The organism is Paraburkholderia sp. GAS33 (assembly GCF_050436645.1).
In the GTDB taxonomy this organism is placed as follows: Bacteria; Pseudomonadota; Gammaproteobacteria; order Burkholderiales; family Burkholderiaceae; genus Paraburkholderia; species Paraburkholderia phenazinium_B.
In genome coordinates this window covers 112,509-340,789 of record NZ_JBNDMP010000010.1, presented here as the reverse complement: position 1 = coordinate 340,789, position 228,281 = coordinate 112,509, and the positions used below count along the sequence as shown (strand labels likewise).

205 protein-coding genes, 1 tRNA gene, 1 other RNA gene and 2 pseudogenes (1 of these 209 only partly in view) are annotated in these 228,281 nt (G+C 62.4%); 103 read left to right on the top strand and 106 right to left on the bottom strand.

Annotated elements, in window-relative coordinates; translation table 11 throughout:
* From P3T24_RS28335 to P3T24_RS28285, 11 genes are all read left to right on the top strand, one after another.
* Positions 1-526: the end of a phosphomannomutase/phosphoglucomutase gene (locus P3T24_RS28335; RefSeq protein WP_429439769.1), read on the top strand. It extends 869 nt beyond the left edge of the window; only the last 526 of its 1,395 coding nucleotides appear in the window; its start codon lies off the left edge, out of view; its stop codon occupies positions 524-526.
* 1,323 nt (positions 527-1,849) lie between these two features.
* Positions 1,850-2,938: an integrase domain-containing protein gene (locus tag P3T24_RS28330; protein ID WP_074265558.1), complete on the top strand. Its 1,089-nt coding sequence runs from the start codon at positions 1,850-1,852 to the stop codon at positions 2,936-2,938.
* A 53-nt stretch (positions 2,939-2,991) separates the two neighbouring features.
* On the top strand, positions 2,992-3,381 hold the full coding sequence (locus P3T24_RS28325; RefSeq protein WP_074265557.1) for a hypothetical protein: 390 nt from the start codon (positions 2,992-2,994) through the stop codon (positions 3,379-3,381).
* Between the two features lie 92 nt (positions 3,382-3,473).
* Positions 3,474-4,268 carry a hypothetical protein gene (locus tag P3T24_RS28320; protein ID WP_074265556.1) on the top strand — a complete coding sequence of 265 codons (795 nt, stop codon included), beginning with the start codon at positions 3,474-3,476 and terminating at the stop codon, positions 4,266-4,268.
* A 755-nt stretch (positions 4,269-5,023) separates the two neighbouring features.
* On the top strand, positions 5,024-7,252 hold the full coding sequence (locus P3T24_RS28315) for a TonB-dependent receptor (protein WP_429439765.1): 2,229 nt from the start codon (positions 5,024-5,026) through the stop codon (positions 7,250-7,252).
* A gap of 83 nt (positions 7,253-7,335) precedes the next feature.
* A complete protein-coding gene (locus P3T24_RS28310; RefSeq protein WP_429439763.1) occupies positions 7,336-8,019 on the top strand; it encodes a Fe2+-dependent dioxygenase in 684 nt (227 codons plus the stop codon).
* Positions 8,016-8,741 carry a PepSY-associated TM helix domain-containing protein gene (locus tag P3T24_RS28305; protein WP_429439761.1) on the top strand — a complete coding sequence of 242 codons (726 nt, stop codon included), beginning with the start codon at positions 8,016-8,018 and terminating at the stop codon, positions 8,739-8,741. The genes P3T24_RS28310 and P3T24_RS28305 overlap by 4 nt, the downstream gene beginning before the upstream one ends.
* 124 nt (positions 8,742-8,865) lie before the next feature.
* Positions 8,866-9,867: a lipopolysaccharide heptosyltransferase I gene (gene waaC, locus P3T24_RS28300; RefSeq protein ID WP_429408702.1), complete on the top strand. Its 1,002-nt coding sequence runs from the start codon at positions 8,866-8,868 to the stop codon at positions 9,865-9,867.
* A 124-nt stretch (positions 9,868-9,991) separates the two neighbouring features.
* On the top strand, positions 9,992-10,876 hold the full coding sequence (locus P3T24_RS28295) for a Kdo hydroxylase family protein (RefSeq protein ID WP_429439759.1): 885 nt from the start codon (positions 9,992-9,994) through the stop codon (positions 10,874-10,876).
* Positions 10,877-10,952: 76 nt separating this feature from the next.
* Positions 10,953-12,263: a lipid IV(A) 3-deoxy-D-manno-octulosonic acid transferase gene (waaA, locus tag P3T24_RS28290; protein ID WP_429408703.1), complete on the top strand. Its 1,311-nt coding sequence runs from the start codon at positions 10,953-10,955 to the stop codon at positions 12,261-12,263.
* Between the two features lie 119 nt (positions 12,264-12,382).
* Positions 12,383-13,132, top strand: coding sequence for a Fic family protein (locus P3T24_RS28285; RefSeq protein ID WP_074266174.1), 750 nt, complete (start codon positions 12,383-12,385; stop codon positions 13,130-13,132).
* 33 nt (positions 13,133-13,165) lie between these two features.
* On the opposite strand, the gene ureG is transcribed toward P3T24_RS28285, so the two are convergent.
* The 17 genes from ureG to P3T24_RS28200 form a co-directional block, all read right to left on the bottom strand.
* On the bottom strand, positions 13,166-13,813 hold the full coding sequence (ureG, locus tag P3T24_RS28280; protein WP_429286336.1) for an urease accessory protein UreG: 648 nt from the start codon (positions 13,811-13,813) through the stop codon (positions 13,166-13,168).
* Between the two features lie 12 nt (positions 13,814-13,825).
* Complete coding sequence (locus P3T24_RS28275) at positions 13,826-14,506, bottom strand: urease accessory protein UreF (protein WP_429439809.1); 681 nt, start codon at positions 14,504-14,506, stop codon at positions 13,826-13,828.
* Positions 14,493-15,230, bottom strand: a complete 738-nt coding sequence (gene ureE, locus P3T24_RS28270; protein WP_429439756.1) for an urease accessory protein UreE — start codon at positions 15,228-15,230, stop codon at positions 14,493-14,495. The genes P3T24_RS28275 and ureE overlap by 14 nt, the downstream gene beginning before the upstream one ends.
* Positions 15,231-15,232: 2 nt before the next feature.
* The gene (gene ureC / locus P3T24_RS28265; RefSeq protein WP_074265547.1) at positions 15,233-16,939 is read right to left on the bottom strand and encodes an urease subunit alpha; all 1,707 of its coding nucleotides are present in this window, start codon (positions 16,937-16,939) and stop codon (positions 15,233-15,235) included.
* 67 nt (positions 16,940-17,006) lie between these two features.
* Positions 17,007-17,312, bottom strand: a complete 306-nt coding sequence (locus P3T24_RS28260; protein WP_074265546.1) for an urease subunit beta — start codon at positions 17,310-17,312, stop codon at positions 17,007-17,009.
* Positions 17,313-17,330: 18 nt separating this feature from the next.
* Positions 17,331-17,633: an urease subunit gamma gene (ureA, locus tag P3T24_RS28255; protein WP_074266173.1), complete on the bottom strand. Its 303-nt coding sequence runs from the start codon at positions 17,631-17,633 to the stop codon at positions 17,331-17,333.
* 158 nt (positions 17,634-17,791) lie between these two features.
* Complete coding sequence (locus P3T24_RS28250; RefSeq protein WP_074265545.1) at positions 17,792-18,595, bottom strand: transporter substrate-binding domain-containing protein; 804 nt, start codon at positions 18,593-18,595, stop codon at positions 17,792-17,794.
* A 316-nt stretch (positions 18,596-18,911) separates the two neighbouring features.
* Positions 18,912-19,793 carry an urease accessory protein UreD gene (locus P3T24_RS28245; RefSeq protein WP_074265544.1) on the bottom strand — a complete coding sequence of 294 codons (882 nt, stop codon included), beginning with the start codon at positions 19,791-19,793 and terminating at the stop codon, positions 18,912-18,914.
* A gap of 253 nt (positions 19,794-20,046) precedes the next feature.
* A complete protein-coding gene (urtE, locus tag P3T24_RS28240; RefSeq protein ID WP_074265543.1) occupies positions 20,047-20,739 on the bottom strand; it encodes an urea ABC transporter ATP-binding subunit UrtE in 693 nt (230 codons plus the stop codon).
* 58 nt (positions 20,740-20,797) lie between these two features.
* Positions 20,798-21,661, bottom strand: coding sequence for an urea ABC transporter ATP-binding protein UrtD (urtD, locus tag P3T24_RS28235; RefSeq protein ID WP_074265542.1), 864 nt, complete (start codon positions 21,659-21,661; stop codon positions 20,798-20,800).
* Entirely contained in the window at positions 21,658-22,842 is a 1,185-nt protein-coding gene (urtC, locus tag P3T24_RS28230; RefSeq protein WP_074265541.1) for an urea ABC transporter permease subunit UrtC, read from the bottom strand. The genes urtD and urtC overlap by 4 nt, the downstream gene beginning before the upstream one ends.
* 1 nt (position 22,843) lies before the next feature.
* Positions 22,844-24,469 carry an urea ABC transporter permease subunit UrtB gene (gene urtB / locus P3T24_RS28225; protein WP_074265540.1) on the bottom strand — a complete coding sequence of 542 codons (1,626 nt, stop codon included), beginning with the start codon at positions 24,467-24,469 and terminating at the stop codon, positions 22,844-22,846.
* A gap of 61 nt (positions 24,470-24,530) precedes the next feature.
* The gene (urtA, locus tag P3T24_RS28220; RefSeq protein ID WP_429439752.1) at positions 24,531-25,829 is read right to left on the bottom strand and encodes an urea ABC transporter substrate-binding protein; all 1,299 of its coding nucleotides are present in this window, start codon (positions 25,827-25,829) and stop codon (positions 24,531-24,533) included.
* A 405-nt stretch (positions 25,830-26,234) separates the two neighbouring features.
* Positions 26,235-27,563: a DUF3443 family protein gene (locus P3T24_RS28215; protein ID WP_429439751.1), complete on the bottom strand. Its 1,329-nt coding sequence runs from the start codon at positions 27,561-27,563 to the stop codon at positions 26,235-26,237.
* Between the two features lie 31 nt (positions 27,564-27,594).
* On the bottom strand, positions 27,595-28,095 hold the full coding sequence (locus P3T24_RS28210; RefSeq protein ID WP_429439748.1) for a DUF2844 domain-containing protein: 501 nt from the start codon (positions 28,093-28,095) through the stop codon (positions 27,595-27,597).
* 176 nt (positions 28,096-28,271) lie between these two features.
* Positions 28,272-28,595: a rhodanese-like domain-containing protein gene (locus P3T24_RS28205; protein ID WP_074265535.1), complete on the bottom strand. Its 324-nt coding sequence runs from the start codon at positions 28,593-28,595 to the stop codon at positions 28,272-28,274.
* 13 nt (positions 28,596-28,608) lie between these two features.
* Complete coding sequence (locus P3T24_RS28200; RefSeq protein ID WP_429439746.1) at positions 28,609-29,262, bottom strand: protein-L-isoaspartate O-methyltransferase family protein; 654 nt, start codon at positions 29,260-29,262, stop codon at positions 28,609-28,611.
* 235 nt (positions 29,263-29,497) lie between these two features.
* On the opposite strand from P3T24_RS28200, the gene P3T24_RS28195 reads away from it, so the two are divergent.
* From P3T24_RS28195 to P3T24_RS28165, 7 genes are all read left to right on the top strand, one after another.
* On the top strand, positions 29,498-30,538 hold the full coding sequence (locus P3T24_RS28195) for a LacI family DNA-binding transcriptional regulator (RefSeq protein WP_429408855.1): 1,041 nt from the start codon (positions 29,498-29,500) through the stop codon (positions 30,536-30,538).
* A gap of 3 nt (positions 30,539-30,541) precedes the next feature.
* A complete protein-coding gene (locus P3T24_RS28190; RefSeq protein ID WP_429439744.1) occupies positions 30,542-32,029 on the top strand; it encodes a sugar ABC transporter ATP-binding protein in 1,488 nt (495 codons plus the stop codon).
* The gene (locus P3T24_RS28185) at positions 32,010-33,023 is read left to right on the top strand and encodes an ABC transporter permease (RefSeq protein ID WP_122153914.1); all 1,014 of its coding nucleotides are present in this window, start codon (positions 32,010-32,012) and stop codon (positions 33,021-33,023) included. The genes P3T24_RS28190 and P3T24_RS28185 overlap by 20 nt, the downstream gene beginning before the upstream one ends.
* Before the next feature lie 190 nt (positions 33,024-33,213).
* Positions 33,214-34,176, top strand: a complete 963-nt coding sequence (locus P3T24_RS28180; protein WP_429439742.1) for a substrate-binding domain-containing protein — start codon at positions 33,214-33,216, stop codon at positions 34,174-34,176.
* A 58-nt stretch (positions 34,177-34,234) separates the two neighbouring features.
* Positions 34,235-35,293, top strand: coding sequence for a sugar phosphate isomerase/epimerase family protein (locus P3T24_RS28175; protein WP_429408715.1), 1,059 nt, complete (start codon positions 34,235-34,237; stop codon positions 35,291-35,293).
* A gap of 26 nt (positions 35,294-35,319) precedes the next feature.
* Positions 35,320-36,471, top strand: coding sequence for a Gfo/Idh/MocA family protein (locus tag P3T24_RS28170; protein WP_429439739.1), 1,152 nt, complete (start codon positions 35,320-35,322; stop codon positions 36,469-36,471).
* 61 nt (positions 36,472-36,532) lie between these two features.
* Complete coding sequence (locus tag P3T24_RS28165; protein ID WP_429439737.1) at positions 36,533-37,240, top strand: NAD(P)H-binding protein; 708 nt, start codon at positions 36,533-36,535, stop codon at positions 37,238-37,240.
* A 31-nt stretch (positions 37,241-37,271) separates the two neighbouring features.
* Here the strand turns inward: P3T24_RS28165 and P3T24_RS28160 are convergent, their stop codons facing one another.
* The 8 genes from P3T24_RS28160 to P3T24_RS28125 form a co-directional block, all read right to left on the bottom strand.
* Entirely contained in the window at positions 37,272-37,529 is a 258-nt protein-coding gene (locus tag P3T24_RS28160; protein WP_429439734.1) for a hypothetical protein, read from the bottom strand.
* Between the two features lie 176 nt (positions 37,530-37,705).
* Complete coding sequence (locus P3T24_RS28155) at positions 37,706-39,067, bottom strand: ABC transporter substrate-binding protein (protein ID WP_429439732.1); 1,362 nt, start codon at positions 39,065-39,067, stop codon at positions 37,706-37,708.
* Between the two features lie 83 nt (positions 39,068-39,150).
* Positions 39,151-39,909, bottom strand: a complete 759-nt coding sequence (locus P3T24_RS28150) for a GolD/DthD family dehydrogenase (protein WP_429439730.1) — start codon at positions 39,907-39,909, stop codon at positions 39,151-39,153.
* Positions 39,910-39,971: 62 nt separating this feature from the next.
* On the bottom strand, positions 39,972-41,255 hold the full coding sequence (locus tag P3T24_RS28145) for a D-tagatose-bisphosphate aldolase, class II, non-catalytic subunit (RefSeq protein WP_429439727.1): 1,284 nt from the start codon (positions 41,253-41,255) through the stop codon (positions 39,972-39,974).
* Positions 41,248-42,231: a tagatose kinase gene (locus P3T24_RS28140; RefSeq protein WP_074265523.1), complete on the bottom strand. Its 984-nt coding sequence runs from the start codon at positions 42,229-42,231 to the stop codon at positions 41,248-41,250. The genes P3T24_RS28145 and P3T24_RS28140 overlap by 8 nt, the downstream gene beginning before the upstream one ends.
* A gap of 65 nt (positions 42,232-42,296) precedes the next feature.
* Positions 42,297-43,112 (bottom strand): DeoR/GlpR family DNA-binding transcription regulator, encoded by an 816-nt coding sequence (locus P3T24_RS28135; protein ID WP_429439724.1) that lies wholly within the window; start codon positions 43,110-43,112, stop codon positions 42,297-42,299.
* 317 nt (positions 43,113-43,429) lie between these two features.
* The gene (locus P3T24_RS28130) at positions 43,430-44,590 is read right to left on the bottom strand and encodes an ABC transporter substrate-binding protein (protein ID WP_429439722.1); all 1,161 of its coding nucleotides are present in this window, start codon (positions 44,588-44,590) and stop codon (positions 43,430-43,432) included.
* Positions 44,591-44,657: 67 nt separating this feature from the next.
* A complete protein-coding gene (locus tag P3T24_RS28125; protein ID WP_074265520.1) occupies positions 44,658-45,599 on the bottom strand; it encodes a CysB family HTH-type transcriptional regulator in 942 nt (313 codons plus the stop codon).
* Positions 45,600-45,814: 215 nt separating this feature from the next.
* Between P3T24_RS28125 and P3T24_RS28120 the strand changes: the two genes are divergently transcribed.
* From P3T24_RS28120 to cobA, 6 genes are all read left to right on the top strand, one after another.
* Positions 45,815-47,494, top strand: coding sequence for a nitrite/sulfite reductase (locus P3T24_RS28120; RefSeq protein WP_429439719.1), 1,680 nt, complete (start codon positions 45,815-45,817; stop codon positions 47,492-47,494).
* Between the two features lie 23 nt (positions 47,495-47,517).
* Positions 47,518-48,060 (top strand): DUF934 domain-containing protein, encoded by a 543-nt coding sequence (locus P3T24_RS28115; protein ID WP_429439717.1) that lies wholly within the window; start codon positions 47,518-47,520, stop codon positions 48,058-48,060.
* The gene (locus P3T24_RS28110) at positions 48,057-48,809 is read left to right on the top strand and encodes a phosphoadenylyl-sulfate reductase (RefSeq protein WP_429439714.1); all 753 of its coding nucleotides are present in this window, start codon (positions 48,057-48,059) and stop codon (positions 48,807-48,809) included. Before P3T24_RS28115 ends, P3T24_RS28110 begins: the two co-directional genes overlap by 4 nt.
* An 89-nt stretch (positions 48,810-48,898) precedes the next feature.
* Entirely contained in the window at positions 48,899-49,861 is a 963-nt protein-coding gene (gene cysD, locus P3T24_RS28105) for a sulfate adenylyltransferase subunit CysD (protein WP_074265516.1), read from the top strand.
* A gap of 58 nt (positions 49,862-49,919) precedes the next feature.
* The gene (locus P3T24_RS28100) at positions 49,920-51,233 is read left to right on the top strand and encodes a sulfate adenylyltransferase subunit 1 (RefSeq protein WP_074265515.1); all 1,314 of its coding nucleotides are present in this window, start codon (positions 49,920-49,922) and stop codon (positions 51,231-51,233) included.
* Between the two features lie 85 nt (positions 51,234-51,318).
* Positions 51,319-52,071: a uroporphyrinogen-III C-methyltransferase gene (gene cobA, locus P3T24_RS28095; RefSeq protein WP_429439806.1), complete on the top strand. Its 753-nt coding sequence runs from the start codon at positions 51,319-51,321 to the stop codon at positions 52,069-52,071.
* A gap of 814 nt (positions 52,072-52,885) precedes the next feature.
* Here the strand turns inward: cobA and P3T24_RS28090 are convergent.
* The 3 genes from P3T24_RS28090 to lptF are packed head-to-tail and all read right to left on the bottom strand — an operon-like array spanning position 52,886 to position 55,526.
* Positions 52,886-53,263 (bottom strand): sirohydrochlorin chelatase, encoded by a 378-nt coding sequence (locus tag P3T24_RS28090; protein WP_429439711.1) that lies wholly within the window; start codon positions 53,261-53,263, stop codon positions 52,886-52,888.
* Between the two features lie 10 nt (positions 53,264-53,273).
* Positions 53,274-54,422, bottom strand: coding sequence for an LPS export ABC transporter permease LptG (gene lptG, locus P3T24_RS28085; RefSeq protein WP_074265513.1), 1,149 nt, complete (start codon positions 54,420-54,422; stop codon positions 53,274-53,276).
* Positions 54,423-54,425: 3 nt separating this feature from the next.
* A complete protein-coding gene (lptF, locus tag P3T24_RS28080; RefSeq protein WP_074265512.1) occupies positions 54,426-55,526 on the bottom strand; it encodes an LPS export ABC transporter permease LptF in 1,101 nt (366 codons plus the stop codon).
* A gap of 133 nt (positions 55,527-55,659) precedes the next feature.
* On the opposite strand from lptF, the gene P3T24_RS28075 reads away from it, so the two are divergent.
* The 3 genes from P3T24_RS28075 (at position 55,660) to P3T24_RS28065 (ending at position 58,360) form a co-directional block, all read left to right on the top strand.
* Positions 55,660-57,186 (top strand): leucyl aminopeptidase, encoded by a 1,527-nt coding sequence (locus P3T24_RS28075; RefSeq protein WP_429408726.1) that lies wholly within the window; start codon positions 55,660-55,662, stop codon positions 57,184-57,186.
* Between the two features lie 49 nt (positions 57,187-57,235).
* Complete coding sequence (locus P3T24_RS28070) at positions 57,236-57,652, top strand: DNA polymerase III subunit chi (RefSeq protein ID WP_074265510.1); 417 nt, start codon at positions 57,236-57,238, stop codon at positions 57,650-57,652.
* 105 nt (positions 57,653-57,757) lie between these two features.
* The gene (locus P3T24_RS28065; RefSeq protein ID WP_429439709.1) at positions 57,758-58,360 is read left to right on the top strand and encodes a DUF2486 family protein; all 603 of its coding nucleotides are present in this window, start codon (positions 57,758-57,760) and stop codon (positions 58,358-58,360) included.
* 69 nt (positions 58,361-58,429) lie between these two features.
* On the opposite strand, the gene P3T24_RS28060 is transcribed toward P3T24_RS28065, so the two are convergent.
* Both P3T24_RS28060 and ilvD read right to left on the bottom strand, forming a co-directional pair.
* Positions 58,430-58,756: a c-type cytochrome gene (locus tag P3T24_RS28060; protein ID WP_074265508.1), complete on the bottom strand. Its 327-nt coding sequence runs from the start codon at positions 58,754-58,756 to the stop codon at positions 58,430-58,432.
* Positions 58,757-58,867: 111 nt separating this feature from the next.
* Positions 58,868-60,541 (bottom strand): dihydroxy-acid dehydratase, encoded by a 1,674-nt coding sequence (gene ilvD, locus P3T24_RS28055; protein ID WP_429439706.1) that lies wholly within the window; start codon positions 60,539-60,541, stop codon positions 58,868-58,870.
* A gap of 122 nt (positions 60,542-60,663) precedes the next feature.
* On the opposite strand from ilvD, the gene P3T24_RS28050 reads away from it, so the two are divergent.
* Entirely contained in the window at positions 60,664-61,620 is a 957-nt protein-coding gene (locus tag P3T24_RS28050; protein WP_429286314.1) for a LysR family transcriptional regulator, read from the top strand.
* 46 nt (positions 61,621-61,666) lie between these two features.
* Positions 61,667-62,572 carry a prolipoprotein diacylglyceryl transferase gene (lgt, locus tag P3T24_RS28045; protein ID WP_074265505.1) on the top strand — a complete coding sequence of 302 codons (906 nt, stop codon included), beginning with the start codon at positions 61,667-61,669 and terminating at the stop codon, positions 62,570-62,572.
* A 99-nt stretch (positions 62,573-62,671) separates the two neighbouring features.
* Here the strand turns inward: lgt and P3T24_RS28040 are convergent, their stop codons facing one another.
* From P3T24_RS28040 to P3T24_RS28020, 5 genes are all read right to left on the bottom strand, one after another.
* The gene (locus P3T24_RS28040; protein WP_074265504.1) at positions 62,672-63,397 is read right to left on the bottom strand and encodes an SIMPL domain-containing protein; all 726 of its coding nucleotides are present in this window, start codon (positions 63,395-63,397) and stop codon (positions 62,672-62,674) included.
* A gap of 307 nt (positions 63,398-63,704) precedes the next feature.
* Positions 63,705-64,163 carry an EVE domain-containing protein gene (locus P3T24_RS28035; protein ID WP_074265503.1) on the bottom strand — a complete coding sequence of 153 codons (459 nt, stop codon included), beginning with the start codon at positions 64,161-64,163 and terminating at the stop codon, positions 63,705-63,707.
* 84 nt (positions 64,164-64,247) lie between these two features.
* Positions 64,248-64,429: non-coding RNA, 6S RNA (gene ssrS / locus P3T24_RS28030), on the bottom strand.
* Positions 64,430-64,518: 89 nt separating this feature from the next.
* Positions 64,519-64,833: a cell division protein ZapA gene (locus tag P3T24_RS28025; RefSeq protein WP_074265502.1), complete on the bottom strand. Its 315-nt coding sequence runs from the start codon at positions 64,831-64,833 to the stop codon at positions 64,519-64,521.
* Complete coding sequence (locus P3T24_RS28020) at positions 64,830-65,201, bottom strand: ATPase (RefSeq protein WP_074265501.1); 372 nt, start codon at positions 65,199-65,201, stop codon at positions 64,830-64,832. Before P3T24_RS28020 ends, P3T24_RS28025 begins: the two co-directional genes overlap by 4 nt.
* A gap of 410 nt (positions 65,202-65,611) precedes the next feature.
* Between P3T24_RS28020 and P3T24_RS28015 the strand changes: the two genes are divergently transcribed.
* The 3 genes from P3T24_RS28015 (at position 65,612) to P3T24_RS28005 (ending at position 68,198) form a co-directional block, all read left to right on the top strand.
* Entirely contained in the window at positions 65,612-66,655 is a 1,044-nt protein-coding gene (locus tag P3T24_RS28015; RefSeq protein ID WP_429439703.1) for a FecCD family ABC transporter permease, read from the top strand.
* The gene (locus P3T24_RS28010; protein ID WP_429439700.1) at positions 66,652-67,500 is read left to right on the top strand and encodes an ABC transporter ATP-binding protein; all 849 of its coding nucleotides are present in this window, start codon (positions 66,652-66,654) and stop codon (positions 67,498-67,500) included. Before P3T24_RS28015 ends, P3T24_RS28010 begins: the two co-directional genes overlap by 4 nt.
* A 281-nt stretch (positions 67,501-67,781) precedes the next feature.
* Positions 67,782-68,198: a DoxX family protein gene (locus P3T24_RS28005; RefSeq protein ID WP_429286310.1), complete on the top strand. Its 417-nt coding sequence runs from the start codon at positions 67,782-67,784 to the stop codon at positions 68,196-68,198.
* A 182-nt stretch (positions 68,199-68,380) separates the two neighbouring features.
* On the opposite strand, the gene P3T24_RS28000 is transcribed toward P3T24_RS28005, so the two are convergent.
* The 3 genes from P3T24_RS28000 to P3T24_RS27990 all read right to left on the bottom strand — a co-directional run bounded on the left by P3T24_RS28000 (position 68,381) and on the right by P3T24_RS27990 (position 69,612).
* Entirely contained in the window at positions 68,381-68,803 is a 423-nt protein-coding gene (locus P3T24_RS28000) for a type II toxin-antitoxin system VapC family toxin (protein ID WP_429439697.1), read from the bottom strand.
* Positions 68,803-69,048 (bottom strand): AbrB/MazE/SpoVT family DNA-binding domain-containing protein, encoded by a 246-nt coding sequence (locus tag P3T24_RS27995; protein ID WP_429439694.1) that lies wholly within the window; start codon positions 69,046-69,048, stop codon positions 68,803-68,805. The genes P3T24_RS28000 and P3T24_RS27995 overlap by 1 nt, the downstream gene beginning before the upstream one ends.
* Positions 69,049-69,192: 144 nt before the next feature.
* On the bottom strand, positions 69,193-69,612 hold the full coding sequence (locus tag P3T24_RS27990; RefSeq protein ID WP_429408731.1) for a PaaI family thioesterase: 420 nt from the start codon (positions 69,610-69,612) through the stop codon (positions 69,193-69,195).
* Between the two features lie 167 nt (positions 69,613-69,779).
* On the opposite strand from P3T24_RS27990, the gene P3T24_RS27985 reads away from it, so the two are divergent.
* Positions 69,780-70,418: a ParA family protein gene (locus P3T24_RS27985; RefSeq protein WP_074265494.1), complete on the top strand. Its 639-nt coding sequence runs from the start codon at positions 69,780-69,782 to the stop codon at positions 70,416-70,418.
* A 16-nt stretch (positions 70,419-70,434) separates the two neighbouring features.
* Here the strand turns inward: P3T24_RS27985 and panD are convergent, their stop codons facing one another.
* The 4 genes from panD to P3T24_RS27965 all read right to left on the bottom strand — a co-directional run bounded on the left by panD (position 70,435) and on the right by P3T24_RS27965 (position 72,948).
* Entirely contained in the window at positions 70,435-70,821 is a 387-nt protein-coding gene (gene panD / locus P3T24_RS27980; RefSeq protein ID WP_074265493.1) for an aspartate 1-decarboxylase, read from the bottom strand.
* A gap of 38 nt (positions 70,822-70,859) precedes the next feature.
* Positions 70,860-71,693 carry a pantoate--beta-alanine ligase gene (gene panC / locus P3T24_RS27975; RefSeq protein WP_429408732.1) on the bottom strand — a complete coding sequence of 278 codons (834 nt, stop codon included), beginning with the start codon at positions 71,691-71,693 and terminating at the stop codon, positions 70,860-70,862.
* 191 nt (positions 71,694-71,884) lie between these two features.
* Complete coding sequence (locus P3T24_RS27970) at positions 71,885-72,760, bottom strand: segregation and condensation protein A (RefSeq protein ID WP_074265492.1); 876 nt, start codon at positions 72,758-72,760, stop codon at positions 71,885-71,887.
* 2 nt (positions 72,761-72,762) lie between these two features.
* Positions 72,763-72,948 carry a DUF3460 family protein gene (locus P3T24_RS27965; RefSeq protein WP_074265491.1) on the bottom strand — a complete coding sequence of 62 codons (186 nt, stop codon included), beginning with the start codon at positions 72,946-72,948 and terminating at the stop codon, positions 72,763-72,765.
* A 307-nt stretch (positions 72,949-73,255) separates the two neighbouring features.
* Here P3T24_RS27965 and P3T24_RS27960 point away from each other — a divergent pair, with 307 nt between their 5' ends.
* Positions 73,256-75,088, top strand: coding sequence for an autotransporter assembly complex protein TamA (locus P3T24_RS27960; RefSeq protein ID WP_429439691.1), 1,833 nt, complete (start codon positions 73,256-73,258; stop codon positions 75,086-75,088).
* Between the two features lie 60 nt (positions 75,089-75,148).
* The gene (locus P3T24_RS27955; protein ID WP_429439688.1) at positions 75,149-79,414 is read left to right on the top strand and encodes a translocation/assembly module TamB domain-containing protein; all 4,266 of its coding nucleotides are present in this window, start codon (positions 75,149-75,151) and stop codon (positions 79,412-79,414) included.
* Between the two features lie 107 nt (positions 79,415-79,521).
* Here P3T24_RS27955 and metG read toward each other — a convergent pair whose 3' ends face one another.
* A complete protein-coding gene (gene metG, locus P3T24_RS27950; protein ID WP_429439685.1) occupies positions 79,522-81,675 on the bottom strand; it encodes a methionine--tRNA ligase in 2,154 nt (717 codons plus the stop codon).
* Positions 81,676-82,034: 359 nt separating this feature from the next.
* Positions 82,035-82,685 (bottom strand): OmpA family protein, encoded by a 651-nt coding sequence (locus tag P3T24_RS27945; RefSeq protein ID WP_074265486.1) that lies wholly within the window; start codon positions 82,683-82,685, stop codon positions 82,035-82,037.
* Positions 82,686-82,964: 279 nt separating this feature from the next.
* On the opposite strand from P3T24_RS27945, the gene apbC reads away from it, so the two are divergent.
* From apbC to P3T24_RS27920, 5 genes are all read left to right on the top strand, one after another.
* Positions 82,965-84,053 carry an iron-sulfur cluster carrier protein ApbC gene (gene apbC / locus P3T24_RS27940; RefSeq protein ID WP_429408736.1) on the top strand — a complete coding sequence of 363 codons (1,089 nt, stop codon included), beginning with the start codon at positions 82,965-82,967 and terminating at the stop codon, positions 84,051-84,053.
* A gap of 119 nt (positions 84,054-84,172) precedes the next feature.
* A complete protein-coding gene (locus tag P3T24_RS27935; RefSeq protein ID WP_074265484.1) occupies positions 84,173-84,706 on the top strand; it encodes a superoxide dismutase family protein in 534 nt (177 codons plus the stop codon).
* A 252-nt stretch (positions 84,707-84,958) separates the two neighbouring features.
* Positions 84,959-85,528, top strand: coding sequence for a dCTP deaminase (dcd, locus tag P3T24_RS27930; protein ID WP_012432068.1), 570 nt, complete (start codon positions 84,959-84,961; stop codon positions 85,526-85,528).
* Between the two features lie 90 nt (positions 85,529-85,618).
* Entirely contained in the window at positions 85,619-87,904 is a 2,286-nt protein-coding gene (locus P3T24_RS27925) for an arginine/lysine/ornithine decarboxylase (RefSeq protein WP_074265483.1), read from the top strand.
* Positions 87,905-87,906: 2 nt separating this feature from the next.
* Positions 87,907-88,626 carry a lysozyme inhibitor LprI family protein gene (locus tag P3T24_RS27920; protein WP_429439682.1) on the top strand — a complete coding sequence of 240 codons (720 nt, stop codon included), beginning with the start codon at positions 87,907-87,909 and terminating at the stop codon, positions 88,624-88,626.
* Positions 88,627-88,659: 33 nt separating this feature from the next.
* Here P3T24_RS27920 and P3T24_RS27915 read toward each other — a convergent pair whose 3' ends face one another.
* The 4 genes from P3T24_RS27915 to ppc form a co-directional block, all read right to left on the bottom strand.
* Complete coding sequence (locus tag P3T24_RS27915; protein ID WP_074265481.1) at positions 88,660-89,583, bottom strand: bestrophin family protein; 924 nt, start codon at positions 89,581-89,583, stop codon at positions 88,660-88,662.
* A 900-nt stretch (positions 89,584-90,483) separates the two neighbouring features.
* Complete coding sequence (gene argH, locus P3T24_RS27910; protein WP_429286301.1) at positions 90,484-91,890, bottom strand: argininosuccinate lyase; 1,407 nt, start codon at positions 91,888-91,890, stop codon at positions 90,484-90,486.
* A 97-nt stretch (positions 91,891-91,987) separates the two neighbouring features.
* On the bottom strand, positions 91,988-92,803 hold the full coding sequence (locus P3T24_RS27905; RefSeq protein ID WP_429439679.1) for a helix-turn-helix transcriptional regulator: 816 nt from the start codon (positions 92,801-92,803) through the stop codon (positions 91,988-91,990).
* A 305-nt stretch (positions 92,804-93,108) separates the two neighbouring features.
* Positions 93,109-96,240, bottom strand: a complete 3,132-nt coding sequence (gene ppc / locus P3T24_RS27900; RefSeq protein WP_429439677.1) for a phosphoenolpyruvate carboxylase — start codon at positions 96,238-96,240, stop codon at positions 93,109-93,111.
* A gap of 381 nt (positions 96,241-96,621) precedes the next feature.
* On the opposite strand from ppc, the gene hemC reads away from it, so the two are divergent.
* The 3 genes from hemC to P3T24_RS27885 are packed head-to-tail and all read left to right on the top strand — an operon-like array spanning position 96,622 to position 100,810.
* On the top strand, positions 96,622-97,605 hold the full coding sequence (hemC, locus tag P3T24_RS27895; protein ID WP_429439674.1) for a hydroxymethylbilane synthase: 984 nt from the start codon (positions 96,622-96,624) through the stop codon (positions 97,603-97,605).
* Positions 97,605-99,617 (top strand): fused uroporphyrinogen-III synthase HemD/membrane protein HemX, encoded by a 2,013-nt coding sequence (gene hemDX / locus P3T24_RS27890; RefSeq protein ID WP_429439671.1) that lies wholly within the window; start codon positions 97,605-97,607, stop codon positions 99,615-99,617. Before hemC ends, hemDX begins: the two co-directional genes overlap by 1 nt.
* 2 nt (positions 99,618-99,619) lie before the next feature.
* Positions 99,620-100,810 carry a heme biosynthesis protein HemY gene (locus P3T24_RS27885; protein ID WP_122153935.1) on the top strand — a complete coding sequence of 397 codons (1,191 nt, stop codon included), beginning with the start codon at positions 99,620-99,622 and terminating at the stop codon, positions 100,808-100,810.
* Positions 100,811-100,855: 45 nt separating this feature from the next.
* On the opposite strand, the gene P3T24_RS27880 is transcribed toward P3T24_RS27885, so the two are convergent.
* Both P3T24_RS27880 and P3T24_RS27875 read right to left on the bottom strand, forming a co-directional pair.
* On the bottom strand, positions 100,856-101,614 hold the full coding sequence (locus tag P3T24_RS27880; protein WP_074266169.1) for an SDR family oxidoreductase: 759 nt from the start codon (positions 101,612-101,614) through the stop codon (positions 100,856-100,858).
* Between the two features lie 121 nt (positions 101,615-101,735).
* Entirely contained in the window at positions 101,736-103,175 is a 1,440-nt protein-coding gene (locus tag P3T24_RS27875) for an aldehyde dehydrogenase family protein (RefSeq protein WP_429439669.1), read from the bottom strand.
* Between the two features lie 271 nt (positions 103,176-103,446).
* Here P3T24_RS27875 and ppa point away from each other — a divergent pair, with 271 nt between their 5' ends.
* Together ppa and P3T24_RS27865 are read left to right on the top strand one after the other, a co-directional pair.
* Positions 103,447-103,974, top strand: a complete 528-nt coding sequence (ppa, locus tag P3T24_RS27870; protein ID WP_074266168.1) for an inorganic diphosphatase — start codon at positions 103,447-103,449, stop codon at positions 103,972-103,974.
* 264 nt (positions 103,975-104,238) lie between these two features.
* Entirely contained in the window at positions 104,239-105,066 is an 828-nt protein-coding gene (locus P3T24_RS27865; RefSeq protein ID WP_429439667.1) for a phosphoribosyltransferase family protein, read from the top strand.
* Between the two features lie 10 nt (positions 105,067-105,076).
* Here the strand turns inward: P3T24_RS27865 and P3T24_RS27860 are convergent.
* Together P3T24_RS27860 and P3T24_RS27855 are read right to left on the bottom strand one after the other, a co-directional pair.
* Positions 105,077-105,388: pseudogene (locus tag P3T24_RS27860) on the bottom strand (GIY-YIG nuclease family protein); the annotation flags it as partial.
* Positions 105,389-105,397: 9 nt separating this feature from the next.
* Complete coding sequence (locus P3T24_RS27855; protein ID WP_429286294.1) at positions 105,398-106,567, bottom strand: GNAT family N-acetyltransferase; 1,170 nt, start codon at positions 106,565-106,567, stop codon at positions 105,398-105,400.
* Between the two features lie 153 nt (positions 106,568-106,720).
* Between P3T24_RS27855 and P3T24_RS27850 the strand changes: the two genes are divergently transcribed.
* Together P3T24_RS27850 and glnK are read left to right on the top strand one after the other, a co-directional pair.
* Positions 106,721-108,409, top strand: coding sequence for an NAD+ synthase (locus P3T24_RS27850; RefSeq protein WP_429439665.1), 1,689 nt, complete (start codon positions 106,721-106,723; stop codon positions 108,407-108,409).
* Positions 108,410-108,553: 144 nt separating this feature from the next.
* The gene (gene glnK / locus P3T24_RS27845) at positions 108,554-108,892 is read left to right on the top strand and encodes a P-II family nitrogen regulator (protein ID WP_074265470.1); all 339 of its coding nucleotides are present in this window, start codon (positions 108,554-108,556) and stop codon (positions 108,890-108,892) included.
* 184 nt (positions 108,893-109,076) lie between these two features.
* On the opposite strand, the gene P3T24_RS27840 is transcribed toward glnK, so the two are convergent.
* The 4 genes from P3T24_RS27840 to P3T24_RS27825 form a co-directional block, all read right to left on the bottom strand.
* Positions 109,077-110,222: a porin gene (locus P3T24_RS27840; protein WP_429439662.1), complete on the bottom strand. Its 1,146-nt coding sequence runs from the start codon at positions 110,220-110,222 to the stop codon at positions 109,077-109,079.
* A 568-nt stretch (positions 110,223-110,790) separates the two neighbouring features.
* Positions 110,791-111,570, bottom strand: coding sequence for an ABC transporter ATP-binding protein (locus tag P3T24_RS27835; protein WP_074265468.1), 780 nt, complete (start codon positions 111,568-111,570; stop codon positions 110,791-110,793).
* Positions 111,571-111,586: 16 nt separating this feature from the next.
* Positions 111,587-112,300, bottom strand: coding sequence for an ABC transporter permease (locus P3T24_RS27830; RefSeq protein WP_429439660.1), 714 nt, complete (start codon positions 112,298-112,300; stop codon positions 111,587-111,589).
* Positions 112,297-112,986: an ABC transporter permease gene (locus P3T24_RS27825; RefSeq protein WP_074265466.1), complete on the bottom strand. Its 690-nt coding sequence runs from the start codon at positions 112,984-112,986 to the stop codon at positions 112,297-112,299. Before P3T24_RS27825 ends, P3T24_RS27830 begins: the two co-directional genes overlap by 4 nt.
* A 429-nt stretch (positions 112,987-113,415) precedes the next feature.
* Between P3T24_RS27825 and P3T24_RS27820 the strand changes: the two genes are divergently transcribed.
* A complete protein-coding gene (locus P3T24_RS27820; protein WP_429439657.1) occupies positions 113,416-114,126 on the top strand; it encodes a pirin family protein in 711 nt (236 codons plus the stop codon).
* A 192-nt stretch (positions 114,127-114,318) separates the two neighbouring features.
* Here the strand turns inward: P3T24_RS27820 and P3T24_RS27815 are convergent, their stop codons facing one another.
* Complete coding sequence (locus tag P3T24_RS27815) at positions 114,319-114,873, bottom strand: periplasmic heavy metal sensor (protein ID WP_074265464.1); 555 nt, start codon at positions 114,871-114,873, stop codon at positions 114,319-114,321.
* 222 nt (positions 114,874-115,095) lie between these two features.
* Between P3T24_RS27815 and P3T24_RS27810 the strand changes: the two genes are divergently transcribed.
* A complete protein-coding gene (locus P3T24_RS27810; RefSeq protein ID WP_074265463.1) occupies positions 115,096-115,821 on the top strand; it encodes a response regulator in 726 nt (241 codons plus the stop codon).
* Positions 115,805-117,121, top strand: coding sequence for an ATP-binding protein (locus P3T24_RS27805; RefSeq protein WP_429439654.1), 1,317 nt, complete (start codon positions 115,805-115,807; stop codon positions 117,119-117,121). Before P3T24_RS27810 ends, P3T24_RS27805 begins: the two co-directional genes overlap by 17 nt.
* Positions 117,122-117,219: 98 nt before the next feature.
* On the opposite strand, the gene P3T24_RS27800 is transcribed toward P3T24_RS27805, so the two are convergent.
* Positions 117,220-117,486, bottom strand: a complete 267-nt coding sequence (locus P3T24_RS27800; RefSeq protein WP_074265461.1) for a hypothetical protein — start codon at positions 117,484-117,486, stop codon at positions 117,220-117,222.
* Positions 117,487-117,588: 102 nt separating this feature from the next.
* The gene (locus P3T24_RS27795) at positions 117,589-119,265 is read right to left on the bottom strand and encodes a sensor domain-containing diguanylate cyclase (RefSeq protein ID WP_429439652.1); all 1,677 of its coding nucleotides are present in this window, start codon (positions 119,263-119,265) and stop codon (positions 117,589-117,591) included.
* A gap of 710 nt (positions 119,266-119,975) precedes the next feature.
* Here P3T24_RS27795 and P3T24_RS27790 point away from each other — a divergent pair.
* Positions 119,976-121,727, top strand: a complete 1,752-nt coding sequence (locus P3T24_RS27790) for an ABC transporter permease (RefSeq protein WP_074265459.1) — start codon at positions 119,976-119,978, stop codon at positions 121,725-121,727.
* A gap of 23 nt (positions 121,728-121,750) precedes the next feature.
* Positions 121,751-123,097: an AAA-associated domain-containing protein gene (locus P3T24_RS27785; RefSeq protein WP_074265458.1), complete on the top strand. Its 1,347-nt coding sequence runs from the start codon at positions 121,751-121,753 to the stop codon at positions 123,095-123,097.
* Between the two features lie 62 nt (positions 123,098-123,159).
* On the opposite strand, the gene P3T24_RS27780 is transcribed toward P3T24_RS27785, so the two are convergent.
* From P3T24_RS27780 to P3T24_RS27770, 3 genes are all read right to left on the bottom strand, one after another.
* The gene (locus P3T24_RS27780; RefSeq protein ID WP_429408747.1) at positions 123,160-123,687 is read right to left on the bottom strand and encodes a hypothetical protein; all 528 of its coding nucleotides are present in this window, start codon (positions 123,685-123,687) and stop codon (positions 123,160-123,162) included.
* A complete protein-coding gene (locus P3T24_RS27775; protein ID WP_074265456.1) occupies positions 123,684-124,259 on the bottom strand; it encodes a hypothetical protein in 576 nt (191 codons plus the stop codon). The genes P3T24_RS27780 and P3T24_RS27775 overlap by 4 nt, the downstream gene beginning before the upstream one ends.
* Before the next feature lie 204 nt (positions 124,260-124,463).
* Entirely contained in the window at positions 124,464-125,528 is a 1,065-nt protein-coding gene (locus P3T24_RS27770; protein ID WP_429439649.1) for a sigma-54 interaction domain-containing protein, read from the bottom strand.
* A gap of 497 nt (positions 125,529-126,025) precedes the next feature.
* Between P3T24_RS27770 and P3T24_RS27765 the strand changes: the two genes are divergently transcribed.
* The 6 genes from P3T24_RS27765 (at position 126,026) to otsA (ending at position 130,778) form a co-directional block, all read left to right on the top strand.
* On the top strand, positions 126,026-126,343 hold the full coding sequence (locus P3T24_RS27765; RefSeq protein WP_074265454.1) for a DUF883 family protein: 318 nt from the start codon (positions 126,026-126,028) through the stop codon (positions 126,341-126,343).
* A gap of 121 nt (positions 126,344-126,464) precedes the next feature.
* Positions 126,465-126,731, top strand: coding sequence for a hypothetical protein (locus P3T24_RS27760; protein ID WP_429408748.1), 267 nt, complete (start codon positions 126,465-126,467; stop codon positions 126,729-126,731).
* Positions 126,732-127,055: 324 nt separating this feature from the next.
* Complete coding sequence (locus P3T24_RS27755; protein WP_074265452.1) at positions 127,056-128,459, top strand: sigma-54-dependent transcriptional regulator; 1,404 nt, start codon at positions 127,056-127,058, stop codon at positions 128,457-128,459.
* A 75-nt stretch (positions 128,460-128,534) separates the two neighbouring features.
* Entirely contained in the window at positions 128,535-128,726 is a 192-nt protein-coding gene (locus tag P3T24_RS27750; protein WP_429439646.1) for a hypothetical protein, read from the top strand.
* Between the two features lie 195 nt (positions 128,727-128,921).
* Entirely contained in the window at positions 128,922-129,164 is a 243-nt protein-coding gene (locus P3T24_RS27745; RefSeq protein ID WP_074265450.1) for a hypothetical protein, read from the top strand.
* 189 nt (positions 129,165-129,353) lie between these two features.
* Positions 129,354-130,778: an alpha,alpha-trehalose-phosphate synthase (UDP-forming) gene (otsA, locus tag P3T24_RS27740; protein WP_429439643.1), complete on the top strand. Its 1,425-nt coding sequence runs from the start codon at positions 129,354-129,356 to the stop codon at positions 130,776-130,778.
* A 331-nt stretch (positions 130,779-131,109) separates the two neighbouring features.
* Here otsA and P3T24_RS27735 read toward each other — a convergent pair whose 3' ends face one another.
* The 5 genes from P3T24_RS27735 to P3T24_RS27715 all read right to left on the bottom strand — a co-directional run bounded on the left by P3T24_RS27735 (position 131,110) and on the right by P3T24_RS27715 (position 135,912).
* Positions 131,110-132,549: an MFS transporter gene (locus tag P3T24_RS27735; RefSeq protein WP_429439640.1), complete on the bottom strand. Its 1,440-nt coding sequence runs from the start codon at positions 132,547-132,549 to the stop codon at positions 131,110-131,112.
* Between the two features lie 160 nt (positions 132,550-132,709).
* Complete coding sequence (locus P3T24_RS27730; RefSeq protein ID WP_429439803.1) at positions 132,710-133,213, bottom strand: YbhB/YbcL family Raf kinase inhibitor-like protein; 504 nt, start codon at positions 133,211-133,213, stop codon at positions 132,710-132,712.
* A gap of 261 nt (positions 133,214-133,474) precedes the next feature.
* Positions 133,475-133,921 (bottom strand): very short patch repair endonuclease, encoded by a 447-nt coding sequence (locus P3T24_RS27725; protein WP_429439637.1) that lies wholly within the window; start codon positions 133,919-133,921, stop codon positions 133,475-133,477.
* The gene (gene dcm / locus P3T24_RS27720; protein WP_429439635.1) at positions 133,921-135,159 is read right to left on the bottom strand and encodes a DNA (cytosine-5-)-methyltransferase; all 1,239 of its coding nucleotides are present in this window, start codon (positions 135,157-135,159) and stop codon (positions 133,921-133,923) included. Before dcm ends, P3T24_RS27725 begins: the two co-directional genes overlap by 1 nt.
* Positions 135,160-135,594: 435 nt before the next feature.
* Positions 135,595-135,912, bottom strand: a complete 318-nt coding sequence (locus tag P3T24_RS27715; protein WP_429286279.1) for a hypothetical protein — start codon at positions 135,910-135,912, stop codon at positions 135,595-135,597.
* A gap of 155 nt (positions 135,913-136,067) precedes the next feature.
* On the opposite strand from P3T24_RS27715, the gene P3T24_RS27710 reads away from it, so the two are divergent.
* Both P3T24_RS27710 and P3T24_RS27705 read left to right on the top strand, forming a co-directional pair.
* Entirely contained in the window at positions 136,068-136,259 is a 192-nt protein-coding gene (locus P3T24_RS27710) for a CsbD family protein (protein WP_074265443.1), read from the top strand.
* A 331-nt stretch (positions 136,260-136,590) separates the two neighbouring features.
* The gene (locus P3T24_RS27705) at positions 136,591-137,295 is read left to right on the top strand and encodes a glutathione binding-like protein (RefSeq protein ID WP_429439633.1); all 705 of its coding nucleotides are present in this window, start codon (positions 136,591-136,593) and stop codon (positions 137,293-137,295) included.
* Positions 137,296-137,302: 7 nt separating this feature from the next.
* Here P3T24_RS27705 and P3T24_RS27700 read toward each other — a convergent pair whose 3' ends face one another.
* Positions 137,303-139,036 carry a tetratricopeptide repeat protein gene (locus P3T24_RS27700; RefSeq protein WP_429439630.1) on the bottom strand — a complete coding sequence of 578 codons (1,734 nt, stop codon included), beginning with the start codon at positions 139,034-139,036 and terminating at the stop codon, positions 137,303-137,305.
* A 56-nt stretch (positions 139,037-139,092) separates the two neighbouring features.
* Here P3T24_RS27700 and P3T24_RS27695 point away from each other — a divergent pair, with 56 nt between their 5' ends.
* Complete coding sequence (locus P3T24_RS27695; protein WP_429439628.1) at positions 139,093-139,515, top strand: hypothetical protein; 423 nt, start codon at positions 139,093-139,095, stop codon at positions 139,513-139,515.
* 25 nt (positions 139,516-139,540) lie between these two features.
* On the opposite strand, the gene P3T24_RS27690 is transcribed toward P3T24_RS27695, so the two are convergent.
* A complete protein-coding gene (locus P3T24_RS27690) occupies positions 139,541-139,792 on the bottom strand; it encodes a hypothetical protein (protein WP_074265439.1) in 252 nt (83 codons plus the stop codon).
* A gap of 84 nt (positions 139,793-139,876) precedes the next feature.
* Between P3T24_RS27690 and P3T24_RS27685 the strand changes: the two genes are divergently transcribed.
* From P3T24_RS27685 to P3T24_RS27675, 3 genes are all read left to right on the top strand, one after another.
* Positions 139,877-140,077 (top strand): hypothetical protein, encoded by a 201-nt coding sequence (locus P3T24_RS27685; RefSeq protein ID WP_429439625.1) that lies wholly within the window; start codon positions 139,877-139,879, stop codon positions 140,075-140,077.
* A 97-nt stretch (positions 140,078-140,174) separates the two neighbouring features.
* Entirely contained in the window at positions 140,175-140,492 is a 318-nt protein-coding gene (locus tag P3T24_RS27680; protein ID WP_429439623.1) for a DUF4148 domain-containing protein, read from the top strand.
* A gap of 215 nt (positions 140,493-140,707) precedes the next feature.
* Positions 140,708-141,682, top strand: a complete 975-nt coding sequence (locus P3T24_RS27675) for an alpha/beta hydrolase (protein WP_429439621.1) — start codon at positions 140,708-140,710, stop codon at positions 141,680-141,682.
* On the opposite strand, the gene P3T24_RS27670 is transcribed toward P3T24_RS27675, so the two are convergent.
* The 4 genes from P3T24_RS27670 to P3T24_RS27655 all read right to left on the bottom strand — a co-directional run bounded on the left by P3T24_RS27670 (position 141,679) and on the right by P3T24_RS27655 (position 143,077).
* Complete coding sequence (locus P3T24_RS27670) at positions 141,679-141,885, bottom strand: hypothetical protein (RefSeq protein ID WP_074266167.1); 207 nt, start codon at positions 141,883-141,885, stop codon at positions 141,679-141,681. The genes P3T24_RS27675 and P3T24_RS27670 overlap by 4 nt on opposite strands.
* Before the next feature lie 379 nt (positions 141,886-142,264).
* Positions 142,265-142,339, bottom strand: a tRNA-Arg gene (locus tag P3T24_RS27665).
* A gap of 340 nt (positions 142,340-142,679) precedes the next feature.
* The gene (locus P3T24_RS27660; protein WP_074266166.1) at positions 142,680-142,865 is read right to left on the bottom strand and encodes a rubredoxin; all 186 of its coding nucleotides are present in this window, start codon (positions 142,863-142,865) and stop codon (positions 142,680-142,682) included.
* A gap of 14 nt (positions 142,866-142,879) precedes the next feature.
* On the bottom strand, positions 142,880-143,077 hold the full coding sequence (locus tag P3T24_RS27655) for a hypothetical protein (protein ID WP_429439618.1): 198 nt from the start codon (positions 143,075-143,077) through the stop codon (positions 142,880-142,882).
* 6 nt (positions 143,078-143,083) lie between these two features.
* Here P3T24_RS27655 and P3T24_RS27650 point away from each other — a divergent pair, with 6 nt between their 5' ends.
* On the top strand, positions 143,084-145,015 hold the full coding sequence (locus P3T24_RS27650; protein WP_074265425.1) for an ATP-binding cassette domain-containing protein: 1,932 nt from the start codon (positions 143,084-143,086) through the stop codon (positions 145,013-145,015).
* Between the two features lie 35 nt (positions 145,016-145,050).
* Here the strand turns inward: P3T24_RS27650 and P3T24_RS27645 are convergent, their stop codons facing one another.
* On the bottom strand, positions 145,051-145,404 hold the full coding sequence (locus P3T24_RS27645) for a HepT-like ribonuclease domain-containing protein (RefSeq protein ID WP_429439615.1): 354 nt from the start codon (positions 145,402-145,404) through the stop codon (positions 145,051-145,053).
* Entirely contained in the window at positions 145,401-145,691 is a 291-nt protein-coding gene (locus P3T24_RS27640; RefSeq protein ID WP_429408759.1) for a nucleotidyltransferase family protein, read from the bottom strand. The genes P3T24_RS27645 and P3T24_RS27640 overlap by 4 nt, the downstream gene beginning before the upstream one ends.
* A 368-nt stretch (positions 145,692-146,059) precedes the next feature.
* On the opposite strand from P3T24_RS27640, the gene P3T24_RS27635 reads away from it, so the two are divergent.
* The 3 genes from P3T24_RS27635 (at position 146,060) to P3T24_RS27625 (ending at position 151,164) form a co-directional block, all read left to right on the top strand.
* A complete protein-coding gene (locus P3T24_RS27635; protein WP_429286274.1) occupies positions 146,060-148,045 on the top strand; it encodes a DNA topoisomerase IV subunit B in 1,986 nt (661 codons plus the stop codon).
* A gap of 65 nt (positions 148,046-148,110) precedes the next feature.
* Positions 148,111-150,429, top strand: a complete 2,319-nt coding sequence (gene parC, locus P3T24_RS27630; RefSeq protein ID WP_429439613.1) for a DNA topoisomerase IV subunit A — start codon at positions 148,111-148,113, stop codon at positions 150,427-150,429.
* Positions 150,430-150,705: 276 nt separating this feature from the next.
* Positions 150,706-151,164 (top strand): CopD family protein, encoded by a 459-nt coding sequence (locus P3T24_RS27625; protein ID WP_074265422.1) that lies wholly within the window; start codon positions 150,706-150,708, stop codon positions 151,162-151,164.
* Positions 151,165-151,233: 69 nt separating this feature from the next.
* Here P3T24_RS27625 and P3T24_RS27620 read toward each other — a convergent pair whose 3' ends face one another.
* Positions 151,234-152,217 carry a LysR family transcriptional regulator gene (locus tag P3T24_RS27620; RefSeq protein ID WP_074265421.1) on the bottom strand — a complete coding sequence of 328 codons (984 nt, stop codon included), beginning with the start codon at positions 152,215-152,217 and terminating at the stop codon, positions 151,234-151,236.
* 216 nt (positions 152,218-152,433) lie between these two features.
* Here P3T24_RS27620 and P3T24_RS27615 point away from each other — a divergent pair, with 216 nt between their 5' ends.
* Positions 152,434-153,744, top strand: coding sequence for an MFS transporter (locus P3T24_RS27615; RefSeq protein WP_429439611.1), 1,311 nt, complete (start codon positions 152,434-152,436; stop codon positions 153,742-153,744).
* 19 nt (positions 153,745-153,763) lie between these two features.
* On the top strand, positions 153,764-154,792 hold the full coding sequence (locus P3T24_RS27610) for a histone deacetylase family protein (protein WP_429408764.1): 1,029 nt from the start codon (positions 153,764-153,766) through the stop codon (positions 154,790-154,792).
* A 31-nt stretch (positions 154,793-154,823) separates the two neighbouring features.
* Here the strand turns inward: P3T24_RS27610 and P3T24_RS27605 are convergent, their stop codons facing one another.
* The 6 genes and pseudogenes from P3T24_RS27605 to P3T24_RS27580 all read right to left on the bottom strand — a co-directional run bounded on the left by P3T24_RS27605 (position 154,824) and on the right by P3T24_RS27580 (position 162,858).
* Positions 154,824-156,032 carry a chromate transporter gene (locus P3T24_RS27605; protein ID WP_074265418.1) on the bottom strand — a complete coding sequence of 403 codons (1,209 nt, stop codon included), beginning with the start codon at positions 156,030-156,032 and terminating at the stop codon, positions 154,824-154,826.
* Positions 156,033-156,202: 170 nt separating this feature from the next.
* Positions 156,203-158,572: a bifunctional diguanylate cyclase/phosphodiesterase gene (locus P3T24_RS27600; protein WP_429439608.1), complete on the bottom strand. Its 2,370-nt coding sequence runs from the start codon at positions 158,570-158,572 to the stop codon at positions 156,203-156,205.
* A gap of 483 nt (positions 158,573-159,055) precedes the next feature.
* Positions 159,056-159,944: pseudogene (locus P3T24_RS27595) on the bottom strand (PhzF family phenazine biosynthesis protein).
* A gap of 289 nt (positions 159,945-160,233) precedes the next feature.
* Positions 160,234-160,698: a RidA family protein gene (locus P3T24_RS27590; protein WP_429439605.1), complete on the bottom strand. Its 465-nt coding sequence runs from the start codon at positions 160,696-160,698 to the stop codon at positions 160,234-160,236.
* Positions 160,699-160,792: 94 nt separating this feature from the next.
* Entirely contained in the window at positions 160,793-161,989 is a 1,197-nt protein-coding gene (locus P3T24_RS27585) for a PLP-dependent aminotransferase family protein (RefSeq protein WP_429439603.1), read from the bottom strand.
* Between the two features lie 143 nt (positions 161,990-162,132).
* Positions 162,133-162,858, bottom strand: a complete 726-nt coding sequence (locus P3T24_RS27580; RefSeq protein WP_429439600.1) for a VOC family protein — start codon at positions 162,856-162,858, stop codon at positions 162,133-162,135.
* A 185-nt stretch (positions 162,859-163,043) separates the two neighbouring features.
* Here P3T24_RS27580 and P3T24_RS27575 point away from each other — a divergent pair, with 185 nt between their 5' ends.
* Positions 163,044-164,498, top strand: a complete 1,455-nt coding sequence (locus P3T24_RS27575; RefSeq protein ID WP_074265414.1) for a PLP-dependent aminotransferase family protein — start codon at positions 163,044-163,046, stop codon at positions 164,496-164,498.
* A gap of 68 nt (positions 164,499-164,566) precedes the next feature.
* The gene (gene htpG, locus P3T24_RS27570; RefSeq protein ID WP_429439597.1) at positions 164,567-166,465 is read left to right on the top strand and encodes a molecular chaperone HtpG; all 1,899 of its coding nucleotides are present in this window, start codon (positions 164,567-164,569) and stop codon (positions 166,463-166,465) included.
* A gap of 107 nt (positions 166,466-166,572) precedes the next feature.
* Here htpG and P3T24_RS27565 read toward each other — a convergent pair whose 3' ends face one another.
* Positions 166,573-166,842, bottom strand: a complete 270-nt coding sequence (locus tag P3T24_RS27565; protein WP_429439594.1) for a hypothetical protein — start codon at positions 166,840-166,842, stop codon at positions 166,573-166,575.
* 241 nt (positions 166,843-167,083) lie between these two features.
* On the opposite strand from P3T24_RS27565, the gene P3T24_RS27560 reads away from it, so the two are divergent.
* Together P3T24_RS27560 and P3T24_RS27555 are read left to right on the top strand one after the other, a co-directional pair.
* Positions 167,084-168,916, top strand: coding sequence for a tetratricopeptide repeat protein (locus P3T24_RS27560; RefSeq protein ID WP_429439592.1), 1,833 nt, complete (start codon positions 167,084-167,086; stop codon positions 168,914-168,916).
* Positions 168,882-169,061, top strand: coding sequence for a hypothetical protein (locus P3T24_RS27555; protein ID WP_429439589.1), 180 nt, complete (start codon positions 168,882-168,884; stop codon positions 169,059-169,061). The genes P3T24_RS27560 and P3T24_RS27555 overlap by 35 nt, the downstream gene beginning before the upstream one ends.
* Here P3T24_RS27555 and P3T24_RS27550 read toward each other — a convergent pair.
* A complete protein-coding gene (locus P3T24_RS27550; RefSeq protein ID WP_429408771.1) occupies positions 169,058-169,561 on the bottom strand; it encodes an OmpA family protein in 504 nt (167 codons plus the stop codon). The two genes, P3T24_RS27555 and P3T24_RS27550, sit on opposite strands and share 4 nt — an antisense overlap.
* Positions 169,562-169,800: 239 nt before the next feature.
* Here P3T24_RS27550 and P3T24_RS27545 point away from each other — a divergent pair, with 239 nt between their 5' ends.
* Both P3T24_RS27545 and P3T24_RS27540 read left to right on the top strand, forming a co-directional pair.
* The gene (locus P3T24_RS27545) at positions 169,801-170,481 is read left to right on the top strand and encodes a chorismate--pyruvate lyase family protein (protein WP_429439587.1); all 681 of its coding nucleotides are present in this window, start codon (positions 169,801-169,803) and stop codon (positions 170,479-170,481) included.
* Positions 170,482-170,486: 5 nt separating this feature from the next.
* A complete protein-coding gene (locus tag P3T24_RS27540) occupies positions 170,487-171,023 on the top strand; it encodes a DNA-deoxyinosine glycosylase (RefSeq protein WP_074265407.1) in 537 nt (178 codons plus the stop codon).
* 15 nt (positions 171,024-171,038) lie between these two features.
* Here the strand turns inward: P3T24_RS27540 and P3T24_RS27535 are convergent, their stop codons facing one another.
* On the bottom strand, positions 171,039-171,734 hold the full coding sequence (locus P3T24_RS27535; RefSeq protein ID WP_074265406.1) for a mobilization protein: 696 nt from the start codon (positions 171,732-171,734) through the stop codon (positions 171,039-171,041).
* 236 nt (positions 171,735-171,970) lie between these two features.
* Here P3T24_RS27535 and P3T24_RS27530 point away from each other — a divergent pair, with 236 nt between their 5' ends.
* The 4 genes from P3T24_RS27530 (at position 171,971) to P3T24_RS27515 (ending at position 176,092) form a co-directional block, all read left to right on the top strand.
* Positions 171,971-172,885 carry a spermidine synthase gene (locus P3T24_RS27530; RefSeq protein ID WP_429439584.1) on the top strand — a complete coding sequence of 305 codons (915 nt, stop codon included), beginning with the start codon at positions 171,971-171,973 and terminating at the stop codon, positions 172,883-172,885.
* A 166-nt stretch (positions 172,886-173,051) separates the two neighbouring features.
* Complete coding sequence (locus P3T24_RS27525) at positions 173,052-173,291, top strand: DUF3311 domain-containing protein (protein WP_074265405.1); 240 nt, start codon at positions 173,052-173,054, stop codon at positions 173,289-173,291.
* Positions 173,288-174,838, top strand: a complete 1,551-nt coding sequence (gene mctP, locus P3T24_RS27520) for a monocarboxylate uptake permease MctP (protein ID WP_429408775.1) — start codon at positions 173,288-173,290, stop codon at positions 174,836-174,838. Before P3T24_RS27525 ends, mctP begins: the two co-directional genes overlap by 4 nt.
* Positions 174,839-174,940: 102 nt before the next feature.
* Entirely contained in the window at positions 174,941-176,092 is a 1,152-nt protein-coding gene (locus P3T24_RS27515) for an FUSC family protein (protein ID WP_429439581.1), read from the top strand.
* 77 nt (positions 176,093-176,169) lie between these two features.
* Here P3T24_RS27515 and P3T24_RS27510 read toward each other — a convergent pair whose 3' ends face one another.
* From P3T24_RS27510 to P3T24_RS27490, 5 genes are all read right to left on the bottom strand, one after another.
* Positions 176,170-176,589: a VOC family protein gene (locus tag P3T24_RS27510; RefSeq protein WP_074265403.1), complete on the bottom strand. Its 420-nt coding sequence runs from the start codon at positions 176,587-176,589 to the stop codon at positions 176,170-176,172.
* 202 nt (positions 176,590-176,791) lie between these two features.
* Positions 176,792-177,745, bottom strand: a complete 954-nt coding sequence (gene tal / locus P3T24_RS27505) for a transaldolase (protein ID WP_429439578.1) — start codon at positions 177,743-177,745, stop codon at positions 176,792-176,794.
* 236 nt (positions 177,746-177,981) lie between these two features.
* Positions 177,982-179,202 carry a benzoate/H(+) symporter BenE family transporter gene (locus tag P3T24_RS27500; protein ID WP_429439576.1) on the bottom strand — a complete coding sequence of 407 codons (1,221 nt, stop codon included), beginning with the start codon at positions 179,200-179,202 and terminating at the stop codon, positions 177,982-177,984.
* Between the two features lie 73 nt (positions 179,203-179,275).
* The gene (locus P3T24_RS27495) at positions 179,276-180,451 is read right to left on the bottom strand and encodes a vWA domain-containing protein (RefSeq protein WP_429439573.1); all 1,176 of its coding nucleotides are present in this window, start codon (positions 180,449-180,451) and stop codon (positions 179,276-179,278) included.
* 83 nt (positions 180,452-180,534) lie between these two features.
* Positions 180,535-181,377 (bottom strand): AAA family ATPase, encoded by an 843-nt coding sequence (locus tag P3T24_RS27490; RefSeq protein WP_429439570.1) that lies wholly within the window; start codon positions 181,375-181,377, stop codon positions 180,535-180,537.
* 338 nt (positions 181,378-181,715) lie between these two features.
* Between P3T24_RS27490 and P3T24_RS27485 the strand changes: the two genes are divergently transcribed.
* Entirely contained in the window at positions 181,716-182,084 is a 369-nt protein-coding gene (locus P3T24_RS27485) for a c-type cytochrome (RefSeq protein ID WP_074265398.1), read from the top strand.
* Between the two features lie 59 nt (positions 182,085-182,143).
* On the top strand, positions 182,144-182,527 hold the full coding sequence (locus P3T24_RS27480) for a c-type cytochrome (protein WP_074265397.1): 384 nt from the start codon (positions 182,144-182,146) through the stop codon (positions 182,525-182,527).
* Between the two features lie 170 nt (positions 182,528-182,697).
* Here P3T24_RS27480 and P3T24_RS27475 read toward each other — a convergent pair whose 3' ends face one another.
* Genes P3T24_RS27475 through rsxB form a run of 3 tightly spaced genes read right to left on the bottom strand, consistent with a single transcriptional unit; the run spans position 182,698 to position 184,729 of the window.
* Positions 182,698-183,132 carry a DUF1841 family protein gene (locus tag P3T24_RS27475; protein ID WP_429439567.1) on the bottom strand — a complete coding sequence of 145 codons (435 nt, stop codon included), beginning with the start codon at positions 183,130-183,132 and terminating at the stop codon, positions 182,698-182,700.
* Between the two features lie 43 nt (positions 183,133-183,175).
* Positions 183,176-183,820, bottom strand: coding sequence for an endonuclease III (gene nth, locus P3T24_RS27470; protein ID WP_429439565.1), 645 nt, complete (start codon positions 183,818-183,820; stop codon positions 183,176-183,178).
* A gap of 15 nt (positions 183,821-183,835) precedes the next feature.
* The gene (gene rsxB, locus P3T24_RS27465; protein ID WP_429439562.1) at positions 183,836-184,729 is read right to left on the bottom strand and encodes an electron transport complex subunit RsxB; all 894 of its coding nucleotides are present in this window, start codon (positions 184,727-184,729) and stop codon (positions 183,836-183,838) included.
* A 275-nt stretch (positions 184,730-185,004) separates the two neighbouring features.
* On the opposite strand from rsxB, the gene P3T24_RS27460 reads away from it, so the two are divergent.
* Positions 185,005-185,637, top strand: a complete 633-nt coding sequence (locus P3T24_RS27460) for a TetR/AcrR family transcriptional regulator (protein WP_074265394.1) — start codon at positions 185,005-185,007, stop codon at positions 185,635-185,637.
* Positions 185,638-185,758: 121 nt separating this feature from the next.
* Here the strand turns inward: P3T24_RS27460 and P3T24_RS27455 are convergent, their stop codons facing one another.
* A complete protein-coding gene (locus P3T24_RS27455; RefSeq protein ID WP_074265393.1) occupies positions 185,759-187,036 on the bottom strand; it encodes a polyhydroxyalkanoate depolymerase in 1,278 nt (425 codons plus the stop codon).
* Between the two features lie 182 nt (positions 187,037-187,218).
* Complete coding sequence (locus tag P3T24_RS27450; RefSeq protein ID WP_429439559.1) at positions 187,219-189,282, bottom strand: glycoside hydrolase family 15 protein; 2,064 nt, start codon at positions 189,280-189,282, stop codon at positions 187,219-187,221.
* A gap of 251 nt (positions 189,283-189,533) precedes the next feature.
* Between P3T24_RS27450 and P3T24_RS27445 the strand changes: the two genes are divergently transcribed.
* Positions 189,534-189,779, top strand: a complete 246-nt coding sequence (locus P3T24_RS27445) for a hypothetical protein (protein WP_074266160.1) — start codon at positions 189,534-189,536, stop codon at positions 189,777-189,779.
* 132 nt (positions 189,780-189,911) lie between these two features.
* On the opposite strand, the gene P3T24_RS27440 is transcribed toward P3T24_RS27445, so the two are convergent.
* A complete protein-coding gene (locus P3T24_RS27440; protein ID WP_074265391.1) occupies positions 189,912-190,064 on the bottom strand; it encodes a DUF3096 domain-containing protein in 153 nt (50 codons plus the stop codon).
* 262 nt (positions 190,065-190,326) lie between these two features.
* Here P3T24_RS27440 and P3T24_RS27435 point away from each other — a divergent pair, with 262 nt between their 5' ends.
* Positions 190,327-191,607 (top strand): lactonase family protein, encoded by a 1,281-nt coding sequence (locus P3T24_RS27435; RefSeq protein WP_429439556.1) that lies wholly within the window; start codon positions 190,327-190,329, stop codon positions 191,605-191,607.
* Positions 191,608-191,613: 6 nt separating this feature from the next.
* Here P3T24_RS27435 and P3T24_RS27430 read toward each other — a convergent pair whose 3' ends face one another.
* Positions 191,614-195,219, bottom strand: coding sequence for a DNA translocase FtsK (locus tag P3T24_RS27430; protein ID WP_429439553.1), 3,606 nt, complete (start codon positions 195,217-195,219; stop codon positions 191,614-191,616).
* 82 nt (positions 195,220-195,301) lie between these two features.
* Positions 195,302-195,847: an META domain-containing protein gene (locus P3T24_RS27425; RefSeq protein WP_429439551.1), complete on the bottom strand. Its 546-nt coding sequence runs from the start codon at positions 195,845-195,847 to the stop codon at positions 195,302-195,304.
* Between the two features lie 156 nt (positions 195,848-196,003).
* Here P3T24_RS27425 and purT point away from each other — a divergent pair, with 156 nt between their 5' ends.
* From purT to P3T24_RS27395, 6 genes are all read left to right on the top strand, one after another.
* Complete coding sequence (gene purT / locus P3T24_RS27420) at positions 196,004-197,218, top strand: formate-dependent phosphoribosylglycinamide formyltransferase (RefSeq protein ID WP_429439548.1); 1,215 nt, start codon at positions 196,004-196,006, stop codon at positions 197,216-197,218.
* 103 nt (positions 197,219-197,321) lie between these two features.
* Entirely contained in the window at positions 197,322-197,534 is a 213-nt protein-coding gene (locus P3T24_RS27415; RefSeq protein WP_429439547.1) for a DUF6726 family protein, read from the top strand.
* Between the two features lie 43 nt (positions 197,535-197,577).
* Positions 197,578-197,958, top strand: a complete 381-nt coding sequence (locus P3T24_RS27410; protein ID WP_429408786.1) for an MliC family protein — start codon at positions 197,578-197,580, stop codon at positions 197,956-197,958.
* A gap of 215 nt (positions 197,959-198,173) precedes the next feature.
* Positions 198,174-199,826 carry an acetolactate synthase large subunit gene (locus P3T24_RS27405; RefSeq protein WP_074265385.1) on the top strand — a complete coding sequence of 551 codons (1,653 nt, stop codon included), beginning with the start codon at positions 198,174-198,176 and terminating at the stop codon, positions 199,824-199,826.
* A gap of 95 nt (positions 199,827-199,921) precedes the next feature.
* Positions 199,922-201,358 (top strand): aldehyde dehydrogenase family protein, encoded by a 1,437-nt coding sequence (locus tag P3T24_RS27400; RefSeq protein WP_429439544.1) that lies wholly within the window; start codon positions 199,922-199,924, stop codon positions 201,356-201,358.
* Positions 201,359-201,764: 406 nt separating this feature from the next.
* Positions 201,765-203,234 carry a DEAD/DEAH box helicase gene (locus tag P3T24_RS27395; protein WP_074265383.1) on the top strand — a complete coding sequence of 490 codons (1,470 nt, stop codon included), beginning with the start codon at positions 201,765-201,767 and terminating at the stop codon, positions 203,232-203,234.
* Here the strand turns inward: P3T24_RS27395 and gluQRS are convergent.
* Positions 203,221-204,162, bottom strand: a complete 942-nt coding sequence (gene gluQRS / locus P3T24_RS27390) for a tRNA glutamyl-Q(34) synthetase GluQRS (RefSeq protein ID WP_429439542.1) — start codon at positions 204,160-204,162, stop codon at positions 203,221-203,223. The genes P3T24_RS27395 and gluQRS overlap by 14 nt on opposite strands.
* Positions 204,163-204,198: 36 nt before the next feature.
* The gene (locus P3T24_RS27385) at positions 204,199-205,062 is read right to left on the bottom strand and encodes a sulfurtransferase (RefSeq protein ID WP_429439539.1); all 864 of its coding nucleotides are present in this window, start codon (positions 205,060-205,062) and stop codon (positions 204,199-204,201) included.
* A 349-nt stretch (positions 205,063-205,411) separates the two neighbouring features.
* On the opposite strand from P3T24_RS27385, the gene dnaE reads away from it, so the two are divergent.
* Positions 205,412-208,996 (top strand): DNA polymerase III subunit alpha, encoded by a 3,585-nt coding sequence (gene dnaE / locus P3T24_RS27380; protein WP_429439800.1) that lies wholly within the window; start codon positions 205,412-205,414, stop codon positions 208,994-208,996.
* A 121-nt stretch (positions 208,997-209,117) separates the two neighbouring features.
* Here dnaE and P3T24_RS27375 read toward each other — a convergent pair whose 3' ends face one another.
* On the bottom strand, positions 209,118-209,876 hold the full coding sequence (locus P3T24_RS27375; protein WP_429439536.1) for a glycosyltransferase family 2 protein: 759 nt from the start codon (positions 209,874-209,876) through the stop codon (positions 209,118-209,120).
* Between the two features lie 243 nt (positions 209,877-210,119).
* Between P3T24_RS27375 and msbA the strand changes: the two genes are divergently transcribed.
* Both msbA and P3T24_RS27365 read left to right on the top strand, forming a co-directional pair.
* Positions 210,120-211,916 (top strand): lipid A export permease/ATP-binding protein MsbA, encoded by a 1,797-nt coding sequence (gene msbA / locus P3T24_RS27370; RefSeq protein WP_074266156.1) that lies wholly within the window; start codon positions 210,120-210,122, stop codon positions 211,914-211,916.
* An 11-nt stretch (positions 211,917-211,927) separates the two neighbouring features.
* On the top strand, positions 211,928-213,019 hold the full coding sequence (locus tag P3T24_RS27365; protein WP_429439794.1) for a glycosyltransferase family 4 protein: 1,092 nt from the start codon (positions 211,928-211,930) through the stop codon (positions 213,017-213,019).
* Between the two features lie 37 nt (positions 213,020-213,056).
* Here P3T24_RS27365 and P3T24_RS27360 read toward each other — a convergent pair whose 3' ends face one another.
* The 4 genes from P3T24_RS27360 to P3T24_RS27345 form a co-directional block, all read right to left on the bottom strand.
* A complete protein-coding gene (locus P3T24_RS27360) occupies positions 213,057-214,067 on the bottom strand; it encodes a glycosyltransferase (protein ID WP_429408791.1) in 1,011 nt (336 codons plus the stop codon).
* A gap of 157 nt (positions 214,068-214,224) precedes the next feature.
* Positions 214,225-215,481: an O-antigen ligase family protein gene (locus P3T24_RS27355; RefSeq protein ID WP_429439533.1), complete on the bottom strand. Its 1,257-nt coding sequence runs from the start codon at positions 215,479-215,481 to the stop codon at positions 214,225-214,227.
* 423 nt (positions 215,482-215,904) lie between these two features.
* Complete coding sequence (locus tag P3T24_RS27350) at positions 215,905-216,198, bottom strand: hypothetical protein (protein WP_074265378.1); 294 nt, start codon at positions 216,196-216,198, stop codon at positions 215,905-215,907.
* Between the two features lie 79 nt (positions 216,199-216,277).
* Positions 216,278-216,436 carry a hypothetical protein gene (locus P3T24_RS27345; RefSeq protein WP_429286255.1) on the bottom strand — a complete coding sequence of 53 codons (159 nt, stop codon included), beginning with the start codon at positions 216,434-216,436 and terminating at the stop codon, positions 216,278-216,280.
* A gap of 382 nt (positions 216,437-216,818) precedes the next feature.
* On the opposite strand from P3T24_RS27345, the gene P3T24_RS27340 reads away from it, so the two are divergent.
* The 8 genes from P3T24_RS27340 (at position 216,819) to trpS (ending at position 225,412) form a co-directional block, all read left to right on the top strand.
* Positions 216,819-217,742: a recombination-associated protein RdgC gene (locus P3T24_RS27340; protein ID WP_429439791.1), complete on the top strand. Its 924-nt coding sequence runs from the start codon at positions 216,819-216,821 to the stop codon at positions 217,740-217,742.
* 537 nt (positions 217,743-218,279) lie between these two features.
* On the top strand, positions 218,280-219,407 hold the full coding sequence (locus P3T24_RS27335) for an OpgC domain-containing protein (protein ID WP_429439530.1): 1,128 nt from the start codon (positions 218,280-218,282) through the stop codon (positions 219,405-219,407).
* 164 nt (positions 219,408-219,571) lie between these two features.
* Complete coding sequence (locus tag P3T24_RS27330) at positions 219,572-220,984, top strand: HdeD family acid-resistance protein (protein WP_429439527.1); 1,413 nt, start codon at positions 219,572-219,574, stop codon at positions 220,982-220,984.
* 392 nt (positions 220,985-221,376) lie between these two features.
* The gene (locus P3T24_RS27325; RefSeq protein ID WP_429439525.1) at positions 221,377-222,324 is read left to right on the top strand and encodes a transglutaminase family protein; all 948 of its coding nucleotides are present in this window, start codon (positions 221,377-221,379) and stop codon (positions 222,322-222,324) included.
* A 28-nt stretch (positions 222,325-222,352) separates the two neighbouring features.
* Complete coding sequence (locus tag P3T24_RS27320; protein WP_429439522.1) at positions 222,353-223,183, top strand: transglutaminase-like domain-containing protein; 831 nt, start codon at positions 222,353-222,355, stop codon at positions 223,181-223,183.
* A 288-nt stretch (positions 223,184-223,471) separates the two neighbouring features.
* Positions 223,472-223,774 (top strand): type II toxin-antitoxin system MqsR family toxin, encoded by a 303-nt coding sequence (locus P3T24_RS27315; RefSeq protein ID WP_429439519.1) that lies wholly within the window; start codon positions 223,472-223,474, stop codon positions 223,772-223,774.
* Positions 223,771-224,172 (top strand): type II toxin-antitoxin system MqsA family antitoxin, encoded by a 402-nt coding sequence (locus P3T24_RS27310; RefSeq protein ID WP_429286250.1) that lies wholly within the window; start codon positions 223,771-223,773, stop codon positions 224,170-224,172. The genes P3T24_RS27315 and P3T24_RS27310 overlap by 4 nt, the downstream gene beginning before the upstream one ends.
* Before the next feature lie 205 nt (positions 224,173-224,377).
* On the top strand, positions 224,378-225,412 hold the full coding sequence (gene trpS / locus P3T24_RS27305; RefSeq protein ID WP_429439517.1) for a tryptophan--tRNA ligase: 1,035 nt from the start codon (positions 224,378-224,380) through the stop codon (positions 225,410-225,412).
* A 52-nt stretch (positions 225,413-225,464) separates the two neighbouring features.
* Here the strand turns inward: trpS and P3T24_RS27300 are convergent, their stop codons facing one another.
* Positions 225,465-225,929, bottom strand: coding sequence for a VOC family protein (locus tag P3T24_RS27300; protein ID WP_429439514.1), 465 nt, complete (start codon positions 225,927-225,929; stop codon positions 225,465-225,467).
* A 454-nt stretch (positions 225,930-226,383) separates the two neighbouring features.
* On the opposite strand from P3T24_RS27300, the gene P3T24_RS27295 reads away from it, so the two are divergent.
* Positions 226,384-228,186: an EAL domain-containing protein gene (locus P3T24_RS27295; RefSeq protein ID WP_429439511.1), complete on the top strand. Its 1,803-nt coding sequence runs from the start codon at positions 226,384-226,386 to the stop codon at positions 228,184-228,186.
* Positions 228,187-228,281: the final 95 nt, after the last annotated feature.

Below are 228,281 nucleotides of genomic sequence, written 5' to 3'. Positions count from 1 at the left end.
TCTGGCGAAGTGGGTGAGGGAGAAGGGCGGCGAGCCGCTGATGTGGAAGACCGGCCATTCGCTGGTGAAAGCCAAGCTGCGCGAAACCGGTGCGCCGCTGGCTGGTGAAATGAGCGGCCACGTGTTCTTCAAGGACCGCTGGTATGGCTTCGACGACGGCCTGTACACGGGCGCGCGTCTGCTGGAAATCCTGGCTCGCGTCGACGATCCGAGCGCGCTGCTGAACTCGCTGCCGAATTCGCATTCCACGCCGGAGCTGCAACTGAAGCTCGAAGAAGGCGAAAACTTCGAGCTGATTGCGGGACTGCAGAAGAATGCGCAGTTTACCGGCGCGGACGACATCGTGAAGATCGACGGCCTGCGCGTCGAGTACCCGGATGGCTTCGGTCTGGCGCGCTCCTCGAACACTACGCCGGTCGTCGTAATGCGCTTCGAGGCGGATAACGACGCCGCGCTGACGCGCATCCAGGAAGACTTCCGACGTGTGATTCTGGCCGAGAAGCCGGACGCCAGACTGCCGTTCTGACGGCCCCCCTGGCGGAGAGCGCGGGTACCGGCTCGCCCTGCTCTTCGAAGTCAACCGGTGCCCGCGTTTCATTTCCATGATTTTCCTGCAACGGGGTGCCAAACGGCTGGCTTGTCGGATGTGTTGGGCGCCATCTGTAAAAGGCGCCACGCGCGTTGCGTCGACGCAACGCGCGTGGCGGCCGCAGTGCGCGAGAACCCTGTGCGCACGGGGTGGGGATGCGGGCTGCAAGGGGTGACAGAGAGCCCTCCGGCCTGCCCGGGCCCGTGCAGCAGTGTCCTGCTCGCGCGCAGATTTAAAAAAGATCTTGCTTAAATTCCCATACTCGCGCTATAAAGACGCTTGGCTTATGTAGATTTCGCCTCCGCCTATCCAGGCATGAAAGTTTCAGTCAGATGAACAGCAGGCACAGCAGTGTCCGGGCACGTTGCCCGCATGTCACCGCTCGCCTCAGGCAGGCAGTTTCAGCCTCACGACGTCAGTCCTGGGTGCGCTGAAAGCAGATCGTTGTGCCGCCAGGCACGACGCTGACGCCGTCGCCATCAAACCGTAATTACATCCCGTTTTTGGAAAACTGTCGCAGCGCTGCACGCATGTGTGCGCCGCGGCTCGCGGACAGCTTGCTCCTGTCTGCGGATGGCTCCCCCGATCCGGGGTGAAGCACTCAGGGCTGCCGTTCCACGCCTGCTGGCGGGGTCGCATGGCTGTCCCTTCATTTATCAATCAAATCTGCTGCCAGGGCACCGGGCGGTTGCGGTCACGCGATGTTGCGCCGGACTTTGGTCGGCGTGCCGTTGCGGATCTCCGCGCGTTGGCACAGATATCAACCACGCCTGCACAGGTGTCCAGTGAGCCCTCTGGGGTCCTTCCGCCATGCCGGGGGATACGCGTACCAGACCATGCCGATGTCAGGCGTGCCGTGCGGCTCTCATTATCTGAAACCCAAAGGTATCCAGATTTACAGCCGGCTGGTTCGCCGGTTCCTTCAGCTTAACCGGATACCCCGCCCAGGCCCGGCCTCACAGCCCTGGTAGCAACGATTCATTCCCGGACTCCCCTTTTTGCAGCGCCTGGGGGGAGTGCGCGCCTGTCGGTTTTCCGTGCCTGGCCTGGGTGCCGACGCCCCTTTTCTGGCGCTATTCATGGGCGCTGCGTCACCCGGCCAGGTGGATAACCCGCTTGTGCTGTAGTCCTAACGATGAGGTTGCATGATCGCCTGTCGTGTGTTGTGCGCCCGGCGCGTAGCGCTGGCGAGACCGTCTGATGCTGCAATGACCCGCGAGAGCGCTTGCGGGACATGTCGTCAGCCAAAGGAGAGTTGAAATGAGCAGGAAGGGCAAGCTGGTACATCAGGCCTGTGAGGTCCGCCGCGGACCGCAGGGGGCCTTCGCAAGCTGGGAGAACACCAAGGACGTCTGGCAAGGATTCGCCCGTTTTCTTCACGAGCGCGCGCTGTTGCCCCGGCGCGTCCAGGACGTGTCCGTCGCCGCGATCGAGCTCTATCTTCATGATTGCGAGGCGAGGGGTGTGGCGCGCTCCACGGTTAAAAACTACGCGACCGAGATCCGCGTCGTCATGGCGCGCCTGGGCCGTAACGTTGCGAGCATGACCAACAAGGCGTTCGGACTCGCGACGCGGTGCCGTGATGGCAAGAAACGGCCACCCACGCCTGAGGAACTGGACCAGGCACTCACTCGCGCGCGTGCCGTTCACGAGGGTTTCTATCTGCTCCTGTGTCTGCAGGAGCTTTTTGGATTGCGGCGTATCGAGGTGCTGCGCAGCACACGTGATTTTGAAACATGGCTGCATCTGCTTCTGGGCGGCGCGCAGGCGTTGCCGCTTCGCAGGGGTGGCAAGTGCGGGCGGCAACGGCGATTCCGGATTCTTGAGCACCGGCGCGAGGAGACCGTCTCCGTACTCCGGCAGGCAGTCCTCTACTGTCGAGCCCACCACGGGCGCCTCGTCGAGGGGCGGCGCAAAAATCTCGAGGGCTCAAGGGGCAGCCTCTCCGCGCGGTACCGGGCGGTTGGCCTCAAGGGTGAGATTGCCGGGCACTGCCTGCGTTACTCATATGGCCACCAGATGGCGAGCGCGGAGCTCGATCGGGGTGTGGACGAGCATGAGGTGTTGCTGGGTGTGAGCACAGATCTGGGGCACGGTCCTGGTCGCTGCCTGTTCACCCTGCGGACTTATCTTCTTGGCCTGCTTCCACGCTTCCAGAGGATTCTCAACAATGGCCGTTTGATTCGCATACCGAAGGATATTGCTGATGACGAGCGGTTTCGCCCGCCGCCGCGCGTGAAGGAGAACGGCGCACGCACGTACTGGCGTGCCCATATACGCAACCGGCGCGCCGGCGAGGGCAAACGTGACATCGAACCGGGCATGAGCGTGCTCCCAGTGCATCCATGACCTGAAACCGCGCCGCACGGTGTCGTGCGGGGCACAACCTGAGGAGAAGCATCATGCAGCCGAGTACCCTGGCGCGGCAGGCCGCCGCGGCGTTTGACGGCATTCACGGCGGCAACGCGGTCCGTGACACGATCATGCCGCTGTGGATCATCTACGAAACCTATCTGCAGCAGTCCGGAGCGTTGCCGGCGACCCTTGCGGCGGTCCCGGAGGCGAGTTTCGCGCCCTTTATTCAGCATTGCGAGGCGCGCGGCATGCCCGATGACGAACTGCACCTGATGCTCGCGGGCATGCGCATGATCCTTTCCCGTTCGGGGTGGAAGCCCGCACGCTTCGCAGGACTTGCCGCGCCGCGCCGGCGGCTGCGCATCGCCAACAGTGCCACGGGCAAATACCGCTTTGTGCTGGTGCCCAGGGACCGCAAAGACCCGCCGCAAGTCTGACGCGCAATGTCTGACGCACCACACCGCGCGGCCTGCCGATGACGCAGGGCCGCCACGATTTCAACCAGACCGCAACACCAAGGAGAAACAGCATGATCCAGAAACGCCAGAAACCGGTCGCGCACATCCGTACCTCACCCGCTGCCGTGCAGGCGCTCAGTGCCCCGCTCGTCCAGACCCGTACCGGCGGGCAGATCCTGTACGTCGACCAACGCTTGCAGGGCCCCACTCCCCCAGGCACGCGGCGCTGTCGCGCGAACCTGATCGAGAGCGCCCACGTCGCCGCGGCGAGTGCCTCCCGGGCGCTGGTGGACATCGCCGCTGACAGCCGGGACGCCTTCATCCGCCTGCTCACGGACTACCCCGGGACGGCCGCGGACTACCAGCTCTGCCTGCTGACCGTCTCGCGGGACGAAGAATGCCAGCTCGCCGCCTTCAACATGGCAAACGCGGTGGTGGGCGCCGGGATGTCTCCCGGCCAGGTTCGCTTTATCCATGTTGCCGGGCCATTTGACCCAGCGAAGACCGCCTACCCGCTCGTCGCGAAATTTTACGAGGAGCATGGGGTGCAGGAAGAGGGGAGCGCACCTGCGGTTCTGCACGAAACGGAACTGCTCCTGCGCATCCAGCGCGACGGCGAGCGGCTTGGCGACTGGCTGCACGGTAAAACCGATTTCCAGGCCCTGCTGGATGAAGCGCGGCGTGAGGGGGCCGGCGAAGGAGCCCTGAGCCAGCTCATGCACAAGGTGATGTTGCAGCGCAAATTCGCCATCGTTCGTGACAGGGTCGCCCAGGTTCTTGATTCGCTGGGCCTGACGTCCATCAGCCCGGCCGAGTGGCTCGAGGAAGCAGCCGGTTTTGCCTCGCCCCCTCCTGCGGGCGCCTGAACGCTCACACGGGCGGGGAGGACACTGCTGAGGTGAACAACGTCACCGGGGATGTCATACCGGTGTCCGTGTGCTTAGCTGGTCGGGACAGGGGCGCGCGGCGCAGCCCCCACGGCGCTGCCTGCTTTCTTCCGGCACGCGCGGGCAGGCACTGCCAGACGGGCCATGCGGGAGTGAGCAGGGCAGCGAGGTGGAAGACGCACCCGGTTCACGGGCCGCGGACAGTCTGCGGCCTGTGCACGCCGGGCGCCCGGTCTTCACATGGCTTGCGTGTCTACCTTCTGTTGGCAGACCGCCGCACCGCGTCTGCCGGGCTTTTGCACGCAACGCGCAGGGATCGCTGTCCTGTTGATGCGCCGTATTGGCCCGCCAGGGTCGTTCGAGACCTGCCGGGGACCCCGGACATACATCGCTGTTGCGAGGCGCAGACCGACGGGCTCGTCCGGCCGCGCTGCGTGGGCGTGCGGGCGCACGAGCGGCGTGTTGCCCGCAGCACGGGCCAATTTCACCGGCAGAAAATCCTTTCAAATAACTTTCTGTAATAATTCGAAACGATTTATCCGACCCGCATGAATTCCTTACGATTGAAATGTTTTGAAACATATGAAATGATAGTAATTCTCATTAACAACTAACGCCAGCCCACCGCTTCCGTCCCGTCGACTGGAGAGCGGCCAGCCAGCCGCCGATTCCTTCGTCACACAAACCGTCATCGCATGCGGTTTCTGACAAGGACTTCCACCGACGAGATTCCTATGTTCAATAAAACGCCGCTGGCAACAGCGCTGGCGCTAGCTTTGTCCGTTCCATTTGCGGCGCCTGCGCTGGCGCAGACCACAGCGACGACTCCCGCGCAGGCTGCGCCTTCGGGCGCGTCGTCCAATGCATCGCCTGGCGTGTCTCCAGACGCGTCTTCCAGCGCAGCATCGACTAGCGGCACGCTACCGACCATCGCCGTGTCGGGCCAGGGTGTTCAGCAGGATTTCCAGGCCGAGCGCTCGACGGTAGGCGCCAAAACGCCCACGGCCCTACGCGACATCCCTCAGACGGTCACGGTCATTAACAAGGCCGTGCTGCAGTCGCAAGGCGCGACCTCGTTTCAGGACGCGTTGCGCAACGCGCCCGGCGTGACGATCGGCGCAGCCGAAGGCGGCCAGATCGGCAATAACGTCAACCTGCGCGGCTTCACGGCGCAGAACGACATCTATCTCGACGGCTTCCGTGACCGCAACCAGTACTACCGCGATACCTTCGACCTCGAAGAGATCGAGGTGCTGTATGGTCCCTCGTCGATGCTGTTTGGACGCGGCTCGACGGGCGGTGTGATCAACCAGGTCAGCAAGAAGGCCAACCTTCAGGAGTCGGGCGACGTGTCGGCAACCGTCGGCACCAACGACCGTTATCGCACCACCGTCGACCTGAATCATCCGTTGACGGATACGTCCGCGATCCGGATCAATGCTTTTGGCCAGAGCCTGGGATCGACACGCGACGTCGAGAAGAACAAGGACTACGGCATCGCGCCTGAAGCGCGTTTCGGCATCGGCACGCCGACCGAGGTCACGCTCTCCGCGCTGATCCAGCACAACTACGACATGCCGGACTATGGTGTCCAGGCGCTGAACGGCCATCCGTCGCCGGTGCCGAAGAACACGTTCTACGGCCTCACGACCGACCGCACCATCCAGGACGTGCAGACATTCAACGCGGGCATCAAGCACAGGTTCTCCGACGACCTCACGCTGCGCAACCAGACGCAAATCTCGCATTCGATGACGGACGCGCGCGAAACCGCGCCGCAATCGGTGCTGACGGGGCCGCTCGCGACGAGCCCGGCGCTGACCAACGGCAACTACACGTCGCTGTCGCCGTCGGACCTGTTCATCAAGCTGCAGAGCCACGACCGCGTGATCCAGAATCACTCGATCTACAACGACACGACGCTCGAGTACAAATTCAACACCGGGTTCATCAAGCATGACCTGATTGCCGGTGTCGAAGTGGGACACGACAGCTACACGAACCAGGCCTACACGCGCAACAACCTGCCGATCGTGTCGATGGTCAACCCGGCCTATCTGTCCAACCCGGCAGGGGTGACGACCACGACGGGGAATTACGCGGACTCCGGGTCCAACGAAATTGCCGGCTACTTCAACGACACGGCTTCGCTCGGCGATCACTGGAAGCTGATTGGCGGTCTGCGCTGGGATCGCTTCCAGGCGCAGATCCACAATACGGTCAGCGCGCCGTCGTACGCCAGCCAGACCAACTTTTTCACCAGCGTGCGCGCCGGCGTGATCTACCAGCCGACCGACTGGCAATCGTATTACGTCTCCTACGGCACCTCGTTCGATCCTTCGCTCGAAGCGCTGACGGTGACCAACCTGACGCAGAATCTGGCGCCGGAATCGACCCGTTCGTATGAAGTGGGCGGCAAGTGGGATCTGCTCGGCGGCAATCTGTCGGTCACGTCCGCGTTCTTCCGCGAGGAAATGACCAACGCGCGAACCCAGGTCTCGCCGACCGAGTACGAGCTTGATGGCGACATTCGCGTCGACGGCTTCCAGGCGGGCGTAACCGGCCACATTACCGACAAGTGGCAGGTCTACGGCGGCTACACGTACATGGACGCCACCATCGTGCAGGCGGCCGACGGCACCCAGGGGAACGTCCCGGCCAACACGCCGCGCAACACGCTGACGTTCTGGACGACGTACTCGCTGACCCCGCACTGGGAAATCGGCGGCGGCCCGAGCTACATGTCGGCGCGCTACGCCTCGAACACGAACTTCGTCGAGGTCGGCGGCTATACCCGTTGGGACATGACGGCGGCCTATCACGCGAAGAAATACGATGTGCGCCTGAACCTGCTGAACCTGACCAACAAGACGTACTACGATGCGCTGATTCCGTCCGACGGCGGCCGTTCGGTGCCAGGCATTGGCCGCACGCTGCTGGCTACGGTCGATTACCGGTTCTGATCAGGACTTGCGTGAACTTCCGGGGTCACCGTGTTGACGCAACCTGTTCGTACAATGCGGCGACTCCGCGAAAGGATTGACTGATGCTGTTGCAGATTCCAAATGTGCTCAACGAGGAGCAAGTGCGCTTCGTGCGCGAACGGCTCGATGCGGCGGGCGATGCCTGGGTCGATGGCCGGGCTACCGCCGGCTATCAGGGCGCGCCGGTCAAACGCAACCAGCAGATCGAGCAGTTCTCGCCGCTCGCTCGCGAGCTGGGCGATGTGATTCTCGCCGAGCTCGAGCGGCACCCGCTTTTTATCAGCGCAGTGTTGCCCAACCAGGTCTATCCGCCGCTGTTCAACCGTTACGAAGGCGGCATGCAGTTCGGCAGCCACGTGGACGGTGCGGTGCGTCTGTTGCCGAACGGCACCAAGGTGCGCACGGATGTGTCGATGACGCTCTTTCTCTCCGCCCCGGATGAATACGATGGCGGCGAGCTGGTCATCGAGGATACCTACGGCGTGCAGCAGGTGAAGCTGGCGGCCGGCGACATGATTGTCTATCCGGCCACCAGCCTGCATCAGGTCGCGCCCGTCACGCGCGGCGTGCGGCTCGCGAGCTTCTTCTGGGCGCAGAGCCTCGTGCGCAGCGATACGCAACGCGCGCTGCTGTTCGATATGGACACGGCGATCCAACGCCTCAACTCAACCCAGGCCGACGACGCGGCACGCCGCAGTCTCGTTGGTTGCTATCACAACCTGTTGCGTCTTTGGAGTGAAACATGAGTACACCGGTTATCGACGATGCCGGCGTTGGTTCGAGTCCCGTGCCCGACAAGCCTGCGCGGGCGACCGGCCCGCAGGGTGCCGAAACCTCCCGGCAACCGAAAAGCGCACGGCGTATCACTTTCATCAAGTGGCTGCGCAAGGTGCACGGCTGGATTGGCCTGTGGGGCGCGGCGCTCGGTCTGCTGTTCGGCACCACCGGGTTCCTGCTGAATCATCGTGGCGGACCGTTGCGCGTCTCCACCGGGGAGCCCGTGGTCTCCACGGTGCAGGTGCCGCTGCCGCAACCCGCGCCCGAAACGCCGCGCGAGCTGGCAAAGTGGCTCAAGCAGGAACTGAAGCTGGCAGGCAAGCCAGGACGCATGCAGAACGAGCCGGCGCATCGGGTGGCATGGGGCGAGCGCAGCATGATGCAGCCGGAACACTGGGAAATCAGTTTCGCCTCGCCGCACGAGAACGCCGCGGCGGACTACTGGGTCGGCAACGACTTCGTGACCGTCAAGCGCACGGAAAACGCCTTTTTCGCCACGCTGACCAACCTGCACAAGGGCGTGGGCATGAGCGTCGGGTGGGTGCTGGTGGTCGATACGCTGGCGGGCAGCCTCATCCTGCTGTCGCTGACCGGCGTGCTGCTGTGGACCGAACTGAACCGTCGCAAGACGGTGGGCGCGGTGCTCGTGATCGGGTGCATCGTGACCATGCTTTGCGCCGGGCTTCTCTGAGCCGTACCCTCCGGGGCGTGGTATTCACTTACCCCGCCGCGTTTTTTCATGGTTTTTGCACGCGACGCGCTAAAATTGCCGTCCTTTCAACGCATCTTATCGCCGGATTGCCGGCGATCCCCACTTGAGCGTGCAAAAGATACTGATCGTGCGGGTGTCGTCGCTAGGCGACGTCGTTCACAACATGCCGGTGATCGCGGATATCCATCGCCGCCATCCCGAGGCGCAGATCGACTGGCTCGTCGAAGAGAGCTTCGTGGGGCTGGTGCAGCTCGTGAGCGGCGTGCGCCGGGCGATTCCGGTGTCCCTGCGGCGCTGGCGCAAGCGGCTCTTTTCGCTTGAGAACTGGCGCGAGATCGGCGCGTTCCGGCGCGCGCTCGCCGCCGAGAACTACGACCTGGTGATCGACTGCCAGGGGCTCATCAAGACCGCGTGGGTGTCTAGCATGGCACGCGGCCCGGTGGTGGGCCTCGGCAACCGCACTGACGGCGCCGGCTACGAATGGCCAGTGCGCTTCTTCTACGACAAGCGTGTGCCGATCGAAGCTCGTACTCACGTGGTGGAGCGCACGCGTCAACTGGTCGCCGCGGCGCTGGACGACCCCAAGCCCGAACCCACCGACGAGATCGACTTCGGCCTCGATACCGGCCGCGCTGCGCTGGCCCTGTCCGAGGCGAATCTGAACCTGCCCGTGCCGTACGTGGTGTTCGTGCACGCCACCTCGCGGGCCGACAAGCAATGGCCGGACGCCGCGTGGATCGAACTGGGGCAGGCGCTGGTGCTGCGCGGCGCCTCGATCGTGCTGCCGTGGGGCAGTGACGCGGAACGCGTGACCAGCGAGCGGCTTGCCAGGGAGTTCGGTGCTGCGGCCATCGTGCCGCCGCGTCTGTCGTTGCCTGCGGTGGTGGGACTGATCGACGGTGCTGCTGCGACCGTCGGAGTTGATACAGGTCTAGTCCACATCGCGGCGGCGCTGAAGCGGCCCACGGTCGAGTTGTACAATTTCGCCACCGCGTGGCGCACCGGCGGCTACTGGTCGCCGAATGTCATCAATCTCGGCACCGCTGGCCAGCCGCCGACGCTGCAGCAAGTGAAGTCCGCGCTGACCGGTTTCGGGTTGTTATAGCCTTCACCGACCAGCCTGCCGGGCCACGCGCGCAGCAATGCTTGACCAGAAGGCAGGATGCTGCAGGACAGCAACCACGCTGCAAGCCACCAGAATTACGCTCCATCCGCTTTCAAGGGCGACCATGAACGAAACCCAGATCATCGAAGTTGCAAGCGCTGACTGGCACGGACACGACCTGTCTGTGCCGCGCGAGACGCTGCTGGCCGGCGTCGAACGCGGCAAGGTGCTGTATTTCCCCAATCTGCGCTTTGCGATCGAAGGGGGCGAGCAGGCGCTGCTCGATCCCGCGCTGGCCGATCCAAATCGCAAGAACATCAGTCTCGAGCCGAACGGCGGCGCGCTGCATGGCGTGGTGGGCGATGCGGTGACGCAATCGGCCGTGCGCGCTTTGATCGCACGTTATCAGACCAATGCGCGCACGCTGGTGGATGGCCTCTTCCCCGAGTACGACGGCAAGCTGCGCGTCGCGCCGACGAGCCTGCGGCTGCATCAGGTGGAAACGCGTCAGACCTCGTGGCGCAAGGACGATAGCCGCCTTCACGTGGATGCGTTTCCGTCGCGCCCGAACTACGGCGAGCGCATCCTGCGCGTTTTCACCAACATCAATCCGGCCGGCGCGCCGCGCGTGTGGCGCGTGGGTGAACCGTTCGAGGACATGGCCAGGCGCTTTCTGCCGAGCATCAAGCCGCAGATGCCCGGCTCCGCGTGGCTGATGAACCTGCTGCACGTGACCAAATCGCTGCGTAGCGAATACGACCATCTGATGCTGAATCTGCACGACAGCATGAAGGCCGATCTCGAGTATCAGAAGTCGAGTCCGCAGGAGACCATGCCGTTTCCGCCGGGCTGCGTGTGGGTGTGCTTCTCCGATCAGACTTCGCACGCCGTGATGTCCGGTCAGTTCATGATGGAGCAGACCTTCTTCCTGCCGGTCAAGGCGATGGCGCAACCCGAGTGCGCGCCGCTCGGCATTCTCGAACGCCTCAAGGGCAGGGCGCTGGTTTGAGCGCCGCCGGCTTTGCGCGGGGCTGCGCCGATTTCGACTTCATCGACTTCCCTCTGGACGCGAGTGCGGAGTGCGGATGCTGAGGGCAATCTATAACGCCCTCTGGTGGCTCGTCGCGCCGCTCGCGGTGCTGCGTCTGTTGATCCGGTCGCGTAAGGAGCGCGGTTATCGCGAGCATATCGGCGAGCGCTTCGGCTACACGCGTGGCCGCGTGCCCGAGGACGATGCGCCGCTGATCTGGGTGCATGCGGTATCGGTGGGCGAGACGCGCGCGGCGCAGCCGTTGATCGAGGCGCTGATGAAAGCGCGCCCCGATGCGCGCATTCTGCTCACGCATATGACGCCGAGCGGCCGCGCCACCAGCGAGCAACTCTTCGGCGATCGCGTGATGCGCAGCTACGTGCCGTATGACATGCCGCATGTAGTGCGACGTTTCTTGCGCGCGTGGCGTCCGACGCTCGGGCTCGTGATGGAGACAGAAGTGTGGCCGACGCTGATCGACCAATGCCGGCGTGCCGATGTGCCCCTGGTGCTGACCAATGCGCGGATGTCGGCGCGCTCGTTCAAGCGGGCCGCGCGGTTTGGCAAAGGGACGCGTGAGGTGTTCGGTGGCTTTGCGCGGGTGTTGGCTCAGAGCCCGTCGGATGCTGAGCGTTTGACCGCACTCGGCGCGCGCAATGTGGCGGTGCTCGGCAATCTGAAGTTCGATATGAGCACGCCGCCGGAACTCGCAGCACGTGGGCATGCCTGGCGCACGGCGATCGGTTCGCGGCCGGTGTGGGTGGCTGCGAGCACGCGTGAGAATGAAGAGGAGCTCGTGCTGCAGGCGTTCGCGGCGTTAGGTGTCGAGGATGCGTTACTGATTCTGGTGCCGCGTCATCCGCAGCGCTTTAACGAAGTGGCTGCGCTGGTCGAGAAGGCCGGGCTGCGCTATGAGCGTCGTTCGACCTGGGCGCCGGGTGCAGCAGGGGCGTCGGTGCAGGGCGTGGGCCGGGCGTTGCCGGCGAGCGTGACCGTGTTGCTCGGCGATTCGATGGGTGAGTTGGGTGCTTACTATGCGGCGTCCGATCTGGCGTTTATCGGCGGCAGTCTGTTGCCGCTGGGTGGGCAGAATCTGATTGAGGCGTGTGCGGTGGGCGTGCCGGTGCTGATCGGGCCGCACGTGTTCAACTTCACGCAGGCCACGGCCGATGCCGTGGCGGCGGGCGCGGCGGTGCAGGTGCAGGATCCGGCGGATCTGGCGAGAGCGTTGCGTGAACTCTTCAACGACAAGGCGCGGCGCACGGCAATGAGCGGCGCGGCGTCGGCGTTTGCCGCGCGCCATCGCGGCGCGACGGCGCGCACGGTGGATGTGTTGATGGCGTTGTTGCCGGAGGTGGCGGAGTGAAAGTGGCGTTACCTGGCCGGCGGTATCGTTCTGTTCGGCGATAAATCGTATATTCTGCGAAGAGCAGGAAGTGCCGCTTGTTTTCTCGCGAGACCCAACGTTTTTCCGATAATCCGCCTATGACGCTTTTCACTGACCTCGGCTTTCACTGGGACCGCACCGCGGTTCCACGAGATCTGCCGATCCATTCGATCAAACGCGTTTCCTTCCGCTTTCATCGGATGCTGCCCGAATTCGTCTGGGATGCGAGCGTGCTCGAAGGTAATCCCTTTACGTTTCCCGAGGTCAAGACGTTGCTTGATGGCGTGACTGTGGGTGGCCGGAAGATCTCGGATCAGGAGCAAATCCTCAACCTCGCGGACAGTTCGAAGTACCTGCTTGCGCTCGTTCAGCGTGAGCGGTTCACACTCGACAAGGCGACGTTCTGCGACTTGCATCGCATCGTTGCGCGGAACGAAGCGCTCGAGTGGGGCGTGTTTCGGGGCGAGGGAGAGGAAACCCATTACACGCCGGATGTAGCGTTGGGCGAGAAGGGACGCTATACGCCGTTGGCTACCATTGCTGGTGCTCCTGAACTGAATCGCGTCTTTGCTGCTGGCACAACCGCACTCGTCGATCAGGTCGACAACGTCTTCGAGCGAGGTTGCGCCTTTTTTCTCTTCGGAGCGTTGCAACAGTTCTTCTTTGACGGCAACAAGCGCACGTCGCGCTTCATGATGAACGGCGTGCTGATGTCGAACGGCATTGATGCTATCAGCGTACCGGCTCAGCGCGCCGGCGAATTCAACGAAAAGATGGTGGGTTTCTATACGTCGAAGAACGCGACGGAGATGATGGCATTCCTGGCGGAATGCCATCCGGAAACTTGATGAGGCGGGCCGCGTTGCGATGCGCGCGGCAGATCAAACCGTCAGCAACCCCTTCTTCTCGATAAACGCGATCACTTCATCGAGGCCATCGAGCTTCTTCAGATTGCACATCACGAACGGCCGCTCGCCGCGCATTTTCTTCGCATCGGACGCCATTACGTCGAGGTTCGCGCCGACCATCGGTGCGAGGTCCGTCTTGTTGATCACCAGAATGTCCGACTTCGTAATTCCCGGGCCGCCTTTACGCGGAATCTTCTCGCCACCGGCGACGTCGATCACGTAGATCGTCAGGTCCGACAACTCGGGGCTAAACGTCGCCGCCAGATTGTCGCCGCCCGATTCGATGAACACGATGTCCGCATCGGGAAAGCGCGTCAGCATGCGATCGACCGCTTCCAGGTTGATCGAGGCGTCTTCGCGGATCGCGGTGTGCGGGCAGCCGCCCGTTTCCACGCCCATGATCCGTTCGGCTGGCAACGCGCCTGCTACCGTCAGCAGGCGCTGGTCTTCCTTCGTATAGATATCGTTGGTAATGGCGACGAGGTCGTAGCGGTCGCGCATCGCCTTGCAGAGCATTTCGAGCAGCGTGGTCTTGCCGGAGCCGACCGGGCCGCCGACGCCCACGCGCAGCGGCGGCAGTTTCTTGGTGCGATGAGCGGTGTGGTGCTGAGGTGCGTTCATGATCGATCTTTTCTATGAGCGGAAGAGCCGCGAGTATTGCGACTCGTGACGCGCCGACAAAATGCCCAGCTGCGGCGCGAAGGTGTTGATGTCGTCGGGCGTTGTGGTGAGTGCGCGCTGGACGGCAGTGTCTATCGGCGCGCGCAGAGCCACGATGATGCGTTGTCCTGCGAGTTGCCCAAGTGGGACGGCCTTCAGTGCGGCTGCGGCCTGATTCTCGACCCAGCTGAATGCGTACGCGGCGAGCGCGGCGTCTGCGGAGACGTCATGGGCGAAGGCGGCAAATGCAAAGGCTGTCGGTTGTGCCAACGGTGTAAGTGCCGCGAGTGTTGCGCGGCGTTCTGCGTCGCCCCATTCGAGCGAGACGCACAACTGCCGCAGCGACCAGCCCATTTGCTCGGTTTCGCGGCGCAGTTCCGCGGATTCGCGGCTTGCGAGGAATTCGCTGTTGGCGAGGGCGAGGCCCGCCGCGTCATGGGCATGCCAGCGTTCAATCTGATGCGCGAGAAACGGTAGCTCGCCGAGCCCCAGGACTTCAGTGAGGCCACTGGCGATCCAGTCGCGGGCGCTATCGGCGTCGGTGATGAATTGTGCTTCGATGGCCGCTTCGAGTCCCTGCGAATAGCTGAACGCACCGATCGGCAACGCCGGCGATGCGAGATGCAGCAAGGCTGTGAGTTCAGCGATGCGCATGTTTGGTGTGGTCGTGATCGTGGTCGCAGGACGCGTCGCAGTCGGTGTGGTCGTGGCTGTGACCGTGCTCGTGATCATGATCATGTTCGTGGCTGTGATTCTCGCCATGTGCGTGCGCATGCCCGGTGCCGTGATCGTGCGCGTGACCATGGTCATGTCCATGGCTGTGATCGTGCCCATGATCATGCTCGCCACCATGATCATGCCCATGATGCTCGCCGTAAACCTGCTGCGCCAGCGCATAGTCCTCGGCAAACGTCTCGTCATGTCCATGCTTATGCCCACCGCCATAAGCGCCGGACTCCGGCTGAAACGGCAACGTCACCTGCTCGACCATCGCGCCGATCCGCTTGAGCATATCAGCGAGCACCGGATCATATTCGAGCTTCAGATAATCCGCCCCAACCTCAACCGGCGTATGCCGGTTGCCAAGGTGATAAGCCGCGCGCGTAAGCGTCAGCGCATCCCGCGCGGTGACCATCAATACAGCCTCAGGCGCCGCGACCACCCGCACCAGCGCACCGTCCTGCGCGACCAGCACGTCACCATCGCGCAGCACCGTGCCACGCGGCAACACCAGCGCCACCTCTTCGCCATTATCAAGCGTCGCCGCCAGACGGCTCTTGCGACGCGCGTCGAAGTCGAGCGTCAGTGTCGGCGCACGCTTGACCAGCACCGCAGCGAGCTTGATCTTCGGATCGATCAGTTTGTCGATAGTGCGCATGATTAGAACAGGAAGTAACGTTGCGCCATCGGCAGCACGGTGGCCGGTTCGCAGGTCAGCAACTGGCCGTCCGCGATCACCTGATACGTTTCCGGATCGACGCTGATGGCCGGACGCCAGGCGTTGTGAATCATGTCGGCCTTGCTGATGTTGCGGCAGTTCTTCACCGGCACGATCCGCTTGGTCAAACCATACCGCTCGGCGATACCCGCATCCGCGCCCATCTGCGACACGAAGGTCAGCGAGGTACGCGCCAAAGCGCCTCCGCGCGTGGCGAACATGTCGCGGTAGTGCACCGGCTGCGGCGTCGGGATCGACGCGTTCGGATCGCCCATCTGCGCCATCGCGATCATGCCGCCCTTGAGAATCAGCGACGGCTTGATGCCGAAAAACGCCGGTTCCCAGAACACAAGGTCAGCCCACTTGCCCGGTTCTATGGAGCCGACTTCGTGCGCAATACCATGCGTGATAGCCGGATTGATCGTGTATTTCGCCACATAGCGTTTGGCGCGGAAGTTGTCGGCGCGAGCGTTGTCTTCCGGCAGCGCACCGCGTTGCACCTTCATCTTGTGCGCGGTCTGCCACGTACGGATGATCACTTCGCCCACGCGACCCATGGCCTGCGAATCGGAGGACAGCATCGACAGCGCGCCGAGGTCATGCAGGATGTCCTCGGCGGCAATCGTCTCGCGACGAATCCGCGATTCGGCAAACGCGATGTCCTCTGCAATCGACGGGTCCAAGTGGTGGCACACCATCAGCATGTCGAGGTGCTCGTCGAGCGTATTGACCGTGTACGGGCGGGTCGGATTGGTCGACGACGGCAGCACGTTCGCCTCGCCGCAGACCTTGATGATGTCCGGTGCGTGGCCGCCGCCCGCGCCTTCGGTGTGATACGTGTGGATCGTGCGGCCCTTGAAGGCGGCCACGGTCGCCTCGACGAAGCCTGCTTCGTTCAGTGTATCGGTGTGGATCGCGACCTGGGTGTCGGTGTCGTCGGCAACGGACAGGCAGTTGTCGATGGCCGCGGGCGTCGAGCCCCAGTCCTCGTGCAGCTTCAGGCCGATCGCGCCCGCGGCGATCTGCTCGGTGGCTGGCTCCGGCAGGCTCACGTTGCCCTTGCCGAGAAAGCCGAGATTCATCGGATAGCCATCGGCGGCCTGCAACATCCGTTCGAGGTGCCACGGTCCAGGCGTACAGGTGGTGGCATTGGTGCCGGTAGCCGGACCGGTGCCGCCGCCGATCATCGTCGTCACACCGCTCGCCAGCGCTTCATCGATCTGCTGCGGGCTGATGAAGTGAATGTGCGTATCGATGCCGCCGGCCGTTACGATCAGGCCTTCGCCGGCGATCACCTCGGTGGCCGCACCAATCGGAATCGTCACGCCCGGCTGGATGTCGGGATTGCCCGCTTTGCCGATCGCTGCAATGCGGCCGTTCTTGATGCCGATATCGGCCTTCACGATGCCCCAGTGATCGAGGATCACCGCGTTGGTGACGACCGTATCGACGACATCGGCCGCGACGCGCTGCGACTGGCCCATGCCGTCGCGAATCACCTTGCCGCCGCCGAATTTCACTTCTTCGCCGTAGGTGGTGTAGTCGCGCTCGATTTCGATCAGCAATTCGGTGTCGGCAAGTCGCACGCGATCGCCGGTCGTGGGGCCGAACATTTCCGCGTACGCGCGGCGGCCAATACGTAATGTCATGATGTGAAGTCCGGAAAAGGGCAGGGCGGGTATTCGTGACGTTCGACGACGGGGCTCATGCCACGCGTCAGAGCGGTCCCATCACCTTGCCGTTGAAGCCGTAGACGACGCGGTTGCCCGCCAGTTCGACCAGCTCGACCGTGCGCTCCTGGCCGGGCTCGAAACGCACGGCGGTACCCGCTGCAATGTTCAGACGGAAGCCGCGTGCCACCTCGCGGTCGAACGACAGCGCTGGATTCACTTCATAAAAATGGTAGTGCGAACCAATTTGCACGGGACGGTCACCGGTGTTCGACACCGTGACCGAGACCGTTGCGCGGCCCGCATTGAGTTCGTGCTCACCGTCGTCGGTGAGAAGTTCGCCGGGAATCATCAGGGGCTCCGGGGCGGGTCAGGGAATCGGATGGTGGACGGTCACGAGCTTCGTGCCGTCGGGGAAAGTGGCTTCGACCTGAATGTCCGGAATCATCTCCGGTACGCCTTCCATCACGTCGTCGCGCGTGAGCAGCGTGGTGCCGTAGTGCATGACTTCGGCGACTGTCTTGCCATCGCGAGCCGCTTCCATCAGCGCTGCCGAGATGAATGCGATCGCCTCCGGGTAATTCAGTTTGAGGCCGCGTGCGCGGCGACGTTCGGCCAGTAGCGCGGCCGTGAAGATCAGCAGCTTGTCCTTCTCGCGGGGTGTCAGCTTCATCGGATGTCTGGTTGGGTTGCGCCCGTCCCAGCCGGGACAGGCGTCGGATGCCATCGGGGTCGCGCGTTGTCGCGAACGCTTGAGGGGTACGCTACAAACCGCGACAAGCTTAACGCCAGATCAGCTTACAAAGATATCAAGGCTAACTAACAGATTTATTACAGCGTCTTCGGCAAGGGCGCGCCGAACCACTTCTTCGACATGGCGTCGAACGTGCCGTCGGCCTTGGCTTGGGCGATAGCGGCGTTGACCTTCTCCTGCAACCGGCTTTCATTTTTATTCATGCCGACGAAGCATGGTGAATCCTTTATAACGAACTTAGGTTCTGGACGGCGCGGCGGATTCTTCGCATTGATCGCGGCGGCCACGATATTGCCCGCAGCGATCAGTTGCACCTGGCCGGACAGGAAGGCGGCGATGGTGGCGTTGTTGTCTTCGAAGCGTTTGATGGTGGCGTTCGGCGCCATCTGCGTGAGGGCGATTTCTTCGAGCGCGCCGCGCGTCGCGCCGACCGTGATGCCGGTGAGATCGGCGGGGCTGCTGACCTTGATGTCGGCGGGGCCGAACACGCCCTGGTAGTAAGGGGCGTAGGCGGTGGAGAAGTCGATTACCTTCTCGCGATCGGGCGTCTTGCCGAGCGATGAGATCACCAGGTCGACCTTGCCGGTCTGAAGGTACGGGATACGGTTTGCGCTGTTAACCGGCACGAGTTGCAGTTTGACGTTCATCGACTTGGCGAGCACGGCTGCTGTGTCGATGTCATAGCCTTGCGGCTGCATGTCGGGGCCGACTGAGCCGAACGGCGGATAGTCCTCGGGGACCGCGACCTTTAGGACACCGGATTTGGTGATGTTGTCGAGGGCGTCAGCGTGGGCTGCTGGCGTTGTCAACGCAAGGATCGGTGAGAGCAGCAGGGCGGCGAGCCACGTGCGGCGTGACTGGCGGGAAGACAGTTCGGTCATGTTGGTCAGCGGTGGTGGGCAAAGCGGGTGGCCTCCGTCGGGTGCGGGGGCATCGTGAGGGGTTTGGCGAGCAAGGTGTGTGCCAATGCGGTGCAGCGGGGATGGGCGGGGAGGTTCTACAGGTGATGCACCTTGGTGGGGCTTTTCGATGCGCTGCGATGGTGCTAATGCTGTGTGCTTTAGTCTGCTTGCATCGCCCCTGAACGGGTCCGCTCAGGTTGTGCAGGCTCGTACTGTTCCTTTATCTACGCCGCGTTTAATTCGGCGCAGATCCGGCCAGCATTGCACCAGCGCACGTTTGGTTTGTTTCGCTCTCTCAGGTCGTCCAGATCCGCAGCGGTACCGCTTCGACGCCGTGAACGATCGGGCGCAGCTGTAGCCAGCATTGCGTTAGCGCGCGTTGCAGCGATTCCATTGACCGCGCCACGGCCCGTACAAGTACCACGCCTGGAGTTACGCACGAGGCGGCAGCGCGTAGCGTGTCGGTGAACGGGAGTTGCCCGGTTAGCTGTTCGGCGAGCGTGTCGTCGCAAGCGGGCCCTACGGCCCACAACGTGCCGTAGGCGGGGAATCCCGCGAGGCCTTGAGGGGCATCGCGCAGCGGATCGGTGGCGGCGAGATTGGCGCGCTCAAGCCACAGCAATTGGCCGTCTGGGCCGACGATGCGCGAGACCGCGCGTAGCGTGCCCGCCGACCATCGTTCGCCGGCGGCCTGGCGGCCGAGTTGCGTGGCGTCCCAGCCGAGCGCGGTGGCGCCTTCGGCCATCGACAGCGTGAAGTCGAGGGTCGCGTTGGCGTGATCGAAGACGATGTTGTTCTGCGGCAGCCAGTCGAGTCTGGCGTTCGCGCCCACGCGCACATCAATCTGCTGCCGCGCCGCGCGATCGTTGGACTTGTACCACTTGGTGGCGCCGGGAGTCGTGAGCACTGCATGTGTGCTCGCCCCAAGCGCTACGTCGATGTGAAGCTGATCGCCACCGGCGACACCGCCCGGAGGATGCACGATCACCGCGTGGCAGATCGCGTGGCCTTCGGGATAGAGGGGGCGTTGGACGCGTAACGGACCATCGTGCAGGCGATGGACGAGCGTCGTGCGTTCAGCGTGTCTGGCGAAGCCGAGTTCGAGGCGAGCTTGCCACTGGGTGTGCGCGGCGGAATCCGCCGAGGCGAGCGTGGCATGGTTTTCGTGAAGCGACATGCGGGTCGATGTAGTTGGACTTTGCGTGGCGACTGCCCGGCGGCTGCTCGTCGACGCCAGGCAACGCACGATCTGAGCGATCTACGTGACCCGGTTCGCAGCGACATGAGCGCGCCGGATGGATGCGGCGAGGATAGCATGGGCCGTTCGCCGCACGGGACGCCTGTGCTTCTGCATGTCTTTGGCCGTCACTCGGAGATAGCTCGCGTACGCTGGCAGATGAGGCGTTCCAGTCCCGGTGGCCCGTCAACATTCAGACTGCGATGAGTTCGCGCACACCGTTGGCGTCCATGTCGGCGCCTTCACCGCCGGCGACGATTTCACCGCGGCTCATGACCCAGTATCGATCGGCGATGGCTTTGGCGAAGTCGTAGTACTGCTCGACGAGCAGCACGGTAAGGCCCATTTCCTCGACGAGTTGACGCAGGGTGCGGCCGATGTCCTGGATGATCGACGGTTGGATGCCTTCGGTGGGTTCATCGAGGATGAGCAGTTGCGGCTCGCTCATGAGGGCGCGGCCGATAGCGAGTTGTTGCTGCTGACCACCGGACAGGTCGCCACCGCGGCGGCTGCGCATATCTTTGAGGACGGGAAACAGTTCGTAGATGCGATCGGGGATTTTCGACGGTGCCTGTTTGCTGGCGGCGCCTACCATCAGGTTTTCTTCGACGGTCAGGCGCGGGAAGATATCGCGTCCCTGAGGGACGTAGGCGAGGCCATTCGCGACACGGGCGTAGGTTGGAAGTTTGGTGAGTGGCGTGCCGCGCCAGGCGATCGCGCCACTGCGGGTTGGGACGACGCCCATCAGGCAACGCAGGAGCGTGGTTTTGCCCACGCCGTTGCGGCCCAGTAGTACCGTGAGTTTGCCGTCTGGCACCGTTAGCTTTACATCTCGGAGGATGTGGCTGCCGCCGTAGTACTGGTTCAGGTTTTCTACTTCTAGCATTTTGCTCCGTTCCTCTTTCTGTGCTTTCTTAGCTTCGGGGGCCCGCGGTGGACAAACTTCACCTCCCCAGATAAGACTCGATCACAGTCTCATCCTTCTTGACCTCATCAAGCGTGCCATGGGCGAGAACGCGCCCCTCAGCCATTACAGTCACTTTCCCAGCCTCGCCAGAAAGAGCAGCCACGAATTCCATATCATGCTCAACCACCATCATGGAACAAGTCCCACGAAGACGATTAAGAAGCTCAGCCAACTGCATGGTCTCGTCATCAGTCATCCCAGCCGCTGGCTCATCAAGCAGAAGTAGCGCCGGTTGCTGCATAAGCAACATCCCAATCTCGAGCCGCTGCTTCTGCCCATGCGAAAGCTCCCCAGCGAGCCTGCGAGCTTCACTCTCCAGATGAATGAGTTCCAGCGTTTCCTCGATTCGCGCCTGCGCATTCCGGTCAAGCCGTGCTCGCAACGAAGCCCACCACCCCTTGTCAGCCTTCATCGCCAGTTCAAGGTTCTCCCACACCGGATGCTGCTCAAACACCGTCGGCTTCTGAAACTTGCGTCCAATTCCCGCGCGGGCAATCGAAGGCTCATTCATTCGCGTCAGGTCGATCGTTTGCCCCAAAAACACCTTGCCGGAATCGGGCTCAGTCTTTCCAGTAATCACGTCCATCATCGTCGTCTTGCCGGCGCCGTTCGGTCCAATGATGCAGCGCAATTCGCCGACATCAATCGATAGCGTCAACGCATTCAGCGCCCTGAAGCCGTCGAAGCTGACCGTCACGTCCTCAAGATAGAGAATCGTCCCGTGCGATACATCGATCTCGCCCGGTGTCACCACCCGCCCGAAATCCGCCACGCCGCTCAGCGAGTGCTCGGCCGGCTCCTCCGGCAATGCCAGGTCCGGCACCATCGGGTTTTCGTTCATGAGCGCTTCCTCCGGTGCATCGCCATGTCGATCAGTCCCATGATCCCGTGCGGCAGCAGCAGCGGCACCAGCACGAAAATCAGGCCCAGAAAGAACAGCCAGTATTCAGGGAAGTTCGCCGTAAAAAAGCTCTTCGCTCCATTCACCGCAAACGCGCCGATGATCGGTCCGATCAACGTGCCGCGTCCACCCACCGCCACCCAGATCGCCATCTCGATCGAGTTGCCCGGCGACATCTCACCCGGATTGATAATCCCCACCTGCGGTACGTACAGCGCCCCTGCAATCCCGCACAGGATCGCCGAGACGGTCCAGATAAACAGCTTGTAGCCAAGTGGGCTGTAGCCAAGGAACATCAGTCGTGTCTCGCCATCGCGCACGCCGGTCACGACGCGTCCGAGTTTCGAGGTCACAATCGCTCGCGCACCCAGAAACGCCAGCACCAGCACGGCAAATGTGATCAGGAAGAGCGCTGTGCGCGTGCCCGGATGGGTGATAGGAAAGTTGCCGATCCGCTTGAAATCCGTGAAGCCGTTGTTGCCGCCAAAGCCGGTCTCGTTGCGGTAAAACAGCAGCATCGCAGCAAATGTCATGGCCTGCGTGATGATCGAGAGATACACGCCCTTCACCCGCGAGCGGAACGTGAAGAAGCCAAACACCCACGCAATCACGGCTGGCACCAGTACTACCAGCAGCAGCGCGTACCAGAGATGCTGCGTGCCCTCCCAGTACCACGGCAGCGCGTGCCAGTTAAGGAACACCATGAAGTCGGGCAGATCGCTCTGATAGACACCCTGATGGCCGATCGAGCGCATCAGGTACATGCCGATCGCGTAGCCGCCCAGCGCAAAGAACAGGGCGTGGCCCAAGCTTAGGATGCCGCAGTATCCCCACACGAGATCCAGCGCCAGTGCGCCGATCGCGTAGCACATGAACTTGCCCATCAGCGTCATCATGTACGCGGACAGGTGGAAAGCGCTCGTTTCGGGCAGTACCAGCGCCGAGAGCGGCACGCCAAGACCGATCGCGATGATCAGCGCAATCAGCGCGATCCACGCAGGCCGCGTAAGCAGCGCCGGACGCGGCGGCAGGCCGAGCGCAAAGCCGCTTTGCGTGGAGCGCCCGGTGCCCGGCGCGGTGCCGGGGGGCGTGACCGAAGCAGGGGAGGTTGCAGATGTCATCTCATGCCTCCGCGCTGCGGCCCTTAAGGGCGAACATGCCCTGCGGCCGCTTCTGGATGAACAGCACGATCAGGACGAGCACCGCAATTTTGGCGAGCACGGCGCCCCAGAACGGTTCGATCGCCTTGCTGATGAGGCCGAGCCCGAAGCCGCCGATCACCGTACCGGCGAGCTGCCCGACACCGCCCAGCACCACCGCCATGAATGAATCGATGATGTAGCTCTGGCCCAGATCCGGTCCGACATTGCCGATCTGCGACAGCGCGCAGCCGCCCAGTCCTGCAATGCCCGCACCGAAGGCAAATGCGTATGAGTCGACCCGTGCGGTCTTCACGCCCACGCACGCCGCCATGCGGCGATTCTGTGTGACGGCCCGTACGAAGAGGCCAAGACGCGTCTTCGTCAGCACCGCCCAGGCGATGCCGACCACGATCAGCGAGAACGCCAGGATGGCGAGCCGGTTGTACGGCAGGATCAGGCTCGGCAGCACTGTGACGCCGCCGCTCATCCATGCCGGGTTGCTCACCTGCACGTTCTGCGCGCCGAAGATCATCCGCGTGGCCTGGATCAGGATCAGGCTGACGCCAAACGTGGTCAGCAGTGTTTCAAGCGGGCGGCCATACAGGTGCTTCAGAACAAGCCGCTCGAGCACCATGCCTACCACCGCTGCGGCGACGAACGAGGCGGGCACGGCGAGCAGCGGATACCAGTCGAAGGCACCCGGCGCGTAGCGCTGGAACAGGTTCTGCACGACGTAGGTTGCATACGCGCCGATCATCAGGAACTCACCGTGCGCCATGTTGATGACGCCGATCAGCCCGTATGTGATAGCAAGCCCGAGCGCCGCAAGCAGCAGCACGCTGCCGAGCGACAGGCCCGCGAACAATGTGCCGGCGATTGCGCTGCGGCGCTGGATCGCATCGAGCTCGTCGATGCCGGCCTGCGCGGCGGCGCGCACGCGGTCGTCGCTCTCTGCAAATGTACCGTCCGGCTTCTTCGCGACGAGCGGCCGCAACAGTTCGTTCATGTCCAGATCGTGACGCGCTGCCACGAGTTGCACCGCTTCGAGGCGCGTGGCCGGATCGCTGTTGTGCAGCGCCGTCATCGCCCACAGTGTGTCGAGTTTCTTCTTCAGATCCGGATCGGTTTCCTTCGCGCGCTGCGCGTCGATCAGCGGCTTCATCGAAGGATCGGGGTTTTGCAGCAGCGCGTTGATGGCCGTGCGGCGCGTTTCCAGATCGGGTGAGTCGAGTTGCGAGCCGGACAGCGCGCCTGAGACTTTCGAGCGCAGCAGGTTATTCAGCGTTACCGGTTGTGCGTCGGTTGCCGTGACCGTCTTGCCAGTGATCGCATCTTTGGTCGCGTCACCGTCCTGGATCAGCACTTCACCGGAGTCGGTCGTGAGCGCGTTGTCTTCGGACAGGGCTTTCAGCAGTGCCTGGGAAGGCGCGTCGTGAGCGGCGATCAGTTTGTCGATGGCCGCGGACTTGGCATCGAAGTCGTCGCCGGCGAGCGGGGCGATATCGGCTGGGGCCAGCGCGAAAGCTGTGAGCGGAGCAATGATGATGAGCGCGATGCCGAGCTTGCCGATACCGCGCCGTGTGAGCCTCAGAATGGAAAACGCCATGATGCCCTTTGATAGTGCAATTGGATCAGGCGGGCGCGAGTTGCACGCGCCCTCCGTTACATCACGCAACCCGCGAGCGGCGCAGGAATGCCGGGATCGAACTGACGACATCCGGCTTGCCCGCGTTGCCGGCGATAAACGGACTCCACGGCTGCGCACGAATCGCCGTTTTGGTGCGCCACACCACGTTGAACTGACCGTCGGCACGTACTTCGCCGATCATCACCGGCTTGTGCAGGTGGTGGTTGCCGTCCATCGTGAGCACGAAGCCGGACGGTGCATTGAAGGTCTGTCCGATCATCGCCACGCGTACCTTGTCGACATCGGTGCTCTTGGCTTTTTCGACCGCCTGCTTCCACATATGGATACCGACGAAGGTCGCTTCCATCGGGTCGTTCGTGACGCGCTTGTCGCCGCCCGGCAGGTTGTTGTCCTTGACCCATTTGGCGAACATCGCCTTGAACTTGGTGTTCTCGGGATCGCGCAGCGACATGAAGTAGTTCCAGGCAGCGAGGTTGCCCACCAGCGGCTTCGTGTCGATACCGCGCAGTTCTTCTTCGCCTACCGAGAACGCCACCACCGGTACGTCCGTCGCTTTCAGGCCCTGGTTGCCCAGTTCCTTGTAGAACGGCACATTCGAGTCGCCGTTGACGGTCGAGATCACCGCGGTCTTGCCGCCCTGCGAGAAAGTCTTGATGTTGGCGACGATGGTCTGATAGTCGCTATGGCCGAACGGTGTGTAGACCTCCTGAATATCGGCGTCCTGGACTCCTTTCGATTGCAGGAACGCGCGCAGGATCTTGTTGGTCGTGCGTGGATATACATAGTCGGTACCGAGCAGGAAGAAACGTTTGGCCCCGCCGCCTTCGGCGCTCATCAGGTATTCGGTAGCAGGTATCGCCTGCTGGTTCGGTGCGGCACCCGTGTAGAACACGTTGCGCGACATTTCTTCGCCTTCGTACTGCACGGGGTAGAACAGCAGGCCGTTGAGTTCCTCGAACACCGGCAGCACCGACTTGCGCGACACCGAGGTCCAGCAGCCGAACACCACCGCGCACTTGTCCTGGGTGATGAGCTGGCGTGCCTTCTCGGCGAACAGCGGCCAGTTCGACGCCGGGTCCACGACTACCGGCTCGATCTGCCGGCCCATCACGCCACCGTTTTTGTTGATATCTGAAATGGTCATCAACGCGGTGTCTTTCAGAGACGTTTCCGAGATCGCCATCGTGCCCGACAAGGAGTGCAAGATGCCGACCTTGATCGGCCCGCTGTCGGACTGCGCGTTAGCAAACGGACTCTGGCCTGCGAGTGCCAATGCGCCAGACATTGACCCGAGCTTTAACAGATTGCGACGTTTCATTTGCTACCCCTTGCCTTTGGTTGAATGAATGTTTTATGGGCGTCGATTCCAGCCATCGAGGCTGTCCGGCATGGCTTGCCAGACAACTACTGCAAGGCACGTGCCAAGTGGTAAGAATGACCTGTGCGGCGCGCACGGGGCGCTGCGGTGCGGTAGGCACTGTCCCGGTCGATCGGCGGCCGGTATGCCGGATGGGCGCAAATGTGGTGCATGCGTTGATGTCTCGCCTCGTTGCGGTGCGCGTCGCGCTGCAACGAAGCGTGCCTGGCCGCCAGCGGGCGGCCAAGGTGCATCGCCGCCGCGCCTTTGTGCATGAGGGCGGCGCACCGCTCGCAAATAAAAAAGGCTGGCCACCTTGCGGTGCCAGCCTCCTGCCATGAGCGAATGACGCAGTGCGTCTGGAACCTAGAACGCTACGAATGGCCCCGCTTGCGTCCCTACCCTGGCGTTTTCGAGCACGGTATAGACGGTTCGGCCGTAGAAGAATGGCAGGCCCCAGAGGAAGCCCTCTTCGGACAACATGTTGTTGGTGGAGACGTCGTAGACCGGCAGGCTGGCCAGGTACATGCCGAGATTGTCATAGGCAGCGTAGCCGCTTCCCATCATGTTGGTCGCGTTGCCGATCGAGAACTGCACCATGACAGGGTTGCCGGTCCCGTTAGTGGACGCCATGGTTGCCGACAGCGTCTGGTCGCTCGGTGGCGTGTACCACTCGCCCGTGGTCGGGATCGTGGTGTCCGAGAAAGCGTAGCCGTTGGTGCCGCTGTCAATCGCGCTGTTGATGATCGCGCGGCCTTGATACTGGGTCGTAAAAAGGCCGTTGCCATCCACCTGCAAGATGTTCGCGTTGGCCGGCAGCGCGTTGTTCGCCTGCGTGCCGACACCGAATATCAACTGTCCCGTCACCCGGACCTGTCCTCCCGCGGGCAACGCGGGCAGGCGAATGACGGTGCCGTTGTTATTGGTAGCCAAACCTGCAACCGGGTTCATGACCTGCCTGGTGAGCGGTACGCGCGTGCCGGTGCATGAGTCCGTGGTCGGGCAATAGTAGTAGCCCGCCGGAATCACCGACTTTGCCGCGAGCGAACTGTCACGCACGAAATGGCCGATGCCCACGATTCCATTGAAGGCACGGTTGCCGTTGGCGCCGAGGAGCGGGCCGAGGTCTGGGCCGCCACGGGAGGTGCAGTCATCGGGCGCGGTGTATCCGCCGTCGCCGATCACCTGGATGGGGATGTTGCTCGCCTTCTTGTTGCCCAGGATGACATCGGCGCGCTTGATGGGCCCCCATGTGAAGCCGGACGCGAACAGCGCGCATTGAACGATTGGCGCCGAGCCGACCTTGTCGTCGGTGGCGCCGACCTGCGTCAGCAACTGGGCGTTCAGCGCAGGACTCAACGCGCTGCTGGCAACCCGCACGCCGACCGAGCCGGTATCGACGAGCATATTCGTCACCGTCACGCACTGACTGTTGTTGGGGGCACCGGCCGGGCACAGCGTGACCGTGACGGAGGGCTGGTTGACGGCGTCCATCGAGGTATCCACGACGATCGGCACCGAGTTGCTGGTGTCGACGGGCGGAGACGGCGGCGTGGGCGTCACCGGCCAGCTTGCCGAGGCCGGCCAGTTGATGCCGCTGTTCGTGCTGCTCTCTCCGGAGCCTCCGCCGCATGCGGAGAGGACGACGCTGGCGCTCAGTAGCGCGACGCCGAGGGTGTGGCTGAAGGTCTTCATTTTGATGGTGTTCCGGGAAGGCGGCGGCGCGTTACTGCAGGTTGTTTGCGCGGAGATCGGCGGGCATGAGGCGGGGGAGGTAGGCGGTGCCGAAGAAATGTCCTGGGCGTCCCGCCGACTCGATCTGAAGCTCGCCGTTGTGCTGGATCAGCGCGCCTGTGCCGCGCAAACGTTCTTCGCCCGCGGAGACGAAGTTGGGGAAGTAGTTGCCGAGCAGCGCTTTCATGTCGGGTCGCACCGGGCCTTGCCACGTGAGCGCGAAGACGACGTTGCTCGGCAGCACATACTCGCGCACGGTGATGCCGTCGGCATCGCGCGACTCGTACACGGAATAGGCTGAGGTGGAGTAGGCGGGCGTCGCTACGGAAGCAGATAAAGCGGACGCTGTGGATGCAGCGGACGATGCAGCCTGCCGGGTGGCATGCAGCGACACGGGAGCGGATGACCCCGCTGCGGGGGCGCCCCCGAGCACGGCGTGGGCGGTGAGCGGCAACAGCGTTGCTGCGGCCAGCGCGATCTTCACGAATCTCATCAGACTGCTCCGGAAATTGAGTCGGAGCATGTTGCCTTCAACGAGCAGATCGAGCCGCTGGAAACTTCCTAATCTGTGACGTGAAGTATCGGTACGGGATAGCGACACGCGAAATGGACGAAAAAAAGCCACCGCATGGGTGGCTCATAGATACGCTGGCTTCGTACTCTTCAATTTCAATAAGTGGGCACGGCCGGATCAACCTGTCTCGACCACGCGTCAATCCCGCCTTGCAGATTGAACACGTTTTTATGCCCGCGCGATTCGAGAAACATCGCGACCTGCGCGCTACGTGCGCCGTGGTGGCACACGCAGACAATCTGCGCGTCGTCATCGAGTTCTTCGCTGCGCGCGGGAATCTCACGCATCGGGATCGACACGGCGCCGGCGATCGACGCTGTCTGGATTTCCCACGGCTCGCGCACGTCGAGCAGCACGGGCGCGGGACGCGATTGATCGGCAAGCCATTCGGCCAGAGCGGGAGCGGTCAGGTTTTGCATCAGCGGTACACCCTTAGAACTTGAAACGCGGCGGCTGCACGGCGTTGATCAGCGGCTCGACATACGTTTCGAACACGTCGGCAATGCGATATTGCTTTTCGTCGATGCGCGTGATGATCTGTGCCTTCATGACCGGCGCGGTGCCGACGAACGCTGCCAGACGGCCGCCAATCTTCAGATGCTCGAGGATCTCCTGCGGCAGGACCGGCAGGCCGCCCGACACGCAGATCACATCGTACGGTGCCGCTGCGGGCCAGCCGCGCGCGGCGTCGGCGGTCGCGACTTCGGCATTCAGGACACCATTGGCGGCCAGGTTGGCCTTGGCCAGTTCAGCGATTTCCGGTTCGATATCCACGGTCAGCACGTGCTGTGCGCGGTGGGCGAGCAGCGCCGCCATATAACCCGAGCCAGCACCGATTTCCAGCACGCTTTCGTGCTTCTTCACGGCCAGTTCCTGCAGCACGCGCGCTTCGACGCGCGGCGCCAGCATGTGCTGCCCAGCCGGCAACGGCACTTCGAAGTCGACGAAGGCCAGTTCGCGATAGACCGTGGGGACGAAATTCTCACGCTTGACGATCGAGAGCAGATTCAGCACGTCCTGGTCGAGCACTTCCCAGGGGCGGATCTGCTGTTCGATCATGTTGAAACGCGCTTGTTCGATATTCATGGTGGGTTCGGCGGTTCGGTTTAGGTGCGACCTGTGGGGGTTCGGGACAACTGCGGAATTGTACCAAACCAGGGGCGAAACCCGTTTCCCGGACAGCAGGCCGCACGGCGATCCGATAGCAACCTGGTGCCAACCCGGCCCGTGTTAATCCCTACGAGACAGGCCTTGCGATTCCTTGCTCCATCGCCCAAAAATGTAATCGATTACATTTTTGCGACAAAAAACTGTGTCCCGACTGCCGCAATCAGAGACCAACGCGCCCCGAACCGCACCTCCCTCGTCCGAGGGCATCTCCATTGCGGGCGTTGCCGAGCAGGCCGGGGTGTCGGTGGCGACGGTTTCGCGGGTATTGAACGGCCATGCCAACGTGCGTCCCGCCACGCGCGACAAGGTGCTGGCAGCAGTGGACGCGAGCGGCTACCGCGTCAACGAGCTCGCCCGCAATCTGCGCACCGCCGAGAGCCGGCTGCTGCTGACCATGGTGCCGGACGTCGGCAATCCGTTTTATGCGGAGATCGTGCGCGGCATCGACAGCGTCGCGCGTCAGCACGGCTATTTCATGCTGCTATGCGACACGGGCGCCGACCCGGGTCGCGAGCGCAGCTACTTCGACCTGTTGCGGCGGCGTCGTGCCGACGGCGCGATCTGCCTGGATCCGGCCACGGTGCAGCAGGCGCTCGCCGAAGAGTCCGGCGCGTTGCCGTGGGTCGCGTGCTGCGAGTTCGATCCGGCGGTCGGCGTGCCGTATGTCGGCATCGACAACTACCGCGCTGCCGGCGACGCCGTGCGGCATCTGCTGGCGCAGGGGCATCGGCGGATCGGCCTGATCAACTCCGACGTCGCTTACCTTTACGCGCGGCAGCGCCAGCAAGGCTACCTCGACGCATTGCGCGACGCCGGCATCACGCCGGACGAACGTTGGCGCATGAATCTGAACAGCCTCGACTACGAAGCGGGCGCGTCCGCCGCAGCGATGCTGATGGCGCAACGCGACGCGCCAAGCGCGATCTTCGCGGTGTCGGACACGCTCGCGATCGGCGTGATTCACGGTCTGCGCAGCGTCGGCAAACGTGTGCCGGACGACGTCGCCGTGATCGGTTTCGACGATATCTCGCTCGCCGCACAGATCGACCCGCCGCTGACTACGATCGCCCAGCCGATGCGCGAGCTCGGCGAAACCGCTGCGCGCCTGTTGCTGCAGCGTCTGGCGAATCCCCTCGCAAGCGTGCCCGGTGTGCTGTTGCCGCACCGGCTCGTGATTCGCGGGAGTGCCTGAGCCATGAGCCTCGCCGTACGTTTCGACGACATCCGCAAAGACTTCGGCCCGGTGCGCGTGCTGCATGGAGTGAGTTTCGAGCTGACGCCTGGCCGCATCTACGGGCTGCTTGGCGAGAACGGTGCGGGCAAATCGACGCTGATGAAAATCCTCGCCGGGTATGAGGCGGCCACCACGGGCACCTTGCTGATCGACGGCGCGGCGCAGCAGTTTGCCAGCTCGCGCGAGGCGGAAGCCGCCGGCATCGTGCTGATTCACCAGGAGTTCAACCTGGCGGAGCATCTGACGATCGCGCAGAACATGTATCTGGGCCACGAAAAGCGCCGCGGCTGGCTGCTTGACGACGCCGCGATGCGCGCGGAGGCAGTGCGACATCTCGCGCAAGTCGGCTTGAAAAAGTCGCCGGACACCAAGGTGCGCGATCTGATCGTCGCCGAAAAGCAGATGGTGGAGATTGCCAAGGCGCTGTCACGCAAGGCGCGCCTGTTGATCATGGATGAGCCGACCGCCACGCTGACGCCATCCGAAACCGAACGCCTGTTTGCGCTGATGACGAAGCTGAAGGCTGATGGCGTCACCATCATCTACATCTCGCACAAGCTCGACGAAGTCGAGCACATCACCGACGAGGTGATCGTGATGCGCGACGGTCGTTTCGTTGCACGCGGGGAAACCGCAGGACTCGCACGGCAACAGATGGCCAACCTGATGGTTGGGCGCGACCTCTCCGATATGTTTCCGGACAAAGTGCCGGTCTCTGCAGACGCTGCAATCGCCCTGAAAGTCGAAGGCCTTGTCGTACCCGATTGGGTCGAAGACCTGAGCTTCGAGGTTCGCGCGGGCGAGGTGCTCGGTTTTGCGGGCCTCGTCGGCGCGGGTCGTACGGAGGCCTTCGAGGCGATCCTCGGCCTGCGCCGCCGCCTTGCTGGGCGCATCGAGATTGGCGGCCACGCCGTGCAGATCAAAAAGCCGCTCGATGCGATGCGTAACGGGCTCACCTACCTGAGCGAAGACCGCAAAGGCAAGGCGCTGCACGTCAATCTGAACCTGCAGGACAACCTCACCCTGATGACGCTCGAGCAATACACGCATCCGCTGCTCGATCTGAAAGCGGGGCGGGCAGCCCTCAAGCGGGCGGTGAGCGACTTCGGTATTCGCACTGGCGATCTGTCGAGCCGCGCCCGCATGCTATCGGGCGGCAACCAGCAGAAGCTCGCACTTGCCAAGTACCTGCAGCCGAACCCGAACGTAGTGGTGCTCGACGAGCCGACCCGCGGCGTCGATGTCGGCTCGAAGCGCGACATCTATTTCCTGATTCACCGGCTTGCGTCGCAAGGGCGCGCGGTGATCGTCATTTCATCCGAACTGATCGAGCTGATCGGCCTGTGCCATCGCGTCGCCGTGATGCGCACGGGCCGGCTACAGGCCACGCTCGATCTCGACCACCTGACCGAAGAGGAGTTGATCGCTCATGCGACCGGCACCCACTGAAGCCGCACAATCCGGCCGAGCCATGCGTCTCGCGCATCATCTGTACGGGCTGGGACCGCTCGTCGGTCTCATCGTGCTGTGCGTCACCGGCACCTTGCTCAATCACGATTTCGCCACCGTCGACAACCTGATGAACGTGCTTACGCGTACGTCGTTCATCGGCATCATCGCGGTCGGCGAGACCTTCGTGATCATCTCCGGCGGCATCGATCTGTCGGTGGGGTCGATGGCCGCATTGATCGCCGGCAGCATGATCTGGCTGATGAATGGCCTGTCGGCGGGTGTCGGCGGGCATACGTTCGCGCCGCTCATGATCATCGCGATCGGCATTGTGCTGGCGTTCGTGTTGGGTGGATTGTTCGGCTGGGCGCATGGCCTGTTGATTACCAAGGGGCGTATCGAGCCATTCATCGTCACGCTGGGCACGCTTGGTATTTTTCGCGCAGTGCTCACCTGGCTTGCCGACGGCGGTGCGCTCACGCTCAACAATTCGCTGACCGATCTCTACAGTCCCGTGTATTACGCGAGTCTGCTCGGCGTGCCCGTTCCCATCTGGGTGTTTCTCGTGGTGGCGGCGGGCGGCACGCTGATCCTGAACCGCACGGCATTCGGCCGGCATGTGCAGGCGATTGGCTCGAACGAACAGGTCGCGCGCTATGCCGCGATTCGCGTCGATACCGTCAAGATCATTACCTACGTACTGCTTGGCATCTGCGTGGGCGTTGCGACGGTGCTCTACGTGCCACGCCTTGGTTCGGCTACGCCGACGACCGGGATCTTGTGGGAACTGGAGGCGATCGCGGCAGTGGTGGTCGGCGGTACCGCGCTTAAAGGCGGCGAGGGACGTGTGATCGGCACGGTGATCGGGGCGATCCTGCTGTCGGTGATCGCAAACATTCTGAATCTCACCAGCATCATCAGCGTGTACCTGAACGCGGCGGTGCAGGGGGCGGTGATTATCGTCGTGGCGTTTTTGCAGCGCGGGCGGCGATAAGCGGCGGTGTGGCAGGCAGTGACGGTGGTTCGGCACGATAGCAGCAGGGGCAGCACGGGCATACGAAGGGCAGCACAGCCGAAGCAGTGCAGGAAACCGAGGCGCACGAAAGTGCCTCATAGATCAACAACCGTGATGAGACCGGAGCAGGCGTTCAGGCGCCGACTCCGGTCGACATAGGAGACACAACATGAAGCAGGTCATTCGAGCGATCAGCGCCGGCGTGCTGGCGTTGGGAATATTGGGGGCCGCGGGCGCAGCGCGTGCCGACGACAAGGTCATTCTGGGCGTGGCGATACCGACGGCCGATCACGGCTTCACTGGCGGCATCGACTGGTGGGCAAACAAGGCGAAGGAGGACATGGAGAAGGCACACCCCGACCTCAAGGTGATCCTCAAAACCTCGGCAAGCGCGCCGGAGCAGGCCAACCAGTTGCAGGACATGGTCACCGTCAACAAGATCAATGCACTGGTGATCTTCCCGCATGAATCGGCTTCGTTGACGCAGCCGGTAGCGCAGGTGAAGAAAAAAGGCATCTACGTGACGGTGGTGGATCGCGGCCTGACCGACACCAGCGCGCAGGACGCGTACGTAGCGGGCGATAACACGGCCTTCGGCAGGCTCGCCGGCGAGTACTTCTGCAAATCGCTGAACGGCAAGGGCGACATCGTCGCGTTGCGCGGCATTCCGACCACGCTCGATAACGAACGCTATAGCGCGTTCACCGAAGCGCTGAAGGCGTGTCCTGGCGTGAAGGTGCTCGACGCGAAATACGCCAACTGGAATCGCGACGATGCGTTCAAGGTCATGCAGGATTATCTGACGCGCTTCAAGCATATCGACGCGGTGTGGTCCGCGGATGACGACATGTCGGTGGGCGTGCTTAAGGCCATCGATCAGGCGAAGCGCACGGACATCAAGGAAGTCCTGGGCGGCGCCGGATCGAAAGAGATGATCAAGCGCGTGCTGGACGGCGACAAGATCATCAACGCGGACGTCACGTACTCGCCGAAGTTCATCTACGACGCAATCAAGTTGACCGCCGAGGCCCGTCTGAAGGGCCAGACGCTGCCGCCGAAGACGATCATCCCGTCGGTGCTTGTCACGAAGGACAACGCGAAGGACTACTACTTCCCGGATTCACCGTTCTAACAGGTTGGACCGCGCGTCCGGTGGCGCGCGGTCCAACCTTTGACCGAGGAGCAACACGATGAAGACCATCAAGGGGCCGGCGATCTATCTGGCCCAGTTCCTGGGCGACAAGGCGCCCTTCGACAGCCTGGAAAACCTCGCAGGCTGGGCTGCCAGCCTTGGCTACAAGGGGATCCAGGTGCCGGTCGACCCACGCCTGATCGACCTCGAACAGGCTGCAGCGAGCCAGACGTATTGCGACGAGCTATTGGGTGTGGTCGCCGACGCCGGTGTCGAGATCACCGAACTGGCGACACATCTGCAAGGGCAGCTGGTGGCGGTGCATCCGGCCTATGACCTGCTGTTCGACGGCTTTGCGGCTCCGCATGTACGCGGCAATCCGCAGGCGCGCACCGAATGGGCGATCCAGCAGGTGAAGCTGGCGGCGCAGGCGTCGCGACGGCTCGGGCTCGACACGCATGTGTCGTTTTCCGGCGCGCTCGCATGGCCCTATGTGTACCCGTGGCCGCAACGTCCCGCAGGTCTCGTCGAGGAAGCCTTTGATGAACTGGCGCGCCGCTGGACGCCGATTCTCAATGCGTTCGATGAAGTCGGCGTGGACGTCGCGTACGAACTGCATCCGGGTGAAGATCTGCATGACGGTGTGACGTTCGAGCGTTTTCTTGAGCGCCTGAACGGTGCGGGCGCACAGCGCCGCGCGAACATTCTGTTCGATCCAAGTCACTACGTGTTGCAGCAACTCGATTACCTCTCGTTCATCGATATCTATCACGAGCGCATCAAGGTCTTCCACGTGAAGGACGCGGAGTTTCGTCCGACGGGCAAGGCGGGCGTCTACGGCAGCTACAGCGACTGGGTCGAACGTCCGGGCCGGTTCCGCTCGCTCGGCGATGGCCAGATCGATTTCGGCGCGATCTTCTCGAAGATGGCGCAATACGATTACCCCGGCTGGGCAGTCCTCGAATGGGAATGCGCGTTGAAGCATCCGGAAGACGGCGCGCGCGAGGGCGCAGAGTTCATTCGGCGTCACATCATTCGGGTTGCCGAGCATTCGTTTGACGACTTCGCGGGCAGCGGCGTCGACACGGCGCAATTGAAGCGTGTGCTGGGTATCTGAGCGTATCGATCAAAGGAGCATCTTCCATGACACGAAAGTTACGGCTGGGCATGGTCGGCGGCGGGCAGGGCGCGTTCATCGGCGCGGTGCACCGGATCGCCGCACGCCTCGACGACCGTTTCGAACTGGTGGCGGGCGCATTGTCGTCCGATCCGCAACGCGCCAAGGCGAGTGCGGAAGAAGCCGGCATTGCCCGCAGTTACGCAGACTGGGGTGAGATGGCGCGGGCCGAAGCTGCGCGCAAAGACGACGGAATCGACGCAGTAGCGATCGTCACGCCGAACCATCTGCATGCGCCGGTGGCGACCGCGTTTCTCGAAGCCGGAATTCACGTGATCTGCGACAAGCCGCTCGCCGTGTCGCTCGCGCAAGGACAGGCGCTGGCTAAACTCGCGCGCGAGAAGAAGCGGCTGTTCGCGCTGACGCACACGTATTCGGGCTATCCGATGGTCCGCCACGCGCGCGAGTTGGTCGAAGCGGGCGAGCTTGGAGAGGTGCGCGTGGTGCAGGTCGAATACGCGCAGGACTGGCTTGCGGAGCCGATCGAGCAATCCGGTACGAACAAACAGGCCGGCTGGCGCACCGATCCGGCGCTGTCCGGCCCGGCAGGCTGCCTCGGCGATATCGGCACGCATGCGTATCACCTCGCTGCATTCGTCACCGGCATGCAGCCCAAATGGCTCTCCGCCGAACTGCACACTTTCGTGCCGGGGCGCCGCGTCGACGATCACGTGCAAGCCATGCTGCGCTACGAAAACGGCGCGCGCGGCATGCTGTGGGCAAGCCAGGTGGCGAGCGGCGCGGAGAATGCGCTGCGGCTGCGCGTGTACGGCACCAAAGCCGGTCTCACCTTCGATCAGGAGAATCCCAACGAGCTGTGGTTCATACCGCTTGGCGGCGCGGCGCAGCGGCTCACCCGCGGCCGGGTGAAGAGCGCTATCGCTGCTCATGCGACGCGTGTGCCGCCGGGGCATCCGGAGGGCTATCTGGAGGCTTTCGCGCAACTCTATAAAGACGCTGCATTGCAAATCGAGGCATTGGATGCCGGCAAAGCGCCGCCGCAGGAAAGTAAGCTTCTGACGACCGTCGACGATGGGGTCGCGGGCCTGCACTTTATCGAGGCGGTACTCGCCAGCAGCGCGGCTGATGGGCAGATAAAGGAAGTGCAACGCGGGTAAGGGTCAGGAGACGTCTTGACGCGGTAAGATGCGGCGGTGCCCCTCTTTGACGGACTCACGCATGTCGACCTCCTTCGCGTCCAGCCAGTCCACTGCTCCCCGCAAACAGACGATTCTCCTGCTCGGCGGCACGGGCCTCGTCGGTAGCGCGTGTTTGCGTCTGCTTGCCCGGGACGATCGGGTCAGGGAAATCCGGATGCTGGTGCGGCGGGCGTCGGGATCGGCCGTGACGGGGTCGACGGGTGGCAACCGGGTCGTCGAGCACGTGATCGACTATGACTGGCCTGACGCGGATTCGGACATCTTCGACGTCGACTCCGTCATCTGCGCACTGGGCACGACCATCCGCACGGCGGGTTCACAGGCGGCGTTTCGCAAGGTGGACTACGAATACCCGCTGCGGATTGCCGGTATTGCCCGCCGCCATGGCGCTTCGCACTTTGCGATAGTCAGTGCGATTGGCGCCGATCCGCAAGCGCGCACTTTCTACAGCCGCGTGAAAGGGAATGTGGAGCAGAGTTTGAGGAAGCTCGACTATCCGGTGCTGACCATCGTACGGCCTTCATTCCTGATGGGCGAACGTAACGAGAGCAGGCCGCTGGAAAGCATTGCGCGGCGTCTCGGGGTGTATCTGCCGCCGAAGTGGCGCTCGATTTCCGTCGAGCGGGTGGCGCGGGCGCTGGTGACCGAGGTCCTGAGCGGCGATACGCGTGGCGTCAATATCATCGAGAACGACGCGCTGCATGACGCGCCGCCTTTGTGCCGCTGAGCTTTCTTCCAGCTCTCGTGCCGCGGGCGCTTTAGCTCTTGCTTTTCCTGATCTGCTCTTCGAACGCGAGGTCTAGCTTGCTTGCCTTGCGCGGTTTCGGCGGCCCGAAGCCGTCGACGAATTTGACGAAATCGTCGAGCGGCAGCGGATCGGAAACCTTCTTGTCCGCGCCGCCCGATTTGTCGACCAGATAGAACAGGCCGCCGGACAGGCTAATCGCCGCGAACTGCGGATTGCCGCTGCGGGTTTTTAGCCGCTCGACGGCGTTGATGGCTCGGGTGGTGCGCATGGTGGTGCGATTGCGGGAGGAGGGGGCATTTACTGTATCAGCAATGGTGCGCCATCGTCTGCCCAATCGCCGTATGCGGTCCCGCTTCCAGGCTGATCTGCCACGCTGACTCAGGAGCCACGCGCTTCGTATCGCACGAAAGCGCGTGGCTTACGCGGCTACGGCCGATGCGTTCGCTACTTCTGGTAGCCCGCCGAGCGTACGGCGCGGTTAGCAGCAGCCTGACCCGCCTGCAGCGCCTGGTCAACGCTGATCTGTCCTGCGAGCGCCCCGGCTATCTGCTGCCCGATCAGGGTTCCGAACGACTGGAATTCCGGAATCCCCACATATTGCACGCCGCTGTACGGGACTTTCTTCAAAGTTGAGTCGTTCGGGTTGGCGGTCTCGATGGCGTTCAGCACGAATTCGCTGAACGGCGCGGCCTGCTTGTACTCAGGACGTGCGTAGGTGGATTGACGCGTACCCGGCGGCAGCGATGCCCAACCGATGTCGTTGCCGACCAGCGTGATGTATTCCTTCGACGTCGCCCATTCGATGAACCGCTTGGCCGCATCTTGCGACTTCGACGACTTCGGAATGGCGAACGACCACGACCAGAGCCAGTGCGAACCCTTCGGCGTCACCTGGGTGGGCGCCGCAGCGAAGCCCACCTTGTCTGCGACGGACGATTCGGACTTGTTGTAGAGGATCCCGGCGGCCGATGTCGCATCGACCCAGATCGCGCACTTGCCGCCCGTCATCAGCGACAGATTTTCGTTGAAGCCATTTGAACTGGCTCCCGGCGGTCCATCTTTCTTCAACAGGTCGACGTAGAAATTGATCGCGCTCTTCCATTCCGGAGAATCGACCTGTGCGTTCCACTTCTCGTCGAAGTAACGTCCGCCGTACGTGTTCACCAGTGTCGAGACAAAAGCCATGTTCTCACCCCAGCCGGCCTTGCCACGCAGACAGATACCGTAAACGCCGTTGGCCCGGTCGTTCAGCTTGTCCGCAAGCTCGCTGATCTGGCTGTAGGTGGGATGATCGGGCATCGTCAAACCCTTGGCGGCGAACAGGTCCTTCCGGTAGAACGTCATCGAGCTTTCGGCGTTGAACGGCAAGGCGTATAGCGTTCCGTTGTAAGACAGGCCGTCGCGCACCGATTTGAGCACGTCGTCGAGATCGTAGCTGGCAGGCAAGCCGGTGATCGGAACCAGCCATCCGCGTTTGCCCCAGAGCGGTGCTTCATAGGTCCCGATAGCCGATACGTCGAACTGGCCGCCGTTAGTCGTGATATCCGTTGTCAGGCGCTGCCGGAGCACATTTTCTTCGAGCACGATCCACTTCAACTGGATATCGGGGTTGGCCTTTTCGAACACTGGAGAAAGCTTTTTCATCTCGATCAGATCGTTGTTGTTCGGTACAGCGATCGTGACAGTGGTGGCATAGGCCACGCCACCCAGGCCCAGCCCCAGACCAATTCCCGCAACTGCTGATGCAATAAGACGGCTCCGCAAGGCGCCGCAGCGCAGCGAAGCCATATGAGAAAGGCTAATCATTTCAGTCTCCTAAACATCGTCGTGGGTTATGTAAAGCCCTCTACTGCCTCCATTTGCTCTCAGGTTTTCGTTCGTGTTGGGATCTAGATAATCGTGTAGCCGCCGTCGATCAGCAGGTTCGCGCCGTTGACCATGGCGGCCTCGCGGCTTGCCACGTACATGATTGCGCACGCGATCTCAGCGGGCCTGGCAAATCGGCGGGTGGGGATCGCGGCTCTGGCGCGTTCGCCTTTTTCCCCGGCCCATCCGGTGAGGCCCAGTTCCGTTTCGACTACGGTCGGAGAGATGGCATTGACCGTTACGCCTCTCGGCCCCCATTCGAGCGCCATGCAATTGGTCATGCCGATGACGCCGGCTTTACTGGCGCAATAAGCGACATGCCCTTCGATGCCAATCACAGCAGCCTGGGACGCCAGGTTGACGATCCTTCCCTGCCCACGAGCAAGCATGTCCGGTGCGAAGGCCCGCGCAACGAGAAACGCGCCGCGCAAGTTGACGGCCATCGTTTTGTCCCATGTTTCAAGGGGAAAATCTTCGGCTGGTGCAAGCGGACCAATGCCTGCGTTGTTGACCAGGATGTCGACGCGATCGAACTGCGAAAGAATTTTGTTGGCCGTTGCGGCGACCGATTCCGGGTCGCTGATGTCGGCGATCCAGCCCCTGTGGACTTCACCGAGGTTCGAAGCGATATCCACGATGGACTCGGAACGGTCGATCAGGGCGAGCGTCGCGCCGGCTGCGGCGAATTGCTCCGCAACCTGCCGGCCTATTCCGGCTGCCGCGCCTGTTATTACTACGACCGCGTCGCTAAAATCATAAGACGCGTTGGGCTTAAAGGACATGACATCCTCCTTGTTAAGGTTTGACTCGTTTGCAGCGAGCGCTATCGCGGTGACGTGCCACGTTACTCACGACAAGCGGATGCGTATTGCCCCACGACTTCGCGGACCTTGCTTTGCACGATGCTCATCGGTGAACCGTCGATGGCGCCGCGCCGCAGCGCCCAGTACTGCGCCGGCAAATAGCGGCTCAGGAGATTTTCCGGAATCGTTGTGCCGGTGAGGTTGTGCAGTAGCTGTTGCGCAGCTGCATCGACTTGCGGGTCGGCCCAGTAATACCGCACCCGGTCGCTATAGCTGTAGGTGCGAAGCAGACGTCGTTGGGTTTCGTCGCCGTGGTAATACCTGTCCCAGTTGTCAGGTTTGCGAAGCATCGCGGCTTCCACGGCTACCGGCAGGTCGGCGCGCTGCGCTGCGGGTAGCAGTTCAGCTTCGATGTCCGACAGCGCGTAGAGTGCCTCGCGCAACGCGAACGTGACGCCCGGGCCCACCTTAAGAATCGCAAAGCCGTCCCGCACGAGCGCCCGCAGCGATTCGGGCGTTTGATAGTCTGTCGAGTGCGCTTCGAAGACCATGCCGGGCAGTTGCGTCAGAACCTGGGAAAGACTGGTGGCAAGGGCGGGCTGATAGTCGATCACTTTCGTGTGGTCGAATTCGACGCCGGGTTGCACGACCAGCGCAATCACGCGGTCCCACGCTGGGTCGAGGTTCCGCGCGCGCCACGCATCACGATGTACGGCGACCGTTTCCAGTGCGGCTTCTTTCCGGGTGACTTCGACGGTATCGAGCGTTTCGCTTGCGCCGCCTGGCACCGGCACTTCCGTGCCGATCACATAAACCGGGCGGTTGTCGAACCCTGCGTGATCCGCCGCGGCCTCGGCAACAGCACACAATTGCGCCGCGCGTTGCGCCACCACGCTGTCCGACAGTCGCTCCGGATCGCCGCCGCAAGCCATGCTGGTGTCCAGGTGGATCTTCGTGAATCCTGCCCGCACATAGGCGTCGATGAGTGCTTCCGCGCGCCGCATGGCTTCTTCCGCTGGAAGGCTGCGCCACGCGTTCGGTCCGAGATGATCGCCGCCGAGAATCAGATGCTCGCGCGGCAAACCGACCTGCTCCGCGATACCGTGCGCGAAGCGAATGAAGTCCGCCGGCTTCATGCCGGTGTAGCCGCCGTATTGATCCACCTGATTCGAGGTGGATTCGACGAGCAACGGCGTGCCATCGTCGACGGCCTGTTGCATCGCTGCGGCCAGCACCCAGGGATGCGCCGAGCAGATCGAATAGATTCCGTTCAGGGACTTCGCTGCACTATGCCCGTTGGAAAGGCGCGCGACCACGTTATCCATGATGAGACTCCGGGTTCGCGATGAATGCGTTGAGTTCGGCCAGCGACGCCGTGCCTTCCATCGGGCCGCGAAAGCTGACGGCGCGAGCGCCGCTCGCGCAGCCGTAGCGCAACGCTTCGGCGACGCTCATGCCCTGCGACCGGCAGGCGATGTAGGTCGCACCAAAACAGTCGCCAGCGCCAGTGGGATCCACTTCTCGCACCTGGACCGCCGGCACATGGAGTTCGTCGGTGCCGTCGTAGAAGCTGCAACCGTCTTTGCCGCGCTTGACCACGACCTCGCGAATGCCGCGCTGCAGGAGTTCGTCGATTGCGGCGCGCTCGGAACCGGCGGTGGCCAGCAGCGTCACCTCATGACCGCTCGGCAGGAACACATCGGTGTAGTCGAGAATGAAATCGAGTGCCTCGCGCATTTCGGGAATCCTCAACATTTCCTTGCGGATGTTCGGATCGAAGCTGACGGTGCCACCGTGCCCCTTGACGGTCTCGATGACCTTTTTCATCGCCTCGATGATGCGAAACGAAAACAGCGACGACCCCATCACGTGAAAGTGCCGGCAATCCTTCAACAGGTCTTCGCGGATGTTGGCTACGGAAAGATGCGCCGACGCGCTATTCGTGATGTTGAAGATGAAGTCGCGCTCGCCGTCTTCGCGGTAGGTGACGAAGGCACTCCCGGTTGTCTGCCCCTTGATGACGGCGATACCCGAGACGTCCACGCCATCGGAGCGCAGACGCTCGACGTTGAGCGTGCCGAAGTCGTCGTCGCCGACGCAGCCGATCATCGCGCAGCGGCTGCCGAGGCGCGCCACCTGATCGATGAAGATCGCCGGCGCGCCGCTCGCATAGGGGCCGATCAGCGTGCCTGGTTTGCGGAACGACTGGCCGCGCTCGGTCGCCATGATTTCGACGAGGATCTCCCCCATCGTCAGGATGTAGCCGGTCTTTCCGGTGCTGTGAGATTTCGGATCAGGCATGGCGTGTCTTCGTTTGAAATCGGTGGTTCATGGCGTCGCTTCCTTGAATTTCCTTGAATGGACCGTCAGCGCGTGGTCCGCCGGAATTCGATAATTCCGTTTTCGCGCCGGTGTAGTTCAAGCTGCTTGCGTGGAAACAGGTCCATCGTGGGCGGATCGATGCCATCGTCGATCACCAGTCCGCCGATCTCGCTGAGGTTGCAAAACACATGGCCGTCGCGCTCGGACAACTGCGGCTGATACGCGACGACGATGGTGCGGGCGGCGCTCTGGGTGGCAGCATGAAACACCCGAGCGAGGCCCGGGTCGACGCACAGCAGATTGCCGTCGCGGTCCAGACCTGACGCTTCGAGAATGCAGAGATCGAGCGAGCGCGTGGTAACGGAGCGCTCCGCTTCGGGGCCGGTCAAGGTGGTGCCCTCCTCGATGAGATGGCCGCCGGTGAGTTGCAACTCGCCGTGCACGAAGCGCTGGGCCGTCTGAGCCATGGCGATGTCGTTCAGCAGCAGCGACAGGTTCGAGCAATCGGAAAGCAGCGGCAGCACCTTATGGACGATTTCGCCGGCGCCGAGCATCAGCGATTCGTGGTCGTCTACGGACTCGGCCGCGAAACGCGCAATTGCCATTTCCGCGGCCTTGCGCGTGGCACCGTCCGACAACGGCATCAACACACGTTCGCCGGGACGCTGCGCAAGATAGCGAGCCTTGCCGAACGAGCGCACTAGATAGCGCTGCTGTTCGAGGTAAGTCAGGTCGGTACGGATGGTCACGCTCGACACATCGAAAGCCTGGCTGAGCTCCTCGACCGATACCTCGCCGCGCTTGCGGACCATCTCGACGATCTGCAGGCGCCGCTTCAGGGAACTCTTGTTAGCCAGCATGTCTCCGCTCTTCGAAAGAAAACGCTTTTGTTTCGAAAGATAGTAGTTTCGAATCGAAAGAGAGTCAAAGGAAAGCGTGGCGGGTGGGGCTGTGGTTTTCCCTGGATGGAGCGTCGGTGGAGGACGAGCGCGTGCGTGCGCTTTCCGGAAAGGGAAACAAGGGGACGGCGGGGAAGTGTTGCGGGCTGACGCGCCGCGAGGCGAGATGACGCGCTAACGCTGGATGACGCGCGTGACGGAAGGCCCAAGGGTGGGTGCGGGTGAATTCCGGGCAGCCCAACCTTGGCAATACGGGCCGGATTCCCGGCCCGCCAGGCTCACTGGCTCAGATAGACGAACTTCCCATCCTTGATAATCCCCATCACGCTCGCCCGCTGATCGAGGCCGACGTGATCTTTCGCGCTGCTGTTGACCACGCCGTTCGGCACGACCAACTCATGCGCATGTTCCAGCTCATCGCGCAGCGCGACACGGAATGCCGGCGTGCCCGGTTGCGCCGTCTTCAGCGCTCGCGCCACGGCATCCTGCAGCCGCGGATAAACCCCCGCCGCATCGCCCGCGAACTGCGTGACCGAGCCCGGACCGTACTTCGCTTCATACGCATTCACGAACGCCAGCGCGGCTTTCTTCGCCGGATGATCCGCAGGCAGCGTGCGCGCCACCACGACCGGTTGCGTCGGGAACAGCGTGCCTTCGACATCCTTGCCACCGAGCTTGATGAACTCCGGCGTCGCAATCCCGTGCGTCTGATAAATCGCGCCCTTGTAGCCGCGTTCGATCAGCGTGCGCTGCGGCAATACCGTCGGTGTGCCCGCGCCCGCGATCAGGATCGCATCGGGCCGTGCCGCCATCACTTTCAGCACTTGTCCGGTGACGCTCGCATCGGTGCGGTTAAAGCGTTCGGTCGCAACCAGCTGGATATGCCGAAGCGCCGCGAACTTCGAAAATTCGTTGAGCCAGCTTTCGCCATAGCCATCCGCGAAGCCAATGAACCCAACCGTCTTGACGTTGTGATTCGACATGTAGCGCGTCATCACATCGGCCATCGCGCTATCGGTCTGCGCCATCTTGAAGGCCCACACGCGCTTGCCTTCCTGCGGCTCGACCACGCTGGCCGAGCCAACCAGCGTGATCATCGGCGTCTGGCTTTCCGCGACCGGGTCCAACGCGGCGATCGCTGCCGGCGTGATATTCGGCCCGACGATCACGTCGACGTGGTCTTCGTTGATCAGCTTGTGGATGTTGCGTACCGCGGCGCCCGGATCGGAACCGTCGTCCAGAATGATGTAGTCGGCTTTCTGGCCGGCAATCGTGTCCGGCCACATCAGCATCGCGTTCTTGCTGGTAATGCCGATCACGGCCGCGGGTCCAGTGCTCGACAGATCGATACCGACTTTCAGGTCGGCATGCGCGGTCGTTGCCGCAACGAGTGCCCCGAGCACGGCAATGCCGCGCAGGGTCTTTTTATACGACGTCATCGGAAGTCTCCGAAACGGTAAACGGGAAGGAAAGCAGGAAGAGGGCAGTGCAAAACGGTGAATTGAATCACAGCTCGTACGATTCGTGTTCGCCCTTGAGCGCCTGTTCGATGAGCTTTCGGTTCATGCTCGGCGACAGCAGTTCGACGAGCGTATACACATAGCTGCGCAGATACGCGCCGTTTTTGAGCGCGAGTCGCGTCACGTTGCTGCCGAACAGATGGCCGACCGGCATCGCTCGCAGATGGCGGTCGCGCTCGGCGTTAAAGGCGATATCGGCCATGATGCCCACGCCCAACCCCAGTTCGACATAGGTCTTGATCACGTCGGCGTCGATCGCTTCGAGCACGATATCCGGCGACAACCCGCGCAACCGGAACGCCTCGTTGATCTTGGTGCGGCCGGCGAACGCGTTGTCATACGTAATCAGCGGGAATTGGCTCAGATCGTCGAGCGACAGCAGCTTGCGGTCGAGCAGCGGATGGTCCGGCTGCATCACGGCGATGTGGTGCCACTGGAAGCACGGCAGCGACACCAGTTCCTTATAGTTAGCGATCGCTTCGGTGGCGATCGCCAGATCCGCCTGGTCGTGGATCACCATCTCGGCCACTTGCGTCGGGCTGCCTTGCAGAATCGAAAGGTGAACTTTCGGGAAGCGCTTCTTGAATTCTGCGATCGCGGCCGGAAGTGAGTAGCGTGCCTGCGTGTGCGTGGCCGCGATGACGAGGTTGCCCTGATCCTGCGCCGCGTAATCTTTACCGACGCGTTTCAGGCTCTCGACCTCTTGTAGGATCTTTTCGACGGAAGCGAGGATAATGCGCCCCGGCTCTGTCAGCGAGCGGACGCGTTTGCCGTGCCGGGTGAAGATTTCGACGCCCAGCTCGTCTTCCAGCTCGATGATCGCCTTCGAGACGCCGGGCTGGCTTGTATACAGTGCCTTGGCCGCTTCGGTGAGGTTGAAGTTCTGCCGCACGGCCTCACGCACGAAGCGGAACTGGTGCAGGTTCATATATAACCTCTGTGCATATCAAAAGAATTTTTTAGTCGTTTGAAGTATATGGGGAGTTTATTACTATTTCCCCATCTTTTTCAATATGGATATCTGTTTTTGTCATTAGCAAATGAGCGGGGGTCTGAAAGGTCCGCTCAACCGCACTGGCAAAAGCTGAGATCTTTGCGCGGCGCAACCGGAGCGCGGCGTGTAACGCAAACTGGGGTCCCCGAATGTACCAATACGATCAGTACGACCAGACCATCGTCGATGAACGGGTCGCGCAGTACGCCGACCAGGTTCGCCGCCGCTTGTCGGGCGAATTGAGCGAAGAGGAGTTCCGTCCGCTGCGTCTGCAGAACGGCTTGTACATGCAGCGTCACGCGTATATGCATCGCATTGCGATTCCGTACGGCAACCTGCGCAGCGACCAGATGCGCGTGCTGGCCACCATTGCGCGTGAACACGACCGCGGTTACGGCCACTTTTCGACGCGCTCGAACATCCAGTACAACTGGATCCAGCTCGAAGAAACGCCGGAAATCCTGCGCAAGCTGGCTGCTGTACAGATGCACGGCATTCAGACTTCGGGCAACTGTATCCGCAACATCACCGCCGACCAGTTCGCTGGTGTCGCGCCCGACGAAGTGGTCGATCCGCGTCCGTGGGCCGAAATCCTGCGTCAATGGTCGACGTTCCACCCCGAATTCGCCTGGCTGCCGCGCAAGTTCAAGATCGCCGTCTCCGGTTCGAAGGAAGATCGCGCCGCTGTGCAGATCCACGATCTGGGCGTGTATCTGAAGAAGAACGAGCAGGGCGAACTGGTGGTCGATATCCTGGCTGGCGGCGGCATGGGCCGCACGCCGATCGTCGGCGCGATCATCCGCCGCGACCTGCCGTGGCAGCATCTGTTGACCTACGCCGAAGCTGTCCTGCGCGTGTACAACCGTTACGGCCGCCGCGACAATATCTACAAGGCGCGCATCAAGATTCTGGTCAAGGCACTGAGCCCGGAGAAGTTCTCGGCGCAGGTCGAAGAAGAGTGGCAACATTTGAAGGACGGCCTGTCGACGCTCACGCAAGCCGAAGTCGACCGCGTTTCGCAATATTTCGCGCCGCCGCAATACGAAAAACTGCCGGATACGGACGCTTCGTTCGAAAAGCATCTGCTGGAAAACCGCGGCTTCGCCCGTTGGGTCGAGCGCAATGTGCGTCCCCACAAAGTGGCGGGTTATGCTTCGGTGACGTTGTCGTTGAAGCCGACCACGATCGCCCCTGGCGACGCCACCGACGCGCAGATGGAAGCGGTGGCCGACTGGGCCGATCAGTATTCGCTCGGCGAAATCCGTGTGTCGCACGAACAGAATCTGATTCTGGCTAACGTGCAGAAGCGCGACCTGTTCGACCTCTGGGAAAAGGCCAAGGCACAAGGGTTTGCAACGCCGAATATCGGCCTGCTGACCGACATCATCGCTTGCCCGGGCGGCGATTTCTGCTCGCTGGCGAATGCGAAGTCGATTCCAATTGCTTTGGCAATCCAGGAGCGCTTCAACGATCTGGATTACGTGTATGACCTCGGCGACGTGTCGCTGAATATCTCGGGCTGTATCAATGCCTGCGGCCACCACCACATCGGCAACATCGGCATTCTGGGCGTCGATAAGGATGGCTCTGAGTGGTATCAGGTGACGCTCGGCGGCGAGCAGGGAACGGGCGCAAACGGTGCACAGGTCGGCCGGGTGATCGGCCCGTCGTTCGCAGCAGAAGAGATGCCGGACGTGATGTCGAAGGTGATCGACACGTTCGTGGAGCATCGCATTGAAGGCGAGCGCTTTATCGAAACGTACAACCGGATCGGCATCACGCCGTTCAAGGAACGCGTGTACGCCTCGCGTCAACCGGCTCACGCGTAACCGCGACAAAGGATATTGAACAGATGGCTTTTATCATCAAGAATCGCGCGATCGTCAACGATGACTGGACAGTTGTGCGTGCAGCGGAAGACGGTGCATTGCCCGCAGTGGACGCGTTGCCGGCCGGCAAGATCATTGTGCCGTTGGCGCTGTGGCAGGCTGAACGCGACGCGCTGACGGCTTCGCGCAGCGCCGCTGAAATTGCAGTGTGGCTCGCAGCGGACAGCGAACCGGCGGATATCGTCGCCGACTTCGACAAGGTCGCTCTGATTGCCGTGGACTTCCCGGTGTTCCGCGACGGCCGCGGTTACAGCATTGGACGTCTGTTGCGCGAACGTTATGGTTACAAGGGCGAGATTCGCGCGATCGGCGACGTGCTGCGCGATCAACTCACCTTCATGTTCCGCTGCGGCTTCGATGCGTACGCCGTGCGTGCCGACAAAGACCTGCACGACGCACTGAAAGCGTTCGACGAATTTACCGTGCAGTATCAGGGCGCGGTGGATAACCCGTCGCCGCTGTTCCGCCGCCGCGAAGCCGCTGCTGCGGAGAAGGCTGCGGTATGAGTACCGTCGCCACCGCAGGTGCCGCCATCGGGCCGGAACTGGCTGCGAAGATTGAGCGCCTCGACGCGCTGCTCGATTCGATCGCGGCCCGTCACGACAAGGTGAAGTTCGCAAGCAGCCTCGCGGCGGAAGACATGCTGCTTACGCACGCCATCCTGTCGCGTCAGGTGAAGATCGGTATCTTCTCGCTGAATACGGGCCGTCTGCACGCGGAAACGGTCGGCATGCTCGACCGTGTGCGCGAGCGCTATGACTATGAGATCGAACAGTTTCATCCGCAAACGGCAGCGGTCGACGAATACGTCGCCTCGCACGGCCTGAACGCGTTTTACGAAAGCGTCGATCTGCGCAAGCGCTGCTGCGAGATCCGCAAGGTCGAGCCGCTGAACCGCGCGCTGTCGAACGTTAGCGCCTGGGTGACGGGTCAGCGCCGCGAGCAATCGGTCACTCGTGCAGAGCTGCACGAGGAAGAGCACGACGCGGCACGCAATATCGCCAAGTTCAATCCGCTCACGGACTGGACCGAGGCCGATGTGTGGGCATACCTGACTGCGTTCGACGTGCCTGTGAACCCGCTGCATGCGCGCGGGTATCCGAGCATCGGCTGCGAGCCGTGTACGCGGGCGATCCGTCCCGGCGAGGATAGCCGGGCAGGGCGCTGGTGGTGGGAGTCGGGTGACACGAAGGAATGCGGCCTGCATATCACCACGATCCCAATCGCGGTCGTCGATGAAAGCGCCTCCGCCTGATCGCCGAAGCCGGTTTTAATTCTCGATAGAATGAATATTTGCGTGACGCGGGCAGCCGCCGGCGACACGAACTCACGAAGGACCCGAACATGAGCACCACGCTCGATTCCACTGTCAACGCACCGAATACGGACACTGCAACCCGGATGGATCACCTGGACTGGCTCGAAGCTGAATCGATTCACATCCTGCGCGAACTGGTCGCCGAATGCAGCAAGCCCGCGCTGCTGTTTTCGGGCGGCAAGGACTCGGTCGTCGTGCTGCACCTGGCGCTGAAGGCATTCGGCCTCGGCGCGAACCGCAAGACCGTGCTGCCGTTCCCGCTCGTGCATATCGACACGGGCCATAACTATCAGGAAGTGATCGACTTCCGCGACCGCCGTGCCGAGCAGATCGGCGCTGAACTGGTGATCGGCCATGTCGAAGATTCGATCAAGCGCGGCACCGTGCGTCTGCGCCGCGAAACGGATTCGCGCAACGCCGCGCAGGCCGTGACGTTGCTCGAAACGATCGCTGAACATGAGTTCACCGCACTGATTGGCGGCGCGCGTCGCGACGAAGAAAAGGCCCGCGCGAAAGAGCGGATCTTCTCGTTCCGTGATGAATTCGGCCAATGGGATCCGAAGGCGCAGCGCCCGGAACTGTGGAGCCTGTACAACGCGCGTTTGCACAACGGTGAGCACCTGCGCGTGTTCCCGATCTCGAACTGGACCGAACTGGACGTGTGGCAATACATCGCCCGCGAACAGCTCGAGCTGCCGTCGATCTACTACGCGCATCAACGCGAAATCGTGCGCCGCAATGGACTGCTGGTGCCGGTCACGCCGCTCACGCCGATGCGTGAAGGCGAAACCAGCGAAGTGGCGCAGGTGCGTTTCCGCACCGTGGGCGACATTAGCTGCACGTGCCCGGTGGAAAGCGACGCGGACGATCTCGAGAAGATCATCGCCGAGACGGCCGTGACCGAAATCACGGAACGCGGCGCGACGCGGATGGACGATCAGGTGTCCGAAGCCGCGATGGAACAGCGCAAAAAGCAAGGTTATTTCTAGGCACGGGACCGGAGCAAGCGCTTTAGCGCCCACTCCGGTCGACAGAGGTAGGGAAATCATGAGTATTCATCAACCGCAAGACCTTGGCGTGCTGCGCTTTATTACGGCGGGCAGCGTCGACGACGGCAAGAGCACGCTGATCGGGCGTCTGCTTTACGACAGCAAGGCGGTGCTTTCGGACCAGTTGTCCGCACTATCGCGCGCTAAAAACAAGCGCACCGTAGGCGACGAAATCGATCTGTCGCTGCTGACGGACGGCCTTGAAGCCGAACGCGAGCAGGGCATCACGATCGACGTCGCGTATCGCTACTTCGCGACGGCCAAGCGCAAGTTCATCATTGCCGACACCCCGGGCCACGAGCAGTACACGCGCAACATGGTGACGGGCGCATCGACGGCGCATGCGGCGATCATCCTGGTGGATGCCACGCGCGTCACGTTCGTGGATGGTGTGGCGCAACTGCTGCCGCAAACGAAACGCCATAGCGCGATCGTCAAACTGCTTGGTTTGCAGCACGTGATCGTGGCGATCAACAAGATGGACCTGGTCGACTACAGCGAGACGCGCTTCAACGAAATCCGCGATGCGTATGTGGAACTGGCGCGTCAACTGGGCTTGGCCGATGTGCGCTTCGTGCCGGTATCGGCGCTCAAAGGCGACAACATCGTGACGCTGAGCGAACGCATGCCGTGGTACGGCGGCGAGCCGCTGCTGGACCTGCTCGAAGCGTTGCCGGTAGAGATTCCGACCGGTCAGGCGCTGCGTTTCCCGGTGCAATGGGTGGCACGCCAGGACGGCAGCCAGGCGGACGATTTCCGCGGCTACATGGGCCGTATCGAAGCGGGCGAAGTGAAGGTGGGCGACACGATCGTGGTACTGCCGGCTAACCGCGAAGCGACGGTGGCGGAAATCATCGCCCCGGTGCCAGGCGGCACGGCACAGGTAGAACGCGCATTCGCGGGGCAGACGGTGACGATTCGCCTCGCGGAAGACGTGGATGTATCGCGCGGCGACACGTTCGTGCTGCGCGAAGCGGCACCGGAACCGGCGAAGAAACTGGAAGCCGACCTGTGCTGGTTCGACGACACGCCTTTGTCGACGCAACGCAAGTATCTGTTGAAGCAGACGACGAACACCGTGTTTGCACGGATCGGTGCGATCAGACAGGTGCTGGACGTGCATACGCTGTCGCACGCGACGGACCGTCACGATCTGACGATGAACGACATTGGCCGGGTGGCGTTGACGCTGCAGAAGCCTGTGGTGTGCGACGTGTACGACTCGCATCAGGGCACGGGGGCATTCGTGCTGATTGACGAGGCGACGCATCACACGGTGGCGGCCGGAATGATCCGGGCGTTTTCGGCTTAAGGCGTAAGGGTTTGAAGGAGCGCCAGATGGGCGCTCGCCCGCGGCTTGGGGTTTTGCACGGACCGAACGAATGGGGTTGAGGCAAATGGGTAAGGTGTATCTGATCGGTGCAGGGCCAGGGGCCGCGGATCTCATCACGGTTCGGGGCGCGCGACTGTTGGGTCTGGCGGATGTGGTGTTGCACGACGCGCTGGTTGAACCGGCGATGCTCGAGTACGCGCCGCATGCGCGCAAGATTGCGGTGGGCAAGCGGTGCGGGCAACTGTCGACGGCGCAGCAGTTCATCAACAAGCAGATCGTGGATGCCGCGCAGGAACACGCGGTTGTGGTTCGTCTGAAGGGCGGGGATCCGATGTTGTTTGGGCGCGCCGATGAGGAGATGCGGGCGCTGGAGGCGGCGGGGATCGAATATGAGGTTGTGCCAGGGATTACTGCTGCGCTGGCTAGTGCGGCGGCCTTGAAGCGGTCTTTGACGTTGCGAGGGGTTTCTCGTAGCGTTGCGCTGGCTACTCATAGCCGGGCGGCTGATACTGAGGCGATTCGTGAGCAGGTGAATGCGGATTCGCTGGTGTTTTATATGGGCAGGGATAGTGGGCCGGAGATTGCGCAGGAGCTTATCGACGCGGGGCGCGATGGGGGTACTCCTGTGGCGATTGTTGAGGCTTGCAGCACGGCTCGTGAGCGGATGCTCACACTTACGCTTTCTGATCTTGCGGCGGGTGCCGCGCAGCAGTGGCTTGATGCTTCGCAGCCTAGTCTTCTGATGATCGGGCAGGGGTTTGCCGCGCGGGCCGGGCAAGAGGTTTCTTCTTTGGAAGCGGTGCTTAGTGCGGCTTAAGGTTGATGGGTATTTGCCTGCGGCGCCTTGGTTTGGCGGTTGCTCTTGCGGTGTTGGCCTTTCCTTGCATTCTTATCGGTCTATTAGCTTCGCCCCTGTGCGGGGCGGCACTTACTTTCTTTGCCGCCGCAAAGAAAGTAAGCAAAGAAAGCGGGCTTCAAACCGCTAGCCTGTAGGTGTCCACCACTTGTGTGAACGCGGAGTGGTCCGCGCACGCGACCCGCCCTCGCACCATCCCCTCTAGTGACAAAGCACTCATCCGTTCCAGCGTTGCGCTGCGCGCCCCGCCGTCGGGCATAACTCTTCGTACGGCATATGTGCTCGTACGGCATGAGTCCTCGCGCGGCATAAGTTCTTCCACTAGATCCGTAGGCTTACTAACTATATGGCGCATATTCTGAGGCTTGCATTCGGCTGGCTAAGGCAGCCTCTTCGTCTTGCGCTTCGGTGGGGCCGTAATGTGCGGAGCGTACGTGTTCCGGCACCCCCCGCCTTCCCTTGCAGACCCATCCGCGACGCGCGCAGTGCGGAGTGGGGTGGATGAGCCCTTTGTCACTAACGGGTGTGGTGCGAGGGCAGGTTGCGTGCGCGGACCACTCCGCGTTCACACAAGTGGTGGACACCTACCGGCTAGCGGTTTGAAGCCCGCTTTCTTTGCTTACTTTCTTTGCGGCGGCAAAGAAAGTAAGTGCCGCCCCGCACAGGGGCATCGCTAATAGACCACTAAGAACGCAAGGAAAGGCCAACACCGCAAGAGCAACCGCCAAACCAAGGCGCCGCAGGCAACCCCCTCGGAGAGAGGACAAAAAAACAGTCACCCGATCACTTGCCGAAGGCAATACTGAGCCACAGCCTCAAGCACAGAATCATCTTCGCCGACGGCATCAGAGCAATGAATAGTGACTCCAGGGTGCGCAGCCCGGCAACTATCCAGCACCGCAGGTAAATCCCTCCTAACATGCCCACCTTGCCCAAAGAACACAGGAACAACAGTAACAGAGGAACACCCCAGAGAAACCTGCGCAGCAACAGCAGACGAAAGATCCGGCTCCATCAACTCAAGAAACGCCAACGAGACAGGCCCGGCGGAGCCATAAGCACTCTGCAATTTAGCCGCCAGCCGCCCAAAAGGCTCCCCCCAGCGAGGATCCCGAGCCCCATGTCCAAATAGCACAATCCCATGCAACGCCATGGCCTCACCCCTAATGCCGGTCCACCCACTTCAACCCAACCAGCCCAAGCACCAGATAAACCAACCCAGGCGTCGCCGCAGTCAAAGGCGCAGGCCAGGTATTCAACATCCCCATATGTGAGAACAAGGTGTTGAACAGCTGGAAACTCATCCCCAGCATGATCCCGCCAAACACTTTCATCCCCACCACGCCCGCGCGCGTGTGCAGATACGCGAACGGCAACGAGAGCACCAGCATCACCAGTACCGCAAACGGATACAGCAGCTTGCGCCACAACGCAATCTCATACCGTTGCGTGTCCTGATGATTCTGCTGCAAATGCTGGATGTAGCGGAACAGGTTGAACATCGACATATTGTCCGGCGACACCAGCAGCACCGACAGAATCTGTGGCGTCAACTCCGAGCGCAACGAGTATTCCGGTACCGTCACCTGACTCGCGCGGTACACCGGATTAAGCGCATCCTGGGGCGTGCCCGCGACCGGCGGCACGTCGATCAGTTGCGTATCCGTCACGTCCTTCAGCAACCAGTGGCCCGGTGGCTGAAACTTGCCGCTCTGCGCAATCCGCACGTTCGACAGGCGGAATTTCGAATCGAATTCGTAGATGCGCACGTCGGTGATCGTGGCGTCGGGCTGCAGCTTGCCGACGTTCACGAAACGCGTTACCTGCTCGCCGTCCGCGCGCGCGGTCAACGTGTCCTTCACCCATACGCCCGACTCGAAGTTGGTCGACACCGCCGAACCCAACGCCTCCAGCCGCACCCGCTCCGATAACTGGTCCGTGTAAGGTCCGACAACTTCGCCGATGATGTAAGTCAGGATCACCAACGGAATACCGATCTTCAGCAGCGAACGCAGCGCCTGATTCGTCGCGAGGCCCGACACCCGGAAAATCGTGTACTCGGAGTTCGCCGCCATCTGCGCGAACACGTAGATCGCGCTGATCAGCGCCGCCACAGGAATGATTTCGTAGAAGCGTGACGGCGTCTGCAGCGCCACCCGCAGCACCGCATACTGGAACTTGTAGTTGCCGTGACCGACCGAATTCAGTTCGTTGATCAGGTCGAAGAAGAAGAACAGACCCGAGAACGCAAACAGCACGAAGATAAACGACAGGTAGACCTGACTGGCGAAGTACTTTTCATAGATCCGCATCGGTCAGGCTCCCTGCGACGAGCGTCGGAACGTCGCTCGCGTAAACAAGGGCCGATTGCGCACCCGCAGCCAGAAAATGAACGCCACAATCGCTGCCACGATCACGTGCAGGCCTAGCAGCCCCACGGGGAACGACATCTTGCCTTGCTCGATCCATGACTGCACAACGTTCAACAGGTTTGAATAAGTCAGATAAATCAGCACTGCCATCACCAGGTTGATCGTGCGGCTGCGTCGCGGATTCTGGTGAGCCAAAGGGATCGCCAGCAGCATCAGGTTGATCGCGATCAGCGGCAACCCGGCTCGCCAGGCAAACTCGGCGAGGTTGTCCTTGTTCGGGTTGCGTAACAGTTCGAGCGTCGGCGTACCGGTGGTGGTCGGGACGTTGATCACCGGCTGGCTCTGGATCTTCACGCCGTAGCGCTCGAATTCCATGATGCGGAAATCCGGCTTGCCCGGCTCGCCGTCGTAGCGCCGGCCGTTCTCAAGCACGACGAAGCGGTCGCCGTTCTTGTGGGTCTCGGTATGGCCGGTCTTCGATACGACCACGTTCACCTTGCCGTTTTCGGTGCTGGTCACGAACACGTTCTCGACGCGCGACTGGTCCGGCGACATCTTTTCGATGAAGAACACCCGGTGGCTCACCGTCGATTCGCGGAACTGGCCAGGCGCCAGCAGTGAGACCTCGTCGCGCTGCTGGAAGCGCGCGCGGATCAGCTTGCTCTGCTGGTTCGACCACGGCCAGCCGACGAACACGAAGAACATGATGAGGATGATGATGGGCGTCGCAAACACGGCGATGGGCCGGATGAAGCGCGTGAGACTCACGCCCGAGGCCAGCCAGACCACCATTTCCGAGTCTTTGTACCAGCGTGTCAGGACGAACAGGATCGAGACGAACAGGGTCGCGACCAGCATGATGGCCAGATAGCCGATCACGGTCAGGCCGATCAGGACCAGCACGTCGCGCGGATCGATCTCCCCGGAAGCGGCGAAGCCGACAATCCGGATCATCATCGTCGTCAGCACGAGCGTGAGGAGAACCATGAACACGGCACCAGCCGTGTACGCGAGTTCGCGCTGGAGGGAGCGTTCAAAGATCATTGTTGAGGAAGAGAGTGCGTGCCTTGGGGGTGGTCCGGGAGCATCCCGTCAGCCCCGTGCAGCCGCCGCGGGAAAAATAGCGGATAATTGCGGCTTTCATCCTAAGCCCAGATTTTATCCGAGGACAAGCGCGATGGACTTTAGCATAAAAGCCTGTGATTGGAGCAAAGGCTCCTCGAATGGGTTCCTGACTGGAAAGTCCGATTGCATCGTGATCGGCATTTTCGAGTCGCAAACGCTGTCGGGCGCCGCACTGGAGATCGATGCGGCCACCAAGGGTCTCCTGACCCGTATCGTCAAAGCCGGTGACATGGACGGCAAGAGCGGTACTACGTTGTTCCTTCATGAAGTGTCCGGTATCGGTGCTTCGCGTGTCCTGCTGGTTGGCCTCGGCAAGCAGGACGCTTTCACCCAGAAAGCCTACGGCGACGCCGTGCGGGCCGCCTGGCGCGCCATCCTGGCAACCAAGATCGTCCAGGTCACGTTTACGCTGGCCCAGTTGCCTATCCTCGAACGCTCGGCTGATTGGGCCGTGCGCTCGGCCATCCTCGCGCTGCGCGAACTGTCGTACAAGTTCACGCAGATGAAGAGCAAGCCGGATACCACGCCGAAGGCGCTCAAGCGCGTCGTATTCAGCGTCGACACCGGTGACGAGAAAGCCGCCAAGGTCGCCGCCAAGCAAGGCGCTGCGCTCGCCAACGGTATGGATCTGACGCGCGACCTCGGCAACCTGCCGGGCAACGTCTGCACTCCGACGTACCTTGCCAACACGGCAAAAAAGCTCGCCAAAGACTGGAAGCTGAAGGTCGAAGTGCTCGGCCAGAAGCAGCTCGAAGCGCTGCGCATGGGTTCGTTCCTGTCGGTTACGCGCGGCTCGGTCGAACCGCCCCAGTTCATCGTGCTGCAGTACCAGGGCGGCCCCGCCAAGGCTGCTCCGGTGGTGCTGGTCGGTAAGGGCATCACGTTCGACACCGGTGGCATTTCGCTCAAGCCGGGCGACAGCATGGACGAAATGAAGTACGACATGCTCGGCGCGGGTTCGGTTCTCGGCACCATGCGCGCGGTTGCGGAAATGGGTCTGAAGATCAACCTCGTAGTGATCGTTCCGACCTGCGAAAACATGCCGTCCGGTACCGCTACCAAGCCGGGCGACATCGTCACCAGCATGAAGGGCCTGACGATCGAAGTGCTGAACACCGACGCGGAAGGCCGTCTCATCCTGTGCGATGCGCTGACCTATGCGGAGCGCTTCAAGCCGGCAGCCGTGATCGACGTGGCAACCCTTACCGGAGCTTGCGTGATCGCTCTGGGTCACCACAACAGCGGGCTGTTCTCGAAAGACGACGCGCTGGCGGGTGAGCTGCTCGACGCTTCGCGCGAAGCGTCCGATCCGGCATGGCGCATGCCGCTCGACGAGGAATATCAGGACCTGCTGAAGTCGAACTTCGCGGACCTCGCCAACATCGGCGGACGTCCTGGCGGCAGCATCACGGCGGCGTGCTTCCTGTCGCGCTTTACCGAAGCGTACCCGTGGGCCCACCTCGACATCGCCGGCACGGGATGGAAGAGCGGCGCCGCGAAGGGAGCAACGGGCCGTCCGGTGCCGCTTCTGTCGCAGTTCCTGATCGACAGGGCCGCTGACGGTCGCACTGCACAATGATCCATCGCAGTACCGATGCGCGTGTTGAGGCGCGGAGGCGGACCCGCCGATGACGAGAATCGATTTTCACTCGAACGTCGGCGATTCGCTGTTGTACGCGTGCCGCCTCGCGCGCAAGGCGTACCTGGCCGGCCAGCCGACTGTCGTGCTGGCCGAGCCGCCGCGGCTGCGCGCATTCGACGAGCAGCTGTGGACCTTTTCGCCGCTCGACTTCGTGCCGCACTGCTACGCCGACAGCCCGCTCGCCGCGCAAACGCCGATCGTGCTGACAGCCAGTGCCGACCGGGTGCCGCACTATCAGGTCCTGCTGAATCTGGGCGCTGAAGTGCCGGCGCAGTTCGCCCGCTTCGAAAGATTGCTGGAAGTGGTCGGTAACGCACAAGACGAGTTGTCCGCGGGCCGCGAACGCTATCGCTTTTATCGCGATCGCGGCTATGCTCTAAACAACTACAAGCAGGGCGGCTAGCGTCGCCGTGCCACTGGGTCTGGACGCCGCCGCACACCGGTAGGGTCCGCGCCGGGTGGCCACGCGGCTTCGCTATATCGCCCGATTCATCGACGGAGTCTATTCGTGCCCGATTCGTCCGATACTCATTTCGACACCTCGATACCGGTCCTCGACGAGGTCCTCGTGCCGGGCAACCCCGATTACCGGCGGCCCTTCAGAGGCGCGGAGGCCGACGCTGCGCCCGTGGAGGACAGGGCCGCTGGCGAGTGGGCTGCTGCCGACACGGCGGCTCATGAGCATGTGCGGGACGTGGAGCCGGCTGACGGCGTAACCGTCCACAGCGTGACCCATGCCCACGTGGAGGCCTTCGAGTTGCCCGAGCCGCCGGCGCCGTTCGAACTGGCCGGCGCGCCGGAGCCTGCTCCCTTCGAGGCCACTTCCGCCTTCCACTTTGCCCGCGCGACTGCTCCCGAGCCTGTCGTGCCGGTTCGCAGCCTCGATGCCGACGTGCTGGCCGAACGTCTGCGCGGACGGTTTGCCAGTTATCTCACCGGAGAAGGGCGGTCGGTGATCGAAGCGCGCTGCCGTGATGCGCTGCAAGATCACACCACGTGGCTGGTCAACCAGATCACGCGGGAAGTCGCATTGGCGCTCGAAACGGAGATGACCGGCTGGGTGCGCGAAGCGGTCGAAGAAGAAATTGGGCGGCGTTCGCCTGAGCATTGAACGCGTGACGGTGGCCGGGCGCCTGGCGATGGCCGCCCGCCACCCGCACCGTTAGTTAATTCGAAGGCCTTATTTCAGCGTCAGGATCCAGCTGGCGAGGATTGCGGCCTGATCGGGCGTGAGCTGGGTGTTGGCGGGCATGGGCACTTGTCCCCAGATGCCCGTGCTGCCGTCGATGATCTTATGGGCGAGGTAGGTTTCCGCGTCGGCGCGTGAAGCGTATTTGTCCGCGACGTCATGCAGAGCCGGTCCCATGAACGGACGGTTCACCGAGTGACAACTCATGCAGTTCTGCTGCTGCGCCAGCGCGAGGCCGGGTGCGGGCTCCGCCTGCGCCGGGGCGCTGGTTGCGAGAACTCCCGCAAGCGCCAGTGCTGCATACGACGTTGATTTCATTCTGGTCTCCGTCGGTGCAGGTGCCCGACTTGTGGTGGAGGCATTATAAAAGGAAAGGGGCGCACGGTTTTTTCGTGCGCCCCTTTGTGTTTCTTAAGCGTGCTCGCGGCGTTAGCCAGTCACTGCGCCCTTGTTGGCCGGCAGCGCCAACGCCGAGTACTTGGCCAGCACGCCACGCGTGTAACGTGGCTTCGGCTGTTGCCACGCCGCGCGGCGGCGTGCGAGTTCGGCGTCGTCGATGTTCAGTTGCAGCAGCAGCTTGTGTGCGTCGATGGTGATCGAATCGCCTTCTTGCACGAAGGCGATGGTGCCACCCACGAACGCCTCCGGCGCGACGTGGCCCACTACCATGCCCCAGGTGCCGCCGGAGAAGCGGCCATCGGTGATCAGGCCCACGGTCTCACCGAGCCCCTTGCCGATGATCGCCGAAGTCGGGGCGAGCATCTCCGGCATGCCGGGGCCGCCCTTCGGGCCAAGATAGCGCAGCACCACCACGTCGCCGGCCGTGATCTTGTCCGCGAGAATCGCTTCCAGCGCGCTTTGCTCGTCGTCGAACACGCGGGCCGGGCCGGTAATCACCGGATTCTTCAGACCCGTGATCTTGGCGACCGCACCGTCCGTGGCCAGGTTGCCCTTCAGGATTGCCAAGTGCCCTTCCTTGTACAAAGCCTTGTCGATCGGGAAGATCACCTGTTGGTCCGCACGCGGTTTGGCCGGCACGTCCTTCAGTTCTTCGGCGAGCGTCTTGCCTGTGATCGTGATGCAGTCGCCGTGCAGCATGCCTGCGTCGAGCAGGAGCTTCATGACTTGCGGGATGCCGCCTGCCTTGTGCAGATCGGTGGCCACATACTGGCCCGACGGCTTCAGGTTGCAGATCACCGGCACCTTCTTGCGCATGCGCTCGAAGTCTTCAATGCTCCATTCCACTTCGGCCGCGTGAGCGATGGCGAGATAGTGCAGCACGGCGTTGGTCGAGCCGCCAGTGGCCATGATCACGGCTACGGCGTTTTCGATCGACTTCTTTGTGATGATGTCGCGCGGCTTCAGATCCTTCTTGACCGCTTCGACCAGCACGCGTGCCGATTCAGCCGCCGAATCCACCTTTTCCTGATCCGGATTGGCCATTGTCGACGAGTACAGCAGCGACATGCCCAAGGCTTCGAACGAAGAGCTCATCGTGTTGGCGGTGTACATGCCGCCGCACGAACCTGTGGAGGGGCATGAGTTCTGTTCGATCCCATCAAAATCTTCCTGCGACATCCTTCCCGCGGTGAATTCACCCACTGCTTCGAATGACGACACGATGGTCAGATCGACGCCTTTCCAGTTCCCCGGACGGATCGTGCCGCCATACACGTAGATGCCCGGCACATTCATGCGCGCAAGGCCGATCATTCCGCCCGGCATGTTCTTGTCGCAACCGCCGATCACGACCACGCCATCCATCCACTGACCCTGCACGCAGGTCTCGATACAGTCCGCAATGACCTCGCGCGACACCAGCGAGTACTTCATGCCTTCGGTGCCCATCGACATGCCGTCGGAGATCGTCGGCGTGCCGAAGATCTGCGGATTCGCATCAGAACCCTTGACGGCGACGACCGCGGCGTCAGCGAGACGCTGCAGGCCGGCGTTGCACGGCGTGATGGTCGAATGGCCGTTGGCGATGCCGATCATCGGCTTGTCGAAGTCTTCCTTCTGATAGCCGAGGGCGTAAAACATCGAGCGATTCGGCGAGCGCGAGACGCCTTGTGTGATGTTCTTCGAGCGACGGTTGTACGGCATGGGTATCTCCAGGTTGTTCTTAGTCCAGTTTAGCCGGTGGTGCGTCGCGCAAGCGTGCGGTTTCTCGATGTGCGCGTCCAATATATTATTTACATGCCATTAGGTCGTAAAATGTATCGATCATGTTGCCCATTACGCCCGATCTGCGCCAGTTGCGCTATTTCATCGCCGTGGCCGAAGAAAAGCACTTCGGCCACGCGGCCGCCCGCCTCTCCATGACGCAGCCGCCGCTGTCGCAGGCGATCCGTGCGCTGGAGGAGACGCTTGGCGTCGCGCTGTTTGCACGCACCAAGCGGTCGGTCGAGCTGACCCAGGTGGGAGCCGACCTTTTGCCCGAAGTGCGGCGTCTGCTCGCCAGCGCAGAGGCGCTGCGGCCGCTCGCGCAAAGCCTCGCACGCGGCGAGGCAGGGCTGCTGTCGCTGGCGTTTGTTTCTACTGCGGATTACGGTCTGTTGCCCTCGTTGCTGCGCGACTTCGGGGCGCGTCATCCGCGTGTGCGTCTGCAGTTGACCGAGGCGACCAGCGACGTGCAGATCGAGGAACTGGTGGCCGGCCGCATCGACGCGGGGCTGGTCATTGCGCCGCTGCCGCCACGCCATGCGGCGCAATTGTCGTGGCTCCCGATCGCGCGTGAGCCGCTGGTGATCGCCATGTCGTCCGAGATGGCGGCGCGTGTTGAAGGGCGGGGCGCATCGGCCGGCGCGGAGTGGCGCGACGCGCCAATCAGCCTGCGCGATGTCGCCGATGCTCCGCTCGTGATCTTCCCGCGGCGTCTCGCGCCTGGCTTTTATGACATCATTATGGATTGCTACGGCGTCGCGGGCCTCACGCCGCGTATCGCGCAGGAGGCGATCCAGATGCAGACGATCGTGAGCCTGGTGTCGGCCGGCATGGGTGTCGCACTGGTGCCGCAATCGCTGCGTAATCTGCGCCGCACCGGCGTGGTGTACCGGCCGCTGCGCGAATCGGTGCCGGCCATCGAGACGGGGCTGGTCTGGCGCACGGCGCAGGTAAGTCCGGTATTGGCCGGCTTTATCGGTATCGTGCAGGCGCATGCGGCCACCGTCGAGTCTTGTTGAGCCTTATTGAATCCGTTTTTGAACCTGAACTGCCCATAACAACACGATGCACATTCATCCCAATTTCGACCCGATCGCCATCCATCTAGGGCCGCTCGCCGTGCGCTGGTACGGCCTGATGTACCTGGTGGCATTTATTCTGGCGATCGTCGTCGGCCGGCTGCGCCTGCGTTTGCCGTACGTCGCAGCGCAAGGCTGGACCGCCAAAGATATCGACGACATGCTGTTCTACGGCGTCCTCGGTACGATCTTCGGCGGCCGTCTCGGCTACGTGCTGTTCTACAAGGCTGACTATTACTTCGCGCATCCGCTCGACATCTTCAAGGTGTGGGAAGGCGGCATGTCGTTTCACGGTGGTTTTCTCGGCGTCACGCTGGCGATGGTGCTATTCGCCTACCAGCGCGGTCGTTCGTGGCTGCAGGTCACGGACTTTGTGGCGCCGATGGTACCCACAGGGCTTGCCGCAGGGCGTCTGGGCAACTTCATCAACGGTGAACTGTGGGGCCGCGTCACCGATCCTAATGCGCCATGGGCGATGATGTTTCCGGGCGCATCGAACGACGACGCCGTCTGGCTGTCACGGCATCCGGAACTGGCCGCAAAGTGGCATCTGAACGAGATCTTCGCGCAATATCACATGCTGCCGCGGCATCCGTCGGAGCTGTATGAAATCGCGCTCGAGGGCGTCACGCTGTTCTTCGTGTTGTGGTTCTTCTCGCGCAAGCCGCGTCCGCTGGGCGCCATATCTGCGGTGTTTCTGATCGGCTATGGCCTTGCCCGGTTCACGGTGGAATTCGCCCGTGAGCCGGACGACTTCCTCGGCCTGCTGGCGATGGGACTGTCGATGGGGCAGTGGCTGTCGCTGCCGATGATCATCGTTGGCGTGCTCATCCTGGTGTGGGCGTATCGACGCAAGGACCGCGAAGCGGCCAAGCCGGTTGGCGCGAACTGAGCTTCCACCCAGGCATCCAGACGGGGCTGCACCTCTGCCTGAATGACGAAACGCCACGGCATGCCGTGGCGTTTTCGTTGTATTGCGCCGAGAAGCGCGTTACTTCATCTGCACCGAACCCGACACATTCACGCTCACGGTCGACGTACCCGCTTCGAGCGGCAGCGGCGCAGCTGCTTTGGCATCAGCGCCCATGACGCGCGCGCTCATCATCATCATGGGACGCGGCATCACGCCGTTATGTCCGACGGTGACCTCGCGGATCGAATAGCCGCTATAGCCAAATGCCTGAGCACCGGCACTCGCCTGCTGCCGAAACGAGGCGATCGCTTCGCCGGTGAGCTTCTGTTCGGCGGCGCGCTGCGCTTCCGGCGAGAGCGAGAACTGCACGTTACCGACCTGCATGTTAGATGCCATCTGCCCGGCGAGCTTCGAGGCCGCGGCAAAATCATGCGACTCCAGCACGACTTCCGTGCGGCCACGCCATGCGGAGATGCGTCCGTCGCGATCGGTTGACGGAGAAATCGCAAACGAGCCGGTGCGCGCGGTGACACCGCTCACGCCCTTGGCCTGACGCAGTGCTGCATCGGCACGCTGGTTCAGCGTGCTGGTGAGCGCGGACGGGTCGCTTGCTTCCTGTTCGTAAAAGAGCGTGATGTCCACGACATCCTGCGGGACTTCGGCACTGGCTTGCGCATTCAGTGACAGCACGCCCGACGGCTCCGCCTGCGTGACGGTTTGTGCGTGGACCGCGGCGGATGCGAACGCGAGGGGAGTGGCGAGAGCCATGGCAAGTGCGATGGCTCGTGCGTTTTTTTGCGTCATTTGTATTGGACTCCTTGCTTGAGCGGTTATGCGCGATGACTCGTGCTTGAGTTCGTGCGATGACCTGCAAGAGGCCACGCACGACTGGCGCTGCGTGCCAGTAGCGGGATTGATCGTTCTACCCGATGGCATGACGCTTGCGAGCCAGTTAGGCGCACACACGGCTGCCTTGGTTCCCCAACTTGACAATTGCCTTGCTGCGACCCACGTTCACACGAGCAACTGTGTTCGCATTTGCGTCTTCAGACATGCCGCGCAAGTGCTGCGCAAACTCACTGCACAACAAGCTTGGATAGCTGCAGCCACTTCAAACAAGCCGCTTTGTGATGAAGCGCCACTCGGCCTCGGTGACCGGCGTGATCGACAGACGGTTGCCTCTGGCGAGCACACGCATGTCGGCGAGTTCAGCATGCTCGCGCAACGCAGCCAGCGGAATCAGCGGCACTTTCTTTTTGAATACGACGTCGACGAGCACCCAGCGGGGTGTCTCAGGCGTCGATTTGGGATCGTAGTACGGGCTCTTCGCATCGAACTGCGTGGGATCGGGATAGGGCGTCGACGACACCTCTGCAATCCCGGCGATGCCCGGCTCCGGACAACTCGAGTGATAGAACAGCACACCGTCGCCGATCTTCATCACGTCGCGCATGAAGTTACGTGCCTGATAGTTGCGCACGCCGGTCCACGGCAACGTGTGATGCGGCGCGTGGGCGAGGTGGTCGATGCTTGCTTCGTCCGGTTCGGACTTCATTAGCCAGTAGCGCATGAATCGAATGGAAGGTTGAATTGAGCGTTAAATTGGGCACCAAAAAGAAAAACGGCACCGGACCCATGTCCGATGCCGTTTGATAAGGTCCCCGCCTTAGCCGCTAGGCCGGCATCCTGAACCGGGAGTTCAGAATTGGTCGCAGTTAGCAGCACTTCGGGTACATCAGACAGAGTGACGCGCACACCCGTGCTGCAAATTTCCACAACCGTGCACATGGCATTGGTTCAAGGAATATATGACCTTGGCGAACCAGGCAGGGAAGCTAAACAGATTGAACTCAGACGTTTGCTGATCCTTGATCACGCACTTCGTCTGGATTCTGAATTTGACCGTACGACTACTTTAGACCTTTTTACTGCACGCTGTACTGCTGAATCACAGTACCTAGCTGTTCGTTCATCTGGTGCATTGTACGCCGGATTTCCTCCGCGGGAAATGCTTCTCCATGGCGCACGCTCGATTGCAGCTTAAGCAGTTCCGATGCCAGCGAGAGCGCAGCCATGACCGCAATGCGATCGATGCCGCGCACGTTGCTGTGCGAGCGGATCTTCGACATCTCTGCGTCGACGCGTGCCACGGCTTCCAGCAGCGCAGCTTCGGTTTCCGGCGAGCAGGCGAGACGATACGGCTGGCCGAGAATCGATACTTCGATCTGCTTGGTGGTCATGCGTTTTCTCCGTGGCGGGTGACGGCGCTACCGGCTTCTTCTTCGTGATGCGCATTGAGTTCGAGCTCGGGCGCGAGAAGATCGAGCTGATTGTCCGGCTCGTTTTGAGCGCGTGCACGCGGCAATTTTTCGAGGATCGCGTTCAGGCGCACCTGGGCGTCGTCGATCTTCGCTGACAGCGCATCGCGCTCCGCTTGCAGTGCGTCGCGTTCTTCGCGCATCTGCGCAAGTTCTGCACGTGTTGCATCGGCTTCGGCGCGCACCTGGGCGAGCTGGGTTTCGAGCGCCTGACGCGCTTCGTTGTGGCGCTGACTGATCGCAATCAGTCTGCCGATATTCTGTGAAAGTGTTTCGAGTTCGGTGAGCATGTGCTGCGTCCTCTAAAGACATCGCATTTTAGCGCGGAATGTCGCAGGTTCCGACAATTGTCTCGTTTCGAGACGTAACAGCATCGCTTTGTGCAGACTTCGCTGGCGGAATCGGCCTGAACATCCCTCCGAACCAAAAATTCATCCGTCTGTCATCGCACCAAAACCAGCCTGCTTGACCTTTCTTGACGCGTTCTGCGGGCGCTCCTAAACTTGCGGCACTTCAGTGCCTGAGGGCAGTGCGCAGGCAATTTTGTCCGGTGCAAGCTGATCAATCGGAAACGGGGACGACGCCCGTCACCCAGGATTATGAGCCGGCCTACATCTGCAATATCCCGCGTCGCAACGTGTGTCCCGCGCCCGGCTCGCAACAGCTATGACGTCGTGTCCGCGGCCGTGGGGCTGCGCGGATGAACCGAATCTTCGCACGCACGATGCCGGTCATGCACGCGAGACGTGCTGCAGCCATCTGGTGTGTGCTCGCCATTCTGGCGCTCGCTGTGCTGTTGGCGTCGCTTGCGCTCGGCAGCGTCCCGCTCACGCCCGCCCGGGTGTTTGCTGCGTTGATGCCGCTCCCTTCTCACTCCGGCGCACCTGCCGATCTCGCAGCAGAAATCGTGCGCTCTCTGCGTTTGCCGCGAGCGTTAGCCGGTTTCGCGTGCGGCGCATTGCTTGCCGTCGCCGGTGCCTTGCTGCAAGTGTTATTGCGCAATCCGCTCGCTGAGCCGTATGTGCTCGGCGTATCCGGCGGTGCCGCGAGCTTCGCGCTATTCGCGATGATGGCCGGCTGCGCGTGGTGGCTCGTCGATGCGAGCGCGTTTGCCGGGGCGTTCGTCTCGATCCTGCTGGTGCTCGGTCTGGCGCGCCGCGAATTGTGGCGTGGCGAACCGCAGGATACGTCGCCGCGTCTGCTATTGACGGGTGCCGTGATTGCAGCGGGGTGGGGCGCGCTGATCACGTTACTGCTGACCCTCGCACCGGATAACCGCCTGCGCGGAATGCTGTTCTGGCTCACCGGCGATCTGAACGGTGGTGGCTTGCCCTGGATCGCACTCGCGGCGCTGGCGGTTGTGCTGGTGGCCATTCTTCCTGCTGCGCCGCAACTCAACGTGCTATTGCGCGGCGATGCGGCTGCGCAGGCATTGGGCGTCCCTGTGATGCGCCTGCGTCTGCGTGTCTACCTGGTGGCGTCGCTCGCAGCCGCTGCTGCTGTGACGACTGGCGGGACGATCGGCTTCGTGGGCCTGGTTGTGCCGCATACGTTGCGACTCGCGTTCGGCAACGATCAACGCATGCTGTTGCCCGCTGCCGCGCTTGGCGGCGGTGTGGCCGTGATGGGCGCGGACCTCGTTGCGCGTACGGTGATTGCACCCGCTCAATTGCCCGTGGGGGTGATCACGGCGCTGATCGGTGTGCCGGTGTTTCTCTGGATGCTCTTGCGCAGGCCGCGATGAGAATACACACAACACCGCCAGCGGCTTCCACTGGATCGACCCTGAGCGCGCAACAGGTGACGTTGCGCGCCGGCGAGCGCACGCTGCTCGATCGCTTCACGCATACCTTCTATCCGGGCGAAGTCTGGTGCATCGCTGGACCGAACGGTGCCGGCAAGACCACCTTGATCTCGACGCTGGCCGGTCTGTCGCAGCCGGCAGCAGGCCACGTTGAGCTGGACGGTTTGCGCGTCGCAGCGTGGCCGCCTGTGTCGCTCGCGCGGCGTCGTGCGTTGATGCCGCAAAGTGCGCACGACGCGTTCAGCGCCAGCGTGCTCGAGATCGTGATGCTCAACCGCTTTCCGCACCTCGCAGGCTGGGGATGGGAGCGTCAGGGCGATCGCGCGGCGGCGCATGCCGCGCTCGAACTGCTGGGACTCGCGGACTTCGCATCGCGCGACGTGCTGTCGCTCTCCGGCGGCGAACGCCAGCGCGTGGCACTGGCCGCCGTGCTGTGCCAGGATGCGCCGCTGTTGCTGCTTGATGAACCGTTGTCGCATCTCGACCTGCATCACCAGATCGACTGCCTCGAGGCGTTGACCGCCTGGGCAACGGAGCGCAAGCGCACGGTAGTGTTTTCATGTCACGACCTGAACCTTGCGCGGCGCTTCGCGACACACGGGTTACTGCTGGATGGCGTGGGCGGAGCATTCGCCGGCCCGGTGCGCGACGTGTTGACACCGGCGCTGGCGAGCCGCGCGTTCGGCTATCCCCTGATCCTGTTGCACGACGGCGGCCATGAGGCGCTGATTCCTGCGCCGCGCGCGCACGACGCGCAACAGGGCACCGCTGGTCCGGCGGGGTGAAGGGCGAGCCCCGGCCTTCTCCGTGCCCGAGCGTCTGGCAATGCTGCTTTGCGTAGCCCGCTCTTGAAGCAGTAGCACCGCGAGTCTGCTTACCGCTCGCTCGTTGCCGGTCTGCGCTAACGCGCTGCCTCTAGAAACCGGCCAGTTCGCCTGAGACTATTAACTCCTGTGCGGAAATAATCTAAGTCTGAATCGCAGTTTTTCTCACTCCACGGTTCGAATACAGTCCGGTCTATCGATGGCGCGCGTGCGCCGTCCCACTCAACTGACAAGGACTCTTGATGAACTCGAACCGTTCAGCCGATTTCGCTGCCACGCTCCTGCGTGTTGCTCTCGGCGTCTTGTATCTCGCGCACAGCCTGCAGAAGATTTTCGTCTTCACGTTGCCTGGCACCGCGCATTTTTTCGAATCGCTTGGTTTGCCGGGCTGGCTCGGCTATGTCACGGCGTTCGTCGAACTGGCAGGCGGCATCGCCTTGCTGCTTGGCGTGCAGGTTCGCTGGGTTGCGCTGGTGCTGCTGCCGTTCATGCTCGGCGCGATGTCCGCTCACCTGCATAACGGCTGGGGTTTCGCGTCGCCGAACGGCGGCTGGGAATATCCGGCCTTCTGGGCAGTGACGCTGGTGGTGCAGTCGCTGCTTGGCGGCGGCGTGGGCGCACTTGCCGGAGCGAAGGTGCCGCGGGCGGTGACGGCTTGAGGGGCCACGTACGAGTTAACTGGTCTCGTACGGGCAGTGTTGTCGAACAAATATGGCGGTTGGTCTATCGCACGTCAAAGGCAAATTCAAGCCGCCCGCAAACCCGCTTTGGCAGACGCCGGAGCGGGTTTTTACTTTTTCGCTGGCCAATATTGCTGAGTGTCATTTGCCGCACACAGTGCTCAAAATGCCAAGGGCTTGATCTTCATCCGCTTGGCATTGCGCGCCAGGACGTCATCGAGTGTCGCCAAACTGTTGGCGTTGGCATCGAGAGCGGCCGCGAGATGCAGCGCATCCCCTGCACGGAGGCCTGTTGTAGCATCCAGGGTCAGCTCGGCAGCGCGATGGAAGGTTGACGGCTCCACGGGTAGTAGTTGCAGATCGCTGGCGCAAAGACGTTCGAACGTTTGCCACGCGAGCATGCCTTGTTCTGCCGATATCTGTTTCGTTCTTTGCTTGATGCCCAAGGCGCTGGCAAATTCGGTCACGCTCCATGTCGCGGATCCTAGTTCTTCGGAGCAGACCGCATACCACTGTGCCACGGCGGGGCTCATCGCCTCTTTGACACACAGCGCAACAAGCACGCTCGTATCGACATACACCATCAGTAGCGCGCTCCGCGCCGAAGCTCTTCCATTACCGATTCCGTCATCGGCATCGACTCGCGCGTCTTTTCCAGTTCTAGCGCAAAAGCGCGACGATCCCATTTTGCGGCGTGAATACTGATGCCGCCATCGACCGTCAGGTTCACGCGAACCTGGTCGCCCTCCCGGATGCCGATATGGCGCACGTAGTCCGCGGGAATACGAAGCGCAAGGCTATTACCCCATTTTGCCACCTGCAAGTTCATCGAAGCCTCACGTATCTACATAATGGTAGATACATTATATCGCGCTAATCTATATCTGCAAGGTCGACTGTTGCCCTCTACCGTTTTGTCGGAACAGTGTGACCAGCGGGAGCAAAGCTGCGTCCACCATTCCGCGCGCTCACGTCACACCAGCACCATCTGCGTACACCGGAACAGCGCAATCGTCTTGCCGTTCGGATCGGACACAGTGGCATCCCATACCTGCGTTGTCCGTCCCAGATGCACGCCCCTGGCGACCGCCCGGATCGTCCCGTCGATGCAGGTGCCGAGGAAATTGCTCTTCAACTCGATCGTGGTGAAACTGCGCGCCGTCTCCGGCAGATGGGCAATACACGCATAGCCACAGGCCGTGTCAGCCAGGCCGATCACGCTTGCCGCATGCAGAAAGCCGTTCGGCGCCAGCAACTCGCGCCGCACGGTCAATTCGGCCGTGAGCGAACCTTCCTCGAGCGCGATCACCTGCACTCCCAGCATATCGGGCAAGCTGCCCCGCTGACGCTCCATCAGGCTCTCGATCGTGCAACCTGCGCGCAATTTGCTCATCGTATTCGCTCCTTTTTTGTAAGAATGGCAGCCCAAATGCCCCTTCGGGGTTTCGGTCCAACTCGATTTATCGATATTATCAACGGCTGGATCGACGGGGTCGACGCAAGATCAGACTAGAAGCGGCAATCCGGCTGGCGGCGCCAGCCATCTTCCCGGGAGTATTCATGACGGTAATCGTGGTGGCCAATCCGAAGGGCGGCGTGGGTAAGAGCACGCTCTCGACCAATCTGGCGGGCTATTTCGCCGCGGCAGGCGAGTGGGTCGCGCTGGCGGACCTGGACAAGCAGCATTCGGCCCATGCGTGGCTCGAACTGCGGCCCGCCACGCTGCCGCCCATCGAAGTCTGGGAAATCGACCAGGAGACGCCAGTCAAGCCGCCCAAAGGACTGGAGCACGCCGTGATCGATACGCCGGCGGGTTTGCACGGCAGCCGGCTCGGCATTGCGCTCGATCTGGCCGATAAGGTCATCGTGCCGCTGCAGCCGTCGCTGTTCGATATTCTCGCCACCCAGGAATTTCTCGAGCGGCTCGCCAAGGAAAAAGCCGTGAGGAAGGGGGGAATTGAGATCGGCGTGGTGGGCATGCGGGTTGACGCCCGCACGCGCTCGGCCGAGCAGCTGCACCGCTTTGTCGAGGGACTGCAGTTGCCCGTGCTGGGCTATCTGCGCGACACACAGAACTACGTGCAACTTGCGGCGCACGGCCTGACGCTGTGGGATGTGGCGAAGAGCCGGGTCGAAAAGGATCTGGAGCAGTGGCAGCCGATCGTCGAATGGCTCGAACGCAAGGCTCCCAAGGCCTGATTGAAAGCGGGCCGGCTTAGGTCCAGTTCTGGGTGGGCACGTGGTCGCGGCTGCCCTTGATCTTGTTCTTGTCGTCGACGAACACCAGATCGGGCTTCCAGCCTGCCTTCAGTTCCGCTTCTTCCACCATCGCAAACGTGGCGATAATCACCAGGTCGCCCAGTTGCGCGCGCCGCGCCGCCGAACCGTTCAGCGAGATCATCCCGCTGCCGCGCTCACCCTTGATTGCGTAGGTCGAGAAACGCTCGCCGTTGTTGATGTTCCAGATATCGATGCGTTCGTTCTCGACGATATTCGCGGCTTCGAGGAGATTTTCATCAATCGCGCATGAGCCTTCGTAATGCAGCTCGCAGTGAGTCACCGCGGCACGGTGGATCTTCGACTTCAGCATGTGACGTTGCATGACCGTTCTCTTGGGCCTTTTTCCAGGTGTTCTGTTGGTCAGATTTCGAGGTTGTCGATCAGGCGAGTGGCGCCCAGCTTGGCCGCGGCGAGCACGACGAGCGGCGCATCGATGTCCTGCGCGGTGGGCGGCAGCAGGTTCGAGCGCTTACGCACGGCGATATAGTCGGGCTGCCAGCCGCGTGCGGCCAGCGCGTCCATCGCCGCGCGCTCGATAGCCGCGAAATCCCGGTTGCCGGCCAGTACGGCATCGCGCACCCGGTTCAGTTCGGCCGCGAGCTTCGGCGCCTCGGCGCGCTCGGCGGCCTGCAGGTAGCGGTTGCGCGAGCTGAGGGCGAGGCCGTCGCTGTCGCGCACGGTTTCAGCGGCGATGATTTCCGTGGGCAGCGCGAACTGCTGGCACATCTGGCGCACGATCATCAGTTGCTGGTAATCCTTCTTGCCGAACACGGCGACGCGCGGCTGCACGCACGACATCAGCTTCATCACGACTGTGCACACGCCCTGGAAGAAGCCCGGCCGGAATTCGCCCTCGAGGATGTCGCCCAGATCGTGCGGCGGATGCACACGGTATTCCTGCGGCTCCGGATACAGATCGCGCTCGGTCGGCGCAAACAGCACGTAGACGTTCTCGCTTTGCAGCTTCTCGATATCGGCTTCGAGCGTGCGCGGATATTTGTCGAAATCCTCGTTCGGCCCGAATTGCAGCCGGTTGACGAAAATGCTCGCTACCACCGGGTCGCCATGCTGGCGCGCCAGACGCATCAGCGACAGATGCCCTTCATGCAGGTTGCCCATCGTCGGGACGAACGCAGTGCGGTTCTGGCCGCGCAACTGGTCGCGCAATTCGTGGATCGAGCTGATGACTTTCATGGTCGGACGTGTTTTCCTCGCGCGGCGCAGGACCTGGTTTGCACGATAATGGTGCATGGGCATCATTTCGGCGGCCAGGCTCCCGTTCCGGTGATGACGGGTTCGGAGCGCGGGATTGTAGTGGATTTGCGCGCGCTGTGCCTACGGATCGGCGCACCGAAGTGAGGCGCGACTCTAATGCGAGGCGCCGCCTATGCCGGCAGGTATGCGAGCCGCACGTAGATAGGCGCGAATGGCTCGGCCTGGGTGATTTCGATCAGCGATTCACGCGACAGCTCCAGCATGGCGATGAAGTTCACCACCACCACCGGCACGCCGCGCGTCGTGTCGAACAGCTCCGAGAACTCCATGAAGCGTGCGTTCTGCAGCCGGCGCAGGATCACGCTCATGTGCTCGCGCACTGACAGCTCTTCCCGCGAAATCCGGTGATGCTGCACGAGCTTCGCGCGTTTGATCACGTCGGCCCAGGCGGCGCGCAGATCTTCGCTATTCACGTCCGGGAAACGCGGCGTGATGCTCTGCTCGATATAGACGTCGGCGCGCAGGAAGTCGCGGCCGAGTTGCGGCAGGTGATCGATACGCTGCGCCGCGAGCTTCATCTGCTCGTACTCGAGCAGGCGCCGCACGAGTTCGGCTCGCGGATCCTCGGCTTCCTCGCCGGTATCCGCCTTCTTGACCGGCAGCAGCATGCGCGACTTGATCTCGATCAGCATCGCGGCCATCAGCAGATACTCGGACGCGAGTTCGAGATTGGTCTGCCGCAGCTGCTCGACGTATCCCAGATACTGCGTGGTGACATCCGCCATCGGGATGTCGAGCACGTTGAAGTTTTGCTTGCGGATCAGGTACAGCAACAGATCCAGCGGACCTTCAAACGTTTCGAGAAAGACTTCGAGGGCGTCCGGCGGGATGTACAGATCGGTCGGCAGCTTGAAAAGCGGCTCGCCGTACAGGCGTGCGAACGCAATGCCGTCGACGGTATCGGGCGTCGAATCGGTCGCGGGCGCGGCGAGCGCAGCGTCGGGCTGCGCCGCTTTGGCGGCGCGGGCCTCGTCGGCGGAACTCACGCTCAGAAGTTCTGGTAGTACTGGTAGGCGGTCTGTTGCACGCGCGAGGCTTGCTGCTCGGCGCGCTCTTCGAGGTCGATCGGCTGCTTGTCCCACAGCAGCGAGCGGCCGCGGCGTTGTTCCGCCTCGAGGGTGGGCTTTTGTTCCTTCAACTGATTCAGGAACTGCGTGATGTCCGATTGATACATGGCTCAACGTCCGTATGGGGAGGTGGCGGCGGTTATTGAGACCGTCGCTCGGGTCGACGCAATTTTACAGCAAGCGTCGCCTGTGGGCGAAAACTCGCGGAACATCGGCCCGGTTGCCACGTCCAAGGCGGGCGAGCCGCAACTGCAGAGCCCATGCCAGAACAGTCGGGGAGGGCGTGGATAGGCCGCCTCCGCCAATTTCGAGATGCCCGCGAGGCGCCGCCGATGTGGTCAAATAGCGAGCTTCGGGCCGCCGCAGCGGCCGGCAAGCGGAATCTTTCATCAACAACGGCCGCGGAGGTCCTGTTTGGCGGGTTGTGCGATCGAACCGTCGCGTGTGCAACATGGCAAACCGGCTGCGCGGCGTGGTCGGCTCGCGTGCCACGCTCAGGGCGCGGCGTGGCTGGTGCGCGCATGGCTGACGCTGGGTCTGGTCTGGCTTGCGTTCGCGGCTGTCGAGGCACGCGCAGCTTACAAGGTCGATATTCAGGCCTCGCCGCGCGCGGTGCGCAAGCTGCTCGAGGAGCATCTGGATATCGCCCGCTTCGCCAAACGCGACGATGTCAGCGACGACCAGTTCGACTTTCTGGTCACCGCGACTCCGCAGCAGGTGCGCGACCTGACCGCTACCGCGGGCTATTTTTCGCCGGTGGTGCGCACCGACGTTCGTACGGTCGACGGCAAGAAGCGCGTCACGGTGAGCGTCGATCCCGGTCCGCAGACCACAATTTCTTCCGTTACGCTGTCATTCAACGGGCCGGTGCTGACCGAAGACCCGGCGCAGGAAAACGCTACCCGCTTTGCCTTTTCGCTGCATGAAGGCGACCCGTTCTCGCAGGGCGGCTGGGACGATGCCAAAAGCGCGGCGCTCCGCGCGTTGCAAGCGCGCCGCTATGTGGCGGCGAAGATTACGCAGTCGCAGGCACGCATCGATCCGCGCACGCACGAGGCGAAGCTGTCCGTCACCTTCGACAGCGGTCCGACTTTCACGATGGGCAAGCTCGAAGTGGTAGGCACCGAGCGCTATCCCGCGAAGATCGTCGACAACGTGAATCCGATTTCCGTCGGCGCCATTTACGACGTGCAGCGAGTGGCTGAACTGCAGCGCCAGTTGCAGAACACGCCGTACTACGCGAGCGTCGCGATCGACGTCGGCAACGACCCGGCCAAGCCGCTCGAGACACCGGTGCGGGTGAAGGTCAGCGAATATCCCTACAACAGCATTCGCGGCGGCGTGGGTTACGCCACGGATACCGGTCCGCAGGTGCAGGGCAACTACTCGTATCTGAATACCTTCGGCGCAGCGTATCCGTTCACGGTGGGCGGCCGGATCGACCAGATCGAGCAGTTCGGCCAGATCCAGCTGTCGATGCCGCCGGGCGAGCGCGCGTGGACCAATAGCGTGCTGGCCTCGTATGGCACCACCAATGTGTCCGATACCCGCATCTACAGTATTCGCGCCGGCGTGCAAACCACCCGCACATCGCAGTACCTCGACTACGGCTACTCGCTCTTCTATTACGACGACAGGCTCGACCAGAATGCGGTCGGACCGATTACCGCCCACGCACTCGTGCCCGCATGGACCTGGACGCGCCGTAATACCGACGACCCGCTGTTTCCGCGCTCCGGCAACCTGATTCACGTCGAAGCGGGTTTCGCGGTCAAGGGCGCCCTGGCCGATCAGACTTTCGGGCGCCTCTATGCGCGTGCCCAGCAGTACTTCCCGGTCGGCAAATCCGATCTCGTCTTGATACGTGCTGAATTCGGCGGTGTGTTTACGTCGGGCAGTTCGAGCGGCATTCCGGCCTCGCTGCTGTTCCGGGCAGGCGGCTCGAACTCGGTGCGTGGCTATAGCTACGAAGGCATCGGCAATAACGTCGACGGCTCGGTGCTGCCGACCAAATACCTGATTACAGCTTCGAGCGAATACCAGCACTGGTTCACCCATGACTGGGGCGGGGCGGTGTTCTTCGACATCGGCACGGCCACCGACACATGGGGCGAAAAAGTGTTTTACCCCGGCGTGGGTTTTGGCGCGCGCTGGCGCAGTCCGGTGGGGCCAGTGAACGTCGACCTCGCGTACGGGATTCGTAACAAGGATATCCGGCCGTATCTGACGCTCGGCATCGCCTTTTGATCTTTTACTTCCAACTGCAGTGACTTTCGCTTCAGGCATTGTGATTCGCATGGCTCGAGTATGACGACGGATTCTTCCGCCAACCCTCCTCCGCAGACACCCGGTGGCACCACGCCGGATGGTTCTGAGACGCCGCCTCCCGTGCGCCGCAAGCGCCGGTTGTGGACGCTGCTCGCGTGGTTTATGGGGGTGCCGGTGGTGCTCGTGGCATTGCTGGCGGGAGCGTTATACGGCGCGGTGGCGACTGAACGCGGCACTGCCTATGCGTGGCACGCTGCGGTGAGGCTGCTGGGCGGCCGCCTCACCGGCACGCTGGACGGCGGCGCGCTGATCACGGGCTTGCGTTTGCACGGGGTGGAGTGGCGCAGTCTCGATGGCAGCGGCACGGACATCAAGGTGGACAAGGTCGATGGCCGCTGGGCGGTGAGTGGGCGGCCGTGGCGTTTTGCGGTCGACTATCTGCATGTGGGCACCATCGACGCGCGGATCGGCTCGTCCTCATCCAGCAGCAGTTCGCCGATGAGCCTGCCGAAGGACCTGCGTTTACCGATGCAGATCGAAATACGTGACGTGCGGGTCGATACGCTGCTGTTGCATCAAGGCGGGTCGACGGCGGAGTATTCGCATTTCATTTTCCATGGGCGCAGCGATGGGCAGCATCACGAAGCCGCGATCGATCGGCTCGATACGCCGTTTGGTTCGGTGACGGCGGCGGCGAAGCTGGATGGCGTGCGGCCGTTTCCGTTGAGCGGCAATATCGGTTACTCAGGCAAGGTCAATGAGGAGCCGGTGCAGGTCAGCGGGCGCTTGAGCGGCACGCTCGAGACGCTGGTGGCGGAACTGGATGCGAGCGGCATGAAACTCGCGGGCCATGCGCACGTCGAGGCGACGCCGTTTGCCGAGGTGCCGCTGCAGCGCGCGACGTTGACGTTCGATCACATTAACCCGCATGCTTTCGCACCTGGTGCGCCGTTGGCGGATCTGGCGGTGCGGGCGGATCTGCAGCCGGTTGTGGGTGAGGGCGGCGGTGGCGCAGCGGCCGCGAGTGCGGCGAGCGCGAGTGCGAGTGGCGTGGGTGCGAGCGGGAGCGTTGCCGGTCCGGTTGCAGCGAGCGCCTCGACCACCGCTGCCCCCGCGGCGAAATCTGCCGCTGGCTTTGTCGTCGCTGGTCAGGTGTCGATCGTCAACGCGAAACCGGGCGCGATCGACGAACATCTGCTGCCGCTCATCGAAGCCCATACCGACGTGCGGCTCGATGCGCACGCCCAAAGCATCTCGAATCTGAACGTGCGACTCGTCAAGAACGCGACGCTCACAGGCGCGGGCGCGCTGACTGGCAAGCGTGGCCAACTCGATCTGCATGTGGCCGGTCTCGACCTGAACGCGCTCGAAGCGAGCGTGCGCTCAACCCAGCTTGCCGGGCCGATCGGCATTCGCCTGAATGACGACGTGCAGAGCATCACGCTCGATCTCGCTGATCCCAAGGCCGCGCTGCGCGCCCAGGGCAAAATCACGTTTGACCCGGCGCGCATGAGTTTTAGCGATGTGCGGATCACCTCGGGCCGCGGACGGATCGACCTCTCGGGCGCCATCAAACACGACGCCAGTTCGACATACAACCTGAAAGCACAACTGACCGATTTCGATCCGCTCGGGTTGACCTCGCAGATGCCTTCGCGCTCGCCAGCCGGCGCTGCAGCGAACGACGGCAAGGGCCGCAGCAATCCTGCAAGGGCGACACCGGCGAAAGCCCCGGCGCGTCCAGCACAGGCCCCGGTACCTCCAGCAAAGCGCTCGGCGCCTGCCGCAAAACCGTCGTCGTCTCCGTCGCCGAAGATCCAGGCGCGCGTCAACGGCACCATCACGGCAGCCGGCGTGCTCGGTCCTACCTTCACGACCAAAGCTGAGATCAAACTTGGCCAGAGCGTCTACGACGACTTGCCGATGACCGGCGGCGGCACGATCCAGCTCGCAGGTTCGCGGATCCTGCCCAGCAAGCTCACGCTGTCAGTAGCAGGCAACCAGGTCGATCTGCAGGGCAGCTTCGGCGCGCCGGGCGACCGGTTGCGGTTTCGCGCGGATGCCCCGCAAATCGAGCGCCTCGGTTTCGGTCTGGCCGGGCAGGTTGCCGCCAACGGCGATGTGACCGGCTCGTTTGCGCATCCGAATGTCACGCTGGACTACAAGGCCGATAGCGTCGTGTTCGGCGCGAACAAGCTCGGCCACGCGGAGGGCCACGCCGAGTTGCGCGACGGTGCGAACGGCGCGATGGTCTTTACAACCGACGCGCGTGACCTGAGCACAAACGGCGTCGAACTGTCGACGCTCAGCGCACGCCTGAACGGCACGCGCGCGCACCATACGCTGCAAGCCCAGGCGGTCGGCACGCTGTATCAGCGGCCGCTCGACCTGACGCTGGCCGCCAACGGCCGCCTCTCCGATACATCGCAAGGCACGGCCTGGGATGGCACCGTCACGCAGTTGCAGAATCGCGGCACGCCTTCGATCAATCTCGAATCGCCGCTAACCATCAGCGCGGCGCCTAACCACGTGACGCTCGGCGCAACCCGGTTGACGCTGGAAGGCGCGGTGCTCGATCTGAAATCGTTCGCGCTGGATCACGGACGCATCCAGTCGGCCGGCTCGCTGACGGGCGTTTCGGTGGCTCGCCTGATGGCGATCCAGCAGGAGTTCACCGGCGAGCCGCCGCCAATAAAAACCGATCTGGTGTTCGACGGCGACTGGGACTTCGCGCTCGGCAGCACGGCGAGCGGCCACATCCAGTTGAAGCGCCGCGGCGGCGATGTGACGGTGGAAATCGGCAACGGTCTTGCATCGATGGGTATCACCGATCTCTCGGCGCGCGTCGACTTCAGCGCCGGCAATCGCCTGAACGCGACGGTGCATGCGCAGGCGAGCCGGATCGGCGTGATCGACGCCGACGCTCACACGACGCTTGCGATGAACAACGGTGCATTGAGTATCAACGACGAGGCGCCGCTCACGGGCAATATCGACGCCAATGTGCCGTCGCTGAAGACCACCGGCGGTCTGCTCGGCCCGACTTATATGCTCGACGGCCATCTCGCGCTGAAGCTCGCGCTTGGCGGCACGGTGGCGAAGCCAAGCGTGTCGGGGTCGCTGCTGGGTGACGGCATGTCGGCCACTGCGGTCGATCAGGGCATCCAGTTGAAGGACGGAGTGATCCGCATTGCGTTGTCGCAGAATCTGGTGGACTTCCAGCAGGTTGAATTCCACGGCGCAACCGGCACGTTGCGCGCTACCGGCAAGGTGCGCCTCGACGGTTCGGAGCCCGATCTGACCGCGAGCATTGTTGCCGACAAGCTGGAACTGTTCGCGGCGCCGGACCGCAATCTGTCGCTCTCGGGCAGCGCGACCGTGGCCAACGGTGGGCACCTCGGGGCCATGAATATCAATGGGAAATTCACCGTCGATCACGCGCTTTTCGACATGCCGGAGCAGGCGGCGCCCAAGCTCGGTGATGACGTGGTGGTCGTGCGGCCTGACGGCACGGTGCCCGGCGAAGCGAAGCCGGGCGTACTCCCTGGCAACAAGCCTGCAAGCCGCTTTGCGCCGACCGCTACCATCGAGATCAATCTGGGCAACAAGTTCCGCTTCCGCGGTCAGGGCGCGGACCTTGGGCTGACCGGCAAGATCACTGCGCTGAGCGCGCCGGACGCGCCGCTGCGCGCAGTAGGCGACGTGCGCGTGACACAAGGGTCGACCTATACCGCTTTCGGGCGCAAGCTGAACATCGAGAACGGCTTCTTCACGTTCAACGGTCCGGTGGCCAATCCGGGCATCAACATTCTGGCGATGCGGCGCAACCAGCAGGTCGAAGCGGGCGTACAGGTGACCGGTACCGTCGACGCGCCGGTCGCCAAGCTGATCTCGGAGCCGTCCGTGCCCGACAACGAAAAGCTGTCATGGCTGTTGTTTGGCCACGGCACCGATCAGGGCAACAACCTCGGTCAGCAAAGCGCGATGACGACCGCCCTGGCGCTGCTCGGCAATACGCAAGGCAAGCGGATCGCGCAGACGTTCGGGCTCGACGAGTTTTCGATCGGCACGAGCGATGTGGGGCTGACGGATCCGCAGGTCGTGATGGTGTCGAAGGCCATCAACCAGTGGCTGGTGCTGGGATATGAGCAGGGTCTACAGTCGGCGAGCAATGCGATCAAGGCGACGGTCAATCTGACGCGCTACTGGTCGGTGGTGGCGTACGGCGGGACGTTCCAGGGGATGAACCTGTTGTACACGCGGCGCTTCGATCGCTGGCCGTGGTTTGGCAAGTCGAAGCAGTAGGGCGATGCATGCGGGTTGCCCCAGCATGCTCGCAAAGCAAAAAGCACGTCGGCTGACGTGCTTTTTGCTTTTCCAGTGACGGCGGTAGCGCGACCCGCGCCGCGGTCCTACTTGACCCGCATGCCCGGCTTCGCGCCGCTATGCGGTTCGAGGATGTAGAGGCCCGGTTCGGCCTTCTCGTCGGTCGCCGATGCCGCTAGCACCATCCCTTCGGACAACCCGAACTTCATCTTGCGCGGCGCAAGATTTGCCACCATCACCGTCAGCTTGCCGATCAGTTGCTCCGGCTGATAGGCCGACTTGATACCCGAAAACACGTTGCGGGTTTTCTCTTCGCCGACGTCGAGCGTCAGTTGCAACAGCTTGTCCGAACCCTCCACCGCGCGACAGTCGACGATCTTCGCGATACGCAGATCGATCTTTGCAAAGTCGTCGATCGAGATGACGCCGGAGCCGTCGTCTTCGGTGCTTGCCTTGTCGCCGGCTGCAGCAGCTTTTGCCTTGGCCTTGGTTTTGGCGTTGTCGGCGGCGACAGGCGCCGCGGTGTCCGTTGCCTGCAGCGACTCACGATTGGCCGCCAGCAGTGCTTCGATCTGCTTCGGATCGACGCGCGTCATCAGATGCTTGTACGCATTGATCGGCCGCTCTGAGCTGAGCGGCGTGGCGGCATCGGACCACTTCAGCGGCTCGATGCCGAGGAACCCTTCGACGGCTTCCGCGAGCTTCGGCAGCACCGGCTTCAGCGCGAGCGACAGCAGCCGGAACGCCTCGACGCTGACGCTGCAGGTTTCGTGCAGCGCGACCGCGTTGGCCGGATCTTTCGCCTGATCCCACGGCTTGGCTGTATCGACGTACGCGTTGACGGCGTCGGCCAGATCCATCGTCTGACGCAGTGCGCGGTTGTACTCGCGCGCTTCGTAGTTGGCAGCGATCTGCGGGATCGCCGCGCGCAGCGTGCCGAGCAGCGGATGCTGCATCGCGCTGTCCTGCACGCGCCCGTCGAAACGCTTGATCAGGAAGCCCGCCGCGCGGCTCGCGATGTTCACGTACTTGCCGACCAGATCGCTGTTCACGCGTGCCTGGAAGTCGTCCAGATTCAGGTCGAGGTCTTCCATCGTGCTGTTCAGCTTGGCGGCGAAGTAGTAGCGCAGCCATTCCGGATTCAGGCCGGTGTCGATCACGCTCTGCGCCGTGATAAACGTGCCGCGCGATTTCGACATCTTCGCGCCGTCCACCGTCAGGAAGCCGTGCGCGAACACGTTGGTCGGCGTGCGATGGCCCGAAAATTCGAGCATGGCCGGCCAGAACAGCGTGTGGAAGTACAGGATGTCTTTGCCGATGAAGTGGTACTGCTCGGCGCTCGAGCCCTTGCGCACCCACGCGTCGAAATCGATGCCGCGCTTTTCCGCGAGGTTCTTGAAGCTCGCGTAATAGCCGACCGGCGCATCCAGCCACACATAGAAGTACTTGCCCGGCGCGCCGGGGATCTCGAAGCCGAAGTACGGCGCGTCACGGGAAATATCCCAGTCAGCCAGCTTGGCCTCGCCGGAATCGCCGAGCCATTCGCGCATCTTGTTGGTGGCTTCAGGCTGTGCCAGTCCACCCACCCAGCCGCGCAGGAAATTCTCGCAGCGCGGGTCGGAGAGGCGGAAGAAATAGTGCGTCGACGTCTTGCGGATCGGCGTGGCGCCCGAGACCACCGAGTAAGGGTTGATCAGCTCGGTGGGCTGGTAGGTCGAGCCACACACTTCGCAGTTGTCGCCGTACTGGTCTTTGGCGCCGCACTTCGGACACTCGCCCTTGATGAAGCGGTCCGGCAGGAACATTTCCTTGACGGGGTCATACGCCTGTTCGATATCGCGTGCGTCGATCAGCCCTGCGTCCTTGAGCGCCGTATAGACGGATTCGCTAAGAACCCGGTTCTCTTCCGAGTCGGTCGAATAATAATTGTCGAAGGAAATACCGAAGCTGTCGAAATCGCGCTTGTGTTCCTGCCAGACGCGGTCGATCAGCTGCTTCGGCGTGACGCCTTCCTTTTCCGCCCGCAACATGATCGGCGTGCCGTGCGTATCGTCGGCGCCGACGTAATACACCTCGTGACCGTGCATTCGCAGCGTCCGGACCCAGATGTCCGTCTGGATATATTCGACCAGATGGCCAATATGGATTTGCCCATTCGCATAGGGAAGGGCTGACGTGACGAGAATCTGTCGACGGCCGGACGGCGCGCCTGCGGGGAGACCGGTTGCGGGTGCTGACATAGGGAGTATGAGGGCTTGCGGGAGACGAAACTACGATTCTAGCAGGGCGGCCGCGGCGAGCAGACCCGCAGTGTTTTGGTGCGCCAGACCTTGAACTGAACGGCGCGCGGAACCGGCACCAAAAAAAACCGGGGCTATGGGCCCCGGAGCAACAACGACAAGAGGAGAATGGTGCCGTGGCGGCAAAGCCAGCCACGTACCGTAAAGAGAGACAGCGGATTTTCGGGAGAGTTCGAAATTTTTTTCGATTCACCTACCGGTGTTTCCGTCCCCATCACATGGTGGGATTCGCGGCGCGGCGCGGCGACTGACTGCACGCCGCGCGCTGGCCCCACACCCATTCCCCGCTGTACTAGCCGTTAGCCTGCGTGTTGCGCGGTCGCGCGCAGGTAGATTTCCACGCGGCGGTTCGCAGCACGGCCCGCGTCCGTGTTGTTGTCGGCGATCGGATTGTTCTGACCCATGCCCTGTGCGGACAGGCGTTGCGGATTGATGCCGCGCTGGAGCAGGGTGTCGGCGACGCTTTGTGCACGGTTGACCGACAGGGTCTGGTTGTACTGGGGCGAACCGGTGCTGTCTGTATAACCGACCACTTGCGCGATCAGCTCAGGATTCTGCTGGAGCGTCTGCGCCAACTGGTCGATGATCGGCGTGAACGACGGCTTGAGCGCATAGCTGTTCGTATCGAACGTAACCGAGCTCGGGATGTTCAGCTTGAGCGAACCGTCCGGCTGTTCCGTGATCTGCGTGCCGGTACCCTTGGTGGCGCCCGACAGCTTGTTGTGAATGGCCTGCCAGTTGTAGCCGGTGATGCCGCCAACAGCTGCGCCGACGCCCGCACCGATTGCCGCGCCCTTGCCACCACCAAAGATCGCGCCGAGTGCCGCACCCGTACCGGCGCCCACGCCCGTACCGACGGCGGTGTTGGTGCCCTGTTGCGTGGCGCAGCCTGCCAGCAGCGAACCGGCGACTGCGAAGACTGCCAGGCGAGTCATGATTTTTGCGTTCATTTTGATTCCTCTTGATTATTAAAGCGGGTCGTCCGTCCACGATGGGCATGTTGGTCGACGCCGCGCAAACACGGTGAAGAAGGGTCTTCCGGCAACCTCCCGCGCCAGCCACTACAATGACGACTGAAGTATCTGGCGATGCGACCCTGCGGCCTGCTGCTGGCGAAGGGTGCCCGGCAAGGCTGATTTGCGCAATCCCACATAACAATTTCTTTCAATTTCCAGTCGGTGGCCGAAACTTCGATTCGGTCGCGCCGCAAGTGTTCCCATGGAGTCTCAATGAGCATTGATCGGGCATTGGTCGACGCCGCCCTCGCGACTGTCGCTGACCCCAACACCGGCCGCCCTTTCGCGGCGGCGAAAAGCCTCAAGAACACCGCTATTGATGGTGCCACGGTTAGCGTCGAAGTGATACTCGGCTATCCGGCCAAACGGCAGTTTGAAGCGATTCGCACGCTGATCGGCGACGCGTTGCGCGCCGTGCCGGGTGTGGCCGAGGCACGGGTGCAGGTTTCCCAGCAGATCGCGGCGCACACCGTGCAACGCGGCGTGAAACTGTTGCCGAACGTGAAGAACATTATTGCGGTGGCGTCGGGCAAGGGCGGCGTCGGCAAAAGCACGACCGCCGTGAACCTGGCGCTGGCGCTCGAGAGCGAAGGCGCGTCTGTCGGCATTCTGGATGCGGACATCTATGGCCCTTCGTTGCCGATGATGCTCGGCATCGAAGGCCGTCCGGAATCGGTGGACGGCCAGACAATGAGCCCGATGCGCGGCCACGGCATGCAGGCCAACTCGATCGGCTTTCTGATCGAGCAGGACAACCCGATGGTCTGGCGCGGCCCGATGGCCACCTCCGCGCTCGAACAGCTGCTGCGGCAGACGAACTGGGAAGATCTGGACTACCTGATCGTCGATATGCCGCCGGGCACCGGCGACATCCAGCTCACGCTGTCGCAGCGCGTGCCGGTGACGGGCGCGGTGATCGTGACCACGCCGCAGGACATCGCGCTGCTCGACGCCAAGAAGGGCCTCAAGATGTTCGAGAAGGTCGGCATTCCGATCCTTGGAATCGTCGAGAACATGGGCATCCATATCTGCTCGAATTGCGGCCACGAAGAGCATATTTTCGGCGCCGGCGGCGGCGATCGCATGGCGAAGGAATATGGTGTCGAAGTGCTCGGCAGCCTGCCGCTCGATATAGGCATCCGCGAGCAGGCCGACTCCGGTCGCCCGACCGTGGTGGCCGATCCGGACGGCCGGATCGCTGAGATTTACCGCTCGATTGCCCGCAAGGTGGCGATCCATATCGCCGAGCGTGCCCGCGACATGACTTCGAAGTTTCCGACGATCGTGGTGCAGAACACCTGAAACTCCTTTCGGAACACGGGCGCAGGCGTTGGAGACGCCTCCGCTCGCGGTATCATGTCGACTTCATCAGGTTCGGCTCGGCGACCGCAGGGGCGGCCGGCGGTCGACAAGAGGATCGCATGGGAAAACGAATCGACGGGCAGGCGGTGCATGCGTTCATCGTCCTGGCTGCCAGCAGCCTGCTGCTATGCGGCTGCACTACATTCCTGAGACCACAGGAAAAGCGCGCCGAGGCACAACTGGTGCCGGCCGTAGGAAGCCAGACGCGCGGTCTGGTGACCTTCATTGAGCGCTCCGACGGCGTGCAGGTTACCTACAATCTTTCCGGCTTGCCTCCTGATAGCGATCATGCGCTGCAGGTGCATGAGCGCGGCGATTGCAATTCGGTGGACGGTTCGAGCGTCGGCGCAGTTTTCGCGCCGGCGGCCGAGCGGCTGAAGATGGGTGCACGGGTTGAAGGCGATCTCGGCAATATCCACGCGGATTCGAACGGTGTGGCGAGCGGCTTTATCGTGGCGCCGGACGTTTCGCTCGACGGCATCCGCTCGGTGCTGCAGCGGGCGGTGGTGGTGCATCGCGACGCTTCCGATCCTTACGCCTGGCCGCAACATGGTGCCGGCCCGCTGCTCGCTTGCGGCATCATCCGGCAGTAGCGGCGGCCGGCGTTCTCTGGCGCGCTGCCATCATCAAGTCTCGCGCCGCATTTTCGACGCGTCTTCAACATTCTGCAGAACCGGTCCGTTCTCACTCCGCTGCGCTGCAACAATCTTATTTGCCGCAGTTGCAGCAGCAGCGCGCTGATCGCGTAAAATAAGCGCCTTTCGTCCGGCAACACGCGGCCCGGCGGGCCTTTGCCGGCTTCATCCTTATTCATCCATGCTTCATCCGTTACGCAGCGTTCAACTATGACCATCAAATCCGACAAGTGGATCCGGCGCATGGCCGCGTCGCACAACATGATCGAGCCGTTCGCGCCCGATCAGGTGCGCGTTTCCGAGGACGGCCGGAAGATCGTCAGCTATGGCACGTCGAGCTACGGCTACGACATTCGCTGCGCGGACGAATTCAAGATCTTCACGAACATCAACTCGACCATCGTCGACCCCAAGAACTTTGACGAGAAGTCGTTTGTCGATTTCAAGGGCGACGTCTGCATCATCCCGCCGAATTCGTTCGCGCTGGCGCGCACGGTGGAGTATTTCCGTATTCCGCGCAGCGTGCTGACGGTGTGTCTGGGCAAGTCGACCTATGCGCGTTGCGGGATCATCGTCAACGTGACGCCTTTTGAACCCGAGTGGGAAGGGCACGTTACGCTGGAATTCTCAAATACGACACCTTTGCCTGCGAAAATCTACGCGAACGAAGGCGTCGCCCAGGTGCTGTTTTTCGAAAGCGACGAAATTTGTGAAACGTCGTACGCGGATCGCGGCGGCAAATATCAAGGTCAGCACGGCGTGACGTTGCCCAAAACGTGACGCTCGCAGCGCACTGACCCACCCGGAAATACAGGTGACCGCTGCTCTTTATCCAGGAAAGCAGCGGTCGTTCCTTTTGGAGAATCGCCCATGAAGTTTCGTTTTCCCGTCGTCATCATTGACGAAGATTTCCGCTCCGAGAACATCTCGGGTTCCGGCATCCGGGCTCTCGCGGAAGCAATCGAGAAAGAAGGCGCGGAAGTGCTCGGGCTGACGAGCTATGGCGATCTGACCTCGTTCGCGCAACAGTCGAGCCGTGCGTCGTGCTTCATTTTGTCGATCGACGACGATGAGCTGCTGCCGTATTCCGACAATGTGGTGGTCGAGGGCGACGCGCCCGAACTGGCCGCCGCAATCGTCGCACTGCGCGCGTTCGTGACGGAAGTGCGCCGCCGCAACGCCGACATCCCGATCTTCCTGTACGGCGAAACGCGCACCTCGCGCCATCTGCCCAACGACATTCTGCGTGAGCTGCACGGCTTCATTCACATGTTCGAGGACACGCCGGAGTTCGTCGCGCGCCATATCATCCGCGAGACCAAGGTTTACCTCGATTCGCTCGCGCCGCCGTTCTTCAAGGAGCTGGTGCAGTACGCGGACGAAGGCTCGTACTCGTGGCACTGTCCTGGGCACTCGGGCGGCGTGGCGTTCCTGAAGAGCCCGCTTGGCCAGATGTTCCACCAGTTCTTCGGCGAGAACATGCTGCGCGCGGACGTGTGTAATGCCGTCGACGAACTCGGCCAGCTGCTCGATCACACCGGCCCGGTGGCCGCCTCCGAGCGCAATGCCGCGCGCATTTTCAGCGCCGACCACGTGTTCTTCGTGACCAATGGCACGTCGACCTCGAACAAGATCGTCTGGCACGGTACGGTGGCGCCGGGCGACATCGTGCTGGTGGACCGCAACTGCCACAAGTCGATCCTGCACGCGATCACGATGACCGGCTCGATTCCGGTGTTCCTCACGCCGACACGCAACAACTTCGGCATCATCGGTCCGATTCCGCGCAGCGAATTCGAGCCTGAGAACATCAAGAAGAAGATCCTGGCGAACCCGTTCGCGCGCGAAGCGCTGGCGAAGAATCCGGACCTCAAGCCGCGCATCCTGACCATCACGCAGAGCACCTATGACGGCGTGATCTACAACGTCGAGATGATCAAGGAAATGCTCGGCGACTGGCTCGATACGCTGCACTTCGACGAAGCGTGGCTGCCGCATGCCGAGTTCCACGAGTTCTACCAGGACATGCACGCCATTGGCGCGGGTCGTCCGCGCATCGGCGCGCTGGTGTTCGCGACGCACTCGACGCACAAGCTGCTGGCCGGCATTTCGCAGGCATCGCAGATCGTCGTGCAGGATTCGAAGAACAGCCGCTTCGACAAGCACCGCTTCAATGAAGCGTATCTGATGCATACGTCCACGAGCCCGCAGTACGCGATCATTGCTTCCTGCGACGTGGCCGCGGCGATGATGGAAGCGCCGGGCGGCACCGCGCTGGTGGAAGAGTCGATCGCCGAGGCGCTCGATTTCCGCCGCGCGATGCGCAAGGTCGACGACGAATACGTCGACGACTGGTTCTTCAAGGTGTGGGGTCCGGAGGAGTTCGCGGAAGAGGGCATCGGCTCGCGCGAAGACTGGATGCTGCGCCCGAACGACGCGTGGCACGGCTTCGGTCCGCTCGCCGAAGGCTTCAACATGCTCGACCCGATCAAGGCGACCATCGTCACGCCGGGTCTGGACATGGACGGCGGCTTCGGCGAGTCCGGCATTCCGGCGGCAATCGTCACGAAGTACCTGGCCGAGCACGGCATTATTGTCGAGAAGACCGGCCTGTATTCGTTCTTCATCATGTTCACGATCGGCATTACGAAGGGCCGCTGGAACTCGATGGTGACCGAGTTGCAGCAGTTCAAGGACGACTACGACAACAACCAGCCGCTGTGGCGCGTGCTGCCGGAGTTCGTCCAGCATCATCCGATGTACGAGCGCGTCGGCCTGCGTGATCTGTGCGAACAGATCCACAGCGTCTACCGTGCCAACGACATCGCGCGTCTGACCACCGAGATGTACCTGTCGAGCATGGAGCCGGCCATGAAGCCGTCCGACGCGTTCGCGAAGCTCGCGCATCGTGAGATCGACCGGGTACCGATCGACGAACTCGAAGGCCGCGTCACGTCGATTCTGCTCACGCCGTATCCGCCGGGCATTCCGCTGCTGATTCCAGGCGAGCGTTTCAACAGGACGATCGTCAACTACCTGCGTTTTGCGCGCGAGTTCAACGAACGTTTCCCGGGCTTCCACACGGACATCCACGGTCTGGTGGGCGAGACGATCAACGGCCGCATCGAGTACTTCGTCGATTGCGTGCGCGGCTAAAAATGAGACGGTTGCAACGGATCGGCGGCGCCTGGTTGTTGGCCGCTGCCGCGCTGCTGACGATGGCGTCGACGCTGGCGGTCAGCGCGCGCGCCGAAGTGGCCGCGGCCGATCCGATCGACGCGGCGATGCGTACGTGTCTGGCCCGCAGTGACATGTCGTCGACGACGGGCCAGTTGCAGTGCATGGAGACGGCGCGCTTTGGCTGGCAGGCCGCGATGAATACGGCATGGCAGCAGCTTGCGGCAAAGCTGCCGCCTGCACGGCGCAAGCTGTGGGAAGAGAGCCAGACCCGCTGGCAGGCTTCGCGCGATGCGCAGGCGCCGTTGCTGGACGCAGTCTTCGCGACAAAGCAAGGTGCCATGTATCAGACCGCCGAGGCGGACATGCAATTGCAGCCGGTGCGCGACCGCGCGCTGGCGCTGCGCAGCGCGGCTGCCGACGCGGGCAGTGGCGGAACTCTGCCGGTTCGCCCACGACCGTGTTCCGCGGACGCGATGTGCGAACACGCGACTTTCGACATGAACCGCTACTACCGCCGCTTGCAGACCAAGCTGCCGGCGCGTGCCCGAGCGATCCTGACGCGGGCGCAGCGTGCGTGGAGCGCGTATCTGGACGCGGCGACCGCGGTGACCGACGAGCGCGGCCGGGTCGACATCATTGGCGCGCGGGTGGCGACGCTCAAGCGGCTGTCGGATACGGTGGGCAGCGACGGCGATTGACCGCGATTAGCAGCGGTGAGCCGCCATTGACCGTCAGGTCACGAGGAACTGCTCTGCTTCGGGGCCGGGGATGACGAGGGCGGGCTCGGCGAGCAGATCGCGGACGGCGTCTTCGATATACACGGACATCATGGTGAGAGCGAGGTCGTTTTCGTCGGTGCCGAAGGGGTCTTCGAGCTGCGAGGCGATGGCCTCGTGGGCCATGAAGGCGTAGGCAACGAAGACCGAGAAGACGGGCGTAAAGATGCCGATGTTTTCGACGAGTCCGAACGGCAGTGCTGCGCAGAAGAAGTAGACGGTACGGTGAATCATCACCGAGTAGGCAAACGGCAGCGGCGTAGAACCGATACGCTCGCATCCGCCGATGACATCCGACAGCGAATTCAGATTGCGATCGAAGGCGAGCACGGCCATCGGGTCCAGCGCGCTTGTGCGCGACTGGCGATGGACCCATTCGCCGAGCACGAGCATGAGGGTGGTGGGACGATAACGTGAGGCCATGACGCGGTCGAGCAGCGGTGCGGGCAGGCGCGCGGCGAGGTCATCGCGCGGATCGGTTTTGCGGAGCTGATGACGCAGTGCATGGGGCAGCGCACTTAGGGCCTGGACGAAATCTTTGACGTCTGACTGGGCGAGGGACTCGCGGGGCAGGGTGAGGACCTGGCGGGTCATGGAGCGGGCATCGTTGAGGAGTTGGCCCCAGAGTTTGCGGGCTTCCCACCAGCGGTCGTAGCTGGCGTTATTGCGGAAGCCGAGGAAGACGGCGAGCGCGATACCGATGAGGGAGAAGGGGGTGGTGCTGAGGTTGACGGTGATCCTGAGGAGGTGGTCGTGGACGGCCACGGCCGCGATGGAGATGCAGAAGATCAGGAAGAGGCGCGGCAGAAGCTGCGGGAGGACTGAGCCTCGCCAGGCCAGGAGCATGCGGAACCAGTGGAGGTGGGGGCGGATGATCATTTGGCTTTGTAGGGCTTTTTTTGACCTTCGGTCGGTGGGGGTATTATCGCTTGTGGGGTGGTTGGTTTGGTTGCCTGCGGCGGTTTCGTTGTTCTTGCTGTGTTGGCCTTTCCTTGCATTCTTGTTGGTTTGCTGGCGTTGCCCCTGTGCGGGGCGGCACCTACTTTTCTTTGCCGCCGCAAAGAAAAGTAGGCAAAAGAAAGCGGGCTTGCAACCGCTAGCCTGTAGGTGTCCTCCACTGACATCAAGCCGGAGTGGTCCGCGCACGAAATCTGTCCTCGCGCCATCCCCGTTAGTGACAAGGCAGTCATCCGTTCCAGCGTTGCGCTGCGCGCCCCGCCGTCGGGCATAACTTCACCTAGCCGTGCGAAGAAAATTGTCCGATAGCCGATAGCCGATAGCCGATAGCCGATAGCCGATAGCCGATAGCCGAGCGCCGAGCGCCGAGCGCCGAGCGCCAGAAGCTTCCTCGGGCTTCATAGGAATGCTAACTATATTTGGGGGCTTCCTTCAACGGGATTGGGCGTTTCATCGGTTGGGCTCGGGGTTCGGCGATGCATGCAGCTTCAAGTCTTCCGTTGCCCCGCTTCCCCTTGCAGACCCATCCGCCACGCACATAGTGGGTGGGCGGGATGAATGAGTCCTTTGTCACTAATGCGTGTGGTGCGATGGCGCCTTTCGTGCGCGGACCACTCCGGCTTCATGCCAGTGGAGGACACCTACAGGCTAGCGGTGTGAGCCCGCTTTCTTTTGCCTACTTTTCTTTGCGGCGGCAAAGAAAAGTAGGTGCCGCCCCGCACAGGGGCAACGCCAGCAAACCAATAAGAAAGCAAGGAAAGGCCAACACCCCAAGAACAACAACCCAAACCAAGGCGCCGCAGGCAAAAACACCCCAAGCGCTTACTTGAGCGCCTCCCGAGCAACAACAACAGCCAGCCGAACCTGCTGAGGCGCAGTCCCCCCTGCATGATTCCGGCTAGCCACAGACCCTTCAAGCGTCAAATACTCAAACACATCCTCACCGATGAGGTGAGCCACATTAGGCAGCTCCTGACGCATCTCATCAAGCGAAAGATCCGCCAAATCGCAATTGCGATCCACACAAACGCGCACAGCATGTGCCACCGCCTCATGCGCATCCCGGAACGGCAACCCACGCTTGACGAGATAATCAGCCAGGTCCGTAGCAGTAGAAAAACCTTGCAACGCCGCAGCCCGCATAGCCTGCGGCTTCACCGTAATCCCTGCCACCATCTCGGCAAAAATCCGCAACGTATCTGCCACCGTGTCCACCGTATCGAACAGCGGTTCCTTGTCTTCCTGGTTGTCCTTGTTATAGGCCAGCGGCTGACCCTTCATCAACGTCAGCAATGCCATCAAATGCCCATTCACGCGACCCGTCTTGCCGCGTGCCAGTTCCGGCACGTCCGGGTTCTTCTTCTGCGGCATGATCGATGAGCCCGTGCAAAAACGGTCCGCCAGATCGATAAAGCCCACTCGCGGGCTCATCCACAACACCAGTTCTTCGGACAGACGCGACACGTGTGTCATCACCAGCGCCGATGCCGCCGTGAATTCGATCGCGAAGTCGCGATCCGATACGGCGTCCAGCGAGTTCGCGCAAATACCGTCGAAACCCAGTGTCTTTGCCACCGCGTGACGGTCGATCGGATAGCTCGTGCCAGCGAGTGCCGCCGCGCCCAGCGGCAGGCGGTTCACGCGCGTGCGGCAGTCGCGCATGCGCTCGGTGTCGCGCGTGAACATCTCGACATACGCCAGCAAGTGATGACCGAACGTCACCGGCTGCGCCACCTGCAAGTGGGTAAAGCCCGGCATGATCGTTTCAGCGTTCTGCTCGGCCAGGTCGATCAGCGCCGCGCGCAGATCCTTCAGCAGGCCGCCAATCCGGTCGATTTCGCCGCGCAGCCACAAGCGGATGTCCGTCGCCACCTGATCGTTGCGCGAGCGGCCCGTATGCAGGCGCTTGCCAGCGTCGCCGATCAGCGCCGTCAGGCGCGCTTCGATGTTCAGATGCACGTCTTCCAGGTCGAGTTGCCACTCGAACTCGCCGCGTTCGATTTCGCCCTTGATCTGCGCCATGCCGCGCTGGATAGCCGCCAGGTCGTCCGCGCCGATGATCTTCTGCGCAGCCAGCATCGCGGCGTGCGCGAGCGAGCCTTCGATATCGACCAGCGCCAGTCGCTTGTCGAAGAAAACCGACGACGTGTAGCGTTTGACGAGATCCGACATCGGCTCGGAGAAGCGAGCCGACCAGGCTTCGCCTTTTTTATGCAGTTGGGACGTCATGGTGTTGGGCAATGAAGAACGTGCGGTGGAAAAGCTCTCGGCAGTAGAGGCGCCGCCGAAACGAACAAGACCTCGATTTTAGCATCCGGCAGCGCCGCTACTCCCTTACCAGCACCACCAGTTTCAGATCTTCCCGGTGCGCCGGCTTGAACGTGATCTGGTCGTACACCACCCGTCCATCGCGCGGATGATTGAATTCGCGTCGGCCGCCTTCGCGCTCGCCTACGTCCTGCGACGCCCAGAAGCGTGCGAACGCGTCGCTCGTGCTCGTCAGCGTATCGATCAGGCCGTGCGTGGGCGCATCCGCCAGGTGGCGGATCGAGTCGGCGCGAAACTCGGCGGCAAGCCGCCGTGCGCGCGTCTCCCAGTCGACGATCAGTTCGCGCGCCGCCGGTTCCATGAACGTGAAGCGCAGCAGGTTGCGGTCGTGTGCACCATCGAGCCAGCCCACGAACAGGTCGGCCGCGCGCTCGTTCCACGCCAATGCATTCCATTGCCGGTCCAGCACGTAGGCCGGGGCGTTCACCAGTTGGACCGTTTCGATCAGCGTCGCGGGGGCATCGGCGGCGGCTGGGTCGGGCTCGGCCGGATCGCGTTGCGCCGCCAGTTCGAACAGATAGGCCCGCTCGGCGCGCGACAGTTGCAGCGCGACGGCGATTCGCGCGAGTGCCTCGGCGGACGCTGAAACGGGCCGTCCTTGCTCGATCCACGTGTACCAGGTGGGACTGACCCCGCAGAGTTGTGCAACTTCCTCGCGGCGCAGGCCCGGCGTGCGCCGGCGCGGCCCGGGCGGCAGGCCGACCGCCTGCGGCGAAAGCCGCTCGCGGTGGGCGCGGATGAAATCGCCCAGCGCGTGAGCGGGCGTCGCATCGAGCGGTGGCGGGGACGGGTCGGCAGGGGACGGCGGGCTCATCGTATCGGCAAAGGGGTGTTGTTGATACCAGAATAATCGCCTGACTTGTACTGGTACAGGCGGTCTCTATTGTAGCGGCAGGTGGCAATAGGTAGGCGGACCGTAGACACGCGTGCGTTTGCACGCAGGCGCATGAGGCTGCCCGATCCGCCGTTGTGGATGTGCGCACAAAGCAAAGCGCCCCGTATTGCTGTGCAGTACGGGGCGCTTTGAGTATCCAGCTCGGTCATCCAAGGAAGCCAGCGAGAGGTTCTTCCACCAGCGGCCTGCGCCACCGGCGTCTCATCGACCCACAAGCCACTCCCTCAACCCGTATTGCGCAGCCCCGCCGCAATCCCGTTGATCGTCAGATGAATCCCGCGCCGCAGCCGCGCATTCGAATCGCCCGCACGGTGGCGCTTGAGCAGTTCCACCTGCAAGTGATTGAGCGGATCGAGGTACGGAAAGCGGTTCTTGATCGAGCGCGCGAGCAGCGGGTTATCCGCGAGCCGTTCGCTCTTGCCGGTGATCTCGGAGAGCACCTTCGAGGTACGCTCCCACTCCGCGACGATGCGCTCGAACACGTGCTTGCGCAGCTTCTTGTCGCTGACCAGTGCGGCGTAGCGCGAGGCGACCGCGAGGTCGGTCTTTGCCAGCACCATATCCATGTTCGACAGCAGGTTCGCGAAGAACGGCCACGTCTTGTGCATCTTCTTCAGCAGTCCGAGGCGGCGTGCCCGTTCGGCGTCAGACGGAGCGCTGTCCAGATGCGCGGCCACCGCGCTGCCGAAGCCATACCAGCCCGTCAGCAACAGACGGCATTGGCCCCACGAAAAACCCCACGGAATGGCCCGCAGATCTTCGATCTTGCGCTGCTTCGGATCCTGCAGCTTGCGCGACGCAGGACGACTGCCGATGTTCAGCTCGGCGATCTCCGCAATCGGCGTCGATTCGAAGAAATACTCCTTGAAACCGGGCGTTTCGTAGACCAGCGCGCGGTACGACGCCATTGCGGCATCCGACAGTTGCTGCATGGTCTCCTCGAAGGCCGGCAGTTGCGCGGGCGTATTGCCGTGCGGCAGCAGCGATGCTTCGAGCGTCGCGGCGACCACGGTTTCGAGGTTGCGCCGGCCGATTTCCGGGTTGCCGAACTTGCTGGCAATGACTTCGCCCTGTTCGGTCAGGCGGATCTGGCCGTCTACCGTGCCCGGCGGTTGCGACAGGATAGCCTGATAGGTCGGGCCACCGCCGCGTCCGACTGTGCCTCCGCGGCCATGGAACAGGCGCAGCGTCACGCCACGTTCGTTGAAGAGCGACACCAGCGCGAGCTCAGCGCGATACAGCTCCCAGTTTGACGTGAGGAAGCCGCCGTCCTTGTTGCTGTCCGAGTAGCCGAGCATGACTTCCTGCTCGCCGCCCTGATGTTCGATCAGCGTGTCGACGCCCGGCAGCGCGATCAGATCGCGCATGATGTGTGGCGCGTTTTGCAGATCGGGAATCGTCTCGAACAGCGGGATCACCATCAGCGCGCCCTTGGCCGGCTCGTGCGCATTGCCGAGCAGCCCTTGCAGCAGGCCGGTTTCCTTTTGCAGCAGCATCACCTCCACCAGATCGCTGACCGTTTCCGTGTGCGAAATGATGTAGTTGCGCACGGCGCGCGCGCCGAACTTCTCGCGCGTCACGCGGGCAGCTTCGAGCACGCCCAGCTCGCTCTTGACCAGATCCGAGTACTCGAGATACGGCGAGCGCAGCAAGCGCGGCTGCGCCAGCTCGGCCAGCAGCACGCGCAGCTTGTCGGCTTCGGACAAGCTGGCGTAGTCGGCTTCGACACCGGCGTGTTTGAGCAATTCGGCGATCACCGCTTCGTGGATGTCCGAGCTTTGCCGCAAGTCGATGCTGGCAAGGTGGAAGCCGAACACTTCGGCGGCACGCGCGAGCGGCGACAGACGCGGGCTCGCGAGCGACGCGCCGTGGTGCTCCGCGAGCGAATCGATCAGCACGTGCAGGTCGCGCACGAAGGCGTCGGAGTCTGCGTACGGTTGCGCGCGCACCGGTGCCGCACCGCGGCCGGCGCTGCGCAACGGCACGGCGCCTTCGCCGAGCCGCACGCGAGCGCTGGCCGCGAGGCGCGTGTAGATGCCGATCAGCGCGCGGCGATACGGCTCGTCGACGCGATGCGGCGACTGGTCCGGCGACGCCTTCGCCAGTTCCTTGAGCGGCTCGCTTGCGCCCGTCAGCAGGTTCGAGATCGACAGCTCGGCGCCGAGCTTGTGCACCTGTTCCAGGTAATGTTCGAAGATCACCGCTGCCTGGCGCGTGATGGCTTCCTCGAGCGTTGTTGCGGTCACGTTCGGATTGCCGTCGCGATCGCCGCCGATCCAGCTACCCATCTGGAAAAACGGCGGCAGACGGGCGTCGAGACCATGCTCGGCGAGCGCGGCTTCGATGTCGGCGTACATGGCCGGGATCTCTTCGAGGAAAGTCGCGCGGTAGTACGACAGTGCGTTCTCGATTTCATCGGCCACGGTAAGGCGTGCGTCGCGCAACATCCGTGTTTGCCACAGCGAGGTGACGCGGGCGCGCAACATGGCCTCGTTGTGGGCGCGCTCGCGCTCGGTCAACGGCTGATCGCGCTCGGCAAGCAGACGAGCGATGTCGTGCTGCGCGTCCAGAATGCTCTTGCGCTGCACTTCAGTGGGGTGCGCGGTCAGCACCGGTACGATGAGTGCGTCGTTGAAGAACTGCTGCAACACCGGCGTAGCGGCGGCGTTGGCCTCCATCAGACGTTCGAGCGCATAAGCGATCGTGCCGCCCTGCGAAGCCGAGCCGGCCAGCGCGTGAATCCGGTGACGCCGATTGCGGTGCCGGTCTTCCGCGATGTTCGCCAGATGCGAAAAATAGCTGAACGCCCGCACGACGCTCACAGTCTGCTCGGGACTCAGCGAACGCAGCTTCTTGTCGAGCGTCTGCGCGGCGCTGCTGTCGTCTTCGCGGCGAAAGCGCACCGCCGTCTGACGGATCGTCTCGACCACGTCGAACACCTCGTCGCCTTCCTGCTCGCGTACGACATCGCCGAGCAGGCGTCCCAGATAACGGATGTCCTGGAAGAGCGGCTGGTCCTTGTCCTCGCGCGTGCGGCTGCTGGTTTTAGGTGCGGGCGGCACGGCTGTCTCTTTCGACACGTCGTGCAGCGGCGCGGCTGCAGCTGTGCCGTTGCCGGCCTTGGACTTCGAGGCTTTGCCGGCTTTCGCGTTGCCAGTGGCCTTATCGCCTTTCCCTGCTTTCGCGGCCTTACCCGTTTTCACGGCTTGCGTGCTTTTGGCAGAGCTTGCCGTATCGCGTTTGGATAAGGCGCTGGACGTGGCCGGTGCGGCAGGAACAACTGCGGGCGCACCCGCAGAACCGTTGAGCGATGCAGTGTTGCGGCGGGCAGGGCGCGCCGGTCCGGAAGACGTCACGATGGGTTTCCTCAGGGAAGCCAGGGTCTATTGAGAGATGAACTGCTGTTACTGCAACTGCGCTTCAACTACGCTTGAACTGCAGAATCTTCAGTACTGCGAGAGCAATGGCAAACACGGCCATCGGCAAATGGGAGAAGGCGGCCCCTCAGTGCTGTTGCGCGGCGCACCGCATTGCATCATCCCGCATGATGCCGTTTGACGCGCGAACGATCGTGCGTGAACGGCGACACTGCGCTATGGCTGAAATTTGCGGTGTGCCCATGCGGGCCTGTCTCCTCCAACGGTGGCGCGCCAGCATAGCCATCTGGCCTATAAAGCAAGGCTGGAGCGCGTGCTAACATTGTTTGTTATAACCTCCCGTCATCCACCGAACTTGTAATGAATTCCGAGACGCTTTCGGCGCCACCGCCCTCCACCCTGATCATCGCTTCGCGGGAAAGCCGCCTTGCGATGTGGCAGGCAGAGCACGTACGGTGTGCGCTGCACAAATTATATCCATCTTGTGACGTAAAAATCCTCGGGATGACGACACGCGGCGATCAAATTCTCGATCGCACCTTATCGAAGGTGGGGGGGAAGGGCCTGTTCGTGAAGGAACTGGAGAACGCGCTGGCCGATGGACGCGCCGATCTGGCGGTTCATTCGCTCAAAGACGTGCCCATGGAGCTGCCGGTGGGCTTTGAGCTGTCCACCATCATGGAGCGCGAAGATCCGCGCGACGCCTTCGTGTCGAATGCCTATGATTCGCTTGCCGCGTTGCCTGCAGGCAGCGTGGTCGGCACCTCCAGCCTGCGCCGCGAGTCGATGCTGCGCGCGCGTTATCCGCAGCTTGTCGTGCAGCCGTTGCGCGGCAACCTCGATACGCGCCTCGCGAAACTCGACCGTGGCGACTATGCGGCGATCATCCTGGCTGCGGCGGGGCTAAAGCGCCTCGGTCTGGGCGAGCGGATTCGCGCGTTGCTCGATCCCGCGGATAGTTTGCCGGCTGCCGGGCAGGGTGCGCTTGGTATTGAGATCCGCGCCGGACGGCCCGAACTCGCGGCATGGCTGGCGCCGCTGCATCACGAGCACACCGCTGCGGCAGTCGAGGCCGAGCGGATGGTGTCGCGTGCGCTTGGCGGCAGTTGCGAAGTGCCGCTCGCGGCATACGCCACCTGGCGCGACGGCGCGCTGCATCTACGCGGCATCGTCGCGACGCCTGACGGCCAGCAGGTGCTGAGCGCCCATGCATCGGCGCCGGCGCCCACTGTCGAACGCGCGCTGCAGTTGGGCCGCGAGGTGGCGAACGCGCTCGAAGAACAAGGCGCGCTTGAAATCGTCCGCGCGCTCAGCACGGCGAGCGGTCCGGCGGCCGGCACGTGATGACGGCGCAAACAGGCGGCAACTCATCCCCTAACTCGTCTGGCAAGACGCGGTATACGGTTGTGATCACGCGTCCCGCGGGGCAGTCGACCGCGCTCGCGGCGCAACTGGACGCGGCCGGCATCGCCACGCTCGAATTCCCGCTGATCGAGATCGTGCCCGTCGAAGACGTGGCGCCGTTGCAGGCGGCGTTAGTCGCGCTCGAACGCTACGCGCTGGTGGTATTTGTATCGCCCAACGCCGTCGACTACGCGTTTGCGGAGTTCGATTCGATCTGGCCGCACGCGCTGCCGGTCGGCGTCGTGGGGCCGGGCAGCGTCGCGGCGCTGGCGCGTCACGGCGTCGAGGCACCGGCGTACCGCGTGATTACTCCATCGGCCGGGGCGGATGACGACGTGGCGCGCTTCGATTCGGAGGCGCTCTTCGCGGCCATCGACGCTTCGTTCGGTGCGACCTCGCTGGAAGGCAAGCGCGTGCTGATCGTGCGCGGCGACGGCGGTCGCGAATGGCTGGCCGATCGTCTGCGTGAGGGCGGCGTCGAAGTGGAAACCGTCGCAGCTTACCGGCGGCTCGTGCCGGAGCCGTCCATCGGCGCCTGGAGCCGGGTGCATGAGCTGCTGGCGGGCGAACCGCATGCGTGGCTCATCACCAGTTCCGAAGGCGTGCGCAATCTCGACGAACTCGCGCACGAGCACCTGAACGCCGGCGAAATCGCTCAATTGAAGCGCGCCACGCTCGTCGCGCCGCACCCACGCATCGCGCAGACCGCGCGGGGACTGGGTTTTGATAGCATTACGGTGTCCGGTGCGGGCGATGAGCGCATTGCCCATACCTTGCTTTTAGCCGTACCTCCCGTTGTTCAACCGGTACCGACCAACCCGGCTCACTCACGCATGACTGAATCGAACGCTCCCACGAACACCTCCCCCCAGCCGGCTGCGACCGCTGCGTTGCCGCCCAATCCCCCCTTCACGCCCTACGAAGCGCAGCAGCCGCGCCGCAGCGCGGGCGGACCGCTGCTGTGGTTGGTCATCGTGATCATTGTCTGTGCGGCGGTTGCGGGCGGCATCACGCTCAACCGGAAGCTCATCAGGCTCGATCAGCAATTGACGCAACGGCAGCAGGCCAACGACGCGCAAACTGCTGCACTGAGCGTGAAGACGGACCAGGCGGTGTCGACCGTTCACGAGATCGATTCGCAGATGTCGCAACTCGAGGGCAAGCTGACCGACGCGCAGCAGGCCGAGCAGGCGCTGCAACAACAGTACGCGGACCTCGCGCGCAATCGCGACGACTGGACGCTCGCCGAAGTGGGGCAGATGCTGTCGGCCGCGAGCCAGCAGTTGCAACTGACGGGTAACACGCAGCTGGCGCTGTTCGCACTGCAAAGCGCCGATACGCGACTCGCGGCCTCTGACGGCGCGCAGGTCATGGCCGTGCGCAAGGCGATTGCGGAGGATATCGACAAGCTGAAGTCTGCGCCGTCGACTGATCTCACGGGTCTTGCCATCAAGCTCGACAACGCGATCGACCAGGTTGACACGTTGCCGCTCGACGGTGAAGCGCTGACCGCTCACACCGTGCCGCAGGCCACTGCGCCCGCCGATACCGCGAAGGTCGCAGCGGCCACCGGCGAGCCGCGCTGGAAGGTATGGTGGCAGGTGTTCTCGGCGGGTATCGCCCAGCAGTTGACGAGCCTCGTGCAAGTGCGTCGCATCGACAATGCGGACGCGATGCTGGTCACGCCGGATCAAGGCTACTTCCTGCGCGAGAATCTGAAACTGCGCCTGCTGTCGGCGCGCCTCGCGTTGCTTTCTCGTAACCAGACCACGCTGAAGTCGGACCTGCGCGCTGCCGACGCAGCGCTCGCGCGCTACTTCGACAACGCCTCCAAACACACGCAAACCGTGCGTGAGTTGGTGAAGGAAGTGGACGACGGCTCGGCGGCGGTGGAAGTGCCGAACCTGAACACGAGCCTGCAGGCCGTCAACCAATACCGGAGCCGGAGTTAATCATGGCGATCCGGGGACTTATCTGGCTGGCGTTGTTATTTGTCATCGCGGTGGCGCTGGCGACGGTGGGACGTTTTGATACGGGGCAGGTGCTGCTCGTCTATCCGCCGTATCGTGTTGACGTGTCGCTGAACCTGTTCGTGGTCGCGCTCGTGGTGCTGTTTATCCTCGTGTATGCGTTGCTGCGTATCGTGCGCAACATCTGGCGCATGCCGCAGCGCGTGGCTGCTTACCGGGCCCGCTCGCGAGTGGCGAAGGCGCACGCGGCGCTGCGCGATGCCATCGGCAATCTGTACGCGGGACGTTTCTCGCGTGCTGAAAAAGCGGCGCGCGACGCGCTTGCCAACGGCGACAACAAGGGTGCGGCGGGCCTTGTTGCGGCCACGGCGGCGCACCGTATGCGCGAATACGCGCGGCGCGACGAATGGCTTTCGCAGATCGATGAGGCCGACTGGCAGGACGCACGTCTGATGGCGACCGCGGACATGCGTGCGGACGGCCGCGACGCAGACGGTGCGCTGACCGCGCTCACAGAGATGCAGTCGCAAGGCGCGCGGCGGATTCATGCGCAGCAGATCATGTTGCGCGCGCAGCAGCAGTTGAAGAACTGGAGCGAAGTGCTCAAGCTCGTCAAGACGCTGGAGAAGCGCGAGGCGATTCACCCGGCTGTGGCGGTGCGTTTGCGCCAACTCGCGGCGGAGAATCTGTTGCGCGACCGGCGTCACAATGCCGATGCGCTGCTGGAGTTGTGGCATTCGCTCTCGCCAACCGAGCGGCATTCGCCGCGCCTGGCCGATCTCGCCGCTGAACTGCTGGTGACGCTCAACCGTCCGCAGGACGCACGCAAGATCGTCGAGGAAGCGCTGGCGCAGAACTGGGACGCGCGTCTGCTGCGCCGCTATCCGGACACGGCAGGTGGCGATGCGCTGCCGCTGATCCAGAAGGCCGAAGCGTGGCAGAAGGAGCGTCCGGAGGATGCCGATCTGATGTTCACACTGGGCCGCCTGTGTCTGCATCAGCAGCTGTGGGGCAAGGCGCAGTCGTTCCTCGAGACGGCGCTCAAGCTGGCCGACAACGAAACCTTGAAGATCCGTTCGCATCGTGCGCTGGCACGTTTGCACGAGCAGCTTGGCGACGCTGACAAGGCGAGCCAGCACTATCGGGAAAGCGCGCTCGCAATGAACGTGGTTTAAAAATCCGCGGTGGGCGCTGGCCTGTTCAGGTCGCGCCCCGCTCATCTACACACAACGCCCGCCGTCCACCTCCAGGCATGTGCCGGTAATGAACTCCGCTTCATCCGATGCCAGATAGAGACAGGCATTGGCGATGTCTTGCGGTGTCGACAGGCGTCCAAGCGGAATTCCGGCCAGGAAGCGCTTGCGATTCTCGGGCGTGTCTTCGACGCCCATGAACTCGGATAGCAGGCCGGTTTCGCCCATTACCGGGTTGACGCAGTTCACGCGGATACGGTCCGGTCCCAGTTCGACGGCGAGCGACTTGCTGGCGATGATCACCGCGCCCTTGCTACCGTTGTACCAGACGAGGCCAGGGCGGGGCCGCACGCCCGCCGTCGAGGCGATGTTGATGAACACGCCGCCGCCTTGCTCGCGGAAGTACGGCACGAACGCCTGCACGCTCCAGTAGATGCTCTTCACGTTGACCGCATAGACGCGGTCGAACTCGGCCTCGCTCACATCGAGGATGGGCTTGTTGCGATGGGTCGTACCCGCATTGTTGACGACCACCTGGACGCTGCCGAAGTCCTCCAGCGCGGCTTCGCGCAGACGGGTCCAGTCGTCGCTGCGGGTGACGTCGCCGGCTACCGCGATGGCCTTGCCACCCGCCAGTGCGATTTCGCTCGCGACGCGCTCGGCTGTCGCGCCGTTCAGATCGTTCACTACCACGTTCGCGCCTTCGCGCGCGTAGGTCTTCGCAATGCCTTCGCCGAAACCCGAGCCGCCACCCGTGACGATGGCCGTTTTACCTCTCAAGCGCATGATGTCTCCGTTGTCGTTGCTGATGCGTTCCGTGCTGCAATTTGCATTCGTGCATTCGTGCATTCGTGCCTGCGGTGCGTTCATTACGTTGACGGTTAGCGTGGTCGGGCCTGCAGGCCGGCTAGCCGTGCCGGATCGCGACCGTCTTCAGCACTGTAAAACCGTACAGCGCTTCAAACCCTTTTTCGCGGCCATGCCCCGAATGCTTGACGCCGCCAAACGGCAGTTCGACGCCGCCTCCCGCACCATAGTTGTTGATAAACACCTGGCCCGAGCGCACACGTCGCGCGAGCCGTAACTGGCGCGCGCCGTCGCGCGTCCAGATGCCGGCGACGAGTCCGTACAGCGTGCCGTTCGCGAGTGCCACGGCTTCGTCTTCGTCGGTGAAGGCCATCGCGGCCAGCACGGGTCCGAACACTTCTTCGCGTGCCAGGCGATGGGCCGGAGGCACATCGCGCAGCAGGGTCGGTGCCTGATAGAAGCCGGTTTCCGGCGCCTCGTGGATCACCTCGCCGTGCGCTGCCATCGGAATGCCGTCGTGCTGCGCATCGTCGAGAAAATCCCATACGCGCCGCTGTTGCTTCGCGCTGATGAGCGGCCCGCAGTCCAGGTCCGCATGCGAGGGCCCGACACGGAGCGCATTGAACGCCGTGGCGAGCTTATCGAGCAACGGCTCGTAAATGGCCCGCTCGATCAGCACGCGGCTGCCCGCCGAACAGGTCTGCCCGGCGTTCTGCACGATAGCCGACACCAGCACTGGGACTGCGGTGTCGAGATCGGCATCGGCGAACACGATTTGCGGTGACTTGCCACCGAGTTCCAAGGTGACGGGCACGTGGTTTTCCGCGGCCATCTGCGTGACGGCCTTGCCTGTCTGCGGCGAGCCGGTGAACGAGATGTGGTCGATCCCGGCGTGGCGCGCGAGCGCGGCGCCCGCCTCGTGGCCGTAGCCCGTGACGATATTTAGCGCACCGGCCGGCAAGCCGGCTTCGGCAGCCAGCTCGGCGACGCGTAGCACCGACAGGCAAGCGTCCTCGGCGGGCTTGACGACGCACGCGTTGCCTGTCGCGAGCGCCGCGCCGACGCTGCGGCCGAAGATCTGCATCGGGTAATTCCACGGCACGATGTGGCCGGTCACACCGTGCGGTTCGCGCACCGTGAAAACCGTGTAGCCGTTCTGATAGGGAAGTGTCTCGCCGTGCAGCTTGTCGGCGGCGCCCGCGTAAAACTCGAAGTAGCGCGCCAGTGCTGTCGCGTCTGCGTGCGCCTGGCGCAATGGTTTGCCGGTGTCGCGCGCTTCGAGTTGCGCGAGCTCTTCGTGATTCGCGGCCACCAGCGTGGATAGCCGGTACAGCACCCGTCCACGGTCGGCTGCGCTGGTGGCGCCCCATGCGCCGTCGAAGGCTTTGCGCGCGGCCTGCACGGCGGCATCGATATCCGCGGCGCTGCCACGGGCTAACTGCGTGAACGGCTGTCCGTCTGAGGGATCAAGCACGGGAATCGTCTCGCCGCCGGCAGGGGCGACCCATTCGCTGCCGATGAAGTGTCTGGCTTCTTCCATGCATGCTCCTGGCTGAAAAGGCTTGGAACGGCTTCTGGCGCGCCCGTGGCGCGGTTGCGGTCACGGCTGCAATCATTGCTGCAAGTGCGACTTCGTCTGCGTCCGGAAGCACGGTTTCAACGATTATCGCGCCGATCGTCACGGAGGTGCCATCGGCCGATTGGCTATAATGGTGTATTCCGCACTTCTGGTCCGCTGTGCCGCGACTGACCTGAGTCAGACGCCGTATCGCGCGCCGTGTTCCGAATTTCATCCTGTTCAGAGAGCGCTCATGAGCTTCAATCACGTACCCGCAGGCAAAGACCTTCCGCAAGATTTCAACGTCATCATCGAAATCCCGGCGCAAAGCGATCCGGTGAAGTACGAGGCAGACAAGGATCTGGGCCTGCTCGTCGTCGACCGTTTCATCAGCACGGGTATGCGCTATCCGGCTAACTACGGCTTCATTCCGCAAACGCTGTCGGGCGACGGCGACCCGGTCGACGTGCTGGTGATCACGCCGTTTCCGCTGCTGGCCGGCTCGGTCGTGCGCGCGCGCGCGCTCGGCATGCTGCAGATGACGGACGAATCGGGCGTCGACGCCAAGCTGATCGCCGTGCCGCACGACAAGGTCTGCCCGATGACGGCAACCCTGAAGTCGATCGACGACGTGCCGTCGTATCTGAAAGACCAGATCAAGCACTTCTTCGAGCAATACAAGGCGCTCGAAAAGGGCAAGTGGGTGAAGGTCGAAGGCTGGGCGGATGTCGAAGCCGCCCACAAGGAAATCACGGAAGGCGTGGCGAACTACAAGAAGTAAGCTGGTTCGAGCATCCCGGTGTTAAAAAACCGCGTTGACCCGAGAGGGCGGCGCGGTTTTTTCATGGGAGTATGTTTTAGCGCAATCATCTGCACACTGATCTGAAGCCGCTGGCGATTTCAGCCAAGATATACTTTACCGATGGCGAAGCGCAGAAAAACCAACTCTCCGAGCGATCAATACCCGATGCACAATCGGGCCTCAATGCTCGGGAAACGAGCGCCAGTTGGACCGCCTCGGCGGACGTTTGGCTTTCCCGCGACGGTGACGCATCCGCTTTTTGTCTGGACTGACGACAAAGTACTGAAGCAGCATCCGTCTTATCAGAGTGCAAAAGCCGGTGATGCGGACGCGGCAATTGCTCTTGTTTCCGATATCGCAGGCCCGCTATTGCGGGATGTCATATCCCTTATGGATGCTGGAACGCTGCCAGTCGACGTGATCTTTGTGGCTCCGCATGCGCGAGAAGCCAGGGGAGACAACGCGATACCACAGGTTCTCGCTACGATGCTAGCCATCGCCGGCGGCGTAGTGGATGAGGACATTGTGCAGACAACGAAGGTCTATCACACCGGGGCGGATCCGATGGAGCGCCTGAACGCACGCGCCTCGTTTCACGGCGTCGTGTTTCGGGGAAGTGACTACGTTCTGGTCGACGACGTCATGACGCTTGGCGGAACGCTTTGCGATCTTGCAGACCATATACGGCGTGGTGGCGGGAACGTCGTCGCGGCGGCCGTCCTGGTCAACGCTAGCCGGTCTGGTAGACTGTATCCAGTCCAAAAGACGGTGCAACGCTTAGAGAAGGAGTTTGGCCATGACATCCGTGAAACCTTTGGGATCGAGCCGGTTGCGCTCACGGCCGACGAAGCACAGTACCTCCTCGGGTTCCGTAGTGCTGAGGAAATCAGAGGTCGCAGTGCTAAAGCGCGGGAAAAAACAGATCTCCGACTCCGCGCAAAAGGCGTTTTCATCCCTCAAGCAGAAGGTGGACGCCGACAGAGGGCGCCGCTAAGGCGGCACAAGGTACCCTTCCCTGGTGCCAGCGCAGTATCAAACATCAGCTCTTGGGTTGGCAAGCATAAAAGGTAGGGTCCCGCTACGCTTCGCTTCCTGATTTATCGGACTGTTCCTCAGCGATGCTTGCTGGCACCACCGATTCCAGCGTGCGAACCCCCGCCGCCAACGCACGTTTCTCCACCGCCGTCAGCCGTTTGACGAAGTACTCCGCGCGCGACGCGCTGGACCGATCCGCCAGTTCAAACGAAGCGAGTACATGCAGCGGCTTCCGCGAGCGCGTATAGCGCGCGCCAGTGCCGCTCACATGTTTGTCGAAGCGCGCCTGCACATCGATGGCGATGCCGGTATAGACGCTACCATCCGCGCATTCGATCAGATAAAGAAACCACGGCATGGCGATACGCTAGCTCTTGAACGGGTTGTGATCACGCAACTCATCGACGTATGCGTGAATGCTGTTCGTCTCGTTGTCGAGAAAGCGCGCCACGGCATCGGAGAAGGCGGGATGGGCGAGCCAGTGCGTCGAGCGGGTGACGGTAGGCAGGAAACCGCGCGCCATCTTGTGCTCGCCTTGCGCGCCACCCTCGAACACCGCGAGTTTCTCTTCGATGCAAAACTCGAGCGGCTGATAGTAAGCGGTCTCGAAGTGCAGGCACGGCACATGTTCGAGCGCGCCCCAATAGCGCCCATACAGCGTGCCACCGGTCTTTTCATCGCGCTGATACACCACGAGAGAACTGGCGATCGGCTTGCCATCGTATTCCGCGATCACCAGCAGCAGGTTCTCGGGCATCGTCGCGCCAATCGTGCGGAAAAACTCGAGATTCAGATATGGACTCGAAAAGTGCTCGCGGTAAGTCTGCCGATAGCACTTGGAGAAAAAGCGCCAGTCGGCATCCGTAGCATCTTCGCCGCGCACCCGACGCATCGTGATGCCCGCCTCACGCACCTTGCGGCGCTCGGCGCGAATGTTCTTGCGCTTCTTCTGCTCGAGCGTCGCGAGGAATTCCTCGAAGTCGCGGTAGCCGTTGTTGAGCCAGTGAAACTGCACACCCTCGCGCTGCATCATGCCGAGGCCGGTCAGCGCTTCGGCTTCGGTTGCGGTAGGAAACAGCACGTGCAGCGACGACACATCCGCCTGTTCGGCAAATGCCATCAGTGTGGCCGCCAGGTGGCGCAACGCGTGCGCATCCACGGACAGCAGCCGGTTGCCCTGCACAGGCGTGAACGGCACAGCGCACAGGAGCTTCGGATAGTACTCGAGACCGTTGCGCTTGTAGGCGTCGGCCCATGCCCAATCGAACACGTACTCGCCGTACGAGTGCCCCTTCAGATACACAGGCGCGGCGGCCGCGAGCTTTCCCGTGCGCGGGTCGGTCAGCGTGACGAACTGCGTACCCCACCCGGTCTCGTCCACGGCAGAGCGGCTCGTATGCAGCGCGCTCAGGAACTCATGCCGCAGAAACGGCGTGGGTTGTGCCTGCTGGGCGAGGAGGGCGTTCCACTCGGCGGGGTCCACCTCGGAGGGCGAGGCCAGAATGCCCGTGCGATAATCAAAACGTTGCTGGTTCAATCTGTTTGACTGTTCCTGATCTGAGCGATCCTCCGCGTCTGGCGGAGCATCGCTCGTTTGTCCGTGTTGGTACGTTTTTGCGACTTTGTCTGTTTCGTCGAGCCACCTGGCCGATGCAACCGGCAAGCTACGCGGCTTGCCCCTGATCCTGCCATGAAGACCCGAATCGCTCTTGCTCAAATCAATGTCACCGTCGGCGACTTCGCCGGCAACGTCGCGAAAATCGTCGATGCAGCACGCGCTGCGCACAACGATGGTGCGAAGCTGCTCGTCGCTCCCGAACTTGCGCTTTCCGGCTACCCACCCGAAGACCTGCTGCTGCGCCCGGCCTTCTATGCCGCCAGTGCCGCCGCGCTTGCCGATCTCGCCGAACAACTGAAGCCGTTCGCCGGCCTGCACGTGGTGGTCGGTCATCCGCACCGCGACGCCGCGCACGGCCATGGTAAAGCAAACGCGCCAATCGAGCGCGGCGTGCCGCCAGTCGATACCTTCAACGCGGCCTCGCTGATTGTCGACGGCAAGGTGGTCGGTACTTATCTGAAGCAGGAACTGCCCAACAGCGAAGTGTTCGACGAGAAGCGTTACTTCGCCGCGGACCCTCGGCCGCTCGTGTTCGAACTCGACGGCGTCAAATACGGCGTGGTGATCTGCGAAGACGTCTGGCATGCGCCGGCGGCCCAGCAGGCCAAAGCGGCTGGCGCCCAGGTGCTGCTGATTCCGAACGGCTCGCCGTATCACCTCAACAAGGAAGCCGTGCGGGTCGACATCCTGCGGGCGCGTATCCGCGAGACCGGTTTGCCGATGGTCTACGTGAACATGGTGGGCGCGCAGGACGAACTGGTGTTCGACGGCGGCTCGTTCGTGCTCGACGGCAACGGCGAGCTGGTCGCGAAGATGGCGCAGTTCGAGGAAGGCAACGCGATCGTCGAATTCGATGGCGCGCGCCCTGTGCCCACTGTCGTTGCGCCCGAGCTGTCGCTGGAAGCGCAGGTGTATGCGGCGCTCGTGATGGGTGTGCGCGACTACATCAACAAGAACGGCTTTCCGGGGGCGCTCATCGGTCTGTCGGGCGGCGTGGATTCGGCGCTGGTGCTGGCCGTCGCCTGCGACGCGCTCGGCGCCGAGCGGGTGCGCGCCGTGATGATGCCGTCGCGCTACACGGCAGATATCTCCACGACGGATGCTGCCGAGATGGCGCGCCGGGTCGGGGTACGCTACGACGAGATCGCGATTGCGCCGATGTTCGATGCGTTCCGCACGTCGCTCGCCGAAGAGTTCGCCGGCCGCGCCGAAGACGCCACCGAAGAAAACATCCAGGCACGGATTCGCGGCACGCTGCTGATGGCGTTGTCGAACAAGTTCGGCTCGATCGTGCTGACCACCGGCAACAAGAGCGAGATGGCGGTGGGCTATTGCACGTTGTACGGCGACATGGCCGGCGGCTTCGCGGTGATCAAGGACATCGCCAAGACGCTGGTCTACCGCCTGTGCCATTACCGCAACGCTGCTACCACATTCCCCAGGCAGGACGTCATCCCGGAACGGATCCTGACGCGCGCACCCTCCGCTGAACTGCGCGAGAACCAGACCGATCAGGACAGCCTGCCGCCATATGAAGTGCTCGACGCCATCATGCGCATGTATATGGAGGAGGATCACTCTCTGGCCGAGATCATCGCGGCCGGCTATGCGGTGGATGACGTGAAGCGGGTCACGCGCCTCATCAAGATCAACGAATACAAGCGCCGCCAGGCGCCGATTGGCATTCGCGTGACGCATCGCGCGTTCGGCCGCGACTGGCGTTATCCGATCACGTCGCGCTATACCGAACCGGTGGAATAAACGAAGCCCGGCGCCGCGGCCTGAATCGCGGTGCGGACGCGGCACGCGCTGGAATGGCCGCAAGCCATCCGGCGCGGCGTAGAATCGGAGCTATCGATTTCCTTTCACCCTAACGAACTATTCGCTCAAGAGACGAGGTACACCATGAAGCGCATCACTGCAGTCATCAAACCGTTCAAGCTCGACGAAGTCCGCGAAGCACTTGCCGAAGTCGGTCTCACTGGCCTGACGGTGACCGAAGTCAAAGGCTTCGGGCGCCAGAAGGGTCACACGGAACTGTATCGCGGCGCCGAATACGTGGTCGACTTCCTGCCCAAAGTGAAGATCGAAGTGGTGGTGGCGAACGACCAGTGCGATCAGGTGATCGACGCGATCATCGGCGCGGCGCGCACTGGCAAGATCGGCGACGGCAAGATCTTCGTGGCCGAGGTGGAGCGGGTCATCCGCATTCGCACCGGTGAGGAAAACGAAGCAGCAGTCTGAGGGGTTTAAGGTCTTCTAACGATCTCAGGCAAGAACAAGGCAACGCAAACACGTGCAGCGGTCGCAGAACCGCTCGCACCAATAAAAAACGGTGCGATACCCTTTCGGACATCGCACCGATACGCGCCTCTCGCAGCAGCGTGAAAAAGTTTCTAAATCTAGATCTCGGAGCTACACCGTTCGATTAGAACGAGTGTTGAATACCTGCATACACGCCCGATTGGCTGTGGCCATGAGTCGGGTTTTCGTTGTACGAAACCGAGCTTCCCGAACCGCTGTCGCCGCCGTTGCCTGCTGCGTTGGCATCAAGACCGAAGTTAGCCGTCTTGCTGTTACGCACGGTAGCGATCTGGATGTCGAGCAACGTACGCTTGGACAGGTTGTACGAACCACCAATCGTGTAGATGTTCGCGTTGCCTGCACCGTTGTTCGCGTTGACGTGATACACGGCTGCGATCAGCGCTGCTGCCGGCGTCGCTTGCCACGTCACGCCGCCCCATTCCTGGTCGGTCGTCGTCGGCGTGCCGATAGGTACACCGGTTTCGCCCGAAGTACGTGCGCCCTGGTACACAGCCTGAATCTTGAACTGGCCGAGGAACACGTTGACGCCAGCGAAATACTCGCGGCCGTAGTTGAACGGACCGTTCGGAGCGCCTGCGGTCGGATCGCCGAGGCTACCGTTGATGTTGTTGCGGATTTCGTCATACAGGCCACGAACCTGGAACAGCGAGTTCGTGTAGGTCAACTGCAGACCGTCTTCACGCCCTTGTGCCGAACCATTGCCGCCGTTGAAGGACGTCGAGTTCGAGAAGGCGTATTGGCCGTACACGTCAAAGCCGTAGAACTTCGGCGACTGGTACGAAATGTTGTTGCTCGACTGCGGCCAGTTGCGGCCACGGACCAGCGACGCCGACGACCAGTTCGATTGACCGAACGGGTCGAAGTCCCACACGCCATTGGAGATGAACAGTTCACGGCCGAGCAGGAAGGTACCGAACTGGTCGTTCGCCACACCGACTGTCGCCCAGCGATTCCAGATGGAGCCAGAGGAGCCGAGTGAGCCGGTCGCCGTGCTGAAGGAGCCTTCCAACTGGAAGAGAACCTTATTGCCGCCACCGATGTCTTCGACGCCCTTCATACCCCACAGGCTCGTGCCCCAGTCGCCGCTCTCAAGGCGAACACGCGAGGTGGAACCCGTGTAATTGGCATTCGGAAGGCCGCTGATGTATTCGACACCCGCGTCCAGACGACCGTACAGCGTGACGCTGCTTTGTGCGTGAGCAACTACACCGGCCGACATCAACGCCGCGGCGAGTAATGCTTTCTTCATCTTCTCCTCCATACCCTGTCAAAAGAAAAACCCAGTACTGCGAATGGTGTCCGGACGCCATAGGCGCCGAACAGAAATCCGTACCAGGGAGACGGTTCGGGTCGAGCGGGTGAACTGTGATGACGATGTAGCCTGCGGCTTTCTTTGCGTCATACCGATCCCTCGTCGACCGGATCTCCTCTGCGTTTTGAAGTGAAACTACTTTTAATCAACTTTGTTTTGGTACTTTGGTTACTAATTTATCAAAAATACCCCTCGATGGGAGAAGAAATTGGTCCCAGGGCGCTTTGGTGTCTCCAAATTGCAATAGTGGTGTGATCGAGCACTCGCCAAGGCATCCCAAAAACAGCAGCAAACCCTTGTCTGACAAGGGAATCACGGTTCGTCTGAGGCAACGTTAAGGATTGCCACTATTGACGCTGTAAAACAGTGGGAGTAGGGCAAAAAACGGGATGTTGTTGCGATATTTGGGACGTTTGACGTCGCAAAAGGGGATGCGGAGATGAAAAAAGGCGCCCTTCGTAGGCGCCTTGTAATACTACACAAACTACAAAAGTTGTCTTAAGCGTTATTTGAGGCTGCCGGAGAGGAATTGCTTGAGCCGTTCGCTCTTCGTGTTCCTGAATACTTCGTCCGGATGGCCTTCTTCCTCGACGCGGCCTTGATGCAAGAACATCACATGGTTCGACACGTTGCGGGCGAACGCCATCTCATGGGTGACGACGATCATCGTGCGGCCTTCTTCAGCGAGCGTCTGCATGACCTTCAGCACTTCGCCGACCAGTTCCGGATCGAGTGCGGAGGTCGGTTCGTCGAACAGCATCACGTCGGGATGCATGGCCAGCGCCCGCGCGATCGCAACACGCTGCTGCTGGCCGCCGGAGAGATGCGACGGATACTGCTTTTCCAGCCGCGGCGCCAGACCTACCTTTTCCAGATATTGGCGGGCGCGGTCCTCGGCCTCGCGGCGCGGCAGCCCGAGCACGCGGATGGGCGCCTCGACGATGTTCTCCAGCACGCTCATGTGCGCCCACAGGTTGAAGTGCTGGAACACCATGGAGAGCCGCGTGCGCACGCGCTGCAACTGCTTGGGATCCGAGACTTTCAGCGCGCCGTGCTTGTCCTTCTGGGTGCGGACCTCTTCGCCGTCGACGAAGATGCGCCCGGCATTGGGCTGTTCGAGAAAATTAATGCAGCGCAGCATCGTGCTCTTGCCCGAACCGGACGAGCCGATCACGCTGATCACGTCGCCGGCATTGGCGCGCAGCGTAACGCCTTTGAGAACTTCATTGTCGCCGTACTGTTTGTGCAGCTCGTCGACGAAGAGCTTTTGCTTCTTTGTATTCATCGGGATCCTTGACGGCTTACTTGCCTTGGGGCCGCAAATAAGCGAGCCAGCGGCGCTCGGCGCGGCGGAACAGCCACACGAGCGTGAAAGAGATAGCCAGATAGAGCAGGGCGGCGAGGCCGAACGCGTTGAACGACTGATAGGTCGCCGAGTTCACGTCGCGCGCGATCTTGAGGATGTCCGGCACGGTGGCGGTGAAGGCGACCGTGGTGGCGTGCAGCATCAGGATCACTTCGTTGCTGTAGTACGGCAGCGCGCGGCGCAGCGCCGACGGCAGGATCACGCGCCGGTACAGCGTGAACGGAGACATGCCGTAGGCGCGCGCGGCTTCGATTTCGCCGTACGGGGTGGCCTTGATGGCGCCGGCGAAGATTTCGGTGGTGTACGCGCAGGTGTTGAGCGTGAAGGCGAGCAGCGTGCAATGCATGCCGTCGCGGAAGAACGCGTTGGTCAGCTCGTGGTTGCGGACTACTTCAAAGCTGTAGAGGCCGGTGTAGCAGAGCAGCAGCTGCACGTAGAGCGGCGTGCCGCGAAAGATATACGTATACAGCCACACCAGACTGGCAAGCCATTTCTTCTTCGACACCCGCGCGACCGCCAGCGGAATCGACAGGCAGAAGCCGAGGCCGATCGACACCACCAGCAGCCACAGGGTAATGACGAGCCCGGTGAAGCGGTAGCCGTCGCTGTAAAGGTAGTTGCGCCAGTATTCCTGAATGATCTCGATCATAGGTCCGCCTTCCGTACGCCGGTCGAGTAGCGTTTTTCGAGGTACATCAGCACGAAGTTGGAGACCGTGGTGATAACGAGGTAGATAGCCCCGGCAAGCAGGGTAAAGAAGAAAAACCGCAACGTGCCTTTGCCCGCATCCTGCGAAGCCTTCACGACGTCGGCGAGTCCGATGATCGAAACCAGCGCGGTGGCTTTCACCATCACCTGCCAGTTGTTGCCGATGCCAGGCAGCGCAAAGCGCATCATCTGCGGGAACATGATGCGGGAAAACACCTGCCAGCCGCTCATGCCATAGGCGACACCCGCTTCGAGCTGGCCGCGAGGCACGGCGAGAAAGGCGCCGCGGAAGGTTTCGGTGAAGTACGCGCCGTAGATGAAGCCGAGCACGGCGACGCCGGCCACGAACGGGTCGATGTCGATCTGGTCCCAGCCGAGCACGTCGGTCAGGTCGTTCAGCCAGATCTGCAGGCTATAGAACAGCAGCAGCATCAGCACGAGGTCGGGCACGCCGCGCACGAGGGTGGTGTAAAGCGTGCCCACACTATATGAGACACGGTTTTTCGACAGTTTGGCCGCCGCGCCGAGCAGGCCCAGCACGAAGGCGAATGCCAGCGACAGCACCGCCAGCTTGACAGTCTGCCAGGTGCCGTTGAGAAGCAACGGGCCATAGCCTTGAAGGGACATATAAGGTCCTTGACGATGCGTATGAGGCACACCGCGAAAGACGCGGTTTGTCTGCGCCGCGTGAGGTCTGGGTTTCGACTGTAGTACGAAGTGTGAGGCGTTCCCGTCGGATGGTGCTCCGTTGAGCGGTATTCCCGTCCGGGGGCGCGCCCGTCGCGCGGCAAGCCCATGCGGGTACTGGCCGTCGCTATTCTAGGCGGTCAAAATTCTCGTGCCGGATCCGTTTTGGCGGCCCGCACGGCGATGTCCGCCCGAAAAGCGCGGTATTTTACCCGAACGGATGCGTCACGCGAGTTCGACACCCTCATGCCTCACGGCGCGCGCAGATTGTCTGTATTTATGAAACGATCCGGTGCACGCTTACGGGTTGTGCCGGATGCTGTGCGCCCATACATTCTGTGCATCGCAACGCATTGACCAGGGAAACCCATGATCACGATTCGCCGCTCCGAAGCACGAGGCCACGCCTACCACGGTTGGCTCGACTCTTACCATAGCTTCTCGTTTGCCGACTACTACGATCCGGATCATATGCACTTCGGACCGCTACGCGTGATCAACGAAGACCGTATTGCGGGCGGTCAGGGTTTTGGCACCCATGGACATCGCGACATGGAGATCGTCACCTATGTGCTCGAGGGCGCGCTGGCCCATCGCGACAGCATGGGCAACGGCTCGACGATCCGGCACGGCGACGTGCAGCGCATGAGCGCCGGCACAGGCGTGAAGCATAGCGAGTTCAACGCGTCGCAGGACGAAGAGGCGCATCTGCTGCAGATCTGGATCTTGCCGCAACGCGCCGGCGATCAACCGGGCTACGAAGAAAAGCGCTTCGACGACGCCGACAAGCGTGGCCGTCTGCGGATCGTCGCCTCGCCGGATGGACGCGACGGCTCGGTGACGATTCACTCGGATGCGTCGATCTACGCGGCGCTGATCGATGGGGCGGAGCAGGCTACCTTCCCGCTGCCGGCTGGGCGGCGTGCCTATGTGCATGTGGCGCGCGGCGCGCTGACCGTGAATGGCGAAGCGCTCGCTGCGGGCGATGCCGCCATGATCGTCGACGTTGAGACGATCACGCTCGAACAGGGCCGGGACGCGGAGGTACTGCTGTTCGATCTCGGCTCGTTGAACGCTTAAGTGAGGGGGTGTGCTCAGGCGGCTAAAGACGTCTGACGATGCCAACGCGAACTGGGGCAAGCAGAAGGAGTCCCTCAGTTCTCCTGAACCCGGCGCAGAAAAACAGAAACGCCACGGAACGAACTTCCGTGGCGTTTCTGTTTGCAAAGACGCAGGGACAGCGCCGCCATCCCTGCCAGCAGTTACGTCTTGTTAGTTAGCAGCCGGTGCCGATGCTGCACCCTTGTCATGGTGCCAATGCTGGTGCATCTTGTCATGACGGGCTTCCATCTTGGCCCAGTGCGCCTTGATGTCCGTGCTGACGATGGTCTTCTGCTTGTCGTTCAGGCCGTTGTAGAAGGTCAGCCAGGCTGCCGAGGTCTGCTCGTGTGCCTGGTGGCGCTGCTCTTCGGCCTTTTCGCGCAGGTCATGCAGGGCGTTCAGATCGAGAATGGGCTGCGACTTCAACGCTTCCATCTGATCGTGCATCTGCTTGTGGGCGGCACGCCCTGCTTCGCGGTTCTGCTTCATCGTGTCGAGAGCGGCCTGCCATTGCTTTTCCTGATCCGGGTTCAGGTTAAGCTGGCCGTGCAGCTTGTTCAGTTCCTGCATGAACTGGCCATGGTGATGGTGCCAGCCTCCCGGACCGCCGGGTGCGCCCTGACCATCAGTTTGAGCGGCGTAGACTGAACCGAGACCGACTGAGCCAAGACCGATAGCAAGCGATGCTGCGGCGACGGCGACGAAGCGTGACATTTTTGTGGACATGAGTGGCTCCTTGTAATGGAATAGCCGACGATGCAAACACGGCAACACAGGACGGGATGCATTCGGTAAGACACAGCGTAGAGATCTGCAGAGTTCGCTGTGTTACCTGAGCGCGTGTCGCTATTACGCGACATTACGTGCGCCTTTCGTCGTAACACCCGGTAACCCTTTGGGGGACCTCCGGCCCGGTAACCCCAACTGCTGCGCGTTAAACTTCATCCCATGGCTACTCAAATACTTGTTGTCGACGACGACCTCGAACTCCGCGATCTGCTGCGCGACTATCTGGCTCGTCAGGGCATCGAAGTTTCGGTGCTCCACGATGCCGGCTCGCTCGAGCGGCGGCTCGAACGCGAGCGTCCGGATCTGATCGTGCTCGACCTGATGATGCCGGGTGTGGACGGCCTGACGGCGCTGCGCAAACTGCGCGCTGCTGGTGACGACATCCCGGTGATCATGCTGACTGCGCGCGCTGACGACGTAGACCGGATCGTCGGTCTCGAACTGGGCGCGGACGACTACCTCGGCAAACCGTTCAATCCGCGCGAGCTGCTGGCGCGCGTGCAGGCTGTGCTGCGGCGCCGCCGCACGTTGCCTTCGGCGGCCGCACCTGAGCAGCGCGAGCCTTTCACCTTTGGCCGCTTCACGCTGGATTTCCAGTCGCGCACGCTGAATCTGGAAGACAAACCGCTCACGTTGTCGGGCAGCGAGTTCGCCCTCCTAAAGATTTTTGTTAATCATCCTATGCGTACGCTCACCCGCGAACGCCTGCTCGAGTTGCTCCATGGTCCCGAATACGACGGCACCGACCGCGGCATCGACGTCCAGGTCTGGCGTCTGCGACGCATCCTTGAAACCGATCCGTCCACGCCGCGCTTCATTCAGACCGTTCGCGGCCGCGGTTACGTGTTCGTGCCTGATGGCGAACAACATGCGCCGGCCCATTGATTCACTGTTTGGACGGCTGGCGTTGCTGGTCGTCGTGGTACTGCTGCTATCGCATTTTGCGGGCTATGCGCTGTTTCGCCTCGAGCGCAGCCAGTTTCAGAATCGCTACGCTGTAGAAGAGGCGACCTTCCTCGTCGACGCTGTGCGTCAGCACGTCGCCCATACGCCGGATCAGCCGCTGCCCTCGCGCGTGCGCCTCGTCGACCCGGCCTCCAGCGCCGTGCCGGCGGTGCAGCAGGACGACGGCTCGCCGCTTAACCACTTCCTCGACGACGTGCGTGACCGCATGCCGCCGGGCACCCAGGTGCGCCTCGGCGAGCCGGGCAAGCCGCCCACGCTGTGGGTGCGCCAGGCGAGTGACCGCGACTGGATCGTCGTCCCGGTGCAGCCGTTGCGGCCACCGCGTTCGGTCGACCGGATGGTGTTGTGGCTCACCATCATCTTCACGTTTGCGGTAATGGCGGCGCTCTTCGCCGCGTGGCAGTTGCAGCAGCCGTTGCGCTCGCTCGCCAGTGCCGTGGCGCGTTTTGGCCGTGGCCAGCCGGTGCCGCCGGTGCCCGAGCGCGGGCCGCGCGAGTTGCGCCAGTTGACCCATGGCTTTAACCAGATGGTCCAGGAAGTAGCGCGCACGGAGAACGATCGGGCGGTGATGCTTGCCGGTGTCGCACACGATCTGAAGACGCCGCTAGCGCGGCTGCGCCTGCGAGCCGAAATGATGGACGAGGCGAAGGTGCGCGACGGCGTGGTACGCGACGTCGATTCGATGACGCACATCGTCGAACAGTTTCTGGTGTTCGCACACGACGGCGCGGATCGCAGCGAGGCGGTCGAAGTGGATGCGCAATGCGAACGCGTGGTGCGCAGCTATCGGGCGGTTGCCAACAGCGCGGCCTCGGTGCTGACCGACCTGAAGGCGGGTCCGGGCTTCCTGCTGCCAGCCGCTACGCTCGACCGCATTCTGTCGAACCTGCTCGACAACGCACATGCGTACGGCCAGCCACCGGTTATCGTGTCTACCGCGCGTACGTCGTCGGGTTACACGCTGGCTGTGCAGGACAATGGCCAGGGCATCGCCGCGCAGGATCTGATGAACGCGAGCCGTCCGTTCGTGCGGCTCGACCCGGCACGTGGCGGCAACGGCCATAGCGGGCTAGGGCTTGCGATCGTCGAACGGTTGGTCCGTCGCGCGGGCGGAGAATGGGAAATCGGCAACCATGACGGGCGCGGCCTGCGGGTCCTGATGACGTTCCCGTTCGAGGCCGTGCCGCGCATGGCTACTGTCTCGGAGAGCGCCTGGTAGGGCCGGCCTGGCAGCGTTGGCCTGGTCGCTGCTGCTTCCAGGCCTGCGGGCCTTCTGCCTTTCAGTCCGGTCCTGACGCCTTCTCTTCCTCCGAAGTCTTACTCCGAAAACAGCGTATTCAGCGCAGCGGCCGCGTCGCTGTCCACCGTATTCCACGTAACGGTTTCTGCTTCGAAGATGTAGTGAGTCGTGTACTTGCCGAGGCGCGTGAGAATTTCTTCCTGGATCAGCTCAGGGGCGACATCGAGCTTCAGATACCACGCCGTTGACGATAGGCGCGTCTGAAAGGCGCCGTACTCGGACAACAGATGATCGAACGCGTCAGCATCGTGATCGCGGCAAACGATGACCAGATTTCCCTTCATGCATCTCTCCTGGTAGAGCGGTGACGACAAGCTTCGTATGAAGGTCGATCATACCTGCTTACCTGCGGAGTGTCGGCGCTCGCAACGTTGCGCCGTGTCGATTCACCAGGCGGTCGCGGCGGTGCGCGCCGGCGGTGCGGTGTCGTCCGGCGGCAGCGCTTCAGTGCGGTCGCGGCCGCCGGTTTTGGCGGCGTAAAGGGCGAGGTCGGCCCGGCTCATGATCCGCTCGGGCAGATCTTCGCGCGACAACTCGGTGATGCCGATACTGACGCTCAGACCGGCTGAGGAGGGCAGCTTGGTCGACGGCACGGCCTTGAGCCGGGTGCGCAGCCGCTCGACGACCTCGCGGCCGCCCTCGAGGGCGGTGGCCGGCAACAGGATGCCGAATTCCTCGCCGCCCAGCCGGCCGATCGCGTCGTTGGCACGCAGTTCGGCGCGACAAGTATCGACGAAGTGTTCGAGCGCGCGGTCACCGGCAGCGTGGCCGAAACGGTCGTTGATCTGCTTGAAGTGGTCGAGGTCGGCGATCGCCATGCACAGCGCGTCGCCGCTCGCCTGCGCGCGTTCGATTTCACGGCGCAACAGGTCGAGGAAATAGCGGCGCGACAGGGCGCCCGTAAGCGCATCGTGACGCGCCTCGGCAGACAGCAGCGTATTCGCCGATTGCAACTGTTCGGCGAGGTCGCGCGTCGCCCGGTGGTGGCGGCGCTCGCGCACGTAGGACACGGTAATCACCCACGCCAGCGCCGCGGTGCCCGCGAGCGTGAGAAAGACCAGCAGCCGGTCGCGCTTATGGTTGCGCAGCAGTTCGGGCCAGGCCGTGAGCGGATCGACCAGATGCGCGGAGAGTCCCGAATTGAGGCCGCTGCGCGATTCGTACAGCGCCGGCATGGGCCGGTCGGTGATGGCGAACAGTTGTGTGGCAATCGCGGAGGGCACCCACGGCGCCTCCTCGCGTACCTGCCGCATGTCCGCCTCGATCTGGACGTTCGGGAATTCGACGCGGCGATAAACGTTTTCGCGATCGGCGACGCTCATCTGCTTGACGCGTCCATCCGGCAGCACATGGCCTTCCAGCGCGCTGTTGTGGGCCATGATGATCACGCCGTTTTCGTCGGCCACGAAGGTGCCCGCGTGGGCGACCCAGTGACGCAAGCGCCCGATCCCGACCTTGGCGATTACCGCACCTACCAGCACGCCATCGTCGTAGGCGGGTGCCGCGATGAAGATGCCGGGCTCGCCGCTCGACCGGCCGACGCCATAGGCTTCGCCGAAGGCGCCGAGTAGCGCGTTGGACAGATAGTTGCGGGTGCGCATGTCGATGCCGACAAAGCCGCGCGACTGCTCATTGCTCGACGCAACGCACACGCCGTTGGCGTTGACGAGCCAGATCGAGTCGAGTCCCGAGAAACCTTGAGCGTCGTGCAGGAAGCTGCTGACCGTCGTCAATTCGGGCACTTTGAGCAAGGCATTGCGCAGGGTGGATTCCGGCGCGGTGCTGGTCACCGAATAAGCTTGCGAGTGGGCGAGCGCCTGCTGGACCACATTCAGTTCCGCCATCGTGGCTGGAATGGCGCGAGCCATGGAGAGGTCGCTGGCGATGACCTCCGCCATGTTGTCGACGACCGACGAGGACATTTGCCGTTGCGCGCGCAGGGCGGCGTCGAGTTCCTGCTGAACCATGCGGTCCGCGATCACACCCGACACGAGCCAGCACACCAGCACGACCAGCGCGAAGCTGACCGGCCCGACTGCATGGCGCAAGGATTTCCTGTTCATCGACTCTCGGATCCGTCTGACTTTTATATGCAACAAGGTCAATCGTTGCAGCGCGCCGGCGCTGAGTCGTTGCTGGGGCGGCGGTATGTCCGCCGCGGCGATCTGGGACAGTTCGGTTGAAGCCCTCGGTATCCGTCCGTCACAGTCGCTTTGTCTCGATTTTAACCGCCAGACGGCGCAGCGCCATCCGATATTGCGATTCGGCGTGTGTCATCAGGTTGTTAACGGCTGTAAGGGGGGCTTTCTGAACAGGGCCGCGGGTTTTCCAGATGTGCCCGGAGCATGTCCGAGGGTGTCCGGTCACCGGTTTTACCGGTCGGGCAGGGCCGCCAGAGGCCCTGCGTGCAACTGATTTGCCCCGAAAGGTTGTGCCTGAAACACAGGTTGTAGTAGTGTCGTGCCGTCCAAAACAAGGAAAGCTCGCCAGCCCCAGGGCGGCGCCTGTCGTGACAGGCAGCCGGAGCGGCCCTCCAGGGTGGTTTGACGGGGGGAAGATGCCCCCGGCCGCCGCCGGTCATTCTCTCTCCGACGCTAACGATTACCTCGCATATGCTTGTTGTCATGCCTGATTTCTGCTTTCCGGACCGAGCTTCCGGCCTTCGCGCCGGGGTTGCCGCGCGAGCGGCAAACCTCGCCTGTTCCGTCGTCCCGGCGCCGCTCGATGCGGTCTGTCTCCACGTAGCGTATGTAAACAGGAAGGGTGCTGCCTGATGGACTTCAGTTTCGATCTGAAACGCACCGCCAATGCTTCCGCCTGGCGCTTGCTGCCCAACGGCTGGGACTTCGTCGCCTTTCCGCTGATCATCTGTGTGATTGCCTCCGTGGCAATCGGCTTTCACCAGACGCTCGCGCCCATGTCGACGCTCAAGACCCAGGTGATCTCGCTGGCTCCGTCGAGCTTGCCCGAATACGCGTTGCGCACCACGCTGCGCATGCTGGCGGCGATGGTGGCCTCGCTAGCGTTCACGCTGATCTATGGCACGCTCGCCGCCAAGAGCCGCCGTGCCGGTCTCGTGCTGGTGCCGATTCTCGACATCCTGCAGTCGGTGCCGGTGCTGGGCTACATTTCGTTTACGGTTACCTTCTTTCTTGCGCTATTCCCGGGCCGGGTGCTGGGCGCTGAGCTCGCGGCGATCTTCGCGATCTTCACGAGCCAGGCCTGGAACATGACCTTCAGCTTCTACCAGTCGCTGCGCACCGTGCCGCGCGATCTGGACGAGGTCTCGCGCGGTTTTCACCTGACCGGCTGGCAGCGTTTCTGGAAGCTCGAAGTGCCGTTCTCGATGCCGGGCCTCATCTGGAACATGATGATGTCGATGTCGGGCGGCTGGTTCTTCGTGGTGGCCTCCGAAGCGATCACGGTGGGCAACAACACGATCACGCTGCCGGGGATCGGCGCCTACCTAGCGCAGGCGATCTCGGACAAGAACATGCACGCGATCGGCTGGGTCATCCTGACGATGACGATCGTGATTCTCGCCTACGACCAGTTTCTGTTCCGCCCGCTCGTTGCGTGGGCCGACAAGTTCCGCATGGAGAACACCAGCTCCGGTAACGCGCCGGAATCCTGGCTGCTCGACCTCGTGCGCCGCACTCGTCTGATTCACCGCCTGCTGGTGCCAATGGGCTGGATCTTCGCCAATGCGGCGCGCGTACCGATGCGTCTGCCGTCGTTCGCCGGCGTCAGTTTCCCGGTGCCGCAGCGTCAGAAATCGTCGCGCGTGGGCGACATCATCTGGGGCGTCCTCGTGATTCTCCTGACGGTGTACGTCGTTTTTCGCGTCGTGACCTATGTACGCACCGGCGTCACGCTCGATGAGGTGGGCCACGTACTCGTGCTCGGGTTGATCACGCTGCTGCGGGTGGTGTTGCTGATCGCCATTTCTTCTGTGATCTGGGTACCGATCGGCGTGCTGATCGGACTGCGTCCGGCGCTGGCGGAAAAGATCCAGCCGCTGGCGCAGTTCCTCGCTGCGTTCCCGGCCAACCTGCTGTTCCCGGTGTTCGTGATCGTCATCGTGCGCTTTCATCTGAACCCGGATATCTGGCTGTCGCCGCTGATCGTGCTCGGCACCCAGTGGTATATCCTGTTCAACGTGATCGCAGGCGCCAGTTCGTATCCGAACGACTATAAGGAGGCGGCCGCCAACTTCGGTATCCGCGGCTGGCAGTGGTGGCGCAAGGCGATGCTGCCGGGCATTTTCCCGTACTACATCACAGGCGCGATTACGGCCTCGGGCGGCGCGTGGAATGCGAGCATCGTGGCCGAGTACGTGCAGTGGGGCGACACCAAGGTGGTGGCCCACGGGTTGGGTTCCTATATCGCGCAGACCACGGCGGCGGGCGACTTCCCGAAAATCATTCTCGGCATTGCCGTGATGTCCCTGTTTGTGACTTTGTTTAACCGCCTGCTGTGGCGTCCGATGTACGCCTACGCCGAATCCAAGCTTCGGCTCGATTGACAGGAAATTAAAGGCAAACCGCGATGCAAAATCCTAAAGCTGCCGTTACCGCTGCGCCGGTCCAGACGCCACCCTCGCCGCCGCGTCTGGGTGCGGAGATTCTGGCCGTCAAGGACGTGTCCAGAGGCTTCAACAAGAATCAAGGCGAGCTGCTGGTGCTCGACGACGTGAACCTGTCGCTGCGTGAAGGCGAGATCGTCGGCATGCTGGGCCGCTCGGGCTCGGGCAAGTCGACGCTGCTGCGTATCATCGCCGGCCTGATCGAGCCGACCGGCGGCAAGGTCGACTACCTGGGCAAGCCGCTCGACGGTCCCGCCAAGGGCGTGGCGATGGTGTTCCAGACCTTCGCGCTGTTCCCCTGGCTGACGGTTCTGCAGAACGTGGAAGCGGGTCTCGAAGCGCAGGGCGTCGGTGCTCGCGAACGCCGCGAACGTGCGCTGGCGGCGATCGACCTGATCGGTCTGGACGGCTTCGAAAACGCTTATCCGCGCGAGTTGTCAGGCGGTATGCGTCAACGTGTGGGCTTCGCCCGCGCGCTGGTGGTCGATCCTACGCTGCTGCTGATGGACGAGCCCTTCTCGGCGCTCGACGTGCTGACCGCCGAAACGCTGCGTACCGACCTGCTGGATCTGTGGACGCAGGGCCGTATGCCGATCAAGTCGGTGCTGATCGTCACGCACAACATCGAAGAAGCGGTGTTCATGTGCGACCGGATTCTGGTGCTCTCGTCGAACCCAGGCCGCGTGATCGCCGAGATCAAGGTGCCGTTCAATCACCCGCGTAACCGTCTCGACCCGGCGTTCCGCAAGCTGGTGGACGAGATCTACGCGAAGATGACGGCGCGTCAGACCGACGAGTCGACAAAGAAGGGCCTGGAGCTCGGAAGCTGGCTGCCGCATGTGTCGACCAACCTGATGGCCGGTCTGATCGAAATGCTGGCTGCGGCACCGTACCATGGCCGCGCGGACATGCCGGAAATTGCCCGTTCGTTGCATCTCGAGGTCGACGATCTGTTCCCGGTCGCCGAAGTGCTGCAGCACCTGGGCTTCGCCGATGTGCGCGAAGGGGACATTTTCCTGACGCCGCCGGCACGCGTGTTTTCCGAGTTCGGTACGCAGGAGCGGAAGATGATGTTCGCCGAGCATCTGCTGCGCCACGTGCCGCTCGCCGCGCGAATCAAGAAGGTACTCAACGAACGCCCGGGGCATCGTGCGCCGCGTGTGCGCTTCGAGCAGGAACTGGAAGATTTTCTGTCGGACAGCGCGGCCGAAGAGACGCTCGACGCGGTCATCAACTGGGGCCGTTACGGCGAGATCTTTTCGTACAACGACCAGACGGAAATTTTCAGTCTCGAGGACGTGGAGTCCTGATACGTCGGGTTCGAAGTGAATAGCAAAGGGGCGGCAAGGTCAGACCTGCCGCCCCTTTTGCATTATTGGAGATTGCCCCAGCGGTCCACCGCCGGTTCGGCCGAAGCCCACTTCCAGCCCTGGTCCTGCAAACAGGCGCTGGCGGTGTACCAGCTTTCGTGCGCGTTGGGCTTGTTGCTATCCGCGACCGAGAAGACAAAGTCCTTGCAGATAGCGAGTGCCGACGTGAACGCACGCGTCACGCGTACCTCGCCGTGCCCGTTCTCGATCGGCATCTTGTGCTTGACGCTCCACGGTTTGGTCTCGCCCACCGCCATGCCGCCCGCGAGCTGAGCCATCTCGTTCTGCTGGTCGCTGTGCATGTTGCGCATGTAGCGGGCCACGGCTTCGTCCGTGGCCGCTTGCACCGCAATGCCAACGCCAATGCCGACAGCGGGATTGGCAGTCACGAGACCCGACGCGACCCCGGCGGCCGCACCGCTTGCCGCACCCACCGACGAGCAGCCGCTCGTCAGCACGCTCGCGCCGACGCACAGCGCAGCGGCCAGCACGACCCGCACGCGCATGGGCATTGTCAGACGCGATTTCATTGCAGCGCGCCCCAGCGTTCGGTGGCGGGTTCTGCGGAAGCCCACTTCCACGCCGTGCCGTCGCGGCAGATCGAGGCGACGTAGAACGCGCTGCTGGCGGGCTTATCCTTGGTCGCGTCCACATCGACCGAGAAGACGATTTCCTTGCAGTCGAGCGCGCCTGCGCTGATGGTGCGGCTCACGGTGACGCGGCCATGCGTGTCGTCTTCGATCGGCACGCTATGCGTGACGCTCCACGGTGCGACGGCACCGACATCGAGCGGTCCGGCGACCTTGGCGATACCGTCTTGCGTATTGCGGTGGACGACACGTTCCGTGTATTGCACGCCGGCCTGCGCAGCGGCGACGGCACCGAGGCCGATACCGGTAGCAACAGCAGCGTTATGGGTGACCTGGCCGGCGATTGCGGCACCGCCGATACCGGCGCCGGCAGTGGCCGTCTCCGAGTAGAGCGAACTGCAGCCGCTCAGATTGGCTGAGATGAGAACCGCGACGGCCAATGCCGTGAGCGATGCGAGACTCGCGCGCGAAGTCCGGTGAGTCCTGCGCGCACTACTGTTTGATGTTTGCATTTCCCTACCTGTGCTCCTGCTTCTGCCATACGCGCCGCCTTGTAACGACGCGTCGAGCTGACCTCGCGCCGCGCGCGACGCTGCAGCATTTTGCAGGATGCCATTTGCAAATGGGATAGGAAAAATGCAAGCAATTGCAAAAGATGATGCGCCGCGCAGCCTTTTCTGGCTTGGCTTTTCACGCGCAGCGCAGACCGGCGACTGTCAGGACTCGCTTTCTTTTTCTTCGGTCGCGTCGTCGGTGCCGTAGGTGCTAAGCCGGTTGTAGAGCGTCTTCAGGCTCACGCCGAGTGCCTTCGCCGCGCGACGTTTGTCGCCGCCGCAGTACTTCAGTGTGCCGAGGATGATCTGCTTCTGCGCATCAGCAAGCGGCGTGCCGATCCAGACACTCATCGCATCGCCTTGGGTGACCGCTTTCTTCACGCGTGACGCGAGGTGCGGATGAGGCAGTTCGACGGATTTCTCGGCGAGGATGAAGGCGCGGTAAATGGCGTTTTTCAGTTCGCGCACATTGCCCGGCCACGACCAGGTGCGCAGCGTTTCAATCGAACGTTTGCTGAAGCTCTTGCTCGTGCTTTCCTGTGCGTTCAACGCGGCGAGGAAATGCTGCGCCAGCAATTCACGATCGCCTTCGCGCTCGCGCAGCGGCGGCGCGCGCAGCGGAAACACGGCGAGCCGATACATCAGGTCTTCGCGCAAACCGTTTTCTTTCACGGCGATCGCAGGGTCGCGGTTGGTGGCCGCGATCACTCGCACGTCGCTTTGAATCAGTTCGTTGCCGCCGACCCGATAGAACGTGCCGGTCTCCAGCGCACGCAACAGCTTCACTTGACGCACCGGCGCCATCTCGGTGATTTCGTCGAGAAACAGCGTGCCGCCGTTGGCGTGTTCGAAGTAGCCGACGCGGCCCTGCACGGCGCCTGTGAAGCTGCCTTTTTCGTGGCCGAACAGTTCGGCTTCGATCAGTTCATCAGGGATCGCGCCGCAGTTGACGGCGATGAAGGGCGCGTCCTTGCGCCCGCTGTGATCGTGAATCGTGCGGGCGATCAGTTCCTTGCCGGTGCCGGATTCGCCGATGATCAGCGCGGTTGCGTCGGTGGAGGCCACGCGTTCGATTTGTTCGTATAAATCCAGCATGACGGGCGAAGAGCCGTACAGCAGACCGTACGACTTCAGGCCCGCGACGCCCTCCGTCACGCGAGACTTCCCCCCTGCCGGCGCGTCGCCGCCGGAGGCAAGTGTGGGGGAGTCCAGATCGATTGACGCCATAACCAGGTTGTCCTGTGCAAATGTGTTCGATAGTGCCGCGCAGGCCTGTGAAGAGGGTGAGCCTGTGCATTCATGCAATGGATCACTATCTCATAAAAATTGATTTAACCATCGGTGGCTTGTCACGGCAATGTGCATGTCGACGACGAATGCGGATCGAAGCAAGCCACTAAAAAATTGTGCCGCGTGTTGCCGTCCAAAGCGCATGCTCGGCGCGTGAAGTGTCTGTTTTGCGACGGCGCGCTTACGACGGTGCATTTGCGGCGGTCTGTCTGAATGCCGATCGGTGCGCACAGTCAGCCGGCAATATTGACCGCCGATCGGATATCGAATCGGCACGATTGTCGCGATTGCCGATGCGGAACTCGGTACGCTGCTATCGATCGACTAGATTATCGGGTATGCCGTTTGCAACCCTATCACTTTTGGGACATGCGGCGCGTTTCCGGCTGGTTTGCCACGCCAAACGCGCGCCGACATAGAGATAGGAGCGACTCATGACTCACACGACACAACAGCTTGAACTCGGGCGGCAGAAGATCGTTGACGACTTGCGGGTGCTGCTGACCGACTCGGAGGAAATACTGCGACTCGCCGCCAACGTGCCGGGTGAAGGTGTCGAGGCATTGCGCGAGCGCCTCGGGGCGCACGTCGAGACCCTGCAAGCGGCGATCGGCGATGCGCAAGGCGCGGCGCAGCGGCGCTACCGGGTCGCCACGGTAAATGCCGAGCGTTATGTGCGGCACAACCCTTGGCGCGCCCTCGGAATTTCTGCCAGTGTGGGATTTCTGCTCGGCGTGCTGGCAACACGCTAGACGGCGCAGCGGACGGTCTGCCTGCCCGCTGTCTGTCAGGACAACCTTAAAGGGCTTGGTCGGGCGAGGCAACGGCACTGAATGATTCCATTGACTACCGGCTTACGTATGGAGGTTGAACATGGCACGGCCCAGGATCGGCATTTTCGGCGCATTGGTGGCTGTAGGCGGTTTGCTGGCGTGGCGCTGGGCGCAAAAGCACCGCGCCTCGCAGGCGCATCTGAACCGGGACCTGAGTCGCTGGGAGGACGAGGGCGGGGCGGTTGTCAACGTTGCTCAAACTGCTCCGGCGACCGCGAGTCCGGCGGGCGCGGCCCCCGCCACCGGTACAAACGGCGCGAGCCATCCAAACGGACTCGGTGAAGCATGGCCGTTTCCGCATAGCTGAGCCGCATACGCCCCGCGCGAGTTGTCTCGGTTGTTGTCAAAAGGGCCGCAGTTGGGTGTAAGGCAAACCTGACAATTCGCCGCAATAAAGTTTTATAATGGGGATTCATACAACAATAGGACCACTCGGCGCCGCGTAACACGTATATTGTTGCGAATTTGTGCTAGGTGCGGTTTTTTGCTGGAGCTCGAGGAGGCGCCCCGAAAGTTAGTGGGTCCTCACGTCGCCGCCTTCTGTTTGCGGGGACGTACCAGCGCCCAGCCGTTTTTCCATGCCTTCACGCATGCCATCCACAACCAGACCCCTTCGGGCTTTCGAGACGCGATGCCACACGTATTGATTGTTGATGACGATGCCGGTACCCGCGAGGCGCTCGCTGCCATCATTGGCGAAGACGGCCTCACCACTGCCACTGCAGGCGATCTGCGCGAAGCGCGTATCCAGCTGGTCCGGCAGATGCCGGATGTCGTGTTTACCGACCTGAAGCTGCCGGACGGCAGCGGAGTTGACCTGTTCGAAGACCTCGACCCGCGCTCCGGCGTCGAAGTTATTGTGATTACCGGCCATGCCACGGTCGAATCGGCCGTCAACGCCCTCAAGATGGGTGCGACCGATTATCTGGTGAAGCCGATCAACATGCAGCGCGTGAAGGCAATTCTGTCGCGCCTGCCGCGCCCCGGTGATCTCAAGGCGGAAATCGGTACGTTGCGCGGCGAGTTGCGCCGTATGGGCCGCTTTGGGTTGATGCTCGGCAATTCGCCGGCCATGCAGGAGGTCTACGACCAGATTGGCCGCGTCGCGCCTACTGCAGCATCGGTGATGCTGGTAGGCGAGTCCGGCACCGGCAAGGAAGTGGCCGCGCAGACCTTGCACCAGTTGAGCTTGCGCCGTAAGCACGCGTTTCTCGCGGTGAACTGCGGCGCCATTTCGCCGAACCTGATCGAATCGGAAATGTTCGGCCATGAACGGGGTTCGTTCACGGGCGCAGACCGGCAGCACAAAGGCTATTTCGAAAGGGCCAACGGCGGCACGCTTTTCCTCGACGAAATCACCGAAATGCCGATCGAGCTGCAGGTGAAGCTGCTGCGGGTGCTCGAAACCGGCATGTTCATGCGGGTCGGCACCACGAAGGAAATCGAAACCGATGTGCGGCTGATTGCGGCGACCAATCGTGATCCGGAGCAGGCAGTGCTCGAAGGCAAGCTGCGTCTGGATCTGTATCACCGCCTGAACGTGTTTCCGATCAGCCTGCCGCCGCTGCGCGAACGCGGCAAGGACGTCGATTTGCTGGCGCAGGCGTTCCTCGACGATCTCAACGAGCGTCACGGCACGCGAAAGCATTTCCCGCCGGCGGTCAAGGAAATGCTGATGTCCTATCCATGGCCTGGCAACGTGCGCGAGCTGAAGAACTACGTGCAGCGCGCGCACATCATGTCGGGTACGGATTCCGATAACACGGCGACGGTGCCGTTGCAGATCACGCTGTCCAAACCGGCCGCCGGTACGGCGATCACGATTCCATTCGGTACCTCGCTTGCCGAAGCGGACCGTCAGCTGATTCTCGCTACCCTTGAGCAGTGCGGTGGCGTGAAAACCCGCGCAGCGGAAATTCTCGGCATCAGTCTGAAGACGCTGTACAACCGGCTGGTCGAGTACGGCAATGATGCCAGCCGCGAGGACGGGGACGCTTCAGACGAATCGCGCGCCCTGGGCGGCGCCGACGCCTGAGGTTGTTGCACCGGGGCGCTTGCGCCCCGGCATAGGCCTTGCTGCGATTGTCCCAAACGCACACAAGGGACTTCTATGTCGTCGCCTACCCACGCTACTGTGCTCGAGGCGCATCGCCCCGAGCCGACTGACCCGCCCAACCCTCACGAGCCCGATACGGTGCCGGACCCGACCCGCGAACCGGTCGAACCCACTGCACCGCCTATCGGCGATCCGCCTCCGCAGCCCAATGAGACGCCGCATATTTCGCGCGGTGCGCTCTCGTAGTGGGCGCTCTGACGCGACTTTCGAGGCGGCGGTCACTTCGCTCCTTATCATTTGTGGCCGCCATCAGCGCGTTTCATTCGTTGATGTACTTGTTACAAAGCCGGCGACGGTTTTACCGGCAAATTACTGTCGTGAGCCCTAGACTATGTTGATACCGTCAACGAGGGCGGCGGGCTTCCCCAGGAGGCATCGATCATGAGACACCCGGCATTGCGGCGCTCCGCGCGCCATTCGAAGCGCGATTCGCGCCCCGGCGGCGGAGCAGGGGCTTCGCCATCGGGCGGCCCGTCTGCAGGAGCGGACTCGCCAGGACACGATCCAGCAGGGCAGAACCGCATTGCGCCCGACGCGCCACCGGACGGCGAACACAACCAGGGTGGGGTACGCCCGGAAGGCATCGAATATCAGCGTGACCTCGGTTCCGAGCAGGACGCCTGACTGATTTCGTCGTTTCCTCATACGAAGCAAAAAATTTTCGCGCGATGCCTGCGGACGGCAGGTTTATGCTTGCCTGTCACATTTGCATACATTTTTATTCCGCGAATTTAGAGATACGGCACGCGACTTGCATGCACCACGACGGCACATCCCCGCATGCAACGAACAACTGAATGAGGTGGAGCACCAATGAGCAGATTGATTGTGGTATCGAATCGTGTCGCGCCGACGCAGGAAGGCCGCCCCGCAGCAGGTGGTCTTGCAATCGGTGTACTGGACGCCCTCAAGGAAACCGGCGGCGTATGGTTCGGCTGGAGCGGCGAAACGGTGGCAGAGCCATCGGCGCCGGTAATCGAAAAGCAGGGCAACGTGACTTACGCAACGGTGGGTCTCACCAAGCGCGACTACGATCAGTACTACCGCGGCTTTTCGAATGCAACGCTATGGCCGACTTTCCACTACCGCAACGACTTGTCGCGCTTCGATCGTCAGGAGTACGCCGGCTACCTGCGCGTGAACCAGACGCTCGCGAAGCAGCTGAAGGAGATGGTCAAGCCCGATGACATCATCTGGGTCCATGACTACCACTTGCTGCCGTTTGCGAAGTGCCTGCGCGAACTCGGCGTGAAAAACCCGGTTGGCTTCTTCCTGCATATTCCGTTTCCGGTGCCGGAAGTGTTGCGTAGCGTGCCGCCGCACGAGGAACTCGTGAAGGCCATGTGCAGCTACGACGTGGTCGGCTTCCAGACTGAAGCGGACCGGCAGTCGTTTGTCGACTATATCGAGCGCGGGCAGCACGGCACGTCGAGCGACGACGGCATGGTGCACGCCTATAACCGTTTCCTCAAAGTCGCGGCCTATCCGATCGGGATCTATCCCGATGCAATCGCCAAAGCCGCGGAGCAGTTCACCGACCGCAAACCGGTGCGCAGCCTGCGCGATGGCATGCGCGGCCGCAAGCTGATCATGAGCGTGGACCGCCTCGATTATTCGAAGGGGCTGGTCGAGCGCTTCCAGGCCTTCGAGCGGTTACTTCTCTCGGCGCCCGGTTGGCACGGCCGCGTCTCCTTGGTGCAGATTGCACCGCCGACGCGCTCGGACGTGCAAACATATCAGCGCATTCGTCAGACGCTTGAGGGTGAAGCGGGGCGTATCAATGGCCGCTTTGCGCAGCTCGACTGGACGCCGATTCAATATTTGAACCGCAAGTACGAACGCAATCTGCTGATGGCTTTGTTCAGGCAGTCGCAAGTGGGTTATGTGACGCCGCTGCGCGACGGGATGAATCTGGTTGCGAAGGAGTACGTGGCATCTCAGGATCCCGCGGATCCGGGCGTGCTGGTGCTGTCGCAGTTTGCCGGCGCAGCCGAGCAGTTGCCGGGTGCACTGGTGGTGAATCCGTTCGACCTGTCGCAGATGGCCGAAGCACTCGAGCGTGCGCTGTCGATGCCGCTCGCGGAACGCCAGGCCCGTCATGCGGACATGATGGCGCCGCTGCGCGAGAACAATCTGTCGGTGTGGCGCGATACGTTCCTTGCGGACCTGCGCAATGTGGCGACGGCGTCTTCGGTGACGGCCAAAGCGGTAAAGCTCGCGGACGTGGCAGCAACCTGAAGCGTTGAAGCGACTGAGCGCTCAATTTAGCGCTCAGTCGTGATGATGCGCTCAGGTGTCGGCGGGTCTCAGTTGCTCGCTGTCACGTCGAATCGATCAGGCGGTGAATTGAGGTTCGGTCCCGCTGTCTGCGGTCCACTCAATGCTACGAAAGCATGCAAACGGCGGCCATCAGGCCGCCGTTTTTGCTTGTGCGTGGTGGTCGTGCGGAAGGGTAATGCGAGCCTTTGAGGTTCGCGTTATGCGTGTTGCGGATTCATGAAGCTGTTGTGCGGCACTGGCTACGCACGTCCAAATCCAAATCCACATCCTCGTCTGCGAAAACGCGAGCCTATGCAGCGGCCGGAGTTGTCCGCTGCATCACGCGCAACGTGCTCACCACTGACGCTACCGCCGCAAAACCCGCTGCCACATACAGCGCAACGGTCGGCCCGTGCTGCGGCACGGTGCCGAAGATCACCGCCACCAGCGCGGCACCGAGCGTCTGTCCGGTCAGTCGCGCAGTGCCCAGCATGCCGCTCGCGCCACCACTACGCGCGCGCGGCGCCGATGCCAGCATGGTGCGATTGTTGGGTGACTGGAAGATGCCGAAGCCCGCGCCGCACACCGCCATGCGCCAGGCGATCTGCAGACTATCCGGATGTGTGCCGAGCGTGGCGAGCAGCAGCAGACCCACCGTCATGGCAACGAGTCCGATTCCGCCCAGCAAGCCCGCCGACATACGATCCGACAGCACACCCGAAAGCGGCGCGGCGACGATGATGACGAGTGGCCAGGGCGTCATCAGCAAGCCAGTCTGAACCTGCGACAAGCCGAGGTTGTCCTGCATCATGAACGGCAACGAAAGGAACGCCAGCATTTGCGCCGCGAACGAGCAAACCGAGGTGCCGACCGATAGCGCAAACACCGGAATGCGCAGCAGATCCACGGGCAGTAGCGGCGCGGGCTGCGTCAACTGCCGGCGTACGAGGAAATAGCCGATCACCACGGCGCCGATCGCTTCGAGCGCGATATAGCCCTTGGATTCGCCGTGTCCGAGTCCGTCCACTGCGAAGATCAGCAGGCCGAATGCGAACGCGTTCATCACGGCACTCAGATAATCGTACGGCGCCTTATGGCCGGGGTTGACCGGCAGCGCCTTGAAGCCGGTGGCGATGGCCGCGAGACCGATCGGCACATTGATGGCAAAGAGCCATGGCCACGGCGCGATGGCGAGCACCCCAGAGGCCACCGTCGGACCGACCGCGGACGAGACCGCCACCACCATCGCGTTGATGGCGACGCCGCGCCCGAGCTGTGCAGGCGGATAGATGGTGCGTACGAGGGCCGTGTTGACGCTCATGATGCCCGCTGCGCCGAACCCCTGAATCACTCGCGCGGCGGCGAGCGTCACCAGCGAAGTGGACAACGAGCAGCCGAGCGAGGCGACGGTGAACAGGATCAGTCCGCCCAGATAAACGCGCCGGTAGCCGATACGGTCACCTAACGACGCCAGCGGTAGTAGCGAGATCGTGATCGCAAGCTGATACGCGTTGACGACCCAGATCGACGCGGCGGCGCTCGCATGCAGATCGCGCGCGATGGTGGGCAGGGCCACGTTGGCGATAGCGCTGTCGAGCACGGCGAGGGTAATGCCGAGCGCCACGACCACGATCGCCCAGTAGCGCTGCGGCAGGGGCAGACCGAGTTCGGGGTCGGGCGGGAGGGAGTGGGCGCCGGCGGGAGCGCCTGCGGGACTGGAACCGTTTTTACCGGAAGCGTGTGCGTGCATCGTCTCAGGAGTTATGTGCGAGTTCGGGCGGGAGCACACGGCGCGCGTCCTGCGCCGCGCCGCACTGCCTCGTTGCCCGGTTCTCGCTGCGTTTTCTTGGCGCTTTCGTGGCGGCGCCGCAGTGGCCCTGGAGCGCGCCGCAGCGCCACTGTGCGCGTGATTATTTCAGTTCGTACAGACCGGTATGCGTCGTCGAATCGAGTTCGTTCAGGTGAGTCATGAAACGGGCGACCGCATTGGTCGTCTCCGCATTGATCGGCAGGTGCGCAACCTTCAGCGCATGCAAGCGGAAAATGTAGCGGTGGGCCTTGTCGCCGCGCGGCGGCGCTGCGCCGCCGAAGCCGACTGTGCCGTAGTCGTTGCGAACCTGTAGCGCGCCTTGCGGCAGCAGGCTGCCGTCGACCTTGCCGGCGTTGCGCGGCAGCGAGCGGACGTCAACCGGGATATTGACTACGACCCAGTGCCAGAAACCGCTGCCGGTTGGCGCATCGGGATCGTGGACGGTGAGGGCGAAGCTTTGCGTGTCTTCCGGCGGTGCTTCCCACTGCAACGACGGAGAGATGTTCTCGCCATCCACGCCGAACGCCTTGTCGTGGTATTCCTGCGCTTTCGGCATGAAGCCGTTGGTGGGAAAGTCGTCGGACCAGAGACGGAAATCAGCCATCATATGCCTCCTTCAGGTGGTTCCCAGATGGGGCGAGCTGCCGGAAAAACGCGTACTGCGCGTTGTGCTGGCAGACTCGCGGACAGACCCGGGTGAGCCAATCGAGTGTATCACCGGCGGCTCGTCTGCCTGGTCGAGGCGGGCTGGGTCACGCCCGCCTCCCGCCGGCTTCCGGACAGGCTTTCACTGGGAATGATGTGCGGTTATCGGGCGGCTCATTTACAGCGGGTGTGCAATGAGCCGGCAAACTGAGCCGGGGCCTCAGCCGCGCTCGTCGAGTTCGGAAACGCCGCTGTGCAGCCAGTCGACCAGTCGTTGCAGCACGCCGTCGAGGTCCCGATTGGCTCCACGCAATGCGCATTCCCACACTACGCCGACGCGCCAGCCGGCCGCGAGCAGAGCGGCGCGCGACTTCTCGTCGTTGGCGCGGTTGCGGCCGATCTTTTCGCGCCAGAAGTCCGGGCGCGTCTGTGGCCATTTGAAGAGCGGGCAATCGTGGCCATGCCAGAAGCAGCCGTGCACGAAGATAACCGCGCGGTAGCGAGGCAGAACGATGTCGGGGCGGCCCGGCAGATCGCGCGCGTCCAGCCGAAAACGGAAGCCCCGCCGATGCAGCAGGCTGCGGATCAGCAACTCCGGCTTGGTATTGCGTCCGCGAATGCCGGACATCATCCGGCTGCGGGTGGCAGCGTCGACGATGTCGACCATCAGTTCGCGCGCAGGCGCGCCTGCACGTGCGGCAGCATGATGCGCGCGACTTCCTGCATCACCGGCATCACGACACTATTGCCGAACTGGCGGTAGGCCTGGGTGTCGCTGACGGGAATCCGGAAGGTGTCGGGAAATCCCATGAGCCGGGCACATTCGCGCGGCGTGAGGCGGCGCGGACGCAGCCGCTTGCCTTGCGAGACGAGGATTTCCGAACCGTCCTTGTGATAACGGGCCGACAAGGTGCGCGTCACGCTATCGGGGTAGGCCATGCCGAAACCGAAGCCGTTGCCTGCCGCGCGATGCTTTTCCGCGTAGTTCTGCAGATAGGTCCACAGATTCGGCGTGAGCGTGTACTTCGGCTGCACGCGTTGTTTCGCGTGATCGAAGAAGCGGTCGTGGTCCCACGGCAGCACCGGTTCGCTGCCGTCGATACGGTGCAGGATCGAGCCGAGCCGTGGGCCGACGCTCGGCAGACGCAGGTCGTCCCATGAGAACGCGGTCTTGCCGCGAAAGCCGACGATGATGATGCGCTCGCGGTGTTGCGGCGTGAAATGCTGGCCATCGACGACCTTGTAGTGCACTTCATAGCCCAGTTCGTCGCGCAAGGTCTGGAGGATGACTTCGAAGGTGCGGCCCTTGTCGTGGGAGAGCAGATTCTTCACGTTCTCCAGCAGAAACGCTGCAGGCTGCTTGGCCGCGATGATGCGGGCGACGTCGAAGAAGAGCGTCCCCTGAGTGGAGCACTCGAAGCCGTGCGGCCGGCCCATTGCGTTCTTCTTGCTGACGCCCGCGATCGAGAACGGCTGGCAGGGAAAGCCGCCGAGCAGGACGTCGTGCGCCGGCACCTCGTTGGCGGGAAATGACACGATATCGCCGATAAACGAGTGATCCGCGCCGTAGTTTTCCAGGTAGGTCTTCTTCGAGAAATCGTTCCACTCGCTTGTGAAGACGCACGCGCCGCCCTGCGCCTCGAAGCCCATGCGGATGCCGCCGATGCCGGCGAACAGATCGATGAAGCGGAAATGGGCTGTCCCGTTAGCCGCACCGTGCTTGAGCGCCGCGCCGCCTTGCAGCAGATCGCGCAGCGCGGGTTCGAGCATCGACGGACAGGGCGTCTCGCCTTTTTCCCAGCGGCGCACGGTCTTGATGTCCTTGCCGACGTGAGCGGCGATTTCTCGTTGGGTGAAGCGTGTGCGCGCCTGTTGTAGCAGCTCGAGCGGTGGGGCCTGGGTCACTAGCAGTCCTTGCTGGGGATTTTTGCGGACATTATGACCTGGAGTTGTCCCTTTTTCCTGTTTTTCCCCGCTTTCGGTCAGCAAAAACGGCTGAAAGGGCGCGCTGTGGCTCGGCACTGAGGCAAAAATATCGCCGCGGCGAGCATTGATCGCCGTATTGGCACGGTGGGAGGTACGGTTACGTGCTTGGGCGGACCGCTTAATGCAGCCAGCTTGCAGACATGTCAGACAAGAAAGCTGTCCGTATAGGTGCCGCGTTAGGTAGTGTTATTGCGGGCGTGATTTAGGGTTGTTAGGCTTATCCCTAGTGACGCTGATCTCCGCGTTACCGTGTGTTCAGCCGCGGCCCCGAGTCCGCGGCTTTTTTTTACCTGCTGGTTTGCCGGTAAAAGCGGGAAACGAGGGAAGGCGCGACCTGTCCAGAGGGCGGGGCGGTCAGCGAACGCGCCGTGCCTGCGCCGGGCGTTTTTCGTGCGCGCCGAGCGGCAGCGTTTTCCAGGCGGGGAGGCTGTCGGCGGGATCGAACTGGGTGAGTACCAACAGAAGGCTGTCGACTGCGCACAGTTGCGCGTGGCTCAGATGCCCGGTATCGAGCAACTTGTTCAGACGCCCGCGCCAGTAGGCAGGCGGCAGGATCGGGCCGGCCAGATCGCCGAGCAGTGAGGGCTCCATCACGCGACGGATGTGCGCAATGTCCTGATCGATAAACGTCGCCAGCAAGGCGTTGTTCGGCGCGGTCGGAATAGGGTCCATGCCTCGTTATCGGCAGGGTAAATGGCGACTTTAGGGCTGCGCGTAAAAATTTTTTCGGGTGGCATGGCAGGGGGATGAGAGTCGGGCACGGCCGTTGCGGGGATGAAAGTACTGGCGCAATGTCGCGTCGGCACTGCAATCGCATGGAGTCGAACATGAACAAAGACCAAGTGAAGGGTGTGGGCGAGCAAGTCAAGGGCAAGGTCAACGAAGCCGTCGGCAAGGCCACGGGCAACAAGACCCAGGAACTGAAGGGCGATCTCCAGCAAGGCGCGGGCGAAATCCGCAAGGCCTACGGCGACGGCAAGGAACAAGCCAAGGACAACGCCAAGCGGAATGCGCCGTAAGTCAGGTGATCTGGTTTGACGGGAAAGGCGCTTCGGCGCCTTTTCTTTTCTCTGACGCGCTGCAACGGTCTTCGTGCACGTGCTGAGCTGGTTAATTAGCATAACTTCTTAAGTTGCGCCGGACAGCCTTCTTGCAGCCGATAGGCGATTGGCTGGATCCCTCGTCTTCGCGGGTCCGTGCGTTGCCATGGGCGTTGGATAACCCCGCGTTGCGCGAACCCGGAAAAGTTTTGCCGGAGCGTTTATATTGGACGCCTCGTTCTCTGGGCGTGTTTGTCCCGCACAGAGAACATCGTCACCGCTCCAGTCCATCCAGACCGACAAGGTTTCTATGACCGATCTTTCCGCTTTTCCCATCACCGCCAGGTGGCCGGCCCAGCATCCCGAGCGCTTGCAGCTCTATTCGCTGCCCACGCCCAATGGCGTCAAGGTGTCGATCATGCTCGAGGAGACCGGCCTTGCCTATGAACCGCATCTGGTGCGCTTCGACACGAACGATCAGATGTCGCCGGAATTCCTCTCGCTCAATCCGAACAACAAGATTCCGGCCATCATCGATCCGAACGGTCCCGACGGCAAGCCTCTGCCGTTGTTCGAGTCCGGCGCGATCCTGATTTACCTGGCCGAAAAGACCGGCCAGTTCATGCCGCAGGATGCCGCTGGCCGTTACGAGACGATTCAATGGGTGATGTTCCAGATGGGCGGCATCGGTCCGATGTTCGGTCAACTGGGTTTCTTCCATAAATTCGCCGGCAAGGAGTACGAGGACAAGCGTCCGCGCGACCGCTATGTGGCGGAAGCGAAGCGCCTGCTCGCCGTGCTGGAGAAGCGGCTGAGCGGCCGTGCGTGGCTGATGGGCGACGCGTACACGATCGCCGATATCGCGACTTTCCCGTGGGTGCGTAACCTGATCGGCTTCTACGAGGCCGCGGAGCTGGTGGGGATTGAGGATTTTCCCAGCGTCAAGCGGGTGCTCGACGCGTTCGTCGCTCGACCGGCAGTGGCGCGTGGGCTGGAGATTCCGAAGCGGAATTGAGGTGCGACTAGTGCGACGGCGCGCCGGTTTCGGCGCGTGTCGCAAGAGCCGCGCGCGCCGACTGGATCGCGCTTTCCCAATCGCCCAGCGCTGGCTGCCGAAATAGCTGGGCGCTCGGATACCACGGACTGTCCCGGCGCTCGAGCATCCAGCGCCAGCAGGTGTCGAAGCGATTCAGGATCCAGACGGGTTTGCCGAGTGCGCCGGCAAGGTGGGCCACTGCCGTATCGACCGAGATGACCAGGTCCAGGTTGGCAACGAGGGCGGCGGTATCGGCGAAGTCCGTGAGTTCGTCCGTGTAATCGGTGATCCGTTCACCGAGTTCCGGCAGTTGCGCGGGCTGCTGCGCGGCAGGGCCTTTTTGCAAGCTGTAGAAGCGTACATGCGGGACATCGAGGATCGGCCGCAGCGCTTCGAGCGTGATCGAGCGCCGTGCGTCGTTCTTTCTGAGTTCCGCTACGTGGGGACGGTGCCCGCCTGCCCAGACGAGGCCCACTTTTAGCTCGCGATTGGCGTGCGCATCGTGCCCGAGTCGTTCGGCCCAACGTTGCGATGCCTGCGCCTCGGCGAACAGATAGGGCACCTGCTGCGGCATATTCGACAGGTCCGTCCTGAACGCGAGCGGCAGACTGAGCAACGGACAGTGACAATCGAAAGGCGGCAGCGGTTGGCCCTGCTCGATCAACTGCGTCACGCCATCCAGATTCGCGAGCAGGCGGATCAGTTCAGTGGGCACTTCGAGCACGACCTTGGCGCCCAACGCGGATACCAGCGCCGCATAGCGACAGAATTGCAGCGTATCGCCTAGCCCCTGTTCCGCATGCAGGAGGATGGTTTTGCCATCGATCGGGAAATCGCCCAGCCAGAGCGGTTGCTCGAAGGCGCGTTGGCTTGCCTTGATCCGGTTGCGCTTCCAGCGCCATTCGTACTGTTGCCAACCTTCTTCGAACCGTCCCATTTGCAACAGGCACAGCGCTTTGTTCCAGTGCGCTTCGGCAAACTCGGGGTTCAGGCTCAGCGCGCGCTCGTAACTCTGCAGCGCCTGCTCATGCTGATTCAGGTCGACGAGCGTGAGGCCAAGATTGTTCCAGGCGTCGGCAAACGCGGGCGTGAATTCGAGCGCCCGCTGGTAACTCAGTTGCGCATCCTGCGGGCGATTCAGATCGCTCAATGCATTCGCGCGGTTGCTCCATGCGTCAGCGTAATCGGGCTGCAGTGCGATAGCCTGATCGCAGCTCGCCAACGCGTCCGCCGGACGGCCGAGATCGCGCAGAACGCAGGCCCGGTTGCTCCATGCCTGCGCGAATTCCGGCCGCAATTTCAGCGCACGCTCGAAGCTCGTCAACGCTTCGGCGGGCGCATCGAGCCCCGCCAACGCGTTGCCGCGATTGTTCAGCGCATCGACGAAATTGCCTTGCAGTGCAAGTGCCCGATTTGCGCTAGCAAGACCTTCCTTGAACCGGCGCAGCGCGTTATAAGCAAAGGCGAGATTGGAGTGGATTGGCGCCTGCATGCCGTTGATCGCAACCGCTTTCTTGAGCAGATCGATCCCTTCTTCGATGCGGCCTGACTGGAGTGTCAATGCGCCGAGCAACTGGATGGCATCGAAGTGTTTGGGCCTCAGCGCGAGAATTTCGCGGTAGAGCTCTTCCGCTTCGGCGTAGGCCGCGTTTTGCTGCAGCGCCACGGCCTGCTGGAGCAGTGCGTCGATCTGGCGTTGCGGGTTCGCTGGCTTGCTCATAGGTGCTGACGGGCTGGGATGGCCGCGATTATCGCCGAAAAAAAGCAGGCCGGTATGTGACGTGGAAGGTCGGCCAGGTTCTCTGGGGCCGCCTCAATGCCCGGCGTATCATGAGCGCGGTTGATTCAATCGGAGAGGGGACGATGAAAGCATGCAGCTCACTTCTGTTGGTTAGCGCGTTGGCGGCGGCGTTGTCGCTGGTGGGATGCGCCCAAAGCGGTCCGGTTGAGTTTTCGGCTACCGGTGCCGATTCCCCAGGCTTGTCGAACGCCGACGATATGGATTTCGGTCCGATGGACCATTCCATCGCCGCCTGCAAGGCCGTGTCCCAAAGTACTGCGGGAGGCCGCTGCGTGAAAGTGCGGGCGTACGAAGCGTGTATGAAAACACGCGGCTATATTACCGTGCTGGGGCCGGAGAATCCTTCCGGATGCGGCCAGCCTGCATGGGAGCAGGATGTGCGCAAGTGGCTGCAGTGACGAAGCCTTGGTTAGCCTTGCAGCCCTATGACGCAAGTTCGACTTGCGCTTGTCGGGACGCAGGGACTTTGGTGCACAGATCGAACTCGTCGAGTTCGAGCAGCAGGCCGTCGACGGTGCGAAGCTGCGCGTTCGACAGGTGCGTAGTGTCCAGGATCTGATAGAGCCGCTGACGCCAGTAGGCGGACGGCAAATATGTGCCGCCGAGCTCTCCGTACAACGCCGGCCTCATCACGCGAGCGATGTGGGCGATGCCTTCGTCGATAAACGGGTTCATATTTTCCTCGTAGATCCTGTGGTCGAGCCGTGTGTGCCTGGTGTCTGCTACGTGCGATCCGTCTGATGAATTTCAGGAATCGCAATGCGCGTACTTTTCGTCTGCCTGCGTGAATTAGCTAGGAATCCGATCGATCATGGGAATCCATGGATTGAAGATTACCGCCGCGGCAAGCCGGTCAATCGGACGAACAGCGTGGATTTATCGCATCAATTCATGCGCTATGACTCGAGCGCGGCTTCCTCCGATTGTGCTATTCGTCACAACAGTGAATTCGAGATTTAGGTATTTACCCTAGGTGTTGACCCTTCTAGACTGTCGTTACCGGCTGCAAACAACATTGTTTGTAGCGCCGCACAAAACAATCTTCGGAGGTATCACCATGAAATCGCTCATCAAAGCTATGGCTATTGCTGCTGTCCTCGCTGCCCCGGTTGTGTCGTTTGCCCAGACGAACCAGCCGCTTACGCGCGCAGAAGTTCGTGCGCAACTGGTCCAGCTGGAAAAGGCGGGTTATAACCCGTCGACTGCAGACGAAAACGACTATCCGCAAGACATCCAGGCTGCTGAAGCACGTGTCGCCGCACAAAACGGCAACACGACCGGTTATGGTTCGAATGTCAGCGGCTCGACGCAGGCAGGAACCCGTGCCGACACGACCGTTAGCCCGTATTCGCCGCCGGTCTCTAACGCTCGCTAATCGAGCGTTGCCTGCGCCGTTGCAGGCAGGGCGAGCGTCTGGTTAGACGCCAGCTGTTAAGAATCAGGCCCGCATCTCCTACGAGATGCGGGCCTGATTGCTTTGGTCGAGGCGTTTTGCGGGTGTTGCGTGGTTCGTGGCAGCCGGGCGGAATTTGCAGTATTTTTCCGAGACTCCAACGAGGCCTGCGTGGCCCAACATCCCAGGAATCCGTTATGAACGAGCGCAAGCCGTTTGATGCAGCAGTACGTCGCGTGCTGGACGAGCAGGCCGCGGCCGCGGTCGCGCCACCGGTCGGTGCGACGAATGAAGAGCGGGTGCGTATGGCGCGCACCCTCATGATGCGTGCGCTGGAAAGCCGGGCGTCGATTGCCGGCTTGCCTAACGGCGTCGAGACCCGTGACGTGGAGATTGCCAGCGGTTTAAATGCGCGCATCTATTTGCCGTCAGGAGAGGCACAGCCGCGACCTGTGATGGTGTACTTGCATGGCGGCGGCTGGGTCATCGGCGCAGTGGCGACGGTCGATCCGTTTTGCCGGTTGTTGAGCGAGGCGGCGGGCGTGATCATCGTCTCGGTGGAGTATCGACTGGCTCCGGAGCATCCCTATCCGGCGGCGCTGGAGGACACCCTTGCGGCGTTTGATTGGGTGGCCGCACATGCGCACGAGTGGGGCGGGGATGCGTCGCGGCTGGCTTTGGGTGGCGATAGCGCCGGGGCGAATCTGGCGGCGGTGACTGCCAACCGGCTTTGCGGCGAGTCGAGGGCGCATGCGCTGCGTGCCCAGCTGTTGCTGTATCCGGCCACGGATCATCCGAGTGCGAATCATCCGTCCTACCCGGAGAATGCGACTGGCTACGGGCTCGAGGCGAACACGATGCGCTGGTTCTGGGAACTGTATGCGCCCGGTGTGTCAGCGGATGATACGAGCGTGGCACCGCTGCAATTGCGCGATGTCCCCGCGCTGCCGCCAACGCTGGTGACGACAGCGCAATACGATGTGCTGCGGGATGAGGGTATCGCGTATGCGGAAAAGCTGAAGGCAGCGGGCGTGGCGGTGACCCATCTGCATGCGCCTGATATGGGGCATAACTTTCCGGTGACGCCGAGCCAGGTCGTCCGGTTTCCGCAGAGTGTGCAGACCTTGGGTGAAATCGCGGAGTGGCTTAGGGCGAACCTGGCTGGCCTCTAGTCTGTGACGAAAATCGCAACGCGTTTTGGCCGGGTCAACTCGAAGGCGCGGACCCGGCCTGCGCGGACGTCGAGTATCAGACGCTCGATCTGTTCGATCTCTCTCGATTCCATTTCGATGTTGCCGCGGGACGTGTCCGCGATCGCGGCGAACCATGCGCGACGACGCGCCAGTAAATACGTGACGGCGCTGCCCCGTCTCATGAAAAACTGCTCCATCTCCTTTCTGCCTGTCTATTCCAACGCGACCTAGTTGGGGTCGGGGCGGAACATAGCACGGGTAAGGGCGCGGGTTGGGGTGGGCGAAGGGGGTGAAAGATTGGGGGGCCGTGACGGCGAAAGCACGCCGCGTCGACGTCAATTTTGGGATCTAAAGACAGGCATAAATTAAACCCTACTGAAGTCGACCAACCAACATACGGCGACGCAACCGTTCGAATATCTGGAAAGGGTGTCGCACTAGGCCCCGCCCCGAGCGGGGCTGTTCATTTTCGCGGCAGCATCAAATGCCGAGGCCGCTTTCGGTCCACGCGCCGCGACAGGGTCTCGAACGGCTTTAGGTGGGAGTGGGTGAGAGTAAGGATGGTCCCCCCGACAGGAATCGAACCTGTATCTAGCGCTTAGGAGGCACTTGTTCTATCCATTGAACTACGGGGAGAGGCACCGCGAGCGCATCTGTTCCGCCAAACCGCTACGTTCCTAAGTTGACCCGCCGTAGCGCGGAACGCGTTCAATTCTAACGTCGGCATAGCGGGCGTTGTCAGGCATCAATGACCCGCCGGCACGCGTCTGGATGAATTGCGCCGCAGGGGCCAGAGTATAGCAAAGCCATCTGCGCCTGCGAATGGCGCCGGCATTCATCCCAAACCATCGCCCCACGAAACAAAGCAGCCCGGCGGGCGCCAACCCGGCCGGGCCGTCCCTATCGCCGGGCGCATCAGCGGTCAAGCCGCGCACCTACAGCAATATGGCCACCTCAAAACTCCACAATGGCCACCTCAAAACTCCACAACCGCAAACTCCGCCTTACCCACATCGCACAGCGGGCAGCGCCAATCCTCGGGGATATCGGCGAAGCGCGTGCCGGCGGCGATACCGTCCTCCGGCAGACCTTCTTCCTCGTTATAGATCCAGCCGCAAATCAGGCAGACCCAGCTTTTGTACTCAACAATAACTTCGCTCACGACACACTCTTTCTTCAGTTCAATGCAACGATCCACGCACTCTGCCCCTTTTTGGGGCGCGCGGCGACGCGCAATATTACCGGAATTTGACAAAGCGCTGATTTGAACCGCCGCCGCGGTGCTGTAAGAACGCCTATGTCTTCCGGCATCCGGGCATCCGCCTGCGCGACCGGTACAATGAGCGCTTCCTGCTCATTGCTGTCTTCTGCCAAATCTCCATGTCGCTTTACACCATTACCGGGGCGCAGCTGGCGTTCGGTCACGTCGCGTTGCTCGATCACGCGGATTTCTCTCTTGAAGCGGGCGAACGCGTCGGGCTGATCGGTCGCAACGGGGCGGGCAAGTCGTCGTTGCTGAAGATCGTCGCAGATCTGAGCAAGCCGGATGACGGCCTCGTCACGCGCCAGCAGGGCCTGACTTCGGTCTACGTGCCGCAGGAGCCGGAGTTCGATACGGACGACACGGTGTTCGACGCGGTCGCCGCCGGTCTTACTCACGCCCGCACGCTGCTGGATGAATACGACGCGGTCGCCAACCAGCTCGCCGACGAGCCCGAAGGCCAGGAGCACGACTCGCTCATGTCGCGCATGAACACGCTGCAGTCGGCGCTGGACCATGCCGACGCCTGGAACTGGAGCACGCGCGTGTCCACCACGCTGCAGCAGATCGGTTTGAACGGAGAGGCGCGGGTCGGCTCGCTGTCGGGCGGCATGCAAAAGCGCGTGGCGCTGGCTCGGGCGCTGGTCGTGCAGCCGGACGTGCTGCTGCTGGACGAACCGACCAACCACCTCGACTTCGAAGGCATTCGCTGGCTCGAAGAACTGCTGGTTTCGCTGCGGGCCGGCCTGCTGTTCATTACCCACGATCGCGCGTTTCTCGACCGGGTCGCTACGCGCATCGTCGAACTGGATCGCGGCCGTCTGCTGTCGTATCCGGGCAATTTCACCGCTTACCAGACGCGCAAGGCGCAGCAGCTTGAAATCGAGCAGGTGGAAGCGGCCAAGTTCGACAAGCTGCTCGCGCAGGAAGAAGTGTGGATCCGCAAGGGCGTCGAAGCGCGCCGCACGCGTAGCGTGGGCCGGATTGCCCGGCTCGAGCAGATGCGCAAGGATCGCGCGGAGCGCCGTAACGTGCAGGGCAACGTCAAGCTGGACGTGGGTCAGGGCGAGCGGTCCGGCAAGATCGTCGCCGAACTGACCGATGTGACCAAGCGCTATGGTTCGCGCACGGTAGTGGACAATTTCACGGCCACAGTCATGCGCGGCGACAAGATCGGCTTCGTCGGCCCGAACGGCGCGGGTAAAACCACGCTGCTTAAGCTGATCCTCGGCGAGTTGCCGGCGGACGAAGGCACGGTGCGCGTGGGCACCAATCTGCAAGTCGCCTATTTCGACCAGATGCGTGCGCAACTCGATCTGGACAAGAGTCTTTCGGACACCATCAGCCCGGGTAGCGAGTGGGTTGAAGTCAACGGCCAGAAAAAGCACGTGATGAGCTATCTCGGCGACTTCCTGTTCGCGCCGGAACGCGCTCGTTCGCCGGTCAAGTCGCTGTCGGGCGGTGAGCGTAACCGTCTGCTGCTGGCGCGTCTGTTCGCGCGGCCGGCCAACGTGCTGGTGCTCGACGAACCGACCAACGACCTCGATATTCCCACCCTCGAACTGCTCGAAGAACTGCTCACGGAATACGACGGCACCGTGCTGCTGGTCAGCCACGATCGCGCGTTCCTGGACAACGTCGCGACTTCGGTGATCGCCTCGGAAGGGGCGGGCAAGTGGCGCGAGTATGTCGGCGGCTTTACCGACTGGCAGATCCAGCGCGACCGCTCGCAGCAGATGGCGCAGGAAGCGCAAAAGGAAACCGCCAGGGAAGCGACCTCGAAGGACGGCGGAGCGCCCGCGAGCCGCAACACGCAGCAGCGTGCCGCCAAGCTGTCATTCAAGGAGCAGCGCGAGCTCGAGGCGTTGCCGGCGCAGATCGCCGCACTTGAGGCTGAGCAGAAGACGATTGGTGGTCAGCTCGAAGACGGTTCGATCTTCGCGAAGGATGCGGCGGAAGGTACGAGGCTGACGGCGCGCTATGCGGCGATCGACGATGAGCTGCTGGCGGCGATGGAGCGGTGGGAGGAGCTGGAGAGCCGGCGGAAGTGAGTGGGGCGCGGGGTCTGCATGGCCGCGCGACCGACCTAGGCGTGTTTCAGACGGAAAAGTAGTTGCTGGAGATCGGGTAGTTCGCGTTGCAGCGTCTGCCACACGATTCCCAGGTCGACGGAAAAGTACCCGTGCGCGACGCGATTGCGCATCAGGTACATTTCCTCCCAGGGAACGTCCGGGTGGGCTGCGGCGAATTCGGGGTGATCGCGTTCAATATTACGCGCTGCCTCGCCAACGATTTCCAGATTACGAATCACCGCATCCTGCACCAATTCGTCGGCGAGGAAGGTTGAGTCGGTCATACCTTGGGTGTACCGCCCAATACGCTCGATGGCGTTGAGCATATGGTCAACGTAGTCGCCGACCCGCAAATCGCTTTTTTTCACACAGGCACCGCTTCGGCAACGACGCGGGCCCTGAACGACTCAGGAAGTGCTCTGGGCGTCAGGACGTCAACGGAGACGCCGAGAAGTTTTTGCAAGCGGCTTTGAATGCGAGCGATATCCAGCAACGTCGTTTCGGGCGTCGGATCCACCAGCAGGTCGAGATCGCTGTCGTCATGGTCTTCGCCGCGAATGGCCGAGCCGAACACACGCGCATTGATGGCATGATTGTCGGCAACGATCTTCCTGACCTCGGCGCGATGGGCGCTGAGCGCTTCAGACGGTCTCATTTCGGTACTCCGGCAACGGCTTAGAGGAGAGTTCAGATTATATATGCGAGCCGTTCAACATCGTTGCAACCTACTGGATCCGGGTGTCCGTCCCCCACCCAAACGGCCAATCAACCATCCGGCAAATTGCTCCCCGTATCGAAATCAGTAAAATACCTCGCGAACAGGCTTCCTCCGGGCGCTCGCGCCGGCCGCGCCGCGTTAGTGCGGCGCAGGAGAGAGTCAGGCGATAAAACAGTTTGCCCGCCGTGCGGGCACCCCACCCACCCCGTTGTTTCGTTTCGCTTTTTTTGAAAACTCAACGCATTGTCCACGGACCTGTCCACAGGACCTGTGGACAACGATGAACCGACGGACCCGAGTCAACCATGTCTACGAAAAAGCCAAACGCCGCGTATAGCGAAGCGTCGATCAAGGTGTTGAAGGGCCTGGAGCCGGTCAAGCAACGACCCGGCATGTACACCCGCACCGAAAATCCGCTGCACATCATTCAGGAAGTCATCGACAACGCATCGGACGAAGCCCTCGGCGGCTACGGCCGGCAGATCACGGTCACGCTGCACGCGGACCAGTCGGTGTCCGTCGACGACGACGGCCGCGGCATCCCCTTCGGCATGCACCCGGAAGAAGGCGTGCCGGTCGTCGAAATCGTCTTCACGCGCCTGCACGCAGGCGGCAAGTTCGACAAGGCCGCGGGCGGCGCCTACACGTTCTCGGGCGGTCTGCACGGGGTGGGCGTCTCGGTCACCAACGCGTTGTCCACGCGCCTCGACGTTACCGTCTGGCGTGAAGGCAAGGTCGCCGAACTGGGCTTTGCCAACGGCGATGTGGCCAGGCAACTAACTGTTCGCCCGGCCGCCAAAGGCGAGAAGAAATCCGGCACACGCGTCACTGCATGGGCCAATCCGAAGTACTTCGACTCGCCGAACCTGCCGCTCAGCGAACTGCAGCGTCTGCTGCGCTCGAAAGCGGTGTTGTTGCCGGGCGTCGAAGTCACGCTCGTCAACGAGAAAACCGGCGAGCGCCAAACCTGGAAGTATGAAGACGGTCTGCGCGGCTATCTGCTCGAAGGCATGAACGGTAGCGACCTGCTGATTCCGCTTTTCGAAGGCGAACGTTACGCCGAGAGTTCGCGCTCGAACGAAGAAACCTTTGCGGAAGGCGAGGGCGCGGCCTGGGTGGTAGCCTGGAGCGAAGAAGGCACGCTCACGCGCGAGTCCTACGTCAACCTGATTCCGACGCCCGCGGGCGGCACGCACGAATCGGGGCTGCGTGATGGTCTGTTCCAGGCGGTCAAGAGCTTCGTCGAGCTGCACAATCTGCAGCCGAAGGGTGTCAAGTTGCTCGCGGAAGACGTGTTCGCGCGCGTGTCGTTTGTGCTGTCCGCGAAGGTGCTCGATCCGCAGTTCCAAGGGCAGATCAAAGAGCGTTTGAACAGCCGCGACGCGGTGAAACTGGTGTCGTCGTTCTCGCGTCCTGCGCTTGAACTGTGGCTGAATCAGCATGTCGAGCATGGCAAAAAACTCGCGGATCTCGTCATCAAGCAGGCGCAAGCCCGCACGCGTGCCGGCCAGAAGGTCGAGAAACGCAAAAGCTCGGGCGTGGCTGTGCTGCCGGGCAAGCTGACCGATTGCGAATCCACGGATATCTCGCGCAACGAACTGTTCCTCGTCGAAGGCGATTCGGCCGGTGGTTCGGCCAAGATGGGGCGCGACAAGGAATATCAGGCCATCCTGCCGCTGCGCGGCAAAGTGCTGAACACGTGGGAAACCGAGCGCGATCGCCTCTTTGCCAATAACGAGGTGCACGACATTTCGGTGGCGATCGGCGTCGATCCGCACAGCCCCGACGACCACATCGATCTGTCCAATCTGCGCTACGGCAAGATCTGCATTCTGTCGGACGCGGACGTGGACGGTTCGCACATCCAGGTATTGCTGCTGACGTTGTTCTTCAAGCACTTCCCGCAACTGATCGAACGCGGTCACGTGTGTGTGGCGCGTCCGCCGCTGTTCCGTGTCGATGCACCTGCACGTGGCAAGAAGCCCGCGCAGAAGCTGTACGCGCTTGACGAAGGCGAGCTCGAAGCGATCCTCGACAAGCTGCGCAAGGACGGCGTGCGCGAAACGCAGTGGTCCATCAGCCGCTTTAAAGGCTTGGGTGAAATGAGCGCGGAGCAGTTGTGGGACACCACGATGAACCCGGACACGCGGCGTCTGTCACCGGTCGCGCTGGGCGAGCTCGACTACGACAGCACCGTCGCCCGCATGACGATGCTGATGGGCAAGGGCGAAGCGGCGTCGCGGCGCAGCTGGCTCGAGGAAAAGGGTAACGAAGTCGAAGCGGATATCTGAGCTGAGCGCCTGACGCAGGCTTGCTCGCAGCGAAACTTCACGCTACATACGGATACGGAATCTAGATGGACGACAACACGCCTGATCTTTTTACGGTGGCGCCGGCGCCCGGCGACTCCCTTACGCTCGGCAACTACGCTGAGCGCGCGTACCTCGACTACGCTGTGAGCGTCGTCAAGGGCCGTGCGCTGCCCGACGTTTGCGACGGCCAGAAGCCGGTGCAGCGGCGCATCCTGTTCTCGATGAACGAGATGGGCCTCTCCGATAACGCGAAGCCGGTCAAATCGGCGCGCGTGGTCGGCGACGTGCTCGGCAAGTATCACCCGCACGGCGACCAGTCGGCGTACGACGCACTGGTGCGTCTCGCGCAAGACTTCTCGATGCGCTATCCGCTGATCGACGGCCAGGGCAATTTCGGCTCGCGCGATGGCGACGGCGCGGCGGCAATGCGATACACAGAAGCGCGCTTGACCCCGATCGCCAAGCTGCTGCTCGATGAAATCGACCAGGGCACTGTCGATTTCATGAAGAACTACGACGGCGAATTCGACGAGCCGCGCCTCTTGCCCGGACGTCTGCCTTTCGTGCTGCTCAATGGCGCCTCGGGCATCGCGGTAGGTCTGGCCACAGAGATCCCGTCGCATAACCTGCGTGAAGTGGCCGCTGCAGCGGTTGCGATGATCCGCAATCCGAAGCTCTCGCACGCTGAATTGATGCAGCACATCCCCGGGCCGGACTTCCCCGGCGGTGGTCAGCTCATTTCGAGCGAAGCCGAAATCTCGGCGGCGTATGAGGCGGGGCGCGGCAGTCTGAAGGTGCGTGCGCGCTGGAAGATCGAAGAGCTCGCACGCGGTCAGTGGCAACTCGTGATCACCGAACTGCCGCCGAATACGGCTACGCAGAAAGTGCTCGAAGAAATCGAGGAGCAGACCAATCCGAAGATCAAGCTCGGCAAGAAGACGCTCACGCCCGAGCAGTTGCAGACCAAGCAGACCATGCTCGCGCTGCTCGACGCCGTGCGCGACGAATCGGGCAAGGACGCGCCCGTGCGTCTCGTGTTCGAGCCGAAGTCGAGCCGCATCGATCAGACCGAGTTCGTCAATTCTTTGCTCGCCCATACGAGCCTGGAATCGAACGCTTCGCTGAATCTGGTGATGGTCGGCTCGGATGGCCGGCCGCGCCAGAAGGGCATTTCCGAAATCCTGCAGGAGTGGATCGGCTTCCGCTTTGTCACCGTTACGCGCCGCACGCGCCATCGTTTGAGCAAGGTCGACGACCGGATTCACATCCTCGAAGGCCGGATGATCGTCTTTTTGAATATCGACGAAGTCATCCGCATCATTCGCGAGTCGGACGAACCGAAGCCGGCGCTGATCAAGGCATTCGGGCTGTCCGACCGGCAAGCCGAAGACATCCTCGAAATCCGTCTGCGCCAGTTGGCGCGGCTGGAAAAGATCAAGATCGAGAAGGAACTGTCCGAGTTGCGCGACGAGAAGGCCAAGCTTGAAGAGCTGCTCGGCAGCGAATCGGCGATGAAGCGCCTGCTCATCAAGGAAATCGAGGGTGACGCGAAGCAATACGGCGACGAGCGCCGCACGCTGATCCAGCAGGAAAAGCGCGCGACCTTCGAAGCCCGCGTTGTGGATGAACCGGTGACGGTAGTGATGTCGCAGCGGGGCTGGGTGAGGGCGCTAAAGGGCCACGGGCTCGATCCGGCCGGCTTCACCTTCAAGGCCGGCGACGCGCTCTATGCGGCGTTCCAGTGCCGCACGCCCGATACGTTGATCGCATGGGGCAGCAACGGGCGCGTCTATTCGGTCGCGGTGGCGCTGCTGCCGGGCGGCCGCGGCGATGGCGTGCCGGTCACCTCGCTGATCGAACTCGAGTCGGGCAGTCATCTGATGCACTACTACGCGGCGCCCGCGGATCAGGCGCTGCTGCTGGCATCGAGCAATGGCTTCGGCTTTATTGCCAAGGTCGGCGACATGGTGAGCCGCGTGAAGGCCGGCAAGTCCTTCATGACCATCGACGAAGGCGCGGCGCCGCTCGTGCCAATGCCTATGCTGCCGGATGCAACGCACATCGCGTGTCTGTCGGGCGGTGGCCGTTTGCTGGTGTTCGGCCTGGACGAGATGAAGACGCTGTCGGGCGGTGGCCGCGGCGTCACGCTGATGGCGCTCGACGAGAAGGAGACGCTCACGCAGGCGCTTGCCATCGGCAAGGCCGGCGTCGTGCTGCTCGGCACGGGCCGCGGTGGTAAAGCGTATGAAGAAACATTGAGCGGCGCGGCGCTCACACCGCATATCGGCAAACGCGCTCGCAAGGGCCGTGCGCCGGACAGCAAGCTGAAGTTGTTGGGCATGCGGCCTGCGCTGAAGGCTTAAAGAAGCCGTAGTGTCGCCGCAACTGCGTGCGTAGTCTTCAATCACGGGCCACGCACGCGGCAGGCAGTGAGCATAAATCGGGGATCGGCGCGCTACGCGGCGCGTCGGCACAACAAATAAAACAAAGGCGAAAAGCGATGACTGCGGAACTGCGCGCACAGCGTGAGGTCGAATGCGGTCATTAGCCGCGTCGGACAAGGCTGTGGACAGCGTCGTAAGGCTCCAGCCTGTCCGCCCACAAGCGGTACGCCCATCATCGAGAGAGAGGAAAACAACATGACCAAAGCCGTCGAGCTCGCGCTCTTTTTGCATTTGCTGGGTGTGGCCGTGTGGGTCGGCGGTATGGTCTTCGCACACTTTTGTCTGCGCCCGGCTCTCGCCGATCTCTCGCCGCAACTGCGTTTGCCGCTGTGGGAATCGGTGTTCGGGCGCTTCTTCAACTGGGTCGCCGCTTCGGTAATCATCATCTTGCTGTCGGGCGGCTTCATGCTGACGCAGTTCGGCGGCGCGCATGCGTCGTGGCAACTACATGCCATGGCGGGTCTCGGCATCGTGATGATGCTGATCTTCGGGCATATCCGCTTTGCCGTGTTTCCGCGTATCCGTCGCGCGGTGCAGGCGCAAAATTGGCCAGATGGTGCGCGGGCAGTCGGAACAGTGCGGCGTCTGGTGGTCGTCAATCTGGTGCTGGGCGTCGTGACGATCGGTGTTTCAGTGTTGTCCGGTGCCGTGTAGGCGAAGCGTCGCGCACCGCATCACGTTTAGACGAAAGGCCGCTGCCAGGCGGCCTTTTTCAATTCCAATTCATATCCGCGCCACGGTCTGACTCGCCGGCCCCACGAGCCGCTCCGCCAGCGAGTAGCGCTGCATACACCGCTCCATGCTGTCGAGAAACGCATGATCCGCTGCATTCATCTTACGGTCGCGATGCCAAAGCAGATGGACGTCGACATCGGCGAGTCCCTCGTCCGGTGGCAAGCGCCAGAGCCGCTGCTGCGCAAGATCGTCCCGCACGATGTGCTCTGGCAGGCAGCCGACGCCATAGCCTGCGAAAATCAGCCGCCGGACTTCGTCGAGACTCGGTGACGACGCCACGATGCGTCCTGTGAAGCCCTTCTGATCGCGAAACACCGTGAGCGGCGAGAGGCTGTCGCCGATCTGGTCGCTCGTGAACGAGACAAAGTTCTCCGCCAGCAGGTCGTCCATCGTCAGTTGCGACTTGCCGAACAGGCGGTGGTGCCGTCCGCAGAAAATCGCATAGCGTTGCCGCAGAAAACAGCGCATTTCCAGTTTGTCGACCGGCGTGCGGCACAGGCTGAGCCCTGCGGTCGCCGTCTTTTGCAGTAGCGACGAGATGATGTCCGACGAACGCATCACTTCGATCTGCAGATCGATACGCGGATAGGTGCGATGAAATTCGGCGAGAAATTCGTCGTAGACCGGCGAGTCGATCCGGCTCACGCTCAACAGGCGGATCGCGCCGGTAATGTCTGCGGTGCGATCGTCGAGTTCGGTTTCCAGCCGGGAAATGTTGCCGTAGATATCGCTCGCGATCCGGTAGACCTCTTCGCCCGCCTGGGTGGGCACGAAGTGCGGGCCGCGCCGTTCGATCAGCTTGCGTTCCAGCGTGTCTTCGAGCCGCTTGAGCGCCTGGCTGACAGCCGGTTGTGTGACATGCAACCGCGCCGCCGCACGGCTCAAGCTGCGCTCCTGCATGATCACGAGGTAGGTGCGCAGCAGGTTCCAGTCGAGCCGGTCATTGAGAAAAGAGGCAATTTCGGCGCGCATGATGGCCCTGCTAAGCAGTTGAAGTATTAGCCAGATTTATATCAAGAATAATAACTCGAAATTTGACTAATGTTTTATGGCTGTTGATAAACGATCTGTACACCTTTAAAAGTGTGCGCGGCGCGCGCGACCCGGCGGCGCCACAATCGCCACAATCGACAGGCATGTCGGTCGTACGCTCCCGCAGAGGGGCGGCGAACCAGCCAAGGAGCGCTCATGAACCAGCCTGCAATCCCCGCCCGCCAACCGGCACGTGCGGCGACCGCCGCGTTTATCGGCACCATGATCGAGTGGTACGACTTCTACATCTACGCTACCGCCGCTGCGCTGGTGTTTGGCGCGCTGTATTTTCCATCGCAGGATCCGTTTGTCAGCACCATGGCGTCGTTCGCTACGTTCGCGGTGGGCTTCTTCGCGCGCCCGATCGGCGGCCTGATCTTCGGCCACGTGGGCGATCGTTTCGGCCGCAAGAAAGCCCTGATGACCACGCTGATGATGATGGGTATCGCCACGGTCTGCGTCGGCCTGCTGCCTGACTTCTCGAAGGTGGGCGTGCTGGCTCCCGTGCTGCTGGTGTTGCTGCGCGTGGTGCAGGGTCTTGCCGTGGGCGGCGAGTGGGGTGGGGCGGTGCTGATGGCGGGCGAACACGCGCCGCAGGGGCGTCGCACGTTCTTCGCGTCGTTCGCGCAGCTTGGCAGCCCGGCAGGGTTGATCCTGTCGCTGGTGGCGTTTCGTGCGGTGACTTCGCTCGATAAGGCCGACTTCATGTCGTGGGGCTGGCGTTTGCCGTTTCTGGCGAGCTCGGTGCTGCTGGTGGTCGGCATCCTGATCCGCCTTGGCGTCAACGAGTCGCCGGAGTTCGCTCAGGTGAAGGAAGCGAACAAGACCTTGAAGCTGCCCGTCGCCGAGGTGTTCAGTTCGGCGTGGCGGCTCGTGCTGCTGTGTATCGGTGCAAACACGATCGGCATTGCAGGCGTGTATTTCACCAACACGTTCATGATCGCTTATACGACGCAGTATGTCGGAGTGACACGCTCCCTCATCCTCGATTGCTTGTTTGCCGTCGCGATTATCCAGTTGTGCGCGCAACCGGTCGCGGCGTGGCTTGCCGAGCGTATCGGCAGCGCACGCTTCCTCAAGTTCGCTGCGCTCGCTGCGATGCTCTCGCCTTATCCGATGTTCGTGCTTGTGCAAAGCGGCAGCGTCGTGCCGATGGTGATCGGTATTGCGATTGCGGTAGTCTGCATGTCGAGCTTCTATTCGGTGATCGCAGGCTTTGTCAGCGGGGTGTTTCCAACGCGCGTGCGTTATTCCGCCATCTCCCTCTCGTATCAGGTGTGCGGCGCCGTGGCGGGCGGTCTGACGCCGCTGATCGGCACTTATCTGGCCCATCGCTTCATCGGCCAATGGTGGCCGCTTGCTGTGTTCTACACTTGTCTCGCAGCTATCTCGCTGTTGTGCATCGCTGCACTGGATGCGCGTCGTTCGCAGCGCGCCGATGCGACCGAAGCGCTGCGCGTCAGCTGATCTTCTTTCGGCAAACATCATGCAAACTTTTTTCCATCCTGAACAGCTGAAACATCATCCGCGCAGCTACTTTTCGCGCGGGCAGATGCGGCCGGCGCAGGAAGTGCCGGAGCGTGCCGCACACCTCGTTGCGGCGGTGAAGTCGCTCGGCTTCGAGATTCATGAGCCGGTCGACGGCGGCCTCGATGCCATCGCCGCGGTGCATGACATCCACTACCTGCGTTTCCTCGAAGAGGCGCACACCGAATGGATGCAAATGTCCGACGACTGGGGCGACGAGGTCATGTCGAACATCTATGTGCGCGAGCCGAATCCGCTGCGCGGCATTCTCGCCCGGGCGGGGCGCTATCAGGCCGACGGCAGTTGCCCGATCGGCGAACACACGTGGCGCGCCGCTTACTGGTCGGCACAAAGCGCGCTCGCCGCGGCTACGGCGGTCAACAGCGGCGTGCGTGAGACGTACGCGCTGTGCCGCCCGCCTGGTCATCATGCGCGACGCGATGCGGCTGGCGGCTTCTGCTATCTGAACAACGCGGCTATCGCGGCGCAGGCATTGCGCAAGCAGTACGGGCGCGTCGCGATTCTCGACACCGACATGCACCACGGCCAGGGCGTGCAGGAAATCTTTTACGGCCGCGACGATGTGCTCTACGTATCGATTCACGGAGACCCCACCAATTTCTACCCGGTTGTGACCGGCTACGAGGACGAGCGTGGCACGGGCGCAGGAGACGGCTTTAACGTCAATTTCCCGATGCCGCACGGTTCATCCGAGGATGTGTTTTTTGAACGCGTCGACGACGCGCTACGTGTGCTCAAGCGTTTCGAGCCGGATGCGTTGGTGCTGGCGCTGGGCTTCGATATCTACAAGGACGATCCGCAATCGCATGTGGATGTGACGACCGAAGGTTTCGGTCGTCTTGGTGCGGCCATCGGCGCGCTGGCGTTGCCTTCGGTGATCGTTCAGGAAGGGGGATATCACCTCGAGAGTCTCGAGTCGAATGCGCGGGCGTTCTTTGGCGGCTTTGCCGCGGCGCGCTCGCGCTGAGCGCAAGGGTGCGGCGTCGAGAGACGCCGGCCTACGCGATCGCCGCATAAGCGAGCCACAGCCCGCACGCACCAGCCACTGTACCGTACACGATATAGACCGGCACCTTGAGCTTGGCAAAACACATGCACGAGAACAGCGCGGTCACCACGTACTGTGGCTGCAACGGCACGCGCTGTGCAATCCGCAATACGGCGACCGCGAGAAAGGCTGTGGTCACCGCGCGCAGAATCCGCATGCCGTGCTCGAAGCGCGGATTGGCCTTCAACTGATGCAGGTTGCGTTGCGCTAGCACGACGAGGCAGCCTGACGGCACGAACAGTGCGAGCGTGGCGATCAACGCGCCAGGCCAGCCATCGACAAGGTAGCCGAAGAACGGCACCACGTTCAGCAACGGTCCGGGCGACATCGGCGAGAGCGAGAAGGCCAGCGTGAAATCGTTATCCGATACGCCTATGCCTGGCGTGACAAAGAGCGCTTTCAACACCGGCAACGCAGAGAAGCCACCGCCGAATAGCGTCATGCCCGCGCCTGCAAGCCGCGGCCACAGCAGGGCGAGTTCGTAGCGATGCGGGAGTGGAACGGCAAACAGAGCCAGCAGTACGCACAGGGCAGCCATCAGTTGCAGGTCGCTGCGCGCAATCGAGATATTGAGCCTCGCTTCGCGCTCGGGACTGTTGAACCAGCCCACCGCGAATGCCACGCCGAGCATCGCAACGTAAGCGGCCGGGCTGCGTGCATAGAAGAGTATGACCCAGCCGAGCAGCGCCGCAATCCACGCCACCTTGCCGCGCACGAGCGCGCGCGTCTGCTTGTACCAGGTCACCGCGATCAGCGTGCCCAGTACGACGCTAAAGTGATTGAGAAGGGTTTGCGATGCGACGGCCCGTACGAACGGCGTACGGTAGAAAATCGCGAAGAGCGTCATCAGCATGAAGAAGGGCAGCACGCTGGCGATGCCTGCGACCCATGCGCCCGCTCGTCCGCGTAACGCGTGACCTACCTGCACGGCAACGTTGCAGCCCACTGGCCCGGGCACCATCCATGCCAGCGCGATCAGATCGGAGAACGCCACCCGCGACAGACGGCCTTCGCGCTCGACATAGTGGTTCTCGAGTTGCGCCATCAGCGCGAGCCCGCCCCATGAGAGCGCCGACAGGCCGCACACGACCCGGAACAGCGTCCACAACGGTTCCCGCTCTGCGCGTCCGATGGCGTCCTGGCTCGTGATCATGTACATGGCGGTCCGCACGCCGGACATCCCGGACATGCTGTCTGAGTAAGGCTGACCAGGTTGCGCGCCAAGCCTCGGCGGGAAGGCGCGTGGAATGCTTCAGTACTCTTGAATATATCTGCAAATGCGCATGTGTGCACCGCAAGGCTGCCGCGCGCGTCGGGCCGCGCCGCAGCTTAAGCCGATAGTCCGCTGGTGCTCGACGTTGTGCTGGCGTTGTCGGCAGTCGGCTCGCGGGCAATGCGCCGCTCCGGCATGCCGCAGACGCCGAAGCGCTCGAGCAGTGCCGGAATGGCGTCGACGGGAACCGGCCGTGAAAACAGGAAGCCCTGCGCTTCGATATGACCGAGCGCCGCAAGCCAGGCGATCTGTTCTTCCGTCTCAGTGCCTTCCACTACCACCGTGAGCCCGAGCGAACGCGCGAGGTTGACGATGGCCGTCACCATCACGCAGACGCTGCGGTCGCCAGGAATGGCCTGCACGAACGAGCGATCGACCTTCAGCGTATCGACGGAGAAGCGGTTCAGATACGACAGCGACGAATAGCCGGTGCCGAAATCGTCCAGCGCGATGCGCACGCCGAGGCGCTTGAGCGCGAAGATTTTCTCCGAGACCAGTTCGGGATATTCCATCATCGCGGTCTCGGTAATCTCGAGTTCGAGGCGGCGGGCGGAGATGCCCGTTTCCTCGATCGCATGTGAGATGGTCTGATAGAGGTCGCCGCGCCAGAACTGCACCGCCGAGATGTTCACCGCCAGCGACAGCGTGTCGTACCCCTGCTGTTGCCACAGCGCCAGTTGACGGCAGGCGGTCTCGATCACGAAGTCGCCGATCGGCACGATCAGGCCGGTCGACTCGGCAACGGGAATGAATTCATTGGCCGGAATCAGGCCATGCTGCGGATGGTTCCAGCGCACCAGCGCTTCGAAGCCAGTGATGCAGCGCCGCGTCAGGTCGATCTTCGGCTGGTATGCGAGGAACAGCTGACCTTCGGCGAGCGCCACACGCAGTTGCTGTTCCCACTTCATCAGGTGATCGGCACGATGCGACAGTTGCGGCGAATAAAACTGGTAGCAATTCTTCCCGGCGTCTTTCGCGCTGTACATCGCGAGGTCGGCTTTTTTCAGCAGGTCGATTTCGCTTTCGTTCGGCACCGAATAGAGCGCAATGCCTATGCTCGCATGCAGCACGAATGCGCTGCCGCGCACTTCGAACGGCTTGGCGAAGACTTCGGCCGCGGCCTCCGCGAGATCGACGGCGCGCTTTTCGACGTCATCGCCTTTGATCACAACCACGAACTCGTCGCCGCCGATGCGGCTCAACGCACCGCCTTCGCCGACTGCTTCGGACAGACGCGACGCGGTCATCTGCAGCACGATGTCGCCGGCGTTGTGACCGAGCGTATCGTTGACGGTCTTGAAGTTGTCGAGGTCGATAAAGAGAATCGCGAGCCGGCCCAGGTTCGTCGGGTTGGCGACGTCGTGGCGCAAGCTCTGCAGCGTCGCATAACGGTTGCGCAGGCCGGTCAGCAGATCGTATTCGACCAGATGCGTCATCTCGCGCTCTCGGCCGAGCAGCTTGCCGATCAAACCGGTGGCCACCGCAAAGAAGCTGAGCATGGCGAGCGAAATGAAACTCGCCATCAGCAGATAGACGTCGCGGGTGTGGTTGTAGTCGGCGAACTCTTCGGCTTGCGAGAGGCCCACCAGCACGCCGAGCGGATAACCGTCGATGTGCCGGTACGAGAAGATGCGCGTGACGTTGTCGATCGAATCGACATAGGTGCCCGACACATGCTCGGAAGTCGGATACGAACCGCTGGCGGAGAATTTGCCATTGGCGGCTTCGGCGTTGCCGGTGCGGCGCGCGAGCACCGTGCCGTTGTCGGAGACCACAGCGATTACACCGTCGTGGCCGATCGCCGCATTGTTGTAGAAATCGCTCGTAAAGTAGCTCGGATCTTCGGAGACCACTACGACGCCGGCAAAAGAACCGTCCGGGTGATTGAGCCGGCGTGTCATCTGCAGCGTCCACTGTCCCGACACGCGGCCGAGCACCGGCTTGCTGATGTAGAGGTTGTCGTCGTTCTCGTGCTCATGCACCTTGAAGTGATCGCGGTCCGACAGGTCGATCTGCTTGGGATTCTGTTCGGTCGTGTTTGAAACCAGAATGCCGTGCTCGTCGATGATCGAAACCTGCACCAGGGTGTCGCTCTGCACGACGCCTTTCTCAACCGTACTGGCGAGATCGAAACGATCCGGGGTCTTCTCGAACTCGTATTTGACGAAGCGCGTGATCTGATCGACCTGATGGATGGCCTTGACCGTATGCTGTTCGAGCGCTGCCGAGAGGATCGCGGCAGAGGCCATCGCCTCACGCGAGGTGGCGTCTTTTTCGACCGACAGGCGCGCGAAGATAACAGTCCATAACAGCACCAGCACCAGCACGCCGAGCGCAGGAATGGCGAGCAGCGCGCGCCGGCGCGGCGCGACCGCATCGGGGCGGTGTCTCGCGTCGCGCACAGCTGAGAAGCGGGGCTGACTCATCGGGAGGACCGCGCCCGTGTGCCGTTCCGCAGCGGCTTCGCATACATCGACTGCGCTGGTTTCGAGATTGGCTGCATGGTGAGCGAGGTGCCGGGACTACTGCGCAGGAGGAAAGAGCGTGGCGTGTTGCCAGATCGTCCGTAGGGCGTTGAATACGTTTCGATATTACTGAATGCCAATGGATTAAGGAAGGGGCCATGCTGCGGGTATACGCGGCCCTCGACAGGCATACGAACACAACCTCTGACGGGCGTGCAGCGGCCGTAGCAGGCGCCGCGCCGGGTAAGCGTTTTCGAAGGGTTCGTCGAGGCGAGACTGACCTCTACCCCAAAGTGCTCGCCATCCTTACAGCCGTACGACATGGAGTTGTCCTGACGAGGCGTTTTGTGGACAAGCTTGGCTCAAATGGGCGATCGCCGCTCAAGTGTTTTTTGCATGCAATATGCGCGAGGCTTTCGCGTTCCTTCGGCGCGCCGCTACGAGTCAGGGCAACCTGAACGTGCCGTCGACTACCGTGACCGCTGGTCCACCGATCCACGTCTTGCCGGCAGCGTCGTCATAGCGCACGGATACCTGGCCCGCGCGACCCAGCACGGTGCCTTGGCGGACTGTGTAGGAAGCCCCCGGCCGTCGTTGCTGCGCGCTCAATAGTCCGGCGATTGCTGCGTTCGCACTGCCGGTTACCGGGTCTTCACCCGTGCCGAGACCGCCGCCCACCATCAGGCAGCGCACTTCGAAAGTGGCGGGGCCGTCAGGATCATGTGGACCGTAGACCGCAACGCCATGGGTGCCGACCGCTTCGACGACGCGCTTGAGTGCTGCGGCATCCGGCTTGATGGCGAGACAGGCAGCGGCCGAATTCACCCGCACGACGAGCCATGGTGCACCGTTGTCGATACCACAAGGTGCCGCGCTGAAATCGATCGCGTCGGTACGCAGCGCATCCGTCAAGGTTGTGTACAAGTCTGTCGGCAACGGCGTGACACGCGCAGGTGGCGCAACGAAAGCCCATGCACCGCCTGCCTGCTTGCGCGTTCAGTTCCACGAGGCCGGCACCGCATTGCTGAAACAGTTTGCCTGGCGTCCTGGGCTGATAGCCGCTTTCGAGCAAGGCATGAGCAGTGCCGATAGTCGGATGGCCCGCGAACGGCAACTCGCCTTCGACGGTGAAGATGCGTACGTGATAGTCCGCATCCGGGTGGGTCGGCTTGACGAGGAACGTGGTCTCGGACAGGTTGGTCCAGCGGGCGATGGCCTGCATCTGGGCGCCGTCGAGGTCGTCGGCCTCGAACACGACTGCAAGCGGATTGCCTTTGAACGGCACCGGAGTGAAAACATCAACCTGCTTGAAGCGGACAGTGCGAGCGGACATTTGGCCTGGCGTTTGATTTATTGAGCAATTGGCTGACGCAGCGATCGATTCTACTGTGGGATCAGCCTTCGAGCCACCGGCTTCGCGTGAATTTTTGTGCAGTTTTTTGCGTGTTTTTATTGGCTCAATTGACTAGCGGCGGAACAGGCATATTGAACGGCGTCAATTGGCGAAAATGGATGGTAGCGATACGCGCGGCGCAATCCACAAAAGAAAACGCGCCGTAAGTGCGCGAGCACTTCACGGCGCGTGACAGAGCGTGGTGGGACGCTCCGGTAGCCGGACTGCTTTACTCCACTTCGGCGATCATCTCGATCTCGACGCAGGCGCCCAACGGAATCTGCGCCACGCCGAAGGCCGAGCGTGCATGCTTACCGCGCTCGCCGAACACATCCGCGATCAGCTCGGACGCACCGTTGGTGACGAGATGCTGCTCGGTGAAATCGAGCGTCGAGTTCACGAGGCTCATCAGCTTGACGATCCGCTTGACGCGATTCAGGTCGCCCACGTGCGCATGCAGTGTGGCCAGCAGGTCGACGGCGATCAAGCGCGCGGCGACCTTGCCTTCTTCCGTGGTCAGGCTGTCACCGAGCTTGCCGGCCCACACCTTGCCGTCCTTCTTGGCAATGTGGCCCGACAGGTACACCGTGTTGCCGCTCTGCGCGCTCATCACGTAGGCGGCTGCGGGGGCGCCGGCGGTGGGCAGTTCGATACCCAGTTCCTTCAGCTTGTCGTACACATTTGCTTGAGTCATTGCAGGTCCTTGCTAATGAGTAAATGGGTGAATGGTGAGTGGTAAGCGGGTGACAGCCGTGGCGCTTGCCCGGCTCACGCCCGCCCGAACTCGTTCAAACGCGCGCGCGGATCAGCGCTGCGAGACGGCCTACGCCTTCGTCGATCCTGGCGGGCGGCACGGTGACGAACGACAGACGCAGCGTGTTGTGCTGCGCCTCGTCGGCATAGAACGGACCGCCCGGCACGAACGCGACATTCTGTGCAACGGCTTCCTCGAGCAGCTTCATGCTGTCGATCTGCGTGGGCAATTTCACCCACACGAACATGCCGCCTTCGGGCCGGTTCCAGCTTACGCCTTCTGGCATATAGCGTTCGAGTGCCGCCAGCATCGCCGCGCACTGATCGCGATACAGCGCGCGGATGGTCGGCACGTGGGTGTCGAGAAAGCCGTCCTTCACCACTTCATGCACGATGCGTTGCGTGAAGCTCGGCGTGTGCAGGTCGGTGGCCTGTTTGGCCTGGACGAGCTTGAAGTGCAGTTCCTCGGGAGCAATGATGTAGCCCACGCGCAGTCCCGGGGCGAGCACCTTGGAGAACGAACCGAGATGGACGATATGGTTCGGCGCCATCGACAGCATGGTGGGCAGCGGTTCGCCGGCGTAATCGAGTGCGCCGTACGGATCGTCCTCGATGATCGGGAACGGCGCGCGCGGCGCCAGTTCGGCGAGGGCGCGGCGGCGCTCGAGCGGTAGACGGCGGCCAGTCGGATTCTGGAAATTCGGCTGCGTGTACAGGAGGCGTGCACCGGCCGTCAGCTCGGGCGTGAGCGCCGAGGGGATCAAACCGTTATCGTCAGTCGCGACCTGGACGTAGCGCGGCTCGTACATTGAAAACGATTGCAACGCGCCGAGATACGTCGGTGTTTCGACCAGCACCGGACTGTCTGGGCAAACCAGCACCTTGCCGAGCAGATCGAGCGCCTGCTGCGAACCGGTGGTGACGAGCACCTGCGAGGCGCGGATTTGCGCGCCGTTGACCGAGTGGCGTGCGGCGATCCATTCGCGCAGCGGCAGGTAGCCTTCGGTTGCACTGTATTGCAGCGCCGCGGCGGGCGAATCGCGCAGGATCCGGTCCGATGCCTCACGCATTCTTTCTGCAGGGAAGGTGGCCGGGGACGGCAGGCCGCCCGCGAACGAGATGACTTCGGGCCGTTCGGTGACCTTCAGGATTTCGCGAATCGCCGAGCTGGTGAGCTTGCGTGCGCGTTCGGAAAGTTGCCACGTGGGGGCTTGAAGGTCGCTATGGTCCATGTTGTCCTCGACAGGTGTTGCTGGATCGGATTCGTCAAAAGCTTCGATTATCGCGCGAGTGGCCTTGCCACGGGCGCGTCGCAAGGCGCACTGCGCCTTGGTTTGCTGCGGCGAGCGGCGCGCTCGCGTCAATGCTCGTGCAACTATTTCAGGGTGCGCAGGCCGTTCGGGGTTTCGATTTCGGCCACTAGCGTTGCGGTCTCGACCGTACCTTCGCCGTCACCTTTGCCCTCGGCAATGTCCGGCGCCGACAGGGCGATCAGGTGTGCCGCGCCGAGCCAGCGCAGGTGGGCCGCCACGGTCTCCGCCTGCGGGTGAATGCCCTTGAGCGACTTCAGCGCCAGTCCGGTCTCCGGCAACACGTCCGAAGGGTGCTGCGGCGTGTCCCACTGAATCAGCGTCGGCACGATGCCGTCGCCGGCGCCTTGGCAGCCTGGGAACGCACCGTCGTCCGGCACTGACAGCCCCCAGGTGAACACACCGCGACTCATTGGCACGACCGGCGGGATCCGCTGCGGATACTGCGCCTGCCAGCGCGGCAGGTCCTTCGGCCGCTCGACACGCACAACCCAATGCGACAGATAGGGGCCACTGGCGAGGCGCGCGTGGGTCGCCGCGGCATCGAGCGCGAACAGGCGCGGGCGGGCGTCGGCGCCGCTGGCGGGTGCCTCGGCGTCCGGATCGACTGCAATCACCTCGAGATACACGCCATCCCACAGATTCAGCAGCCGGTTGTGGGTGCGCATCAGCGGATGCGAACCGCCGCCGGCCGGCTCCACGCCAAGCGTGTCGGCGACATACTGGGTGCCCTCGTCGAGCGTGCGGGCGGAAATCACGAGGTGGTCGAGTCGAAGCGTGTGTGCGGTCATGGCGATGTACAAAACGGATTCTGCGCTGGGGCCGGCAGACCTGCGGGAAGGCAGGCGGTGTGCCGGGGCCGTAAGCATAACCGTTTGCTGGCGCGGGTTGGCCCTTCAGCCCAAATGTAGCGTTGCCCACCTGCACAGTAACGGTACAATCGTCCCGATAGTGTTCGGTACAGTTGGAGCCTCCTATGTCTGCCGCGCTCGACCAGATTCCCGCCCCGCACGACGCGTCTTCGTTGACGCTCGTCGATCAGCTCGTCCAGTGGGCACGCCGCCGCATCGAGGAACGCGTGTTCCGCGCCGGCATGCGCATGCCGTCCATCCGCAAGCTCGCGCTGGACAAGGGCGTGTCGCGCTTTACGGTGGTGGAGGCCTACGAGCGGCTCGTCGCCCAAGGCTACCTCGATTCGCGGCGCGGCTCCGGTTTCTACGTGCGCGAACGTCTGGCCGCTCCCATGCCCGGCGAGCGCCGTCAGAACCCCGAAGCCGCGCCCGCCACGAAGACGATCGACGTCGTCTGGCTCCTGCGCAACATGCTGCAGACTTCGACCCGGCCGGAACGCGGCCCCGGTCTCGGCTTCCTGCCGAGCCGCTGGCTCGACGGCGAACTGATCACTGGCGCGCTGCGCACGCTGGGCCGGCAAAGCGGCGCCCAGATGCTCAGTTTCGGCACGCCGCAGGGCTTCCTGCCGCTGCGTCAGCAGTTGCAGACGCGGCTCGAGGAGCTGGAAATCGGCGCGTCGCCGGATCAGATCGTGCTCGCCTCGGGCATCACCCAGGCGATCGACCTGATCTCACGCATTTTTGTGCAGCCCGGCGACGCGGTGATTGTCGGCGACCCGGCCTGGTTCCAGATGTTCGGCCGCTTTGTCTCGCAAGGCGCGCACCTCGTCGGCATGCCGTACACACCGGACGGGCCGGATCTGGATGCGTTCGAAACGCTGGTGCAGATGTGGCGCCCGAAAATGCTGGTGATCAACTCGGTGCTGCAGAATCCGACCGGCACCTCGCTCACCGCTGCGCAGGCCTTCCGCATCCTGCGGCTCGCGGAAGAATACGATTTCATCGTCGTCGAGGACGATGTCTACGGCGATCTTTGCCCGCCCGGCTATCCGGCTACGCGGCTTGCGAGCCTCGATCAGTTAAAGCGCGTGATCTACCTCGGCAGCTTTTCGAAGACACTGGCGGCCAATCTGCGGGTCGGTTTCATCGCCTGTTCGCCGGAGGTTGCGAAGGCCGTCACGGACCAGAAAATGCTGGTCGGCATGACGAGCCCCGAGCTCAACGAGCGCGTGCTGTACAAGATCCTCACCGAAGGCCACTACCGGCGTCACGTGGAACGGCTGCGGGCGCGCCTCGACGGCGTGCGCGACAAGTCCGCGCGGATGCTCGAGAAGACAGGGATGAAGCTGTTCCAGACACCCGGCGCGGGCATCTTCCTGTGGGCCGATACTGGCGTCGACTCGGACGTGCTTGCCGCCGCCGCGCATGAGGCCGGCTTTCTGCTGACGCCGGGCAGCCTGTTTTCGCCGCAGCAGTCGCCGTCCAGCTGGACCCGCTTTAACGTCGCCAATTGCGGCGATCCGGCGCTGCCGGCCTTCCTGTGCCGCTATCTGGATGGCGTCGCGCGGCGCGCCTCTTGAAATCGTGGCGATAGTACCCAATTAGCCCCCGATCCGAATCAACCGCAACAGAGAAAGGAAGTCCGACCATGGCACAAGAAACCATGAGCTTTCAGGCAGAAGTGAAACAGCTTCTGCAACTGATGATTCATTCGCTGTACAGCAACAAGGAAATTTTTCTGCGTGAGCTGATTTCGAACGCCTCGGATGCTGCCGACAAGCTGCGTTTCGAAGCGATCGAAAACAACGCGCTCTACGAAAACGACCCGAATCTGCGGATTCGTATTTCGTACGACAAGGCCGCCCGCACCGTCACGATCGACGACAACGGCATCGGCATGAGCCGCGACGAAGCGGTCTCGCACCTCGGCACGATCGCGCGCTCGGGCACCAAGGAATTCTTCGGCAAGCTCTCCGGCGATCAGCAAAAAGACGCGGCATTGATTGGCCAGTTCGGCGTGGGTTTCTACTCGGGCTTTATCGTCGCCGACAAGATCACCGTCGAAACGCGCCGTGCCGGCTTGTCTGCGGCCGAGGGCGTGCGCTGGGAAAGCGCCGGTGAAGGCGATTTCGCAGTGGAGACGATCGAGCGCGCGCAGCGCGGCACGACCATCACGCTGCATCTGCGGCCCGAGGAAGACGAACTGCTGTCGTCGCACCGTCTGAAGTCGATCATCCAGAAGTATTCGGACCACGTCGCGCTGCCCATCCTGATGCAGAAGGAAGAATGGGATGCGGAAAAGAGCGAGATGGTCACGAAGGACGAGGACGAGACCGTCAACCAGGCGAGCGCGCTGTGGACCCGTTCCAAGAACGACATCACCGACGAGCAGTACAAGCAGTTCTATCAGCATCTGTCGCACGACCATCAGGAGCCGCTGACGTGGACGCATAACCGCGTCGAAGGCCGCAGCGAATATACGCAACTGCTGTACGTGCCGAGCGCGGCGCCCTTCGACATGTGGAACCGCGATCATCGCGGCGGGCTGAAGCTGTATGTGAAGCGCGTCTTCATCATGGACGATGCCGAGCAACTGCTGCCCACGTATCTGCGCTTCATCAAGGGCGTGGTCGACTCGAGCGATCTGCCGCTGAACGTGTCGCGTGAAATCCTCCAGGAAAGCCGCGATGTGAAGGCGATCCGCGAAGGCGTGACCAAGCGTTCGCTGTCGATGCTCGAAGATCTGGCAAACGCCGATAACGACGCCGACAAGCAAAAGTATGCGACGTTCTGGAAGGAATTCGGTCAAGCGTTGAAGGAAGGCGTGGGTGAGGATTTCGCCAACATGGACCGGATTGCCAAGCTGATCCGCTTCGCCTCGACGCATAACGAGTCGCCTGAGCAGACGGTCTCGCTGGCGGATTATGTTGCGCGCATGAAGCCCGAGCAGACCAAGATTTACTACGTGACCGCAGATACGTTCCAGGCCGCGACGCATAGCCCGCACCTCGAAGTATTTCGCAAGAAGGGCGTGGAAGTGCTGCTGCTGACCGATCGCGTCGACGAATGGATGCTGTCGTTCCTGAACGAGTTCGACGGCAAGCCGCTGCAAAGCGTCGCGCGTGGCGACCTCGATCTGGGCGCATTGAACGACAAGGAAAAGCAGGCGCAGGAAAAGGTCAGCGAAGAGTTGAAGCCGCTCGTCGAGAAGATGAAGGAAGCGTTGAAGGACAAGGCTAAAGACGTGCGTTTGACGTTCCGCTTGACCGACTCGCCGTCCTGCCTCGTGGCCGACGATGGCGAGATGAGCGGTTACCTGCAGCGCATGCTGAAGGCCGCCGGTCAGCAAGCGCCTTCGTTCCATCCGATTCTGGAAGTGAATCCGGAGCACGCGCTGGTGAAGACCCTGCATACGGATAGCGCGAACTTCGACGACTGGTGTCATCTGCTGTTCGACCAGGCCATGCTTGCAGAAGGCGGCGCGCTGGAAGATCCGGCGAGCTTCGTCAAGCGGACTAACGCGCTGCTGTTGGCACGCGCAGGTTGAACGCGATCGAGACGCCGGTTTTTTAGGCGTTAGTCGTAGGTTTGAAAATAGGCTTAGGGAAATGCGCTGCTTCACGGCAGCGCATTTTTTTTTGCCGATGCAGCTACTTAACGTGCAGGTGCCTGATCGTGGCGACGAACCTGCGCGAGCACCGACCCGGCCAGTTCCCGCGCTTCCATACAGGCGTTGTGGTCGGCCAGCACCCGGGCTGCCAGGCTGCCAATAGCCGCGCTAGTCTGCTTCGCCGTGTGATGTTGCGCAAGCGCAGAACCCGCCAGTTCTTTTTCCAGATGCGATGAACTAGGCCGAGCGAGCACGACCGCAGCCAGATGCGCAATGCGATCAGATGTTTCTTTTAGGCTCTGATTCAATTTCATTTCCTTTGCGATTATTCTTAATGTGGATTAAAGAGGTGAGTCGCGTTCGGCCGAACGAAAATAAGTATGGTTTACTAACTAAAATTTATCAACGCGATTAATTTGAGATCTGAATATGAGATGCGCTAGCGCAAATTCGTCATATGCTGTGGCGCTCCGGCCCCGGACGCACGATCGATCTTGAAGGGATCTCTGTGTGTGACGGCCCGAGGTCTCATCGTCACCTTCTTCACTTTCTTCCATGTCCGAAACAAACGCAGTCACGCTGGATGATCCCGTTTATCTCGTGTGGTCCGCCCTTTGCGAGCTGGGTTTCGACGCCGCTCAGCATCGCGCAGTCGAACTGGCGCAAGACGGTGTGACACCGCAGATTCACGCGGACCTGTGCGCGAGCGCCGGGCAATTCGAGCAGGCATATCACAGTGCTTCGCTGTCAGGTGGCGAAACCCTCAGTGGCGGCCGCTATGCGCGGCTCGCGCTGTTTGCCGATGCGCTCGGCAAGCAGGATGTCGCAAAGCGCTACAGCGAACTGGCGGTGGGGGCGCAATCCGTTGAGGCGTCGATCCAATGGATTGTGTGGCTGATCGACTCGTGCCGGGCGCATTCGGCGGCAGCGCATATGCTGCGTGCTTACGGCCGGCATGCGCCTCAAGATGGGCGTGCGCCCTGGTGGCTTGCGATTGCGCTCTCGTCGATGCCGGGTCCTGTGGCGAGTGCGGAGCGACGCGAGGCGCTCTTGCGAGCCTATGCGCTCGATCCGGCGATTCATCCCGCGCTGCCGTTGCAACTGGCGCTGGCGTATCGCGAGATTCGCGATTGGGGCACGGTCGAACGTGTGTGTCGTGAGGTACTCGCGAAGCACCCGGCCGACGCCGAAATCTCCTGGCAACTGAGTCACGCGCAATGGCAGCGCAACGACGCCGCCGGCGCCGAGGCGACGATGCGCGCAGTCGACGCGGCAGCGCCAGGCAATGCGGCCGTTCTCGCCGCCATTGGTCAGTACCTCGCCGAGCAGGCGCGTTACGACGAAAGCGAAGCAATGCTGCATGCCTCGCTTGCACTGGACCCGGATGCCGCCTTGCCTGCCGTCGATCTGGCCGACCTGGAGTTGCGCCGAGGCGACTGGTCGGCAGCGTGGCCGCGTTTCGAAGCGCGCTTGAAACGCGACGATCGTGAGGTGAACAACATCGTTGCCTTGATGGCGAACCTGTGTCCGCGCTGGCGTGGCGAACCGCTCGCGGGCAAGACGCTCGTCGTGCATAGCGAGCAGGGCAATGGCGACGATATCCAGATGGTGCGGTTTCTCCCGGAGCTGGCAGCGCGTGTACACGACGAAGGCGGCCGGTTGGTGCTGGCAGTGCGGCGGGCGCTTGCGCCGTTGTTCCGGCGTTTTTATGCCGATTGTGTGTCGATCGAAGAGGGTCCGCTCGGCAAGCCCGACTTCGGTTTGCCGATGATGAGCTTGCCGCTCACGCTTGGTTTGCAACTGGAGCAGGTGCGCGGTGGGGCTTATTTGCAGGCGGATCCGCAGCGACTGGCGCATTGGCAGAAGAAGGTGAGGGTGGACGATGCGCCTTCGCCCTTGCTGCACGTTGGGCTCGTGTGGTCCGGCAGTCCGACGCACCGCCGCGACGCAAAGCGTTCGATTCCTCTTGCATCACTGGCGCCGGTTCTGGCGCTGCCGGGCGTCGTGTTTTATCCGCTCACGCCGGCGCTGAGTGCAGATGTGGCAGTCATGACAGCGCAGGGCTATCGCGTGCGTGATCTCACTGGTCGCTACGAGGCTGGCTTCGATGACGTTGCCGCACTTGTCGCTGCACTCGATGCCGTGGTGACTGTCGACAGTGCGCCGTTGCATCTGGGCGGCTCGTTAGGCCGTCCGGTACTGGCAATGCTCGATCATGTCTCGCACTGGTGCTGGGGCAACGCGGAAACGCAGCCCTGGTACGACTCGGTTCAGCTCTACAGGCAACCCGAACCTGGCGCGTGGGCGACGGTGGTCGAGCGGGTGGCGGCACGCTTGCGAACGATGGTGGAGCATGGAAGAACTCGACACGCTGATTGCTCGCGCTGACATCTATCTGGCGGCACATCAGACAAACCAGTCGATACAGCCATACCAGCACGCCGATGCGCTCGAGCGGTTGGCCCACGCATTGAACAGCGTCCACTGCTTCAGGGACGCCATCAACGTAGCGCGCGAGGAACTCGCTGCCTAGCGTCCCATCAACGTATCCATTGTCTCGCCATGCACGAGGATCTCGGTGCGCCGGTTCAGCGCGCGTCCCTCAGGCGTATCGTTGCTGGCTACGGGATTGTTGTAGGCGTTGCCCTTGGTGCGGATGCGCTCCGTGGCCACGCCGCGTGCCACCAGCGCATAACCCACCGCTGTGGCGCGTGCTTCCGACAGTTGCTGGTTGTACTCGAGCGTGCCGACGTTGTCGGTGTACCCTTCGACGAGGATCGGCTTCTTGCTGCGATTGAGCAAGACCGCCGAACGGTTGATGACTGCAGCCGCGTCGGGACGTATCTCCGACTTGCCGAAGTCGAACAGCGCAGTCTCAGGCAGCTTGACGGAGACGCCGCCGGCAACCGGTTTCACCTCGATGCCCACAGCCTGATTCAACGATGTCTCTTTGGCCCGATCCAGCGGCGCTGCACAACCGGCCAACACCAGCACGGCCATGGCGCACGCGCTTGCACTCAGGAATCTTCTCATCTCTAGTCTTCTCCTTTGGTATCTGATCACATGGCGCGTCCGCGACATATGAAAGAGCGGACCGCCGACTTCGTAACGCAGCGATCTTTTATCGTGCGGGGCGGTGAGCGGAGAATCGGAACAGTCCGAAAGCCGGAGATGGGTTGACGCAGGTCAGCCTGGAAGCGAGGTAGTGGGGAACCTTGTAAGCTGCGCGCTGAAAGGCGTATCCCTACACGGCGCCGTTATAATCCGACACCATGGCTATCCGTTTCGATGCCGCTGACGCCCATTGGCGCGTCGCGCCCTTACCCGGTTTCAGCCGGGACCAGAAAGACTGGCTCACCCGCGGTGGCTCGCTCACCGCGCATCTGCGCACGCTCGGCGCCGTTGCGGTGCGGGTCACACGCGAAGCGGTGGCGCTGCCATGGGCCGACGAGTGCGACGCACTTGGCGTTGAGTGCCGCGCACCGGTGTGGGTCCGTGAGGTGGTGTTGTCAGTGGACGGTACGCCGTTCGTCGCGGCACACAGCATTGCGCCTCTGGCCGCGAGCGTCGGTGTCTGGCAGGCCATGCGCAAGTTGCGCACACGGCCGCTGGCCGAACTGCTCTACAGCGATAGCAGCGTCGCCCGTTCGGCGCTAGTGAGCCGCCGGCTCACAGCGCGTCATCCGCTGTATCGGCTGGCTGCGCGCGAGATCGGTGAGGGGCATCGGCATCCGCAGGCGCTGGTTGCGCGCCGCTCGGTGTTCGAGCGTCATGGCGCGCCGCTGATGGTCACCGAGTGCATGTTGCCCGCCTTGTGGACACATCTGGTGTCTTCCACGGCCGAATTGTCTGGGCATGAACCGCAGCGCACCCACGTGCGCGAACACGGCCGGCCGCTTGAGCACACAGCGTCGCGTGCTCATCCGGTGCAGCGCGAAACCCGCAAGGGGTAGCTTGCATGACGACGCAAAAGCGCTGCTTTCCCCCCGTCGTGGATGCCAATACGAGAGTCTTGGTCTTAGGTAGTCTGCCGGGCGAAGTCTCGCTTGCGCAGTCGCAGTACTACGCGCACAAGCAGAATCGCTTCTGGCATCTGATCGGCGACGTGATTGGCGAGGAGGTTCACAGCCTCGATTACCTCGCGCGTCTGCAGACGCTGCTGCGTCATCGCGTCGGTCTCTGGGACGTCGTCGCGGAGGCGCAGCGCGAGGGAAGCCTTGATAGCCGGATCCGCAACCATGCCAGCAACGACCTGACGGCACTCGTTGAATCGCTGCCTCATCTCGTTGCGGTCGCGTTCAACGGCGGCACGGCTGCGCGACTCGGCATGCGAGCACTACTCGGCGCAGCCGGCAAGGTGGAGTTCATCAGCCTTCCTTCGAGCAGCCCCGCCTACACCGTGCCTTATACGGACAAGCTCAAGGCATGGGAAGCGTTGCGCGGCTGGCTGGTCGAGCCGTCCTCGCCCAAGGTCGTGCAGAGCGGTCGTACCTAGCCGGCCGCACCTAGCCTACACCCCGAGTTTCGCCAACTCGCCATACACGCGCTGCAGCCATATCTTCACGCGTTGCCGCTCCAGCAGACCAAGCCCTGTAGCAGCGCGGTCCGGATGATTGACCGCGGCCCAAAAGCTCGTGCTCTGCTGATCGATCTTCTGCATGGTCGTATCGGGCAGATGACGCAGGGTGATCACGCTGGCGCCCAATGCCTCGGCCCGCGCGCGTTCGCCGGATGCCTCCAGAATCTCGAAGCGATCGCCACGCACTTCGTTCAGAACGATCACCAGCTTGAGGCGCCCGCCGAACTGGTCGAGCCATTGCCGCAGCAGATCGACCGAATCGCGGCCGCTATCCATCACATGCCACCACGTCAGCGTGAGGCCACTTTCTTCGGCCACGGTTAGCACGTCTGAATCGTCGAGCCATTTGGCGAGCGGCTGTTGTGTCTGGGCGGCGAGGTCCACCAGAATGCGCCGCTGCGGATCTTCGAGTGCGGCTTCCATCACGGGATCGAGGCTGTCATGCCGGTCCAGCACCGCGGGCGCGGCGTAGTCGCCATAGAAGCGCAGCAACGCGCCATGCGAGCGGTCGGTGTCGAAGCCCAGAAACGGCACGTTGGTGTCGATGAAGTACTGCGCCAGCACGCGCGCGACGAGCGATTTGCCCACGCCGCCTTTTTCTCCGCCAATGAAGTGGATGTTGCTCATACTCGAGGATCCTTTGTGGTGGTGTGAGTCTGTCCTGACGACCGTATCAGGCTTCGATGACGGCGCGGCGAAATAAAGTTTCAAGTAATGTAAAGGCCGGATAGCGTGCGGGAAAGCAGATTGCGAACTGGCCGCACACGCTCTGCAAACAGGGTACATGGAAAAGAAATTCGGGTGCTGCGAATGCTATGCTCTCGTTCGACCAAAATATTGCGTCTCTGGCGCGACATCCTCACATGACGAAACTGATCAAGCGCGCTTCGGCCGAGGCCCGTGCATTCCGCAACCGGGAAGCCGAATCGGTCGCCACCCGGCAGAAAACTTTGCGGACAGGCAAGCGCGCGCAACGCGACGAAGACCTTGATGACGCGCCGCAAATCGAAGCGCCACGCAAGCCGCGTTTTGCCCCGGTGACGTTCTCGGAGGAAAGCGGCGTGCGCTATCTGCATTTCGGCACGGAGTGGGTGCAGGGCGCGATGCGTCTGCGCAAGCCCGATCACATCGAACTCGAATACGCGCAGCAGATGATGGCCTGGCTGCTGTTCCTCGAAGCGCCGAAGCGTATCGTACAACTTGGGCTGGGCGCGGCGGCGCTGACCAAGTTTGCGTATCGCTTCCTGAAGAGCTCGAACGTCGAAGCAGTCGAACTGAATCCGGCCGTGGTAATCGCCGCGCGCACGATGTTCCAGTTGCCGTCCGACGATGCCCGTCTTACCGTGCATGAAACCGATGCGTGGGACTTCGTCAACGATCGCATGAACCACGGCACTATCGGCGCGCTGCAGATCGACGTCTACGATGCGACAGCGCGCGGTCCGGTGCTCGACAGCGTGGCGTTCTACCGCGCGGTGCGTGCGTGTCTGACTGACGCGGGCCTCGTGACGGTGAACCTGTTCGGCGATCATCCGAGCTTCGTGCGCAACATGAAGCGTATGAACGAGGCCTTCGACGGCCGTGTGGTCGCGCTGCCCGAAGTGCATGACGGCAACCGCGTGGCGATTGCGTTTTCGGGCCCGGCACTTGATGTGCCGTTCACGACGCTCGAAGCGCGCGCCAGGCTGATCGAAGCCGAACTTGGCTTGCCGGCGCGTCAGTGGATCAAGGGTCTGCGGGAATCGACCGGGCAACACGGCGGGTCGTTCTCAATTTAGGCGGATGAGGCAAGCAGGCGTTGCGTCGGGGTCGCCCCGGCTTGACCGTACCTTTGCGACTCCTATACTCTTTCATTGCTTTCGGGTCGCCCGTGGCTTCTCCGGTATGGGGTTCATTGCCCGTCAACCACGGGACGCAAGTCAATAAAAGGAAAGAGGAGACGTCATGGCTCACGACGCCGACGCCAACAGAGCCAGCAAGCGCTGGCTCTGGTTGCTGTTGCTTCCCTGGATCGCGATGATCTGGGTGCCGTCATATAACAAGGTTGAACCGCAGCTGTTCGATTTCCCGTTCTTCTACTGGTATCAGCTGCTGTGGGTGCTGATCAGCGCGGTCATCACGGCGCTCGTCTACTTCAAGACCAAGCGGCGCGCACCGGATAGCTCGCAAGGGGGCGTTCAATGAATCCCGTCGCCACCTTTGTCTTTGTCCTGTTCTTCATCGGCGTCACGATTCTCGGCTTTATCGCGGCTCACTGGCGGCGCGGCGATCTCGCGCATCTCGAAGAGTGGGGCCTCGGCGGCCGGCGCTTCGGTACCATCGTGACGTGGTTCCTGCTGGGCGGCGACCTGTACACCGCCTACACCTTCGTCGCGGTGCCGGCGCTTGTGTTCGGCGCGGGCGCGACCGGCTTCTTCGCACTGCCTTACACGATCCTGATCTATCCGTTTGCTTTCGTCGTGTTCCCGAAGCTGTGGAGCATTGCGAAACGTCACGGCTACGTGACGTCCGCGGACTTCGTCAACGCGCGCTATGGCAGCCGAATGCTTGCACTGGCAGTCGCTTTGACCGGTATCGTCGCCACCATGCCGTATATCGCGTTGCAGTTGGTCGGTATCGAGGTTGTGATCGGCGCGCTTGGTTTCGACACCAGCGGTTTTGTCGGCGATCTGCCGCTCATCATCGCCTTCGCGATTCTGGCGGCCTACACGTACACGTCGGGATTGCGTGCGCCGGCCATGATCGCGGTGGTCAAAGACGTGTTGATCTATGTCACGATCGCGGCTGCGGTAATCGTGATTCCGCCGCAACTAGGCGGCTTCGGGCACATCTTCGCCGCGGTGCCGCCGGCCAAGCTGCTGTTGAAGGCGCCAGACGTATCGAACCTGAACGGCTACAGCGCTTATGCCACGCTGGCGGTCGGCTCGGCGCTGGCGCTGTTCCTCTACCCGCACTCGATTACGGCGGTGCTGTCCTCGAAATCGGGCAACACGATCCGCCGCAATATGGCGATGCTGCCGGCCTATTCGCTGGTGCTCGGCCTGCTGGCGCTGCTCGGCTTCATGGCACTGGCGGCGGGCGTGAAGGACATGCCGGAATTCGCCCCGTACTTCAAGGCCTTCGGCCCGAACTTCGCGGTGCCGGCGCTGTTCCTGCATTTCTTCCCGGCGTGGTTCGTCGGGGTGGCGTTCGCGGCGATCGGTATCGGCGCTCTGGTGCCGGCGGCGATCATGTCGATTGCAGCGGCCAATCTGTACACACGCAATATCCACAAGGAGTTCATCAACCGGCACATGACGGGTGAGCAGGAAACCAACATTGCCAAGCTGGTTTCGCTGCTCGTCAAGGTGGGCGCGGTGGCGTTCATTCTCGGCTTGCCGCTCACGTATGCGATCCAGTTGCAGTTGCTGGGCGGCATCTGGATCATCCAGACGCTGCCGTCGATCGTGCTGGGTCTCTACACGCGCATGCTCGACTATCGCGGCCTGCTGCTCGGCTGGGCCGTCGGTATTGCAACCGGGACGTGGATGGCGATCTCGCTGAAGCTCGCCGGTTCGATCTTCACGATCCACCTGTTCGGCCTTGCGATTCCCGGCTACGCGGCGGTGTGGTCGCTGATCGTGAACCTGGTGGTGTCGGTGGTGGTGAGCCTGCTGGTGCGCGCCGTCGGCATGAAGCACGCCGAAGATCGCACCAACCCGGAAGACTATCTGGACGTCGTCGAAAGCTGATCCTCCGAAGCCATCGTCCGAAAGCGCCCGCAACGAAAAATTGCGGGCGCTTTGCATTTTGGTGCAGGATAGCTACATCGCAGCTTCCGATTTCGCGCGACCATGTCCTCTGCCGATTCTGATTCCGAACGCGATCCCGTGATGCCGCGCCGCTCGAGCGCGAGCCGCATCCTCAGGGTTATCACCTCGCCGTATTACCGTTACCGGCACGCCAAGCTGCTGCATAGCGTGCGAGTGGGCCTTGCGATGATGGTGTCGATTCTCGCCTCCACCGGCATCAATATTCCGCATGGGATCTGGTCGTCGGTGACGCTGCTGGTGGTGATCGGCGGCTTGCAGCATCACGGCAACATTCGTAAAAAGGCCACCGAGCGCGCGGCCGGCACGATGCTTGGCGCGACCATTGGGCTCGTGCTGATCCTGCAGCAGAACCTGCTCGGCTCGCTGTGGCTGACCTACGTGCTGATGTCCGTCGTGGCGGGGATCTGTGCGTGGTACGCCATTGGCAAGGGAGGGTATGTCGGACTGCTGACGGCGATTACGATGTGCATCGTCGCGGGGCATGGCGACAATCAGATCGACACGGGCCTATGGCGCACGCTGAACGTGCTGATCGGTATTGCGATTGCGCTGGCGTTCTCGTTTGCGCTGCCATTGCATGCGACTTATTCATGGCGTTACCGGCTCGCGGAAAATCTGCGTGGCTGCGCCCGGACGTACACCCATCTTGTGAACGGTGCGCCGTTTGACGCAGACGAAGAGATCAAGACGTTTCTGGAGTTGAACGCGCGGCTGGTGCAGCTTCGTCCGTTGATGCCTTGGGTAGCCAAGGAAACCGGCGTGCCGCAGGCGAAACTGGAAGAGATCCAGCGTGTTCACCGCTCGATGCTGAGTGCGCTGGAAATGATGGCGACCGGCGCGCTGGCGCACGCGGACATTGCCGCGCGTGCGGCGTTCTCCCGGCAATGCAGTGCCGAGGCGCGCACGGTGCGCGCCATGCTGCTGGCGATGGCGCGCGGCCTGCGTTTCGGCGGTGCGGCGCGTTTTCTGGCGCCTCAGGTGGTGCTGGCCCGTGTGCCGGGCGGTACGCTGCCTGAGCACCTCGCCCCGGAACTGCAGGGGCCTTACTGGCTCGGCGAGCGGATGATCGAGCAGGTCGACCGCTTGCGGGCCTTGCTGCTCGAAACGGAGCCTAACTGGAATATCGAGCGGCACGGCACGGCCGCCCGTGTCGCCGCGGCGAAGCCAGGCTGAGCCGTGTGAGGCGTCGCTTCGCCTTGCTGCCTCGTCACCTGCAAGGGCAGCGGCAGGCGCGTACTTTCGGTGGGTGCTCAGTTGGGTTGTTCGGGGGCCATCACCATCCAGCCGATCCCAAACTTGTCGGTCAGCATGCCGAAGCCTTTGGTCCAGAAAGTGGCCTGCCACGGCATGTCGACCTTGCCGCCTTCGGCCAGGGCGTTGTACAGCTTCTCGGCGTGGGCGAGGTCGTTGCCAGTCAGAGTCAGCCTGAAACCGGTATGAGTGACGCTTTCGCTCATACAGTCGTCGGACATCATGAGGATGGTCGAGCCGAACTTGACCGAGGCATGCATGACCATGTCGGCGAATTTCGGATTGGGCGTCTGGTCAGGATTGGGCGGCGCGTCCTTGTAGTGCATCTTGAACTGCAACTCGGCGCCTAGCTTGTCGGTGTAGAAGCTCAGCGCTTCTTCACAGCGGCCTTCAAAAAATACGTAAGGCTGGATTTCCATGGTCGTCTCCCTGTCCCATGCAACTGATTGCGAAAGTGGTCACGCGCGCGACGCAGCCGCTGCCGAGGCAGACAAAACAACGCCACGACAAACGATTGTAGTCGTCTGTCGTGGCGTTGTTTGTGAAACCAGGTGAAATCCGCCGAAGCCGTGTTGACCGTCCCTGGAGAAGGGCCGGATGGCTCAGACGTACTTAACGCAGTTAGCGAAGTTCTTCGATCAGCTTTTCCAGCTTGACCGCATCGGCGGCGAACGCGCGAATGCCTTCGGCGAGCTTTTCGGTAGCCATGGCTTCGTCGTTGACTAGGAAACGGAACGACGATTCGTCGACCGGCACGCGTTCGATGTTCCCGCTCTGGCCCAGTTCCGGCGACAGTTTGCGCTCCACCTTGTCCGTGCTGTCCTGCAGCTTCTGCAGCAGATCCGGGCTGATGGTCAGCAGATCGCAGCCGGCCAGTTCGAGGACCTGACCCGGTGTGCGGAAGCTCGCGCCCATCACCTCGGTCTTGTAGCCGAACTTCTTGTAGTACGCATAGATGCGCCGCACCGAATGCACGCCCGGATCGTTCGCGCCGCCGTCTTTCGCTTCATCCCACGCGCTGCCGGCGTTCTTCTTGTACCAGTCGTAGATCCGGCCGACGAACGGCGAGATCAGTTGCGCGCCCGCTTCGGCGCAGGCAGCGGCCTGGGCGAGCGAGAACAGCAGCGTCATGTTGCAGTGGATGCCTTCCTTTTGCAGTTGCTCCGCGGCGCGGACGCCTTCCCACGTGGACGCGAGCTTGATCAGGATCCGCTCGCGGCCGATGCCGGCGGCTTCGTACAGCTTGATCAGTTCATGACCCTTTTCGATCGACGCCTTGACGTCGAACGACAGACGCGCATCGACTTCGGTCGAAACGCGGCCTGGGATGATCTTGAGGATTTCGGTGCCGAAGGCGATCAGCAGATTGTCGATGATCGCGCCCACCGGTTTCGACGCGTGATCGCGCACGGTTTTTTCCAGCAGCGGACGGTAGTCGGCCTTCTGTACGGCCTTGAGGATCAGCGACGGGTTGGTGGTCGCGTCCTGCGGTTTGTACTGGGCGAGTTGCTGGAAGTCACCGGTGTCGGCGACGACGGTCGTGAATTGCTTGAGTTGATCGAGTGCGGTAGTCATGTCGAGCCTTTAGGCGCACAGGCGCAATAGTCCAAAAGGTGGAGGTCGCCGCAAAGGCCACTGGAGCGGATGCTCCGGTGCCCCTGACTGCAGCATTTCACGCTGCGGCATTCCTCATGATATTGCCGGGGAATGCCGCCCGATACTTCTATTCTATGGCGGATCGGTCGCTGCGGCTTTTACATGTGCATTTGCCGATCCTTTCAGCCTTCGCCACGCCTGGCCTCAGCTTTCGTTCAGGGCCGCCTCGCATTCAGCACGAGTTGCGTGAGCACGCCTGCCACCAGGCCCCAAAATGCCGAGCCGATCGACAGCAGGGTCAGGCCGGAGGCGGTCACCATAAAAGTGACGAGCGCGGCCTCACGCTGTTTGAGATCCTGCATGGCGTTGGCGAGTCCGCTCATGATCGAGCCGAACAGGGCCAGCGCCGCTACCGAAACCACCAGCGCCTTGGGCAGCGAAGCGAACAGTGCAGCAATTGTCGCGCCAAAGATGCCGGCGATCAGATAAAAGACGCCCGCCCAGACGGCGGCGGTGTAACGCTTGTTACGATCCTCGTGAGACTCTGGGCCGGTACAGATGGCTGCCGTAATGGCCGCAAGATTGATGCCGTGCGAGCCGAACGGCGCGAGCAGCAACGAAGCGATGCCGGTGGTGGCGATCAACGGCGCTGACGGCGTCGTATAGCCGTCGGCGCGCAAGACGGCAATCCCCGGCACGTTCTGCGAGGCCATGGCGACGACGAACAGCGGAATGCCGATGCTGATGATCGCCGCAGCCGAGAACGCCGGCATGGTCAGCACGGGCTGCGCGAGCGCCACATGAAAGTGGCTGAAGTCGAGCAGGCCGAGGCCGCCGGCCACGGCGGTGCCTACCACCAGCGTCGTCACGATCGCATAGCGGGGCGCGAGGCGCTTGAGGACGAGGTAGGTGAAGAACATCGCCAGCACCAGCGCGGTTTGGAATTGCGCGGCTCGGAAAATTTCGATGCCGATCTCGAACAGGATGCCGGCCAGCAGCGCCGAGGCGATTCCGGCCGGAATCTTTTTCATCAGCGTGTCGAACCAGCCAGTCAAACCCACCACCGTGAGCAACAGCGCGCAGACGATAAACGCGCCGATCGCCTGCGGATATACCACGTGCGGCAGCGACGACACCAGTAGCGCGGCCCCTGGCGTCGACCATGCAATCACGATCGGCGCGCGAAAGCGCAGCGACAGGCCGATCGTGCAGAGCGCCATGCCGATCGAAAGCGCCCAGATCCACGAGGAAATCTGCGCATCGGAGAGATGCGCGGCCTGACCTGCCTGGAACATCAGTACGAGCGAGCTGGTATAGCCCGTCATCATGGCGACGAAGCCTGCCACGAGCGTCGATAGCGAGGTGTCCGCGAACGGCCTCAGGCGCGAGGGCCGCGGTGTCGAAGGGGACAACTCGGGAGAGGAGGGCGAACTCATGCAGAAGGTCTCAGTTTTCTTATGGGTGAAGGTCAGGCTGGTGCAGCTTACTGGCGTGGCTGGCTGGCGTAAATCACTTGCTTAGCGTGCGCATCGCGGTCTCCAGACCGGCGAGGGTGAGAGGATACATCCGATGGCCCAGCACTTCGCGGATCGCCGACACCGATTGCCGATATTCCCACAGCCCTTCCGGCTCGGGATTCAGCCACGCGTGATGCGGGAAATGGTCGGCGAGGCGCCGCAGCCACACCGCACCGGCCTCGGGATTGTTGTATTCCACCGAGCCGCCTGGCTGCAGTACTTCGTAGGGGCTCATCGTGGCGTCGCCGACGAAGATCAGCTTGTAGTCCGGCGTGAACTTGTGCAGCACGTCCCAGGTGGGCATGCGCTCTGCATGACGGCGGCGGTTGTTTTTCCACAGGAAGTCGTACACGCAATTGTGGAAGTAATAGAACTCGAGGTGCTTGAACTCCGCCTTCGCGGCGGAGAAGAGCTCCTCGGTGCGCTTGATGTGGTCGTCCATCGATCCACCCACATCGAGCAGCATCAGCACTTTCACCTTGTTGTGCCGCTCCGGCACCATCTTCAGATCGAGCCAGCCGGCGTTCGCCGCGGTGCTGCGGATGGTGTCGGGCAGGTCGAGTTCTTCGGCCGCGCCTTCGCGCGCAAAGCGCCGCAGCCGCCGCAGCGCGACCTTGATGTTGCGCGTGCCGATTTCCACCTGGTCGTCGTAGTCGCGATAGGCGCGCGCTTCCCACACCTTGGCGCCGGTGCGATTGCCCGCCGCGTCGCCACCAATACGGATGCCCTCGGGGTTATACCCGCCGTTGCCGAACGGCGACGTGCCGCCGGTGCCGATCCACTTGTTGCCGCCTTCGTGGCGCTCCTTCTGCTCCTCGAACAGTTCCTTGAGGCGCTCCATCAGCTTGTCGAGGCCGCCCATCGCTTCGATCTGCGCTTTTTCTTCCGGCGACAGATCGCGCTGCAGCTTCTTTTTCAGCCAGTCGAGCGGGACGTCGAGCGCCAGTTCGGATTTGGCCGCCACGCCGTTGAAATAGGCGCCAAAGGCCTGGTCGAACTTGTCGAAATACTGCTCGTCTTTTACGAGCGTCAGACGGGCGAGGTAGTAGAACTCGTCGAGCGACGGCGCGATCACGTTGCCCTTGAGCGCCTCAAGCAGCGTCAGGTATTCCTTGACGGAGACCGGCAGCCTGGCCGCGCGCAATGAGTAAAAGAAGTCGATCAGCATGCGGTTTCCTCCGCTTCAGCGCACCCGGATGCCGGTGCGCCGTCGCAAGGCGTGCGCGTCTGCTTCAGGCGCACGCACTCCGTTCAACGGTTGTTGCGGTTCATGAAAATGAGCCGTTCGAACAGGCTCACGTCCTGCTCGTTCTTCAGCAGCGCGCCATGCAGCGGTGGAATGATCTGCTTATGGTCCGACGAGCGCAGCGCTTCCGGCGGAATGTCTTCGGCGAGTAGCAGCTTCAGCCAGTCGAGCAGTTCTGAGGTAGACGGCTTCTTCTTCAGACCCGACACGTTGCGCAGTTCAAAAAAACTCGCCATTGCCGCGCTCAGCAGATCTTTCTTGATGTTGGGGAAGTGCACTTCGACGATCTGCTGCATCGTCACCGGGTCCGGGAACTTGATGTAGTGGAAGAAGCAGCGGCGCAGGAATGCGTCCGGCAGTTCCTTCTCGTTGTTCGACGTAATGATGACGAGCGGGCGGTGCTTCGCGCGGATCAGTTCGTGCGTCTCGTAGACGTAGAACTCCATGCGGTCGAGCTCGCGCAGCAGGTCGTTGGGGAATTCGATGTCGGCCTTGTCGATCTCGTCGATCAGCAGCACGGTCTGCTGGTCCGCTTCGAACGCCTGCCACAACACGCCTTTGACGATGTAGTTGCGGATGTCCTTGACGCGCTCGTCGCCCAGTTGCGAATCGCGCAGGCGCGACACCGCATCGTATTCGTAGAGGCCTTGCTGCGCCTTGGTGGTGGACTTGATGTGCCATTGCATCAACGGCATGCCAAGTGCGGCCGCCACTTCCTCGGCAAGCATGGTTTTGCCCGTGCCGGGTTCGCCTTTGATGAGCAACGGACGTTGCAGCGTCATCGCGGCGTTGACCGCGAGCTTGAGGTCGTCGGTGGCGACGTATTGCGATGAGCCTTCGAAACGCATGACGAGACGCTCTTTCGGGAAAAATTCCAGTATAAGTCAGAAGCCCTGTTGGCCTGATTCGGGCTGTCGTATGGTGTCACCCGCACCGGCTACCGGTGCGCGGCCCGGTGGGCGGGCCGCGTGCGGCGGTTTGTCTCGTGCGGGTTTGCCCTTAGTGCGCTTGCCTCGCGGGGCGCTTTGCCCCGCCGGCTGGGGCTTCCCCGCTCTGTGGACGCCCCGCGCAGCGGCGCGGTACAATTAGCCCGATTTTTTTGGCCTGCGTGGCAACCTTAGAAGAATAATGGTGCAGGCCGTTGCCTTTTCGGGCGCCCGTTTCCCCTCAAGCCAGGTTACATGCTATGAATAAATTCGTCGTCAAACACGTCGTGATCACAGCGCTGTCGGTGCTAGCGGGCTACGCGGCCACTGTGCAGGCAGCGGATATCGTCGGCAACGCCAAGGCGGGCCAAGGTAAGGTCTCGATGTGTATTGGCTGTCACGGCATTCCTGACTACCGCACGGCGTACCCAGAGGTCTATCGGGTGCCTATCCTCGGTGGCCAGAATCAGACGTACATCGAGAACGCACTGCACGAGTACAAGAAAGGCGACCGCCGCTTCGAAACGATGCACGCCATCGCCACGTCGCTGTCGGATCAGGACATCGCCGACATTGCTGCGTACTACGCGGCGCAGACCTCCGCTTCGAAAAACAATCCCGACAAGTGATCGGCTGCGGTCATCCATCCAGTCGCTCGGCTATTTACTTTCGCGGGATAGGAGAATTCATGAAGAAGCCTCAACTGGCACTCCATACGATGTTCAAGGCTGCCTGCGCAGCAACGGCATTGCTCGGTCTGGCCGCAGCCAACGTGGCGTATGCCGCCGACGCCGGCAACGGCAAGGTGCTGGCCGATGCGCACAACTGCGCGGCTTGCCACGGCGTGAACCTGAACAAGCCGGTCAGCCCGGAATACCCGAAGCTTGCCGGTCAGCATGCCGACTACGTGTACTGGGCGCTGCGCCAGTATCAGATGGGCAACGGCAACCCGCACTTCGGCCGCAACAACCCGATCATGCAGGCACAGGTGCAGAGTCTGTCGCAAAGCGACATGAAGGACATCGCGGCGTATGTCGAGTCGCTGAGCGGCGATCTGGTCGAGAAGAAGTAAGCACGTCGCGCCTCGCGGCGTGCTTTGCTGATGTGAAAACGGAAACACCCCGCCTTGGCGGGGTGTTTCGCTTTGGGGCGGTTGAACGAGGGGCTTGAATGACGTGTCTGGTGCCGGTCGACGTGCCAACGCGAGGTGCGCGTTAGTCGACGCCCGACAGTCGACCCGCGTCAGTCGCGCGACGCGCGGCGCTCGATGCGTTGCAGGTAGGCGTCCGTGTCGGGCGGTGTGCCGGTGCGTTGCGCCTCCCAGAGCGTCTCGCCGAGGCACTCCATAATGGCGTGCTGTGCATCGTGGGTTGAGCCCAGGCGGCCCACGAGCCGCTCATGTGCGGCGCGGATGCCAGGCGGCTGATCGATCGACAGTTGCTCGCTGATCGCCAGATGCATCGACAGATGCAGAAACGGATTGCTCTGGCCGCGTGCAGGCGAGTAGTCCTGGGCGGATGCGGCTTCGCCATCCGTGAGCTCGGTGTGGTATTCGGGGTGCTCGACGATCCAGTCGGCGGCGATTGCCTCGAGCGGGGTCAGGATCGTGCCTTCGCGCTGCTTGCGCCAGGTCTCGGTGAAAAAGCTTCGGACTTCGTCGCGGCTGGGATTGAACATCGTGGACTGAAAACGGTGGTGAGGGGTGCGAGATACGACTATCTCACAGATCCGGCGGCGGAGTCTTCGGCCTGAATTCGCACAGCGGCTCGATCACGCAGTGCCAGCATTCAGGCCGCCGCGCCTTGCAGACATAGCGCCCGTGCAGGATCAGCCAGTGATGCGCGTCCTGCCTGAATTCGGCTGGCGTGAACTTCGCCAGCGCCGCTTCTACTGCCCGCACATCCTTGCCCGGTGCAAGCCCGGTTCGATTCGCAACCCGAAAGATGTGCGTATCCACGGCGATCGTTGCATGGCCGAAGGCCGTGTTCAGCACCACATTGGCCGTCTTGCGACCCACCCCGGGCAGGCTTTCGAGCGCTTCGCGGTCGTCCGGTACCTCGCCGCCGTACTGGTCGAGCAGAATCCGGCAGGTCGCGACGACGTTCTTCGCTTTGGTCCGGTAGAGCCCGATGGTCTTGATGTAGTCCGCCACGCCGTCCTCGCCCAGATCGAAGATCTTCTGCGGCGTGTTCGCAACCGGGAACATCTTGCGCATCGCCTTGTTGACCGACACATCGGTGGCTTGCGCCGACAACATCACCGCAATCAGCAGTTCGAACGGTGTGGTGTACTCAAGTTCGGTTGTCGGATGCGGGTTGAGGCTCTGAAGCGTCTCGTAGATGGCGCGGCGTTTGTTCGCGTTCATACCAGGGCGGATAGGTCAGGGTTTAGGCGTACGGGGGATCGGGTCGGCTTTGGCCGCTTGCGTCGGTTCATTGGCTTCGTTACCGGATGCAACGTTACCTTCGATACCGAGGCGCCGGCGGCGCGCTTCGGCAGCGTCGATCTGCGCCTGCACCTCGGCACTCACGCGCTCCACGTTTTGCGGACCGGCGCCTTTCGCGGCGAGCTCTTCCTTTTTCTTGCGCGCGCGTTCGAGCGCGGCCTGGATGATCGCGCGCTTTTTGGCTTCGGGGTCGTCGGTGGCAGCCGGCGCGGAGGCATCGGTCAACGCAGCAGTCCCGTCAGCGGATGCCTGAGCGGCAGCGCTAACCGAGGTACCGCCCGCGGCACGGCGGGCCGCTGCGCGTGCTTCGGCGGCATCGCGTTCGCGCGCGAGGCGCGCTTCGCGGCGGTCGTGACGTTCGCGAGCGGCGTTGGCCTCGCCCGATGTCCAGGCATCCCATCCGGTCGCCTCACCGGTGACGGGCAGCATGGCGATGCAGTCGACCGGGCAGGGCGCGACGCACAGGTCGCAGCCCGTGCACAGCGCCTCGATGACCGTATGCATTTGCTTCGGTGCACCAAGAATCGCGTCCACCGGACACGCCTGCATGCATAGCGTGCAACCGATGCACAGGCTCTCGTCGATGACGGCAACCGGCCGCGGCCGTTCGATGCCGTTAGTGGGATTGAGGGGGATGACCGGCTTGCCGAGCAGGGCGGCCAGCCGCGCGACACCTTCGTGGCCGCCTGGCGGGCACTGGTTGTAGTTCGCTGTGCCAACGGCTACAGCTTCGGCGTACGGCCGGCATGCTGCGTAGCCGCACTTCGTACATTGTGTCTGGGGAAGCAGATCTTCGATGCGATCTGCGAGTGTTATGGAATCGGTCACAGTGAAGACGGTAAGACTGGCCGGCGGGCCGCCACAGGCGCTTGCCGACAGTCGGGAGCCGCGCGAATTGGCTGACTCAATCAAGCTTAGGGAAATTGCTTCATTATCGCCGATTTCCCCGATTGCCATTACCAAACCATGTGCCATAATCAAAGCGCTTTTCCGAAAGACCGCAGAAGGGTGTCCCCCAACCAGCCCGTTTAGTGCTGTCGGTGCAAGGCCCGAGGAGAGGCCGGCGGCACGATCCGGATAACGCGGCTCACGATAATGCCACCATGAATCAGCCCAAAATCAAAAGAGATCCTGAAGGCACCCGGCGCCGTATCCTGCTCGCGGCCGCCGAGGAGTTTGCGAATGGTGGGTTGTTCGGCGCACGCGTCGACCAGATCGCCCGCCGAGCTGAAACGAATGAACGCATGCTCTATTACTACTTCGGTAGCAAGGAGCAGCTATTTACGGCTGTGCTCGAACACGCCTTCGGCGCGTTAAACGAGGCGGAACGCACGCTGGAATTGAACGGCATTGCGCCGGTCGAGGCCATTACGCGGCTTGCGCATTTCGTGTGGGACTACTACCGGGATCATCCGGAGCTGCTGCGTCTTGTGAATAATGAGAATCTGCATGAAGCGCGCTATATGCAGAAGTCCACGCGCATCCGGGAAATGATCTCGCCGATTGTTGCAACACTCGGTGGCATTCTCGAGCGTGGTCAGCGAGCAGGCCTGTTTCGAACCAATGTCGACCCGTTGCGCTTCTACGTCACGCTTTCGGGCATGGGCTACTACATCGTGTCGAACCGCTACACGCTGGAAGCAACGCTCGCCCGTGATTTCAGCGCACCCGCGGAGCGCAGCGAAGTCGTGCAGATGAACACCGAGCTGCTGCTCGCGTATCTGCTTAGGCGTTAAACGCCAGAGTTCGCTTCCAAACGACAACGGCCCCCGCAGGGGCCGTTGCTTCATATTTGATGCGCACACAACCTTCGACGTGGCGGCCCGGTTTCAGCAAGGCCGCCATGCTGCATTGTGTTCAGGCTTCGACTTTTTCCTTCGCGGTCTTCGGCGCCTTGTTGTGCGCGAGGATGAAGTCGCGCAGCTGCGGATAAATGATGGTGCGCCAGCGGCGGCCCGAGAAAATGCCGTAGTGGCCGCACTTTTCCGCCGTGAAATGCTGCTTGTGCGCCGGCGGGATGCCGCTGCACAGATCCTGCGCGGCGCGCGTCTGGCCGTCGCCGGAGATGTCGTCGAGCTCGCCTTCGATCGTAAAGAGGGCAGTCTTCTTGATGTCCTGCGGCCTCACGCGCTCGCCGGCCACATCCCAGGTGCCCTCGGCGAGGCGGAATTCCTGGAAGACCACGCGGATCGTGTCGAGGTAGTACTCGGCGTCCATGTCGAGCACGGCGTTGTACTCGTCGTAGAAGCGGCGGTGTGCTTCGGCGTCTTCTTCGTCGCCGCGCATCAGGCTCTGGTAGTAATCCCAGTGCGAGGCCGCGTGGCGCTCCGGATTCATGGCTACAAAACCAGTGTGCTGCAGGAAGCCCGGGTAAACCTTGCGTCCTACGCCCGGATAATTCGGCGGCACCGTGTAGATCACGTTGTTGTCGAACCATTCGAACGAGTGCTGCGTGGCAAGCGAGTTCACCGAGGTCGGGCTCTTACGCGCGTCGATCGGGCCGCCCATCATTGTCATGGTGCGCGGCGTGTCTTCGCCACGGCTCGCCATCAGCGAGATGGCAGCCAGCACCGGCACGGTCGGCTGACACACGGAGATGACGTGCAGATCTTTCGCGCCGATGTGGCGGATGAATTCCTGAATGTAAGCAACGTAATCGTCGAGCTGGAATCTGCCCTCTTCGAGCGGCACCATGCGCGCATCGATCCAGTCGGTGATGTACACCTTGTGGTCTTGCAGCAGGGTGCGCACCGTATCGCGCAGCAGCGTGGCGTGGTGGCCGGACAACGGCGCGCACACCAGGACCACCGGCTCGTCTTTCAGTTGACTGACAGCGGCGCTGTCGTCAGCGAAACGCTTGAAGCGCAGCAGACGGCAGAACGGCTTTTCAATGATGGTCTGCTCGATGATTGGGATGTTATGACCATCCTTAACAATCTGATGCAGGTTGAATTCGGGTTTTTCGTAGTCTTTGCCGAGCCGGTAGAGCAGTTCGTAACCAGCGGAAAGACGGGTGGCGCCCGGGACATAGGCGAGAGGGCTGGCCGGATTCGCGAAGGATTTCGACGCGGCCTGGGCCCAGGCGGTCAGCGGGCTGAGCAGAGCCCGCTGGAATTCATGCAGTTGATAGAGCATGGGTGCTCCGGCGTTGGGGCGATTCGCATGGGGCTTCGCAAACACGCGTTTCGCGTTGCAGCGGGCCGTTGTGGTTGTAGGCGCTTGATTATCGGCCAAGAGTCTCGCTTGATGATATCGGACAAAGTATTTTTGTGCAACGCAGCAATGCGACGCCTCCTGGTAGCTAAAACGTCATTAACTCATGGTACGGGCGATGTTGCTGCGCCGCTATCAGGGGTTGCCGCAGGGTCAAGTTTGTCGATCTCGCTGCCGTTATGCGCCGCCGCAATTTGAGACGGCGCGTTCAGCGATGGCGCATTTGGCGACGGCGCGTTCTGCGACTCCCCATCATGCGACGGCTGTCCGGTCGCCTTCGCCATCTCCTGTTCGTGTTTCATGAGGTTCAGGCCAGTGTGCACCAGGGCCACGTGTGAAAACGCCTGCGGGAAGTTGCCAACGAGGCGTTTCTCGGCCGGGTCGTATTCCTCGGCCAGCAGGCCGACATCATTAGCCAGCCCGAGCAGCCGCTCGTACATCTCTTCAGCTTCGGCCACGCGGCCCTGCATGGCGAGGTTATCCACCATCCAGAAGCTGCAGGCGAGGAAAGTGCCTTCGCCGGGCGGCAAGCCGTCGTCGAATTCCGTGGTGCGGTAGCGCATCACAAAGCCGTCGCGCATCAGATACTTTTCCGTCGCGGCGACCGTGCCCGCCACACGCGGGTCCGACGGCGGCAGGAAACCGACCTGCGCGATCAGCAGGACGCTCGCGTCGAGCTCGTCGCCTCCGTAGACCTGGGCGAACGCGTTGAGCGTCGGGTTCCAGCTTTTCTCGCAGACCTGGGCGTGGATCTGGTCGCGAATCGCTCGCCAGTGGTCAACCGGACCGTCCAGATCGAACATTTCCGCGGACTTGATGGCGCGGTCGAACGCCACCCACGCCATCACCTTTGAAAAGGTGAAATGTTGGCGGCCACCGCGCGTTTCCCAAATGCCTTCGTCGGGCTCTTGCCAGATGGTTTCCAGATGTTCGAGCATCTCGCACTGCACGTTCCATGCGGTGTCGTCGGCCTGCAGGCCGCCCACCCGCGCCAGATGCAGGGCGTTCATGACTTCGCCGTAGACGTCGAGTTGCAACTGGCCGGCCGCGTTATTGCCGACGCGCACCGGCTTCGCGCCCTGGTAGCCAGGCAGCCAGTCGATTTCGAATTCCGGCAGGCGCCGCTCGCCGGCAATCCCGTACATGATCTGCAACTGCTCGGGCGCTCCCGCCATCACGCGGGCGAGCCAGCTGCGCCATGCGCGCGCTTCGTCGAAGTAGCCGCCGCGCATCATGGCCAGCAGCGTGATGGTGGCATCGCGCAGCCAGCAATAGCGGTAATCCCAGTTACGCGTGCCTCCCAGGTGTTCTGGTAGCGACGTGGTGGGAGCGGCCACGATGCCGCCAGTCGGTTCGTAGGCGAGCGCCTTCAGCGTGATCAGCGAGCGGCGGATCGGCTCGGCGTACTTGCCTTCGATCGTGTTGCGCGCCGACCACTCGCGCCAGTGGTTCTCGGTTCGCGCGAGCGCGGTGTGCGGATCGTGGGCGGGAGGCAAACGCAGATGCGACGGCGAATACGCGAGTGAGAACGGCACCCGTTCGCCCGGCGACACGGTGAACTCGGCGACGGTGTGCATGTTCTCGCCGTGCAGTTCGACGGGCGTGCGCAGCACGGCGGTGTCCGGCCCGACGATTGCCTTGATGCCACTGTCGTGCTTCAGACGGCTGACCCACGGAATCGAAAAGCCGTAATCGAAGCGCAGCACCAGTTCCATCTTCATGCGCACCTTGCCTCGGCGGCCCACCACGATCCGGACCAGTTCCGATGAACCGTTGCCGGGTGGCATGAAGTCGATCACCGTGACCGCGCCGTCGGCGGTTTCGATATCGGTTTCGAGGATCAGCGTCTCGCCGCGATAGCGACGGGTGATCTTCGCAGGCGTCTCCGGTTTGCCGGATCTGGACGAGCTGGAGGATTTGCCGGAGCCTTCAGAACCTTCGGTCCCTTTGGTCCCTTTGGCCTCCTCGGACTCCTCGGCTCCGTCAGTCTCTGGAGAGGCCGGTGCGATCAGCCAGCGGCCGTTCTTTTCGGTACCAAGGAGTGCGGCGAAGCAGGCACCCGAGTCGAAACGTGGCCAGCAGAGCCAGTCGACGGAGCCGTCACGGGAGATCAGGGCGGCGGTGTGACCGTCGCCGACGAGAGCATAGTCTTCGATAAGAGCGGGCATAGATGACTGGGTAAGCGGTTTGAGCGGCGTAAGCAAGGCGTAAAGCGTGCGCCTCGCGCGCGCCGGGACGTTGTTATTACCGGACCTGCGTCATGCACTTTGGTTCAGCAAGCCCTGCGGACAATCCGTCTTGGCATTCTGGGATAACGATGCTTACAATTGGATTTTCGGTAGATGAGCAAGGATCTTGCCGCAGGTCCGGGTACGTGGGTCCATTGCATACGCAAACGCTGTTTTCGAGGACGAAAGCCATGCTGAACCCGTCGAAATCCGATTGCATCACCATTCTCTCGGCCGCCAGCGAACTCGCTGACGATTCCATGCTTGCCCTCGATGCCAGCCGTCTGGGCCTCTCACGCAACGGGATGCAGGCTGCCGTTTGCTTCCTGATCGAACGCGCCTGCTTCAGGCACTACCAGAAGGGTGAGGGCCATTATGCCGTTGGTGGCCTGTCGCTGCAGGGAAGGCTGCGGCTCGAGCAACTTGCCCACGGTTGAAGCCAGGGATACACCCCGTTGATTGCCACGGTAAGCCCCACAGGTAACCCGAGGCAGGGGGTAGCCTTGCCCGGTCACCCGCAGATCAGATCGCTTACGCAGACACAGCGCCGGAATCAAAACCCGGATGCATCAGAAGTGTGACGCCCCTACGCCGAAGATCCCGATAATGCCGATGATGATCAGATAGAGCGCGACGATGTAGTTCAGGAGGCGCGGCATCACAAGAATCAGAATGCCGGCGATCAGCGAAACAAGCGGGCCGAGACTAAAGGTCACGTTCATGGAGACTCCGGGTGGTTGAGAGAGCTGTAAGAGGGAATTCTCATCGGGCGGCAGGATGCGCCACCCGCCATTACCGGAGCGAGCCTGCGGGCTGCGCGATCCGGCTCGACGCTTTGCTTCTATCTTCTATACTTGCCCCCACAATAAAAACACCTGGAACGAGGCGTTCCCGAACCGGGCGTTTCTAAACCGGGTGTTCCAGACCGCGTGGCAGACCAGTGACACGATCAAAACCTGATAACCCGATGTCCAGGAGGTCGACATGCATCGTAGTGCCCAAGCCGCTGCAAGCGTCACGCATCAGCCGTCGTTTCAGTCCGCCAGGAAGGCCGCATTCGCGCCATCGTCGCGGTCTGCAATTTCGATAATAAAAGGTTTCGTGCTTATGGTTTCGATTGTTGCTTCACAGGCGTTCGCGCAGGATGCCGGACCCGCACCGGCCGACGGTGTCTACGACATGATCGTCGGCACCTACACGGGCGGCAAGAGCGAAGGCATTTACGTCTACCGGTTCGATACGAAGACTGGCGACGCGACTCCGGTGTCCGTCGCGAAGACGGTCAATCCATCGTATCTGGTCGTGAGCAGCGACCGCCGTCATGTGTATTCGGTCAACGAACTGCCGGGCGATAACGGCCCGGCCTCGCAACGCGGCGGCATCAGCGCGTTCGGTTTCGATCCGGCGAGCGGACAATTGACGTTTCTCAACAAGGTATCGGCAGAGGGCAATGACCCGTGCTATCTGAAGATCTCGCCGGACGGCAAGTATCTGCTGACGGCGAACTACTCGGTGGCGGCCGATCCCGGCGGCAGCTTCGCAGTTTTCCCGCTGCAGGGCGATGGCCAGGTGGGGCAGGCCGTGTTGACCGTGCATCATGAGGGCGGCGGTCCGGTGAAAGGGCGCCAGGACAACTCGCATGTGCATTCCACGGTGTTCTCGCCCGATGGCCAGTATCTGTTCGCCCAGGACCTCGGCGCGGACAAGCTGTATTCGTACCGCTATACGCCCGACGGCAGCCGCGGTCTCTTCGGACCCACCGAGTGGCGTTATACGGATGTGAAGGCCGGCAGCGGTCCACGTCATCTGGTGTTTGGGCCGGACGGCAAATACGCGTATCTGACGAGCGAGCTGGCAGCGACCGTCACCACGTTCCGCTACGACAACGGCAGGCTGACGCAGCTGCAGGTGTCGCCGCTCACCGAGCACGGCTTCAAGGGGCAGGTGGGGGCGGCGGCGATCCATCTATCGCCGGATGGACGCTTCCTCTATGCGACGAACCGTGGCGACGCGAACGAGATCGTGATCTTCTCGGTAGATCCGGCCAACGGGCATCTGAAACTGATCGGACGCCAGTCGAGTCTCGGTAAATCGCCGCGCGAGTTTGCCATTGATCCGACCGGCAACTGGTTGATCGTCGGTAACCAGAACAGCGATACCGCGTATGTGTTCAGGCGCGATCAGCAGACTGGTTTGCTCGAGGCGAATCCCAAGCGCATCGACATCGGCTCGCCGGTTGATTTCAAGCTGGTGTCGCCTTCGTAAGTCTGCTTACTCGGCGGGGCCTGGCGCGAGGACTTCGCGGCTGCCGTTGATGCCCATCGACGACACGAGGCCCGCTGCCTCCATCTGTTCCACCAGCCGCGCTGCGCGGTTATAGCCGATGCGCAACTGGCGTTGCACCGACGAGATCGATGCGCGCCGCGTGCGCACCACGAAGGCGACCGCTTCGTCGTAGAGCGGGTCGGCTTCGGCATCGGGCACATCGCCGAACAGGTCCTGGGTGGCGCCGTCGGAGGTGGGGCCGTCGAGAATCCCTTCCTCGTATTGCGGCTCGCCGAACTGCTTCAGGTACTCGACGATCCGGTGCACTTCCTCATCGGCGACGAATGCGCCGTGTACGCGTTGCGGATAGCCGGTGCCAGGCGGCAAGAACAGCATGTCGCCCTGGCCGAGCAGCGACTCGGCGCCCATCTGGTCGAGAATCGTCCGTGAGTCGATCTTCGACGACACCTGGAAGGCGACCCGGGTCGGGATATTGGCTTTGATCAAGCCGGTGATCACATCGACCGAGGGACGCTGCGTCGCGAGGATCAGATGGATGCCGGCTGCGCGCGCCTTCTGCGCGAGACGGGCGATCAGTTCTTCGATCTTCTTGCCGGCCACCATCATCAGGTCGGCCAGCTCGTCGATCACGACCACGATCAGCGGCAGCGCTGCGAGCGGTTCGGGCGCTTCGGGCGTCAGCGAGAACGGGTTGCCGAGCTTCTTGCCGTTGGCTTCAGCATCGCGGATTTTCTGATTGAAGCCCGCGAGGTTGCGCACGCCGACGGCCGACATCAGCCGGTAGCGCTTCTCCATTTCACCGACGCACCAGTTGAGCGCGTTGGCGGCGAGTTTCATGTCCGTGACGACCGGTGCAAGCAGATGCGGAATGCCCTCGTAGACCGACAGCTCCAGCATCTTCGGGTCGATCATGATGAGCCGCACGTCTTCGGGCGTGGCCTTGTAGAGCAACGAGACGATCATCGCGTTGATCGCCACCGACTTGCCCGAACCGGTCGTGCCGGCCACCAGCATATGCGGTGCTTTCGCCAGATCGGCGACCACGGGATGTCCGGTGATGTCTTTGCCCATGGCGAGCGTGAGCATCGAATGCGAGTGCTGGTAGACGTTGGCTTCGAGGATTTCGGACAGCCGGATGGTCTGGCGCTTCGCGTTCGGCAGCTCGAGACCCATGCAGGTTTTGCCGGGGATCGTTTCGACTACGCGGATCGAGGTGAGGCCAAGGCCGCGCGACAGGTCCTTCATCAGTCCGACGATCTGGCTGCCCCGCACACCGAGCGCGGGTTCGACTTCGAAGCGGGTGATCACCGGGCCGGCCGAAGCGCCGACCACGGTCACCGGCACCTTGAATTCCTGCAGGCGCTGTTCGATCAGCAAGCCGGTTTCTGCGAGCTTTTCTTCGGAGACGGGTTCGACGTCCGTGTCGGCGCGGGCGAGCAGATCGAGGGTCGGCAGTTCGACGCGAGATGCGGCCGGGGCGTGGAACTCGAATACGGTTGGCGCGTGGCCGCTTACCGGTGGCCGAGGTGCGACGGGTTCGTTGGCCGGTTCGCTGCGTGGGAGGGTGAACGGGGCAGCGGCTGTGGCCGCGGCTGCCGCAACTGCGGGGGCGATTGGGTTGTCGGGTTGGTCGTCGTCTTCGCCTTCATCTTCGTTGAGATGTGAGGCGATGCGTGGGGCGGCGTGGCGATCGAAGGGCGTGTCTTCGAAGTCGTCGGCGGTCGTGTCGAATGGTGCCTGGCTACCATGCGATGCGGCGCTCGCTGCGGCAAAGCCAGGGAAGCGGACGACGTTCGATGCAACAGGAGCAGGCGCCGGTTCGGCCACGACGTGTTCAGACGCACTCGACGTATCGGCGCGATGTTCGGCGTCGGTGTCAACTTCCGTTTCCCATGGCGCTAGCGATTTGTCGACGATGAGGTCGGCGGCCGGCGCGAGTGCCGCACTTGCCGCGCTCGCGTGGTCGATGTTTGCTGGCGGCGTCTTTGCGATGCTTTGCTGGTCGGGCAGGGCGGCTTCGATCAATGCCGAGGTCGACGCGCGCGGTTGCACTTCGAGCGGAGCGGACACCGGCGCAGCCTTCGGCACTTCCACGGGTGCGACAGGCTCTGGGGAAGGGGTGGCCGGTGCGCCAACATCAGCTCGACTGTCAGCAGCTTCCCTATCGGATCGCGCAGAGGATGTGCCGATGGGGGTTGCCTCCGACGCTGGCGTCGGACTAACCGCAGGTTCGTCGACGGGCATGTCAGCATCGGTGCTGATCCTGACGTTTTCCGGGCTGCGTCGGGCGAGACTCACGCCTGCGATCGTCGTCCAGCGAGCTGCGTTCTCTTCGATGCTGCGTAGGGTCTCCTGCACGCTGGCGGGCGGCGTGACGTGCTCCGCTGCCGCCGCGGGTCGGGAAAAACCGGGTGCGCTCGGCACGCGCGCACCCGAAGCAGCCGCATGTTGCGGGGTGGGTGCTGTACCGGCCATGGGCCGCGGGGTTTGGATGGAAACGGCTGGCGTCGCGTTGCGCGGCACCGCCGGCGGCATGCTGGTGGGGAGGGGCGTCGTGAAGGGCTGTATTGACGGCGAGCGGTTCGGGGTCGGCCTTGACCCGGTTGCTGCATCAGGCGTAGCCCGGCTGGAGTCGAATGCCCGTGGGACGCTCGTTGCAGCACCAGCACCAGCACCAGCACCAGCACCAGCACCAGCACCAGCACCAGCACCAGCACCAGCACCAGCACCAGCACCAGCACCAGCACCAGCCGCCGGTGTCGCCGGCAGCCCACTCCGAACCGGTGCCGTACCGCGCAACGTATTGCCTGGCTCGCGCAGCCATCCGGCTGGCGCGACAGGTTCGGCCGCCGCGCTCCGGACGCCAGCTTGCCGACCCGGCGTGCCTACGCGCATCGCGCCCGCGCTATCAGCCGGCGCTGCCTGTCCACGCCGGCCCGTGCTTTTCGCTTGCCAGGCCGCGCTACCAGACGCTGCGTTTCCGCGCGCATCCGCGGCCACCGAATCCTTCGCGCCCACGGCAGCCGCGCCACCCGCTGCCGCACCGGACCCCGCCGCCGCACCGCGTGCGCCCGCAGAAGGCCGCCACACCGTCGGCCGCGCGTAGCGCCCCTTGGTCTTCGGGGCCATCGGATTGGCCGGTGTCGACGCATAAGCGGGCAACGTGTCGTCGACGCTACTACGCCGGCGCGCGTCCTCGTCGCGTTTGGCGAGCCCGCGGTTCAAGCCGAGGCCAAGGCCAAATGCACCGTCCGCCCAGCGCGCGACGCGGCTCCAACGAAAACCGATCAGCCACGGCAGGCTCACGGCCAGCACCCCAAGCATCACGAGCGGCGTGCCGATATGCCCGAGCAGTCGGCCGAAACCCGCCGCCAGCGCATGCCCGAAGCCGTCCGTGCCCGCCGTAGCGGGCAGCAACGCTTCCAGCGTCGAGCTCGCCACGAGCACGCCGATAAAGCCGAGCCAAAGCCGGATCGTGCCGGGTCCGCGCAGCCCGGCGCCGCCTGGCAGCACAGACTTTGCGAGACGCAACAGAAGAGGGATGAACCAGACGGCCGACACGCCGAACCAGCCGAAAACTACCGTGTGCATGCTAGACATCAACGAATGAGGGATCCGCGAAGACGCAACCCATCGAGTTTAACCGGGGAAGCGTAACGCTTCGAAGACAGCCTCATTTGCCGTCGTGCCGCGCGAACGTCAACTTGTCGCCGTCTTCGAGGATCAGCTGCATTTCCTGCGGCGCGCGCATCTGCACGCCGGTACGGTCGATGTGCGCCAGCGCGTCGAGGTAGTCGCCTTCAATCTGGCCGCCGGGCGTCGAACACGCCATCCGCGTTCCGGCAAGCGGCCCGAAGCTCAGCTTGCCGTCCTTCAGTCCGTAGGTACCCATATAACGGTTGCAACCGGAGAAACCGCTGGCGCGCCGCTGGCCGGTGGCCGTCGATAGCGTGAGGGTGATCGGCGCTCCGCTGTCGGCGCCCGGGACGACGCGCATCGTGCCGTCGGGCTGCTTCCAGCTGCCGAGATCCCATGAGGTGTCGTCCAGCAACTGCGTTGCCGCCGGGTTGAACGGGTCGGGCGGCGGCGCCTTGGAATCCGGATGCGTGGGCATCGAGCAGGCGGCCAACAGGGTGGCAACGCCCAGCGCGGCGAAAAGCGGTGCGGGCAGCGCGGCAACGAGACGCGCAACACGTCGCGCTGAAGACGTTTTGATCATGGCGTCGGTCCTCTTCAAACTGGCAAAGGCGTAAGGGTAACGCACTCAGGATGCCGCGCGCGAGCGCTCGTCGCTGCGCGCCCGGTGCAGAGGTTGCGCATGTTAACATTGCTGATCTACCCATTCCATCTCATCCGACATTTTTCTGGAGACCCCATGCAGATCGGCCAACGGATCGGCACCCCGCTTTCTGACTCGGCGACGCGCGTGATGCTGCTCGGCGCGGGCGAGCTGGGCAAGGAAGTGATCATTGCATTACAGCGCCTTGGCGTTGAAGTGATCGCGGTGGACCGTTATCCGAACGCACCGGGTCATCAGGTCGCGCATCGCGCCCATGTGATCGATATGACCGACCGCGCCGCACTGCGCGCGCTGGTCGAACAGGAGCGGCCGCATCTGATCGTGCCGGAAATCGAAGCCATCGCCACCGACGCGCTCGCCGCCATCGAGTCCGACGGTCTCGCCGAAGTGATTCCCACCGCGCGCGCCACGCAACTGACGATGAACCGTGAAGGCATCCGGCGTCTGGCGGCCGAAGAACTCGGCTTGCCGACTTCGCCGTACGCGTTTGCGGACTCGCTCGAGGAACTCAAGGCGGGCATCGCGAAGGTCGGTTACCCGTGCGTCGTGAAACCGGTGATGTCGTCGTCGGGCAAGGGCCAGTCCGTGCTCAGGAGCGACGCAGACGTCGAACCGGCATGGCAATACGCGATGGCGGGCGGCCGCGTCAATCATGGGCGGGTGATCGTCGAAGGCTTTATCGACTTCGAGTACGAAATCACCCAGTTGACGGTGCGCGCGATCGATCCGGCAACGGGCAAAACGAGCACGTATTTCTGCGATCCGATCGGCCACGTGCAGGTTGCGGGCGACTACGTCGAATCCTGGCAACCGCAGCCGATGAGCCCGGTCGCGCTCGAGCGTTCGCGTGAGATCGCCCACAAGGTCACGGAGGCGCTCGGCGGCCGTGGCCTGTTCGGCGTGGAACTTTTCGTGCGCGGCGATGACGTATGGTTTTCGGAAGTGAGTCCGCGTCCGCATGACACGGGACTCGTGACGCTGTGCTCGCAACGTCTGTCGGAATTCGAGTTGCATGCGCGGGCGATCCTCGGATTGCCGGTCGACACGTCCCTGCGTGCGCCGGGCGCGTCAGCCGTGATCTACGGCGGCCTGGATGAAGTCGGTATCGCGTTCGCAGGTGTCGCTGCGGCGCTGGCCGTGCCCGATGCGGATCTGCGGCTGTTCGGCAAGCCCGAGAGCTTCGTCAAGCGGCGTATGGGCGTGGCGCTCGCCACCGGCGCGAATACCGACGAAGCCCGGGCACGTGCGAAGCAGGCTGCTGCCGCGGTGCATCCGGTGTCGGCGAAATAAGCTGGAACGCGCGCTCGTCTGTCACAGTGAGCGCGGTAACTCGCACGCCACGCATCCCGCAGGCGCGCACGTAGTTGCAGTATTGAAGGCAGGAGCAGTACCCATGAAGTCAGACACCCGCAAGATTGAGCGGCTTCGCCGGATGGGCCGCCTCGGAGCGCTGGGCGTGCTGGCAGCGCTGTGCGCGGGCCTGGCGGGTTGCGGTCTTGCCGCCGCGCCGTGCCGCGTCGCTTCTGCCGGATTGAAAATCGTGCCGGTGGTCGGCCACGTCGCGGCGGCGCCGACCGACGCGTGCGCCGATGTCATCGATCCCTGAACGGCAACCCTTCCAGACGGCTGACAGCCAGGCGAGGAATCCAATGAGGAAACGGCTCGTTGCGGTAACGGGTTTGCTGGCCGGGCTGCTGGAGATGGCGGGGGCGATCGCTCCGGTTTCGGCGGCGCCGTTGAGTCTCGCCCAGATCCAGCCGAAAAACCCGCAGACCCACAAGTACACCTGCGCTACCGGCAAAATCCTGCAGGTCACCTACTGGAACGCAGTGAATGGGCAGAGCTTCGCGCTCGTGCCCGTCAAAGGCCAGTCGATGCTGTTTGTCAACACGCTCTCGGGCTCCGGGGCGAAATACCAGGCCGGCAGCTATACCTGGTGGACCAAAGGTCCGCGCGCCGATCTGTACGACGCGACCGCGGGCGAGAATGCGCCGCCGATTCTGTCGGACTGCGTGACGATCGTGCGCTAGAGCCTGACCGCTTGATAGTCGGCCACCCTGGCCGCGAGGCCGCATCACCCCAAGCCGTTGCCGATCTGCGCGCAGATTTTCCTCTCAGGTAGTAAGCTGTTCGGCGCGCCCACCGGTTTCCGCGTGGCCGCGCCTGTCATCGTCTTCGATCACCCGTTCCCGGATCCCACTGCGTGGGCGTGCCGTCCGCGCTCGTTCGTCAAGCGAGACTCTCAATGAAAGCATCGGATCTGTTCGTCAAGTCGCTGGAAGCCGAAGGCGTCGAATATATCTTCGGCATCCCAGGCGAAGAAAACCTCGATCTCCTTGAGTCGCTGCGCCGCTCCAAAATCAAGCTGATCCTTACACGTCACGAGCAGGCCGCCGGTTTCATGGCTGCGACCTACGGGCGTCTGACGGGGCGCACTGGGGTGTGTCTGTCGACGCTCGGGCCGGGCGCCACCAACTTCGTCACCGCGGCGGCTTATGCGCAGCTAGGCGCCATGCCGATGCTGATGGTCACGGGCCAGAAGCCGATCAAGACCAGCAAGCAGGGGCATTTCCAGATTGTCGACGTGGTACGGATGATGGAGCCGCTCACCAAGTACACACGGCAGATCGTCTCGATCGGCAATATCCCGGCGCTGGTGCGCGAAGCTTTCCGTCAGGCCGAGGAAGAACGCCCCGGCGCGACGCATCTGGAGTTGCCTGAGGACGTCGCCGACGAAGAGGGCGATGGCAAGCCCATTCCCAAGAGCTTCAGCCGCCGTCCGGTCGCGGAGGAGAAGGCGGTTGCGCGGGCGGTCGAGGCGATCACGAGCGCCAGGCATCCGCTGCTGATGATCGGCGCGGGCGGCAATCGCAAGACCACCACCAAGATGCTGCGCGAGTTCGTCGATCAGACCGGCATCCCGTTCTTCACGACGCAGATGGGCAAGGGCGTGATCGACGAATCGCATCCCATGTGGCTCGGCAACGCCACGCTCTCGGACGGCGATTTCGTGCACCGCGCCATCGACCATGCGGACTGCATCATCAACGTGGGCCACGATGTAATCGAGAAGCCGCCGTTCTTCATGCGCGGCACCGATTCGCACGAAAAGACCGTGATTCACGTGAACTTCCTCGGCGCTGAGGTCGATCCGGTGTATTTTCCGCAGATCGAAGTGGTGGGCGATATTGCCAATGCGGTGTGGCAGTTGAAAGAGAGCCTGAAGGAAGGTCAGGAGCATTGGGATTTTTCGCGCTTCAAGGAGATCAAGCAGCACTTCGAGGAGCATCTGGCCAAAGGTCAGAACGACAGCCGTTTCCCGATGTACCCGGTGCGGATCGTCCACGATGTCTACGAGACGACGCCGGTCGACGGCATCGTCTGTCTGGACAACGGCATGTACAAGATCTGGTTCGCACGTTATTACCGCGCGCACGAGCCGAATTCGCTGCTGCTAGACAACGCGCTCGCCTCGATGGGCGCAGGGCTGCCGTCGGCGATTGCGACCAAGATCGTGCATCCGGATCGCAAGGTGATGGCCGTGTGCGGCGACGGCGGCTTCATGATGAACTCGCAGGAGCTCGAGACGGCCGTGCGTCTGAAGCTCGATCTGGTGGTGCTGATCTTGCGCGACGACGCGTTCGGGATGATCCGCTGGAAGCAGGAGAACATGAATTTCCCCGACTACGGGATGACGCTGCGCAACCCTGATTTCGTGGCCTATGCCGAGAGCTACGGTGCCAAGGGGCACCGCATTTCGTCGGCGGACGAGTTTGCGCCTTTGTTGCGCGAATGCTTCGTGACGCCGGGCGTGCATGTGATCGACCTGCCGATCGACTACTCCGACAACGAGCGGGTGCTGAACCGTGAGATCAAGCGGCTGAGTGCGCAACTCTGAGCGCGAGCGGGGCATGCGGTTTGCTGTAATGGCTGCGTTTGCCACATGCCCCGCTTCAACAGGCGTGGAACTGGTCGCATCAAGGAGAACGTGTCATGTTGAAAAAGACTTACCCGTACTACCTGGCCAATGTTGCGGTTGCAGCCAATACCGATCTCGAAGTCACGGACAAATTCAGCGGTGAAGTCGCCACGCGCGTTGCTATGGCCGACGCGGCGGCGATCGACAAGGCCATCGGTCTCGCCGTGGAGGCGCTGCCGGCGCTGCGCGAGTTTTCACCGTTCAAGCGTCAGGCCGTGCTCGAACACTGCGTGAGCCGTTTCCGCGAGCGCTACGACGAATTGGCAATGGCGCTGTGCATCGAAGCCGGCAAGCCGATCAACGATTCGCGCGGCGAAGTCACGCGGCTGATCGATACGTTCAAGGTTGCCGCGGAGGAAGCCGTGCGCATCGACGGCGAGATCATCAATCTGGAGATTTCGCCGCGCGCGAAGGGCTATCACGGCTATGTGAAGCGCGTGCCGATCGGGCCATGCTCGTTTATCTCGCCATTCAATTTTCCGCTCAACCTGACCGCGCACAAGGTGGCGCCAGCGCTGGCCGCGGGCGTGCCGTTCGTGCTGAAACCGGCCAGCCGCACGCCGGTGGGCGCGTTGATCATGGGCGAGATCCTCGCGGAAACGGATCTGCCCAAGGGCGCGTTTTCGATCCTGCCGGCGCATCGCGATGGCGCGGACCTGTTCACCACCGACGAGCGCTTCAAGCTGCTGTCCTTCACCGGTTCGCCGGCTGTGGGCTGGGAACTGAAGCGGAAAGCCGGCAAAAAGAAGGTGATTCTGGAGCTGGGCGGCAACGCAGCGGCGATCGTCGACGGCGATCAGGGCGGCAAGCTCGATTACGTGGTCGACCGGCTCGCGTTCGGTGCGTTCTATCAGTCGGGACAAAGCTGTATCGGCGTGCAGCGGATTCTGGTGCACACGAGCATCTACGATGCGCTGCGCGAGAAGCTGATCGCGAAAACGCGCTCGCTGATCATGGGCGATCCGAAGAACGAGAAGACGTTCGTCGGGCCGATGATTTCCGAATCGGAGTCGAAGCGTCTCGCCGGCTGGATGGAGAGCGCGGTGCTGGACGGCGCCAGGATTGTGGCCGGCGGCAACGTGGAAGGCGCGATGTTCGAGGCGACGCTACTCGAGGATGTGAAGCGCGATTCGGACCTCTATCGCAAGGAGGCGTTCGGTCCGGTGGCGATTCTGGAGCGCTTCGACGATTTCGATGCGGCGCTCACGACCGTCAACGACAGCGACTTCGGTCTGCAGGCTGGGATATTCACCGATTCGCTCGCCCATGCGCACCAGGCGTGGGACCGGCTGGACGTGGGCGGCGTGGTCATCAACGATGTGCCGTCGTTCCGGGTGGACAACATGCCGTATGGCGGTGTCAAGGATTCCGGGCTCGGGCGTGAGGGTGTCCGCTACGCGATCGAGGATATGACCGAGCTGCGGTTGATGGTGATGCGCGAGACGTGGTGATCTGGGAGTGAGAGTGGCTGAAGGGCGGCGGGGCGACCGCTCCGGCTTACGTTTGTCATACGTTTGCAGTGCTTCGGCCACAGCCCGCTCCCGCTTGATGCGCTGTCACAGGACTGTCGCCTGCATACCCTAGTCTGTGCGGGCTTGTAGCTGTTCGCGGCGCTCTTGCGCCCCGTTTTGCGGGGTGTGAGCAGAAAGCGGGCGCATGCGCCATGAGTGTTTTTGCTGAAGTGCTACAATACCGGCCTTTCCGGCGGGTGTTTCCGTCGGCCGGAGCCGGCTGCATCCTTCCCTGACTAGATCGGGTCCCGTGCGGCACGCCGTGGCTCCGCTTCATCCTGATGCCCTACGCGGCCCCGGCCGCTGCCGCGCCCCCCGCGCAGGCGCATTTTTAGCGAAAGCCACCATGTCCGACATAGCCGTCACCCCCGCTACCGCGAACTTCGATCAGTTTGGCCTCGCGCCCGACATCCTGAAAGCCATTGTGGAGCAGGGCTACACGACGCCTACACCGATCCAGGAGCAGGCGATCCCCGTCGTCCTGTCGGGTCGCGATGTGATGGGCGCCGCGCAAACCGGCACCGGCAAGACCGCGAGTTTTTCGCTGCCGATCATCCAGCGTCTGCTGCCGCATGCGAGCACCAGCGCTTCGCCGGCCCGCCACCCGGTGCGTGCCCTGATTCTGACGCCGACTCGCGAACTCGCCGACCAGGTTGCCGCCAACGTGCATGCGTACGCTAAACACACGGCGCTGCGTAGCGCTGTGGTATTCGGTGGCGTCGATATGAATCCGCAGTCGGATCAGCTGCGCCGCGGCGTCGAGATTCTGATCGCGACGCCCGGGCGTCTGCTCGATCATGTGCAGCAGAAGACGGCCAACCTGGGTCAGGTGCAGATGCTGGTGCTGGACGAAGCCGACCGGATGCTCGATATGGGCTTCTTGCCGGATCTGCAGCGCATTCTGAATCTGCTGCCGAAGGAACGTCAGACGCTGCTGTTTTCCGCGACGTTCTCAGGTGAAATCAAGAAGCTGGCGGCGACGTATCTGCGCAATCCGCAGACTATCGAAGTGGCGCGCAGCAATTCGACGGCAACCAATGTTACCCAGACGGTTTATGAAGTGGCCGAAGGGGATAAGACCGGCGCTGTAGTGCAACTGATTCGCGAGCGCGGTTTGAAGCAGGTGATCGTGTTTTGCAACAGCAAGATTGGGGCTAGCCGCCTGGCGCGCAATCTCGAGCGCGACGGGGTAGTGGCTACGGCGATTCACGGCGATCGTACGCAGAACGAGCGGATGCAGGCTCTCGATGCGTTCAAGCGCGGTGAGATCGAAGCGCTGGTTGCTACTGATGTCGCGGCGCGCGGGCTTGATATTGTCGAGCTTCCGGCAGTGATTAACTTCGATCTGCCGTTCAATGCCGAAGATTATGTGCATCGGATTGGGCGCACTGGACGTGCTGGGGCGTCGGGAGATGCGCTTTCCTTGTGCAGCCCGAATGAACGCAAGCAGCTTGCTGATATCGAGAAGCTGATCAAGCGGCCGCTCGATGTGCAGCGGCTTACTGTTGAGGTGCCTGTTCGGCATCATCATGAAGAGCGCGCGCCGCGGCGTGAGAGGGATGAGCGCGGTGGTGGGCGTCGTCGTGCTGGGGCTGCGGGTTCCGGTGCGGGGGCTTCGTCGTTTGAGCGGCCGCATCATCATCGGCAACAGCCTGTTGACGACTTCTTTTCCAAGCCGTATGAGCCTTCGCCTTCCGCTAGTCGGAAGATTGATGAGGCGGATGAGGTTGCTGCCGCGCAGAAGCCGGTTTCGAAGCAGCCGTTGGCTGCGTTGTTGGGTGGGTTTGGGATGCCGAGGCGGACTACTTCTTCTTAAGGAGTCTCGCCCAGGCCGTTATCGCCGCGTCATAGAACGCTTCCAGCGATTCGTGGCGCTCGTTGCCCATATCCAGCCCTAGATGCGCCGCTGCCGCGCGCAGTGCGTCCAACGGACGGCTTGTGTCCAACGCCGTGGCCCCATTTTGCTTGCTTAATTTCTCGCCTTCGCGATTCGTTACCACAGGGACGTGCAGGTAGGACGGTGTCGGCACACCCAGGCAACGTTGCAGGTAGATCTGACGTGCCGTCGAGTCTAACAAGTCTGCGCCTCGCACGATGTGCGTAATGCCCGCGTCCGCGTCATCCACTACCACCGCCAGTTGATATGCCCACTGGTCATCCGCGCGTCGCAACACGAAGTCGCCTACCTCAGTCGCCAGATTCTGCGTCTGACAATCCTGCCAGCGGTCGTCGAATATGATCGTCGCGGAGCCTCTTTCAGTACGTCCTGCGGGGTTCCCCGCAGCGTCCTCTCCCGCATGCGTCTCATCATCCTCATCCGGCACGCGCAACCGCCACGCACGCGCGGGTTTGCCGTGCAGGCCGTTGCGGCATGTGCCAGGGTAGGCAAGTGTGGTGTTGCGGGCGTGGGCATTCAGCAGCGAATCGCTGATCTCCTTGCGTGTGCAGCCGCATGGATACACAAGGCCGGCGGCCCGCAGTTGGTCCAGCGCCTGCTGGTAGCGTTCCGTGCGCTCGCTTTGCCAGATGGGCGGTTCGTCCGCGTGCAGGCCGAATTGGTCGAGAGTCTTCAGGATGTCCTCGGCTGCGCCGGGTACCGTGCGCGGTCCGTCGATGTCCTCGATTCTCACCAGCCATACGCCATTGTGCGCGCGTGCATCCAGCCAGCTCGCAAGAGCGCTTACGAGCGAGCCAAAATGCAGTGGTCCAGTGGGGGAGGGGGCAAAACGGCCGCGGTAACTCATGTTCGGGTTCTCGGTCCGGTGCCGTTTTCGTGCCTGTCAGGCTGCGCGCACAGCGTTCCGATCCGGATGGCATTCGGGACACGTCTTGCCCGGGACGTACAGCGGCGATTGTTGAGCCTCTGGACTCACCACTGCGCGGCAGCCAAAGCATTGCGCCGTCGCTGTCGGCTTCAGCTCGGGATCGAGAGCGGTGCGGTAGTCGAACACGAAACACTCGCCGTGGTAATGCGCACCGCCCACTTCCTCGAAATACTTGAGGATGCCGCCCTCGAGTTGGTACACGTTTTCGATGCCCACTTCCTTCATGTGGATCGCCGCCTTCTCGCAACGAATCCCGCCGGTGCAGAAGGACACCACCGTCTTGCCTTCCAGGTCAGCGCGGTTCTGTTCGATCACCGCCGGAAACTCGCTGAATTTGTGGATGCGGTAGTCGAGCGCGTCATCGAATGTGCCGACATCCACTTCGAACGCGTTGCGTGTGTCCAGCATTACGACCGGCCGGCCTTCGTCGTCATGGCCACGGTCGAGCCACGCCTTCAGCGTGGGTGCGTCCACAGACGGCGCGCGGCCCAGTTCCGGCCGGATTGCCGGTTTCTTCATGGTGATGATCTCGCGCTTCAGTTTCACCAGCATGCGGCGGAACGGCTGCTTCTCGGACAGGCTCTCCTTGAACTGCAGGTTCGCGAACTTGCCTTCGAATAGCGGATCGTGGCGGATGTAGTCGATGAACCCCTGCGCGGCTTCCGGTGTGCCTGCGACGAACAGGTTGATGCCCTCGGGCGCCAGCAGGATGGTGCCGCGCAGGCCCAGTGCGTTGCACCGCTCAGTGACGAGCGGGCGCCACTCGGCAGTCGCTTCGAGGGTCTCAAACTGGTAGGCGGCGAGATTGACGATGCTCATGATGGTCCAGCGGTAAAAAAGTGGCCCGGCGGCGCTGCAAACGCACGTGCGGCCGTGGAAGGCTGCGTGCGTGGCGCGGCCACGGCAAATTGGGCGAAACCCGTATTATCCCTCAAGCGGCCGGGTTGCCCGAGTCGGCCGAATGGCTATCCGGTTGCGGCAGCGCAAGGCACGGTTGAATTGTGCCGGGTAGATCGCGTTTTGCGCCTTGCAAATGGTGTCGCGCCGGTGGCTCGCGGAGCCGGTCAACGGCTGGCGCTACCGTGATCGCGGGTCGCGCAGTGGTCTCCCCTGGCCGGATGGCTAATGCGTCTGTTTGCTCTCAAATCTTCGGGAGGGTGGAGTTACAATAACGCCCATGTCAGATCCTCGCTTCGTTCATCTCCGCGTTCACTCCGAATTCTCGATTGCCGACGGCATCGTGCGCCTTGACGACATCGTCGCGGCCGCGGCCAAAGACGGTCAGGGGGCGCTCGCGCTCACCGACCTCGGCAACGCCTTCGGCCTCGTCCGTTTCTACAAGGAAGCGCGCGGCAAAGGGGTCAAACCCATTGCCGGCTGTGATGTCTGGATAACCAATCCGGATGATCGCGACAAGCCCTCGCGCCTGCTGCTTCTGGTTAAAGACAAGCGCGGCTATCTGAACCTGTGCGAGTTGCTCACCAAGGCGTGGCTCACCAATCAGTATCGCGGTCGCGCCGAGGTCGAGGCCGGCTGGCTCGAAACCGGGCTCGGTGAAGGGCTGCTGGCGCTGTCCGGCGCGCAGCAGGGCGATATCGGTATGGCGCTCGCGGCCGGTAACGAAGATGCGGCGCGGCGCAACGCGCAACACTGGGCCAAGGTTTTTCCGAACGGTTTCTATATCGAGTTGCAACGCTGCGGTCAGCCTGGCGGCGACGCCTACGTGCAGCAGGCAGTGACGCTAGCGGCGTCGCTCAAGCTGCCGGTAGTCGCCACTCACCCGCTGCAGTTCATGACGCCCGACGACTTCACCGCGCACGAAGCGCGCGTGTGTATTTCGGAAGGCGACATGCTTGCGAATCCGCGTCGCCAGAAGCGCTTCACGACCGAGCAGTATTTCCGCACGCAAGAGGAAATGGCAGCGTTGTTCGCGGATATTCCGTCGGCGCTTGCCAACACCGTTGAGATTGCGCGCCGCTGCAACCTGACGCTCGAACTCGGCAAGCCGAAGCTGCCGCTGTTCCCGACGCCGGACGGCATGTCGCTCGACGACTACCTTGTGCACCTCTCGAAGGAAGGGCTGGAAAAGCGCCTCGAGCAGTTGTATCCGAACGAGGCGGATCGCGAGGCACAGCGCGAGACGTACTACAACCGCCTCGAATTCGAGTGCGGCACGATCATCAAGATGGGCTTCCCAGGCTACTTCCTGATCGTGGCGGACTTCATTAACTGGGCCAAGAACAATGGCGTGCCGGTTGGGCCGGGCCGGGGTTCGGGCGCGGGCTCGCTGGTCGCCTATGCGCTCGGCGTGACCGACCTCGATCCGCTGCGCTACAACCTGCTGTTCGAACGTTTCCTGAATCCGGAACGGGTGTCGATGCCTGACTTCGACATTGACTTCTGTCAGCACGGGCGCGATCGCGTCATCCAGTACGTGAAGGAAAAGTACGGCGCGGACGCGGTGTCGCAGATCGCCACCTTCGGCACGATGGCGGCGAAGGCAGCCGTGCGCGACATCGGTCGGGTGCTCGATCTCGGCTACATGTTCACCGACGGCATCGCCAAGCTGATTCCGTTCAAACCCGGCAAGCACGTCACGATTGCCGACGCGATGAAGGAAGAGCCGCTGCTACAGGAGCGCTTCGACAACGAAGACGAAGTGCATCAGCTGATCGAACTCGCGCAGCGCGTGGAAGGCTTGACGCGTAACGTCGGCATGCACGCGGGCGGGGTGCTGATCGCGCCCGGCAAGCTCACTGACTTCTGCCCGCTCTACACGCAGGGCGACGAGAGCGGTGTCGTGAGCCAGTACGACAAGGACGACGTGGAAGCGGTCGGCCTCGTCAAGTTCGACTTTTTGGGTCTCACCACGCTGACGATCCTCGACTGGGCCGAGCGCTATATCCGCAGGCTCGATCCGTCGAAGCAGGACTGGTCGCTCGCGCAGGTGCCGCTCGACGATCCGGCGTCGTTCTCGATCCTCAAGAAGGCCAACACGGTCGCCGTGTTCCAGCTGGAAAGCCGCGGCATGCAAGGCATGCTGAAAGACGCGCAACCTGACCGGTTCGAGGACATCATCGCGCTGGTGGCGCTCTACCGTCCGGGCCCGATGGATCTGATCCCTAGCTTTTGCGCGCGCAAGCACGGCCGTGAAGTGGTGGAGTATCCGGACCCGCGCGTCGAACCTGTTCTGAAAGAGACCTACGGCATCATGGTCTATCAGGAGCAGGTGATGCAGATGGCACAGATCATCGGCGGATATTCGCTCGGTGGCGCTGACTTGCTGCGTCGCGCGATGGGTAAGAAGAAGGCCGAGGAAATGGCCGAACACCGCGCGTTGTTCCGCGAAGGTGCGGCGAAGAACGGCCTGACGGGCGAGAAAGCCGACGAAATCTTCGACTTGATGGAGAAGTTCGCCGGCTACGGCTTCAACAAGTCGCACGCGGCGGCCTATGCGCTGCTCGCGTATCACACCGCTTGGCTCAAGGCGCATCATCCGGCCGAATTTATGGCAGCGAATATGTCGCTCGCCATGGACGATACCGACAAGGTCAAGATCCTGTTCGAAGACTGCATCACGAACAAGATGGCTGTCTTGCCGCCGGACATCAATCTGTCGGCGTATCGCTTCGAGCCGGTTGCGGAAGCAGACGGCAAGCGTTCGAAGACGATCCGTTATGGTCTGGGCGCTATCAAGGGCAGCGGTCAGAACGCGATTGAAGAAATTCTGCGGGCGCGCGAAGAAGGACCGTTCATCGACCTGTTCGATTTTTGCAACCGCATCGACCGGCGTATCGTCAACCGTCGGACGGTGGAAGCGCTGATCCGTGCCGGAGCGTTCGACACGCTGCATGCGAATCGCGCGCAGTTGATCGCGTCGGTGTCGCTGGCCATGGAAGCCGCCGATCAAGCCAGCGCTAATGCGATGCAGGCAGGCCTGTTCGACATGGGCGACGCGCCGTCGCAAGGTCATGAGCTTGTCGACGAGCCCGAATGGGCGGAAAAGAAGAAACTGCAGGAAGAGAAGGGTGCGCTCGGTTTCTATCTGTCGGGCCACCTTTTCGACGCCTACAAGGACGAAGTGCGCCGCTTCGCGCGCCAGAAAATCGGCGAGCTGAAGGAAGGGCGCGACAAGCTGATCGCCGGCGTGATTGCGTCGCTGCGCACGCAGATGACCCAGCGCGGCAAGATGCTGATTGCACTGCTCGATGACGGCACCGGTCAATGCGAAGTGACGGTCTTCAACGAGACCTTCGAAGCGCACAAGCAGCTGTTCAAGGAAGACGAATTGCTGGTGGTGCAAGGCCAGGCGCGCAACGACGCATTCACCGGCGGCATCCGCTTCACCGTTGAAACCGTGATGGACCTCGGCCGTGCGCGTTGCCGCTATGCAGAGGCGGTCAAGGTGCAGATGAACGGCAACGCCGATGCGCTCGCGCTGCGTCGCGTGCTGGAAGCGCACAGCGCGGGGGCTGATGAGCCGCAGACCGCGCAGGCACCCGCGACGCCATCGCGCGGCGGCGGTTTCGGTGGTGGTGGCGGCCGCAACGGTGGAGGCTACGGCGGTGATGGCGGCCGCCAACGTCAGCCGGTACACATCCCGAACGGATTAGCGGTGCAGATCGTCTATCGCAGCGAGAATGCCGAGGGCGAAGTACGCCTCGGCGACGCATGGCGCGTCAAGCCCACGGACGAACTGCTCGCGGCGCTGCGTGGCGAGTTCGCTGGAAGTTCGATCGAGATCGTCTACTGACCGGCGCGGCCCGTGCGTTCCGCGCGGGCTCGCTAGCGGCACCTGGCGCGCGCCCGGCGTGTCAAAACCCGCGAGAAACACCGGTAGCGCCAGACACTCGCGTGAAAGCCATGACGTACGCCTACCGCTTCCGCGCGCCCAGGCGTGCGAGCTTCAGAAACCGGTAGTACACCGTTTCCGCGTTGAACATCGCGATCATGAAGCCGGCGCGTCCGTCCAGAAAGCCGCGCCGCAGCACGTAGGTGCGCACGAACGCCCACGCACCGCGCCCAAGCGCCTTGCCAAAGCTGCCGCCTTTGCCTGCGGCGTGGCGTTGTTGCGCGCCCGCTGTCGAATAGGTATCGAGCTTGCGCAGCACGGTTTCGAAGTCTTCGTATGAGTAGTGCATCAACTTGCCGGTCAGCCGTTGTGCCGGCGTATCGAACACTAGCCGTTCATGCACCAGGTCGTCGGAGAAGCGCGCGGCGCCGCGTCTGAAGAGGCGTGGGATCCAGTCCGGATACCAGCCGCTATGCCTGATCCAGTGTCCGCAGAAGCTCGAGAGGCGGTCCACCGCGTAAACCTCCGCGGACGGCGCGTCGATTGCGGCGCGGATCGCCGCAGCGAGCTCGGGGGTGACGATTTCGTCGGCGTCGATGGAGAGGATCCACCCGGTGTCGAGCGCGTCCAGCGCGCGGTTCTTCTGCGGCCCGAAGCCCGGCCAGTCGGGCTCCTGCAGCACGCGGGCGCCGTGTGCGCGGGCAATCTCGACGGTGCCGTCGGTGCTGCCGCCGTCGATCACGACGATCGCGTCGGCGAACGCCACGGCGGCGAGGCACTCGGCCAGGCGCGCCGCCGCGTTTTTGGTGATGATGGCGACGCCGAGGGTGGTTTCTTTCATGCCTGATTAGCGGAGAGGGGGCGGGTGGGCAAAATGCGTCGGGGAAGTATACACAGCGCACCGCCGTCTCACGCCCTTGGCACCCACCTTGAGCCCACACGGAACAAACCGTAAGAACCACTACCGGTCTGGTGTCACCGGGGCACAACGGCCCCAGGTATCCAGTTCGCCCAACCGTTTACAATGCGGTATTCAGGATTCGCCCACCGGGCGGATGCCTTGTTCGCCTTTTCAGAGGATTCCTTGAGCGCGAAGCCCACGTTAAGCAAAGTCATCGGTGGATCAGGAGATGTCACATCGCCTGCCGCCTTACTGAGCCGGCTTTGGCCGTATATCAAGCCGGTCCTTTGGACCCTGATTGGTGCGATTGTCGCCATGGCTGTCAGCGCCGGCACTGACGCGCTGATTCCCATGATGCTCAAGCCGCTGCTGGACAAGGGCTTCGGCCCGAATGCCGTGCATGGCCTGGTATGGATGGTGCCGCTTGGTATTCTCGTGCTCGCGGTGGTGCGGGGCGTTTCCCAATACGCGTCGGGGTACCTGATCGCGTACATCTCGAATACGGTCCTGCTACGCTTGCGCCTGGAAATGTTCGAGCGGCTGGTTCACACGAGTGTCGGCTTCTTTCAACGCGAGACGGCAAGTACCGTCATCAACGCAATCGTGTTTGAGGTCAACCAGATTCTCAACGTGCTGTTGGGCGTGCTGATTACGCTGGTGCGCGATTCGCTGACGGTCCTGTACCTGCTCGGCTATCTGTTCTGGCTCGACTGGAAACTGACGTTGATTGTCGCGGTGATGCTGCCGGTAATCGGCTGGGTGATCGGCAAGATCAACCGGAAGCTGCGCCGGCTCAATCGCGAAAACCAGATGTTCACCAATGAGTTGTCGTACATCGTCGAGGAGACGGTGGGCGGCTACAAGGTGGTCAAGGTGCACAACGGCGAGCAGTATGAGATGGATCGCTTTGCCCAAATGAGCCGTCGCCTGCGAGGTTATTCGCTGCGCATGATTGCGTCGGGTGGACTCGCCCAGCCGCTTACCCAGTTTCTGGTGTCGATTGCGCTGGCGGTGGTAGTCACGATTGCGGTCGTGCAATCGGCGCATGGCGGAACCACGGTGGGTGGCTTCGTTGGTTTCATTACGGCGATGCTCCTGATTGTCTCGCCGCTCAAGCATCTGATGGACGTCAATCAGCCGCTGCAACGCGGCATGACCGCTGCCGAACTGATCTTCGGTCTGATCGACGAACCGTCCGAGCCGCAGGGCGGCGGCAAGCCGCTTGATCACGCATCGGGCGAAGTCGAGTTCCGCGACGTCTCGTTCAACTATGGCGCCACCAGCACGCACGAACGACAGACCCTCGACCGTGTGTCGTTCAAGGTCGCGCCGGGCGAGATGGTGGCATTGGCGGGCCCCTCGGGCAGCGGCAAAACCACGCTCGTCAACCTGCTGCCGCGTTTCTTCGATCCGACGGACGGCGAGATTCTGGTCGACGGTGTCGCTTTGCCGGAGTACGGCATTCACGCGCTGCGCAGCCAGATTGCCATGGTTAGCCAGGACGTCGTGCTGTTCAACGACACGATCGCGCACAACGTCGCTTACGGCCAGACGGCAGATCCCGAGAAGGTGAAAGCGGCGCTGCAGGCGGCGAACCTGTGGGATACCGTCCAATCCATGCCGAAGGGCACCGAGACGCTGGTCGGCGACAACGGCCTGATGCTCTCGGGTGGTCAGCGCCAGCGTCTGGCGATCGCGCGCGCCATCTACAAGGACGCGCCGATCCTGATCCTCGACGAAGCCACCTCGGCGCTCGATTCGGAATCGGAACGCCATGTGCAGGCCGCGCTGGAAACGCTGATGAAGGGGCGCACTACGCTCGTCATCGCACACCGTCTGTCCACCATCGAGCGTGCCGACCGGATTCTGGTGCTGGAAGCCGGGCGCATCGTCGAGCGCGGCAGTCATCGCGAACTGCTCGAGCAAGACGGACTGTACGCGCATCTGCATCGCATCCAGTTTCAGCAGAACGCGGCTTGATGCGCTGAATGATGAAAATCGGACTTTCCAGCAATGCGCTGAAACACAGCGGCGGGCTCGAGCGTTACGCGATGGATCTGGTGCGCGGCTTTGCCGCGCGAGGCATGACGCCGGCGTTTTTTGCCCGGCGCTTCGATATGTCGGTGCCGGAAAGCCGCATGGTCGAGACGCATCGCATCAAGGTGTCCTTGCTCCCCGGCAAGCTGCGCGATTACTGGTTTTCATGGCGTTTGCGCCGGGCGCGGCGCGCGGCCAAAGTCGACGTGCTGATCGGCTGCAACCGGGTCGACTCTTCGGAAATTGCGATCTGCGGCGGCACTCATCTCGGGTTTTTGCATGCGACGGGTCGCGTGCAAAAACGCTCCGATACCTGGCAGATCGCACTCGAGCGCAAGCAGTACGAACAGGCGAGCTTCGTTGTCGCTCACTCGAATCTGATGCGCGACGAACTGCGCGAGCTGTATGGCGTCGCGGAGGCGAAGGTTCGCGTGCTTTACCCGCCGGTCGACGGCGCTCGCTTCAAGCCGGTAGATAGTGAGCAGCGCGGCGCGCTACGGCGCAAGTTCGGCTTCGCGGATCACGAGATCGTGTTGCTATTCCCGTCGAGCAGTCACGAGCGCAAGGGCTTGCCGCTTATCGAAGCGGCGCTGGAAGGGACGACGCTGCCGGTGGTTCTTGCCGTCGCAGGCCGGCCGCCCGCGCGCACCTCGGAGCGGGTGCGCTACATCGGCTATGTGAAGGAAATCGAGGACGGTTATCGGGCCGCCGACTTTACGATCCTCGCGTCGAAGTACGAGCCGTTCGGACTGGTGGGAGTCGAATCGGCGATGTGCGGCACGCCGGTGATCTTTCCGTCGAGTATCGGCTGCTGCGATGCGATCGCGTCGCATGCGAAATTCGTCTTCGCGCCGGATGATCTCGCCGATCTGCGCGCCACGCTCGAACGTGCTATCCGGCCTCGGCTCGCCAGCGGCGCAACGTCGCCCACGGCGGCCGCAGCTCCGGCCGATGTCGCACGTGAAGCGGTGCTCTACGACGCAAGCGTTGCGAATCACGTCGATGCGCTGCTGGGGCTAGCCACACAGATAGTCGAGCGTCGCTGAGCGAGAGAAGGCGGACGCAGGCGGCAAGCCTGCCGCCTTAGCGTGCTCGCCTGAGCCGCTTGATCCAGAGCGTCGGCGCGTAGACACCCGGAAAGGTACTGTAGAGCAGCATCCGGATCCGCAGCCCCAGTTTGACGTTGTGGCTGGCGGCGATCAGCGTGAGGCGCTCGCCGATCCCGCGAGCGCTGAACATCGAATGAATGAACTGTTCGCGCGCGAGTTTCGGCGCTAGAACGGCGCGCATTCTGTCGCCGAGTCCGGCAATTTCAGCGTCGTGCTGCAGCTGCTTCACTTCAACTAATGCGAAGCCGTTGCCCTGGCGCAATCGTCCCACCAGTTCGGCCACCGTCCGATACCGCCGCTTGCCCGACAGGCCACCGCGCCGGTACCACACCAGCGGTTCACGCAGGCTTAGCGCTCCACCGGAGACGATGGCACGAAAGGTCATCACCTGATCTTCGGCAGCCGTGCCGGGCATCATCGGTCCGAAACGCTCGAACAGCCGGCGCGTCCATGTATGCGCTGCACCCACCAGCCAGGGCCGTTCGGCAGCCCAGTCGTCGAAGCTCCGATACGTGCCGAGATCGGTCGGCTCCATCCGCTCGTGGACGGCGCCGGTTTCGTCCATGTCGGCGAGATCGGTGGCGATCAGGTCCGGGCGGCGATCCTGTGCAAGCCAGTACTCGACCACCCGTTCGCAGCGGTTCGGGGCGGACATATCATCACCTGCGGCAACGAACAGCAATTCACCATGGGCCATCCCGGCGAGCCGCGACAGGTGCGCACTGATGCCTTCGTTGCTCGTGTTACGGCGCGTGATGACCTTGTGCGGTCCGTTATAGCCGCGTACGGCAGCCTCGATCGCGGCGAAGGTGCCGTCGCTCGAAGCGTCGTCGGAGATGATGAGTTCCAGCGGTTCGTAAGTCTGCGCAAGCACGCTGCGCACTGCGTCGCCAACCAGTGTTTCCTGGTTGTAAGCGATCAGTAGCACTGAAGCTAGCGGTTTGGCCGCTACGGCAGACGGGGAGGGCTGGACGCTGTTGTTCATGGCGCGGGCTGAGTTGGCTCGGCTAGATTCTAATCGTTGTTGGACTCTGGCCAGGCATTCTGATTGCCGCTGCCCCAGTTCGCCATTCTGGCGTGCACAGCACTATAAACGAGATGCTTTATCTTGAAAAAGCATCTCGTTTTAACTACTCACCTACCTACCGGATTGCAGGATGCGACAGCTCGCGTTTGCGCGCGTCGATGACGGCCAGAAACGCAGCACTTAGCAGCGCGAGCAGCGACGTGACCATGACGGGCACCAGCACGTCGATCGTCAGGCCGAACACGATCGTACTGAACGACACCGCTAGTCCGGAATAGGCAGCAGCCCGAATCGTGGGATCCTGGTTGCGCCGCTCGCGCCAGAAATGGACGGTCAGGCCGAAATAGAAAATCAGCAGGCAGACTGCGCCGATAGCGCCTGTTTCGGCGATGGTCGAGAAGAAATCGCTGTGGGCGCGCTCGTTGACGATCTCGGTTCTGGCCTGACCGTGCGCGGCGAGGTCGCCGAGCGCCCGCTCCAGTTTGCCCTTGCCGACACCGTACACAGGATGCTCTGTGAACAGTCGGAACGAGGCCTGCCACAACTGCAGGCGCAAGCCGACGGAGGTGTTTTCGTCGCCATGATGCAGCGCGGAGAAATCGGTGGTGGCATCTTCGAGCCGCCGCTCGACGCGTTCAGTCGAAAGCAGCGCAGCGGTGCATACCACGATGGCGAGCGCCGCAACCCACAGGCGCTTCTTGTGCACGAACCAGTGGAACTGGCAGCCGAGCAGGATCGCAAAAATGGGAATCGTAATCCAGCCGCCGCGCGAGCCGGACAGGTAAGAGGCATAGCCGCCGCCGACCAGCGCAAGGAGCTTGACCGCGAGCATCCGCCAGTCGCGCGGGCCGTCCCAACCCAGCGTAAAGACGGACAGGAAAGCGAGCAGCAAGGCGGTGTCGCCGAACGGGATCGCGTTCGTGTAGGCATTGCTGGCGCGGCTCGCATCGGTCCAGCCGCCCTGCGGCTGCGCGATCAGAGCCCAGGCGCCCACGGCGATGGCGCCCGCTGCGCAACCCCAGCCGATGGCCCGCAGGTTGCGCGACGGAAACTGGCGCAGCAGCAAAAATAGCGGTAGTGCGAACGTGAAGCGCGACAGTGCGTCGAACTGGCGTGGCAACCAGTAGTGCATCACCAGTTGCTGGAACATGATCGCGACCAGAAACGCGAGCATGCCCAAGGTGTACCAGTTATAGGTGCGTAATCCCTTGAAATAATCCGGAGTGCGTTTGTTGGCGACGGCGGCTCCCAGCGACAGCGCGACGAGTCCGAAGAAACCGTAGCCGGTGCCGCCGCGCCATACGAGGTTCACGGCGGGGGCAAAAAATAGCAAGGCTGTGCTGAGCCAGATCAGACTGGGAGCAAAAATCATAGGCTGTGAATTCTTATGAACGCTACCGTTCCAGTTCGCCGAATGCATGGCCGGAGGCTCGGAGCACTCCTTTTCAAGACGGCAGGGCGATGGCGATTATAACCGCGCGGGGAACTCGACTGCGCCTTGTGGCCGGGGGCGTACGGCCTCGCGGCGGAATAGGCATGGAGGCGTTCGCAGGGTGCGAAATGGTCCCGATCGGGCCGGAAACACTTCGAATGGCCGGGCCCGACCGGCGTAGAGCCAAGGCTGGCGCGAGTTCCCGGCCATCACGGCGGATCGGATGCGCATGCCGGGGCTTTCCGAGCATGGCGGCCTGGACGCGCATGACGTGGTGGTTGGTGGGTTCCCGAGGGCCTGATCGCTATTCATTTCGATTTCTTACGGCGCGGGGAATCTTTGCCGTGCTTGTGGCCCGTCGCGCTAGACGCCGCCCGTCACCAACGACAGTACCGACAGGTCCGGATGCGTCCCGTCGACGATGCTGCGTCCCGTATGCACGGCCTCGTAGCGCGCTTCTTCCATGCTGGCGAACCACTCTTCGCCGTCCGCATGGAACGGCACTACATGACCGGGGATGGCCGGATCCGCGCCAGGATGGCAAACGTAGCCCATGTAGGTAAAACGGCTCTCGCCGGACTGTTTGGGGCGCGGGGACAGGTGGATTTCGAAGCCCTCGTATTCGAGCATTTGCCAGCCGTGGATTTCTTCAGACATGGTTGCCTCCGTTCTGGCCGCGCCGGCCGCTGCTGGGGCGCGGCCGCCGCCGCGCCGTTTGGGATGGCGGCGACCGGGGTCAGTGCCGGTGCCGCATCCGGTCCCAGAGCCGGTGGCCGTCGAGCCGCGTCGGCGGACGCGTCTTGTGCAACTCGCGCCGGTGATGCGAACTCAGGATCACGATCCCCGTGATGATGACAACCAGTCCCACTACGATGCTGACCATCGATTCCGCCATGGCAGCCTCCATCCAGTTCCACTGCATCTTAAAAGTCTAGGTTATTTGGGCGAAAACCGAAGGACCGTGGCCCGGCGTTGCAGGACTTTTTACTGTTCGACAGCGCCGAGGTGTCTGAGCTGTTGTCCGAGTTGCGCCAGGAGGTAGCGCTTCAGGCATCAGTTTTCGACGACGCAGCCGTCCTGACGAGGTGGAGATGGAATTCCAGCAAATCTATCGCCTGACCAGAGCCTCGATGTTCTGCAACTGGAAAGTACATAGTTATCCGAATCAATGTGAAGCTGAAATCTTTACCCCGGCATCCCATGCATCGTTTGCACACGCATTGTGGTCCCTCACCGGAGCAGTGTCGTATAGAATGGTGCGCTTTGCCTGTACGCCCATGTGGTTCAAAAACCTTCAGCTTCATCGTCTTCCCGTTTCGTGGTCTGTTAACCCCGAGCAGATGGAAAAGTGGCTCGCGCCGCATGCGTTCCAACCGGGCAGTAGCGTCGAGATGCAAACGCAGGGATGGGCCGCGCCGCGCGATAACGACTCGCTCGTCTACTCGATCAATCGGCAAATGCTGCTGGTGTTTCGCACCGAAAAGAAATTGCTTCCCGCGTCGGTGGTCAACCAGGTGACCAAGGCTCGCGCGCTCGAAGTCGAAGAGCAGCAGGGCTTCAAGCTCGGCCGCAAGCAGATGCGCGAACTGAAGGAGCAGGTCACGGATGAACTCCTACCGCGGGCGTTCAGCATCCGACGCGATACGCGCGTCTGGATCGACACGGTGCACGGCTGGCTCGTGATCGACGCCGCTTCGCAAGCTGTCGCCGACGATGTGCTCGGCCTGCTGGTCAAGTCAATCGATCAGCTGCCGCTCTCGAGCGTGCGTGTTGCACAGTCGCCGGTAGCGGCGATGACGGAATGGCTGTTGTCCGGCGATGCCCCGGCCGGTTTTACGCTCGATCAGGACACGGAGTTGCGGTCCGCCGCGCAAGGCAATGCAACCGTGCGCTACGTTGGGCATGCGCTGGATGTCGAGGACATGCGTCGTCATATCGAAGCGGGCAAGCAATGCATGCGTCTTGCCATGACATGGGACGACCGCGTTTCATTTGTCCTCACACCGTCGCTGACCATCAAGCGCATCACGCCGCTCGACGTGATCAAGGACGCAAGCGACCCCACCGCGCAGAATGACGACGAGCAATTCGACTCGGATATGACGCTGATGACAGGCGAACTCGCGCGCATGTTTGCCGACATCGTCGAAGTGTTGGGCGGCGAGCAGGGTGATGCCATCTTGCAGGCCGCAGCGGCTTGAAACCGGCGTGTGCTGCAAGATGAAAGTACAGCGCAAGCCGGTCGAAAGTCTCGTGAATTTCGCCGATTTTATTTTGTAACCAGGTGTCACTCGCGCGGCGGCGTAGCGGGAAATACAGAATTTCTTCTGCGCCGCCAATTCGCTCTGTCTGCCTCACACACTTCGATAGACAGGCCGTTCTAGCCTGTCTCCAGGCCCTCCCAAAATCTGACGATGCATCGCGCCCGTGTCGCGCGATGCATCGCCACGTCCGCATGCAGACTGCATGAAATATCCCGACGCAATCTCCAGGGGAACTGCCCAGACACCCTCATGTCGCACTGGGACGATGCGGCTTTTAACGACCTTTTGACGCTAACGGCATCCGCAGCGTAACGTACAGAAAAATCGCTGTGGGAAGCCGTAATTGAATTACGGGAGTGCGTGGCATAGCGTTGAGTCGTACCAGACGGTATCCGCAGTAACGGCCAGTCTCTCACCCATTCGCGCCGGCAAGTCTTGCAGATTGCGGCCGAACCGAAAACGGAGTTGTCGTTGATGAATTCGCCCGTCCGGCGATCGCTCGAAATCGACTTCCTGCGCGGAGTCGTTTTGATCGTCATCGCTCTCGATCATATTCAGGGCAGCGTTCTCTCACGTTTCATGCTGCACAACTATGCGTACTGCGATGCGGCCGAAGTCTTCGTGTTTCTTGGCGGCTATGCGTCAGCGGCCGCTTATACGAACGTCGCCACGTATCGTAGCGAACACGCTGCGCAGCGGCGCTTTGTCGTGCGGGCGTGGGAGATTTATCGCGCTTATCTATTCACGGCGGCGCTGATGCTGCTGGCGGGCGCCGCGCTCATGTTGTGGCGCATCGATTCGCCAGTGGTGCAGGAGACGGGATGGAGCGATGTGCTGCATCACCCGGTCGGCACGTTGCTCGGTGTCGTCACCTTACGTCACCAGCCGTTCCTGTCTTCGGTCTTGCCGATGTACACGCTGTTTGCACTATGTGTGCCGCTTTCGGTGCCGTTGGCGAATCGCCGGCCCGCTGTGGCGCTGGGCATGAGTCTCGCGGTGTGGCTCGCGTCCACATGGCTGGCGCGCGCTTTGCCAAGCAGTGATCCGGGCGGCTGGGCATTCAATCCGTTTGCATGGCAACTGATGTTCATGCTCGGAATACTGTGCCGTCTGCATCCGGTGTCGAATGAATTTCAGGTTTCGAAGGCGGGGCGCTGGCTGACCTATGCGGCGCTTGCCGTCGCGCTGACCTTTGCGTTCGTCAAGCTGTGCCTCGAGACCCAGGCCACGCCCGGTTACATGAAGCAGAATCTCGCCGCAGTGCGCGTGGTGAGCTTTGTCGTCGTTGCATGGCTGATGGCGCAGGCGGTCCGCATGCAGGTGATACGCCGGATCGCCGAGCGGTTGCCGGCGGTCGTCACGGTGGGCAAGCAGGGGCTCGTGTGTTTTGTCGGTGGCACGGTGGTCTCGATCGTCGTGGATACGGCCGTGCGGATGGCGCGTGGCCCCGCCTGGCTGAACGGACTCGCAGGCGATGTGGTCGCGATCGGCGTGCTGCTAGTGCTCGCGGCCGCGGCGAAAAAATGGAAGGCGCTGCGCGCGCGTCCCGCGCCGATCCGCGGCAGGGCAGTGCCGGTCCAGGCGGGCCGACGTGACGGCTAACCTGGCCTCTCACAAGCGGGCAGGCCACCCGCCACTTCTTCGTACTCCGGCGCAATCCCATTGCGGCATGCCGCAAGCGTGATATATAACGCTGAAAGGCACGTTGCCGCGCGGCTTCCCGCGTGACAACGCTCGATCACGGCGCTGGCACGCGGAGACTGACGATGGTTCGGCTGGTGATGATCCTGCTAGGGGTCGATTATCTGCGCACCCGTTGGCGCGCTCTGACGACGGCAGGCTGGATCAGCGTCGCAATCGGCATCGCGGTCTTCATCGATGCGCTCGACAGTGCGCTCTACTTCCCGATCACGCCGTTCGCCTGCCTGTTCCTGCTCGAGGGGCTTGCCACGCTCGCGGTCGCGTGGACCGGCATGGGCGGCCAGCGCACGCTGCGTTATGTGAAGGGCCTTACGTTTTGCGTGGCCGCGCTTCTGATTCTCGCCGGCCATCACCACGGTAATTTCATCCTGTCGATGATCTTCGGCACGCTGTTTCTGACCGATGGCCTGTTGCAGATCATCTCCGCACGCGTCGTGCGTTATCGAACCTGGCGGCTGGCAGTGACAGGTGGGGTGATCGAAATCGCGCTCGCCGTTTTCTTCTATCAGCCGTTCCCGACGCACTACGTGGGCACCGTGCCGTACTGCCTCGGCCTTGGGCTGATGTTCGGCGGCTGGAACATGATCTTGCTGGCCTCGCGTGTGCGGCGGCTGTCGACGAATCCTGCCGTCGCAACCGACGGCGCTGCGCAAGCCGCCAGCGCGACCGCCGAGTCGCAGCAGGCGGCCCCGGCGGTGGTGGAATGGGACGGCCCCCCGGCTGCAGATGAACCCGCGCTGACCGTGCATGTGTGGACGCCGGTGGGGTCATCGAAGGGCGAGGCGCGTCGCCAGCCAATCATCGACCGCTACATTGCCGCGGTGGACCGCAACGGTGTCATCTCGACCGGCCACGCGGCGCTCGAGTCGCCCGAAGGGATCTATATCAGCCTCTATCCTGGCGTGGAGATCGACCGCTCGCCGGACGAGTTCTCGCGGCTCTTGCGCGCCACCCGCGAGAACGACGTACCGGGTCTGTTCCAGCCGGACTACGGGACTGAATCGAAGGCATGGTGTGAATCGACCACCCAGGTGCGCATCCGCAACTACGATCCTGAGCGGCTGCGGCGCTTCTGGGAAACCTACCGGCAGGATACGACCTACAACCTCACTTATCGCAATTGCTCCAGCACGGTTTCGCGTGCTCTGGAAGCGGCGATCGAAGGAGCGTCCGCGCGTGTCTGGGGACGTCATGACGGATGGAAGCCGTTTCTGAGGGTGATCAGCACGCCCGAATTGTGGGTCGCTGCGCAGGTGCGCAAACGGGCCGCGACGATGGCATGGACCCCCGGTCTCACGCTCGACTACGCGCGCGCCCTCAGTATGCTGGCAGACCCGCGGCCATCCGGCTGGGTCAAGATGGCGCGTCTCGCGCTGGGCAAGATGTACCGCTCGCGGCGGCAATGGGCGCAGGAGCAGAAAGCGGCGTCGAGCATGCACGAGGGCGAGCGTACAGACACCGCAGGACGGGGTGTGTAGGCGTCCAGCGGGGCGCAAACACGCCCTGACAGCGCAGGCATTCTGACCGGATTCAGTGTTACCCGGTAAAGTCGAAACACATCAAAGACTTACCGATTTCCCCGGCGAGTTATCAACAGATTTATAAACGTTTTCTGTTGATAACTCCTGGGTCTTCCACACGGGACGCGCCACCCCATAACGATGCGAGCCGCATTGGCGGCGCCATTCACCGACGGTGTCAAGTCTGCCAGGTAGACGCTCCGCGCCTGTGCACAAGCTGATTCGGCCAATCGCATCCAAATGAATGCTTTCAACTAATCTGGCAGGTGTATGCTGGGCCGGAGGATGTTTTCTGCGCAATCAGTGCACCACCCTGAACGTTAGACGCGGCTACATAACGCCGGTGGCAAATGCTGCCGATCCTGCTGCAGCAGGTTTTCAAGGGCGGTCATGTGACTACCGAGTTGATAAAGGAGGTCGGCAAGACGACCGAGCCGCAACGTCTGAGCGTGCGGCACGTGAGCGTCTACCGTTACTCCGAACCGGTGCGTTTCGGCGAACACCGGATGATGTTCCGGCCACGCTCGGGTCACGATGTGCGCGTCGTCGCCACCCAGCTTGTCATCACCCCGACGCCCTCGCGACTGCACTGGCTTCACGATGTATTCGACAATTCTGTGGCGATCGCCAATTTTTCCGGCGAGGCGTCCGAGCTGCAATTCGATAGCCAGGTCACGCTCGAACACTACGAGTCGCCGCTTCCCGATTACGCGCTTGAACCGTACGCCGCTACGTGGCCCTTTGCGTACACGAATGAGGAAGCGTCGGATCTCGTGAATGCGCGCAGCCGGCAATATCCGGACGACGAAGTGAATGTCTGGGCCCGCCGCTTTCTGGCCAAACGTGGACCCACCTCCACGATGACGATGCTGCGGGCCATGACGCAGGAGATCAAGAGCGGTTTTCGCTACGTACGGCGTGCGGAAAAGGGCGTGTACCGTCCCGCCGATACGTTGCGCCACCGCAGCGGCAGTTGCCGCGACTTTGCGGTGCTGATGATGGACGCGGTGCGCTCGCTGGGGCTCGCAGCGCGCTTTGTGAGCGGCTACATCTTCGTACCGGAATTCGATACCACACTGGGCGGTGGCGCGACGCATGCGTGGCTGCAGATTTACCTGCCGGGCGCGGGCTGGGTCGATTTCGATCCGACCAACAGCATCATCGGCAATCGCCATTTGATTCGCGTGGCGGTAGCCTGGAACTACTATCAGGCGCTCCCGTTGTGGGGCACCTGGCACGGCGCAGCGCATTCATTCCTTGGCCTGCAGGTCGACGTGTGCGTGACTGAAGATGTTTGACGGTTTTATTTGAGGCGAGGATGGGGCGATGAAATTGCGCGTTGGTTACGAACTGGTCTACGAGTGTGAGCAAGCCACTCCGATGCTGCTGATGTTGAACACCCACTACTCGCGTGTGCAGGATGTCTTGAGCGCCGATGTGCTGAAGGTCGATCCACCGGTTCCGATTACGCAGTATCGCGACGGCTTCGGCAATCTGTGCAGCCGCATCGTCGCGCCGGCGGGACAGATTGCACTGTCGACCACGGCCGTGCTCGAGATTTCCGCCGAGCCGGAAACGATCGAGCCGAACGGCTATCAGCATCCGGTCGAAGAGCTGCCCAGTGAGACGCTCGTGTATCTGCTTGGCAGCCGCTATTGCGAGACCGATCTGCTAAGCGATCTCGCGTGGCGTCTGTTCGGCAAGACGCCACTCGGGCGTCCGCGTGTGCAGGCGATCTGCGATTACGTGCATCGTCATATCGTGTTTGGCTACCATCACGCGCGGCCGACGAAAACCGCCTGGCAGGCATGGAATGAGCGGACCGGCGTGTGCCGCGACTTCGCGCATCTGGGTGTCGCGCTGTGTCGCGCGATGAATATTCCGGCGCGTTATTGCACGGGCTATATCAGCGACATCGGGGTGCCGCCACCGTATTCCGCAATGGACTTTGCTGCATGGTTCGAGGCTTATCTGGGCGGTACCTGGCAGACATTCGATCCGCGCAATAACGTGCAACGCACGGGCAGGGTGTTGATGGCGCACGGGCGCGATGCAGCGGACGTGGCATTGAGCAATACGTTTGGGCCGACCAAGCTGGTCAGCTTCAATGTGCATTGCGCGCCGGAATCGGAGACGGCGATTGCGCCGTCGGCTTGAGGCACGCGCGAGGATGTTGTTTTATCTCGTCAGATCGAATTTCGAGACATTCGATCTACCCTGAAGTTTGATATGTTCTCCTTTGCAATTTGGCCGCTCCACCTGTTGAAGTCGGGTGGTCGATTGTCGTGGCGTGGCTAATGCGTTTCGCGCAATGAGTATGCACAGCAGTGCTCGATGTAAGGTGCGAGATGCAAAAGCGAACGGAGGGCTCTGTCGGGGTTGCGAGTGAATGTAATCACCAAGACTAACCTACTTGCCAAATATAACCAACTAGGTTAGTCTTGGATGGAAAAGAACAGTCCGCATTGCAAGTTGTCCATTGTCAAAGCCTTGATTCGGGCGAAAAAGGTCCGGTCAACCTTTTCAGCGCTCAGAGGTGCCGCTGCGCTGGGTATCGATTTCGACGGAATACTCGCTGTTTTGATGGATTTGACCTCTGCCGACTTCTATAAAAGCATGACGACGTATGGCGATCATCGAGTCTGGCAAGACGTGTACCGTCCGACCACGCCGGCAGGAGAGGTCTATCTGAAACTCACCGTGGTTGACGACGTCCTCATCGTCTCATTCAAGGAATTACGAACATGAAGTGCCCATTTTGCGCGGCGGCGAAACTGGTGCGTGACACGCGGGATCTGCCGTACGTGTACAAAGGAGAGTCGACGGTCATCCCTGCAGTGACCGGCGACTTTTGCCCAGCCTGTGGCGAAGCCGTGCTGGATGTGGCCGAGTCGGCGCGTACCAGCGCGGCCATGCTTGAGTTCAACAAGCAGGTCAACGCGTCGATCGTCGACCCGGTGTTCATTGCCAGCGTTCGCAAGAAACTCGCGCTGGACCAGCGAGAAGCAGCGGAGATTTTCGGTGGCGGCATCAATGCCTTTTCGCGCTATGAAAACGGGAAAACCAAGCCACCGTTGGCGCTAGTGAAACTGCTCAAGGTGCTGGATCGTCATCCAGAACTATTGGCTGAGGTAAAGGCGGCATAAACGGGTCCGTTGGCAACCCCTATCCAGATATGGCATCCTTACGCCATGCAGCCAATGAACCTTTCCCTGCTTCACGCCTGGTGGCGCTCCTGAAGGAGCGGCATCGTCACGTCTTTACTACGACCATGGCCGCCGCAGTCTGGCTGACATGGTGCTGTATCCCCGGTTAGCCTGTCCTGCGGCGGCGTTTCAAGAGAGCCCGTTTATGCAAGACAGCACCACCTCCCCGCGCCGTACCGTCCTCACTGGCGACCGTCCCACCGGCGCGCTCCATCTTGGCCACTATGTCGGCTCGCTGAAAACCCGTCTTGCGTTGCAGGAGACGCATCAGCAGTTCGTGCTGCTCGCGGACACGCAAGCCATGACCGATAACGCGCACGATCCCGACAAGGTGCGCCGCAACGTGCTGGAAGTCGCGCTCGACTATCTGGCGGTCGGCATCGATCCTCGCAAGACCACGATCGCCGTCCAGTCGGCTCTCCCCGCGCTCGCCGAGTTGACCCTGCTGTATCTGAACTTCGTGACCGTCGCGCGCCTCGAGCGCAACCCGACCATCAAGGAGGAGATTCAGGCGCGCGGTTTCGGCCGCGATATTCCGGCGGGCTTTCTTTGCTATCCGGTCGCTCAGGCTGCCGACATCACCGGTTTCAGGGCGCATGTCGTGCCAGTTGGCGAAGACCAGGCGCCGTTGATCGAACAGACCAACGAGATCGTGCGCCGTATCAACCGTCAGGTCGGCAAGGACGTGCTGCCCGAAGCAGAAGCGTTGATTCCGGCCATGGGCCGCCTGCCCGGCGTCGACGGCAAGGCGAAGATGAGCAAGTCGCAGGGCAACTCGATCCCGCTTTCGTCCTCTGCCGACGCGATCCGCGATTCGGTCAAAAGCATGTACACCGATCCGAACCATCTGCGCGCCTCCGATCCCGGCACCGTGGAGGGCAACGTGGTCTTCACGTATCTCGACGCCTTCGACGAGGATCGCGCTACCGTCGAGCGCCTGAAGGCCGAGTATCGCGCGGGCGGCCTCGGCGACATGGTGGTCAAGCGCCGTCTCGAGGAGCAGCTGCAGGCTTTGATCGCACCGATTCGGGAGCGGCGCGAACAGCTCGCGCGCGATCCGGGCCACGTGTTCGATATGCTGCGCGAAGGTACGCAGCGAGCGAAAGACGTGACCCAGGCCACGCTGGATGAAGTGCGCGCGGCGCTCGGCACGTTTTCGTTCGATGCGGTGGTGCGTTAAAAAAGCGCGTCAAACAGCACTTTAAATCGCGCTTTAAACAGCGCGTTGAAAACTACTGCATCGCGCGGACGGCTTCCTGCATTTCTTCCATCGACACATCGCGCGTGTGCGTCGCCACCGACCAGCGGTGCCCGAACGGATCTTCGAGCTGGGCGAAGCGGTCGCCCCAGAACATATCGGCGGGCGGCATCGTGACACGGGCGCCGGCCGCGGCCGCTTGCTCGACGGTAGCGTCGACGTTCGTGACGTACAGGTGAATCGCGACCGGCGAGCCTTTCAGCGACTTCGGTCCGAGCATCGAGCAGCCGGCCATTTCGTCGACCAGCATGAGCATCGAGTCGCCGATCTTCACGCATGCGTGCATCAATTTGCCTTCCGGACCAGGCAAGCGGAACTGCTCGACAGCGCCGAAGGCCTCCGTGTAAAACCTGATCGCGTCGGCGGCGCCGGCGCAAATCAGATGCGGGGTGAGCGAATGCATTCCTTCCGGAATCGGTTTCACAGCGGCTGCAGACATGGTGGTCGCTCCTCGAATGGGCGGGTTGACGAGTCAGAAGGCCCAGCCGTTTTCAGCAGGGCTTCATCAACACGACGAGCGAACAGACGGACAATCGACACGGCCGCCGGGAAATTTTGCGCGCCGGCTTGCGTTGTGTTGTGTCGTTACGGCGTAAATGCGGATGGCTAAACAGAAGCCGTTATGATGAGATTTGTGCAGAGCATCATGTTGCGAATCTCGAGGATGAATTTCGAGCGACGCCACGTGCCGCAAGCCGTGACAAATGAATGCTCGCGGCCGCCGGTCGGCTAGAGGCTGAACTCAGCCTGCCTTCCGGTCGCAGGTGTCATGATTCAAATAAATATTGAGAGAGAGGGCGGAAGAGCTATGAACGGGCGCTTACATCCGAGTTTTGTCCCAGGTGCGCACGCCTGGCCTGGCTCGGACAGGCCTACGTGCTGAAGGGGCGGCTATGCACCACGATCGCAAAGCCGCGGCGCCTGTGCAGAACAGCGCACTCGACGCCGCACCCTACGGCGCGTTCATCTATACGGCGGACGGCACCTTCCGCTACGTCAACGCCGCCTTCGAGCAACTGACCGGGTATCGGGCGGAGGAGCTGATCGGCCGCCGCAGTTTCGATTCGTTGCACGACCCGGCGGAACTCGCGCGGCGCCGCAGCGAATTGCCCGGCGTTGGGAACTGGGGCGTGGGCACGCCGGGTTCCGTGTCGCCGGGTTCGTTGATGGCCCCGACCCGCTACGAAAGCGAATGGACCTACATCCGCCGCAACAACACGCGTATGTCGGTCATGCTGGCCGTGTCGCCCTGGCCGGCCGGCGAAACGGTGCCACAACGGCTCCAATCCGCGGACGAACCGCTTGCCTTCGATAGCCGCGCGAAGGACGATTGCGCAAGCTACGTAGGCATGGCCGTCGAGATGACGCGCTACGCCCAGTCCGAAGCCCGCCTCTGGTACGTCTCGCACCATGACGGCGTGACGCGCCTGCCGAACCAGACCCTCTTCACCGAGCGGCTCGATCTGACGCTGGCGCGTTGCCGCCGCGACGGCACGGGCTTTACCGTGCTGCTCGTCGAACTGAACTCCCTGCGCAAGCTGCGCGATGCGCTTGGCTCCTACGCGGCTGAGCTCGTACTGCAAATTGTCGGCGAGCGCCTGCGCGGCCTGATTGCCAACGAGGGCACGATTGCCTCGGTCAGCGGCACGCAATTCGCGCTACTGGTCAACGAGACGGGCGCGGCGGTCGACGCCCTGGCCGCTGCAGCGCTGGCACGCGTTGCCGAGCCGATCGACTGCTCGGGCACGACGATCACGGTGACCGCAAGCATCGGCTGCGCGGCGTATCCGGAACACAGCGCGGAACACGGCGACGATGTGCCGACGCTGATGCGGCGCGCCAACGTCGCGTTGTCCGCGGCGAGCGGCGCGGGCGGCAACGTGATGCGGCGCTTTTCAGCGGCGCTCGAAGGACAGGCCGCGCGCCGCTTCGAACTCGAAACCATGCTGCGCGATGCGCTCGACCGGCAGCAACTGCATCTGGTCTATCAGCCGCAGATCACGCTTGCGACCGGGCGCATCGCCCAGGTCGAGACCCTGTTGCGCTGGAATCATCCGCAACGCGGCCCGATCAGCCCGGTCGAGTTCATCCCGGTCGCGGAGGAGGCGGGTCTGATCGAACGGATCGGCGAATGGGTGATTCGGACCGCCTGCCGCGATGCTGGCAAGCTGTTGCGGCTCACCGGCAGCCTGCCGCGGGTGGCAGTGAATGTGTCGCCCCAGCAGTTCCAGCGGCAGAATCTGCTGGCGACCATCGAAAGCGCGCTGCACGACGCGGCGCTCGATCCGTCCTATCTCGAAGTGGAAATCACCGAAGGCGTCCTGCTCGGCGACACCGAGGAAGCGTTGCGCACGCTGCATGCGCTGCGCAAGCTCGGCGTCGAAGTGGCGGTGGACGATTTCGGTACGGGCTATTCGAGTCTGGCCTATCTGACGCGCTTTCCCCTGAACCGGCTCAAGGTGGACCGCTCGTTCGTCATCCGGATGATGAGCGACCCGCAATGTGCGGCGCTCGTCGGCGCCATCATCGCGATGGCCCACGCGTTAAAGCTCCGCGTCACGGCGGAAGGCGTGGAGACCGAAGAGCAGGCCGAGCGCCTGCGCGAACTGGGTTGTGACGAGGTGCAGGGGTACTGGTTCGCGCGTCCTCTCAGTCTGTCGGCACTGCGCAACCTGCTTGCGCCGCTGGGGGCATGAGTTTTGGCACGCGGTTTCGTCTTTTTCTCGCAACCATCGGACGGCCGGTTCGAGAAATTTTTCGAATCAATCGACAGCCTTGTGCCAAAATGGCG

Excerpts from the sequence above, each read along its gene's own strand:
- P3T24_RS28330 (WP_074265558.1), top strand. The coding sequence starts at position 1,850 with ATGAGCAGGAAGGGCAAGCTGGTACATCAGGCCTGTGAGGTCCGCCGC.
- P3T24_RS28325 (WP_074265557.1), top strand. The coding sequence starts at position 2,992 with ATGCAGCCGAGTACCCTGGCGCGGCAGGCCGCCGCGGCGTTTGACGGC.
- P3T24_RS28320 (WP_074265556.1), top strand. The coding sequence starts at position 3,474 with ATGATCCAGAAACGCCAGAAACCGGTCGCGCACATCCGTACCTCACCC.
- P3T24_RS28315 (WP_429439765.1), top strand. The coding sequence starts at position 5,024 with ATGTTCAATAAAACGCCGCTGGCAACAGCGCTGGCGCTAGCTTTGTCC.
- P3T24_RS28310 (WP_429439763.1), top strand. The coding sequence starts at position 7,336 with ATGCTGTTGCAGATTCCAAATGTGCTCAACGAGGAGCAAGTGCGCTTC.
- P3T24_RS28305 (WP_429439761.1), top strand. The coding sequence starts at position 8,016 with ATGAGTACACCGGTTATCGACGATGCCGGCGTTGGTTCGAGTCCCGTG.
- P3T24_RS28295 (WP_429439759.1), top strand. The coding sequence starts at position 9,992 with ATGAACGAAACCCAGATCATCGAAGTTGCAAGCGCTGACTGGCACGGA.
- waaA (WP_429408703.1), top strand. The coding sequence starts at position 10,953 with ATGCTGAGGGCAATCTATAACGCCCTCTGGTGGCTCGTCGCGCCGCTC.
- P3T24_RS28285 (WP_074266174.1), top strand. The coding sequence starts at position 12,383 with ATGACGCTTTTCACTGACCTCGGCTTTCACTGGGACCGCACCGCGGTT.
- ureG (WP_429286336.1), bottom strand. The coding sequence starts at position 13,813 with ATGAACGCACCTCAGCACCACACCGCTCATCGCACCAAGAAACTGCCG.
- P3T24_RS28275 (WP_429439809.1), bottom strand. The coding sequence starts at position 14,506 with ATGCGCATCGCTGAACTCACAGCCTTGCTGCATCTCGCATCGCCGGCG.
- ureE (WP_429439756.1), bottom strand. The coding sequence starts at position 15,230 with ATGCGCACTATCGACAAACTGATCGATCCGAAGATCAAGCTCGCTGCG.
- ureC (WP_074265547.1), bottom strand. The coding sequence starts at position 16,939 with ATGACATTACGTATTGGCCGCCGCGCGTACGCGGAAATGTTCGGCCCC.
- P3T24_RS28260 (WP_074265546.1), bottom strand. The coding sequence starts at position 17,312 with ATGATTCCCGGCGAACTTCTCACCGACGACGGTGAGCACGAACTCAAT.
- ureA (WP_074266173.1), bottom strand. The coding sequence starts at position 17,633 with ATGAAGCTGACACCCCGCGAGAAGGACAAGCTGCTGATCTTCACGGCC.
- P3T24_RS28250 (WP_074265545.1), bottom strand. The coding sequence starts at position 18,595 with ATGACCGAACTGTCTTCCCGCCAGTCACGCCGCACGTGGCTCGCCGCC.
- P3T24_RS28245 (WP_074265544.1), bottom strand. The coding sequence starts at position 19,793 with ATGTCGCTTCACGAAAACCATGCCACGCTCGCCTCGGCGGATTCCGCC.
- urtE (WP_074265543.1), bottom strand. The coding sequence starts at position 20,739 with ATGCTAGAAGTAGAAAACCTGAACCAGTACTACGGCGGCAGCCACATC.
- urtD (WP_074265542.1), bottom strand. The coding sequence starts at position 21,661 with ATGAACGAAAACCCGATGGTGCCGGACCTGGCATTGCCGGAGGAGCCG.
- urtC (WP_074265541.1), bottom strand. The coding sequence starts at position 22,842 with ATGACATCTGCAACCTCCCCTGCTTCGGTCACGCCCCCCGGCACCGCG.
- urtB (WP_074265540.1), bottom strand. The coding sequence starts at position 24,469 with ATGGCGTTTTCCATTCTGAGGCTCACACGGCGCGGTATCGGCAAGCTC.
- urtA (WP_429439752.1), bottom strand. The coding sequence starts at position 25,829 with ATGAAACGTCGCAATCTGTTAAAGCTCGGGTCAATGTCTGGCGCATTG.
- P3T24_RS28215 (WP_429439751.1), bottom strand. The coding sequence starts at position 27,563 with ATGAAGACCTTCAGCCACACCCTCGGCGTCGCGCTACTGAGCGCCAGC.
- P3T24_RS28210 (WP_429439748.1), bottom strand. The coding sequence starts at position 28,095 with ATGAGATTCGTGAAGATCGCGCTGGCCGCAGCAACGCTGTTGCCGCTC.
- P3T24_RS28205 (WP_074265535.1), bottom strand. The coding sequence starts at position 28,595 with ATGCAAAACCTGACCGCTCCCGCTCTGGCCGAATGGCTTGCCGATCAA.
- P3T24_RS28200 (WP_429439746.1), bottom strand. The coding sequence starts at position 29,262 with ATGAATATCGAACAAGCGCGTTTCAACATGATCGAACAGCAGATCCGC.
- P3T24_RS28190 (WP_429439744.1), top strand. The coding sequence starts at position 30,542 with ATGAGCCTCGCCGTACGTTTCGACGACATCCGCAAAGACTTCGGCCCG.
- P3T24_RS28185 (WP_122153914.1), top strand. The coding sequence starts at position 32,010 with ATGCGACCGGCACCCACTGAAGCCGCACAATCCGGCCGAGCCATGCGT.
- P3T24_RS28180 (WP_429439742.1), top strand. The coding sequence starts at position 33,214 with ATGAAGCAGGTCATTCGAGCGATCAGCGCCGGCGTGCTGGCGTTGGGA.
- P3T24_RS28175 (WP_429408715.1), top strand. The coding sequence starts at position 34,235 with ATGAAGACCATCAAGGGGCCGGCGATCTATCTGGCCCAGTTCCTGGGC.
- P3T24_RS28170 (WP_429439739.1), top strand. The coding sequence starts at position 35,320 with ATGACACGAAAGTTACGGCTGGGCATGGTCGGCGGCGGGCAGGGCGCG.
- P3T24_RS28165 (WP_429439737.1), top strand. The coding sequence starts at position 36,533 with ATGTCGACCTCCTTCGCGTCCAGCCAGTCCACTGCTCCCCGCAAACAG.
- P3T24_RS28160 (WP_429439734.1), bottom strand. The coding sequence starts at position 37,529 with ATGCGCACCACCCGAGCCATCAACGCCGTCGAGCGGCTAAAAACCCGC.
- P3T24_RS28155 (WP_429439732.1), bottom strand. The coding sequence starts at position 39,067 with ATGATTAGCCTTTCTCATATGGCTTCGCTGCGCTGCGGCGCCTTGCGG.
- P3T24_RS28150 (WP_429439730.1), bottom strand. The coding sequence starts at position 39,909 with ATGTCCTTTAAGCCCAACGCGTCTTATGATTTTAGCGACGCGGTCGTA.
- P3T24_RS28145 (WP_429439727.1), bottom strand. The coding sequence starts at position 41,255 with ATGGATAACGTGGTCGCGCGCCTTTCCAACGGGCATAGTGCAGCGAAG.
- P3T24_RS28140 (WP_074265523.1), bottom strand. The coding sequence starts at position 42,231 with ATGCCTGATCCGAAATCTCACAGCACCGGAAAGACCGGCTACATCCTG.
- P3T24_RS28135 (WP_429439724.1), bottom strand. The coding sequence starts at position 43,112 with ATGCTGGCTAACAAGAGTTCCCTGAAGCGGCGCCTGCAGATCGTCGAG.
- P3T24_RS28130 (WP_429439722.1), bottom strand. The coding sequence starts at position 44,590 with ATGACGTCGTATAAAAAGACCCTGCGCGGCATTGCCGTGCTCGGGGCA.
- P3T24_RS28125 (WP_074265520.1), bottom strand. The coding sequence starts at position 45,599 with ATGAACCTGCACCAGTTCCGCTTCGTGCGTGAGGCCGTGCGGCAGAAC.
- P3T24_RS28120 (WP_429439719.1), top strand. The coding sequence starts at position 45,815 with ATGTACCAATACGATCAGTACGACCAGACCATCGTCGATGAACGGGTC.
- P3T24_RS28115 (WP_429439717.1), top strand. The coding sequence starts at position 47,518 with ATGGCTTTTATCATCAAGAATCGCGCGATCGTCAACGATGACTGGACA.
- P3T24_RS28110 (WP_429439714.1), top strand. The coding sequence starts at position 48,057 with ATGAGTACCGTCGCCACCGCAGGTGCCGCCATCGGGCCGGAACTGGCT.
- cysD (WP_074265516.1), top strand. The coding sequence starts at position 48,899 with ATGAGCACCACGCTCGATTCCACTGTCAACGCACCGAATACGGACACT.
- P3T24_RS28100 (WP_074265515.1), top strand. The coding sequence starts at position 49,920 with ATGAGTATTCATCAACCGCAAGACCTTGGCGTGCTGCGCTTTATTACG.
- cobA (WP_429439806.1), top strand. The coding sequence starts at position 51,319 with ATGGGTAAGGTGTATCTGATCGGTGCAGGGCCAGGGGCCGCGGATCTC.
- P3T24_RS28090 (WP_429439711.1), bottom strand. The coding sequence starts at position 53,263 with ATGGCGTTGCATGGGATTGTGCTATTTGGACATGGGGCTCGGGATCCT.
- lptG (WP_074265513.1), bottom strand. The coding sequence starts at position 54,422 with ATGCGGATCTATGAAAAGTACTTCGCCAGTCAGGTCTACCTGTCGTTT.
- lptF (WP_074265512.1), bottom strand. The coding sequence starts at position 55,526 with ATGATCTTTGAACGCTCCCTCCAGCGCGAACTCGCGTACACGGCTGGT.
- P3T24_RS28075 (WP_429408726.1), top strand. The coding sequence starts at position 55,660 with ATGGACTTTAGCATAAAAGCCTGTGATTGGAGCAAAGGCTCCTCGAAT.
- P3T24_RS28070 (WP_074265510.1), top strand. The coding sequence starts at position 57,236 with ATGACGAGAATCGATTTTCACTCGAACGTCGGCGATTCGCTGTTGTAC.
- P3T24_RS28060 (WP_074265508.1), bottom strand. The coding sequence starts at position 58,756 with ATGAAATCAACGTCGTATGCAGCACTGGCGCTTGCGGGAGTTCTCGCA.
- ilvD (WP_429439706.1), bottom strand. The coding sequence starts at position 60,541 with ATGCCGTACAACCGTCGCTCGAAGAACATCACACAAGGCGTCTCGCGC.
- P3T24_RS28050 (WP_429286314.1), top strand. The coding sequence starts at position 60,664 with ATGTTGCCCATTACGCCCGATCTGCGCCAGTTGCGCTATTTCATCGCC.
- lgt (WP_074265505.1), top strand. The coding sequence starts at position 61,667 with ATGCACATTCATCCCAATTTCGACCCGATCGCCATCCATCTAGGGCCG.
- P3T24_RS28040 (WP_074265504.1), bottom strand. The coding sequence starts at position 63,397 with ATGACGCAAAAAAACGCACGAGCCATCGCACTTGCCATGGCTCTCGCC.
- P3T24_RS28035 (WP_074265503.1), bottom strand. The coding sequence starts at position 64,163 with ATGCGCTACTGGCTAATGAAGTCCGAACCGGACGAAGCAAGCATCGAC.
- P3T24_RS28025 (WP_074265502.1), bottom strand. The coding sequence starts at position 64,833 with ATGACCACCAAGCAGATCGAAGTATCGATTCTCGGCCAGCCGTATCGT.
- P3T24_RS28020 (WP_074265501.1), bottom strand. The coding sequence starts at position 65,201 with ATGCTCACCGAACTCGAAACACTTTCACAGAATATCGGCAGACTGATT.
- P3T24_RS28015 (WP_429439703.1), top strand. The coding sequence starts at position 65,612 with ATGAACCGAATCTTCGCACGCACGATGCCGGTCATGCACGCGAGACGT.
- P3T24_RS28010 (WP_429439700.1), top strand. The coding sequence starts at position 66,652 with ATGAGAATACACACAACACCGCCAGCGGCTTCCACTGGATCGACCCTG.
- P3T24_RS28005 (WP_429286310.1), top strand. The coding sequence starts at position 67,782 with ATGAACTCGAACCGTTCAGCCGATTTCGCTGCCACGCTCCTGCGTGTT.
- P3T24_RS28000 (WP_429439697.1), bottom strand. The coding sequence starts at position 68,803 with ATGGTGTATGTCGATACGAGCGTGCTTGTTGCGCTGTGTGTCAAAGAG.
- P3T24_RS27995 (WP_429439694.1), bottom strand. The coding sequence starts at position 69,048 with ATGAACTTGCAGGTGGCAAAATGGGGTAATAGCCTTGCGCTTCGTATT.
- P3T24_RS27990 (WP_429408731.1), bottom strand. The coding sequence starts at position 69,612 with ATGAGCAAATTGCGCGCAGGTTGCACGATCGAGAGCCTGATGGAGCGT.
- P3T24_RS27985 (WP_074265494.1), top strand. The coding sequence starts at position 69,780 with ATGACGGTAATCGTGGTGGCCAATCCGAAGGGCGGCGTGGGTAAGAGC.
- panD (WP_074265493.1), bottom strand. The coding sequence starts at position 70,821 with ATGCAACGTCACATGCTGAAGTCGAAGATCCACCGTGCCGCGGTGACT.
- panC (WP_429408732.1), bottom strand. The coding sequence starts at position 71,693 with ATGAAAGTCATCAGCTCGATCCACGAATTGCGCGACCAGTTGCGCGGC.
- P3T24_RS27965 (WP_074265491.1), bottom strand. The coding sequence starts at position 72,948 with ATGTATCAATCGGACATCACGCAGTTCCTGAATCAGTTGAAGGAACAA.
- P3T24_RS27955 (WP_429439688.1), top strand. The coding sequence starts at position 75,149 with ATGACGACGGATTCTTCCGCCAACCCTCCTCCGCAGACACCCGGTGGC.
- metG (WP_429439685.1), bottom strand. The coding sequence starts at position 81,675 with ATGTCAGCACCCGCAACCGGTCTCCCCGCAGGCGCGCCGTCCGGCCGT.
- P3T24_RS27945 (WP_074265486.1), bottom strand. The coding sequence starts at position 82,685 with ATGAACGCAAAAATCATGACTCGCCTGGCAGTCTTCGCAGTCGCCGGT.
- apbC (WP_429408736.1), top strand. The coding sequence starts at position 82,965 with ATGAGCATTGATCGGGCATTGGTCGACGCCGCCCTCGCGACTGTCGCT.
- P3T24_RS27935 (WP_074265484.1), top strand. The coding sequence starts at position 84,173 with ATGGGAAAACGAATCGACGGGCAGGCGGTGCATGCGTTCATCGTCCTG.
- dcd (WP_012432068.1), top strand. The coding sequence starts at position 84,959 with ATGACCATCAAATCCGACAAGTGGATCCGGCGCATGGCCGCGTCGCAC.
- P3T24_RS27925 (WP_074265483.1), top strand. The coding sequence starts at position 85,619 with ATGAAGTTTCGTTTTCCCGTCGTCATCATTGACGAAGATTTCCGCTCC.
- P3T24_RS27920 (WP_429439682.1), top strand. The coding sequence starts at position 87,907 with ATGAGACGGTTGCAACGGATCGGCGGCGCCTGGTTGTTGGCCGCTGCC.
- P3T24_RS27915 (WP_074265481.1), bottom strand. The coding sequence starts at position 89,583 with ATGATCATCCGCCCCCACCTCCACTGGTTCCGCATGCTCCTGGCCTGG.
- argH (WP_429286301.1), bottom strand. The coding sequence starts at position 91,890 with ATGACGTCCCAACTGCATAAAAAAGGCGAAGCCTGGTCGGCTCGCTTC.
- P3T24_RS27905 (WP_429439679.1), bottom strand. The coding sequence starts at position 92,803 with ATGAGCCCGCCGTCCCCTGCCGACCCGTCCCCGCCACCGCTCGATGCG.
- hemC (WP_429439674.1), top strand. The coding sequence starts at position 96,622 with ATGAATTCCGAGACGCTTTCGGCGCCACCGCCCTCCACCCTGATCATC.
- hemDX (WP_429439671.1), top strand. The coding sequence starts at position 97,605 with ATGACGGCGCAAACAGGCGGCAACTCATCCCCTAACTCGTCTGGCAAG.
- P3T24_RS27885 (WP_122153935.1), top strand. The coding sequence starts at position 99,620 with ATGGCGATCCGGGGACTTATCTGGCTGGCGTTGTTATTTGTCATCGCG.
- P3T24_RS27880 (WP_074266169.1), bottom strand. The coding sequence starts at position 101,614 with ATGCGCTTGAGAGGTAAAACGGCCATCGTCACGGGTGGCGGCTCGGGT.
- P3T24_RS27875 (WP_429439669.1), bottom strand. The coding sequence starts at position 103,175 with ATGGAAGAAGCCAGACACTTCATCGGCAGCGAATGGGTCGCCCCTGCC.
- ppa (WP_074266168.1), top strand. The coding sequence starts at position 103,447 with ATGAGCTTCAATCACGTACCCGCAGGCAAAGACCTTCCGCAAGATTTC.
- P3T24_RS27850 (WP_429439665.1), top strand. The coding sequence starts at position 106,721 with ATGAAGACCCGAATCGCTCTTGCTCAAATCAATGTCACCGTCGGCGAC.
- glnK (WP_074265470.1), top strand. The coding sequence starts at position 108,554 with ATGAAGCGCATCACTGCAGTCATCAAACCGTTCAAGCTCGACGAAGTC.
- P3T24_RS27840 (WP_429439662.1), bottom strand. The coding sequence starts at position 110,222 with ATGAAGAAAGCATTACTCGCCGCGGCGTTGATGTCGGCCGGTGTAGTT.
- P3T24_RS27835 (WP_074265468.1), bottom strand. The coding sequence starts at position 111,570 with ATGAATACAAAGAAGCAAAAGCTCTTCGTCGACGAGCTGCACAAACAG.
- P3T24_RS27830 (WP_429439660.1), bottom strand. The coding sequence starts at position 112,300 with ATGATCGAGATCATTCAGGAATACTGGCGCAACTACCTTTACAGCGAC.
- P3T24_RS27825 (WP_074265466.1), bottom strand. The coding sequence starts at position 112,986 with ATGTCCCTTCAAGGCTATGGCCCGTTGCTTCTCAACGGCACCTGGCAG.
- P3T24_RS27820 (WP_429439657.1), top strand. The coding sequence starts at position 113,416 with ATGATCACGATTCGCCGCTCCGAAGCACGAGGCCACGCCTACCACGGT.
- P3T24_RS27815 (WP_074265464.1), bottom strand. The coding sequence starts at position 114,873 with ATGTCCACAAAAATGTCACGCTTCGTCGCCGTCGCCGCAGCATCGCTT.
- P3T24_RS27810 (WP_074265463.1), top strand. The coding sequence starts at position 115,096 with ATGGCTACTCAAATACTTGTTGTCGACGACGACCTCGAACTCCGCGAT.
- P3T24_RS27805 (WP_429439654.1), top strand. The coding sequence starts at position 115,805 with ATGCGCCGGCCCATTGATTCACTGTTTGGACGGCTGGCGTTGCTGGTC.
- P3T24_RS27800 (WP_074265461.1), bottom strand. The coding sequence starts at position 117,486 with ATGAAGGGAAATCTGGTCATCGTTTGCCGCGATCACGATGCTGACGCG.
- P3T24_RS27795 (WP_429439652.1), bottom strand. The coding sequence starts at position 119,265 with ATGAACAGGAAATCCTTGCGCCATGCAGTCGGGCCGGTCAGCTTCGCG.
- P3T24_RS27790 (WP_074265459.1), top strand. The coding sequence starts at position 119,976 with ATGGACTTCAGTTTCGATCTGAAACGCACCGCCAATGCTTCCGCCTGG.
- P3T24_RS27785 (WP_074265458.1), top strand. The coding sequence starts at position 121,751 with ATGCAAAATCCTAAAGCTGCCGTTACCGCTGCGCCGGTCCAGACGCCA.
- P3T24_RS27780 (WP_429408747.1), bottom strand. The coding sequence starts at position 123,687 with ATGAAATCGCGTCTGACAATGCCCATGCGCGTGCGGGTCGTGCTGGCC.
- P3T24_RS27775 (WP_074265456.1), bottom strand. The coding sequence starts at position 124,259 with ATGCAAACATCAAACAGTAGTGCGCGCAGGACTCACCGGACTTCGCGC.
- P3T24_RS27770 (WP_429439649.1), bottom strand. The coding sequence starts at position 125,528 with ATGGCGTCAATCGATCTGGACTCCCCCACACTTGCCTCCGGCGGCGAC.
- P3T24_RS27765 (WP_074265454.1), top strand. The coding sequence starts at position 126,026 with ATGACTCACACGACACAACAGCTTGAACTCGGGCGGCAGAAGATCGTT.
- P3T24_RS27760 (WP_429408748.1), top strand. The coding sequence starts at position 126,465 with ATGGCACGGCCCAGGATCGGCATTTTCGGCGCATTGGTGGCTGTAGGC.
- P3T24_RS27755 (WP_074265452.1), top strand. The coding sequence starts at position 127,056 with ATGCCACACGTATTGATTGTTGATGACGATGCCGGTACCCGCGAGGCG.
- P3T24_RS27750 (WP_429439646.1), top strand. The coding sequence starts at position 128,535 with ATGTCGTCGCCTACCCACGCTACTGTGCTCGAGGCGCATCGCCCCGAG.
- P3T24_RS27745 (WP_074265450.1), top strand. The coding sequence starts at position 128,922 with ATGAGACACCCGGCATTGCGGCGCTCCGCGCGCCATTCGAAGCGCGAT.
- otsA (WP_429439643.1), top strand. The coding sequence starts at position 129,354 with ATGAGCAGATTGATTGTGGTATCGAATCGTGTCGCGCCGACGCAGGAA.
- P3T24_RS27735 (WP_429439640.1), bottom strand. The coding sequence starts at position 132,549 with ATGCACGCACACGCTTCCGGTAAAAACGGTTCCAGTCCCGCAGGCGCT.
- P3T24_RS27730 (WP_429439803.1), bottom strand. The coding sequence starts at position 133,213 with ATGGCTGATTTCCGTCTCTGGTCCGACGACTTTCCCACCAACGGCTTC.
- P3T24_RS27725 (WP_429439637.1), bottom strand. The coding sequence starts at position 133,921 with ATGGTCGACATCGTCGACGCTGCCACCCGCAGCCGGATGATGTCCGGC.
- P3T24_RS27715 (WP_429286279.1), bottom strand. The coding sequence starts at position 135,912 with ATGGACCCTATTCCGACCGCGCCGAACAACGCCTTGCTGGCGACGTTT.
- P3T24_RS27710 (WP_074265443.1), top strand. The coding sequence starts at position 136,068 with ATGAACAAAGACCAAGTGAAGGGTGTGGGCGAGCAAGTCAAGGGCAAG.
- P3T24_RS27705 (WP_429439633.1), top strand. The coding sequence starts at position 136,591 with ATGACCGATCTTTCCGCTTTTCCCATCACCGCCAGGTGGCCGGCCCAG.
- P3T24_RS27700 (WP_429439630.1), bottom strand. The coding sequence starts at position 139,036 with ATGAGCAAGCCAGCGAACCCGCAACGCCAGATCGACGCACTGCTCCAG.
- P3T24_RS27690 (WP_074265439.1), bottom strand. The coding sequence starts at position 139,792 with ATGAACCCGTTTATCGACGAAGGCATCGCCCACATCGCTCGCGTGATG.
- P3T24_RS27685 (WP_429439625.1), top strand. The coding sequence starts at position 139,877 with ATGCGCGTACTTTTCGTCTGCCTGCGTGAATTAGCTAGGAATCCGATC.
- P3T24_RS27680 (WP_429439623.1), top strand. The coding sequence starts at position 140,175 with ATGAAATCGCTCATCAAAGCTATGGCTATTGCTGCTGTCCTCGCTGCC.
- P3T24_RS27675 (WP_429439621.1), top strand. The coding sequence starts at position 140,708 with ATGAACGAGCGCAAGCCGTTTGATGCAGCAGTACGTCGCGTGCTGGAC.
- P3T24_RS27670 (WP_074266167.1), bottom strand. The coding sequence starts at position 141,885 with ATGAGACGGGGCAGCGCCGTCACGTATTTACTGGCGCGTCGTCGCGCA.
- P3T24_RS27650 (WP_074265425.1), top strand. The coding sequence starts at position 143,084 with ATGTCGCTTTACACCATTACCGGGGCGCAGCTGGCGTTCGGTCACGTC.
- P3T24_RS27640 (WP_429408759.1), bottom strand. The coding sequence starts at position 145,691 with ATGAGACCGTCTGAAGCGCTCAGCGCCCATCGCGCCGAGGTCAGGAAG.
- P3T24_RS27635 (WP_429286274.1), top strand. The coding sequence starts at position 146,060 with ATGTCTACGAAAAAGCCAAACGCCGCGTATAGCGAAGCGTCGATCAAG.
- parC (WP_429439613.1), top strand. The coding sequence starts at position 148,111 with ATGGACGACAACACGCCTGATCTTTTTACGGTGGCGCCGGCGCCCGGC.
- P3T24_RS27625 (WP_074265422.1), top strand. The coding sequence starts at position 150,706 with ATGACCAAAGCCGTCGAGCTCGCGCTCTTTTTGCATTTGCTGGGTGTG.
- P3T24_RS27620 (WP_074265421.1), bottom strand. The coding sequence starts at position 152,217 with ATGCGCGCCGAAATTGCCTCTTTTCTCAATGACCGGCTCGACTGGAAC.
- P3T24_RS27615 (WP_429439611.1), top strand. The coding sequence starts at position 152,434 with ATGAACCAGCCTGCAATCCCCGCCCGCCAACCGGCACGTGCGGCGACC.
- P3T24_RS27610 (WP_429408764.1), top strand. The coding sequence starts at position 153,764 with ATGCAAACTTTTTTCCATCCTGAACAGCTGAAACATCATCCGCGCAGC.
- P3T24_RS27605 (WP_074265418.1), bottom strand. The coding sequence starts at position 156,032 with ATGTACATGATCACGAGCCAGGACGCCATCGGACGCGCAGAGCGGGAA.
- P3T24_RS27600 (WP_429439608.1), bottom strand. The coding sequence starts at position 158,572 with ATGAGTCAGCCCCGCTTCTCAGCTGTGCGCGACGCGAGACACCGCCCC.
- P3T24_RS27590 (WP_429439605.1), bottom strand. The coding sequence starts at position 160,698 with ATGACTCAAGCAAATGTGTACGACAAGCTGAAGGAACTGGGTATCGAA.
- P3T24_RS27585 (WP_429439603.1), bottom strand. The coding sequence starts at position 161,989 with ATGGACCATAGCGACCTTCAAGCCCCCACGTGGCAACTTTCCGAACGC.
- P3T24_RS27580 (WP_429439600.1), bottom strand. The coding sequence starts at position 162,858 with ATGACCGCACACACGCTTCGACTCGACCACCTCGTGATTTCCGCCCGC.
- P3T24_RS27575 (WP_074265414.1), top strand. The coding sequence starts at position 163,044 with ATGTCTGCCGCGCTCGACCAGATTCCCGCCCCGCACGACGCGTCTTCG.
- htpG (WP_429439597.1), top strand. The coding sequence starts at position 164,567 with ATGGCACAAGAAACCATGAGCTTTCAGGCAGAAGTGAAACAGCTTCTG.
- P3T24_RS27565 (WP_429439594.1), bottom strand. The coding sequence starts at position 166,842 with ATGAAATTGAATCAGAGCCTAAAAGAAACATCTGATCGCATTGCGCAT.
- P3T24_RS27560 (WP_429439592.1), top strand. The coding sequence starts at position 167,084 with ATGTCCGAAACAAACGCAGTCACGCTGGATGATCCCGTTTATCTCGTG.
- P3T24_RS27555 (WP_429439589.1), top strand. The coding sequence starts at position 168,882 with ATGGAAGAACTCGACACGCTGATTGCTCGCGCTGACATCTATCTGGCG.
- P3T24_RS27550 (WP_429408771.1), bottom strand. The coding sequence starts at position 169,561 with ATGAGAAGATTCCTGAGTGCAAGCGCGTGCGCCATGGCCGTGCTGGTG.
- P3T24_RS27545 (WP_429439587.1), top strand. The coding sequence starts at position 169,801 with ATGGCTATCCGTTTCGATGCCGCTGACGCCCATTGGCGCGTCGCGCCC.
- P3T24_RS27540 (WP_074265407.1), top strand. The coding sequence starts at position 170,487 with ATGACGACGCAAAAGCGCTGCTTTCCCCCCGTCGTGGATGCCAATACG.
- P3T24_RS27535 (WP_074265406.1), bottom strand. The coding sequence starts at position 171,734 with ATGAGCAACATCCACTTCATTGGCGGAGAAAAAGGCGGCGTGGGCAAA.
- P3T24_RS27530 (WP_429439584.1), top strand. The coding sequence starts at position 171,971 with ATGACGAAACTGATCAAGCGCGCTTCGGCCGAGGCCCGTGCATTCCGC.
- P3T24_RS27525 (WP_074265405.1), top strand. The coding sequence starts at position 173,052 with ATGGCTCACGACGCCGACGCCAACAGAGCCAGCAAGCGCTGGCTCTGG.
- mctP (WP_429408775.1), top strand. The coding sequence starts at position 173,288 with ATGAATCCCGTCGCCACCTTTGTCTTTGTCCTGTTCTTCATCGGCGTC.
- P3T24_RS27515 (WP_429439581.1), top strand. The coding sequence starts at position 174,941 with ATGTCCTCTGCCGATTCTGATTCCGAACGCGATCCCGTGATGCCGCGC.
- P3T24_RS27510 (WP_074265403.1), bottom strand. The coding sequence starts at position 176,589 with ATGGAAATCCAGCCTTACGTATTTTTTGAAGGCCGCTGTGAAGAAGCG.
- tal (WP_429439578.1), bottom strand. The coding sequence starts at position 177,745 with ATGACTACCGCACTCGATCAACTCAAGCAATTCACGACCGTCGTCGCC.
- P3T24_RS27500 (WP_429439576.1), bottom strand. The coding sequence starts at position 179,202 with ATGAGTTCGCCCTCCTCTCCCGAGTTGTCCCCTTCGACACCGCGGCCC.
- P3T24_RS27495 (WP_429439573.1), bottom strand. The coding sequence starts at position 180,451 with ATGCTGATCGACTTCTTTTACTCATTGCGCGCGGCCAGGCTGCCGGTC.
- P3T24_RS27490 (WP_429439570.1), bottom strand. The coding sequence starts at position 181,377 with ATGCGTTTCGAAGGCTCATCGCAATACGTCGCCACCGACGACCTCAAG.
- P3T24_RS27485 (WP_074265398.1), top strand. The coding sequence starts at position 181,716 with ATGAATAAATTCGTCGTCAAACACGTCGTGATCACAGCGCTGTCGGTG.
- P3T24_RS27480 (WP_074265397.1), top strand. The coding sequence starts at position 182,144 with ATGAAGAAGCCTCAACTGGCACTCCATACGATGTTCAAGGCTGCCTGC.
- P3T24_RS27475 (WP_429439567.1), bottom strand. The coding sequence starts at position 183,132 with ATGTTCAATCCCAGCCGCGACGAAGTCCGAAGCTTTTTCACCGAGACC.
- nth (WP_429439565.1), bottom strand. The coding sequence starts at position 183,820 with ATGAACGCGAACAAACGCCGCGCCATCTACGAGACGCTTCAGAGCCTC.
- P3T24_RS27460 (WP_074265394.1), top strand. The coding sequence starts at position 185,005 with ATGAATCAGCCCAAAATCAAAAGAGATCCTGAAGGCACCCGGCGCCGT.
- P3T24_RS27455 (WP_074265393.1), bottom strand. The coding sequence starts at position 187,036 with ATGCTCTATCAACTGCATGAATTCCAGCGGGCTCTGCTCAGCCCGCTG.
- P3T24_RS27450 (WP_429439559.1), bottom strand. The coding sequence starts at position 189,282 with ATGCCCGCTCTTATCGAAGACTATGCTCTCGTCGGCGACGGTCACACC.
- P3T24_RS27445 (WP_074266160.1), top strand. The coding sequence starts at position 189,534 with ATGCTGAACCCGTCGAAATCCGATTGCATCACCATTCTCTCGGCCGCC.
- P3T24_RS27440 (WP_074265391.1), bottom strand. The coding sequence starts at position 190,064 with ATGAACGTGACCTTTAGTCTCGGCCCGCTTGTTTCGCTGATCGCCGGC.
- P3T24_RS27435 (WP_429439556.1), top strand. The coding sequence starts at position 190,327 with ATGCATCGTAGTGCCCAAGCCGCTGCAAGCGTCACGCATCAGCCGTCG.
- P3T24_RS27430 (WP_429439553.1), bottom strand. The coding sequence starts at position 195,219 with ATGCACACGGTAGTTTTCGGCTGGTTCGGCGTGTCGGCCGTCTGGTTC.
- P3T24_RS27425 (WP_429439551.1), bottom strand. The coding sequence starts at position 195,847 with ATGATCAAAACGTCTTCAGCGCGACGTGTTGCGCGTCTCGTTGCCGCG.
- purT (WP_429439548.1), top strand. The coding sequence starts at position 196,004 with ATGCAGATCGGCCAACGGATCGGCACCCCGCTTTCTGACTCGGCGACG.
- P3T24_RS27415 (WP_429439547.1), top strand. The coding sequence starts at position 197,322 with ATGAAGTCAGACACCCGCAAGATTGAGCGGCTTCGCCGGATGGGCCGC.
- P3T24_RS27410 (WP_429408786.1), top strand. The coding sequence starts at position 197,578 with ATGAGGAAACGGCTCGTTGCGGTAACGGGTTTGCTGGCCGGGCTGCTG.
- P3T24_RS27405 (WP_074265385.1), top strand. The coding sequence starts at position 198,174 with ATGAAAGCATCGGATCTGTTCGTCAAGTCGCTGGAAGCCGAAGGCGTC.
- P3T24_RS27400 (WP_429439544.1), top strand. The coding sequence starts at position 199,922 with ATGTTGAAAAAGACTTACCCGTACTACCTGGCCAATGTTGCGGTTGCA.
- P3T24_RS27395 (WP_074265383.1), top strand. The coding sequence starts at position 201,765 with ATGTCCGACATAGCCGTCACCCCCGCTACCGCGAACTTCGATCAGTTT.
- gluQRS (WP_429439542.1), bottom strand. The coding sequence starts at position 204,162 with ATGAGTTACCGCGGCCGTTTTGCCCCCTCCCCCACTGGACCACTGCAT.
- P3T24_RS27385 (WP_429439539.1), bottom strand. The coding sequence starts at position 205,062 with ATGAGCATCGTCAATCTCGCCGCCTACCAGTTTGAGACCCTCGAAGCG.
- P3T24_RS27375 (WP_429439536.1), bottom strand. The coding sequence starts at position 209,876 with ATGAAAGAAACCACCCTCGGCGTCGCCATCATCACCAAAAACGCGGCG.
- P3T24_RS27365 (WP_429439794.1), top strand. The coding sequence starts at position 211,928 with ATGAAAATCGGACTTTCCAGCAATGCGCTGAAACACAGCGGCGGGCTC.
- P3T24_RS27360 (WP_429408791.1), bottom strand. The coding sequence starts at position 214,067 with ATGAACAACAGCGTCCAGCCCTCCCCGTCTGCCGTAGCGGCCAAACCG.
- P3T24_RS27355 (WP_429439533.1), bottom strand. The coding sequence starts at position 215,481 with ATGATTTTTGCTCCCAGTCTGATCTGGCTCAGCACAGCCTTGCTATTT.
- P3T24_RS27350 (WP_074265378.1), bottom strand. The coding sequence starts at position 216,198 with ATGTCTGAAGAAATCCACGGCTGGCAAATGCTCGAATACGAGGGCTTC.
- P3T24_RS27345 (WP_429286255.1), bottom strand. The coding sequence starts at position 216,436 with ATGGCGGAATCGATGGTCAGCATCGTAGTGGGACTGGTTGTCATCATC.
- P3T24_RS27340 (WP_429439791.1), top strand. The coding sequence starts at position 216,819 with ATGTGGTTCAAAAACCTTCAGCTTCATCGTCTTCCCGTTTCGTGGTCT.
- P3T24_RS27335 (WP_429439530.1), top strand. The coding sequence starts at position 218,280 with ATGAATTCGCCCGTCCGGCGATCGCTCGAAATCGACTTCCTGCGCGGA.
- P3T24_RS27330 (WP_429439527.1), top strand. The coding sequence starts at position 219,572 with ATGGTTCGGCTGGTGATGATCCTGCTAGGGGTCGATTATCTGCGCACC.
- P3T24_RS27325 (WP_429439525.1), top strand. The coding sequence starts at position 221,377 with ATGCTGCCGATCCTGCTGCAGCAGGTTTTCAAGGGCGGTCATGTGACT.
- P3T24_RS27320 (WP_429439522.1), top strand. The coding sequence starts at position 222,353 with ATGAAATTGCGCGTTGGTTACGAACTGGTCTACGAGTGTGAGCAAGCC.
- P3T24_RS27315 (WP_429439519.1), top strand. The coding sequence starts at position 223,472 with ATGGAAAAGAACAGTCCGCATTGCAAGTTGTCCATTGTCAAAGCCTTG.
- P3T24_RS27310 (WP_429286250.1), top strand. The coding sequence starts at position 223,771 with ATGAAGTGCCCATTTTGCGCGGCGGCGAAACTGGTGCGTGACACGCGG.
- trpS (WP_429439517.1), top strand. The coding sequence starts at position 224,378 with ATGCAAGACAGCACCACCTCCCCGCGCCGTACCGTCCTCACTGGCGAC.
- P3T24_RS27300 (WP_429439514.1), bottom strand. The coding sequence starts at position 225,929 with ATGTCTGCAGCCGCTGTGAAACCGATTCCGGAAGGAATGCATTCGCTC.
- P3T24_RS27295 (WP_429439511.1), top strand. The coding sequence starts at position 226,384 with ATGCACCACGATCGCAAAGCCGCGGCGCCTGTGCAGAACAGCGCACTC.